This is a genomic window from Candidatus Sodalis endolongispinus (assembly GCF_018777395.1).
In the GTDB taxonomy this organism is placed as follows: domain Bacteria; phylum Pseudomonadota; class Gammaproteobacteria; order Enterobacterales; family Enterobacteriaceae; genus Sodalis_B; species Sodalis_B endolongispinus.
The window spans coordinates 1555040-1785725 of the sequence record NZ_JAFJYC010000001.1 but is presented as its reverse complement, the minus strand read 5'-3'; the positions used below and the strand labels follow the sequence as shown (position 1 = coordinate 1785725).

Sequence of the window (230686 nt, the reverse complement as noted above, 5' to 3'; positions counted from 1 at the left end):
GGAAAGAGCAGGCAAATCCGCTCTTTCATAACACTGAGGCGTAATGACGAGCCACCACGGTGGTGAAGGAATTGATGCTACGCTTCCAGGAAAAGCCTCTAAGCTCCAGGTCACATCGAATCGTACCCCAAACCGACACAGGTGGTCAGGTAGAGAATACCAGGCGCTTGAGAGAACTCGGGTGAAGGAACTAGGCAAAATGGTGCCGTAACTTCGGGAGAAGGCACGCTGTCACGTAGGTAGGGCCTTGCGCCCCGAGCTGAAGCCAGTCGCAGATACCAGCTGGCTGCAACTGTTTATTAAAAACACAGCACTGTGCAAACACGAAAGTGGACGTATACGGTGTGACGCCTGCCCGGTGCCGGAAGGTTAATTGATGGGGTTATCCGTAAGGAGAAGCTCTTGATCGAAGCCCCGGTAAACGGCGGCCGTAACTATAACGGTCCTAAGGTAGCGAAATTCCTTGTCGGGTAAGTTCCGACCTGCACGAATGGCGTAATGATGGCCAGGCTGTCTCCACCCGAGACTCAGTGAAATTGAACTCGCCGTGAAGATGCGGTGTACCCGCGGCAAGACGGAAAGACCCCGTGAACCTTTACTATAGCTTGACACTGAACATTGAGCCTTGATGTGTAGGATAGGTGGGAGGCTTTGAAGTGTGGACGCCAGTCTGCATGGAGCCAACCTTGAAATACCACCCTTTAATGTTTGATGTTCTCACTCAGGCCCGTTATCCGGGCCGAGGACAGTGTCTGGTGGGTAGTTTGACTGGGGCGGTCTCCTCCCAAAGTGTAACGGAGGAGCACGAAGGTTAGCTAATCACGGTCGGACATCGTGAGGTTAGTGCAAAGGCATAAGCTAGCTTGACTGCGAGAGTGACGGCTCGAGCAGGTGCGAAAGCAGGTCTTAGTGATCCGGTGGTTCTGCATGGAAGGGCCATCGCTCAACGGATAAAAGGTACTCCGGGGATAACAGGCTGATACCGCCCAAGAGTTCATATCGACGGCGGTGTTTGGCACCTCGATGTCGGCTCATCACATCCTGGGGCTGAAGTAGGTCCCAAGGGTATGGCTGTTCGCCATTTAAAGTGGTACGCGAGCTGGGTTTAGAACGTCGTGAGACAGTTCGGTCCCTATCTGCCGTGGGCGCTGGAAGATTGAGAGGGGCTGCTCCTAGTACGAGAGGACCGGAGTGGACGCACCACTGGTGTTCGGGTTGTCATGCCAATGGCATTGCCCGGTAGCTACGTGCGGAAAAGATAACCGCTGAAAGCATCTAAGTGGGAAACTTGCCTCGAGATGAGTCTTCCCTGAGGCCTTGAGCCTCCTGAAGGGACGTTGAAGACGATGACGTTGATAGGTCGGGTGTGTAAGCGCTGCGAGACGTTGAGCTAACCGATACTAATGACCCGTGAGACTTAACCTTACAACACCTGAGCTGTTTGAGAGCGTGTGCGAGACGAGAGCGAAAGCGAACGTTGACGTCAAAAACGCAAGAGACGAGACGATATCAGCGATGTTCCGGATAATGCCCGACGGTCACGCAAGTGATGGTCGGGCGGCAAGAGCAGTCTGTGCGGCGGGAGCGGCACGGAGAGAGAATTTGCCTGGCGGCACTAGCGCGGTGGTCCCACCTGACCCCATGCAGAACTCAGAAGTGAAACGCCGTAGCGCCGATGGTAGTGTGGGGTCTCCCCATGCGAGAGTAGGGAGCTGCCAGGCATCCAATACGTCGCACCGGGTCAGCACGGGGTGACAAGCAGGTTCAACGAGCCCTCTGCGTCAGCAGGGGGCTTTTTGTTTTTGTGGGCCACGGCGGGCCGGCGCCGCAACAGGCAGTGCGCCACAGGCATAGCCAATGGGTAGGCGTCGACTGTCGCACGGGGTCAGGTAGCGCTGCTTTAAGGTCGTTCTGGATCAGCGTGAGATCGAAGGGTCCGTATAAAGTGTTTCGGATGGTTAACGTGCCGTGGTTTAGAGTATCACTGACCTTTTTGCCTGCAAAAATAGTGGTAGGAAAAGATCATTAACGGTACAGCTATATATGTCATACGACCGGTTGCCTAAAGAACGTGTTTTGCGAGATATAATGGTCGCCATGCGATAGAGCGCTACGATCTTTTCATCGCCTATCTCTTTAACAATAACAGATATTGATGCTATCAAAGTCTACCGATGCAATATATTTAGACGGTAAAGCGATTTATTTGCATGTTAAAAAAATACTTTTTTCTCAATAGATGAAATTTTCCGCGCGTTCATAGCACCGAGAATGGGCGTTGCCGCCGCATAACGTTAATTCCAGCGAAACGGAGAATGAAAATGGCTATTTACCGCTCCTCGACTTATGCCACAACGGACAAAGCCTTTAACGATTTACTGACATTTGTTGCGCTTATGGCTTCCTAAACTCGTTATAAATAATGTGACTAATCAACAGATAGCTGCAACACCATAAGAACGTGAAGATAATATGTTGGAGATTATTTGGTTTTATGTTACAAAAAAATAGGGATGGCTTTCCTCGTGTTTGCTGCTTGCCTAGTCGAAATACCAGGAGATAAAAATGAAAAAGGCATGGTTTGTCTTAGCGGTGATTCTTTCTCTTAGCGCCTGCTCGGGTGGAATGACGGGAGGAGAAGACAAATTCAGTACCTCCTATGTCGAGTCGCATATCGTTAAAGGGAAAACAACACAAAGTCAGGTGCAGAGTTTGTATGGCGTACCTGATGACAATCAAAAATCTTCCGGTGGCGTCACTTGGGTCTATTACAAAAACGGTAATTTGAATGATGCCTCTAGCCTGACAAACTATATCCCTGGAGCGAGTGCGATTTCCAGTGCATTAGGGATGGCGAGTATGGCAGATTCAGCATCTTCTCAGGCGAATAAAGTTTCCGGGAAAATGAGTGGCAATACTGAAATCCGTGGTAAACGTTTATACGTCACCTTTGATAACAACAATACGGTGGACTACTGGAGCCTTAACTGATTGTTCTGCTCATAAAATATGATTCCGGCCGGTTTAAACCGGCCGGGTATCGCCATTAGCCCGTCTGGCTATCGCGGTGCTGTCTCGCTGGCGGCAGTAGACCTCCTCCCCCGTGATTAGCGCCATATATTTCCATACCCGGTTCTGTGTAACCTTATCATGTTAAAAATATCTCTGAAACGCTAAAGGCCAAAAAGCCCAATCGTGCATGCCGTGAAGTGTTCGATAACGGCGTGATGCTTGAGAAAATGCAGTCGGTTCAGGGCTTAATCTGCGCGGTGAAATCAGCGACGCCTAAGATCGGCCGTAACCGTAACCGTGACGTCGGCATCGACACTATTCTTGACTGAAGCATGGGCTGTGGCGACTTTTCCTTGCCGTTACGCGGAAAGTTTGTAAAGACGGGATGTCAGTAACAGCACCGAGGGCAGGCAACAGCGGCAATAGCAATTAACAGCGCAAACGGCAATCAACAGGACAGAGAGCAGAATATAGGTACCGTCGGGCTGCCAGGTCAAATTCCTCTTCGGACCTGTGCGGCGCGTCTCTTGCCGGCCAGGCCGCTTTTCGGCCTCGGTGAAGACCGCGATAGTTTTCCTCCGGGCATGGCAGTGGCCTTATGCACCTGCCGCACAAGCTGCGATGGATCTCAAGCGCGCAAGGCGGGCGGGCCACCCTGCCAGATGAGATCGCGCTAATGCATTTTCCAGGATAAGATGAAACATCTTCAACTAATGGCTGAGAACTCGACAACCGATAGCAAAACGGCTATCTTCAGGCATCTGGATGTCTAAACGTATGCTTCGAGGATTTAAGGTTATGCCGATTCGGGTATTTGACGAGTTACCTGCAGTGAATTTTCTGCGTAATGAAAATGTCTTTGTGATGACGTCCTCGCGCGCCAGCACGCAGGAAATACGCCCGTTGAAAGTGCTGATCCTCAATCTGATGCCGAAGAAAATCGAAACTGAAAATCAATTCCTGCGTTTATTATCCAATTCGCCGCTGCAGGTGGATATTCAACTGCTGCGCATCGACAGCCGAGAATCCAAAAATACGCCCGCCGAGCATTTGAATAACTTTTACTGTAACTTTGAAGACATTCAACATGATAATTTCGATGGCTTGGTGGTGACCGGTGCACCACTTGGCCTGGTGGATTTTCGTGATGTCGTATTTTGGCCGCAGATTGACCGGGTGCTGCACTGGGCACGCGATCATGTGACGTCTACGCTGTTTGTCTGTTGGGCGGTGCAAGCGGCGCTGAATATCCTTTACGGCATTCCCAAGATGACCCGCCAGCGGAAACTCGCGGGTGTGTATCAGCATCACACGCAGGATAAGCGTCTGGCGTTTGTCACCGGCCATCCCGAATATGATGCGCTGACTTTGGCCAGCGAATATCACCGCGATCGGGAAACCGGTCTAAACCCAATGCTGCCGGTTAATTATTTCCCGCAAGATAACCCCGATCTTACGCCAAAAGCCAGCTGGCGCAGCCATGGCCATTTGCTGTTTGCCAACTGGCTCAACTACTACGTCTATCAGATAACGCCGTTCGATCTACGGCGGATGAATCCGACGCTAGAATAGGCTTTCTTCGGCCTGCGCATTATTATCCTAAGCACAGACGCCGGCATGGATCGAAGCCGCTTTTACCAGGCACTTCACCTGCCGATATTACCGGCTGGCTCGTCCGCCGCTTTTACCGGGTTGCGCATTCGTTGCTTTGACCGGTTGTTGCATCCTTTTCGTCATCCCGCGCCACCGTCTGGCGGCCGGGGGGATTAATAGGCGATGCAGATGGCGCCCTGTTCGGCGCCGGACAGCTGCTGGCGCAGCGCGCCGAACAGTTCGCGGCCGCACCCCACCGCACACGCTGAGAGATCCGGTAACGCTACTTGGCGCAGCGCCAATTCCGCTTCATCCACCAGCAACGTCAGCTCGCCCGTTTTGCCATTTACCCGCACGCTATCGCCATTGCGGATTTTGCCGAGCAGACCGCCGTTAACCGCTTCCGGCGTCACATGAATGGCAGACGGCACCTTGCCCGAGGCGCCAGAAAGACGGCCATCGGTCACTAACGCCACCTTGTAGCCGCGATCCAGTAATACGCCCAGCGGCGGCATCAGCTTATGGAGTTCCGGCATGCCGTTGGCGCGTGGCCCTTGATAACGAACCACCACTACGCAGTCTTTGTTCAGTAAGCCGGCGTCGAACGCCGGACCGACGTCGTGCTGACTTGCAAATACCATCGCCGGTGCTTCGATAATAAGATTTTCCTCGGGCACGGCGGAGGTTTTCATTACCGCACGGCCAAGATTGCCGTCAAGTACTTTGGTACCGCCGTGGGGCGCAAAGGGACGCTCGACGCTGGCGATAATGGCCGCATCCAGCGAAGCCGTCGGGCCATCGCGCCAGGCCAACCGGCCTTCATCCAGCCACGGCTCAAGGGTATAGTGGCTTAGGCCGAAACCGGCAATGGTATGCACGTCTTCATGTAATAATCCGCCGGACAGCATCTCGCGCACCAGCAGCGCAACGCCGCCTGCGGCATGGAATTGGTTTATATCCGCCGGCCCGTTAGGGTATATCCTGGCAAGAAGCGGTACCGCATCCTACAACTCAGAGAAGTCGTCCCAGTTAATGATGATGCCGGCGGCGCGGGCCATGGCCACCAAATGTAGGGTATGGTTGGTTGAACCGCCGGTCGCCAGTAGCGCCACGATACCATTGACCACGACCTTTTCATCCACCAGCTTACCGATAGGTAAATAGTTGCCGCTGATTTCGGTTAATCGCGTCACCTGTATTGCCGCCGCATCGGTCAGCGCGTCGCGGAGCGGACTGTCCGGCTGAATAAAGGAAGAGCCGGGCAGATGCAGGCCCATCATTTCCATCACCATCTGGTTAGAGTTGGCGGTGCCGTAAAATGTGCAGGTGCCGGCGCTATGGTAGGAAGCGGCTTCCGCTTCCGACATCGCCTGGCGATCTACCTTACCCTCGGCATAAAGCTGGCGGATACGCACTTTTTCTTTATTCGGCAGCCCGGTGGGCATCGGACCGGCGGGAACAAATACCGAGGGCAAATGACCGAACGAGAGTGCCGCCATCACCAGACCGGGGACGATTTTGTCGCAGATGCCCAGATAGAGCGCGCCATCAAACATGTTATGCGACAGGCCAATGGCCGCCGACATGGCGATGATTTCGCGGCTCATCAACGATAATTCCATACCATCCTGGCCCTGGGTGACGCCATCGCACATTGCCGGTACGCCTGTGGCCACTTGACCTACCGCCCCGACCCCCTGCAGGGCCTGTTTTAACCGCTGCGGGTAATGCTCGTAAGGCTGATGGGCGGAAAGCATATCGTTATAGGCGTTGATGATGGCGATATCGCTATGGGTCAGACTTTTCAGTGCCGCCTTATCGCCAGGTTGGCAGGCAGCGAAGACGTGCGCCAGATTGCCGCATGACAGCTGTGCGCGGTGGACGGTCTGGCGGCGCGCGACGTCAATTCGGGTCAAATAGGCATCGCGGCTGGCGCGCGAGCGGTCGATAATGCGTTGGGTTACGCGTTGTAAAGTGGCATTCATACCTTTCTCACTGACTACCGCGTCATTCTCTTCGCGTCCTGGTGCTGGCGGCTAAGAGTCGAATGACAATAGGGTAATACCGTTGATTATTATTCACCGCGCAACCCGCGGCTATTGCGCCAGACGGGAAAGCCGGGCCTAATCCATGAAACGATTCAGCTAACGCAGACCAAACATTCCGCATAAGGGACGTTGTTGCGCGGCGATCACCTCGTTTATCTTTGACGGTAATCCGTATCCGGTTTGCCAACCGAAGGGAACAGAGCCCACCTCCATGCTGGGCCTGGCTAACATCAGCCTGCGGACTGAGGTTTTTTTCTGCCGCCGGCGCACGGGCGTCGCCGTGGACAAACCATGTGCCTTATGCCCGGCACGGCGAGGACTCAGCCGGCGGTGGCGCTCCGGATCCAGGCAACGGTATCGGCAATGACCTCATCCAGCGGCTGATCGATATTAATGGCATGTACATCCGGCTCGTCGCTGCCTGGCTCTTCCAGGGTCTCGAATTGGGACACCAGCATTTGCGGTTTAAAGAAGTGCCCTTTACGGGCTTTCATGCGTGCCTCGATAACCTCAACGTGCCCTTTTAAATAGATGAATGACAAATAGGGGTTCCCTGCACGCAACCGGTCGCGGTAATGCTTTTTCAGTGCCGAACACACGATAATGGAGATGGCGTTGGTACGCTGCATAGCGAAAGCAGCGTCATTGACGGCGCCTAGCCACGGGGCTCGGTCATCGTCGTTGAGCGCATGCCCGGCGGACATTTTATCGATGTTGGCGCGCGGATGAAGAAAATCGCCGTCAAGAAACGCCGCGGACAGCTCACGGGACAGGGCGCGGTGGCCACAACGGATTTGCCGCTGCCTGACACGCCCATCAGGACGAAAATATGGTTTTGAGTTTGGGTGGTCATAGGCAGAGCTCCGGGAGCAATAATTTAGAACACAATGATGTTACCGGTAACATTGTGCGCGCTTTTCATGAGGTTTCAACCATTATGACGTAATAAATGTTTAACTGTGATCAACATCAAACATTTCACCGTCGATAAAACATTATGTTCCCCACGCTTAACAAAACGTTAGACAACCCCGCCGCTGGCTGAAAAAGTCTCATGCCGCGATGCCTGGGTTCATTATCAACCTGTGCTAGGATATTGCCCTGTTTCCGGCGGAATGCCGCTTTTTATCGGCGATAAATGATATCATCGTGACAAATCGGATTAACGAACTGAGCGCCACGCTGGCGCAGCGGATAATGGTGCTGGACGGCGGCATGGGCACCATGATCCAGAGTTATCAGCTTGAAGAAGAGGATTACCGCGGACAACGCTTCGCGGACTGGCCATGCGATGTGAAAGGCAATAATGACTTGCTGGTGTTGAGCAAACCCGATGTCATCAGTGCCATTCATGAGGCCTATCTGGCCGCCGGGGCCGATATTCTTGAAACCAATACCTTCAACGCTACCACTATCACGATGGCCGACTACCAGATGGAATCGCTGGTGAGCGAAATCAACCTCGCCGCCGCCCGTCTGGCGCGGGAATGCGCGGACGCCTAGAGCGCACGTACGCCGGATAAGCCACGTTATGTCGCGGGCGTGTTGGGTCCGACCAACCGCACCGCCTCTATCTCACCCGATGTGAACGATCCCGCTTACCGCAATATCGATTTTGACCAGTTAGTAAACGCTTACCGTCAGAGTATCAGAGCGCTGATGGAAGGCGGCGTTGATCTGATCATGGTGGAAACCATTTTTGACACTCTTAACGCCAAAGCCGCCATTTTTGCGCTGGAAATGGAATTTGAGGCTCAGGGGGAGAGCCTGCCGGTGATGATTTCTGGCACCATTACCGATGCCTCCGGGCGTACGCTTTCCGGGCAAACCACCGAAGCATTTTACAACTCGCTGCGCCATGCGCGGCCGCTGTCGTTCGGTCTGAACTGCGCATTGGGGCCCGATGAACTGCGCCAATATGTGGCGGAACTGGCGCGTATTGCCGATTGTTTTGTCAGCGCCCATCCTAATGCCGGGCTGCCCAATGCGTTTGGCGAATATGATTTGGGGGCGCAGGCGATGGCGCGCCATATCGGCGAATGGGCTCAGGCCGGCTTTCTAAATATCGTCGGCTGCTGCTGCGGCACGACGCCTGAGCATATCGCCGCGATGGCCAACGCCGTGGCGGGGGTGGCGCCGCTGCCGACGCTGCCGGTTGCCTGCCGGCTTGCGGGGCTGGAGCCGCTGAACATTACGGCGGCGTCGCTGTTCGTTAACGTCGGCGAGCGTACCAATGTCACCGGATCGGCACGTTTCAACCGATTGATTAAAGAGGAGAAATACAACGAAGCGCTGGCGGTGGCGCGCCAACAGGTGGAGAACGGCGCGCAGATCATCGACATCAACATGGACGAGGGCATGCTGGACGCCGAGGCAGCCATGGTGCGCTTCCTGCATATGATCGCCGGTGAGCCGGATATTGCGCGCGTGCCGATTATGATTGACTCCTCCAAATGGCAGGTAATAGAGCAGGGGCTGAAGTGCATTCAGGGTAAGGGCATCGTTAACTCGATTTCCATGAAAGAGGGGGAGGCGGCGTTTCTTCACCACGCTCGCTTGGTGCGTCGCTATGGCGCCGCTCTGGTGGTAATGGCGTTTGACGAGAACGGCCAGGCCGACACCCGGGCGCGTAAAATCGAAATTTGCCGCCGCGCCTACCGACTGCTGACCGAGACGTTGGACTTTCCGCCGGAAGATATCATCTTCGATCCCAATATCTTCGCCGTCGCGACCGGTATTGGAGAACATAATAACTATGCCCAGGATTTTATTGGCGCTTGCGCTGACATCAAAGCGGAACTGCCCCATGCGCTGATTTCCGGCGGCGTTTCCAATGTTTCGTTTTCGTTTCGCGGCATACGAACCCGTGCGCGAAGCGATTCACGCGGTGTTTCTTTATCATGCCATTCGCCACGGTCTGGACATGGGCATCGTCAACGCCGGCCAGTTGGCTATCTATGACGATTTGCCGCCCGCGCTGCGTGAGCGGGTAGAAGATGTGGTGCTAAATCGGCGCGCGGATGGTACCGAGCGGCTGCTGGCGCTGGCCGAGGAGTATCGCGACAGCAAAGGCGATGGCGAAGCGACGACGCAGCAGGCGGAGTGGCGAGGATGGGCGGTGGGCAAACGCCTGGAATATGCTCTTATCAAGGACATTACCGAATTCATCGAGCAGGATACCGAACAAGCACGCCTGCAGGCGTCACGCCCAATCGAGGTGATTGAAGGGCCGTTGATGGCCGGCATGAACGTGGTGGGGGATTTATTCGGCGCCGGTAAAATGTTTTTGCCGCAGGTGGTGAAGTCGGCCCGGGTGATGAAACAGGCGGTAGCCTACCTTGAGCCTTATATCCAGGCCGGGAAAACCGAATTTAAAGCCGCCGGCAAAATTCTGTTGGCGACCGTCAAGGGCGATGTGCACGATATCGGCAAGAATATTGTCGGCGTGGTGCTGGCCTGTAACAACTATGATATTCTCGATCTCGGCGTCATGGTGCCGATGGACAAAATCCTCAAGACCGCACGCGAGCAGCGGGTGGATATTATAGGTTTGTCGGGGCTGATTACGCCGTCGCTGGATGAAATGGTCAGCGTTGCCAAAGAAATGGAGCGACAGGGATTTACCCTGCCGCTGTTGATTGGCGGTGCAACCACCTCCAAAGCCCACACGGCGGTGAAAATCTAGCCGCATTACGGCGGGCCAACGCTCTATAGTGCAGAACGCATCACGCAGCGTCGGCGTGGTCTCGGCGCTGCTGTCCGACACGCAGCGCGAAAGGCTGGTGGAGCGCACCCGTCGTGAGTATGAGACGGTACGGCTGCAGCACGGGCGTAAAAAATCGCGCACGCCTCCGGTCAGCATCGAGGCGGCACGGGGCAATGCCCTGGCGCTGGACTGGCAGAGTTACACCCCGCCGGTAGCGCATCGGCCCGGCGTGCAGGCGGTCAGCGCCACCGTCGCGACACTGCGCAATTATATTGATTGGACGCCGTTTTTTATGACCTGGTCGCTGGCCGGCAAGTATCCGCGTATTCTGCAGGATGAGGTCGTGGGCGAGGAAGCCCGACGGCTGTTTGCGGACGCCAACGCCATGCTGGACAAGCTTGACGCCGACGGGCTGTTACAGCCACGCGGCGTGGTGGGGTTATTCCCCGCCAACCGGGTGGGCGACGATATTGAGATTTATCGCGATGAAAGCCGGCGTGAACGGCTGGCCACCGCCCATCATCTGCGTCAGCAAACTGAAAAAAGCGATTTCGCCAACTATTGTTTGGCGGATTTCGTGGCACCCAAAACCAGCGGCAAAGCGGATTATTTAGGCGCGTTTGCCGTCACCGGCGGTCTGGAAGAAGATAGGCTGGCGGCGGATTATGACGCCCAGCATGACGATTACAATAAAATCATGGTCAAAGCGCTGGCTGATAGACTGGCAGAGGCGTTTGCCGAGTATCTGCACGAGCGGGTGCGTAAGGTGCACTGGGGCTATGCCGCCAATGAAAACCTCGGCAACGAGGCGTTGATCCGTGAAAGTTATCAGGGTATTCGCCCGGTGACCGGCTATCCCGCTTGTCCTGATCATACTGAAAAGCAAACCCTATGGTCATTGCTGGATGCCACGCGCCATACCGGTATGCATCTCACGGAATCCTTTGCCATGTGGCCGGCTGGTACTTCAGCCATCCTGAAAGCAAATACTTCGCCGTGGCGCAGATACAGCGCGATCAGGTGGAGGACTATGCGGCGCGCAAACGGCTGCCGCTGGAAGAGGTAGAGAGCTGGCTGGGGCCCAATCTCGGTTACGACGCCGATTAGCGCCCGTGGCGCACCCCTGGCCGTCGTCTGAGGCGTGCGCATAAGCTGCACGTCGCTCTTTTGTTGCTGGCGTAAACCACCTGTCGCGGCAGCTTCCACGGCGGCAATACTCCCGGTATGCGCACTCCCCGGCGATAGCCAGCATCGGAACGGGAAGCATGGCGATTTGTCCGGCATCGCTGCTGCCCGCTGTTGTTGGCAACATCTCTTGTCCTGTTAATAAACGATATTCACTTCGCCTTTGTCATCAATTATTCCATAATAATGTTCCTTTGTTGTTTACATTAATAACTAATATTCAGCTAAGTAATTTGTGGCAATAACATATTGCTGTTGCCTTTAATTTCCTGCCGCATAAAGTTGATCCTGGTCAAGGAGCTGAATCCATTAAGTCACGCAAAATTAGCCATGCGGTCAGCTTTTTTATGCATCAAACAGGCGAATGGATGCTTCCTGTTTTTATTTCATGATGAGGGTGACTCATGACGAGCTTTCGTGTTCCACAATCCGGAGAACTGGGGCTGAAGAATATTGCATTGTATCGACTGGATGATAAATATATGTCCTGGGGCGACACGGTGCATTATCAAGCGCGGCCGATTGTCGCCGACAGCTGCCTGGGCGATCGGGTTATTGACATTCATGGTAATATTTACATCGATAGTCAAATGTGGCACTCCAGCTGTAATTTCGGCTATCGCAATCGTGAAATAGAACAAGCGGTAGAGCGCCAACTGCATAAGCTGCCGCAGATTAGCGGAGACTATCTGCACGAAGAAAAACTGCTGCAGGCGGAAGAAATTTGCCAAGCGATTTATCAGCGCACCGGGCTGCATGGCCGGGTCGGCTTCAACGTTGGCGGTGGAGGATGCGCTAAAAATCGTGCGCAAGAATACCGGGCGTAACCGTATGGCTACGCTTATGGGCGGATATCATGGCTGTTCTCTGACGGTGTCCGGCTTGTCCAGCAGTCACCGTTACTGCCAGGCCTACGGCGAATTTGCCGATCGGGCGATTATGTTTCCTAACGCGAATTGCGGACAATGTTATTATGACAAACAGCCTGGCGAGTGCGACTGTTATTGCGGAAAAATGATCTCGCGGGCAACGGAAAATGATTTTTACGGTCTCGCCAGCGACAATAGTAATGAAATAGGCGCGTTTTTCCTGGAATTCTGTCAGTGCCGGGGATACACGGTGCCGCCTAGGGATTTCTTCCGCCAGTTTGTGCCGGAGATGCAAAAACGCGGAATACTTATCGTCGATGATGAAATACAGGTGGGGATGTTCCGTCCGGGAAAATTGTTTGCGTTTGAACATTACGATATCGTTCCAGATATTATCACCCTGGGTCAATCACTCACCAACGGCCTTAGCCCGCTCAGCGCTGTTTGGGCTCGGGAAGAATTGGTCAGCCGCGATATTTTCACCCCCGGCCACGCCCATAGCCATTTTGCTAATCACTCCCTGGGGACCGCCGCCGCGTTACAAACCTGGCGCTATATGACTGCTCAGGATTATGAACCGCGATTGTCGCAGAAGTCAGACTATTTTCTGGGCGGATTGCGGCGCTTGAAGCAGCACTATCCGTTCATTCAACAGATTGAGGGGTTGGGGATGTTATTTAGCGTGTCCTTCGCGACGCCAGACGGTCTGCCCTGGCGTAATGCGGGGAAACAGGCGGTCACGCTGGTGCAGGATAATGATTATATCTACCAGGGAGAGACGCTGCGTCTGATCCTCAATAGCGGCGGCTATTACGACGAAAAAATCAAATTATCTCCGTGGCTGGATATTGGTTTTGAGGAGATGGAACGCATGCTAACCCTTCTCGATCAGGTCTTCACCGCCCTGGCCAGCGCGGAGGATGACTAGTATGGTCGCGGTCGTCAAGCCGGGTCCGGGAAAACTGTGCTTCCCGGCGAAACTGATTTCGCACTATCACGCATGGCCGCAATGGACGACGCTAATGGACTCCCTATTGAGCTGTACGCAATCCATTTTCTGGCAGACGCAGAGTTATGTCGACCAGCAGCGGGCGTTCTTCGCCACGTTGCCGGGTAAAAAGACCGACCTGCGTCAGTTGCCTGATGCATTTTTTTATAACCCGCCGTTGCCCGGCAGGTGGAGCTGTGTCTTGATGTCACCCGGCCAGACGGGGGGCGGCGGATAATCCCGGGGTAAGGTTCTCGGGTCTTTTAAGGCAAGGGGGAGGTATGGATAAACATGAAACTAAACATTTTGTTATGACGCTGGTGGCAGCGTTTATTTCGACAAATCGCTATATGCAGCGCAACTATATGCCGGCCAAATCGGTAAAAAAAACGTCACCGCCACCGTGACGACGGCCAGCAGAACGGCAAACCGGCGGCAGCAGCATTGCCGCCGGTGCTGATAAGGAAAGCCACAACCAGGAGGGTTCATGATAGAGCACAATGTCTTTCTGCAATTCCGTCACAATGCTACACAAGAAACGATTCAGTCAGTAGCGCAGGCGCTGTTGGCCATGCGGCAGCATATCCCGGGCATCAAACGCGCGCGCTGGCACGAAAACCGCAGCTGCGTGCAGCGCGATAAAGGTTTCCACCACATGCTTGCGCTGTGGTTCGACGATAGGGCAGCGCTGGACGAGTATATGGCGCATCCACATCATCATTCGGTCAGCGATGACGTTCTGTTGCCGGCATTGGCGCAGGGGGTCGATTCGCTGTTAGTTTTCGACCGGTTGGCGGAGGACGATACCGATGGCAGCTGAGGCGTTCTCTCTTCGTCCCCCCGGTAGTCGCATGGTGGCGCTCAATCCTGCCGGCAAAATGTTTATCGGGCCGACGGGGGTATCTATCTGCCCGGCCGCCGGGACAAATTTCTGGCGCCAGACCTGGTCTGGCCATAACGCTGACAATGGGCATGCGCTATTAAGCGAAGTTAGCGGCGATGCCGAGATTTGCGCCTGCGTGCATTTCCGGCCGCGCCATTGCTATGACCAGGCCGGGCTGATGGTTCGCTTGTCCGCCGACGAGTGGATTAAATTTTGCGCCGAACGCGAACCGGACAATGCGACCTGGCTCGGCGTGGCGGCAACGCGCGCGGGGCTGTCCGACTGGTCGGGTATCGAGTGGCCGGGGGCCCAGAGCCAGCGGTTGTTTTTCAAAATCAGCCTGCGCCAGGGGGCGCTGGTGCTGTCGGCGGGCGGATCGGGCGGGGATTTACGGGTGGTCCGCATCAGCCCGTGCCCTGTCGGCCGTGCGCCGCTACTGTGGGGGGTTTACGCCGCCTGCCCCGATAAGGCGGGGCTTGTTGCCCGCTTTAGCGGCATTAAACTGCAGGCTGCCGGAAGCGAAGCCTGTATCAGCTAATCAAAGGAGCTACAACCATGCGTTTTCAGCGGAAAGTGGTGCTGGTCACCGGTGCGTCCAACGGTATCGGTGCATCAGCGGTGGAACGTTTCGCCCAGGAAGGTGCGACGGTCGTGTTAGTGAGCCGTCGGATACATAAATTACAGCATGTCGCCGCTCGCCTGGCGCCCGACCGACAAATGGTAGTGCAGGCGGATGTGTCCGACAGGCATGCGGTGGAATCGATGATAGGCCACCAGGTGATGGCGCGTTATGGCCGCATAGATGTACTGGTAAATAATGCGGGAGTGCGGATACCCGCCACCGAGCGGCAGAGCAACCCGGAGCATGGGCATAAGGCGGCCGCGGTGAATATTGACGGCGTTCTGGCTTGTTCGACGCTGGCGTTGCCGCATCTTATCGCCAGCCGCGGTTGCATCGTCAATAATGCTTCGGTGTCGGGTCAGAGCATAGACTTGAGCATCGAGCATCATTGCGCCGCCAAGGGCGCGGTTACCCATTATGACGCGCACGATGGCGCTGGACCATGCCGCCGATGGTATACGGGTAAATTCGGTTTGTCCCAGCCTGGCCATGAGCGGTATGACGTCGGGGTTTGCCACCGATAGTGGCGATGATTTTCATCCGCATATCCCCATGGCGCGCATCGGAGAAGCCAGCGAGTTTTCCTCCGCGATGGTGTTTCTGGCCAGCGATGACGCCAGTTTTATCACCGGCGTGAACCTGCCGGTGGACGGTGGCGCTACCGCGTCTGACGGGCGGCCCCGCCAGTTGTCGGAGGCGTTTTAACCTGACGGTTGCGCTGCCGCTGCATGCCGCGTGGCGGCGGCGTAAGCGATACGGGCTTTTTGCCCTCGGCGAGGCAATCTAACGAGGAGGCTGGGCTGGCCACGGCAGGTCTGACGCCACAGCCTCCTGCCGCCCGTCACACGTGTGCCATGGTGGCTGATTTTGCCGTCATCGGGAGCGTGCCGTAGTGGCTGATTTTGCCGCCATCGGGAGCGTGCCGTGGCGGCTGACTTTGCCGCCGTCGGGCTTCTGCCATGTTTGAGAGTACGCCATCCCGTGTCTGTGGCGCGAGGTCATTGAGCCTCAACGCTGACGTGCAGGGCATCGTAGCGCCAATACTCCAGATCGCAATCGATGATGCGGCCATGCTGGTCGCGGTTGATGCGAGTAATAAAGAGCGCCGGACTGTTTTCCGCGACTTTCAACGCCAATGACGCCGCCGCCGGGAAGGTAGTGGGACACATATCGAAGCGCACCCGCCCGTAGCGAATATCATAACGAGTGGCGTAGAGTTCGGTCAGCGAGGCGGTGAGATCCTGCTGCAATATCGCCGGAAAAAAGGCCGGATTCAGATAATGCTCTACGTACAGCACCGCCCGGCCATCGATCTGCCGTACCCGACGGATACGGTAAACCCTGGCGGCCGGCGGCAGCGCGAGCAGCCCGCATAGCATTGCCGGCGCTTCCACCTCCCGCGCGTCCAGTACTAACGTGGCCGGACGTCGCCCCTGATCACGCGCCATAGCGTGGAAATGGCTGCGCTGCAGCGGGTTATACACCACTCGCGGCGGCCCGCCGAACCAGCCGCGCCGCTCTTCGCGATAAATGACCCCTCTGGCCTCAAGCTGCCCCAGCGCTTCACGCAGGGTGATGCGGGTAGTGGCAAAGTGCGCGCTCATCATCCGCTCTGCCGGCAGACGGTCGTTATGGCCCAACCGACCGGCGTTTATAGTCGGCGATTGTCTGGCAGATGGCATCCACCGTCCTGTAGCGCGCGCTCTCTCCGGGGGAGAACGCCTTCTCAATGAGCATGTTGATCACCGCTATGTCTGTATTTGAGTGCTCGGTTTTTCGCCAGCAGCGGCAGCGTTAAAGAAACCATAACAAAAAAACGGCCCCAAGAGCGGCTGTCATCAAATATTCATCCCGCTGCGCTAGATTGACTAGATCAGTACGGCCAGGCAATTTCATCCTCTAAGCGGAGCTTCAGCTATGAAATTTTTGTACGCTTCTGTGTTAACGACAGCGCTGCTGGCCATCGGCCAGGCAGGCTATGCCGCAGCGGCCGACGACGTGGCGGCGCTGGCGCAGGCGGTGATCTTGCCCCGCCATCTCCGTACAGCTTTTGTATCTTAAGTTAACGAAGCACGCTGCCGCCGGTATTCTCTCGGAGAGTGATATCCCAGCGCGCTGTGCGGATGGTTTTCATTGTAATGCGTGAACGCTGCTGCAAGGTTTCGCAGGGCTGTTCTCGCATCCGGTTTTGGCATGAACTCGATATAGTCTTCCTTCATCGTCTTCACGAACCGTTCGGCCATTCTCTGCGGGCTGCTCACCGCTGTTGTGCAGGGCTCCAGATCCAGTTCTCTGGCGAACCTCTGCGTTTCATGCGCGGTATACGCTGAACCGTTGTCCGTCAACCACTGCACCGCTGTATCGGGTAACCTGTCGCCGAAGCGCTTTTCTACCGACCTCAGCATCACATCCTGCACGGTCGAACTGTCGTAGCCTACAGTGCTCGCAGCCCAGTCTATGGCCTCTCTGTCGCAGCAGTCCAGTGCGAACGTGACCCGCAGTTTTTCACCGTTGTCGCAGCCGAACTCGAAGCCATCTGAACACCAGCGAATATCGCTTTCTGCCACCGCGATCCTGCACTTATGCTCACGCCTCGGCCGCTATGGTTTTCAATGTAATAACAGCAGGTTATGCTCACACATGATCCTGTAAAGTCGTTTCGCATTTACCGGCGGCAGTCCCTCTGCGCGACGTTGTTTACACAGGATGCCCCACACCCGCCGATAGTCGTAGCTGGGCATATCGCTGATGATGTCGAGGATGTCCGACAGTATTCCAGCGTCTGCTTCGTCATTACGCCGGTTACAGCGCCTGTCCTGCCAGTCGGCAGAACGCTTAATCCGCAGTGACAGCGGCGCACGCGACACGCTCATGGCGCGGCTGACCTGTGCTATTCCCCGGCCTTTGGCAACAAGGGCGCGTGCGCTATCCATTTTCGTGACTGGCCGTACTCCACGGCTTCTTTTAGGATCTCAATCTCCATCGTCTTCTTACCCAGAAGGCGCTGGAGCTCCCGGACCTGCTTCAATGCAGCTACAAGCTCAGAGGCAGGACGTCCTCCCGGCAGCCACGGCGGTGAGGCTGCCTTCCTGATATTGCTTTTTCCACTTAGCTGGGCTGGATACCGTGCAGTCGTGCGAGATGGGAGACATTCATGCCGGGCTCCATCCTCTGCTGAATAATGGCCATTTTTTCCTGAGGAGTTTTACGTTTACGGACTTCTTGACCTAACGGGATCCCGGTCATATCAAAATTGGCGTTAGTGTTAGACATATATTCAAGCCTATCTCTTATCTGGAGATACAGCTACTGTCTGGTGTTTCAGGGGGATAAATCATGGGCCAACTGGAAACAGACCTGGCAGGATTTGGCCAGCCAATACCAGATACAGCACAGCGATACAGATATGAGTTCCGCGCAGGAAATCGCCAAATTTCTGGCGGAAAAGAATAATGCCAGCGCCGATATCGGCGATGTCGGCGTCTCCTTTGCCCCGCTGGCGGTACAAAAAGGGGTGACGCAACCCTATAAACCCAGCACCTGGGATCAAATTCCTGCCTGGGCGAAAGATAAAGACGGGCACTGGGCGGTAGCCTACACCGGCACCATTGCTTTTATCGTCAATAAGCAGACGGTGAAGGTCATTCCCCATAGCTGGGCGGATCTGCTCAAGGGCGATTATAAGGTCGCCTTGGGAGATGTCGGCACCGCGGCACAAGCGGTAAACGGCGTGCTGGCGGCCGCTTATGCCATGGGCGGCAACGAAACGAATCTGCAACCGGGTCTCGATTTCTTTGCCAAACTGGCCGAATCCGGACGGCTGGGCTTGAACGATCCCACTATCGCCGCGCTGGAGAAAGGGGAAGTTGACGTCGGGATCATCTGGGACTTTAACGGCCTGAACTACCGCGACACCATTGATAAAACCCGGTTTGAAGTGCTGATCCCTGCCGATGGCACCATCACCTCCGGCTACAGCACCATCATCAACAAATACGCCAAACATCCTAACGCCGCCAAATTCGCCCGCGAATACATTTTCTCGGACGCGGGGCAAATCAATTTGGCCCGCGGCTACGCCCGTCCGATTCGCGTCGAGCACCTGACGCTGCCGGATGACGTCCAGGCGAAACTGCTGCCCGAGGAACAGTATAAGAATGCCCACCCGATAGCCGATACCGCGGCCTGGGAAAAGAACGCCAAAGCGCTGCCGCGTCTGTGGCAGCAAAACGTGATGATGGCGATGAAGCAATAAACAGATTTCACTGGGGCGCCGCGCCATCGGTACGGCACTTCTTCTCGCCGGCGCCGCGTCGACGGCCAGGGGATCGGCGCCGGTGTCGCGCGCCTCGCGGCGGGGCCGTCCGCGCGCGGCTGACAGGCATGAGGAACGGGTGTGAAAACAATTTTGGTGATATTGGATGGACTCAGCTACGTGGTGGCCTATGACGCCATGGGTTACTTGCATGGCGAATGCGCCGCCGGACGCGGTCGGCTTTACTCGCTGACCTGCGAGTTGCCGTCGTTATCGCGTCCGTTGTACGAATGTATTCTCACCGGCGTGCCGCCGGTGCAAAGCGGGGTGGTGCATAATGAGATTATCCGCCTGTCGCACCACCGCAGTATTTTCCATTTCGCGCGAGCGGCTGGACTCACCACGGCGGCAGCGGCTTATCATTGGGTGAGTGAACTGTATAACCGCGCACCCTTCAATGCCGCGGAAGACAGACACACGCTGGCGCCAGCACTGCCGATTCAGTACGGGCATTTTTATCATGCGGATCATTACCCTGACTCCCATGTGTTCGAGGACGCAGAAAGCTTGCGTTTGCGCCATCAGCCTGACTTCCTGCTGATTCACCCGATGAATATCGATGACGCCGGCCATCGCCACGGTCTGTCGACGCCCCAGTATCGCAACGCCGAGCGTCACGCCGATGGCTTGCTGTCGCGCTGGCTGCCGGGGTGGCTAGCGGCGGGCTATCAGGTCATCGTAACCGCCGATCACGGTATGAATGACGATCGCAGCCACGGCGGCATTTTACCGGAAGAACGTCAGGTGCCGCTGTTTGTCTTCGGCGACGCCTTCACTCTCGCCCCGGCGCGGCCCCTACAAACGGAACTTTGCGGTACGATATGCCAGTTGCTCGACGTGGACCATGACAGACCAGCCTGCGGGGATCTGCTGCGATGAACGGCAAAGGGATGGCGGCGCTGGTGCTCCTGACGTTTGCGCTGTTATTTAGCGCGTTTCAATTAGCGCCACTGGTGTGGATGGCTATCGGGAGTTTCTTGAGTGACCTCGATGGATGGGGGATTGCCAACTACCGCACGATCTTCAGCTCGCCGTTCTATCGCCAGGCAATGCAGTTTTCCTTGCAACTGACATTTTCCTCCAGCTTATGCGGTCTGCTTATCGCCACCGTCGCCAGCTACTCCTTACACCGACTGGGCGCCCAGCGCCTGCGTGACGGTGCCATTGCCTTCACCAACATGACCAGCAACTTTACCGGTGTGCCGCTGGCTTTTGCCTTCATTATTTTGCTGGGCGCCAACGGCTGCGTCACCTTGCTGCTGCGCCGCTACGGCTGGATGACAGATTTTAGTCTGTACTCCAAAACCGGCTTAACGGTGTTTTATACCTATTTTCAGATCCCCTTAGGCGTGCTGCTGCTGTTTCCCGCCTTCGGCGCGTTGCTCGAAGAATGGCGCGAATCTGCGGCCCTGCTGGGTGCAAGCCGTTTGCGTTATTGGTTGCGTATCGGTTTGCCGGTATTGACCCCGGCGCTGCTCGGCACCTTTGTGATCCTGCTGGCCAACGCGCTCGGAGCCTACGCCACCCTCTTTGCGCTGACCACCGGTAATTACAACATCATTCCGATCCGCATTTCTGCGCTGGTGGCAGGCGATCTCGACCTCGACCCGCACCTGGCAAGCGCATTGGGTATGGTGTTGGTGGCGCTGATGGTGTTGATAACCTTGGTGCATCAACTGCTGGTGCGCCGCAGCTATATCCGCACGCTCTAAGCGCGCAAGGAGAGAGGGATGAGTCAGGCCGAATTGCTCTGGCACCGCGGCGTGGTGGTTATGCTGCTGGTAGTGCTGTTATTACCGCTGGCGGCAACGCTGGTTTATGCCTTCAGCAGCACCTGGGGGGCCACGATTTTACCGCAAGGCTTCGAGCTTAAATGGTTTTTGGATTTATGGCGCGCCCCGCGTTTTTTGACCGCGCTGGGGCATTCTTTGCTCATTTGTCTGGGCGCGCTGCTGTTGTCGGCGTTGCTGGTGCTGCCGGTGATTTTTGTCATCGCCTACTTTTTCCCTTGGCTGGATGGGGTGATGAATATTTTCATCCTATTGCCGTTCGCCGTCCCGCCGATCGTCTCTTCGGTAGGGCTATTGCAACTCTATTCCGACGGCCCTCTGGCGCTGACCGGTACTCCCTGGATATTAATCGGCTGCTATTTCACTTTGATGTTGCCGTTCATGTACCGCGCCGTGAACAACAATATGCAGGCTATCAACCTACGCAGCCTGATGGATGCGGCCCATCTGCTGGGCGCCAGCACCGCACAGGCGGCGTTGCTGGTCATCCTGCCTAATCTGCGCAAGGGCTGCATGATAGCGATGCTGCTGTCATTTTCCTTTCTTATCGGCGAGTTTGTCTTCGCCAACCTGTTGGTGGGTAATCGCTACGAAACCCTGCAGGTCTATCTCTACAACATGCGTAACGGCAGCGGTCACTTAACCAGCGCGCTGGTCATTTCTTATTTTGTGGTGGTGCTGTTGTTGACATTGCTGGCCAATGCGGTCGGTAAGGAAAAGGAGTGAAGATGGCGTATTTAACGGTTAAGCAGCTGAATAAGCATTATGGCCCAACCCAGGTGTTCGCCGACATCGATTTCAGCGCCGACGAAGGCGAATTTGTCACCTTGCTGGGCCCCAGCGGCTGTGGCAAATCCACCTTACTGCGCTGTCTTGCCGGTTTAACCGCGGTGGATAGCGGCGAGATTATACTCGACGGACAGAATTTGCTGCCGGTGGCGCCGCAGCAGCGCGGTATCGGCATGGTGTTCCAAAGTTACGCGCTGTTTCCCAATATGACGGTCGCGGCCAATGTCGCGTTTGGCCTGAGAAGATGCAAAAGCTGGCCCCCGACGTTATCCGCCGGCGCACCGATGAGGCGCTGGTGGAGTTGCAGACCTTCGCCCACCGCTATCCCCATCAACTTTCCGGTGGTCAAAGCCAGCGGGTGGCGCTGGCCCGATCGCTGGTGACCCGGCCGCGGATACTGCTGCTCGATGAGCCGTTATTGGCGCTGGATGCGCGTATTCGTCGCTACTTGCGCGATCAAATTCGACTCATCCAGCAGGAGCTTAAACTCACCGCCATTTTCGTTACACACGATCAAGAAGAAGCGCTGACGTTGTCCGACAGAGTGGTGCTGATGAATCAGGGCCGCATTGTGCAAAATGACAGTGCGGAGATGCTCTATACCCGGCTGGTAGACGCTTTTGCCGCCGGATTCATCGGCAGTTACAATATATTGGAGACCGGGCAGGCGAGTGTGCTGACCGGGCGACATTATACGACGCGGGTCGCGATACGGCCGGAGTCCATGACGCTGTTGCCGGCCGGGCAAGGGCTTGACGCGGTCATCCTTGGCCATAGCCTGTTGGGCAATGTGATACGCTATCGGGTGGAATGCCGGCAGGTTTTACTGTTGGTGGATGTTTTGAACCGCTCTGTGGCAGATCTCTATCCAAATGGCGGACGAATTGGTCTACAGTTAGAGCTATCAACGCTATGCGAGGTTGCCTGATGCGCGGCCCCATGAACCTCCTTATCAACATAGGGTCGCCGGTAAGGAGCGCCGGTAATCATTTGTAAAAGGGAGCTACAAACCGAGTGTTAACGCTGTTACATCTATTGTCCGCCGTGGCGTTACTGGTATGGGGTACCCATATCGTTCGCACGGGTATTATGCGTGTCTATGGTGCCCGGATGCGGCAGGTACTCAGCCGTAGCGTAGAAAGGAAAACCATGGCCTTTATGGCCGGCATCGGCGTGACCGCGCTGGTACAGAGCAGCAACGCCACCGCGATGCTGGTGACGTCCTTCGTAGCCCAGAAGTTGGTAGCGCTGACGTCGGCGCTGGTGATCATTCTCGGCGCCGATGTGGGTACCGCCCTGATGGCGCGGGTGCTGACCTTCGATCTTTCCTGGCTGTCGCCGCTGCTTATTTTTATCGGCGTCTGCCTGTTCCTCGGCCGTAAACAATCCCGCGCCGGCCAACTGGGGCGCGTCGCTATCGGCCTGGGGTTGATTCTGCTGGCTCTGGAGCTTATCGTCAGCGCCTCCACACCCATTACCCAGGCCAATGGCGTTAAGGTCCTGTTCTCGTCACTGACCGGCGATATTCTGCTGGACGCCTTGACCGGGGCGCTGTTCGCCATTATCAGTTACTCCAGCCTGGCGGCGGTACTGCTGACCGCCACCCTCTCCGCCACCGATGTTATTTCCTTCAAAGTGTCGCTATGCCTGGCGATCGGGGCGAATCTCGGCAGTGGGATCTTGGCGATGCTGAACGCCAGCGGCCAGAACGCCGAAGGGAAACGTGTCGCTCTCGGTAGTTTGCTGTTTAAACTTATCGGTTGTCTTATCGTGCTGCCGTTTGTCTCGCCGCTGGCGGGACTGCTGGAACGGCTACCGCTGGCGGATTCGGAATTGGTTATTTATTTCCATGTGTTCTATAACTTGCTGCGCTGTTTGGCCATGGTGCCCTTTGCCGGCCATATGGCGCGCCTGTGCAGCAAGTGGATAGCCGATACGCCGATAGACGATCGGAGCGTGCGGCCACGTCATTTGGATACCAGCGCGCTGGATACGCCGGCGCTGGCGCTGGTGAACGCCGCCCGGGAAACCCTGCGCATGGGCGACGTGGTAGAGAGCATGCTGCTGCTGCACACCGAAGTGCTGCACGGGCAGGTTGATAAAAACCGCGAGGTACGCCGTCTGGACGACGACGTCGATGTGCTGTACACGGCCATTAAACTTTATCTGGCGCAGATCCCGAAGGAGGATCTGGACGAGGCGGATTCGCGCCGCTGGGCGGAAATTATTGAAATGGCGCTTAATCTTGAGCAGGCGGGAGATATCATCGAACGCATGACGGGGGATATCGCCGCGAAATCGCTCAACGCGCGTCGGGCTTTCTCGGCGCAAGGGATGAAGGAGCTGGATACGCTGCATGAGCAACTGATGTCGAATTTACGGTTAAGCCTGTCGGTGTTCTTGTCTAACGACATGACCAGCGCCCACCGTCTGCGCCGTGCCAAACACCGTTTCCGTATCACCGACCGCCGTTATGCCCATGCCCATGTTGACCGGTTGCATCAGCAGAATGTGCAGAGCCTGGAAACCAGCTCGCTGCATTTGAGTCTGCTGGGGGATTTGAAACGGGTCAACTCGCTGTTCTGCTCGGTGGCCTATAACGTGCTGGAGCTGGACGAAGAGTCCGAAGTTCGCGAACGTGACGACAGCCGACCACCGGCCTCCGGCACGTCTTGACGGCGCCCGCCGTCGAAGAGGATGAGGTTTGCCAACGTGACGACAGCCGACCACACCGGCCGCCGGCACGTTATCACGGCGTTCACCGCCGATGAGACTCAGTCGAACAACGCGCTGTGCAGGGTTCGCACCACCTGCTCGGCGTCGCCGCCCGGCACCAGCAGGCAAAGGTTATGGCTGCTAGCGCCGTAACAGATAAGCCGGATGTTGAACGGATCCAGAACACCGAACACCTCTTTGCCCACCCCGCAGGCCTGCGACAGTTTATTGCCAATCAATGCCACCAACGCCAGATCCTCTTCCACCTCTACCCGGCACAACGAGGACAGCTCGGTCAGCAGCGCCTGCGTCAGCAGGCTCGCGCCGGTGGTGGTGGAGCCGGTAGTATCCATGGTCAACGCCACACTGACTTCGGAGGTGGTAATAAGATCCACCGAGATAGCATGCCGCGCCAGAATATTAAATACCTCTGCCAGAAAGCCGCGGGCGTGCAGCATGTTGAGGCTATGCAACGTCAGCAGCGTCTGGCGCCGGCGCAGGGCCAACGCGCGGAACAGCGGCGGATTGTCGGTGTGGTTGTACACCAGCGTGCCGCCGGCGCTGGGATCCTTACTGGAGCCGACGAAGACCGGGATCGCGCTGCGTACCGCCAGCAGCAGCGTCGCCTGGTGCAGTATTTTGGCGCCAAAGGTGGCCATTTCCGCCGCTTCCTCAAAGCTGATTTCGTCAATCCGTTTGGCCGTAGGCACCACGCGCGGATCGGTAGTATAGATACCGGGCACATCGGTCCAAATATCGATTCGCCCCGCCTCTAGCGCTTCCCCGAGTAGCGCTGCGGTATAGTCGCTGCCGCCGCGTCCGAGCGTGGTGGTGCGCCCCTTTGCCTCGCTACCGATAAAGCCTTGGGTGATGACCAGCTCAGTTTTCAGGCGCGGCAGCAGCAGGGTGCGCGCCTGCGCCTTAAGGGCATGACTGTCCGGCTCGGCGCGGCCGAATTGATCGTTGGTGCGCATGACTTTACGCACATCAAACCACGCCGCCGCCACGCCGCGCTGGCGCAGGACTTCCACAAACAGCAGCGTCGACATCAGTTCGCCGTGGCTGACCAGCTCATCGGTCAGTGCCAGCGATGTCGCCAGTCCCGCCGCCTCGGCCAGCATGGCGATATTATCGATCATCCGGTCTATTTCTTCGCGAATTACCGTTTGCTCCGCCAGACGGTCGATAATGCTGTATTGAATGCGGCGCATTTCATCCAGATAGTAGGCGCGGCGCTCCGCTTCGTTGCCTTCCGACAGCGCGATCAGCACATTGGTGACGCCGGCCGAGGCGGAAAGCACCACCAGTCGTACCGCGGGATTAGCTAAGACGATATCCGCGCTGCGGTTCATCGCATCGAAATCGGCCACGCTGGTGCCGCCGAATTTGGCTACCCGCAGGGGAGCAGCTGAGTTGTTTGACATGCCTAAAAATGCCTCGTGTCGGATGTCATGGCTGATGACATCGGTGAAAACAGACTAGGCACGAGTCAAGCGCGGGAAACAGGGAGCAGGCGTAGAAGTTGGCTACGGTACACCCAGAAGCGCCCCACCGTGCCGATCGCCTGGTGGCGAACAATGCCGGTGACAACCCAGGGGATTCAGCCCCTGTGGTCGACGGCGGCCGGCCCGTATGCCCGCTATCGTCTCGGCGTCGCTCCCCCTGGGGTGTGGTCTCGGGAAAACGGATCCTCACACACCCTGCCTGGGCGACGCGCCTCTTCTGGTTAACGCATCAGATGCGTCACTAGGCCATTAGAAATAACGGGTAATAACGATGATGTCAACGTAGCAGCGTGTGAATTTATTATCGCCGGCGCCTTTCCCGGCAGGCGACAATTTACAGCAGGAAAATCAGCGTGAGTCTGTTAGGCTGAAAAGGCATGCCGCAAGGGCGACGTCGGTTTTGGCACCAGGCGACATCATTAGCGCAAGAAAAGGCATCCCCTGCGCGGCGTTAAGCGATACAATCAAAAAATATGCGACGATTTAATCACCTATAAGAGTGTTGTTATGAAAAATATTAATCCTAGTCATACCGCGGCCTGGAAAGCGCTGCAACAACATTTCGCTACCATGGAAGACGTGCAGATAAGCGACCTGTTCGCCCAGGAGCCTGAGCGTTTTTCCGCTTTCTCGGCCACCTTCGACGATCAAATGCTGGTGGATTACTCCAAAAACCGCATCACCGCTGAAACCTTGACCCGGCTGCTGGCGCTGGCGGAAGAGTGTGGCGTCAAAGAGGCCATCGCCGCCATGTTCAGCGGCGAGAAAATCAACCGTACCGAAGATCGGGCGGTATTGCATGTTGCGCTGCGCAACCGCAGCAATACGCCGATTAACGTGGATGGCAAGGATGTCATGCCGGACGTTAATGCGGTGCTGGCAAAAATGAAACAGTTTTGCGATCGGGTGATCGGCGGCGAATGGAAAGGGTATACCGGCCGCACCATCACCGATATTGTCAATATCGGCATCGGCGGCTCCGATCTTGGCCCGTATATGGTGACAGAGGCGCTGCGGCCTTATAAAAACCATCTCAATATGCATTATGTGTCCAACGTGGATGCAACGCATATTGCCGAAACGGTAAAAGACCTGGATCCGGCTACCACGTTATTCCTGGTGGCGTCCAAGACCTTTACCACCCAGGAAACCATGACCAACGCCCACAGCGCCCGGGATTGGTTCTTGAAAACCACCGGGGATGAGCAACATGTCGCCCGCCATTTCGCCGCGCTGTCTACCAACGCAAAAGCGGTAGCGGAATTTGGCATCGATACCGAAAATATGTTTGAGTTCTGGGATTGGGTGGGGGGCCGCTATTCGCTCTGGTCCGCCATCGGTCTGTCCATTGCGCTGTCGCTAGGCTTCGCTAATTTTGAAAAACTGCTCAGCGGCGCGCACGCTATGGACCAGCACTTCGTCTCAACGCCGCTGGATAAGAATTTGCCGGTGCTGCTGGCGCTCATCGGTATTTGGTATAACAATTTCTTCGGCATGGAGACAGAGGCGATTTTACCTTACGATCAATACATGCACCGCTTCGCCGCTTATTTCCAGCAGGGGAATATGGAGTCCAACGGGAAATATGTCGATCGCGAGGGGCATGCCGTCAGCTATCAAACCGGGCAGATTATTTGGGGCGAACCGGGCACCAACGGTCAGCATGCGTTTTATCAGCTGATCCACCAAGGGACTAAAATTGTTCCCTGCGACTTTATCGCGCCCGCCATCAGCCACAATCCCCTTACCGATCACCACGCCAAGCTGCTTTCCAATTTCTTTGCCCAGACCGAAGCGCTCGCCTTTGGCAAGTCTCGCGAGGCGGTGGAGCAGGAATTTAGCGCAGCCGGGAAATCACCGGATCAAGTGCAGCATGTGGCGCCGTTTAAAGTGTTCGAGGGTAATCGACCCACCAACTCCATTTTGCTGCGTGAGATTACGCCTTATAGTTTGGGTGCGCTAATTGCGCTGTACGAACATAAGATCTTCACCCAGGGGGCGATATTGAATATTTATACCTTTGATCAGTGGGGCGTTGAGTTAGGCAAGCAGCTTGCCAATCGCATTTTGCCGGAATTGGCGCAAGATAATCAGATTGATGCCCACGATAGTTCCACCAACGGCCTGATCAATCGCTATAAATCCTGGCGCCACTGATAAATTTTTCTTGAGGCCGCGCGGCCAGTTTCTGGCCGCCTTCTTTCATAGCGCCCGACGACCAACACTGTAAAGCGTGACGACGGTAGCGATTTAGAAACACTTTTAGAGATATTCTTAAAAACACACCGGCCGAGGCCGGTTAATTATCGTGGGAGTTGTCGGTAAAAAATTCCCATTAATAGTTAAAAAACAGCGAGTTAATGTTTAATTTCCCCTGACATATCGGCTATTTGCCCAAGGCGTGGACGTAATGCATCGCTGCAACTTTTTACCTAATGCAGGGTCCAAGTAGTATGCCTTTCAGCAAATTATCTCGACAATAATGGAGTGATGGCGATATTTAATTTCACATGTCGATAACAAAGCAGTGGAATATATCGCATTAGTCCGTTCTCACCCGCCTTTCAGCACTTTTGTGACCTTCTCATGGGCCAAGAATGCAATCTGTATTTTATTGCATTATATTGATTTATGATTCTTATATAAGTCAGATAACCATTAACTTTCTTTATAGTCATCATCCTCATGAGTTAAAGGTATTTAATATGAAAAAATTGTTAAGTGTAGTAATAGCTGCAGCGTTGATGGCGAGTGGTTCTTATGCGATCGCAGCACCGGCCACCACCGGTACTGACCAGGGCGGCACCGCAGGTGGCGCAACGGCTTCCGGCCTGAGTGCTGGCGCGGCCACGGCGGTAGGTGTCGGCGCTATCGCCGTTATCGCTGGCGCGGCGTTGATCTCTTCCCACAATGACGATAACGGTGGCGGTAGTAACAACCCCGGCACGAGCACCACGACGTCAACGTTCTAAGTAAAAAAATAATCAGTAACCACACGCAAGTGTGGTTATTTTTTGGACATTTTTCGTTTAGGATGAAACGACGTGCGCTATTTCTTTTTGTTAGTAGTGTGCTTTCTGTTGGCCGCTTGCAGTCAGTCACAAAAGGGTATAGGTGATACGTTCGCATTGGCCATGTTTGGGACGCCTGACGTTGAGATGACGCCGGCGTAGGTCCGCGCGATCCCTTACGCCAGTATGTACGCCAAGGTGAACGACGGGTCGCAGATTTTCGTGGTGCTGGAGTATGCCGAACAAGGTAATTTGAAATGGGCTACCCGCGACCAGGCGATGCTGGTGACGCGCAACGTGCGTCTCGTCAAGACTCTGGGATTGACGGATAACCTGCTGGAAGTGACCAACCTCGACACCGATCCCCTTATCCATCCCAATCGCATTCTCAATGGCACCGAATGGACGTCCACCCGTTCTTGGACAGAAAAGGCCAGCTGCGGGCCGCGACATTTATTTCCCGCTTCAGTCTGGCGGATAATGAAACCCTGACGATACTCAATGTCCCCCGCGCGACCCGCGTGCTTGAGGAAGATGTCACCGTGACAGAACTCAACACACATTACCGTAACCGTTACTGGGTGGATGCGCGATCCGGTGCCGTGATAAAAACCGAACAATTTATCGGACCGGACTACTTCCCGATCGAAACCACCATCTTAAATCCCTATAAACCATGAAAAAACAACTCTTAGTCGCCGTGAGTTTATGTGCTGGTTTTATCGCGTCCGCCATGGCCGACAGCCGGGTGGCGATTCATTATCCTGGGCAATCCCAAGCGCTGGTGTTACAAGGCGCCGCCAATCTGGAACAGCTTACGCTACGGCCTGGGCTTAACGGACGCACGTGGTGGCCGGGCACCGTGATTGCGGAAAGGACCGCCAGCGGGATACAACAGCAGGCGCAGCAGCAGTTGCTGGCTCGATTAAGTGCTTTTAGTGCGGCGCTACTCGGCGATAATGACGGCGAACTGGCCGACTCGGTGGACAGGGTGCGCGCGCAATTGGCCGCCATGCGGGTAACCGGGCGGCAGTTTGTGCCGCTGGATCCGGACTGGATACGTTTGCATGCAGAGGCCAATCGCCGATTGAGCGGCGAATATAGCGTTTATACGCTATCCCGGCCCACCAGCATACAGGTGGTCGGCGTCACGACGCCTGCCGGCCCGCAGCCCTATCAGCCCGGTCGCGATGTTGCCGAATATCTGCAAACCCACCAGCGCTTGAGCGGCGCGGAAAAGAACGTGGTCTGGGTTATTCAGCCTGATGGCAAAACGGAGAAAGTGCCTGTGGCTTACTGGAATCACCGTCATGTGGAAGTGGCGCCGGGCAGCATCATCTACGTCGGGTTCTCTTCCTGGTCACTGCCCAGGGCCTACCGGGATGTAAATGAACAGATTGTCTCCTTACTGACTCACCGGATCCCTGACTGATGAATAAAAAATATCTTCTCAGTTTTATTGCGCTATTGGTGGCCAGCGCCTGCCAGGCCGCTTCTTACCCCGCGCCGATAGGGCCGTCGCAAATGGATCAGGGCGGTGTGGGCCTGTTGCAAACGCCAACCGGGCGTATGGCGCGGGAAGGCGAGTTCAGCATGAACTATCGCGATAACGATCAGTACCGTTTCTACTCCCTGAACTTACAGCTGTTCCCTTGGCTGGAAAGCACCATCCGCTATACCGATGTGCGTACACGGCAATACAGCGGCGTGGAAAGTTTCAGCGGCGATCAGACCTATAAAGATAAAGGCATCGATTTTAAGCTACGCATGCTGCAGGAAAGCTACTGGTTGCCCGAGTTGTCGGTGGGTGTGCGTGACTTTGGCGGTACCGGACTGTTTGACAGCGAGTTCATCGCCGCCAGCAAGGACTGGGGGCCGTTTGATTTCAGTCTCGGCTTGGGATGGGGCTATCTCGGCAGCCGCGGTAACGTCACCAACCCGTTTTGTAAGGTCAAGGACAGCTATTGCTATCGCGATAACTCCAACCGTCAGGCCGGCAATTTTAATACCGGCTCCTTTTTCCACGGACCCTCGGCGGTCTTTGGCGGCGTTGAATATCAAACGCCCTGGCAGCCGCTGCGCCTGAAAGTGGAGTATGAAGGCAACAATTACCAGGATGATTTCGCCGGGACCATGGACCAGAAATCTCCCGTCAACGTCGGGGAGATTTACCGCGTCGCCGATTGGGCGGATGTTAACGTAAGCTACGAGCGCGGCAATACCTTCATGTTCGGTTTTACGCTGCGCACCAATTTCAACGATCTCAAACAGCAGCATATCGACGAGAAAAAACCGGATTACGCCCCGCATCCGCAATCTGAGATCCTGCAACATCAGGTCGTGGCGCAGCAGTTGACCGACATGCAGAGCAACGCCGGTTATTCGTCGCCGCATATCCAGGTTAAAGGTCGTACCCTGTATATGACCGGCCAGCAGTACAAGTACCGTGATAGCGCGGAGGGCGTGGATCGCGCCAACCGCATTATGGTGAATAATCTGCCGGAAAATATCGATACGCTGAAAGTCACCGAAACGCGCGAACACATGCCGATGGTGACCACCGAAACCAATGTGCGCAGCCTGCAGGATACGCTGGAAGGCTACCCGCTGGGCCATGAGCAGCCGTTGATTCAGCGCCGCGTCGAGCCTGACGTGCCGAAAACCGCCGAGCAGGGCTATTATATTGATCGCAGCCGGCTGCAGCTGAGTTGGTCGCCAGTGCTGAATCAATCCTTTGGCGGACCGGAAAGCTTCTACATGTATCAGATAGGCGTAGAAGGCACGGCCAATTACTGGTTGACCAATCACTGGTCGCTGTCGGGTAGCCTGTTTGGCAATATCGTTTACAACTACGATAAATTCAACTACACCGAACCGCCGTCAGATTCCCATTTGCCACGGGTACGTACCCATATCCGTTCCTATGTGGAAAACGACGTGTATGTCAGTAACTTGCAGACTACTTATATCGATCGCCTGGGCGATGGCTGGTATGGCCAGCTGTACGGTGGCTACCTGGAAATGATGTATGGCGGCGTCGGCGGCGAGCTGCTTTACCGTCCGCTGGACAGCAATTGGGCGGTGGGCGTTGATGGTAACTACGTCAAACAGCGCGACTGGGACAACATGATGAAGTTCACCGATTATAAAGTCGCCACCGGTAATCTAACGGGGTATTGGCAGCCGACCTTCCTGAACGGAGTTCTGGTCAAGGCGAGCGTCGGGCAATATCTGGCTAAGGACAAATGGGTGACGTTTGACCTCTCGAAACGCTTCGACAGCGGCATTACCGCCGGTGCGTATGCGACCTTCACTAATGTCTCGAAAGAGGAATACGGTGAAGGTTCCTTTACCAAGGGTTTCTATCTCTCGATCCCGCTGGATGTCCTGACGGTCACGCCGAACCGGACCCGTGCGCAGTTCAACTGGACGCCGCTCACCCGCGACGGCGGCCAGATGGTGGGACGCAAATACTATCTGTATGGCCTGACCGACGAACGGTCGCCCGCGGTGGAATAAGCGCGTTGGCGCGATTCATAGTGCAAAGGGCCTCCTTCGGGAGGCCTTTTTTTCCGGCAGACGGTCATGAGCGTAGCGTTTTTACCGCTGAGCGCGCCTACTGTTTATCGTCGGGGTTGCCGTGGCCCGTAGTGGTGCATCGCGCGCTGAATTGTGTGTACGGTATGTCAATGAACGGAGGTTCTGGGCTACAATGAAATCTTTGAATACGGGAGCGCGGACCCTATGCAGGATCAGGCCATAGTTGCGCTACTTGACGGTATTCGCTGGCTCCAGGTGCCGCCGACGTGGCCCGATGACTCGGCGCCTTGAAAAGCACTGCGGGCAAATTCGCGTCCGGCGCTTTCGCGAAGGGTTTGTCCCCGCCTGCATCGAAGCGGGGGAGGCGGCGCTATTGCCGGATTGCGGGCGATTCTGGCTGCGGGAGGTGGTGCTGTATGGTCATGACCGGCCTTGGTTGACCGCGCGCACGTTAGTGCCCGCCGTCACTGAGGCGGGGCCGGCGCAGCAGGTGCTGAGTCTGGGGGATGTGCCGCTGGGGCAATGGCTGTTCCGCCACCGGCCGCCGGCCCGCGCCGTTATCCAATTCGGCCGGGTCGGCACTTTGTGGGCGCGCCATGCCAGCCTGCGGCTACCAGAGGGGCAACCGCTGCTGCTGACGGAAGCGTTTTTACCCGACTGCCCGCTGTATGCCAGCGGTGATGATGTGCCTGAACAGTAAAGGAGAATTCTGTTGGATCACAGTCTGACACAGGATAGATGGCAGGCATGGTGCCGTTTGATGCGAATCGATAAGCCTATCGGTTCGCTGCTGCTGCTGTGGCCAACGCTATGGGCGCTGTGGCTGGCGGGCATGGCTATACCCGCGTTGGGAACGTTGACGGTATTTATTCTGGGTGTGTTTTTCATGCGCGCCGCCGGCTGCGTCATTAACGATTACGCGGACCGTAAAATAGATGGTCATGTTCAACGTACCCGCTCCCGCCCGTTGCCCAGCGGCGCGATAGGTGAAAGAGAAGCCAAACTGTTGTTCGGCGCGCTGGTGGGCATCTCTTTTGCGCTAGTGTTGACGTTAAATAGCATGACCATCGCGCTGTCGACGCTGGCGCTGGCGTTAGCCTGGGTTTACCCCTTCATGAAGCGGTATACACATTTGCCGCAGCTGGTGCTGGGTGCGGCGTTCGGCTGGTCGATACCGATGGCGTTCACCGCAGTAAGTGAGTCCTTACCATTAAGCTGTTGGCTGCTGTTCCTGGCGAATATCACCTGGACGGTGGCTTACGACACCCAATATGCCATGGTGGATCGGGATGATGATCTGCGTATCGGCGTCAAATCCACCGCCATCCTGTTTGGGCGTTTCGATAAGCTTATCATCGGGTTGTTGCAGTTGGCGACGCTACTGCTGCTGGGCGTTATCGGCTGGCAGCTCCGACTTGTCAGGTTATACTATCTGGCGCTGGCGGGCGCGGCGGGGTTATTTTTCTGGCAGCAAAAGCTTATCGCCGACCGCAAACGGGAGGCCTGCTTCCGGGCGTTTTTGAATAATAACCTTGTCGGAATGCTAATTTTTATCGGTATTTTGCTGAGCTTATTGCCCCATTGACCCCCTCTGTTGCGCCTATTCCAGCGCCCGTTCGCGGCGCTTGCGCCTATGCGCTCTCTGGCGGGACAGAGGTGCCGGCGCGTATAAGAGAACGCCGGCGGTAATCGGCGCCGGCGAGGTGTTTGGTAGGACGGCGGCGCGATGCTATAGCTGCTGGGCGTGACGACAGAGGTCGCTGGCGCGTAAAAGAGAACGCCGGCGGTGATCAGCGCCGGCGAAGGTGTCTACAAAGGCGGCGTGATGCTATAGCCGCTGGGCGCTACGGCAGCGTAGCGGCTACTCCGCCGGCAGCGCCGCGCTAGCGGGTCCGTTCGCCAACAAACTGGCGCTTTCGATCGTGCCCAGCACGTCGGGAGTAATCAATTCACTGAGAATGTCGCACATCTCGCTGACCTTTTCGTCAATGTCATCGCCGGTATCGCTGATATATTCCTCAGCGCGCAGCGTCGCCACCAGCGTTGAGAATACCGCTTTATCGAAAAACTCCGGTGCATTGATGCCGTGCAGTACCGATAGCCGCTGAGCCATAATACGGCTTTCTTTTTCCAACGTGCCGCGGTTAAGCTGTGGATTGGCGCGCAATAACGAAAAGGTAATGGCGTAACGCTGCAACGTCTCGCTTACGCTTGCGGCCAATAGCTGAAGGACATGCAGACGTGTGTGCGCCGGATACAGCCACGTTTCCTTCACCTCCACCAGTCCCTGACGCGCCAGTTCGGCGATAAGACTGTCGATGACCGGCGGTAAGTCTTGCTTGCTGTAACGCATGAATAATTCCGCTTTGAGCAGTGGATAAAGGAGCGTGATCCGCTGCTGCAGCTGGGCGTGTTCGATCCCCGGATGGCCGCAAATAATACTGGCCACCAGCGACGGCAGGATCAGGAGATGCTGAATATTGTTGCGGTAATAGGTCATCAGCACGGCCTGATCGCGAGACAAGCATATGATATCGCCGATGGTGTCATGCTCGACGGTGAACTTGTTCATCGCCAGCGCGTGGGCTAACAGCGCCTCCGGCGTCATATCGGGCACCGTGATGTCCGGCGCATAGGGCACATTGCGCAGCAGCTCAAGATAGCAGGCCAGCTGCGCCAGCAACTGCGGGCGGGTGAGCGAGCGCTGGCGCGAGGCCAGTAGCACGCTGGAGCACAAATTGATGGCGTTGGCTGCAGCAGCGTTGTTAATCCGCACCATGAGGGTGGCGGCAATCTCATCCACCGCCGGCGCCAGCCAGCCGGGACGCTGGGCCTCTATCGGGTCGACAGAATCACGCCACTGCGGTACCTGCTGCGACAGCCAGGTGGCCAGGGGCAGGGGGTCGCCAAAGTTGACATAACCCTGGCCCAGATTGCGCAGCTTGCGCAATCCGCGCATCATTTGCCAAAGCCCCTCCTTCTCTTTGGCCGCGCCGCGTAATTCTTTGGCATAAGTCGCCACTTCCATCACATGTTCATAACCGACGTAAATTGGTACCAGCGTAATAGGGCGATTGCCGCCGCGCAGCATGGCCTGGATGGTCATGGTCAGCGTGCCGGTTTTCGGCTCCAGCAGCCGCCCGGTCCGGGAGCGGCCGCCTTCGACGAAATATTCCACCGAATAGCCACGGGTGAATAACTCGCCGAAGTATTCGCGGAAAATGGTGGAATAAAGCTTGTTGCCTTTGAACGTGCGGCGAATAAAAAACGCACCCAGACGGCGGAAAATCGGCCCTGCCGGCCAGAAATTAAGATTAATGCCGGCGGCGATATGCGGCGGCACCAACCCCTGATGGTAAAGCACATAGGAAAGCAGCAGATAATCCATATGGCTGCGGTGGCAAGGTACATAGACAATCTCGTGGCCCTCTTCGGCCAGCTGACGCACGCGCTCGGCGTTGCGTACGTGCAGCCCTTGATACAGCCGGTTCCAGGTCCAGCTCAAAACCCGGTCGGAGAGGCGGATCGCTTCATACGAGAAGTCGGCGGCGATTTCCTCCATGAGTTCGATCGCGTTTTGCTGCGCCTTTTCGACCGAGATCTTCTTGCTGCGCGCCTCATCTTCCACCGCTTTTTCGATGGCTTTAGACGCCAGCAGCTTATTGAACAGATCCTGGCGTACCGGTAGCCGCGGCCCTGCCGCCACTAACCGCTGCCTGGCAAAATGGATGCGCGCGACCCGGGCTAGTTTCTGGGCGATAGACTTATCGGTACCGTGCTCGGTGGCCATATAGTGCAACGACAACGGGCGCGAAAAACGCACGAAACTGTCGCGCCCTAACCACAGCACCGCGAAGAACTTTTCGATACCGTTCAGTAAGCGCAACTGCGGTGCCGGCTGAGAGGTTTGCGACTCCCTGCCGGGCGAGCGGCCGAACATCACCGATACTGGCACCAGTTGGACATCCAAAGCGGGATTGGAGCGGTGCAAATCGAGGTAGTTATGAAACAGCGAAACGGATTGTGGTTTTTCAGCGTACCACGACAGCACGCGCGGCCCGTCATGAATAAAAACGTAGCGCGGCAGCGTTACGCCGTCGATATCCAGCGGCGTCAGCGGGTCAGGCAGACCTTGTTTCAAGCATTGCATACGCAGGGTGAGCAGGTCTGCTTTGGAGTTATAGGGCAGCACATACATCATAGGCTGCTGGGGGTCGAGCCCGGCTTCAGCGCGCGGATCGGCCGGAATAACTTTACTTCTTACCAGCAACTTTAGTGGTAAATCCAACAACGTATAATAAATTCTACGCCAACCTGACATATCTTTGTGAAGCCTCTTGTTAGCAATGCGATGCAAGAATACCAGAAACTGCGAGGCGGATCTTTGGCGGCGCCAGCGTCTGGGGTCACACAGCGGCGGCCGCTGCCACATCGCGTGCAAAAATAATGCCCGCCGGGTTCAAGTTCCCTGACACTCTCCGGCTATCTGCACGCGGCGAAAAGGTAACCGGGGGGTGACGCGGCCAGGGCGTAAGCGCTGCCACCTGCCTGTCCTTCAGGCCCCGGTTGACGCAACGCAACGGCATGGGGCTTATATTATCGTGAATGACACCCTATTTCGCGCGTTTTCGGTTTTCAATTGGCAATGACCTGTATATACTCTCAGAAAGACTGTATAAACAAACAGGGTACGGAATGAAAGCGCTAACCACCAGACAACAAGAGGTTTTTGACCTGATCCGCGACCATATCGCGCAGACCGGCATGCCCCCCACGCGTGCCGAGATTGCGTCGCGTCTGGGGTTTCGTTCGCCCAATGCGGCGGAAGAGCATTTGAAGGCGCTGGCACGCAAGGGCGCCATTGAAATTGTTTCCGGCGCGTCGCGCGGCATTCGTCTGATGATCGAAGAAGAAAGCGGTTTGCCGCTGATTGGGCGTGTGGCCGCCGGCGAGCCCTTGCTGGCCACGCAGCACATTGAAAGCCACTATCAGGTGGATCCCGCCTTGTTCAATCCCCATGCGGATTTCCTGCTGCGGGTCAGCGGTATGTCGATGAAGGATATCGGCATTATGGACGGTGACCTGCTGGCAGTGCACAAAACGCAGGATGTCCGTAATGGTCGGGTCGTTGTGGCGCGCATTGACGATGATGTAACCGTCAAACGGCTGAAACGGCAAGGCAATATTGTTGAATTGTTGCCGGAAAACAGCGAGTTTGCCCCCATTGTTGTGGACCTGCGGCAGCAGGAACTGACCATTGAAGGTTTAGCGGTTGGGGTAATACGCAACGGCAACTGGCTTTAAACCGCGCGGTGGGGGTGAGCGCAATGTGTCCCCCCCTCTGTCGCTTGTTCGCTTGACCTCGTCGGCACCTCTTGTTCCTTTTCGCCTATGCTTCTTTGCGCTGTAACTGAATGCCGCAATAAATATCGCGCGTTATTGGCCAATGTCAGCCTTCCCCCCTTCTTTGCCCGTCTTTAACTAATATGTCATGCGCCAGCTTTTGCACCTTGGCCTCTTACTACGCCCGTCAGCTGAAGTTTGCACTTGCTCATTGATGTAGTTGCCTGTGACTTAGGAATAAGCAGGCATGCTCAAACATCGCTGTCACTCCTAGGTGCGTCACAAGTCGAGAACCTAGCCAGTGGCTGCTGTGTTTCTCATCTGCAACGCGTACTACGCCAAGCGTTTCGTAGGGCTTGACACATTTTATTACAGACTCGACGTGCCGCCTGGCGCTGACTTCCTACTGTTTTCACAGGTGTTATTCCTATATCTCTGCCCAAAGCGATATCTTGCGAAGGAATCCTCTGGTAAACACAGCATTTACCCAATTCACTGCTATAATTTATTTAAACCTTAGCTAAGCGCCTTTTGTACGGTTTGGCTGGATCTACGGATTCAGGTTTGGAAACGATTGCTATTATTAAACTACCTTTTAAAGGAGTCATAACATGAATAAAGACGAAGCCAGCGGCAATTGGAAACAGTTTAAAGGTAAAGTCAAAGAACAATGGGGTAAGTTCACCGATGATGATTTGACCATCGTGGAAGGTAAACGCGATCAATTAGTCGGCAAAATACAGGAACGATATGGTTACGGCAAAGAATCTGCCGAAACTGAAGTCAATGATTGGAAAACCCGCAACAAATACTGGTGGTAAGCGGTTTTCAATAACCAAGGTTGAGTAAGTGTAACCGCTTACCTACCGAGAAGTTCCTACCCAAAGGTACAAGGATGTACCTTCCTAGCGTAAACAGTACCTATCGCGAGCAAGGTTATTACAATATTGCTAAAATTTATGATGCCGAAACATGGCTGCGCATTGAGGCATTGCGGGAGGACATAATGGAATATTTGGATGAAGATAGATTCTATCTATTCCCCTTTGATAACGGAAAAGCCATCACGGAAGCATCATTACGTGATGCTATGAATGAACATAAAAACATTTTGATAAAAATGTATGATGGTGGCTGGGCCCCAAAAACTTTTATCCCTTCAATGACTACCGCAAATAAAACGGTAAAAATTGCCACCAACGCCGGCTATAAGACGACAGTCTCTTATAATAATAAAGAAATAACCCTTGAAAAAGGGGGCATGTTAACATTAACCTCCAAAGCGGTCTGGCATGAGGTTAACTCGCGATAACGGCCGGGCAAGGTTGTTGACAATGATAAACTGAACCGCCTCGGTTACCCTATACTTAGCGTGAGCCAGTGAAACACGCCGTCAAAGAGCATTTTGCTGGTAAACGCTTAAAAAAAATATGACGGGTAGCTTAGAGTGGGTTCTAAGGGGTGAAATCATTTGGTCGATTGCACATGAAAGGGGAATTCTGATACTTAAGATGCCACCCTCCCTTGCACAATAACTAATATTTCTGTGGGGATCTCGCCGCTACGATTAACATGTTGCTACCTTACCCCATGATTTAGCCCCCTGAAACACCAGACAGTAGCTGTATCTCCAGATAAGAGATAGGCTTGAATATATGTCTAACACTAACGCCAATTTTGATATGACCGGGATCCTGTTAGGTCAAGAAGTCCGTAAACGTAAAACTCCTCAGGAAAAAATGGCCATTATTCAGCAGAGGATGGAGCCCGGCATGAATGTCTCCCATCTCGCACGACTGCACGGTATCCAGCCCAGCCTGCTGTTTAAGTGGAAAAAGCAATATCAGGAAGGCAGCCTCACCGCCGTGGCTGCCGGAGGACGTTGTTCCTGCCTCTGAGCTTGCAGCTGCATTGAAGCAGGTCCGGGAGCTCCAGCGCCTTCTGGGTAAGAAGACGATGGAGGTTGAGATCCTAAAAGAAGCCGTGGAGTACGGCCAGTCACGAAAATGGATAGCGCACGCGCCCTTGTTGCCAAAGGCCGGGGAATAGCACAGGTCAGCCGCGCCATGAGCGTGTCGCGTGCGCCGCTGTCACTGCGGATTAAGCGTTCTGCCGACTGGCAGGACAGGCGCTGTAACCGGCGTAATGACGAAGCAGACGCTGAAATACTGTCGGACATCCTCGACATCATCAGCGATATGCCCAGCTACGGCTATCGGCGGGTGTGGGGCATCCTGCGTAAACAACGTCGCGCAGAGGGACTGCCGCCGGTAAATGCGAAACGACTTTACAGGATCATGTGTGAGCATAACCTGCTGTTATTACATTGAAAACCAGAGCGGCCGAGGCGTGAGCATAAGGGCAGGATCGCGGTGGCAGAAAGCGATATGCGCTGGTGTTCAGATGGCTTCGAGTTCGGCTGCGACAACGGTGAAAAACTGCGGGTCACGTTCGCACTGGACTGCTGCGACAGAGAGGCCATAGACTGGTCTGCGAGCACTGGAGGCTACGACAGTTCGACCGTGCAGGATGTGATGCTGAGGTCGGTAGAAAAGCGCTTCGGCGACAGGTTACCCGATACAGCGGTGCAGTGGTTGACGGACAACGGTTCAGCGTATACCGCGCATGAAACGCAGAGGTTCGCCAGAGAACTGGATCTGGAGCCCTGCACAACAGCGGTGAGCAGCCCGCAGAGCAATGGCATGGCCGAACGGTTCGTGAAGACGATGAAGGAAGACTATATCGAGTTCATGCCAAAACCGGATGCGAGAACAGCCCTGCGAAACCTTGCAGCAGCGTTCACGCATTACAATGAAAACCATCCGCACAGCGCGCTGGGATATCACTCTCCGAGAGAATACCGGCGGCAGCGGGCTTCGTTAACTTAAGATACAAAAGCTGTACGGAGATGGCGGGGCAAGATCAGTGTGGACATACTCCGTCGAGCCAATGAGTGCGCGCAACGTACGGTGTGCATTTTGCTGCCGAATGAAAACCTGATTGAGCAATGCCCGCTGTTGCGACGAAGAAAAATTGTAGAAGATATACAGCATGAATTCTTAATTAGAGGGGCACATATCATTATCTATCATCAAATTACGAATAATTTTTCCCAGGCGCTTTTGTTGCACCAAAGGAGAGTAGGTAGAGGTTAGAAGGGAATATTTTATGCCATAAACATCATCATAATGCATAATAGCGCTTACATCCTGCGGCTCAATAAGCCATTGTTCTTCGACATGAAATCCCTCCTCGCGCCGATACGTTAATGCCGCGTCAATGCTAGAAAATGTTTGGTATCGAATCGCTGTCTCCCTTTCCGCTTGATGAAAAACTGTCAGCCACTGCTGCTCCGAGCGTATGAAGGGCTGTGAAATCGTCGGGATCTCCAGGAAGGCCAATTTTTCCGCCGCCGGGTCCACAATATAACGGGTCCCCTCTTTTTCTGCCACCAGCAGATAATGGCGCATCTCCCGGTATCCCTCAGATTCAACCCAGTAAAGCAGCACCCGGCACTCAATTACCTTGAAATCAAACGCACTGTGGGTGTTTGACGGCGCCAGTATGTCAGCATGCTGAGCGATGAACGCCGCAAACTGGCGTTTGCTATTGCCAAGGCGCATCCAATAATCCTGCATCTCAAGGCTCAGCGCGCACGCCGGCACCATGTCGATATCGCTGGCGCGCCGGCGCCGCGCCAGATGCGTTGACCCCTTCTTCCCACCTGTCGATGGCTCCCCGCCAGGCGCATCCGAGCCGGATAATAGGGTATCGTCGCCGCGGTCTATTTCGAGCTGCAGGTCCCGTGCCGGTACCGCCCATGACCCGACTACCGGTAGCGTTGGCAGCGTATGGCGCGGCGCCGGCGTCATTTCGGCTGACGCCATGTTCCCTCCTTCCTTAAGAGACGGCGTATCCGCTATCGGTATCCACAACCCGCTCGCAGTGGGGACAAATACCATGAAGCGGGTCTTGGCTGCCGGCGAAACTAACCCCACCAGCGTTATGCCCCCTCAGCAGACTTTATAGTCGCGCTGAATCGACATTTTCCTGGCGGCATTAGTGTGGCCTGGGCTGTTATTCTTAATTCCATTCATTACAGGAAAGAAATAACGCCTTAACGTTAATTTATACGGATATTCCCGGACAAAAATAGGCAACATTATATCAATCCTCCCTGATTGTTTAATGTAAGTTTGAGACAGGCTGTTCCATCAGCATGAGAAATAACCCGCCAGAACAAACTATTCTTGCGTATTAATTACTCCTTAATCGTCAATGAAACATATAGGCCCAAAGTTTAAATATTGAGATTTAGCTTGATGATTAGCCACGTCCTTTTCAACGGGAAAGCGTGAGGAGATGAAGATAACAAAGGCTTAATTCTGAAGAAATCAAATATGCTAGCTCGTTGAACAACAATAGCGGTGCGTCAGGGAGAATTTAGCGCGCCGATAGTCAGACACCCTTGCACTGCCGAGTAACATGCATTGCAATGATGCCACACGCACAATTACCCGCCCTGGCTGCCGCGTCAAGGCAGCGCCCGCAGGAACCGCTGGCTAGCCCCTTAAAGCATCCGGGTTACCGAACACGCTCCCCAGCGGGCCATCTGGCTTGCGCGCCACCCCGTGTTCGGGCCGCGGGCGACCTTCCCGGTCTGCCACATCGGGTCTGCGGTGGAGTAAACTATGTGCTGTCGCGGCCTGGCGATGACTTAAGGTACGGCACGGCGTCAGGTTATAACCCTATCGCGCGGCGACAACAGCAAAAAACGGCAACCGGCGGACGGGATCATCACGCCATTGTCATCCAGCATTTCCAGCGAATTGCCCGCTGGCCGGAAAAAGTGCTTTTTGCCCGTCGCATTTTCCACCAGCGTTAATTTATCGGCGGTACGCGCCCATTGCCCCGCGCTGGATTGTACGCGGCCGACGCGGACGCCGGTGCTGTAGAGCTGTTGCATGACGAAGGTGCCATTTTCAGCGAGAAATAATTAGGTTTCAATTGCCTCGCGGTTTTCGCCCGGCAACGTCCCTTGATAATACTGCTGCATGGGCGTAAAGGCCCCATCCGCCGCCGGCGGCGCGATATGGCAGCCGGGCAATACGCTGCCGCTAAGCGTAATGACTAAAATCAAGATCACTCTTTTCACCCGGTTCTCCTTTTATCTTCTGGTTGGCGAGAGGGTGGTCGATGATCTTATTGCATTCAAACTCAATAAAAGTTTTCTACATTATCAGTTAACAGAGTAATAGGGCACTTTCCAGACTATTCTTAATCTACACGCCGGCTGTCTTGGGTAGCGCCCGCGCGGCGATCCGCCGCCCTACCAGGGCTGATGCGTACGCTACTGCCACACCTCTAAGGTCATCTCCAACTGTTGGTCGGCATAGGATAACCAGATAAGACCATCCTGCAGCGTCGCCTGCAGCACCATCGTACGCTGCACCAGACTCGCTAGTGCGTTAAGTTGTTCATCGTCGATAAAGCGTACCGACAAATTAGCCTGCGCGGACAACAACGGCTGGTTTTGCTGCCACCAAACGCGGGCGGCGCGCGCATTATAGGCGTACAGCAAGACATGACGAGCCTGATGGCAAGCCTTACGTAAGCGTTTTTCGTCCGGCAGTCCCAGTTCAATCCACCATTCCACTTCACCATGGTCATTTCGCCACAACAACGCCGGCTCCTCTTCCGCGCTCAGTCCACGGGTGAATTACAATCGCTCGTGCGCGTGACATATCCACGCCAGTAATCGCAACATCATACGCTGCGGGGTTTCCGAGGGGTGTTGCGCCAATACCAGATTGGCTTCAGAATAATAATTGCGGTCCATATCGGCAATATTGACCGTGGCTTTGTGGATGTTAGCTTTCAGCGCCATTGTGGTTTCCCTTTTTTGGTGATGACGGCAGTGTACTAGACTTCGCCAGTTGGCGGCCAGCAGCGCCGGTCTCCGGGCCTGTTGCCCGCGCCTTTTCTTAAAGGATTGGGGGCGCTCTGTGCTATAGTCGTTTAAGGAATAACTGTTGATTGATGTGTGGGATTGCCGGCAAATCGCGGTCTATCCTTCCTCAGGGAACAGGCGGCATTTACCGCCCAATAAATGTAGGTGAGCGCTTATGACTATGAATGAAGAATATCAGCCCATTAACTGTGATGATTACGATAATCTTGAGCTCGCCTGTACGCGCCATTGGGTATTGAACCTGACGCTCCGTAACGGGGAAACAGTGGCCGGCGCGGCACGCGAAATGCTGTCGAGAAAGCGCGTTGAATATCTGGTGATCGAGCAGGCGGGCGTCAGCCAGGACATCCGCCTGGATCACATTGCCAGTTTCACCCATCCCGAATTGGGCACCGTGGTGGTCAGCGCAGAATAACCCCCTCCCCCTTGTGCGGGCCGCTCCGGCAGCCCGCTAATCACTTCCGCTCTTCTCGTCTGACAACACCCCGTCCTGACCGCCGCTATTTGGCGCGGCGGCTATCGCGTCATCACTGCCCGGCTGCCAAAAAAGCTGCCATTGCGTGTGAGATTCACGCACTCGGCCTTCCCACGTCACGAAGACCCCCAGCGCAGCAATGAGCTGGTCATTATAAAACAGCAGCGGCGTGCTGCCGCGCCGCCACGGTGGGATGCTCAGCTCTTGCCAGATTTTTTTCAACGTTCGGCCGCGGTGACGTCCCACGATATACAATAGGCCATGTACGCCGCCGAATCGCACCGATACCCGTTCGCCGGACAGCGGTGCACGCACGACAGCCACCGGCGCCGCCGCGCTGCCGGTATCGGCGGCGTTGGCGTTGATGTTGGCCCTGATGTCACCATTGGCGTTGGCCTTGATATTGGCCTCTGGGGCGAGACTGGCCTTGCCATGTTGTCGCGCTCCCAGGTCGCTAGCGCCACTTGTCGCCGTGGTTGACGGTGTCTCCAGAGGCGCGCTAGCGGCGTTAACCTGGCGTCGTAGGAGGGCACCAAGCCTCGCGGGCAACCTAAGTCGTTCATTTTCCAGCGGCCAGGCGAACACTGCTTCGGGGTCGATTAGCGGCGCCAAACGCGGCACGAGATAAAGACGTTCGCGAAAGCGCCGTACCCACCAGTCGTCTAGCAGCAGTTGTGCAACGGCGTCGCGCCGACTAAGCGCCACCTCCTGCCATAGGCGAGCCAATTGCGCCCGTGCGGGCATTCTCAGGCCCCGGTTGGCCAGCCAGCGGCGTAACACCGCCGCGCGCTTGTGCTCGCTCATCGTGGTTAGCGCCGTCAAACGTAATGACCCGTCCGGTGCGATGACATCGGCCAGTGTATCCGCCAGCAGTTCGTCAAGCAGCTGTTCCTGCTCGGCGCAAAGCTGCGCGCTGCGCGCCACGGCATCGGCAAAGTGCGGCCAGCGCTGCCGCAAGGGCGGCAGGATGTGCAGGCGCAAAAAATTGCGATCGAAACGCGGGTCGCTATTGCTGTCGTCCTCAATCCAGTGCAGCCCGCGCGCCTGGGCATACGCCTCTAGCTCTCCCCGGCTGAAGTCCAGCAACGGCCGCACCAGACGGCGGCCTTGATACGGCGCATCTGCCGCCATCGCCGCCAGACCGGCAGGCCCGCTGCCGCGTTTTAGCGCCAGCAGCAGCGTCTCCGCCTGATCGTCACGGTGCTGGGCGGTAAGCAGCACCTCATCCCCCGCCAGCGCCGCCGCCAGCGCCCGATAACGCGCGTCGCGCGCCGCCGCCTCGATGCCCTCCAGCGTCCCATCGATGACGACATGCGCCACACTGAAGGCGACGTCGCGCTGACGACATTCCTGCGCACAGTGCGCGGCCCAGCCATCAGCGTGGCGGCTCAAGGCGTGATGGACATGCACCGCCCGCAGCGTCAGCGATGACACGCTATCACCGTCGCGCAGTGCGGAGAGGGCGTCCAGCAATACCGTGGAATCCAGACCGCCGCTGAACGCCAGCGACAGCGCGCGATATGGCGCGACGCGCTCGGCGACGCGGCGGCGCAGCGCCAGCACTACCCCCTCAGCATCAGGCTTCATAAAGCTCCAGCGGTAATTGATCGGGATCGGCGAAGAAAGTGAATTTCTTACCGGTCAGCGCATCGACCCGCACCGGCTCGCAGGCTACGCCGGCGTCGAATGGCTTGGTCGATATCGACGACGCTAAAGGCTAAATGCCGTAACCCCTGGGCTTCCGGCCGACTTAGCCGCGCTGGTGCGCCGGGAAAAGAGAACAGTTCAATTAAGTATTGCCCGTTCAGCGCCAGATCGCCCTTCCAGGAGTCCCGCTCGGCGCGGTAATGCTCGCCGATGAGTGTAAAACCCAGTACCTGACAGTAAAAAGTTTTACTGCGCGTGTAATCGCTGGCGATAATGGCGATATGGTGCATCCGTTGTAGGCTAATCATGTGTTAAGGTTCCAGTCCTTCATCTGCTGGCTGGCGAAAATTGCCCGCCCGACGGCGCGGTCGTGCCCGCGGCCGGCTTTCCCGCCTTTTTACCAATTTTAGCGCGCGCCGTACAGGGCGGACCTGCCATCATCCCTAAGCCGTTTGCCGGCTGGCGGTTTCTTTTAGCACCCGTACCCGGTACTGTCCATCATCGGTCAGTTCAGCACCGTGGATATCGGTCTCAAAACCCGGATAATGCTGGCCGATTGAGCACAACATTAATAGAAAATCGAGCACCGTGCGACTGCGTTCGGTGATCATCTCGCCGGGCATCACCACCGGCACTCCCGGCGGATACGGCAACAGCATATTGGCAGAGATGCGGCCGACCATTTGCGACAGCGCTATGGTTTCCACGTTGCCGCGCACCTGCTGTTGAAACGCGGCGTAGGGCGTCATTTTCATTTCGGGCAGCACCGCGAAGGCATTGAGCATCAACTGCGGCAGATGATGCTGGCGGATTAATTGGTGAATGTCCTGCGCCAAATCCTGGATACGCATATGGCGATAAAAATCAGGATCTTCCGCGTACAGGTCCGGCAGCATATTGCGCACCCGCAGATTGAGATCGTAGGCGCGCTTGAACTCGGTCAGTCCACGCAACAAACTCATCGCCTTGGTTTTATCAATACCGATACTAAACAGAAACAGTAAATTGTATGGCCCGGTTTTCTCCACCACTACGCCGCGCTCGTCGAGAAACTTGGCCACCAGCGAGGCCGGGATCCCCTCCGGCGCCATCTCGCCGGCCTCATCCATGCCCGGCGTCAGGATGGTGACCTTGATGGGGTCGAGGTACATATGCCCGGCATCGGCATCGCGAAATCCATGCCACGGCGCGCCCGGCTCCACCGGCCAGCAGACCGCGTCTTCGATAATTTCGGGTTGCCAGATATCGAAAAACCAGCCCTCCGACTCCTGACGTAACCGGTAAACCTCTTTACGAAAATGCAGCGCCCGCTCAATGGAGCGTTGGATAAGCCGGCGCCCCGGTTTGCCGCGTACCATTGCCGCCGCCATCTCGATGGAGGCAACGATGCCGTAATGGGGCGAGGTGGTGGTGTGCATCATGTACGCTTCGTTAAAGGTGCGTTCATCATAATCACCCTTAATATGGGTGGCTGAGGCCTGTGAAAAGGCAGCCAGCAATTTGTGCGTCGATTGTGTCTCGAAAATGACTTTATCATGGGTCCGCTCGCCGCTCATGCCGCTTTTGCCGCGATAGATGGGATGGAAATTGGTGTACGGCACCCAGGCGGAGTCAAAATGAATTGACTGCACGGCCAGCGTTTGTTTGATGTATTGCGTGTTATACAGCAGGCCATCATAGGTGGAATTGGTAATCACCGCATGCACAGGCCAACTGGCTTTGGCGGTGGCCGCCACTTTCTCCGCGATACTTTCGCGGCTGAACTGGCGCTGGGGAATACCGCCGAGGATGCCGTAGGCGTTGCGGCTCGGCGTCAGGTAAATCGTCACCACATCGCTCATCAGCAGCAGATGGGCCAGCGACTTGTGGCAGTTGCGATCGATAAGCACCGTACTGCCGGCGGGGCTGGCGTACATTCCTACGATTTTGTTCGAGGTGGAGGTGCCATTGGTCACCATGTAACTTTGCTCGGCGCCAAAGGTACGGGCAATATATTCCTCCGCCTCCAGATGAGGTCCGGTATGGTCCAGAAGCGATCCCAGTTCGGTCACGGAAATCGACACATCCGCCTTTAGCGTATTGCCGCCAAAGAAGTCATAAAACAGGCTGCCTACCGGACTTTTTTGATAGGCGGTACCGGCCATATGGCCCGGATTACAGAAGGTATATTTCCCCTCTTCGACATAATGGAACAGCGCCTTGCGCTCATGGCGCGGCTGACCTGTGCTATTCCCCGGCCTTTGGCAACAAGGGCGCGTGCGCTATCCATTTTCGTGACTGGCCGTACTCCACGGCTTCTTTTAGGATCTCAACCTCCATCGTCTTCTTACCCAGAAGGCGCTGGAGCTCCCGGACCTGCTTCAATGCAGCTGCAAGCTCAGAGGCAGGAACAACGTCCTCCCCGGCAGCCACGGCGGTGAGGCTGCCTTCCTGATATTGCTTTTCCACTTAAACAGCAGGCTGGGCTGGATACCGTGCAGTCGTGCGAGATGGGAGACATTCATGCCGGTCTCCATCGGTCTGCTGAATAATGGCCATTTTTTCCTGAGGAGTTTTACGTTTACGGACTTCTTGACCTAACAGGATCCCGGTCATATCAAAATTGGCGTTAGTGCTAGACATATATTCAAGCCTATCTCTTATCTGGATATACAGCTACTGTCTGGTGTTTCAGGGGCTAAATCGTTGACGGATGCGTTGGCTGATATCGACGGCGGCATTTAGACCGTATTCAAAGAAATACAGCGCCATGCGCATTTCATTAGCACTGACGTCAAGCACCGAGTGGGTGCTGATAAACGCATACAGCGGCAGGTATTCGTTAATCTCATCAATCGCCAGGCAAAGATCCATGCCATATTGTTCCCAGTCGAAAATAATCCCTGCGATGCGCGGGTTTTGCTCGAGTAAGGTCAATAAATACTGGCTGCCGGTAGGATAGACGATGTGATAACCCTGGTCGGTCAGCGCCTGTGCCAATTCCCGTACGGGTTCAGCTTTGTAAAATACCTGATCCGGCAAAAGTATCGCAATAATGTTCATTCAGCGCATCCTTACAAAGGTCGTTGGCTCGCGAGTCTCGGCCGAACGTTAAGCATAGCCGGCATTGCGGCTTGCCGAACATCTGGCACCCCGCCGACCCAAAATAGCAAAACACCCCGCAGGCGCGAGCCTGCGGGGTGTGAGACATCACCGGTCTGGTCCGGGCACCACCGGCGCCGGTAGCCGACGCCGGTCATTCAGCAATAGCCGTAATTCATCAGACGGTGATAACGACGATTGAGTAACTCTTCCGTATTCAAGCCGTCAAGCTCGGCCAAATCGTCCAGCAGCTGCGCTTTCAGCGAGGCGGCAATGGCCGGCACATCGCGATGGGCGCCGCCCAACGGCTCCGGCACGATGCTGTCGATAAGCTCCAGTTCTTTCAAGCGCGAGGCGATAATGCCCATGGCTTCGGCGGCGATAGGGGCTTTATCCGCGCTCTTCCACAAAATGGAGGCGCAGCCTTCTGGTGAAATAACCGAATAGGTGCTGTATTGCAGCATGTTAACTTTGTCGCCCACGCCAATCGCCAGCGCCCCGCCGGAGCCGCCCTCGCCTATCACGGTGCAGACCGCCGGCACGCGCAGGCCAGACATTTCACGCAGGTTTTTCGCGATAGCCTCGGACTGGCCGCGCTCTTCGGCGCCGACCCCCGGGTAAGCGCCAGGTGTGTCGATGAACGTGAGCAGCGGCAGGTTGAAACGATCTGCCATTTCCATTAGCCGCAGCGCCTTGCGGTAGCCTTCCGGCGCCGGCATGCCGAAGTTACGGCGGATTTTCTCTTTGGTTTCGCGCCCTTTCTGGTGGCCTATTATCATGACCGGCCGCGAATCCAACCGCGCAATGCCGCCGACGATGGCTTTATCGTCAGCATAGGCGCGATCGCCCGCCAGTTCGTCAAAATCGGTGAAGATATGGCGGACGTAATCCAGCGTATAGGGACGCATGGGATGTCGCGCCAGCTGGGCGACTTGCCAGGCGCCCAGATCGGAGAATATTTTTCGCGTCAGCTCTACGCTTTTTTCACGCAGGCGCTGCACCTCTTCATCCAGATTAATATCTAATTTTTCGTCTTGACGGCTGACTGCGGTCAGCGAGTCAATTTTCGCTTCCAGCTCTGCAATCGGCTGTTCAAAATCAAGAAAATTCAGACTCATAGTATTCCTATATTAGTCAAATTCCAGTTCCACCTGTTCATTTCCCACAAGCGTTCGCAAGTCATTCAATAAACGGTCAGTCGGCGTCACCCGCCAGGTTGCCCCAAAGCGCAGCCGCGCGCGCGCATCTTGCCGTTGATAATAAAGATGCACTGGAATCGTCCCCGATCGATGCGGTTCCAACGATAAACGGAGACGGTTGAGAAGCTGGTCATCAATTTGCCTGTCGGTCAGCGAGATAGCAAGCCCGCGCGCGTATTTTTCACGTGCTTCACTAATATCCATCAGTTCACGGGCGGTCATCTTCAGGCCACCGTTGAAATCATCGAAGCTAACCTGTCCCTGAGCGATAAGGATACGGTCTTTTTCCAGTAAATGCTGGTATTTTTCCAGCGCATCCGTGAACAGCATCACGTCCAGACGGCCGGAACGATCGTCGAGCGTGCAAACGCCGATCCGGTTGCCCCGCTTGGTCACCATCACCCGTGCAGACAATACCATCCCCACCGCGGTCACCATCTTGCCGCGCTCGGTGGGGTGCATATCCTTCAGGCGCACCCCGCCCGCATAGCGTTCAATCTCGCGCAGATACTGGGTGATGGGGTGGCCGGTCAAATAGAGGCCGAGCGTTTCGCGCTCGCCGTCCAGCACCACCTGCTCCGGCCAGGGCGCCACGGTACTGTAGGACGCTTCGACCGCCTCCGGCTCCTCCGCCAGCACGCCGAACATATCGCCCTGACCAATGGCCTCGGCTTTGGCGTGCTGATCGGCGGCCTTGAGCGCGTCGCCAAGACTGTTCATTAGCGCGGCGCGGTGCGGCCCGAGACGGTCGAAGGCGCCGGACACAATCAGCTTTTCCAGCACCCGGCGGTTGAGTTTTTTGATATCGGTACGCGCGCACAGATCGAACAATTCACGGAAGTGTCCGTCCTGGTTACGCGCCTCGATAATCGCCTCGATAGGCCCTTCCCCCACGCCCTTGATGGCGCCGATGCCGTAAACTATCTCGCCCTCTGGGTTAACGTGAAAATGGTACTGGCAGCTGTTGATATCCGGCGGCAGGACCTTGAGGCCCATACGCAGACATTCGTCAACCAACCCCACCACCTTTTCGGTATTGTCCATATCGGCGGTCATCACCGCCGCCATGAACTCGGCGGGATAATGGGCCTTCAGCCACAGGGTTTGATACGACACCAGCGCATAGGCGGCAGAGTGGGATTTGTTAAAGCCGTAGCCGGCGAATTTCTCCACCAGATCGAAGATCTTCATCGACAGTTCGCCGTCGACGCCGATACTTTCCGCGCCGGCTTTGAATACCGAACGCTGTTTGGCCATCTCCTCCGGTTTCTTTTTCCCCATCGCGCGGCGCAACATATCCGCGCCGCCCAGAGTGTAGCCCGCCAGCACCTGGGCTATCTGCATGACCTGTTCCTGGTAGAGGATGATGCCGTAAGTCGTCTCCAGCACGGGTTGCAGCGAGGCGTGTTGCCATTCGATATCGGGATAGGAAATCGCCTCACGGCCGTGCTTGCGGTCGATAAAGTTATCGACCATCCCCGACTGCAGCGGCCCGGGCCGGAACAGCGCCACCAGCGCGATCATATCCTCGAAACAGTCTGGCTGCAGGCGCTTTATTAGATCCTTCATACCGCGCGATTCCAGTTGGAACACGGCAGTGGTTTCGGAGCGCTGCAGCATATCGAAGCTCTTCTTGTCCTCCAGCGGGATGGCGGCGATATCAATGGGATCCAGACCCTGGCGTGCGCGGCTGGCGTTGATCATGTCCAGCGCCCAGTTGATGATGGTCAGGGTGCGCAGGCCGAGGAAGTCGAACTTCACCAGACCGGCGTATTCCACATCGTTCTTGTCGAACTGGGTCACCGGATGGTTACCTTCGCCATCGCAGTAAAGCGGCGCAAAATCGGTAATCTTGGTCGGCGCGATCACCACACCCCCGGCATGCTTGCCGGCATTGCGCGTGACCCCTTCGAGCTTGCGCGCCATATCAATCAGCGCTTTGACCTCTTCGTCGGCATCATAAATCGCCTGCAGTTGCGGCTCGGCGACGAAGGCTTTTTCCAGCGTCATGCCGGGGTCGGGGGGCACCAGCTTGGAGATGCGATCCACAAAGCCGTAAGGGTGCCCAAGCACCCGCCCCACATCGCGGATCACCGCTTTGGCCGCCATGGTACCGAAGGTGATAATCTGCGAAACCGCGTCACGGCCGTAGGTTTCGGCCACGTGGTCAATCACCAGATCGCGCTTCTCCATGCAGAAGTCGACGTCAAAGTCAGGCATCGATACGCGTTCCGGATTCAGGAAACGTTCAAACAGCAGATCGAACGCCAGCGGGTCAAGATCGGTGATATTCAGCGCATAGGCCACCAGCGAGCCCGCGCCGGAGCCGCGGCCCGGCCCGACCGGTACGCCGTTATCCTTAGACCACTGGATAAACTCCATGACGATCAGGAAGTAACCAGGGAATCCCATCTGGTTTATCACCTGCAACTCGATAGCCAGACGTTCGTCATAAGCCGGCCGTTTCTCCCGCCGCCTATCGGCATCGGGGAACAGGAATCTAAGCCGCTCTTCCAAACCTTCGCGCGCGCATTTGACCAGATAATCTTCGGTGGACATTTCGCCGGTCGGGAATTGCGGCAAGAAATATTCCCCGAGGCGGATGGTGACGTTACAGCGTCGGGCGATTTCTACGCTGTTGGCCAGCGCTTCCGGCAGATCGGCGAACAGCTCGCACATCTCCTGTTCGCTGCGCATATATTGCTGCAAACTGTAATTCCGCGGCCGTTTGGCGTCATCCAGGGTAAAGCCGTCGTGAATCGCCACCCGGATCTCGTGGGCGTCGAAATCGTCCGGGCTGGTAAAACGCACGTCATTGGTAGCCACGACCGGCAGTCCCCGACGCGCCGCCAGCTCAACCGCAGCATGCAGGTAGCTTTCTTCGTCCGCCCGGCCGGTGCGGATAAGTTCCAGGAAATAGCGGTCGGGGAAATAGCGCTCGTAGAACGCCAGGCACTGTTCCACCTGCGGCATGTTGCCGCGCATCAGGAATTTGCAGACATCCCCATTACGCGCCCCGGAGAGCAAAATCAGCCCTTCGTTATGCGCAATCAGCCAGTCGCGATCGATAACCGGCCCGGCCGCGCCGTAACCGCGCTTGTAGGCATCGGAAATCAGCAGGGTCAAATGCTGGTAACCGACATTATTGGCCGCCAGAATGGTCAATTCTGCCAGTTCATCGCCCAGCATCTCGCTTTGTACGAAAAAATCCGCGCCGATAATCGGTTTGATGCCGGCACCATGGGCACTGCCGTAAAATTTAACCAGCCCGCATAAATTGGTGAAATCGGTAATGGCCAGCGCCGGCATAGCCAGAGACGCGGCTTTTTTTACCAACGGGCCGATTTTGACCAGCCCATCGATCATGGAGTAATCGCTGTGTACACGCAGGTGGATAAAACGTGGTTCGGCCATGTGAATTACCCGCTATGAGGTTTTGGCACGACGATCGCGCCGCGCGACGGTGACAGATTCATGCCGGCTCCAGCACCCGCCGGACCGGCGCAAAGCTTCGTCGATGATGCACGGTCGCGCCGTGGAGCGCCAGCTTTTCCAGATGGAAGGCGGTCGGATACCCCTTATGCTGGGCGAAACCATATTCGGGAAACTGCAGGTGCATCGCGGCCATCTCCCGGTCGCGGGTGACTTTGGCAATGATGGAGGCGGCGCTGATTTCGGCCACCCGGCTATCGCCTTTCACTACCGCCTGCGACGGCATCGGCAGCAGAGGACAGCGGTTACCGTCCACCAGCACAAAATCCGGTACCACCGCCAGACCCGCGACCGCCCGCTGCATCGCCAACAGAGTTGCCTGGTAAATATTGATACTGTCGATCTCAGAGGCTTCGGCACGGCCCACGCTCCAAGCCAGCGCGCAACGGGTGATTTCCACATACAGCGCCTCGCGCCGCTTTTCACTCAGCTTTTTCGAGTCCGCCAGCCCCAACACCGGCCGGGCGGGATCCAGGATCACGGCGGCGGTCACCACCGCCCCCACCAGAGGCCCGCGCCCCACTTCGTCGACGCCGGCAATAAGCGTCGCCGCAGGGTAGATAAAAGGTTCCGTCATGGGTTTCACTACCTGCTAAAGAATTAACGGTTAATCAGCGCCAGCACCGCGCGCGCCGCCTGTTCGTCGGCGTTACAGCGAATCTGCTGGTGCAGTTGGCGAAACGTGGCCAGCAACGCCGCGCGCTGATCATCATCATCAAGCAGCGGCACCAGGGCCGCCGCCAACGCCTCCGGCTGGCACGCTTCTTGTAACAGTTCCTTGACCAGTTCTCGGCCGGCCAACAGATTGGGCAGCGACACCCACGGTGTTTTCACCAACCGCTGCGCCAGCGCGAACGTCAGGGGCTTCATGCGATAGCCCACCACCATCGGACACTTCGCCAGCATGCACTCAAGGGACGCGGTGCCGGAAGTCAGCAGAGCGGCATCGGCGGCGATCATGGCCTGGCGGGCCTGATTGTCCAAAAGCCGTACCGGCAACGCCGGCGCTACCGCCGCCAAGATGTGCTCAAACTGCGCCCACCGGGCCGGATTCACCAACGGTACGACAATCTCTAGCCCTGGGAAACGCGCATATAACCGTTCGGCGGCGCGCAGGAAGTCCGCGCTCAGCATCGCCACCTCGCTCTGACGGCTGCCCGGCAACAGGGCCAGGCAGCGCGCTTCAGCGGCAATACCCAGCGCCTGGCGCGCGTCGGCTTTATCCGGGTCAAGGGGCATGGCGTCCGCTAGCGTATGACCGATAAACTGGCAGGGGACATTGTAGCGGTCGTAAAACGCCTTCTCGAACGGCAGAAAGGCCAGTACGTTATCGGTGGCGCGGCCGATTTTAAACACCCGCTTCTGCCGCCAGGCCCAGACGGAGGGGCTGATATAATGAATAGTGCGGATACCGCGCCGCTTGAGGCGGCCTTCCAGCGTAATCGTAAAATCCGGTGCATCGATACCGACAAAGACGTCGGGACGCAGCGCGGTGAAGCGGCGGGTCAGGTCGCGGCGGATACGCAGCAGCCGCGGCAAGCGCTCGACCACCTCCACGATGCCCATCACCGCCAGCTCTTCCATGTCATACCAGGCTTCCATCCCTTCCGCCTGCATGCGCGGGCCGGCAACGCCGACAAAACGGGCCTCTGGCAAATGGCCACACAGCGCGCGTATCAGCCCGGCGCCAAGAATATCACCTGACGTTTCGCCGGCCACCAGACCGATAGTGATGGGGCGTGCCGGCATAATTAGCGGATAATACCGCGCTGGGAGCGTGACAGAAAGTCCAGGAAGGTATTAACCACCTGATGCTCCTGCGCCAGCGCTGCCAGCTCTGGCTTGGCTTCGTCGAGGGTTTTGCCGCTGCGGTAAATGATTTTATAAGCAGCGCGTATCGCGTGCAGCGCGGCGCGATCGAAACCGCGGCGCTTCAGCCCTTCGTTATTTATGCCGAACGGCGTGGCGTGATTGCCCTGGGCGATAACGAAAGGCGGTACATCCTGGACAACGCCGGAACAGCCGCCGATCATGACGTGGGCGCCGACAACGCAGAACTGATGCACCGCGGTCATGCCGCCGATAATGGCGTAGTCGTCCACCGCCACATGGCCGCCGATCGTAGCGTTATTGGCCATAATGCAGTGACTGCCTACCGTGCAGTCGTGGGCGACGTGGGCATTCACCATCAGCAAATTGTCGCTGCCGACCCGGGTGACTTCTCCGCCTTGTATCGTGCCACGATGAATGGTCACGCTTTCCCTGATCTGGTTACGGTGCCCGATTTCGACCCGCGTCGGCTCCCCGGCATATTTCAGATCCTGATTAACGTCACCAAGGCAGGCGAACGGATAAATCTGGTTATCTTCACCTATGCGGGTGATGCCGGTCACCACCACGTGGGACTTAAGCACCGTGCGCGCGCCGATTTCGGCCTGCGGCCCGATAACGCAAAACGGGCCGACATGCACGTCAGGGTGGATGATAGCGCCCTCTTCCACAATAGCGCTGGGATGTATAAAGGCGGATTGGTCAATCACGTGTTCAGGCCTCCCGGCGACGGGCGCACATCATCGACGCTTCGCAAGCCACTTCGCCATCAACTTTGGCAACACCTTTGAAGCGCGCGACGCCGCGACGCTCTTTAATAAATTCAACTTCGAGGATCATCTGATCGCCCGGCTGTACCGGGCGTTTAAAACGGGCTTCATCAATGGCGGCGAAATAATAGAGTTCCCCCGGGGCCAGCTTACCTGCGCTTTTGAACGCCAGAATGCCGGTCGCCTGTGCCATTGCTTCCAGGATCAGTACCCCGGGAAAAATCGGTTTGCCCGGAAAATGGCCCTGGAAAAAAGGTTCATTGAAGGAAACATTCTTTACCGCGCGCAGGAACTTCCCTTTCTCGAAACCCAACACGCGGTCCACCAGCAAAAACGGAAAGCGGTGGGGCAAAAGTTCTAATATCTCTTCAATATGCAGAGTATGAGTGTCAGTAGTCAAAATACTCTTCCTGTCTATAAAAAACGTGGCATTAACAACACGGCCTGCTTTAATCCCGGCAGGACAAAACAAGCAGGCCGCGAATATAATAATGGCTCGTCGGGCAACGGTGTCGTGACGCGCATTATCCTCTATAAGGGGCGGGAGCGATTAGTTTTTTGCTAATTTTCGCTCGATAGCTTTCATCCGCTTGCTCATATCACTGATATTCATGACTAAGGCGGCGGTTTTCCGCCACTCTTTATTCGGCTGCAGCGGGATCCCGGATGAGTAGACGCCGGGTTCGGTTATCTGGCGCATCACCATGCCCATGCCGGTTACCGTGACTTTATCGCAGATAGCCATATGGCCGTTGATGACGCTGGCGCCGCCAATCATGCAATAACGTCCAATGGTCAGGCTGCCCGCCATGATAACGCCGCCGGCCACCGCAGTATTGTCACCAATAACCACGTTATGCGCAATCTGGCACTGATTATCAATAATCACGCCGTTGCCGATAAGCGTGTCGTCCAGCGCACCGCGATCGATGGTGGTACAGGCGCCGATTTCAACCCGATCGCCAATAATGACGCGGCCCAACTGCGGTATTTTGATCCAGTTGCCGCGATCGTTGGCATAGCCGAAGCCGTCGGCGCCGATCACGGTGCCGGATTGAATCAGGCATCGCTCGCCGATAGAAATATCGTGATAGACGGTGACGTTAGCCCATAAGCGCGTGCCGGCGCCGATACGGGTGTTCTTGCCGACAAAACTGCCAGGGCCGACGATGACGTCATCCCCCAGCACGACGCCGGATTCAATCACGGCGTTAGCGCCCACCGCCACCCGCTGTCCCAGGGTCGCGTCCGGCGCAATGACCGCCCCGGCGCCGATGTCCTCGGCGGGTTTCGGTGTGCTGTCCATCAATTGCGCCATACGGGCGTAAGTCAGGTAAGGATTGCTGACCACCAGCGCGGCGCCGGTGAAGAAAGGCAGACTGTCGGCGGTGAGCACCACCGCTGACGCCTGACAGGAAGAGAGTTTTTCACGAAAGCGGCTGTCCGAGAGAAACGTAATCTGGCCCGCTTGCGCGCTGCCCATGGAGGCAATGCCGGTGATGACGATATCGCCATCACCGTGCAATTGTGCATCCAACTGCTGTGCTAAATCAGCCAGTCGAATTGAATACATGACTTATTTAACATGCTTTAGAACGTCAGCGGTGATGTCTTTGGCGTTGGTGGCGTAAGCCACGGCGTTAGCATCGATCACCACGTCATAGCCTTCTTTGCTGGCTACGCTCTTCACCGCGTCCTGAATGCGGCTCAGAATCTTGTTACGTTCTTCCGTCTGACGACGACGGTTGTCCTGCTCAAACGCCTGCGCTTTGGTGGAGAACGTTTCGCGCTGCGCCATCACCGATTTTTCCAGTGAGCTGCGCTCGCTGGCTTTCATGGTAGAGCCGTCACGCTGCAGACGCTGCATCTTGGTCTGTAGGTCACGTTCCATGGACTGAAGTTCGGTGGCGCGGCCCTTAAATTCATTTTCGAGCTGTTTAGCGAGCACGGCGCGCTGCGGCGACTGCTGGAAAATACTGGAGACGTTAACCACAGCGATTTTATCGGCAGCTTGCGCGACGGCGGAGGTGGCGAGTGCTAAACCCAGGCCCGCGGCATATAACCACTTTTTCACTATAAACTCCTTAACCACTATTTGTGTTTTGCTTCATTGTAAAGCCAGGCGAAGGTGAAAACCTGCTTTTCACGTAACATCTCTGTTCTGCGTCAATTCCCCTGTCGCCCTGCTCCTTGCCTGCACATCATCCCGTGTAATATTACCACGTTTTGCCAATATTAAACTGGAACTGCTCTGACTTGTCGCCATCGTATTTCTTGACCGGCTGCGCATAAGAGAACACCAACGGCCCCAGCGGCGACATCCACTGCAGGGCGATACCGCTGGAAATACGGATATTGCCCGGATCGCTGTAGTCCGGAATACCGGCGGCGCGGGTAGCGGTAGTATTTTGCCAGCTGGTATCCCACACGGTACCGCCATCGACAAACAGCGAGGTGCGCACCGAGTTGGCATACTTCTCACTCAAGAACGGCGTCGGCACAATCAGTTCCGCGCTGGCAATCGCCATCGCGTTACCGCCCACGGCGTCGCTGGATTTGTCTACCGGACAATCACTATAGCGGGTATTGTTGCTATTGCACTTATAATACGCCGCTTTCGGACCAATGGTATTGGAACGGAAACCGCGCACCGTATTGGAACCGCACGCGTAGAAGTTGTCGTAGAACGGCTCGTCATTACCGCCCAGACCATCGGCGTAACCGGCGCGAGCGCGGCCCATCAACACCCAGTTGCCGCTTTCGCTAAGCGGGATGTAATGGCTGGCGTCGAAGATGATTTTGTAATATTCGTTGTCGGAGCCGGGCACCGTCACCTTACCGGTCAGGCTGGCGCGCGAGCCGGCGGTGGGTAAGTAGCCGCGGTCCAGATTGTTGTAGCTCCAGCCCACCGACAAGAAGAAATCGGCGGCGCTGAAATCGGCGTCGCTGTCGGCCTTATTGGTGGTGACCACCTTGGGATTGATACCGACGCTATCCAGGTAGCGCCACATCGTCACCTGCGGCTGCATATTGGTCAGATCGTCATGCACGTAATCCAGGCCTAAATTCAGCGAGTGGTTTTCGCTTATCGGGAAGCCCAACGTGGTACCCACGCCGTAGCTGCGCAGATCGTAATCGGACAGGTCCGCGTCATCGGCGCTAAAGTCGTTGTAGAAGATCTTGCCGCCCAGGCTGACGCCATCCACCGTAAAGTACGGATCGGTCATCGACAACTCGGCATAGGTCTGGTAGTCGTTCTTGGTACCGCTAAAGCCGACCGAGTTACCGGAGCCCAGCCAGTTATCCTGTTGGATACCGAACTGGAAGCTGACGCCGCTCTCGGTGCCGAAGCCAACGCCGACGTTGATGCTGCCGGTGTTGCGCTCTTTCACCTTGTAGACCACGTCCACCTGATCCGGCGAGCCGGGCACGCGCTGGGTTTCGGTATCCACAGTTTCAAAGTAGCCCAGACGATTGAGGCGCTCTTTACCCTGATCTACCAGATTGCTGCCGAGCCAGGCGCCTTCCATCTGGCGCATTTCACGGCGCAGGACGGAGTCCTTGGTGATATCGTTGCCTTCAAAACGCACGTGACGGACGTAGAACCGGTTGCCCGCGTCGACGCTGATGTGCAGCTTGACCGTTTTATCCGCGTCGTTTATTTCCGGCTGCGTCGCCACGCGAGGATAGGCATAACCGTAACGACCCAGCAATTGCTTGATGTCGTTTTCCATCTTGGTGACCTTGGCGCCGTTGTACAGTTCGCCAGGCTGCACCTTGGCCAGCTGTTCGATTTCAGTTGAGTGGCCGGCCATGTTGCCGTTGAGAACCGTACCGGACAGCTTGTATTGCGCGCCTTCGGTGATGTTCAGGGTGATGTAGATGCCCTTTTTGTCCGGCGTCAGGCTGACCTGCGTGGAGTCGATATTGAAGCGGGCATAGCCGCGATCAAGATAAAAGCTGCGCAGGGTTTCCAGGTCCCCGGCCAACTTTTGCTTCTGGTACTTGCGATCGCCCACTACGTTCCACCACGGCACTTCATCGCGCAGCTGGAAGCGTGAGATCAGCTCATCGGTGGTGAAGGCATGGTTGCCAACAATGTTGATTTGCTGGATCTTGGCCGAAACACCTTCGGTGAAGACCAGCTTCAGGTCAACGCGGTTGCGCGGCAGCGGCGTAACCACCGCCTTGACCGTGGCGCTGTATTTACCGGCGCTGTAGTAGAAGTCCTCAAGACCTTTTTCGATATTGGAAATGGTGGTGCGGTCAAGGGCCTCGCCAACCCGCACACCCTGGGCATCCAGGTTTTTCTTGAGCATTTCTTCCTTCACCGCCTTGTTGCCGGAGAAGGTGATGCTGGCAATGGTCGGGCGCTCCTTGACCTGTACCACCAGTGAATCTCCGTCACGCAGCACCCGGACATCCTCAAAGTTTCCGGTAGCGAAGAGCGCGCGGATGGTATTGCCGATATCTTCATCGGTCGCCGTGTCGCCGACACGGATCGGCATACTGAGTAACGCCGCACCGACGGGAACCCGTTGCAGTCCTTCGAAATGAATGTCCTTCACTACGAACCCGTCTGCACCGTATACGGTGGCGCTGCTAAGAAGCAGCGACGCTATGAGCAACTTTTTCATCGCCATCGTGGTTATGCGTTCTTCCTAACATAATCTCAGGCTATCATAGCCTGGAGAAATCATTGAAAAGGGCCAGACCCATTAGCAGCACCAGCAAAATCGAGCCGATACGGTAACTAAAGTCCTGCACTCGTTCGGACACCGGCCCTCCCTTGAGCTTTTCTATCGCCAGGAAGAGCAAATGGCCACCATCTAACACCGGTAACGGGAACAGATTGATAATCCCTAAATTGACGCTTATCAGCGCCAGAAACATCAGGTAATAAATCAAACCGTATTCCGCTGACATCCCTGCGCCCTGAGCGATGGAAATCGGACCGCTCAGATTGTTCAGCTTAACATCTCCGGTTACCAATTTGCCTAACATACTGACCGTAAGCCGCATCAGCTGCCAGGTTTTTTCGCCGGCCTGGGCCAGCGCCGGTAGCGGACCGTACTGTCGCACGGTTTTATATTCCGCCGGCAGCGGGATAATCTTCGGCACGACGCCCGCGACCCCCTCAACTTTCCCCTTGCCCACCGATTTGCTGTCGGGCTGCAGGGTGATATCCCTAGCCTCACCCTGCCGGTCAATGCCCACCTGCAGCGGCCGACCGGGGTTGTCGCGTACGCGGGTGACAAACAACGGCCATGCGGTGACCGGCTGACCATCGACTTTAACGATCCTGTCGCCTGCTTGCAAACCGGCTTTCATTGCCGCCGAGCCCGGCTGGACTTCGGCAAGCACCGGCTCGATGCGCGGACTCAGTGGAATAATACCCAGTGCCACGATAGCATCTTGCTTGTTCGGCTCGAACTGCCAGCCGCGCAAATCCAGCGTTTTCCGCTCGGCGTGCGTAGAGCCGAACGGCGCGACGCAGAGGGTGGTTTCACCGTCGCCAATCTTGTCGATAAGCTGCAGACGAACCGAATCCCAATCAGGCGTTTCGATACCGTCAACCGACTTAAGTTCCATACCGGGAGAAATTTCGGCCTGGGCCGCGATGGAATGCGGGGCCACTTCGCCGATCACCGGCCGATAGCTCGGCACGCCGATAAGAAACACCAGCCAATAGGCAAAAACGGCAAACAGGAAGTTGAATACCGGACCGGCGGCGATGATCGCGGCGCGCTGCCAGACGGTCTTGTGGTTGAACGCTTCATGACGACGTTCGGTGGCGACGGTGTCTACCCGCTCATCCAGCATTTTGACATAGCCACCCAGGGGAATGGCGGCGATAACATATTCCGTCCCGCGTTTATCGCGCCGGCGCCACAGCGCGCGCCCGAAACCAATGGAAAAACGTTCCACCGTCACGCCGCAGCGGCGGGCCACCCAAAAATGGCCGAACTCGTGCACCGTGATTAAAACGCCCAGCGCCACGATAAACGCGGCAAGACTCCAGAAAAAGTGCAGCATAAGCGCTCCCAGTCCCGACTCAGATAGCGTTAAAGACCAGCAGCATCAGACAAGCGAACACCGGCACCGCGGCGGTCAGGCTGTCTATACGATCTAAAATGCCGCCATGCCCGGGGATTAAATGGCCGCTGTCCTTAATACCGGCCTCCCGTTTAAACATACTTTCGGCCAAATCACCCAGCACCGACGCTAGCGCTGCCACGATTGAGCAAACCAGCAGCGTAATCGGTGCGGCGTCAAGCGGCGCATACTTGCCGAACAACCAGGCGATGACCGCGGAGGTGACCAACCCGCCCACCAGCCCTTCCCAGGTTTTGCCGGGAGAAACTTTCGGCGCCAACTTGTGGCGACCCAGCGCACGACCGAACATGTACGCACCGGAATCCGCGCCCCACACCAGGACCATGACATACAATAGCCACCAGGCGCCGGTGAAGTGGTTAATATCATAATGGTGCTGACGCAGCGCCAGCATCCCCCAAAAGAAGGGCAAAATGGTCAGAATGCCGAACGCCAGCCGCAGCGGTCGGGATTCCCGCCACAGCGTGGCGGAGCGGGGGTAGCAAAGCACCAGCAGCAGCGCCGCCAGCCACCAGACCAGGGCGACCCACAGTGCATATTGCGCCTGCCAGACGGTCACGAACGGCCGGTAGGCCGGCACGGTGAGCATCATCAGCGCCAGCAGCGGACCGCAGAGAATCGCCAGCCAGATGCGCTGGCTGCGCGAGGCCAGTCCCGCGAGCTGGCCCCATTCCCAGGCGCTGAGCATACACACCGCGAGGGTGACCAAGGCAAAGCCGACCGGCGGCAACAAAAACAGTGCGGCGATAACGATGGGTATCAGAACAAAAGCAGTAATCAGGCGATACTTCAGCAAAAATCCCCCCTAGGATGCGTTGGCATCATTAGGTGTTGTTCCACCGAAGCGCCGCTCGCGTTGAGCAAAAGCATTCAGCGCACCTTCAAAAACAGCGTCGTCAAAATCCGGCCATAACACGTCGGTAAAAAACAGCTCTGCATAGGCAATTTGCCACAGCAAAAAATTACTGATGCGATGTTCTCCTCCGGTACGGATAACCAGATCCACCGGGGCCAGCTCGTTCATGCAGACCAACTGGCACAAGGCGTCCTCATCTATCTGGTCGGGACGCAGGATACCCTCTTGCACCCGGGCGGCAAGTTGCCGTACCCCCTGGATGATATCCCAACGCCCACCATAATTCGCGGCAATATTCAGGGTCAACCCGTCATTATTGCAGGTGAGCGCCTCGGAACGGCGGATCCGCTCCTGCAGCCGCATGCCGAAACGCGAAGTATCGCCGATAATACGCAGCCGGACGTTATGCTTGTGCAGACTTTTCACTTCGCTGTCCAGCGCCAGGACAAACAGCTCCATCAGGGCGGAAACTTCCTGTCTGGGACGATTCCAGTTTTCGCTGCTGAACGCATACAGCGTCAACGCGTCGAAATGGTGGCTGACGGCAAAGCTAACCGCGCGGCGGACCGACTTGACGCCAGCCTGGTGACCGAAGATACGTAATTTCCCCCGGTTTTTAGCCCAGCGGCCGTTGCCATCCATAATAATAGCCACATGGCGTAGTGAGGAAGCAGGCAACGCTTTTGGCTCTTGCTGATTTTCGGACGACATCACGCTTACGTATTTCCTCACTGAGAATAACACCGTCTTACCGGAACGAAGGGCCCCGAACGCGCAAAAAAGCCGTGTGCGCACACGGCCTGTGACTGATTTTACCCGGCTGGCCTTCATCGACGGAATGAGAGGCGCGAACTATATCATTTTGCCGGTCAACGAACAAATCAGCCATCGCGGCGCCCCGGCGCCTCACCGGCCAAAATGAATAACGCTATGGCGGGCCCTTTCCCGCGCCTGGCAGTCAATGTTCAGCACCGCTTCCACGCTATCCGGTTCGGGCAGGCTAAGCTGTTCCAGCACCCGCCGATTCACGGCGGCAATAGCGGTAAAACGGATATCGCCGCGCAAAAACGCCGCCACCGCGATTTCATTGGCGGCATTAAGCGTGGTCGTCGCCGCCTGCCCCTGCTGTCTGGCGTCGACTGCCAACTGCAGGCAGGGATAGCGTGCGGCGTCCGGCTGCGCGAAGCTCAGCGTGCCGAGGCGTAAAAAATCCAGCGGCGCGACACCGGACGGCACCCGTTCGGGATACGCCATGGCATGGGCGATGGGCGTACGCATGTCGGGGGATCCCAATTGCGCCAGCACGCTGCCGTCGGTGTAGCGCACCATGGAGTGAATGATCGACTGAGGGTGCAGCAGCACTTCCATCTGCTCGGCCGCGGCATTAAACAACCAGCGCGCTTCGATATATTCCAGCCCTTTGTTCATCATGGTGGCGGAATCCACCGAAATCTTGCGCCCCATCGACCAATTGGGATGCGCGCAGGCCTGTTCCGGTGTCATCGTGGCCAGCTCCGCCAGCGGCGTCTGGCGAAACGGGCCGCCGGAACCGGTCAGTACAATGCGCGACACACCATGTTCCGCCAGGGAAGCGTAACCCAACCCGCGCTGAAGTGGTTCAGGTAAACTCTGAAAAATCGCGTTATGTTCGCTATCCACCGGCAGCAACCTGGCATGATGGCGACGCGCTTCGTTCATGAACAGCCGGCCGCAGGTGACCAGCGACTCTTTGTTGGCCAGCAAAACCCGCTTGCCGGCGCGCAGCGCCGCCAGCGTCGCGGCTAGCCCGGCGGCGCCGACGATCGCGGCCATCACCGTATCCACCTCATCCAGCGCGGCCAGCTCGCAGGCCGCCTGCGCGCCCGACAGCACGGCGGTGGCGACACCCGCTGCGGCCAGATTGGCCTTGAGCATCCGCGCGGCGGCGTCATCCGCCATACTGGCGTAGGCGGGACGGAAAGCCAGGCACTGCTCGGTCATCAAGGCAACGTTATTGCCCGCCACCAGCGCGCGCACGGTGTATTGGTCGGGATTGCGCTTTACCACCGCCAGCGTACTGGTGCCAATGGAGCCGGTACTGCCTAGGATCGTCAAATGCCGCATGAAGTTACTTTTTACTACCGCGTTGGAATATGAGGGAAACATCTAGTCTGAGACGATGGTGGCGTTTTGTCCATGGCGGCTTTAACAAAAAAAACGCCGCAGCGACAGCACCCCGCCGGGGAGGCGCCGCTGTGGCGTTTTCATTCCGCCAGCGGATTAAATTTCCATTAATTCCGCTTCTTTTTCCGCCAGGGCGCTATCAAGCTTCTTGATCCAGGCGTCGGTCAGCTTTTGGATCTCGTCCTGGGAGCGGCGATCTTCATCTTCACCGATGGTTTTGTCTTTCAACAGCGCCTTCACCTTGTCGTTGGCATCGCGGCGAACATTGCGCACCGATACCCTGCCCTGCTCCGCCTCGGCGCGTACCACTTTTATCAGGTCGCGGCGGCGTTCTTCGGTAAGCGGCGGCAGCGGCACGCGAATCACCGTGCCGGCGGAAGACGGATTGAGCCCCAGATCGGAGGCCATGATGGCCTTCTCCACCGCCGGTGCCAGCGCGCGGTCGAAGACGGTGATAGCCAGGGTACGGGAATCCTCGGCGATAATATTGGCCAGCTGGCGCAGCGGCGTCAGCGTGCCGTAATATTCGATCTGAATACCGTCAAGCAGGCTCGGGGAAGCGCGGCCCGTACGGACTTTGCTGATGTGGTTTTTGAACGCGTCGACGCATTTTTCCATGCGAATCTCGGCATCTTTACGGATTTCATTAATCACGTTGCGAACCCTTGAGACTTGGTTATCCGGGCGGACCGTGGCCGTAGGTTGCCAGGCCCCGTTATGCATTACTTGGTAATCAAGGTGCCTTCTTTATCACCCATGACCACCAGCCGCAGCGCGCCAGGCTTGTTCATATTGAACACGCGTATTGGCAGATTGTGATCCCGCGCCAGAGTGAAAGCTGCCAGATCCATGACCTTCAATTCATTCTCCAGCACATCCTGATAAGTCAGTTGATCGTAAAGTGTAGCATCCGGGTGTTTTACCGGATCGGCGGAAAAGACGCCATCCACTTTCGTCGCTTTCAGCACGGCCTCGGCTTCGATTTCAATGCCGCGCAAACAGGCGGCGGAATCGGTGGTAAAGAAGGGATTGCCGGTACCGGCGGCGAAAATCACCACACGATTATTGCGCAACAGACTGATGGCTTCGGCCCATCTGTAATTGTCACAGACGCCGTTCAGCGGAATCGCCGACATCAGGCGGGCGTTAACATAGGCGCGGTGCAATGCGTCGCGCATCGCCAGACCGTTCATCACGGTCGCCAACATCCCCATATGATCGCCCACCACGCGATTCATGCCGGCCTTCGCCAGCCCCGCACCGCGGAACAAGTTGCCGCCGCCGATGACCACGCCCACCTGGATACCCAACTCCACCAGTTCTTTCACTTCCTGGGCCATACGATCCAGCACGCTGGCGTCGATACCGAAACCTTCGGCGCCCTGCAGGGCTTCACCACTCAATTTGAGCAGGATACGCTGGTAAATGGGTTTTGCGTTGGTTGCCATTTGATCTGTTCCTTGAGAGCGATTTGATGGGATGGAATTGACCTGGTGCCGCGCCCGGCTGATTAGTGCGGCACACGTCGTCTGACATTATTCCGGCTCATTAAAGCGGAACCGCCTGCAGGAGGTTCCGAACGACTTAATTAAAACTGCTTACCCATCGCGGCCACTTCGGCGGCGAAATCGACTTCGGCTTTCTCAATGCCCTCGCCCACTTCAAAACGGATGAAGTTGTTGACTTTGGCACCGTGTTCGCCCAGCAGCTGGCCGACGGTCTTGCTCGGGTCCATAACAAAGTGCTGGCCGGTCAGAGAAATTTCGCCGGTGAACTTGCGCATACGCCCTTCCACCATCTTCTCGGCGATTTCACGCGGTTTGCCGGACTGCATGGCGATGTCGAGCTGGATTTGATGCTCACGGGCGACGACGTCGGCCGGGACATCATCCGCGTTGACATATTCCGGTTTGCTGGCGGCAATGTGCATGGCGACGTGTTTCACCAGTTCCTCGTCGGCGCCGGCGGCGGAAACCATGACGCCAATGCGCGCGCCGTGCAGGTAAGAACCGAGCACGTCGCCTTCCAGGACACTGAGGCGGCGGATATTGATGTTTTCGCCAATTTTAGCAACCAGCGCGGTGCGCTGTTCTTCAAATTTGGCTTTCAGCGCTTCAACGTCGGTAATGCGTTCGTTCAGCGCGGCGGTGATGACCTCGTCGCCAAAGGCTTTGAAACCGCCGTCTTTGGCAACGAAATCGGTTTCACAGTTCAGCTCGATAATGACGCCGTATTTGCCGTCTTGAGCGATTTTGGTCAGGATGACGCCTTCAGCTGCGACGCGGCCGGCTTTCTTGGCCGCTTTCGCCTGGCCGGACTTACGCATGTTATCGATAGCCAGTTCGATGTCGCACTGGGCTTCAACCAGCGCTTTTTTGCATTCCATCATGCCCGCGCCGGTACGTTCGCGCAGTTCTTTAACCAGGGCGGCGGTAATATCAGCCATTATCTTTTCCTCGTTATTCCGTGTTGGAGATAGGTAAAAAAGAGGGCCTGATGACAGGCCCTCTAACCAACATATTTAAAACTTGGTTAATAAGGGCTCCTAAGAGCATGCCTTATTATTCAGCTTCCACAAAGCTTTCTTCAGCCTGTTGCGCCAGATCCTGAGAACGACCTTCGCGCACGGTGGTGGCAACGGCAGTCAGGTACAGGTTGATTGCGCGGATGGCGTCGTCATTACCCGGGATAATGAAGTCCACGCCGTCAGGATCGGAGTTGGTGTCAACGATGGCGAAAACCGGAATGCCCAGATTGTTGGCTTCTTTGATAGCGATGTGTTCATGTTCCGCATCAATAACAAACAGCGCATCCGGCAGACCGCCCATATCCTTGATACCGCCCAGGCTGTTTTCCAGCTTGTCCAGTTCACGAGTACGCATCAGCGCCTCTTTCTTGGTCAGCTTCTCGAAAGTACCGTCCTGAGACTGGGTTTCCAGATCTTTTAAACGCTTGATGGACTGACGAACCGTTTTCCAGTTGGTCAACATCCCACCCAACCAACGATGGTTGACGAAGAATTGATCGCAGCTGTTGGCCGCTTCTTTCACTGCTTCGCTTGCGGCGCGTTTGGTGCCGACAATCAGGATTTTACCTTTGCGCGAAGCAATTTTGTTCAGCTCGGCCAAGGCTTCGTTGAACAGGGGTACGGTTTGTTCCAGGTTGATGATGTGAACCTTGTTACGGGCGCCGAAGATGAAGGGCTTCATTTTCGGGTTCCAGTAACGGGTCTGGTGACCGAAATGCACGCCGGCCTGGAGCATGTCACGCATGGAAACAGTTGCCATGATAAACCTCTATGTCTGTTTGGGGTTATGCCTCCACGTATCCCATACGGCCGACCCCGACCTTGTGGTCAGAGCACCCCGGCGCAGGTGTCGATACGTGTGTGTAATAACACAATTGAGTTTTGTTGTAGCGATTGACGCGCGGCTTGAAAAATCCCGGCGCCTATCGTCGGCGCGCTTTATACCATAAACCACGTACGGACTCCACCAAATGTTTTCCGAAGCCGGCGGGAAAATGATAATTGGCAGTGCCTGTCCGTACTGATACCATTAATCACAATCGCTAATTTGGCTTATATTATTTTGTCGACCTTGGTGCCGACTGTGGATCCCTTTATGGCCATTCCTATCAAAACAGCAGACGATATTGCAAAGATGCGCGTTGCCGGCCGGCTGGCCGCCGAGGTGCTGGAAATCATTGAACCTTTTATCAAAACCGGCGTGAGCACCGGCGAACTGGATCGTTTGTGCCATCAGCATATCACCGAGCAGCAGCAGGCCGTATCCGCGTCGCTCGGCTACCACGGTTTTCCGAAATCGGTGTGCATTTCGGTCAATGAAGTGGTGTGCCACGGTATCCCGAGCGATGAAAAAAAGCTCAAAGAAGGCGATATTCTGAATATTGACGTTACGGTCATTAAAGACGGCTTCCACGGCGATACCTCAAAAATGTTTATCGTCGGCAAACCGACCATTCTGGGCGAGCGGCTATGCCGGGTGACGAAAGAAAGCCTGTATCTGGCAATCCGCATGGTCCGGCCGGGCATCCGCCTGCGCACGCTGGGTAAAGCGATTCAACAGTTCGTTGAAGAGGAAAGCTTCTCGGTGGTGCGGGAGTATTGTGGTCACGGTATCGGCGAAGGCTTTCATGAAGAGCCGCAGGTGCTGCACTATGACGCCGACGACGGCGGTGTGGTGCTGCAACCGGGTATGGCGTTCACCATTGAGCCTATGGTTAACGCCGGCGACTACCGCATCCGTACCATGAAAGACGGCTGGACGGTGAAAACCAAGGATCGCAGCCTGTCAGCGCAGTATGAGCATACGATCGTAGTCACCGAGGACGGCTGCGAAATCATGACGCTGCGCGCCGATGATACCTTGCCGACGGTAATTTACTACCCGGCCTAAAATCACTTGCCGCGCGACCGGTTGAAGCCGGGCGCAGGCGAGCGTTAATTTCGCGGGCAGCCCCGGTAAACCAGCTTGCGCGCCGGGCTGCCCTACTATGCAGGGCGACCCGATGCCGGACCAAATCCTTCAATTTACCCATCCGCCGCTGCCGCGCCAGCTGCCGGTAAAACCGTCCTCCCCCCTCACCTGGCCGGACGACGCCCTGAATCGCACGTTTCTCAAGGAGCGGATGGAGGAATTTTACCGCTGGCTGGCCGACGCTTTTGATGCCGGCGAGACGGCGGAAACGCTGGTGGACGCCCGTACGCTGTATATCGATCAGCTGTTGCGGCAGTTGTGGTACTACCACGGCTTCGCCCACGCGCCCCATACCGCGCTGGTGGCGGTGGGGGGCTACAGCCGCGGCGAGCTGCATCCGTTGTCCGATATCGATGTGCTGGTGCTCAGCCAAGCGCCGCTGACGCCGCCGCAGCAACAGCATATCAGCGAGCTGCTGACGCTTTTGTGGGATCTGAAGCTGGAAGTGGGTCACAGCGTGCGCAGTATTGCCGAGTGTTTGGAAGAGGGGCGCGCCGATATGACGGTCGCCACCAATCTTATCGAATCTCGCTTGATTTGCGGCGATCTGGCGCTGTTTCTTAACCTGCAAAAACAGGTGTTCAGCGATGATTTTTGGCCCTCGCGGGCGTTTTTTCCCGCCAAGCTCGCCGAGCAGCAGGAGCGCCATTCGCGCTATCATGGTACCAGCTATAATCTCGAGCCGGACATTAAAAGCAGCCCCGGTGGCCTGCGGGATATCCATACCCTGCTGTGGGTCGCGCACCGCCATTTCGGCGCCACCTCGATGGATGAAATGGTGGGTTTTGGCTTTATCACCCGCGCCGAGCGGGATGAACTCAACGAGTGCCAGAGCTTTCTCTGGCGCATCCGCTTCGCCCTGCATCTGGTGCTGAATCGCTACGATAACCGGCTGCTGTTCGACCGTCAGCAGAACGTGGCGCAGCTGCTACGCTACCAGGGGGAAGGTAACCTGCCGGCGGAGCGGATGATGAAGGATTTTTCCGCGTCTCCCGTCGCGTCAGCGAGCTGAACCAAATGCTGCTGCAGTTGTTCGATGAGGCGATCCTCGCCCTGGCGCCCGATGAAAAACCGCAGTCGCTGGACGACGAGTTTCAGCTGCGCGGCAACCTGATTGATTTACGCGACGAGACGTTGTTCAGCCGACAGCCGGAGGCGATTTTACGCCTGTTCTGGCAAATGGTGCGCAACCAACATATCGAGGGCATTTATTCGGCTACCCTCCGCCAGCTGCGCCACGCCAGTCGTCACCTGGCGGCGCCATTGTGCACCATCCCCGAGGCGCGGACGCTGTTCATGCAAATTCTGCATCAGCCGGGCGCGGTAAAACATGCCCTGCTGCCGATGCACCGGCACAGCGTGCTGTGGGCCTACATGCCGCAGTGGAGCAATATCGTCGGCCAGATGCAATTTGACCTGTTCCATGCGTATACCGTCGATGAGCACACCATTCGGGTATTGCTGAAGCTGGAAAGTTTCGCCGCCGAAAGCCAGCGGCCGTACCATCCGCTGTGCGTCGAGCTGTTTCCGCGTTTGTGCCAGCGGCATTTATTGCTGGTGGCGGCGCTGTTTCATGATATCGCTAAAGGGCGCGGCGGCGATCACTCCCAGCTTGGCGCCCGCGACGTGCTGGAATTTGCGGCGCTGCACGATTTGCCCGCCGAGGATGCCCAATTGGTGGCGTGGCTGGTGGAAAGTCATCTCGTCATGTCGGTGACCGCCCAGCGGCGGGATATTCAGGATCCGGACGTGCTGGTGCAGTTTGCCGGCGAAGTGCAGAGCGAGAGCCGCCTGCACTACCTGCTGTGCCTGACGGTGGCCGATATTTGCGCCACCAACGAGACGCTATGGAACAGCTGGAAACAAAGCCTGCTGCGCGAGCTGTTCTTCGCCACCGAGAAGCAACTGCGCCGCGGTATGCACGTATCGCCGGACGTGCGCGAGCGGGTACGCCACAACCGCCGGCAGGCGCTGGCGCTGTTGCGTATGGATGGCATCGACGAACAGCGTCTGCAGGAAATCTGGAGCCGCTGCCGCGCCGATTATTTCCTGCGCCATACCCCTAATCAGCTGGCCTGGCATGCGCGCCATATGGTCCTGCACGGCCGCGACGAGCCGCTGGTGCTGATAAGCCCGCAGGCCACCCGCGGCGGCACCGAAATTTTCATCCGCAACCAGGATCGCCCTTATCTGTTCGCCGCGGTCACTGGCGAGCTGGATCGCCGCAATCTGAGCGTGCACGACGCGCAGATTTTTACCAACCGGGACGGTATGGCGATGGACACCTTCGTGGTACTTGAGCCGGACGGCAGTCCACTGTCACCGGATCGCCACCCGGTCATCCGTCAGGCGCTGCTGCAAATTCTGCAGCCGGGGGATTACCGCCACCCGCGGGTGCGCCGCCCTTCCTCCAAGCTGCGTCATTTCAACGTGGATACCTCGGTGGTGTTTCTGCCTTCGCCGACCGAACGTCGCAGCTATCTGGAGTTGACGGCGCTCGATCAGCCCGAGTTGCTGGCCCGCGTCAGTGAGGTGTTCGTCGATCTGGGCATTTCGCTGCACGGCGCGCGCATTTCCACTATCGGCGAACGGGTGGAGGACTTGTTCATTTTGGCAGACGGCGACCGTCGCGCGCTCTGCCGCGCAATGCAGGCGGAAGTGCGGCGACGCTTGACAGAGGCGCTCAACCCAAACGATAAAGTGTGATACAAGTAACCTTATGAACTCCCATTAAGCCGACAGACAGGACAAGACAGGATGCAGTCATTACAGCAGATTATTGAAACCGCCTTTGAACAACGCGCCGCGATAACGCCGGCGAACGTCGACGCCGCCACCCGCGACGCGGTGAATGAGGTTATCACCGCCCTCGACAGCGGCGCGCTGCGGGTCGCGGAAAAAATCAACGGCGAGTGGGTCACCCATCAATGGTTGAAAAAGGCGGTACTGCTCTCATTTCGCATCGCCGACAATCAGCTTATTGAGGGCGGAGAAACGCGCTTTTTCGATAAAGTGCCCATGAAGTTTGCCGGCTGGGACAGTGATCGCTTCCAGTGCGAAGGCTTCCGCGTCGTACCGCCGGCCAGCGTGCGTCAGGGCGCCTACATTGCCCGTAACACGGTGTTGATGCCCTCCTATGTCAATATCGGCGCCTATGTCGATGAAGGCACCATGGTGGATACCTGGGCCACCGTCGGCTCCTGCGCGCAGATCGGCAAAAACGTCCATCTGTCCGGGGGTGTGGGCATCGGCGGCGTGCTGGAGCCGCTACAGGCCAACCCGACTATCATCGAGGACAACTGTTTTATCGGCGCCCGCTCCGAAGTGGTTGAAGGGGTTATCGTGGAGGAAGGCGCCGTCATCTCCATGGGCGTGTTTATTGGCCAGAGTACCAAGATTTACGATCGCGAAACCGGCGAAGTGCATTATGGCCGCGTGCCGGCCGGGTCGGTGGTCGTATCCGGCAATTTACCCTCCAATGACGGGCGTTATAGCCTTTATTGCGCGGTAATTGTGAAAAAGGTCGACGCCAAAACCCGCGGCAAGGTGGGTATCAATGAGTTATTACGCACCATCGACTAATATTATCCACGGCGGCAGCGTTCGCGCCCGGTCAGTACGGCGGCAAATCCGGCCGTAAGTCACAGCGTATGACGCCGCCAGGCGTCATAATTTCACCTATACCGCACAGCACCAGGGGACGACCATGTACGATAATCTGAAAATCCTTGGCGTTAATCATCCGGACGATATCGACCGCTACAGCCTGCGCCAGGAAGCCAATAACGACATCCTCAAAATTTATTTCCGCCGCGACAAAGGGGAGTTTTTCGCCAAAAGCGTCAAATTCAAATATCCCCGGCAGCGTAAAACCGTGGTGTCGGACAACGCGGCGGAAGGCTACCGGGAAATCAATGAAATCAGTCCCAATCTGCGCTATGTGATCGACGAGCTGGATCAAATCTGCCTGCGCGATCAAACCGAGGTGGATCTGAAGAGCAAGATTTTGGACGACTTACGCCACCTGGAAAGCGTGGTGTCCAACAAAATCGCCGAGATCGAAGCCGATCTGGAAAAATTGACCCGGCAGAAATAACCAGCCGCACGGCGGCACTGGCGCGCGTCAGGGGCCAGGGAGGGCACCGCCGGCGCCGGTCACAACCTTCGGCATCCGGCGCCACATCCCTGCTTGCGGCATTTGCTGCCACATCCCTGCCCGCGGCATTTGCTGTCACGTCCCTGCCCGGGCGGGCGGTGTCGCATCCCTGCCCGCGGCATTTGGCGCCACATCCCTCGTCCCTGCACGCCCCTCATCCTGCCCATTATTAAACCTGCGGCATCCGGCTACAGGTCTACATGGTTTTAACGCCCGATGCCCTGCCGCCGTAACACGACGCCTACTGCCACGCCACCCTCTCGCCATAGCACGCTGCATGCCGGCAAAGCACAGCCGCCGACGTGAGTTCCTATAACAATGCGCCCCACTCCGCCGCCCAGCGGCAGGCCAGCGTTTCCGGCTCGGGATGCTCCACGGCATCGATTTCCAGCAGACTGCCCACCCGCGTGGCACCCTGCTCCTGAAGTAGCGCGTCAAATGTCTGCCCTGCGCCGCAAAAGGTATCATAGCTGCTGTCGCCCAGAGCGATAACGCCATAGCGCAGCGCCGGCTGATGCCCCAGCTTATCCTTCACCTGCTGGAATAGCGGTACGATATTATCCGGCAATCCCCCAGTCCGGTGGTGGAAGTAATAATGAGGATCACCCGTTCGGCATACGCCTGCCACTGCTCAAGGCCGCCGTCCTCAAACAGCGTCACCTGGTGGCCTTGCTCTGTCAGAACCGACTCCACTTCTTCAGCGGTCAACAACGCGTTACCGTATACCGTACCGATAAAAATACCTATCTGCGCCATAGCGCTTGACTCCCCTGACCTACATCGTGTGATAAAGGGCCTTATCCTGACCCGAAGGCCCGGCAAACTCAACCCTTTCATATGCAGGGAGAAGGCCGCGCCAGCCGAATCGGTCCATCAATTGTTGCCAACTGTCGTCCCAGCCGGCGTCAATAACCAGCGGCTCGCCGGTGACCGGATGCGCCAGCGCCACTCGGCAGGCGTGCAGCATCAGCCGGCCGCAGCCAAAGGCGGCGGTGAAGCCGCGGTTGTGGCGCAGATCGCCATGAGTGGTGTCGCCGATAATCGGATGGCGTAAATGCGCCATATGGCGGCGCAACTGGTGCTTGCGGCCAGTCTGCGGGGAGAGGGACATCAGGCTGTAGCGGCTGGTGGGATAACGGCCAACGGCGACCGGCATCTCCACGTGTGCCAGCGCCTGATAATGGCTTTGCGCTGGCTGCGGCTTTTTATCGGGGTTGGCAAATTTGTCGGCGATTTTATCCAGCTCGGGTGTTAACGCATAGTCTATCGTCCCTTCGCCATCCAGATAGCCACGGGTGACAGCCAAATACTGTTTGTTCACCTGATGGTTCTCGAATTGCTGCGCCAGTCTGTGGGCAACCTAGGTGGAGAGCGCCAACAACAGGACGCCGGACGTCGGGCGATCCAACCGGTGTACGGTAAACACGTGCTGCCCCAGCATGTCGCGCACCGTCTGCATCACCACCACTTTTTCCTTGCGATCCAGCCAACTGCGGTGGACCAGCCAGCCGGCCGGTTTATTGACCGCCACCAGGTACTGGTCCTGGTAACATATCTCAATCATACACTTCACCGCTCAGCAAACGATCTAACTGGCGTAATTGCGTCAACAGCGCGATGGCCTCGGGCAGCGCTTCTTCAAAATACGGCGTCAGGGCGAAACGTTCCGGTAATGGCGCGTCGCGATCCAGGAGCGCATGCATGCGCGGCAGCAAAATCCATTGCAGCCACTGCTGTGCATCCATGGTATCGATGCAGAACGGCTCCACGCTGTCGAAGGCCGCGCGCGCCGGCGGCTGCGGCTGCCAGATTTCGGCGTCGCGCATGGCCTGCTCGATGTCGAACAGCCGCTGACGAACCTGTTGATGTAACGTCATCTGATCCTCCCACGCCGCGGGACCCGACGGCGCCGTACCATGCAAAACCGCAAAGAATATCATCAGAGCGGTGCCAGTGCTAATTATGGCCGCAAAACGGGCAAAAGGGGAAATCCCGCTCACATGACGCAAACGGTTTCATTGTCAATAGTGATGTTTTCTTTGGAAAAAAACGGCCGCGTTATTCACCGCAGTGATGTGCTGCCGCGGCGCTCTGCTTACGCGCGCCTCGGCGCCATGGCGAGCCGATTTCATCACCCTTTTTCCGCCGGAGACGACATCAAAGAAAAGGGGGTACTGTTTAAACAGTACCCCCGGTTCGTTTTATAGCAATCCCGCTATGTTTATGCTCCCTGCCCAACTCCATGACGCTTGTTATACAAGATAACATTGCAACTATCCATGTCGTCAAAACCCATCCTTGCGCTACGCCTACGTTATCAAACGTATGTCCTGCAGCAGTCCCTGCCTCGCTGGCGTTCCTTTACCAGCTCACATTCTCCACCCTGGAGGTGTCCTGAGTATCATCCTGAAACTTGCGGGCTTCTTCCTGAGGCCGTTGCTGCACTAACCCTTCCCTTCCCTACGCTGTCCGTGCGGCACAAGCACAATCCTGATTCAGCGGGCGGTCCTTGCTTACTGGCCTGGTTGATAAGATCGCTTAAACTATCGTTCTAAACAAGAGTAGTCATATGCATTTATGAAGGCCGGTAAAAGGCGAAATGTTAACGAGTCGTTATATTGCTTTGATCTTACTGGAATAATTAATTTTTTGTTAAATTTAATATTTTTAAACACAGTTATTTCCTACAGTACTTGTAGGAGATGTCTTACAAGTGTTTGCATAAAAAGGGGGTTATTTTAGGCAGACAGGCGCGGCGTCAGGCGAGTGAGGAAGCTTGCCAGATCGACCGCCAGCACCTCCCGTTGTTTGCCGCCCACCTGCTCACGCAGGATATTGCCGCTGAGGTTACATACCGAAATTATCGTCAGCTCTGACGCGGTGGTGCCAATAGACAGCGTCGGTGTCTGCCGCAGCCGTTTTTGCATCAGCAGATGGCCTATCAGGTTTTCCTGCACCCGCAGAAAATCGGCCTCGTTCCAGACCTGTACCAGTTCCAGCGGTTCACCCGCAAACGCGGCCGGCATATCGCCGGCGTACTGGCTGCAGTAATAGGCCTGCACCGACGGCTGTAGTCCTAAGGACAACGCCCGTTCAACGCCCGCCAGCGTCTGATCCGCCGCCGCCGGCCGGGGTTGCCAATAAATCGCGTCGCCTTGGCCGCCGGCGACGCAGGGGGACGGTATGCCTGACAGCGCATGGCTTACGGGTAAGCCGCCGGTTGTTTGTTGCCAGCTGTCGACATATCGCCGGGTAAAATTTTCTAACGCCAGAGCAGTGGCCGGGTCCCTAATTTCTCTCATTTTATGGCTCCGTACGGTACACTACGCCTAGTGTAACAGTAAGGCCCCAAGGTAGACACCATGACGCATTATGACCAACATCACGCTTTGCAATCGCTGACGCTGGGAAAACCGACCCCGTACCGGGAGCGCTATGATCCCTCGTTGCTCCAGGCGGTACCGCGCGCGCTCAACCGCGATCCGCTGGGGCTTCAGGCGACGGCGCTGCCCTTTCATGGCACCGATATCTGGACCTTATATGAACTTTACTGGCTCAACGAAGCGGGACTGCCCCAAGTGGCGATTGGCGAAATCGCCCTGAACGCCACCAGAGCGAATCTGATTGAGTCTAAAAGCTTCAAACTGTACTTGAACAGCTACAATCAGACCCGCTTCCCCTCGCGCGAAGCGGTACGCGCGCGCCTGGCCGAGGATCTGTCGCGCTGCGCCGGCGGCGAGGTGCAGGTTGTCCTGCGCGCGCTATCCGAACTTACCGGTCGTCCGGTGCTGGATTTTGACGGCGAATGCATTGACGATCAACCTATCCGCATCGACGATTATACCTTTACCAACCGCTGGCTGGATGGCCGCAGCCGGCGGGACGGTGGTGAGCGAAACGCTGGTGAGTCATTTGCTGAAGTCCAATTGTCTCATCACACATCAACCGGATTGGGGCTCGGTGCAAATACGCTATCGGGGCGCGCGTATCAACCGCGAGGCGCTGCTGCGCTATTTGGTCTCTTTCCGCCAGCATAATGAGTTTCACGAACAGTACGTGGAGCGAATCTTCTGCGATTTGATGCAGTTTTGCCTCCCCGAAACCCTGACGGTTTATGCGCGCTATACCCGCCGCGGCGGACTGGATATTAATCCCTGGCGCAGCAATACGCACTTTTCGCCGGCAATCGGACGGCTTGCGCGGCAATAATGCAGTGCAGCGCGCAACTCTTGCCCAGCTTCCGCTGGCAGAGGGTTAAAACCTTGCCGCCGGTCATAGAGTTAGCGGCAGCGAGTTTGCCGGGCTTTTCGGGCCGGCGGCAACAGGGCGTATCACCGTTCCCCGAGTGCTTAGCACCGTTCATTAAGCTTTGCGCTTTGCGTAATAAGCATTAAACACTGATTACTAAGCACGAGGCATTAAGCACTGAGTACTAACCGCGGGGCATTAAGCACGGGGCACGGGCACTGTGGGATAATTATTTTTTGTATGCACCGGTATGACAAGGAGCTATTTTGATTACGCATATTAGCCCACTGGGCTCCATGGATTTATTGTCACAACTCGAAGTGGATATGCTCAAACGTACCGCCAGCAGCGATCTCTACCGGTTGTTCCGCAACTGTTCGCTGGCGGTGCTCAATTCCGGGATCCAGACCGACAGCAGTAAAGAGCTGCTGGAGCGCTTTCAGGATTTCGATATCAACGTCCTGCGCCGCGAGCGCGGCGTGAAGCTAGAGCTGGTGAACCCGCCTGAGGAAGCCTTTGTCGATGGCCGCATCATCCGTTCGTTACAGGCCAACCTGTTTGCTGTGCTGCGGGACATCCTGTTAGTTAACGGCCAAATTGTCAGCGCCGGCCGACATCAGCATCTCAATCTGGCCAACGCCTCCCACATCACTAATCTGGTATTTTCCATCCTGCGCAATGCCCGCGCCGTGGGTAATCAGCTGGGCCTGCGCGAACTTAACATTTGTACCGGTTGTGGGCCGGTGGCGATGGAAGCGCCCATGAAAGGCGCGGCGGTAGGCCATGCCCAGCAGCACTACAAAGAGGGGCGCTTTATCGGCATGACCGAGCCGTCTATCATCGCCGCCGAACCGCCTAACGGCCTGGTCAACGAGCTGATTATCATGCCGGATATCGAAAAACGCCTTGAGGCGTTTGTGCGTATCGGGCACGGCATTATCATTTTTCCCGGCGGCGTCGGCACCGCGGAAGAGTTCCTGTACTTGCTGGGCATTATGATGGATCCGGAAAACGCCGATCAGGTGCTGCCGCTGGTGCTTACCGGACCGGAGGAGAGCGCCGACTATTTCCGCGTTCTGGACGAATTCATCGTCAGCCCCCTCGGCGCCCAGGCCCGCCGCTATTATTCCATTATCATCGACGATGCCGCGGAAGTGGCTCGGCGGATGAAAAAAGCGATGCCGGAAGTGCAGGAAAACCGCCGCCGCAGCGGTGACGCATACGGCTTTAACTGGTCGCTGTGCATCGCCCATGATTTGCAGCATCCCTTCGAGCCCAGACATGAAAATATGGCCAACCTTAATCTGCACCGCGAACAGCCGGCGGAACGCCTGGCGGCCGCGCGGCGGCGGGCGTTTTCCGGCATCGTCGCGGGCAACGTCAAGGAGTACGGCATTCAGGCTATCGAGCAGTACGGGCCATATCAACTGCACGGGGATGCGGAAATCATGCGGCATATGGATACGCTGCTGCAGGGCTTTGTCGCCCAGCATCGGATGAAGTTGCCCGGCAGCGCCTACCTTCCGTGCTACGAAATCTGTATTTAACGCAACCGATGCCGGCGGGAAGCCGGCATCAGCGCCTTACACCGCGTGCGGGAGCGCTTGCCACGCCCAATGGATAATCAGGATGGCACTCCATGTCGGTACATTTGTTAATCGTTGACGCGCTCAATCTCATCCGCCGCATTCATGCCGTGCAGGGCGCCTCCTGTCTGGCCGCCTGCGGACACGCCCTGAGCCAGCTTATTGTCCACTGCTCCCCCAGCCACGCCGTGGCGGTGTTTGACGACGATGAGCGCCACGAAAGCTGGCGCCATCAGCAGTTACCGCAATACAAAAGCGGCCGCGCGCCGATGCCGCAAGATCTGCAGGCGCTGATGCCGGCCATCCGCACGGAATTTAATCGCCAGTCCGTCGCCTGCTGGCACGCCAGCGGTTATGAGGCGGATGATATCGCCGCCACGCTGGCGATCAAGGTGGCGTCAGGCGGGCATCGGGTGACGTTGGTCTCTACCGATAAAGGCTATTGCCAGTTGCTTTCACCCTCGATACAAATCCGTGACTACTTTCAAAAACGCTGGCTGGATATGCCTTTCGTCACGCGGCATTTTGGCGTCCAGCCACAACAATTGACCGATTTCTGGGGATTAGCGGGCGTGAGCAGCAGCAAAATCCCAGGCGTTGCCGGCATCGGTCCAAAAGGCGCCGCGCAGCTTATCAGCGAGGCGGGCACGCTGGAAACGCTGTATCAGCGGCTGGCGCAAGTGCCGGAGAAATGGCGGCACAGACTGGAACGCGATCGTGACCTGGCGTTTCTCTGCCGCCGGGTGGTGACGCTGGATACCGCAGTGACGCTACAGGGCAATCTACAGCAATTGCGCTTACGTTAACCCACGCAGCAAAACAGTAGCAGACCCCCCGCCAGCGCGAGCCAGGGACCAAACGCCAGCTGCATCGCCAGCGTCGCGCAGCGCCATCGCCGCAGGCATAAAATGCATAACACCCCTCCCGCCTCGGCCAGCAGCAGCAATAGCGGCAATGCACGCCAGCCCAGCCAGGCGCCCAGCGCCGCCAGAAGCTTAAAATCCCCCGCCCCAAGCCCATGGCGACCGCGCGCCAGCCGGTAAACGCCGTTGACGCACCACAGCGTCAGATAACCGCTCACCGCGCCCCACACCGCATCAGACAGAGGTACAAACGTGGCGCCGAGATTGAATAACAGCCCCAGCCACAGCAGCGGCTGGGTGATGACGTCCGGTAGCCGCCATGTCGCCGCGTCCACCACCGCCAGCAGCAAAAGCGCGCTCAGCAACATGACCGCGCCCGCCAGCGCGGCACCCGGCGCAAAATGGACTGCAGCCAGCAGAAACAGTACACCAACGCACAGCGCCAACGGCCAGCGACGCGTGAAGGGATTACTGCGGCGCCCGCGACGTCGCCGGGGAAGACAGCGCAAAAAGGGAGATCCCTCCAGGAGGTGTAACAGCACTAAATGCAGCGCCAGCCCCACCGTTAGGCCGAGCAGCAGCAAGAGCATTTGCCACAGCGGTGGCGTGAAAACGTCCGACAGCGCCACCGGCACCCCGCCCGGGAGCCCGGCGGGCGCTACCCTCGCCAGGCCCTCTGATGCCACGCGCGGTCCATCCTCCCAAAACACGCCAATAATCGCCATCATGGCGGCATTCAACCGGGCCATAAGTCATCCTCTTTTGTCCATGCGGGGCGATTGGCGGCAGGCGCCTGGAAAATGGCGGCACATATGCCCCACCGCTTGTATAACAGCGACCAAACGCTAGCGGTTCTTCCGCGAAAGCAAACCGTCCCTCACGTCCCCATCCCTTCGATTGGGCAAACTCTGCCATAGCCGCCGACCGCCGGCCAGCGTGCGCCCATGAATCTGGATAACGCATCGCAGACGGTCGCTCGTGCCTGTCTGGTGGTAAACGCACGGCTAATCTCCTATTGCCCGTCCGGCCGCCACGCGGCAATTTACTGTTTTGTCCACGGCAGGCATGATGTGTCGCAGTGCAGGTGTGCGGTATGCACCGGGCCTGTAAGGATATTCATCTGATAAACACGGATCCCCCGCGTGTCCGCGACGGGAAAGATGACCGCCCCCTGTTTACACCCATCGAGAGAGCACATGATGAACACCATCCCCCCTTCACGTGTCAATGGCGTCACCGGCGCCGTCGCCGCTGCGCCGACGAATCAGCATCGCACCAGCGCGCTAAGCCAGGCGCTGACGTCCGCCGACAACAGCCAGACCGTCTTGGCCAACATGACGCTCAGAGAAAAAATTGGTCAAAAAATCATGCTCGATTTCCGCTACTGGGGCCGAGATAGCGCCAGCGGCGCGGCGCAGGACACCGTGGCGATCAACGCAAACATCGAAAACATTTTGTGTAATTACCATATCGGCGGTGTCATTTTGTTTGCCAATAACCTGAAAAGTGCCGATCAGATCCGCCACCTGACGGCGCAATTAGCCGCCGTGCCCCAGACTCACGGCATCGGCTTGATGATTGCTACCGATAATGAAGGCGGCAACGTCTTTCGCCTGCCGCGCGGCGAGTACACCGCTTTTGCGGGCAATATGCCGCTCGGGGCACTGTACGAGGGCCACAGCGAAAGCGTACTGCCCTACCTGCAGGGCAAGATCATGGCGCAGGAACTGCGCAGCCTGGGCATCAACGTCAATTTTGCGCCGGTGGTGGACGTCAACAGTAATCAGGCCAACCCGGTTATCAACGTTTGCGCGTTCAGCGATTCTCCAGCCCATGTGGATCGGTTGGCCCGGGAACTGGTAAGAGGCAATGAGCGGGTAGTCACCTGTTACAAACACTTTCCTGGCCATGGCGATACGCATACCGACTCCCACTTGGATTTACCGAGAGTGGACCGCAACCGGGAGGAGACCTACGCCATCGACCTGGCACCCTATAGCGCCGCTATCGCCGAGGATGAGGCGCCGGACATGATCATGACCGCCCATATTCAATACCCGGCCCTCGATGACAGCCGCATCACCAGGCTCGACGGCGAGAACATTGTGGTTCCCGCCACCCTGTCGCGCAGGATCCAGCACGACCTGCTGCGACAGGAGTTGGGCTACCGCGGCGTGACCATTACCGATGCATTGGATATGAAGGCCATTAGCGACAACTTCGATCCGCGCGACGTGGTGAAGCGGGTGTTCAACGCCGGTATTGATATCGCTCTGATGCCGGTCAGCGTACAGGCGCCTGAGGAAGAGAATAAACTGCGCCAGCTTATCGACTATGTCGTCACGCAGGTTGAAGACGGCGAGATTAACGGCGAGGACATTGATGCCTCGGTGGCGCGGATCCTGACGCTGAAACGGGCCAAAAACATCTTGGCGGGCCAGACGGCCGCCCACGCCATCGGCGAGACCGAGCGGCGTCTGGCGAAAGAAGTCGAAATTGCGATTGCCGATCAATCGATCACGTTATTGCAAAACCATCAATTGCTGCCGCTGCGGGACGTCAGTCGCAAGATCGTCATTCTCACGCCCTGGGGCGAACAGGGTCATGCCGTACGGCAGGTGTTGACGCAAAAGGGCTTTCACGACGTCAATAGCCATAAGCTCGCAGAAATCGCCTGGCAGGCGCAACAACGGGAAATCGACCGCTGCGATATCGTAATCGTCGGCAGCCAGGCGGTCGGCGTCAGCCCGGTGGAGAACAACGGTCAGGCCGGCGGCGCTGGCGCGACCAGCGACACGGCCTCGATTGCCGCCATTATCGATTATGCCCGCCGCCAGCAGAAGAAAATCGTGCTGCTGCTGCGTTCGCCCTACGACATTATTCACTTTGATGGCAAGACCGACGCGGTGTTGGCCACCTATGCCTATTACGGTCTGGACAACGACGTCCGCCGGGGCGAGTCGCTATTTGCCGCCGCGCGGGCGTTGGTGGGGGAGTTGCAACCGAGCGGTAAGCTGCCGGTAAATATTTATAATGTCGATCGGCAGGAGGCAGCAACCGATATCCGCTACCCGCGCGGCTTCGGCCTGAGCTGCTAAAAGCTCGCATTGCCGCGGCAGCGGTGTGGGGGCTTACCGGTCAGGTTAGCGTCTCGCCGGTGGCTTGGTGCCATTAGCCGGCGATGGCGAGACCCTGACGGTCCCTTTGTGTCGCCCCGCCGGCCGCGGCGTGATCCGACGGTAAACACCCTCCGGATCTTACGCGATCCCGGCGGTACCAGTAACCTGTCACGCCGGCCCTATCATGCGCCCTATCCCGGCGGCCACGCGACGGTGGGCAAAGATTACCCCTGTCTGCAGGTGACCAAGACGTTTCCTGACGCGCGATGAGGCGCAGGTTGCGACATGCGACACGCCATCAGCGTTCGTCGCGCCGTCCCGGCACCGCGCTCCAGAACCGGCGGGCATGCACCGTCACTTCCTCCCGGTCATGGTACAGCTGCTTGGCGTGCACTTCCGCATGTATCCCGTTCGCCTGCAATTGGTCGCCCAGCAGGCGCAGGTTCTGGCTAACTTCTTCATAGCGTTTTTTCATCGGTAGCTTAAGGTTGAAAATCGCCTCGCGGCACCACCCATTCACCAGCCAGTTCGCGGCCAATTGCGCCACGAGGGAGGGTTTTTCCACCATATCGCACACCAGCCAGTAGACATTATTGCGCGGCGGCTCGAAACGGAAACCGTCGGCGAGATGATGGATCACCTGCCCTGTCGCCATCAGCGCCTCGTCCATCGTGCCGTTATCCACCGCATGTACCATCATACTGCGTTTCACTAATTGGTAAGTCCAGCCGCCGGGACAGGCGCCCAAATCCACCGCGTACATACCGCTGCCGAGGCGTTCGTCCCACTCATCGGCGGGGATAAAAACATGGAAAGCCTCCTTCAGTTTCAGCGTGGAGCGGCTGGGCGCATCGGGCGGAAATCGCAGCCGGGGAATGCCCATATAGAACGGGGAATGATTATCACGATAAGAGTAGCCCGCATAGCAACATCCCGGCGCGATAAACAGGACGTGGATGACCTGCGGCGAGCTGTGTTCCTGCCCCTTGAGGATCCGTTGTGCGCGCAGGGCAGCCCGCAGCGGCACGGTGAATTTGCGACAGAACTTCATCAGCTCTTTGCTTTCATTAGTATCAGGTACTTCAACCCGCAATTCACCCGCGCCAGCGACAGCCCCCGTCAGCATACCGGCTATCGGCGTGATGCGATCCTCGGCGGGCAGGCCGCGCAGCAGCTCTCCCGCCAGCATCATCTGACGGGCAAAAATCAAGCTGCGCAACGGCAACGTACGCACCAGCCGGTCGGCCTCTTCATGCTGATAACAGACAAACACCACGTACCCGCTGTTGTCCTTAACGCGCGCAAAGCCGAAAATTTCCCGCGCGGCGGCTTTTTCGGTGATCTCGGCAGCGCACTCTTTCTCAAAGCCGGGGCGGCAATACAAAATAACGTTATTCACGGCGTTCGGCCTTCTTTTTCAGGCGCAGCGCGCCAATCAACAGCAATACCCAGCCCGCCAGGAAACACACGCCGCCGATGGGCGTGATATACACCCACAGGCGCAGGTGCAATAGCGCCAGGCAATATAAACTGCCGGAAAACAGTACGATGCCGATAGCCAGCAGCACGCCGCTCCAGTAGAACCACAGGTTGGGGTTACGCAGCATCACCGCGCCCAGGGCCATTATCGCCAGCGTATGAAACGCCTGATATTCCAAACCGGTTCGCAACCATGCCATTTCCAGCTCGCCCAGCGACAGACGCAGGCTATGGGTGGCAAAGGCGCCAATAGCTACAAATAAAAAACCACTCAGGGCGGCAAAAATCAGCATTCCACGACTACGCATGTTCACAATTACAATAATTATTGATGGAGGGTGCCGTGTAGCGGCGCCAGCGCCAGCGTCTGCGACGCGGCGTAACGAAAGCGGAACGTCTCCTGCTCGCTGGCCGCGCGCGCCAGGATCCATTGACGAAAGGCGGCGATTTTACCCACTTCCGACTGGCTGTCATGGCAAACCAAATAAAATGCGTTTTTGCTTTCCAGCACCTCATTAAACGGGCACGCCAGCCGGCCGGCCTCGATTTCCGTCTGCGCCATGACGTTGTTGGCCAGCGCCACTCCCTGAACGTGGATCGCCGCCTGCAGTACCATGGCTCTGTGGCTGAAAATCGGGCCCTGCTGCACATTGAGCTGGCTCAGGCCCAACTGCCGGCTGTAGGCCAGCCACTCCCGCCGCGAGGCGTCATGCAAGAGGGTATGGTGAATCAGATCCGCCGGCGTTTTCAGCGGATGGGTACCGGTCAACAAAGCCGGCGCGCACACCGGCAACAGGTATTCGGCATACAACTTCTCCACCCTTAAGCCGGGCCAATTACCGCGACCATAAAAAATGGCCACGTCCACGTCATCCCCCAGCTTATCTTCTTCGCGATCCACCGCTTGGATGAGGACATCCACACCCGGCCAGGCGGCGTTGAAACTCGACAAACGCGGCACCAGCCACTGAATGGCAAAACTCGGCAGCAGACTGACCGTAAGCGCACCTTTGGCGCTACGCGATTGCAATTTGCGTGTCGCCTCCGCCAGTGCCGAGAAAATTTCTTTTATATCAAGACAATAGCTTTGCCCTTCCTCGGTCAACAGCAACGAGCGATTGCGGCGACGAAACAGTTTCAGGCCGAGAAAGCCCTCCAGCGATTTGATCTGATGGCTGACGGCGGCCTGCGTGACGAATAATTCGTCCGCCGCTTTGGTAAAGCTCAAATGGCGCGCCGCCGCGTCGAACACCAGCAGGGCATTAAGCGGAGGGAGTCGTTTGGACATAGGCTGGCGCTTTTTTTGGATTAGGTATCATGGGTAGGGCCGGCATAGGCAGTTCATCTATTAGTTTTTTTATCCGAGGCATTATAATTTGTCCGTTGATGATGCGCCAGCAAATACCTATAGTTGTTGCCATTCACAAGCCGGAACGAAAAGCGATTAGGAAGCTAATGTTTTCAAAGTGCTTTTGGCGAGTGATGTGATGTTGTGTTTGCAGATTGGGCCGCTACTGCGAGCCCCCTTTATAAATCCGTTTTTGGATACATTTTTCTGTCTGTCCATAGAGAAAAGTAGCACCGCGCCTGCGGTGCTTTTTTTGTCCATCGCCAGAGGTCTGGGGAGAGGACGGAAAAACAGGGGCGACAAAAGACCGCGACGACAGAGAGACCGCGGTGGCAATGGGGCTGCGGCGGCGGTGGGTGTTCTCCTTACCTAAACGGCGTGCCATGCCGACCGAGGCGAGCCCGGTCTGGCCTGCGGCAAGGTGATGGAACAGGGAACTCAGGCAGACAATAGCGGCTTTTATGCCCTAGCCCGCGCCTACTACCGGTACTGGTACAGGCGGCCAGCGCAGGCTGCCGCGAGGTTTGTCCCGGCGGGCGCAAGCGAGCTGAAGCGCGAAGGTTATTGCGCTTCCATCAACTCTTTCACGTCAGAGCGGTTGATTTGCTGCTGGGTGCCCGAGACATCTTTGTAGCTAATCATGCCGGTATCATCATCCACTTTCGGCTTGCCAGAGGTTACAATAGTCCGGCCATCATTGGTATGCATGACGTAATTGCTTGAGCGCAGGCGCTGAGCGTAAAGGCTAAGGCACAGGCGGTAAGAACTGCGGCTGTTTTCTTCATTGATTATTCCTCGCAGAGTAAACTACTGTAATCGTCCATTATTCGCTTAGGGTATTGGCATTACCCGATAGTTATAAGCATAACCGGCTTTCTCGATTTTGCCAGAAAATGACATGTAATTCGACGACTTAGCCGCCGTACTGGCGTGTCCGTTGCCACTTGAGGACTTCCGTGACCCAGTTTGACTGTAATGCTTTTCGCTCCCATTTCCCGGCCCTGAGCGCGGGTGGCGCCTATCTGGACAGCGCGGACACCGCCCTGAAACCGCAGCCAGTGCTGGCGGCAACCGACGATTTTTATCGCCTGGCGCAGGGCAACGTGCATCGCAGCAGCTACCAGCGAGCGCAATCCCTGACCGCCCGCTATGAGCTGGCGCGTCACCAGGTGGCCCGCTGGCTCGGCGCCCCGCGCGTAGAGGACATTGTCTTGACCCGCGGTACCACCGAGTCACTTAATTTGATAGCCCAAAGCTATGCGCGACCGCACCTGCAACCCGGCGACGAGATATTGGTTGCACAGAGCGAACACCACGCCAATCTGGTTCCCTGGCTGATGGTGGCGCAGCAGACCGGCGCCCGCGTGATCAAATGGCCCATCGGCCACGATCTCCTGCCCGATGAGCGACAACTCTCCACGCTGCTGACCGCCCGCACACGAATTGTGGCGCTGAGCCAAATGTCCAACGTTACCGGCGGCTGCCCGAATTTACATCAGATTATCCCCCGCATACGCCAGACGTCGGCGGTGATTGTGGTGGACGGCGCTCAAGGGGTGGTACACGGCAGGCCGGATGTCGCGGCGTGGGATATCGACTTTTACGCCTTCTCCGGTCATAAACTTTTTGGTCCGACCGGTATTGGCGTCCTGTATGGCAAAACCGATCTTCTGGCGGCGATGCCACCCTGGCAGGGCGGCGGGAAAATGCTCAGTGCGGTGTCGTTCGATGAGCTTATCCCTCAGCCGCCGCCGCACCGTTTTGAGGCGGGCACGCCGAATATTGCCGGCGTTATCGGTTTGGATGCCGCACTCGGCTGGCTGGCGCTGCAGGATCTCGCGGCAGCCGAGGCCTGGAGCGTCTCGCTGGCGGATGCCGCCCAACAACGGCTGTCGCGGCTGGCGGGGTTTCGCGCTTTTCGCTGCCCGTGGTCGCCGCTGCTGTCATTCGTTATCGCCGGCATCCACCCGTAGGATATCGCCCAGGTGCTGGCAAAATCCGGCGTGGCGGTGCGCGCCGGCCAGCATTGCGCCCAGCCGCTGATGGCCGCCCTTGGCCTCCCTGGCACCGTACGCGCGTCTTTCGCCACCTATAATGCCCTTGCGGACGTAGATCGTCTGCTGGAGGCGACCAACGCCGCCCTGGACCTTTTCAGCGACTAACGGAGCTCGGCATGACAGAAGAGGCTTTTTCCCTGCACGGCCCACACCCGTTCGGTACCGAGATTACCGCCGCGGAACTGGCCCGCCGCTTTGCCGCCTGCCGGCAGTGGGAAGATCGACTGCGGCAGGTGATAACGCTGGCCCGGGCGCTGCCGCCGCTGCCGGATCACCTTAAGACGCCCGCAACCGTCCTCGCAGGCTGTGAAAGCCAGGTGTGGCTGGCGCACCAGCCACTGGCCGACGGCACCCTGCATTTCTATGCCGACAGCGACGGACGCATCGTCAAAGGGCTATTAGCTATCGTGCTGACCGCTGTGGAGGGCAAGACCGCGATACAGCTGCGCCAGACCGATCCGCTGTCGCTGTTGCGCGAGCTGGGTTTGGAGGCGGAGTTGAGCGCCAGCCGCGCCGACGGCTAACGGCCACGCCTGCCGGCGCAACCCGGCCGGCACGACACCCGACGGCAAAGGACACAGGCGTAAGCTGGCGCCATCGTCTACGCCCACCGCCGAGCGCCTACCGTTGTCCGCTGTCCGTTATCCTCTCTCCGTTGTCCGCTGTCCCCTTCGCTGCCCCCTCTCCGCTGTAAGCTGTAAGCAAGCGCAGCAAACGACCGCAGGCCAGCGTCACGCCAGACCGCAATGGGGTCAGGCTATGGGCGGTGTGGCATGCTGTCGCCGCGCCTTGGCCAGCATTTTTTTCAGCGCATGCGCCACGGCGACAAAACCAAATGTCGCGGTCACCATGGTCGTGGCGCCAAAACCCGACGCGCAGTCCATTCGTTTGGGTCCCTCCGCCGTTGAGGTCGAGGCGCAGACCGAACCGTCGGGCTGGGGATAAACCAGCTGTTAGCTGGAAAAAACGCAGTCGATGCCCAGCTTGCCCTTGCTGTTTTTCACCACGTGAAACGTCTGCTTCAGGCGATCGCGCACTTTCGCCGCCAGCGGACCTTGAATGGTTTTCGCCAGATCCGCTACCTGAATGCGGGTAGGGTCGGTCTGACCGCCGGCGCCGCCTACGCACACCACCGGCATTTTATAACGTCGGCAGTACGCCAGCAGCGCCGCTTTGGCCCGCACGCTGTCGATAGCGTCAATAACATAGTCGAAGCCGCCATCTAGCCTTTGGGCCACGTTGTCGGCGGTGATAAAATCATCGATAGCGGTGACCCGACATTCGGGGTTAATGGCCGCGAGCCGTTCGGCCATCACCGCGATTTTCGGCTGCCCGACGCGGTCGCGCAGGGCGTGGATTTGCTGGTTGGTATTGGTGACGCACACGTCGTCCATATCAATCACGGTTATCGCACCGATACCGGTACGGGCCAGCGCTTCCGCCGCCCAAGAACCTACCCCGCCTATACCGATCACGCAGACGTGGGCGGCAGCGAAGACCGCCAGCGCATCCCGGCCATACAGCCGGCCGGTACCGCCGAAGCGCTGCAACCAGGCGTCTGATAGGTGATCATTCATGTTCATGGTGCCTCAGTTAACAAAAGCGGCCCGCAGGCCGCTTGATAAAGGGTGAAATCTACGCCACCGGTCAGTTATCGTAGATAACCTGCACGGTGTTGGGGGCCGGCCGCAAGACCGGCTGGGCACCGGTGAGACCAAACCCCGTCGCGCCCGTTACACCGCCAGAGTCCCCCCCGTCAACCCCGTGGCTGTCGCGTTAATCACACCGCCGGCGGCGGTGCCCGTCAGACCCGTGGCTGTCGCGCCGGTGCCGACGCCGGCGTTCGTTCCCGCTACGCCGGCTTGACCGCTGCCGCCAGTGTAGGCGGTGAACAGCGGGCCGCTATTCCCTGCGCTCTTCAGCACCCAGACGCGACCGTAATGGTTGTAATAGCCGGCGGAATGGCCCGCTTCCGGTCCAATACCCTGATACATATCGAAATGCTGGCCTTTGATTGCGCCACCGACGTCCAGGGCCACCATCAGCCGGAGCTCATATTTTCCCGTGAATTTACCTCTGTTGTCCAGCAGCGGCACCTCTGCTAGGATAGTGCTCCCGGCGGGGATAAGCGAACGGTCGGAGGCCACGGCCGCTTTTGCCACCAGCGGTACCGCGCTTGCCCCCTTCACCGGCGCGAAGGGAACCGGTTTGAAAAACACGAACGACGGATTTTGTTCGAGCAACTCACGCACTTCGGCCTCGCTGTGGGTGTCGGCCCAATGGCGGATCGCCTGCATCGACATATCCTCCCGCGCCACCTCGCCGCGATCGATGAGGACCTTGCCGATACTGCGGTAGGCATGACAGTTTTTGCCGGCATAGGCAAAAAACATCAGCGGCCGGCCATCTCCGTAATCGACATAGCCGCTGCCCTGGACCTCCATCATGAAATTATCCATCAGCGAATTGGTCCAGGCGATAGCCAGACCGCTGATGAGCGCGCCGCTGTAGATGGCGGCGCGATCCGGCAAGCGGCGATTCTTGCTACGGGACGGCATACGGTACAGCGGATAGCGGAACTCCCCCTGCGGCGTATAGCGCGCCTGCACCACCGGCGTGTAATAACCGGTAAATTGCACATTGCCGTAGTTATCCGCCCCTTCCATTTGATAGGCCTTGATACCGTACTGGCTCAATTGGCGCGTATCGCCACCGGCCTGCGCCCAGCGCTGGATGGCGGCAAAATCGGTCTGGTTGCGCTGAAACAGGGTGGCGGCGGCGTATTGGGTTTCGAGCACCTGATCGGCATAATCCCCGGCATTAACCGGCTTACCGCGGGCATTGGGCGCGTTGACCAGCGCCAGCGGCTCCTTCAGTTGACCATCTTTATACTGCTGTCCGCGATCGGTTGGACGGGATTGGCACCCGGCAAGAATGGCGATAATCACGCCGCCGATCAGAGAGATTACCCACTGTTTACTCATAACGTTCTCGCGCCGTTAAATCCTAACGGCGAACGATAGCAGAGGCGCCATCATAATTAAATTCATTATTATTATGCCCATTCAATGAGTTGTTGATAAAAGCAGCACAACGGGGTGAAATTGAACAAATATCAGAAGAATAGAGGCTATTTAGCAAAAATGGGTTGCATCAAAACCGCTACAGAGTATAGTGCGCTTCCACGGACGCGGGGTGGAGCAGCCTGGTAGCTCGCCGGGCTCATAACCCGAAGGTCGTCGGTTCAAATCCGGCCCCCGCAACCAATCTCCCGTAGCTGTTACTGTGGTTAATAACGCTTTATCGCTTTGTACATTCTTGTAATGATACAAAGCAATAAAGCGTTTTTTTTCGTCTGTCTTCCGCCAGCATCAAAAGCGGCCGCCGCGTTTCCGCCGGCCGGCACCGCCGTCCAGGGCCTTACCACAGGCGCCCGGCGAGACGGTTACCCCTGACGATTTACTGGCGCTAATGGTAAAGCCTGCTGCCGTTGGCGGTCAGACCGCCGCCAGGGGGCTGCGGCCATGGATGGTCCTACTGCCGTAACGGATTTGCCGTCGCTGGCGGTCATAGCGCCGCAACGGTTATGTTGCCGTTAGTGGTTATACTGCTACAACGGATCTGCCTCTGCTGCCGTGAGTGGTTCCACTGTCGCAACGGTTATGTTGCCGTTAGCGGTCCTGTTGACGGATATGCCACGCCCAACATCGCCCCCAGACGCGTGCCGTCGCCCTGACGTACCGCCTCAATCATCTCATCATGCTCGCGGGCAGACTGCTCAATCCGCGCCCGGGTGGTCCACTGATGCACCGGCGCGGCGCTGGTATGCTGGCGGATGTCCGCCACCAGCGCCACCAGCTCCTGGTTACCGCACAGCGACAGCAGATGATGAAACGCCAGATTGGCCTCGTACAGTTCCAGGGTGGTGCCGTCGGCCAAAAGCCGCACGAACTCCGCCGCCAATTGCTCAAGCAGCGCGATATCCGCAGCCGTAGCGCAGCCGGCAATGCGGCCGGCGACGCCGGTTTCCAGCAGAATACGGATCTTCGCGACCTCTGCTTCCTGACGGCCATCGGGCCGGTACACATGGTAGCCGCGGTTGGGCACATGAGCTACCAGCCGCTTTTGCGCCAGTCTGTCCAAGGCTCGACGCACCTCCGGCCGGCCGCAACGGTAACGCTGCTGCAAATCGATTTGTTTCAGCCAGGCGCCGGGCGCCAGCAGGCCGGTCTGAATATCGTGCAGGATCAATTACGTGACCTTATCGGTTAGTACCGCCGACGAAGCCGGTCGTTTCTGCTTAGGCATAAAAAATTCTCAGTGTTTATCGGCGCATTCTGCCACCGCGCCGCGTCTATTACTACTCTGATACCAATGCGCGCGTCATAACGTTGTCTTATAGCCGCGGTTAACCATTGCACAATCAAAACAGGCGACGTAAATTGGTGCCAATTTTGGTAAACATTTTGGAAACTGCACCATGCCTACCTCCGTTACCGACCTGCTTGATGCCCGTATCAATGAGCTGCAGGCCGCTTTTTGCGCGTTAAGCGATCGTGTCTGGGACACCACCGAAACCAATTATTTAGAATATCAATCGGTAGCTGCCCATAAGGCCCTGTTGGAACAGCAAGGATTTCGGGTGGAAACCGGCCTGGCTGGCCTCCCTACGGCGGTAATGGGAGAAGCAGGGGACGGCGGACCGGTCATCGCCATTCTCGGCGAGTTCGATGCCCTGCCGGGCCTGAGCCAACAGGCCGGCGTCGCCATGCCCCGCCCGGAAAGCAACGGCGGCAACGGTCACGGCTGCGGCCATAACCTGCTGGGCGCCGGCTCTTTATTAGCGGCGCCGGCGGTGAAAGATACCCTGGCCGCGCTCGGCATTAAAGGTCGCATACGCTATTACGGCTGTCCGGCGGAGGAAGGCGGCTCATCGAAAGGGTTTATGGTGCGCGCCGGGGTTTTCGATGACGTGGATATCGCCATTTCCTGGCATCCGGCGGCTTTCACCGGGGTGAACAATCCTATTTCGCTGGCCTGTAACGAGCTGAATTTTCATTTCAGCGGCCGCGCCGCCCACGCCGCCGCGTCCCCTCACCTGGGCCGTTCGTCGCTGGATGCGGTTGAACTGATGAACGTCGGCGTTAACTATCTGCGCGAACATATGCCCTCGACGGCCCGTATCCACTACGCCGTCACCGATACCGGCGGCCATTCGCCGAATGTGGTGCAGGCGAAAGCGACGGTGCGCTATTTGATCCGCTCGCGCACGCTGCCGGACCTATTGGCGCTGGTGGAGCGCGTGAAAAATGTGGCGCGCGGCGCCGCGCTGATGACGGAAACGACGCTACGCCATGAAGTGCTCAGCGGAGACGCCAATCTGGTGGGCAATACGCCGCTGGAGCAGCTTATGCACCGGCACATTTAACGGCTCGGTTCGCCGCCGTTCGACGACGCGGACAACCGCACCGCCGCTGAGTTTCAAAAAACGTTTAGCGCCGACGATATCGCCGCGTTTTTCGGCCGTTTTGGGCTGCCGGTGCGCAACGATGTGCCGTTGTGTGATGTGGTTTTTGCGCCGGAAAGCGGCGACGGCACCCCCTGGTCGGCTCCACCGATGTTGGTACCGTCAGTTGGGTGGTACCGACGGTACAGCTGCGCGGCGCCACTTACGCCATCGGCACGCCGGGGCACTCCTGGCAGTTGGTCGCGCAGGGGAAATTGCCCGCCGCCCATAAGGGGATGGTCCATGCCGCCAAGGCCATGGCCGCCCCCGCGCTGGATCTGTTGCATGATCCGGCGCTTATCGCCCGCGCGCAGGAGGATTTCGCCCGGCGCCTGGCCGGTCGTCCGTTTATCAATCCGATCCCGGACGATGTGCAACCGCCGTTACCGGAGAACGCCCATGTCTGATTTCGCCGCCACGCCTGACCGCTCGCGTCTGATGGGGCATTTGGCCGAGTTCGCCAAACGCGTCAAATTATACGGGACGGCGCCTGAGCTTGAGAGCTTCCACTATTTGCGCCAGCAGATGCAATCTTACGGCTACCGCACCGAGCTGCTATCCCACGACGCCTGGATAAGCCTGCCCGGCGAGGCACGCGTAACGGTAGACGGTCAGGCTATCCCCTGCATTACCCACTCGATGTCGGTTGCCACGGACCCGGAGGGAGTCACCGCGCCGCTTCAGTATATCGGCGCAGGCCGGGAAGCTGATTTCGCCGCGGCGGATGTGGCCGGCAAGATCGTGCTGATAGACGGCATCACTACCGAGGAAGAGGCGGCGCTGGCCAAACGCTATGGCGCGGTGGGCCAATTGCACATCAGCCCGACGGAACATCTTTACGAGATGTGCGTCTCGCCGGTATGGGGCAGCCCCTCGCAGCACACCCGCCCGCTCTTGCCCTCGACGGTTATCTGTACCATCAGCCGGGATGACGGCGCGCCGCTGCGCGACCGCTGCCGCGCCGGCGAGTCACCGCAGGTCACGCTGTATACTGAGGTCGACACCGTCTGGCGCAAAACGCCTATTCTTGTGGCCGACCTGTCGCCCGCCGGCGATGAAGCCCCCTTTGTGCTGTTCGCCGGCCACCACGATACCTGGCATTACGGGGTGATGGATAACGGCAGCGCCAACGCCACCATGCTGGAGGCGGCGCGGCTATTGGCCGAGGCGCAAGCGGGCTGGCAGCGCGGTTTGCGCTTGTGTTTCTGGTCCGGGCATTCCCACGGCCGCTATTCCGGCTCCGCCTGGTACGCGGACGAATACTGGGATGAACTTGACCGACGCTGCGTCGCCCATGTCAATGTGGACTCCACCGGCGGCGAAAACGCCAACGTGCTGACCAATTCGTCGGTCATTGACGAACTGAAGGTCGTCGCTGCCGAAGCGGTGGCGGCCATCAGCGGCCAGCAACATCTCGGCCGCCGGCACGGTCGCGCCGCCGATCAATCTTTCTGGGGCGTGGGCATTCCATCGATGTTTGGCAGCCTCAGCCACCAGCCGCCGGGCCCGGTAAAAATGCTGACCGCTCTCGGCTGGTGGTGGCATACGCCGCACGATACGCTTGATCATATCGACCCCGACAATCTGCAGCGCGACACGGCCATCGTACTGCGGGTGCTGTGGCGCTTGCTCAGCGCGCCGGTGGTGCCGCTGGATTATACCGCCTTCTGCGTTTCGCTGGACGCCGAACTGGACACGTTGCAGGCGGCGCTGGGGGATCGCATGGATCTCGGTCTGCTGCGCCGGCGCGTCCGCTGTTTGCAGCAGGCGGCGGCAGTCAATCAACAGGCGTTAACCGCGTCCGGCGAGCAGGCCAAGCGCCTGAACAGCGCCATGATGCGCGCGTCACGCCTGCTGGTTCCGCTCAACTATACCGCCGGGAATCGTTTTTGCCACGATAGCGCCCTGCCGCACCCGGCCTGGCCGTCCTTAAGCGGCCTGCTGGATCTGGCCGCGTTGCCCGTTGATAGCGATCAACGGCCGTTTTACGCCGCTCCCGCGCGCCAGAGCCTCAATCTCGCCGCCGCGTTGGTAGCCGCCCTCGCCTTCACGACATTCGCCGCCGATGCCCAGGACGGGCAGCGGGTGCGCGTCGCTATCGAGGGCGCGTTTCCGCCCTGGAATGCTCTGGATTCACATGGTCAATTGCAAGGGTTCGACGTGGATCTGATTCATGATCTATGCCGCCGCGCCAAAGTGGAATGTCAATTGGAAAGAGGCGCCTGGGCCACGCTGGTGCCGGGCCTCAACGTCGGTAAGTACGATTTGGTCATGACGCTGGGAATTAATAAAAAACGTAAAAAGGTGGTGGATTTCACCGTCCCTTACGCCCGCGGCGTCGCCAGCTTTCTGGTGTTGAAAAACGGGCCTTTGGCGTCGATGCCGATGCGCGGCGAACGGTTGAATCTTAACGATAAAACCCACGCGGATCCGATCATGGCGACGCTTGCCACGAAAGACGGTCGGCGTCGTCCAGTCCACCAGCCATGAGCAATTGATGAATACCTACTTCGGCGACGACGTCACCGTCCGCACCTACCGCAGTTCGGCGGAGCGAGATCTCGATCTCAAGGCCGGGCGCATCGACGCCGGTTTTGATAGCGGCGTCTATGCCCGCTCGGTAATGGCGAAACCCGGAAACGACGATCTTATCAATGCCGGACCGGATCTCAAGGGCGCGATGCTTGCTACCGATGTGGCGATGGGCATGCGCAAGGGAGAAACCCGCCTGAAAGCTACCTTTGACGCCGCCATCACCGGCGCTGACCACGATGGCGTGATCCGCCAGCTGTCGCAGAAATGGAGCAAAATGGACCTGACGCCGGACCTCCCCTGAGAATGACCCCCTCGGCCCCGCTAACGCCAGCCTCGGAAACGCGTGGACCAACCACGGAACGGCGCACGCGCAGGCCGCCCCGGGCGCGGATGTTAGCATCGGCCACGCCAGGCGCCGAGTTCCCAGGCGCCACAAGCTAACGCCGCGCCAATACCCCACCGGCGGCAAAATAGGCTTTGATCCCGGCCAGAATGGCTTCCGCCACCTGCTGCTGGTAACGGGCGGTGCGCAACCGCCGCTCTTCCTGAACATTGCTGATGAACGCGGTTTCCACCAGAATTGACGGAATATCCGGCGCTTTCAGTACCGCGAAGCCCGCCTGATCGACGCTTTTTTATGCAACTGGGTGATCTTGCCCACGTGGCTCAGCACGTGCTTGCCGAATTTCAGGCTGTCGTTAATGGTGGCGGTCTGCATCAAATCGAAAATGGTATGATCCAGGTAGCGATCGCCGCTTTTGCTCACGCCGCCAATTTCATCGGCGGCATTTTGCGTTTGGGCCAGATAGCGGGCCGCCGCGCTGGTGGCGCCATTGGTGGACAACGCAAAGACCGAGGCGCCGTGGGCGCTGCGGCGGGTAAAGGCGTCGGCGTGTATCGAGACGAACAGATCCGCCCGCTGCTTACGGGCCTTCGCCACCCGCACCTTCAGCGGGATAAACACATCCTCATTGCGGGTCATGTACACCTGCATATTCGGCTCGCGCTTAAACGGCGGGCGATTTGCAGCACGATATCTTTCTCGAGGGTTTTGAATTTACCGATCGCGCCGGGATCCTCGCCGCCGTGGCCCGGGTCAAGCATCACCACAACCGGCCGGTCGCGTCCGGCTTTGCCGGCCTGTGGCGCCTGAGACTCCGGCGGCAAGGTGCGTGCCAAATCACCCTTGTTATAATCTTCCAGTAGCGCCAGCAGCGGATCGTCTTGCAGCGAGGAACGACTGCCATCCTGCGGGTAAAGATCCAGCACCAACCGGTGCCGGAAGCCGTGGGCCGGCGCCAGCGTCAAAAAGCGCGGCGCCACTTTCTGTTTCAGTTCCAGCACCAGCCGCACGGTGTGGCCGTCGAACTGGCCAACCCGTACCTGGCCGATATAAGGATCTTCCGGCCGTACCCGCTCCCCTAGCTAGCTGAGCATAGAATCGAGCCGCAGGCCTTCGATATCGAGCACCAGCCTGTCCGGACCACTCAGGGTAAAAGTACGGTATTGCAGGGTGACATTGGATTCCAGCGTCACGCGGGTATAGCTTGAGGCGGGCCAGATCCGCACCGCCACAATAGAGGGCGCAGCGGCGAAGCCAACCCGGCTGACGCTTAACAGCCAGGTGGCCGCCACGCCTTGCAGCCGCCGACGGCGAACGCGGTTGTGTTCTGACTCAGGCATGTCGCCCCGGTAATAGATTGTGCATTATCTGGTAAACCAATCGTTTATCGTTAACGGCGGAAACTTTAACCAAACCGCCGGCCGCTGTCATCCGGAAAAGCCGGCACAGAGGCGGCGTGCGGCAGACTTTGCTCATCTTTACAAACAGGCGCAGGGTGAATCGGGACTTGCCAAGCGAGTGATAAAAGAATAAAAATACACAAAATCAGAATAATCATTCACAGAGGACAGGCCGTGAAGGAACGCAGTACAGAGTTGGTTCAAGGTTTTCGCCATACGGTTCCTTATATCAATGCCCACCGTGGCAAAACCTTTGTCGTCATGCTGGGCGGCGAAGCCATCGAGCATGAAAATTTTGCCAGTATTGTCAATGATATCGGCCTATTGCACAGCCTCGGTATCCGCCTGGTATTGGTGTACGGCGCCCGGCCGCAAATCTGGCGGTACATCACCTTGAGCCGATGTACCACAAGCATACCCGCGTTACCGACGCGCCCACCCTAGAACGGGCAAAGCAGGCCGCCGGCCAGCTACAGCTGGACATTACCGCCCGGCTGTCGATGAGCCTGAATAATATGCCGCTACAGGGCGCGCACATCAACGTGGTGAGCGGCAACTTCATTATCGCTCAGCCTCTGGGCGTGGATGACGGCGTAGACTATTGCCACAGCGGCCGCATCCGCCGTATCGATGATGAGGCGATACACCATCAGCTTGACGGCGGCGCCATAGTGTTGCTGGGCCAGGTCGCGGTATCGGTTACTGGGGAAAGTTTCAACCTCACCTCCGAAGAGGTGGCAACGCAGGTGGCAATTAAGCTGAAAGCGGAAAAAATTATCGGTTTTTGCTCATCGCAGGGCGTGATTGGCGAGGACGACGATATTATTTCTGAACTGTTTCCCAACGACGCCCAGCGGCGCATTGATCAATTGGAAGCGTGCGGCGTTGACATCTTATCAGCTATCAGGAAGACGGCGCCCTGGTGCAAGAGCTCTTCTCCCGCGACGGCATCGGCACACAGATTGTGATGGAAAGCGCGGAGCAGGTGCGGCGGGCCACCATCAACGATATCGGCGGCATTCTGGCGCTGGAACAGCAGGGGATCTTGGTGCGCCGCTCCCGAGAGCAATTGGAAATGGAAATCGATAAATTCACCATTATCGAACGAGACAATATGACCATTGCCTGTGCGGCGCTATATCCCTTTCCCGACGAGCAGATCGGCGAAATGGCCTGCGTGGCGGTTCACCCTGATTACCGCAGTTCGTCGCGCGGCGAAATGCTGCTGACGCGCATCGCTCAACAGGCGCGCCAAATGGGGCTAAAAAAACTGTTTGTGCTTACCACTCGCAGCATCCACTGGTTTCAGGAACGCGGCTTTACCCCGGCGGAAGTCGATATCCTGCCGAACCAGAAAAAGGAACTGTATAACTATCAGCGAAGGTCTAAGGTATTAATCTACGAATTATCATACACTTAGACTCAATATTCGCTCAAAAAACAGGCGACAACATACAACAATGCACAACAATACATGACACTTTTATCAATAACTTACCGCTCATTTCTGCCTGCCGATAAAGCCATAATCGCCCACATTTGACGAAGGCTGGCCGGTCGGTTACTACGGTATTCCTACCCCCATATAGCTCACCACCCATGAGCGCAGGAACTCTAGGTGGTGATTTACCCAAGTAACCATCGGAGGTCGTGATGACTCATCCGATATCAGCTATTACTCCTTTCTCTTTTGAAGAACATGAAGTACGCGCAGTAATTATTAATGGTGAACCCTGGTTTGTTGCTGTTGACCTTTGTAACGCACTGAAACTCATTAATCCAACCGAGGCAATTCGCCGCTGAGATGGCGAGAGAAGGATACCCTAAGTTTAACTGAGACCATTCAAGATGGGGCTGGAAATCCGAATGACAACATCATCTCCGAATCCGGAATGTTCACTCTCGTACTACGCTGCCGTGACGCTGTAAAGCAAGGCAACCAGCCCCATCGCTTTCGCAAATGGATAACAAGTGAAGTACCTCCTACAATACGCAAGACTGGCAAATACGAGCATCCCATTTACCCGCCACAGTCAAACGAACTCTTCACCGCTAACGATACCGCCAACCTCGCTCGCCTGATTTGGCACATGAGCCATAACTTTCGCTACAAGCAGGCATGGAGCAATGGCATCTGGTACGGGTTACGCGAAGTCACAGGCATCCCCTCACCGCAGCCGGTGGAAGTCCGCCACACCCCACATATCGCCCGAGAATGCATACGCATATGGGCTGTGATTGAACGTCTGCAATCTGCTATGGTAGAGGCTGAGAGGCGAACCCTTCGGCAACTTGTGCGCGAGCATGAGAACGTGGATAGCGTGATGGGTGAAATCGATAGCTTGCTTGCTGAAGCCAGCCAGAGCAACGCCTTCATGCTCACCGACAAGCTGACCCGCTGGCATAAGTCCGACTCGGCCAGTTCGCGCATAGGCACTGATGGTTGCCCCGGCTCGTTGATAAGCCGATTTTTATTTGAGAATGGACCTAAAAAAATCCCTAGTTTGCATAAAAAAACTGATATGAAGAATAATAATCTTTCATAAATTTACATTCTTCGGGTAATGGAAGTTCTGGTTTTTCAAATGTTATAATACCAGAACGCTCAGTACCAGCAAGCATTAAAGGTCCAAAATTTATTGTTATGCTCCTTACCGAGCTAGGCAAAGGAGATTGATTCTTTAATTTTTGCCCGTGAGGCGTCTTAAGATCGAAACAACTTTCAATAAAGCTGCCATCATTGCCTTGATAATCTAATTCAATTAAAAAATCAAGAAAACTGATATCTGGTAAGCTTTTTAAATTTAGGTTACTTAAGTCAAGGCTTTCATTATCACTAAAGATACAATCCATTATTCGCTTTACTGCCAAGTTGCGATTTTCTTCTTTTCCACGACAAGGAGATACCTTCCATTCATGTAGTGCGTTTATTGTCTTAGAATATTTATCTTTGATCGCGTTAACCTTATGCTGCCGTACAAGATCTATTTTCGGATACACATCACTCTTTTGCATATTTTTTATGTCCTTGAAACTCAAAAAACATGCAATCCTATCCATAGCAACAACAGGCAAGTGTGATCTTGCCCCCTGAAACACCAGACAGTAGCTGTATCTCCAGATAAGAGATAGGCTTGAATATATGTCTAACACTAACGCCAATTTTGATATGACCGGGATCCTGTTAGGTCAAGAAGTCCGTAAACGTAAAACTCCTCAGGAAAAAATGGCCATTATTCAGCAGAGGATGGAGCCCGGCATGAATGTCTCCCATCTCGCACGACTGCACGGTATCCAGCCCAGCCTGCTGTTTAAGTGGAAAAAGCAATATCAGGAAGGCAGCCTCACCGCCGTGGCTGCCGGGGAGGACGTTGTTCCTGCCTCTGAGCTTGCAGCTGCATTGAAGCAGGTCCGGGAGCTCCAGCGCCTTCTGGGTAAGAAGACGATGGAGGTTGAGATCCTAAAAGAAGCCGTGGAGTACGGCCAGTCACGAAAATGGATAGCGCACGCGCCCTTGTTGCCAAAGGCCGGGGAATAGCACAGGTCAGCCGCGCCATGAGCGTGTCGCGTGCGCCGCTGTCACTGCGGATTAAGCGTTCTGCCGACTGGCAGGACAGGCGCTGTAACCGGCGTAATGACGAAGCAGACGCTGAAATACTGTCGGACATCCTCGACATCATCAGCGATATGCCCAGCTACGGCTATCGGCGGGTGTGGGGCATCCTGCGTAAACAACGTCGCGCAGAGGGACTGCCGCCGGTAAATGCGAAACGACTTTACAGGATCATGTGTGAGCATAACCTGCTGTTATTACATTGAAAACCAGAGCGGCCGAGGCGTGAGCATAAGGGCAGGATCGCGGTGGCAGAAAGCGATATGCGCTGGTGTTCAGATGGCTTCGAGTTCGGCTGCGACAACGGTGAAAAACTGCGGGTCACCTTCGCACTGGACTGCTGCGACAGAGAGGCCATAGACTGGGCTGCGAGCACTGGAGGCTACGACAGTTCGACCGTGCAGGATGTGATGCTGATGTCGGTAGAAAAGCGCTTCGGCGACAGGTTACCCGATACAGCGGTGCAGTGGTTGACGGACAACGGTTCAGCGTATACCGCGCATGAAACGCAGAGGTTCGCCAGAGAACTGGATCTGGAGCCCTGCACAACAGCGGTGAGCAGCCCGCAGAGCAATGGCATGGCCGAACGGTTCGTGAAGACGATGAAGGAAGACTATATCTCGTTCATGCCAAAACCGGATGCGAGAACAGCCCTGCGAAACCTTGCAGCAGCGTTCACGCATTACAATGAAAACCATCCGTACAGCGCGCTGGGATATCACTCTCCGAGAGAATACCGGCGGCATCGGGCTTCGTTAACTTAAGATACAAAAGCTGTACAGAGATGGCGGGGCAAGATCACTACTATTTGTACGTTTGAGCTCTGCATTAACGGGAGTATTACTTACTGCCGTAGGCACCAGCGGCAGTGATGAATGGCTTGTAATCAAAACATTTCCCCTATACCTTCCTTATAGACGCTATATTATTAATCACAAGTAAAACAACGGTCAATCAAGCTAATACATTATTGTATGAAAGCGTGCGCGTTTAATTATTAATTTTCGTTCAGATTCATCATCCCTCTAAGCACATCTATATCTGCCTGCTGCGCTTTCACTTTCGCGGACAGGTCTTTTATCGCTTCAATCAGCAACGCGGATAGGCTGCCGTAGGCCACTGACTTGCTATCCTTGAGGAAAGTATCATCACCCGCCGGATAGTGACTAATGTTGCCCACGGCTTCCGGCAGCACTTCTATCAACTCTTCGGCCATCACCCCAGCCTGGCGATTGCCAGCGAGGATATACGTGTAACCATTGAGCGTCTCAACTTTTTCAAGCCCATTTTCTATTCTCTCGATGTCACTTTTTATCTTCCGGTCGGAAAAGTTTTGCCAATGCCCGCCGGTGGCATGGGCGACACCGTCGTCTTTAAAAATGAACCACTTCTGGTAACCACCGCCCCGATTAATAATCAGGCGATGTTCATAGTGGCTGTTCTGCACATCAACACCGTAAAATTCCGTGCTCATGGATTGCCCGGATAAGGGTAATACCGGCTTTCACCTGGACGTGTCTCGTTGCCGTTTTGCCCTCGGCCATAAAAATGCAATATATCCGTGAGATTACCGCCAGTCACTAGCGAGACAGCGTTTCCAAACGTTGCTCCACCGCTCGCCTTGAGATTACCGCCGACTTCAAGGTTTTGTACCCAATGCAGTCGGTTCGCATTCCATTCACCGGTCTTGACACCCTGAGCATAGAGCGCCACGTTCCCTTCGCCATTAGCAATCAGTCCTGAGTTAACGCCTCCCACATTAACGGAGTGAGTAACATGCAGCGCCCCAGTGACGGTGCCACCGGTCTTATCAAGTTTGCCCTCCAACTCTGCTTTATCTGCTTTTTTATCCAGAGCAGATTTGGCCGCTTTGGCCACCTCGCTCACCATAATCCTGTTTACTGCAACATCCGCCGTCAGCTTTTTGAACGAGCTTAAGGTGACCTGCGTGCCGTCCGGCGCCTCCAGCTTCACCTCACCCTCGCCGGTCATGATGTGCTGCCAGCCGTCCATCTGGCGCTGGTAGTAGAGAAGCCGGGCAGACAGCTCACGTCCGAAGTCAACGTACGAGCCGCCGTTGTAGGTCACGATGGCGTAGGATGCCTCCTTGACGGCTTTGGGTAGCCCGGACACCAAGAGCAGCTCCGCGTTGCTCACCACGCTGGCAATTTCATACAATGACACTGTGACCGTGCCTGGCAACAATAACATCTGCCCAGGGCCAATGCCCTGTTTGTTATCCGCCCAGCGGGTGTCGTTGTAAGCATCCCGCCAAACCTGCAACCACGCAATGGTGGCTATTTTTGCTATCGCGACCCACTAACAGGAAAAGAGTATGGCCTGGGACGCAATCGGCGGGAGGCCATTACACAAGCCATAGCCGCTAATATGGCGATTTACGGCTTATCAAAGTTCTCACCACTCGTTGACCGTATTAACGGCACACAGGCGACCACAGTTAGCGAATGGGTTCCACGTTATCTGGAAATATTAGAGACCAGAAAGCTTAAGCCAAAAACAATGAGCGAGTACGATAAATACCTGAAAGCAGTTAACGCCCACTTGGGCGAATTTGCTCTTCAGAAAGTAGAGACTAAAGATATTGCCGCCTTCCTAAGCCAGTGGATAAAGACAGGAAAAATGACAATGGCAAACCGCATCAGGGCATTATTAATTGACTTGTTTCGGGAAGCCATTGCTGAAGGGGTGACCAAAAGCAATCCAGCCGAAGCTACTCGCAACCAGCGGGTAGAAATTCAACGTGAGCGCATTACTTTGGACGACTGGAAGACTATCCGCAAAGTGGCGGATAAATTATCCGCATGGGTTGGCCCCTGCCTTGACCTGGCTTTACTCACAGGACAACGCCTGAGCGATGTACAGAGCATGTGCTGGAGTGATTACAGGAATGGACGTCTTTACGTCAGACAGGAAAAAACCGGCATGATGCTGGCTATCGCGGAAACGACCCGCCTTGAATGCTTGAACCTTTCTTTTTCGGATCGACTTCAACGATTGAAGAAATTAAATGATGGCGAACATCACATTGTGGCCGATGGAAAACAACGTGTGATCGCCAAGAAAACACTGTCTGAAGCATTCATGAAAGCGCGTCGAGAATCTGGTTTGGAGTGGGGAGGGCAAGCCCCCTTCGTTTCATGAAATTAGAAGTCCGTCCGCTTACATACTGAGGAGAAGGGAAAAGACTATGCACAAAAACTCCTGGGTCATAAATCAGCAACCATGACCGACAAGTACCGGGATGTAAGAGGCTCAAAGTGGACGGAAGTATAAATATTTCGATCGAATTTCGAGTAATTTACATCGCTTACCTGTAACGCTCTAAATTAAAATGCTTATATTTCACCGCCGCTGTAAACTATCAGGCCGATCAAAAATTCTGCTGGCTGATCTCGTGTCACACGATGGCCGCTGAGCGATGACGCCATCGCACGCTGCGGGCCGCGCGGTCATCATGCCCGCAAGCGTCATCGGACGTCGTGGGTGTACGCCGGTGCGGCCGCACCGGCGGCCAGGCGATCGATAAGGCCGCTGCGCCGCTGGGTTCGGGTGGCAATGGCGTACTGCACCACCTCGTTGGTGGCGTAGAGAGAGAGCCGCGCCCGCGCCCGCGTCACGGCGGTATACAGCAATTCCCGCGTCAGCACCGGCACAATCTGGTTGGGCAACACCAGCGCCGTATGCTGGAACTCCGACCCCTGAGATTTATGCACCGTCATGGCAAAGGCCGTTTCATGCTCCGGCAGCCGGCTTAGCGGCACCGCCTTAACTCCGCCATCCGGCAGGGAAAAATGCACGCGTAGGGTTTGTTCCCCTTCCTGGAGCAGAATACCGATATCGCCGTTGTACAGCCCTAGCGATGGCGCATTGCGCACTATCATCACCGGCCGTCCAGCGTAGCCGCGGCCGACGTTGGCAAGGGTGAGGAGCCCCGCCCGGCTCAAGGCCTGTTCAATGCGATCGTTAAGGCCGGCGACCCCAAACGGCCCTTCACGCAGCGCACAAAGCAGGCGGAAGCGGTTAAAAGCGTCCAAAATAGCGGGCGGCGCATCTTGGTCGCGCACCCGCTGCAGGTAGTCCAGGTAACCGTTAACGCAGTCGTCCAACAGTCGCTGATAGTCTGCCGCTTCACGCAACGGCGTATAGTCTACATCCGCTGCCGTACCGGCCTGCAACAGCGCCAGCGCCCCCTTACCGTCGCCAGCGTTGATAGCGTTGGCCAACCGGCCAATACCGGAACCCTCATCAAAACGGTAGCTTTTACGCAGCAGACAAAGACTGTCGGCAACGCCGTAACCGTTACCGTCGCCCCCCGCCGGCAGCGTAAAGCCCGTCAACCGCGACAGCTGCGCGCGCCGCGCGGGGCTATAACCGGCCTCGTCGAACTGGCAGATGTCCCCCAACACCGCCCCCGCCTCCACCGACGACAGCTGGCAACGATCCCCCAGGAAAATCACCCGCGCCTGCGGCGGCAGCGCCGCAATGACATTGGCCATCATCGGCAAATCGACCATTGACGCTTCGTCGATTATCAGGATATCCACATGCAGCGGGTTGCCGCGGTGATAGCGCATCCGCTGGCTGTTGGGCTGTGCCCAGAGCAAACGATGCAGCGTTATCGCCTCGCGCGGCAAGCGCTGTTTTTGCTCTTCGTCCAATCTCAGACGCTGCAGCGCCAGACCCAGGGACTCACTTAGCCGTGCCGCCGCCTTGCCGGTGGGGGCCGCCATCAGCATGCGCAAACGCCGGCCGTCGCTAAGCTGCAGCAGTGCCGCCAGCAGCTTGGCAACCGTAGAGGTTTTACCGGTGCCCGGACCGCCGGATATCAGCGCCACCGGATGCGTTATCGCAACCGCCGCGGCAATTTTTTGCCAGTCGATTACCGCAGCGTCGCCGGGAAAGTAACGCGCCAGCACCGCGGCGATGCTGGCTTCGTCACCGTTCACCGGCGGCCGCGCCCGGTTGAAGAACTGCGCCACCGCGCATTCATCGCGCCACATGCGCTGTAAATACAGACGCTGATTGTCCAATACCAGCGGCGTCGGGCGGGAACCGTCGCTGACCGCCGGCGATGCTAGCAGACGCTGCTGCCAATCCTTCTGAGAAGGTCTGCCAGCCTGTAGCCATGCCTGCTGCGCCAGCGGCGGCATGCGGCCGTCAAACAGCCGCTCCGGGGTCAATAGCGCCAGCGGCAGGCAAGTATGGCCGGCGCCGGCATCGGCGCTCAGCCAGGCGCTGGCCAGCATCAGTGCGGGCTCAGCGGGCGTCGCCAGCATCAGGGCGAATTGAACGTCCAGCGGTCGCCACAGGCGCAACCGTTGCGCCTCGGCAAGAATAGCTTCCATCATTAAGCCTCCTGCGTTAGCCTCTTTCCGCCATTGCCGGCCGCGTTGCGACGGAGAACAATGCGTCGAGACCGTCGATTAAGGCGCTATCCGGGCGGCAGTGGAAAATGCCGTTCCCCGGCTGCGCCGCATCCACGCCGCGCAGAAACAGATAATACACGCCGCCGAAATCGCGCGAATACTGATAGTCCGCCAGACGGTGACGCAGATAGCGGTGCAGCGCCAGGGTATACAGCTGATATTGCAGATCATAGCGGTGGGCCATCATAGCCTGCTCCATCGCCGGCCGGGTGTAGGCGGCGCTCTCTTCCCCCAGCCAGTTGGATTTATAGTCCAGCAGGTAATAGCGGCCCTCCCAGCGGAAAACCAAGTCAATAAACCCCTTCAGCATTCCCTTGACCTGGGGGAAATCCAGCGGTGGGCAGCGTGCCGACAGCGGATCGTAGCGCTTGCAGATCTGATCCAGGTCGCGCGCCTGCACCAACGCGTCGATGGGCAGATAAAATTGCAGTTCAGCCTGCCGGCTGTCGGGCGTCAGTCGCGCGAGAGAAAGCGAGCCGCCGTCCAGCGGTATAGCGATAATTTTTTTCATCCAGTCCGTGATTACCGGCAACCAGTCGGTGTCGATACCCTGTTGTGCCAGCTGTTCGCTGAGCCACTGCGGGTCCAGCGGCCGATTAAAATCCAGGGTTTCAAACAGGCCATGCAAAAACGTCCCCGGCGCCGCGCCGCGCGGAAAGGTATGCGGCGTTAGCTGCAACGATTCCTGCTGCCTGCCCTCCCCCGAGGCGTCAACATCCAACCGCGGCTGTAGATCCATCACCACCGAGCTGCCGTGCCGTTGCAATCCTGAATAGCTGGTGACCCGCCAGGGGTCCCGCGGCGGTTCAGACCAGCGGCGGGCGCTTAATGCCGGCGCCGGCGCCGCCGCAGGTGTAAGCGGTTGCGCCGGCGCGGCCAAGGCCTCGCACAGGACAATATCGCCATCGACGCGGCTTGCCAACGCCGCCAACCGTTCGCGCAAATCATCGGTATCGCCGTCCTGGCCCTGCTGGATCAGGTAACCCAGCGCGCTTAGGTGCAGATCGCTGGCGCCGGTTTTTTTACGGCTACCGCGAAACAGTGGCGCAATGCCGAGACTGCAATGATAGATGGCGCGCGTTAGGGCCACATACAACAGCCGCAGATCTTCCGCCAGCCGCTCCTCTTCCGCCAGTTGCAGACTCTCCCGCGCCGCGCGGAGATCCAGCCAGGCCCCGAACGCCTCGCGATCGTGGAACAGTGGCCGCTTTTGCACGCGAAAATCGGCCGCGAACGGCAGGAACACCAGCGGGAACTCCAGCCCTTTCGATTTATGTACGGTGATGATTTGCACCAGATGACGATCGCTTTCCAGCCGCAATTGCTGATTCGCCGCCTGCGGGTTAGGAGACGCTATTTGCAACGCCAGCCAGCGGACCAGCGCGTATTCGTTCTCCAGCTGTGTTGAGGCTTCTTGCAGCAGTTCTCCCAGATGCAGCACGTCGGTCAACCGGCGTTCGCCACCCTGACTTGCCAAGAGATTTTCGGCAGTGTGATGGTTTTTCATCATCTGACGCAGCATGGGTAACACGCCGCTTTTTTGCCAGCGTTGGCGATAATCGGCAAATTCCTCAACCCGCTGTTCCCAGAGCCGTTCATCGTTATTCAGCGCGTCGATGGCGACGGCGTCAAAGCCCAGCAGACCGGTGGCCAGCGCGCTGCGCAGCGCGGTATCTTTTTCCGGCGTCAACATCGCTTGCAGGATCCATTGCAGTTCGCGCGCCTCTGGCGTGTCAAAGACGCTATCCCGGTTCGAGAGATAGACCGCCGGGATCATCAGCGCCGCCAGCGCGTCGCGCATCAACGCCGCCTCGTGGCGGTTGCGTACCAACACCGTAATATCCGACGCTTGCAGCGGCTGGCGGCCCCGACGTCCCTCCAACCAGGCTTCTCCCTCACGCGCGGCGTAAAGCCAGTCGCGGATGGTGGCGGCGCATTGCCGTGCCATGCACTGCTGGTATTCGCTTACACCCACGCCGGTACCCGGCTGTAACCAGACGCGCAGCGCCGGCTGCGGCTGCTGTTGCACCACCAGCCGCAAACCGGCGTTGCTTTCGGCGGCCGCCACCGGCAAAAAGGGGATGGCGCTGAAAATAAACGGCGCCGGCAGGCTTTGAAACAGCTGATTCACCGCATTGATCATCCCCGGTGCGGAGCGCCAGTTGGTATCAAGGGTATAGTGAGCATCCACTTCGCTTCGTGCGCGCATATAAGTAAAAATATCCGCACCGCGAAACGCGTAGATCGCTTGTTTCGGGTCGCCTATCAGCAGTAAGGCACAATCGGGTTTAGCGCCGTATACGCGACGAAAAATACGGTATTGTTGCGGGTCGGTATCCTGAAACTCATCAATCATCGCTACCGGATAGCGCGAGCGCAACGCGTCGGCCAACGCTTCACCACCATGGCCGGCCAGCGCCCGATCCAAACGACTTAGCAAATCGTCGAACCCCAGCTCCGCCCACCGCCGTTTTTCCTGCTCCAACGCCTGGCGCATCTCCGCCAACGCCATCACAAAGATCAGCTCGCGCAGCGACGGCCGGTGCTGATGAAAAGCCTGCACCGCAGCAAAGAGCGCATGATGAGGCGGATCACCGGCGGTGGTTTTTTCTGCTAATACCGCGCTTGAAAACCGGTCCAGCTCATCAGGGACCTGATAATCGACGGTGGGCTGCTCCGCCCAGTGATTGACTTTCGCCAGCCAGGACGGTATGTTTTTACTGCTATAAACCCGCCGGTCGAGTTTGTGAGCGTCAAGGATCGTCGGAATTTCCGCCGCCGCCGCGCGCCACTGCCGCTTCAGGTCGTCAATACCCGCAATAATGCGCGCATGCCGTGCCAGGATAGACTCGCTTAACGCCGGCGGATCGCGCACCTCCGGTGGCTCCCCCTGCAGATAGGGCAGCAGTTCCGCCAACAGGTTTTCCGGCCCTTCCCAGTGCTGCTGTACCATGCGCGCAACCTCCAGCGGCAACGGATAGCAGTGGCGGCGCCAGAAGTCAGCGCTCACCTGCTGGCGCAGCAATGTTTCATCCTCCAGCAGAGTTTGCTGAAACAGCATGCCCGATTCGACGGCGCTGTGGTTCAGCATACGCTGGCAAAAACCATGAATGGTGAATATCGCCGCCTCGTCCATCTGCCGCTCCGCCGCCAGCAGGTGCAGAGCGGCAAGCCTATGATCGTCGAGCTGCGCCAACAACGCCGCCAGCAGCGGATCCTCGCTCTCACCGCGCACGCAGGCCAGCCGCAGCCGGTGGATATTTTCACGAATACGGCCGCGCAGCTCCTCGGTGGCGGCCTCGGTAAAGGTAACCACCAGTATTTCTTCTACGCTTAAGGGCCGCGGATACGCCGCCTCACCGCCCAGCCCGAGCAGCAAACGCAGATAGAGCGCCGCCAGGGTGTAGGTCTTCCCGGTACCCGCCGACGCCTCAACGAGGCGGGTGCCCTGGAGCGGCAATGTCAGGGGGTTAAGGCTCTGGGCGGTCTTCAACGCGTTCGGTTTCCTTAGGTTGCACCGGCAGCGCCTGCTGCAGCGCGGAGGCATCGGGGAACATGGTCCAGCCGGCGGGGTGAGCATAATCAGCCGGATCCTTGCCCGCGCCGACGCCGGAAATTTCCGACAGCAAGGCCAGCCCCTGCTGCTTGATGACCGCCTGCTGGTAATATTCGCTTAACTGCGATTGCGTCAGCGCCCGCAAACGGGCAATAAGACGTTCGCACGTATCAAAACGCATATTATCGCGATCCAAATCGCCGGTATAGAGATCCACTTCTTCGACCAGCGTCTGGGGTTTTTGCTGCAGCTGGACTATCACGCCCTGCTTGTACTGCTCGAAATCCGCCGGTTCCAGAGCGTCCAACCGCTTGCCGGTCTGCGCGAAGAACTCCTGATAGCGCTGGTAAAGATACGCCGGCTGATAGCGGCCGCTTTGCAGTACAAATCCGACCCCGGCCCGATCGCCGACTAAAGATAGGCAGCATAAAGACGGCATAGCCCAGCTGCTCTTGCGTACGCAATTGCTTGTAAAACCAGGATTCAACCATTTGCGACAGCAGGTAACTGCACGCCATTCCTTCGATGCGATCATAACCCAGGGGAACATAGACCGCCGCCAGAGCGGAATCGGTGCTGTCGAGCCGTTTTTGGATAATCGCCTGCAGCAGCGTGGCGATGGTGGCTTTATCGGCGCGCCGCCAGTCCGTACCGGTCAGACCCAGGCGTGTTTTCAGCCCGCGCGCGAACGTTTCAGCCTGCTCCGAGGTCAGGATGCCGACCACTAACACATCGAGGGCGGTAGGTTTAATTAGCGTGGCGCGATAGTCCATCACCTCCTGCAGCGTTATGCCGTCTATCAGCGCCCGCCGCGCGTCACGTTCTATATAGGGAATATCGGACAGGACCTTGGCCGGGATGACGGCCTGAGAGTAGGCTTTGCTTTTGTCCGTGCCATCCAACTGCTGACGAAACCAGGTCTTGGCCTGCTGCAACTGCTGCGCCGTCGGCGATATCGCCAGATAGCGGTCCAGCAGCGCATTTACCAGCGGCACCAGTCGCTGGGTATAGCCGCTTGCCTTGACAGTCAGACCATCGTTGGCATAAGAGGAAAAGCTGATACCGCCTACGTAGACCTGATTGCTCAGCTCCGCCAGTTCGAGATTGGAAAGATAGTCGTTTAGTGAATAGAGCACCTGGTTGCGCGCGCTGCTCATGGCAGCAGCATTGCGAAAGTTCAGCGTGATGTCCGCGCGCGGCTCGTCGGCGAATGCGCGGCTTGGCATATAGTGCAGCCGAAGCCCCGTCTCATCGATCAGGGTTTCGGGGTGTTCTGGATGACGCGTAGGGTGGATCAGGCTGAAGTCGTTGGCGATATAAGGATTAAGCGCCGGCAGTGCCAGCACAATCGAGCGCTGTAGGCGCTGCCAAAGGGCAGTCTGCGTTGGCGTCAGTTGACTCACTTGATAAGGGGCATCGACAAAGTAAGCGGTTTTGTCGTGCGGTGCGTCCGGGCTGATGAACCAGACGCGCGCGTGCTGCGGCGTCATGGCGTCAAGGCGCGCAGCAATGGCGGCGGGATCGTAGCGATCGGCAAGATAAGAGGCGTCCAGCACGTGCTGCACCGGCACCCGCAGCATGGAATCCACCAGCCATTCGATATAGTCCATGTTGCGGGTCATAACCGGGAAACGGAAATCCTGATCCAGTACGTGGGCAATTTCGTCAAAATAATGGCGCTGGATCCCTTGATGCCGCAACAATGACAGATAAGCGAAAATAGCCGCCACCACCCGGTCGCGCTGCTCATACCCTTTGTCGGAAAGGGAAGCGGCGATGGCGAAAACACCGCCGTTGCGATTGACCATCGGATCGGCGCCGGCGTCGATGGCGTCCGCCAGCCCCTCTTTCTGCAGCCAGTCCGCCAGTGTGCCCGGGCTGCGGTTGCCGATAAGGTAGCTGATGTAAGTATCCGTTTTGCTGCGAAATGCGGCGCTATTGTTGGCGATGGGGAATTCAATGCGCAGCATCTTCCGCGGCTGAACCGGTTGATAATGAATCACGATACCGGTTTGGGCGGCGGTGACCGCCGGCACGGTGATCGGGGGCACCGACGCGTGATGATTGGCGATGCGGCCAAAGGTGGTGGCCGCCAGCGTCGCCATTTCGGCCAGCGATTGATTGCTGTAAATGACCCCAACCATCAGGTTGGCGGAATAATAGCGTTGGTAAAAATGCTTCAGCGCGTCGTGCAGCCGGCTGCCGGGCTTATCGCTCAATGTGTCAAGATTGCCACCCGAGAAACGCGAGCCCGGGTGGGCCGGATTCATGGTTTCAGACCGGATCTGCGCCATGCGCAGTCCGTCGCTGGCGTGGGCCATTCTGAGCTCGGCGTCCACCGCATGACGTTCTTTATCGGCATAAACCGGATCTCCAGCCGCGGCGCGGCGATGGCGTCCGCCAGCCGGTCGAGTGCCGGTTGCAGCGCGTCGTTTTCCACCTCCAGATAGAAGGCGGTTCGGTAGGAGGCGGTGCTGGCATTATGATCGCCGCCGTGCTTTTTCAGAAATTCAGACAAATTTTCCGGTTCCTGATATTGGCGAGACCCCATCAGGATCATGTGTTCCAGATAATGGGCCAGGCCAAGCTGATTGTGCGGATTCTCCAGCGATCCCACCGGCACGGCCACCGCCGCAAGGGATTTGACCGCCTCCTTATCACTCACCAACAGCACCGTCATACCGTTATCCAGCCGAATAGCCTGATAGTGACGGGGATCCTGACTGCTTTTGTGGATGACCTCCTTCATCGGTTGCCATCCGCTTTGCGCCCATCCCGGCGCCGTTGCGCTCATCAAAAACAGAGCGAAACACAACAACCAGTTAACCAGTCTCGACATTCCTCTCTCCAATACCTGTCTTGCGGGCCGTTCCTGACCACACTCTTTTTTTGGCGTAACACTCGCATGTTAAAAAAAACGTCACAGCGCGGACATCTGTCGCCGGGGGCGACAGGCGACAGGACTGCATCAGGCTTTCTTTTCTCGTTTCGCCGGCTCAGTCTGCGCCAGATTAAACATAAAAGGCGGCAGAAAATACCTTTCTGCGGCCAAGATAATCGCCTCCATATGTTGTTCATCCAACTGGCGTATCAACCGCTGCAAATAAGGATCCTCACCTTCGCCGGGAACATGGCCGTTGCCCTGCCAGGCCTGGATAAGTTTATCACGCGCCTGCCGCTGCCGGCTCTCGTCCCGGTCGATGCTCTGCGTCGACCGGTCGTAGCAGTGGCTCAACCATGCCCCCCCCGATCGGGGCAACAGCAGCAGCGGTGCCGCCATACCCTGACAGTAGCCGGAAACCAGCGAAAGTAAAAACCCTTTTGCCTGAGCGGCGGGCAGCGGCGCAAAATGCCATTCGCCGCGCATGCCGAACATCCGGCTCTCCCCTTCGCCGCCCATAGCGCAGTAAGCCAGATGTTCCAGCCACAGCTTCAGGCCGTCCCGGGCCGACAACGCGCCGGGACGCCAACGCAGCAGACCGTGCTTCTGCACGTGCGGCAGCCAACCGGAGAGTGTGACGTCGTTCAGCGTCAGATCCACTTCAAGACTGTGCGTTTCCGGCAATCGCCACGTCCGTACCTGCTCAGCGAGCGCCGCCAGTTCCTGACACTGTGTGGCCCAGTACAGCTCACCGAAAGCGCCATAGGGCAACAAACCGGCGGCGCGCACCTGGCGAAACAGCCGGTCGGTGCTTTCCCCGTCGATAAGGGCGTTCACCAGCCGGTCATTGAGTTGATAGCGGGATAGACCGTCAATGACAAAAGGTTCGTCCGCCGCCAGCTCAAGCGACGTCAGGTGGAAAGACACCGCCAGACGCTGTGCAAACCAGGCGCGCACCGGGTGGCGATAAAAGCGCAGCAGCTCATCCAGCGCCAGCGCCTCGCAGGGCGGCGCCGTCAGGGGAGCGACAAAATCCGGCTGCGGCTGGCCGCCGGCGCTGGCGGCCGGCAGCCACTCGGCGGCAAAGCTTTGGTTTTCGCTACCGGGCAGAAAATTCTCCGGTGCGAAAGGCATACGGCTATGCCACTGCCAGAGATGCGCACGCACACGGTCGGCGCTGCTTTCAGCATCGACGCACTCGTCGCCAGGCAGGTAAAAACTCTGGGCGATATAATCGCTCAACTCGCTCACCAGCACCGACGGATAACGCCGGGTATTGTCCTGTATGGCGCGGCCGATAAAACTGATATACAGCCGCTGCTGCGCGGACAACATCGCCTCCAGGAACAGGTAGCGGTCATCATCACGCCGGCTACGATCGCCGCGTCGGGGCTGCTGCGCCATCAGGTCGAATCCCGCCGTCGGCAGAGTGCGCGGATAAACGCCATCATTCATGCCCAGCAGACACACCACCCGGAACGGAATAGAGCGCATCGGCATCAGAGTACAGAAGTCGATGGTCCGGGCCAGAAAACGCTGGCTAACCCGTTCCTTATCCAAACGCGACGCCAGTTCATCTCGCAGCAGCGTCACCGGCACCGGTTGGTCATACTCCACCTGCAAACCGCACTCCAGCACCTGCTGCCACAGATTTTCCAGCAGCGCCAGCGCCGCTTCGGCTTCAGCGTCAGGGGTAAAGAAACCCTCAATCATTTCGCGGGCGCAGCTCATCCAGGCGTCCAGTGAACGGGGTTGGGCAAGCCGGTCGCGCCACTGGCGCAGCCGCATAAGGAGTTCCGCCAATTGTCCGACCAAACCGGCTATCAAACCGCTGGATTCGTCGTAGGGCAGAATCCCCTGCCAGTCGCCGCTCTCACTATCCATGGCGTAGCCCAGCAGCATGCGCGTCAGGCCAAACTGCCAGGTATGCTGACCGGTGGCGGGCAGCATCAGCTCACGCAGGGTGTCGTCGTCCAGCCCCCAGCGGATACCGGATTCAGCGACCCACTGGCGCAGCAGTTGCAGCCCCTGCTCGTTAACGGCGAAGCGGGCCGCCAGCGCCGGTACCTCCAGCAACGCCAGAACCTGCTCGGCGGCAAAACGACTGCGTGGCAACTCCAGCAGACCAAGAAACGCCGGCAGCACAGGGTGGAGATGACGCGCCCGGCGATCGGAAATGGCGAAAGACAGATAGCGGTCCCCGCCGGCGTTGCCGAACACCGCCTGGATCGCCGGCGTATAGCGATCGATGTCGGCCACCATGACGATCACATCCCGCGGCCGCAGCGTGGGATCCTCCGCCATCATCGCCAGTAGGTTATCGTGCAGCACTTCCACTTCCCGCTGCGGGCTATGGCAGACATGCAGGCTCAGCGAACGATCGTCTGGCTGCAGCGGCCGCTTGCCGCCGCCCTCTACCGGCGTCGCGGGATCCATGCCAAGCACGGCGTGGTCCTCGAGCATCAGGATGTCGCGCTGCAGCAGGCTCAGCAGGTTATCCCCCGCCGGCTCAACGAACGCATCTACCTCCGCAACACCGTCCATCTGCGCCAGCAGGTAGAGGTTATCGCGCCCCTGTTTGCCCCAGGAGGCCAGCAGGGGATTGCCGGTTTGCTGTTCTCCCAGCTCGTCGAACAACGCGTCAGCCTGTTCGGGCCGCCGAAATAGCGCTTGCTCGGTTTGCTGCTGATAGTGCCGGCGGCGACGGTGCAGCAACCGCGCGAGAAAAGCGCGATCGCGGATGTCCCCCCAGTAATAGCGGCACGGATTTGTGAACAGCAGATGAATATCGATATGGCGGCCTAGCGCCTGCAGCGCCTGTAAATAAGTGGGCGGCAGTGCGGAGATGCCGCAGATGAATACCCTGTCGGGCAGCCCCGGCGGCCGCGTCTGGCTTTGAGTCAGGGTCTGAATAAAGCGCTGGTAAAGATTGGCGCGGTGCCACAGCGGCTCCCCTGCCCGTTCAGTTTCTGCCACCAGCGCCCGCCAAAGCGGAGCCTGCCACCGCTGCGCCTCGCCCACGCCGTCGGTCAATTCGCCGCGCTGCCAACTTTCCAGCCAGTCTGGGCGATATACCAGATACTGGTCGAACAGATCGGCTATCCGGGCAGCAAACTGAAAACCCTTACGCTTATCCTCGTCATCGCGCAGATACTCATTAATCACTGCGAAATCAGGTTGCTGGCACAGGCGCGGCAGCAACGCCATCAGCCGCCAGGTCATCGCCGGTTTTGAAAAGGCGCTTTCATCAGGAATATCGGGCAAGACGCGGGTAAACATCTGCCAGATAAAGCTGGCCGGCAGCGGAAATTCGATATTGGCCGCAATGCCAAACTGTGCCGCCAGTTCCATCTGCATCCACTGCGCCATACCGTTGCTTTGCACCAGAATGACTTCCGGCTGGAACGGATCGCGCAGCGGCCGCCCTGCGATTAGCGAGGCGGCAAGTGTCTTGAGCAGATCCAGCTGATTGGAATGATATACGGTAAACATAAACTCCTCGCCATGCGCGCGCCTCCCGCCCAGGGATACTGTAAACTGCCTGCGCCTACTCTATCGTGATTAGCCCGGAACACAAGTGATCACGTGCGCGTTGTGTCGACTGAACCCTGACAAACCCATTCGCTTAAGCTGATGCGCTCACCGGTATTCATGATGACCGTGGCGGTCACGCGCCGGCAGCCTTCGGCACAGGGACGCTCAATCAGGATAACCCGCCAGCCTGGCGGTCTGGCTGGCGCACCCGTGGCCGCCGGCTGACGCATTAACTCCAGGCTTTGATGGCTTAGGATTAACGCCAGCGTGACGTCCTGCAGGTGCCGCTGGAAAACCGCCAGCCGCTGCCGGTACTCCAGCAATCCCAAGGCGGTAATGGCGAGCCAGCAGCGCCTCCGCCAGACCAGCGCCCCGCTGCCGACTGTATCTCGCGCCACGCACCCCAAGGGGCAACCTAACCTGCTTCAGTTGCCGTGGCGCCGTTTTTGCGGGCGATGCGGCGCCCCGTTTCGCCGTAAAGGCAATAACGTCTTTCGCGGGCGACGCGATGCCCCGTTTCGCTGCGGATATCACCTCACATCACGATCCCTGGCGCCGCCGTCTTGTTTGTGCCACTCAGCCATCTTCTTGCTCCTCCCCGCACCACCCCCGAGACAGGGCCAAATCCAGCCTGCCGCCGGTACTGGCGCAAGAGCCAGAGCGTCATTGCCCGTCGGCGCGGTGTGATCCGCTGCGGTACGCCCCCCCGTTGTTGGATGCGTCCTGGCCTGATGTAGAGTAACGCGCTGATAATGCCGCAGCGGCGGCGCCATTATCGTGCCGCCGCCCTCCCCGCACAGAAGCCAGCCATATCCCCTTTGACTTGCCTGCAAACAAACCCGCAATGGCTCGTCGGGATGCAGACGGCATTCGCCGTGGCGGGCGGGCCAGTTCTGGCTAAGCCACCAGGCGAGCGAGGATTCCGCCTGATGAAATGCCCGCAGATAATGACGTTGCGCCCGGATCAGCTCCAGCGACACCTGAAGCAGCTGCTGCCAACTCAACATCGCCAGCAGGCAAAAGGCGCTCAGCAGCAGCAGCGCCAAGACACTACCGCTACCTCTTTCCCGGTTCATCCATTCCGCCGTGCCACTATCTGTGTCAACACATAGCCGATTTCCGGCCGATGCCGGGCGGTAGCGGCCAAGTGTATGCGCAGCGCGCCTCCCGGCAGGGTGGTAAACCGCAATCGGGTCACCGTCAAAGCATCGCTGTTAAACACCTTTTCCCAGCCAGCTCCCTGACAATCATTGATATCTCGCTGAGTCTCCAGCGTCCCCCGACGCAGACGATAACCGAACGTTGACGTGGTCAACCGCCCGGGCGCATCGCTGCGCGCGTAGTAGTCATAGCCAACCACAAGGCAGGAGCCTGGAGGCTATCCCTGGCGTTTGTCGATCCACAACGTATGCGCGGAGCCACCCTGCTGCGAAAAACCGGCGCGGCGCACATCTTTTGCAATGGCCAACGCGCATAGATCAAGCTGGTACATCAATCTGAGCTGCAGCATCGCGCCCTCAACACTGCGTTGCAGCGACGGAAATAGATGCAGCGCCACCGTCAGCAGCAGGCTGCACGCGGACAGAGCAGCCAGCAATTCTGGCAGGCTGAAGCCTTCTTGACCGCCGCCCGCCGCCACCTGCCCTGCGGCCGCCGCACCGGCCCCTGCAGAAACTGACCTCAGCGTGGCGCCCCCGGCGTCCGTCCGGCAGGTCAACACGAGGGGATCCCTGACCAGCGCCCTTGCTCGCTGCACAGCCTGACCCGACCGCGACCGGAGAGCACCACCCGCAGCCGCCCCGCCGAATTGCTGAGCACGAGGTGCGCCGCACCGGCGGTATGGCGCACCCCGCCCAGACTCAGCTCACCCGTCGATACCGACAGATGGACACCGGTATAGGGCGCGATGCAGCGCGCAGTCTCCGCCGCCCCACGAACTAAACTGCATTGGTGATCGCCACGCAACTGCCAGCGATCGCCGGTTATCGCGGTTAATCGGCAACGGCGGTTACCCCAGGCGGCATGCCATTGCTGGCGTACGATAAAATCAAGCAGTTGCTGGGCGCTGCTCGTCAACTGCCGGGCGGACTGATGCTGACGCCAGCCATAACTTCCCGCTAGCATAAGTAGTGCGGTTAACGTCAGCACCAGCAGCAGCTCCAATAGGGTGTAGCCGCTATCGCGTTTGGTATGGTTCAGGAAAGAGTGCATGGTGGCAGTGTGGCGCGGCGCGAGATGGCGCACCAGGAGCGGGGAATTATTGTGCAGCGTGCAACGCAATCATTAACAACGAGGAACAAGAAGTATCAGTCGTGGTGTGATGGCTATCGCGTTTATGCGGGGGCAGAACACCCCTCATGGCAGCAGAGTCAGGCGCGAACCGGGCACACCTCAAGCAGTCAAACGCACCCTGCGCCCGCCGCGCGGAGGTATCACCGCCCGCGCGGCCCGACATTGGCCACTTAAATTGCCACCGGCGCCTTGATTGCAGGATGTGGATCGTAGCCCGTCAGCTCAAAATCCTCGAAACGGTAATCGAACAATGTCGCCGGACGGCGCTTAATCAACAGCTGCGGCAGCGGCTGCGGATCGCGGGTCAGCTGCAGGTCCGCCTGCTGTAGATGGTTACTGTAGAGATGGGTATCGCCGCCGGTCCAGACGAAATCACCGACCTGCAAATCGCACTGCTGCGCCAGCATATGCACCAGCAAGGCATAGCTGGCGATATTGAACGGCAGGCCGAGGAAAATATCGCACGAACGCTGATAGAGCTGACATGACAAGGTGCCATTGGCAACATAAAATTGAAACAACGCATGGCACGGCGCCAGGGCCATCTTGTCCAACTCGCCGACGTTCCAGGCGGAAACGATAATGCGCCGGGAATCCGGATCCTGCTTGAGCTGGCGCACCACTTCCGCCAGCTGATCTATCTGGCGGCCGTCGCCGGTGCCCCAGGCGCGCCACTGGCGGCCATACACCGGCCCCAAATCGCCGTTGTCATCCGCCCATTCATCCCAAATGGAGACGTTATTCTGCTGCAAATAAGCGATGTTGGTGTCACCATTAAGGAACCACAGCAACTCATGGATGATCGAGCGCAAATGGCAGCGTTTGGTGGTCACCAGCGGGAATCCCTGGCGCAAATCAAAGCGCATCTGATGGCCGAATATCGATAGGGTACCGGTACCGGTACGGTCCGCTTTCGGCGTGCCCTGCGCACGCACCCAACGCATCAAATCCAAATACTGTTTCATAATACCTCAGGACAGGTGTTGCTGGGGACGGCGGCGATAGGCCCAGGCCATCATAATCACGCCGGCCAGAATCATCGGCAGCGACAGGATCTGCCCCATGCTGATGACACCGCTAAACAGGCCCAACTGGGCGTCCGGCTGGCGGAAAAACTCCACCAGAATGCGAAAAGCGCCGTAGCAAATCAGGAACAAGCCGGAGACGCTGCCGATAGGCCGCGGCTTACGGATAAATACATTAAGAATAATAAACAGCACCACGCCTTCGAGCAGCATCTCGTAGAGCTGGGACGGATGACGAGGCAGCACGCCGTAGCGCTCAAACAGCGCTTGCCACTGCGGATTGACCGGCAGCAGCGCTATATCCTCCTGCCGGGAGCCGGGAAACAGCATCGCCCAGGGCGTATCGGTGGTGACCCGTCCCCACAGCTCGCCGTTGATAAAATTACCTAAACGGCCGGCGCCCAAACTGAAGGGCACCATTGGCGCGACAAAATCGGCCACCTGGAAGAAATGGCGGCGGGTACGATGGGCGAACCACAGCATCACCACTATCACCCCAATCAGGCCGCCGTGGAACGACATGCCACCGTCCCAGACCTTAAACAGGTAAAGGGGGTTGTCGAGAAACAGCGGCAGGTTATAGAACAGGACATAACCGATACGACCACCGAGAAATACCCCCAGAAAACCGGCATACAGGAGGTTTTCGACTTCTTCTTTGGTCCAGCCGCTGCCGGGGCGATTTGCACGCCGTACCGCCAGCCACATAGCAAATACGAAGCCCACCAGATACATCAAACCGTACCAGTGCAGGGAAACCGGACCCAGGGCAAAGATCACCGGGTCAAATTGTGGAAAGGCCAGATAATGGGTCGTCATTCATCACCACAACGTCGTCGTTTTTGTTATCCGGCCGCCGGATGCTGCGGCGACCGCTGTAGATTTCGCGCAGGCGCTTACTCCGCGCGGCGTGAAGTCGCGTATCATAACATAACGGCGCGGCGCCGAGAGTCAGTGGATGTAAATAACCGCCGGCAGGTGTAACGATTCCCTGCTCAGCGCCCGCCCCGGATCAGGCCGCCCAAACCGCGTCGCTCCATGAACGCCGCCACCTGGTGGCGGACCTCAATACTGTTTTGTGCGCCGATGACCCGTTCCGCCAGGCCCTGCGCCTCACCCAGCGCCACATTGCGCAACAGATATTTGATGCGCGCCACGCTGCGGCCGTTCATGCTCAGCGTACGATAGCCCATGCCCGCCAGCAGCAACGCGCCCATCGGATCGCCGGCCATTTCGCCGCACAGGCTACAGGCCAGCCCCAGCCGCTCCGACTCGCTGATGATTTTTTGCAGCACCTGCAACATGGCCGGATGCAGACTGTCGTACATCGACGCCACCCGGGTATTGTTGCGATCCACCGCCAGTAAATACTGCGTCAGATCATCGGTACCGACCGACAGAAAATCTACCCGGCTCACCAGCGCCGGCAGCATGAACACCATCGCCGGCACCTCGACCATAATGCCGATCCGCGGCTTCGGCAGCGCATAACCCAGCGCCTCCTCGACCTCGCGCCCGGCGCGATCAATTAGCCGGCGCGCTTCGTCGATCTCATCGACGCTGGTTATCATCGGCAGCAGAATACTCAAATTGCCGGTAGCAGCATTGGCGCGCAGCATCGCGCGCACCTGAATAAGAAAAATCTCTTGCTGATCGAGCGTAATGCGAATTCCACGCCAGACCAGACAGGGATTTTATTCGCTTATCGGCATATAGGGCAACTGCTTATCGGCGCCGACATCCAGGGTACGCAGCGTCACCGATTTGCCGGGGAACAGCTGTAGCATGCCTTGGTATTGCGCCACCTGCTCCTCTTCCGAGGGAAAGCCGTTTTGCAGCATGAAGGGGATTTCAGTGCGGTACAGGCCGATGCCGTCCACACGATTGTCGAGGCGCTGTTCATGTTCCGCGCTCAAGCCGGCGTTTAGCATCACTTGAATGCGTTCGCAGCTTTTCAGCGCCACCGGCTGTTCCACATCGTCTTCCGCCAGACGGGTAAGCTCACGCTCTTCGCTCACCAGTCGCTGATACTCCTGCACCAGCACCGGCTCCGGATCTACCAGCAGCTCACCGCGATAGCCATCGACAATCAGCAAGCGCTGATTGAGCAACAGCGGCTGGATATCGGCGCCCATCACCGTCGGGATCACCATCGCCCGCACCAGGATCGCGGCGTGGGAATTGGCGGCACCGTCGCGCACTACCACCCCCACCAGCTTATCCTGCGGCACCTCGGCCAGAAGCGCGGCGCTCAGCTCGTCGGCCACCAGCACGAAGCGTGACGGCCACTGAATCACATTGCGGGCGCTGTCATCAAGATGGAACAGCAGTCGCTGGCCAAGGGCACGCAAATCGCCGGCGCGCTTACGCAAGTAACTGTCGCTCAGCAGCGCAAATTGCTCGGCGAAACGTTCAATCACCAGCTTCACCGCCCACTCGGCCACCGCGCCGCCGTCAATTTCCGCGAACAAATCGCGCTTAAGGCGCGCGTCATTGAGCAAATGGCTGTACAGATCGAACACCGCCGCGCTGTCTTTTTGAGCGCTGGCGGTAAAACGTTTGCTCAGGCGGCGAAACTCGGCGACGGATTCGTTCAGCGCCAACGTCAGCCGCTCGCGCCCGTAGCCGCTATCGAGAGAAGAGGCCTGATAAACCTGGTCAAGGGAGGGCTGGCTGCTGTCCACCCAACCTTGGGCGATGGCCACTCCCGGCGCGGCCGCCAGGGCGCGGATACGGGTTTGACGGTATTGGCTGAACAGCGCATTGAGCTGCTATTGGGACAAAATGCCGGCCATCTGTGTGGCCAGCGTGACCATGAACGATTCTTCTCTCTCGTCGAACTGCCGATGCTCACGCTGCTGCACCACCAATACGCCGAGCAACTGGCGGCGATGGATAATCGGCACGCCGAGAAAGGAGCGAAAGCGCTCCTCTTTCACCGCCGGGATGTATTTGAAACTGGGATGGGTGTGGGCGTCCGCCAGGTTAATCGGCTCAGCCAGCCGGCCGACCAGGCCGACAATCCCTTGGTCAAAGGCCAATGTAATCGTACGCCCGCGCGGTTTGTTCAAACCGCGCGTCGCCATCAGATAATAGCAGCGACGATCATTATCGGCCAAATACACCGAACAGACTTCGGTATTCATCGCCTGACAGGTTTCATTAACCAGAATGTCAAGTGAGTCCGACAGACGCGGCGCGGCTGCGACCTTTTCAACGATTTCCCGCAAGCGCGTGAGCATAATCTGCGTGACTTAGCCTCTTTTCTGTCTGTGAGCCGGCGCGGAGCGCGGCGCTGCAGTTTCCTGCAGCGGCATCACCACGCCGGAAAATTCCTTCATTACCCGGCGGTAAACGTCCCGTTTAAAAGAAACGACCTGACGTACCGGGTACCAGAAGCTGACCCAGCGCCAGCCGTCAAATTCAGGGATCCCCCCGCGCTGCATATTGATATCCGCATCCGAACACATAAGCTGTAGCAGAAACCATTTTTGCTTCTGACCAATACACACCGGCTTGGTGTCCCAGCGCACCAGCCGCTTGGGAAGCTTATACCGCAGCCAATTACGCGTCGAAGCCAGAATACGCACATCTTTGCGGCTCAGGCCGACCTCCTCGAACAGCTCGCGGTACATCGCCTGCTCTGCGGTTTCGCCAGCGTTGATGCCGCCCTGGGGGAACTGCCAGGAATGCTGTCCGTATCGCCTGGCCCACAGCACCTGCCCGTCGAGATTACAGATTACAATACCAACATTCGGGCGGTAGCCATCATCATCGATCACTGGACTACCTCGATTACATAAAATGTAAGATGTTCCGATTGTTTCATACTCGCTGTGCACGGTAAACCACTGGTTTTCACTAATCGCCGGTGAATAACACTCTCAAGGCCGCTTTGCGACGCGAAGTTATAAACAGCTAACGACTGCCGGGCACCACTTTATGCACTTTTTCTGTGGATAGGTGTGTGTGCAACGCTGGATTAGATGGGTAAAACTTTTCGCCCAACGCCAGGCCAGGGGATAACGGGAAAAAAAATAAAGAACAAGATCAACAGACTAAAACGTTTATCATCTTCACAGACCGCGCATCGTCATTACGTTGAAATAACGCATCACCTGGCATGGATAAAAAACAACCATCGGCAATTTTATCCACAGAAAAACGGATCGACGTCGCAAATAAATGGACAAATGGGCTAAAAATGGCGCCGTCAAGGCTGTAAATAGAAACAGTACTCGTCGATCACCCGGGTTATCCCGCAAATCTGTGGATAACCCGGTGTAAGATCCTGTTCATTATTGCCCTCAGCGGGTGTACAACTGCACACCGGACCTACATTAAGCCTGACAAGGTGATTAAAAAAAGTTATAAAATCATGCTATTATTAATTTTTTCACGGACGGCGCGCGCGATGTTGGCGCGAAGGCGTCGCCGGTGCCTAGTTTTTATTCAGTTCAGGACCGCGAGATGAATAGCCTGATGCCACTTTCCCTTCCACACGGACTGCCCGCCGATGAAAGGGAACTGTTGCGCCGCGCCGATGCGCTGGCGGGATATACGCTAAACGAATTATCTGCCCAGGCCGGCCTGCCGATGCCCGCCGACCTCAAGCGCGATAAAGGGTGGACTGGCGTACTGCTGGAGCGCTATCTCGGCGCCAGCGCCGGCAGTAAGCCCGAGCAGGATTTTGCCGCAATCGGCGTCGAGCTGAAAACTATTCCGGTAGACGCCAGCGGACGGCCGTTGGAAACCACATTTGTCTGCGTGGCGCCGTTGACCGGCAATAGCGGCGTGACCTGGGAAACCAGCCATGTGCGCTATAAATTGGCGCGGGTGCTCTGGATCCCGGTTGAAGGCCAACGGACAATTCCGCTAGCGCACCGCCGTATTGGCGCGCCGCTGTTGTGGAGCCCTGACCCTGAAGAAGAGCAGCAGCTGCGGCGCGACTGGGAAGAATTAATGGACCTTATCGTGTTGGGAAAAGTGGAACGGATCACCGCCCGCCACGGTGAGGTACTGCAATTACGGCCTAAGGCCGCCAATAGTCGGGCCCTGACCGCCGCCGTCGGTGAATTTGGTCAGCCTATTCTGACGCTGCCGCGCGGTTTTTACCTGAAAAAAAACTTCACCGCGCAGCTACTGGCGCGACATTTCCTGTTATAACCGCGTTTTCGCTTGCCAGCCCACCGACAACACCGCGTATAATTATCGTTTATGTTTCGTTTAGGTGAATATGTGTATTATTTAATTTGATTGCCGATCCAAACGCATGGCTGGCGTTAGGAACCTTGACCCTCCTGGGAATTGTCCTGGGTATTGATAATATCGTTTTCCTGTCCGTGGTCGTCGCCAAACTCCCCCCTCACAGCAAAGCAGCGCCCGCCGCCTGGGTCTGTTCGGCGCGATGGTGATGCGCCTCGGCCTACTGGCGGCTATCGCCTGGGTCAGCCATCTGGTCAAAACGTTGTTTTACCTGCTGGGTCATCCGGTCTGGGTCATCCGGTCTCCGCCCGGGATTTGATTTTGTTTTTCGGCGGCATTTTTCTGATCTGGAAATCGTGTCGGGAAATACTGGAATCGTTTCATGTCGGCGCCGATGGCGAAGGCAGCACGGTACAATCCTATCTCGGCGCCATAACCCAAATCATGATGCTGGACATTATTTTAAGCCTGGACTCGCTCATCACCGCAGTCTGCCTCTCCTCCCATTTGTTTATCATGATGGCGGCGGTCATTATCGCGGTGGCGATAATGCTGTTCGCTGCCCGGCAGATAGGCGAATTCGTCGACAGACACCCGTCGGTCAAGATGCTGGCGCTGGCGTTTCTGATTTTGGTTGGCGGCGCGCTGATTATGGAAAGTGCGGCTATAGAGGTGCCAAAAGGCTATATTTATTTCGCCATGTTTTTCTCGCTGGCAGTGGAAACCCTGAATCTTTTGCGCAACAAAAAAGCGGCGGAGCGGGCATCCGGGCCTGATGCCTGACCTTTGCGCGCCGCGCCAGAGCGGGTGGCGCGGTAATTTTCATTTTCAGTGCTATTGAAGCCGGTGTTTTTTGCCTATATTGTTAACAATCTAGGTAATTTAATGGATGGATAATGATAATGAGAACACTTTGTCTGCTGATGCCGGCACTCTTCGGCGTCGTACTGCTTACCGGCTGCACCAGCGATTACGTCATGGCGACCAAAGACGGCCAGATGATATTGACCGATGGCAAACCCGAAATCGACAAAACCACCGGTCTCATTCGCTATACCGACGAACGCGGCAACGAAAGGCAAATCAACGGCAACGATGTTTCGCAGATCATCGAACGATGATCCCCGCGTCCCGCAACGCGTCGCTGGCTTAATTTCCCCCTTCTCCACCCGCCATGACTTGGCTATAGTCAGTCAAGGCGGTGCGATCACGCCTGTACGTTTACGTCACTGAGGAACCTGCCCCGATGCTTTATCACCGTATTCCCCATAGTTCTCTGGAAGTCAGCGTGCTCGGTCTGGGCACCATGACTTTCGGGGAGCAAAACAGCGAAGCGCAAGCGCATGCCCAGCTCGCTCTCGCCAAGGGCGTCAAGCTCATCGACACCGCGGAAATGTACCCGGTGCCGCCGCGTCCTGAAACCCAGTGGTTGACGGAGCGCTATATTGGTAGCTGGCTGAAACGCCATGGCCAGCGCGAAAAAATTGTCCTGGCCAGTAAAGTAGCTGGTCCGGCCCGCGGCAACGATAATGAAATTCGTCCCCAGCAAATATTGGATCGCAAAAATATCCGTCAGGCGCTGGAAGATAGCCTGCAGCGCTTGAATACCGATTATCTCGACCTCTATCAGGTACATTGGCCGCAACGCAGCACTAACTGCTTTGGCAAGTTGGGTTATCGCTATACCGACGAGAAACTGCCGGTGACGCTGCTGGAAACGCTGGACGCCCTGAACGAGCAGGTTCGCGCCGGGAAAATCCGCTATATCGGCATCTCCAATGAAACCCCTTGGGGGGCGATGCGCTACCTGCAATTAGCGGAGAAGCACGGGCTGCCGCGCATTGTCACGGTGCAAAACCCTTACAGTTTGCTGAACCGCAGTTTTGAGGTGGGAATGGCGGAGATAAACCAATTTGAGGTGCTGGAGCTTTTGGCCTACTCCAGCCTGGCGTTTGGTACCCTGACCGGTAAATATCTGCATGGCGCACGCCCTGCCGGCGCACGCAATACGCTGTTTAGCCGTTTTACCCGTTACAGCGCCCCGCATACCCAGGAGGCTATCGCCGAGTATGTCGCCCTGGCGCACAGCGCCACGGGCTGGATACCGCGCAGATGGTGCTGGCGTTCGTCCGCCGGCAGCCGTTCGTCGCGTCGACGCTGCTTGGCGCGACCACCCTTGAGCAGTTACAGAGCAATCTCGACAGCCTGACGTTGGATCTCGACGAGACGCTCCTGGCATCGCTGGAAGAGATCCACCACCGCCACACGTTTCCAGCGCCCTAAGGCCGGTGCGCAAGCTGGAAGTACAGGGCGGCGCTCACGCCCATCCATGTGGGCGAGTTTTAAGGCATACGCCAACGCGCGTACCATCAGCGCGCAGGCAGCAGGCGCGGCTGCCGGGACTAACGCCCGCCGTCGCGACAGTTCCCACGTCTGAACCACCAGAGCACCGCAATCGCCAGCGCGAACAACAGACCAAAACCCACTCCGATCGCCGCCGCCGTCACCTGTAACGACACCACCAGCGTATACAGACCCAACATCAGCAGCATGGCGATGTTCTCGGCAAAATTCTGCACGGTGATGGCGTTGCCGGCGCCGACACTGCTGCCCACGGTGTTGTAACAAGGCATTGAGCGGTACGATGAAGAAACCCCCCAGCATACCGATGAGGGCCAGCAGCCCGTAGGCGTGCAGCAGGTGATGCTGCACGCTGAACACTACCACGGCGGCGCCCAATAAGACGCCCGCCGGCATACAGCGGCGCACCGTTTCCAGCCGGATAAACCGGGCGTCAGCGGCGGCGCCAAAAACGATGCCCACCGCCACCATGGCATTCAACGTGGTCGGGGTCGTATTATCGCTGATGCCTAACGCCACCGGCACCCAAAGCACCAGCAAAAAACGCAGCGTGACACCCGCGCCCCAAAACAAGCTGGTGCCGATAATGGCGAAACGCGTCTGACCGTCCCGTCCCAGACTACGACAGTGGCCGTAAAATGCGCGCAGCATCGCCAGCGGCCGATGGTCAGCATCAGCCCGTGCCGCCGCCAAACGGGGAATAAACACGTTAGCGACCATCGCCAGTGCATAGGTCAGCGCGCACACCGCCAGCACGCCGCCGGCCACCGATCCCATGAGAATGGCGGCAATCTTGGAGCCTTCCATCATACCATTAGCCCGCACCAGTTGGTCACCGGTGGTCAGCTCGCCGAGAATGCCGTATTTGGCCGGGGAATAGGCGGCGGCGCCGACGCCGACCAGGCAATAGCCCAAAAACGGAGCGCCGCCAAAACAGATAAGCAGCGTACCGGCCAGCTTCACGCCGTTGGCCGCCATCATGACGCGGCCTTTGGGAAAACCATCGGCATAATGTCCGACGAAAGGCGCCAGCACGATATAGGCGCCCACAAAGAGCATTTGCAGGATCGGCTGACTCCAGTCTGGGTACTGTAACGTTTTCATCAACGCCAATGTGGCGAACAGCAGCGCATTATCCCCGAACGCCGAGAAGAACTGCGCCACCATCACCGCCATCATCGAGCGTGACCACAGCGCGCCTGCGGGCGACCCGGCGTGCGGCGGCGTCATACATCAGACTCCGGCGCAGCCGCCATTTCACCGAGGGTGACATAATCCGGTTTACCGCTGCCCAGTAGCGGTAGCGTCTCGATGTGACGGATATCGCGCGGCACGGTGATTTCTGCTGCGCCCTGTTTACGCGCCTGCTGCAAGAGTCTGTCCCGCGTTAGGTCTGGATCGGTGGTGAAGAGCACCAATCCCTCACCGCGCGCGTTATCGCTGCGGGTGGTCGCGCCGTGTTGCGCGTCCGGCGAAACGCCGAGTGCCAACTGCTCGACGCTTTCCAGTGAGACCATTTCCCCCGCCAGTTTCGCGAAACGTTTCACCCGCCCTTGAATGGTACAGAACCCCTGCTCATCCAGCGTGACGATATCGCCGGTGTCATACCAGCCAGATTCGCTCTGGCCGTCGGCGTTCTGTGCGGCGGGCGGCTCCAGCGCGCCGCCGCTGCCGACGCGCAGATAGCCTTTCATAATATTCGGCCCGCGCAGCTGAAGCCGTCCGCCGTGTTCTATTCCCTCCACCGCCATAAGCCTGGCGTCCATACCGGGCAGGATCTGGCCGACGGTGTGCGGCTTCGCCGCCATCGGGACATTTATCGCCACCACCGGCGCGCATTCGGTGACGCCGTAGCCCTCCAGAATGCGCAGGCCGAAGCGATCCTGCCACAGCTCGCGGGTGGCATCGGACAGTTTCTCCGCCCCCGCGACCACATAACGCAGGCGGGCGAAATCGTACGGGTGGGCAAAACGCGCGTAATGGCAGAGGAAAGTCGAGGTGCCGAACAGCACGGTACAGTTCTGGTCATACACCAGCTCGGGGATGACCCGGTAATGCAGCGGGCTGGGATACAACAGTACCTGGGCGCCGGTCATCAACGGCGTAAACAGCCCCACCGTCAGGCCGAAGGCATGTAACAGCGGCAGCGCCGACATAAACTTATCCTTCGGCGTGAAATCGGCCACGGTGCGGATCTGTTCGATATTCGCCATGATGCTGCGATGGGAGTGCACCACACCGCCTTCGGCGTGCCTTCAGACCCGGAGGTGAACAGGATAAGCGCGCTGTCGTCTGGGCGCTGCATAAGCGCGGCCCGCGCCGGCGCCAGCAAGTGGCACAGAGTCCACAGCTTGTCGGAAAGAGTAAGGCTGGAGCGCAAATCTTCAAGAAACACCCAGCGGGCGCCGGCCACCTGAGTGGGAAGTTCGGTCAGACGCGCTTTGTCGAGAAACTGACGCGAGCTGACAATGATTTTCAGCCCGGCGGCGTCCACCGCATGGTTCAGCGCACCGGCGCCGGCGGTGTAATTCAGCATGGCCGGCACTCGGGCGCGTAGCAGCGCGCCAATAATGGCGGCGGCGGTGATGGTGGAATTCGGCAGCAAAAAACCCACATGTTCACCCGGCGCGGTCAGACGCTGCAGAATACGGCTAACCCCCAAACTTTTTTCAGCAGATCGTGATAACTGTCGGTCTTCAGCGCCATGTCGGTGATGCACGGCTTGCTGTCGCCATAGCGACGCATGGCCTGCAGTAAGCCGTCATACAACGTCATCGCAGGGCGCGAGGCCATGCGCGCATTCATCATAATCGTCCGCAGCCGTTCGCCGGCGGCGCGGCGGCCTTCCGGCATCGGTAGCGGCGTCGGCGCCAGCAGAGTCAGAGTAATTTTGGGAAACCAACGGCGACGAAACACGCCGCCCATGCGGCTAAACGGGGTAGCTTCAGGACCATCGATCCACATCGGCACTACCAGCGCATCGGCGCGCGCCGCGACGAATACCGCGCCGTCATACACCTTCATCAGCGCGCCGGTGACGGTCAGCCTGCCCTCTGGAAATACCACCACCGGCCGACCCTGGCCGACGGCCTTGATCAGTTGCTTGATGCTGTGCGGCCGCGTAGCGTTAAGCGAGATAATATCGGCATATCGCCGGGTAATCGGCATAAACCAGGCGTCGTCCAGCGTGGTATAAATGGCGAACACCGGCTTAACCGGTAAAAAAACCGCCAACAAAATGCCATCAAGAAACGAGACATGGTTAGGGGTCAACATGACCAGGGGTTGCGTCAACAGGCGGGTATCACCTCTGATTTCGACCCGGTACATCAATCTGAACAGCAGACGCAAAACCTTAAAAAGCATGCCATCTCCTTATGTATCTCTGCGGGTGAGGCCCGGCATCATCACGCCAGCGGGCAACACGCCCGCGGGGAGCGATTCGCCCGCCGGCTGACAAACGTCCCGACCCCATCATTATGTCGATTAATCTTAGCAGGTTAAAGGTTCGTCACGCTGACGGCGCAACGCGGTCGACCTCAGCGCGGCATGAATTCGCTCAATGCGCGCCGCTGTCCGCCGTCGGCATCGATATTCTCGTCCGCCAGCCAGGCGTCGTAGGCGGCACGCAGCGCAGGCCAGTCCGGGTTGACAATGGCAAACCAGCTGGTATCGCTGTTGCGGCCCTTGGTGACGACAGCCTGACGGAACGTATCTTCATAGTGAAACCCCAGCCGGCTTGCGGCCTCGCGCGACGGTGCATTGAGGCTATCGCATTTCCATTCGCAGCGTCGGTAGCCGAGGGTATCGAACAAATAACCCAGCAATAGCGAGATAGCCTCAGTGCCCAGACGCGAGCGCCGCATTGCCCGCGACCAATTCACCCAACCAATTTCCGCTACGCCGTTCGCCGGACTGAGGCGCATTAACGCCACCGTTCCCACCGCCTGTGCTTGAGCACGGTCCACTACTGTGAAAAACAGCGGATCCTCGCTCGCGGTCAGCGTCGTCAACCAAGCCCGGCATGCCTGCCGGCTTGCGGGACGCGCCACCGCCAGATAGGTCCAGTCGCGGCCGTCTTCCGCCTGCGCCCAGGCGTCGTATAAGGCATCAAAATGCGCCGCCGCCAGCGGCTCCAGCCGGCAGCTACGTCCGGTCAGAACCTTGCGAGGCGGCGTAGGGCAGGGTTGCCAATCGGTCAGTGCGGCGCCGATCGGTTGATTATATTCATTAATGACAGGCATAGGTTTTTTCCCCGGCGAAGGTCACGCGTGATCGCGGAACGTAAACGTTATCATCGGCGGCAGGAATACTAGCAGACCAGCGCGGAGAAAGCGCGTTTCCGGCGCAAGGGAGGCAATAAAGGGAAACTGCAGGCAAAAAAAACCTACGCGGACGCGTAGGTTGGTGCAACTGAAATGGTTTCAACATACAGAGTATGTTGATTTCTCACCAATCAATACCTCTGGGAGTACACACTCTAATGCCCCCGGCAAGACATCACCACCGAACAATCGCAAGATAACCGCTCGAAGTGAAACCAACTGTAAAAATTGCCCCAAGGTTATAAACATCTCGCCGGCAAGGGCCGAGATCAGCGGCGAGGTGCCGATAACCGGCACCAGCAGGTCATTACCCTGCGACCGGCGCCGCCCGACAACGCTGGGCATTTGGCCCCGAGGTCAGGGGTGAAGGGCACGGGCTGTTATCCGGCATTAACTCTTCATTACCCTGCGACCGGCGCCGCCGTTGGCGGACAGCGGATCACTTCCACCAGACAGCTCATGGCGTTCGGGCCCTGGGTCAGCGGCGAGGTGCCGATATCCAGCGTCAAAACGTTGGGATTGCCGGCCTGCTCCGTGGCGGGCGAACCGTCTTCCTGCCAGGTTGGCGTAAACCAGGCGCCGGGCGCCATCACGATAACCCCAGGCGTTACCCCATCGCTTAATTTGGCCCCCGCCAGCAAACGGCCACGATCGTTGTACACTCTGACCTGTTCGCCGTCGGCAATGCCGCGCCGTGCGGCATCCTGCGGATGCAGATACAGCGTCTCACGGCCGACGGTCTTATTGGCCTGCGCCAGCGGCGCCGGATCCAGCTGACTGTGTAGCCGGTCGTGAGGCTGCACGGTGATAAGATGTAACGGATAGCGTGTCGCCCGGACATCGCCCAACCATTCCGCCGGCGGGCGCCATTCCGGCAGCGGCCAGAAATCCGCGTAAGCGAAGCCGGCAATGGTTTGGCTGAAAAGCTCGATGCGGCTGCTCGGAGTTTGCAACGGATGCCGCAGGGGATCCCGGCGAAAAGCCGCCATGAAGACAAAGTCCTCAGCGGGCGCGGGCACTTCCAGGTAGCCTTGGCGCCAAAACTGGTCGAAGGGCGGCCAGCGGTGGCCGGCGGCGGCATGGGATGCGGCGCTTTGCTGATAGAGTGTCTCGATCCAGCCGCGCTCGTCGCGCCCGCCGGTAAACGCTTCCCGATAACCCAGACGCTCTGATAAATCGGCGAAAATAGCAAAGTCATTGCGCGCCTGATGCTGGGGCGCGACCGCCTGCTGCATAGCCAACACATAACGATCGCGTGATGAACCGCCGATATCATTACGCTCCAGCGAGGTGGTCACCGGCAGCACGATATCGGCCAGCTTGGCGGCCGGCGTCCACCAAATATCCTGCACCACCACGGTGGCCGGCTTGCGCCAGCCCGCCAACAACCGATTTAGTTGCTGATGATGATGAAATGGGTTACCGCCGGCCCAGTAAATCATGTCGACGGTGGGATAGCGTCTCTGCTGCCCCTGAAAACTGTATTCGCCGCCGGGATCTAACAACATATCGGCAATACGCGCCACCGGAATGCTCAGATCGGCGGCGGGATTGACACCCAGCGGTAAACTGGGCGCCAGGGCGTACAGCCGCGGATTACCCACGCCATTCATCGAGCCGTGACCAAAGGCGAAACCGCCTCCCGGCAGGCCTATTTGGCCGAGCATCGCCGCCAGCGCAATCACCATCCAGTAGGGCTGCTCGCCGCGATGGGCGCGCTGAAGGGCATAGGCACAGGTCATCATGCTGCGCGGCGCCGCCATTAACTTCTGCGCCAGCAGTCGAATGCGACCGGCGGGGATGCCGGTGATCGCGCTGGCCCAGTGCGGCGTTTTGGCAATGCCGTCGCGTTCCCCGCGCAGATAGGCCGCCAATTGCGGCCAACCAACGCAGTATCGCGCTAAAAATACCTCGTCCTGGGCACCCTGTTGCAGGATTTCCCAAGCCAGCGCCAACATCAGCGCCGTATCGGTATTGGGCCGGATAGGGATCCATTCCGCCTTGAGAAAAGCCGGACAGTCATCCCGCGTCGGGCTGATATTGATAACGGGCGTGCCTTTCGCGGCCAGCTGCTCCAGCCAGGATTGAAGCGAGTGCTCGCCAGCGCCACCGGAGGACACCTGGGCGTTTTTCAGCGCCAGCCCGCCGAAAGCGATGAATAATCCGCAGTGGGCAATGATGCTTGGCCAACTGGTTACTCTACCGGTTAAAGGACTGTAACTGCCGATAATATGCGGTAAGAAGAATTGGGCCGCCCCCCAGCTATAATTACCGGCCTGATCCACCGCGCCGCCGCCGGCAAAATGAAAACGTCGCACCAGCGAGCGGGCGTGATGAACCCGGCCAGCGGAGGACCAGCCATAGGAACCGGTAAAGATCCCTTCGGCGCCGAATCGATCGCGGACCCGGCGGTTCTCCTGTGCAATGAGATCCAGCGCGCGATCCCATGCTATTTCGACGAAATCGTCCCGGCCGCGCAAGTCGCGATCGCTGTTTTCCCGCGCCGCCAGCCAGGAGCGCCGCACCGCCGGCTTGCGGATGCGCTTATCGGAATAAAGCATCGGCGCTACAGACGCCAGCATCATTGAAGGATGCGGGTCATGTTTAAACGGCTCACAGCGGACTAATTTCCCCTCCTCCACCACCGCAGTGAAAGCCCCCCAATGCGCCAGTTGGGGAAAACGTCTAATCGCCATGCCCTGCTCTCTTTGTTGCTGATTAATCTGGCGGCAAAATAGCATTTCTTGTCAGGCGGCGCCAAACAACTTCATCGGGTCGATGGCGGGAAATAGCCCTCGTCGCGGCTAATTTTTACCGCATCATGCTAACTTCTTGCGGTTAAAGTTATTTTCCATGACACTAGCAAATGTAAACGATTACTCCCCCGACGTCGGAAATGTGCTCATGGCCACCATAAAGGATGTCGCCAGACTGGCGGGCGTTTCAGTCGCCACCGTCTCGCGTGTGATTAACAATTCGCCCAAAACCAGCGATGGATCGCGCCAGGCGGTCATGCAGGCGATGGAACAGCTGCAATACCACCCCAACGCCAACGCCCGCGCGCTGGCGCAACAGTCCACGGAAACCCTGGGATTGACTGTCGACGGTGTCTCGGATCCTTTCTTCGGCGCCATGGTGAAGGCGGTGGAGCAAGTGGCGTACCATACCGGCAATTTCCTGCTGATCGGCAACGGTTACCATATTTTGGATAAAGAGCGTCAGGCGATTGAGCAACTGATCCGACACCGCTGCGCCGCGCTAGTGGTGCACGCCCAGATGATCCCGGCCGAAAAGCTGAACACGTTAATGGCGCATATTCCGGGCATGGTGCTTATCAACCGTATTCTGCCGAATTACGCCGAGCGCTGCGTGGCGCTGGACGATCGTTACGGCGCCTGGCTGGCCACGCGCCATCTGATCAAAATGGGACATCGGCGCATCGCCTTTATCTGCTCAAGCCACAGTATTCCCGACAGCGTCGACCGCCTGCAGGGCTATCGGGACGCGCTGGAAAAGTTTCATATTGCCATGGATGAAAAACTGATTGCGTTCGGTGAACCGGACGAGGTGGGCGGCGAACAGGCGATGACGGAGCTTTTGTGGCGCGGCCGCACGTTTACCGCCATCGCCTGCTATAACGACTCGACAGCCGCCGGCGCGATGGCGGTATTGAGCGATAACGGCATTGAGGTACCGCAGGATATTTCGCTGGTGGGATTCGATGATGTGCTGATTTCCCGCTACCTGCGGCCTCGGCTGACCACCATCCGTTATCCGGTGGTGGCCATGGCCACCCAGGCGGCACAGCTGGCGCTGGCTAACGGCGCGCCGCTGCCGGAGGTGACCAATATGTTTATCCCGACGCTGGTACGTCGCCATTCCGTGGCGCCGCCGGCGGCGTAGCGCCTGACGCGTCCCCGAAACAGCGGCCCAGCGCGCCGGCGACGTGACGCTTGACGCTCGCTGGAACAGAGGCCTGCCGCGCCATCGGCGTGGCGTTCAACGCACCTTCAAGCTTGAGATCCTGCGAGCCGTTGCCGGTACAGGCGCACCGCCCGATCTGGATAGTCGACCCCGTCGCCCAGATATTCCCAGCCGTGACGCTCGTAATAGCCGGCGAAGGTCGCATACAGGTAAAGCACATCAAAACCGGCGCGACGGCTGTACTCTATCACGTGGCGCTGCAGCGCCGCCCCCACGCCCTGGCCGCGCGCCGGCGCATCGATATACAATGCCGACAGCCAGGGCGTCAAATCTTGCCGGGACAGGAGATCACAGCGCCATAGCCCGTCTGTGCCGACCAGCTTTTCCCCGGCCAGCGCGATAAACGTTATCGGCAGCCCCTCACTGCGCAGACTACTCTCGACGATGGCGGCACAAAACGCCAGACTGGCGCCGTGGCCAAATGCCTGCCATAGCCAGTCGGTCACGGCCTGCTGATGGCAGGGATGGTCCGCAAGCGTCGTGAACTGAATCCGGCTCACAGCAATTTCCCCTGAAAAATCGGCACCGATGCAAATAAGAAACCCTCGAATTCGGGCGCGTTAGCGTCGGAGGTTTCCATCAGGGCGGTTTTCACAATTTCCATAAACTGCCACATCGACTGATAGCTCCCCATCACGTCGCCCCGGCGCAGCACGGCGCAGCACGGCGAGAATAAACGTGCCGGTATCGCTGATTATAGTTGATGCCCAAGATCATTTGATGACCTCCAGCCGTGCCAGGTTCTGGCTGCCGAACTGATTTTGCTACGCCGGGAAATGGCGGAGCTGGCCTGCGCGTGACGGGAAAATCCCTCCTGGGCCGCTCAAATAGGAACAAGGGGCCGGCCGGCTCTACGCTTGAGATGGCGTAGCCGGTACGGCGGCAGCGCGGCAATAAAAACGCCGCTCTGTTAACACTTTTTTACCGAGATGTGTTTGCTTGACTGTTGGCTTCACCGATGCGAGAAGCTACTATGCGTGGCACCTTATCATTCTATTAACACGCGAATCACATGTCGTTTTATTCCCCTAAAGAAGTCGCCGCGATTGCTATGCATACCGGAGTTACCAAGAGTCAAGCCTCGCTACCGGTACTGATGGTACTCGGCATTATGGCGGGCGCGTTTATCGCGCTAGGCTTCCTGCTGGATATCCACGTCGTTTCCAGCCTGCCACCGGCGTGGGGATCGTTCGGCGTGTTCCTCGGCGCGTCGGTGTTCCCGGTCGGGCTGGTTTTAACGGTGTTGGCCGGCGGCGAACTGCTGACCGGCAATATGATGACGCTGCCGATGGCGCTGTTCAGCCGGCAAATCGGCGTGCTGGCGCTTATTCGTAACTGGTTTTGGGTTACGCTCGCCAACTTTATCGGCAGCCTGATAATAGCCTGGTTCTTCGGCCATATTCTCGGTATGACCGAAGGGGCGTTTTTGGCGAAAACCGTGTCAACCTCACACGACAAAATTTCCGCCGACTTTACCCACGCGTTTATCTCGGCCATTGGCTGTAACTGGCTGGTCAGTCTGGCGGTCTGGCTGGCGTATGCCGCAAAAGATATGGCGGGTAAAATCCTGGGCATCTGGTTTCCCATTATGGCGTTTGTTGATTTGGGCTTTCAACATGTGGTGGCTAATATGTTCGTTATTCCGGCGGCGATTTTCGCCGGCCAGGCCATCTGGCACGACTATTTCATCAATTTCCCGCCGGTATTCCTCGGCAACGAGATAGGGGGCGGTATCTTCGTCGCGTTGATTTATTTTATCGCCCATCGTCCGCTGGGCGGCAAGTCCCACGCCAGACGGCTCGGGCGGAGCCGGACCGCGACTCCGCCATGCCGCCCGTCGGGCAGACGAGCATACCTTTTAGCCCTTCACCTCCCTGCCCTCGCCGATAGGCTGGCGCCGGACGTCATCCCTACCCCATACCGCTTGCCTGGCCCCAAAGACATCCCCAACCCACACCGATTGCCTGGCGCCCGAAGACATCCTCAATCCACACCGATTGCTTGGCACCCGACGACCTCCCTCTCCCACACCCCCGCCGGCTTTTCGCCACCAAACCCGCCGTCCAGCGCAGCATCGGTTTTCTGCCACCAAAGCCTGCCATCAGCGCTCGTCGTCCGTTTCGGCCGCCGGAATTCATCTTCATACTGCGCCGACCAGATTCACCCGGCCTCACGCCGGTCCCGCAGCCCTGGATGCAGCACCGGGACGAAGATGTGCGCAATTTTTAATTGATTATCCGCGCATCAGCATGACGCCTTTAAGGGCGCGGCTCGTCGGCCGGCCCACGCCACTATGTTTCCCATTCTGCCGCTTAACGTGCGTGGCGCTTTAACGGCGCCGGCTAACACCTACTTTAGGCATAATGTCCCTTGCCGTCGCGCGAGCGACGCTGGAAGCCGTCAGGCGGGCGCCAGCATTGCGGTAACCTGACTGATAAAGCTGTCACGTACCGGATCGATGATCTTTTCATTCCACACCAGGCCAATATCCCAGCGGGCGAATTCACCGTGCAGCGGCTGACAAATAATATCCTGATGGGGCACCGTAACCGCGCTTTGCGGCAAAATAGCCACACCCATGCGGGATTCCACCATCGTCATCAAGGTACGGGTGTCGCTGATACATTGCATCTTGCGCGCGTCTATACCGTGCGCGGCAATAAAATTATTGATTTGTAGCGCCGAACCAGGGCAGGTTTCCGCATTCACGGTAAACAGCGTACAGCGGCGCCACAGCTGATGCAGCGCTTCCTGCTGGTGCCGGCAGCTTTTATGAAAAACCAGCGTTAAACAGTCCGAACCGGTTTTACGAAACGCCAGCGGCGGCGAGACCGGAATACGCATAAAACCCGCCTGCAGCTGACCATTCAGGATACGTTCTTGCTGCACCGGCGACGAGATATCCTGTAACCCAAGATGAATATCGGGAAAGGCATTCTGAAAGGCCGTGATTATGACCGGCATCACCGGCGTCGCCGAGGAAATGAACCCCAGCGACAATGCGCCGCGCTTGCCGTTGGTCAGTTGCTGGCACAGCGTCTTGAAGGCATTAAACTGACTGAGTAATTTTTTCGCATCCTGATAAAGCTGCTGACCATGACGGCTGAGCTGAGTCCCGTGATTATCGCGCAAAAACAGCACCAGACTGATTTCCGTCTCCAGCATCTTGATCTGTTTGGTCAGCGTGGGCTGTGTCAGCCACAATCTTTCCGCCGCTTCCCGATATCTCAGGCACTCAGCCAGAGCCACAAACGCCAGGAGTTGCCGAATGTCCATTCCAAACTCCTATCGCCAATTAACTTTTTTCAATTATACAAATTACCCCTTTCATGTTGAACTGTCATGAATAATTAATCTGCAGGAGCCTTTCATTATGTATAAATCCTCGCGCATTATCGTCAAATAAAAAAGAGCAGCGACTTAAAATAAGCAAAAATAAACATATGCATCAAAACAATATAAAAATATCCATTATTCAGCGCCTAAAGACATGACTCTAAACAGTTGCATTATCCCCGCCGGTCAGAAGCCCGTGCCACAAGGGGTGGCGGCATCGCCAGCGGTATTGATTAACACGTTTTACGTGAGCGCACGCGCTACTGTTGCCTTTTATTTGCTTAACAATGTGAACCGATTCAGGCCATGATGTCTTCGCCGGCGCAAGCGCGAGCGGAAGTCATTGCCTGCCTATCTCCTTTTTCGACGAGCCAATAAATAAGATAATTAAGGAATGATGATGAAATTAATTAAATCCAAATCTTTAATCTTTGATATGGACGGCACTTTAGTACACTCCACACATCAGGTCGAATTTATCTGGCGACACTGGTGTCGTATCAATCATATTGCGCCCCAGCAGGCATTAAACATTTGTCATGGGGTACGTTCCCGCGATGTCATTCGTCGGATCGCGCCTCATTTGCCGCTGGAAGAGCAGGCGGCGGTGCTTGACGGCCTGGAGATAGAATTTACCGGCAAAGCGCGGGAAATTCAGGGCGCCGGACGCTTTCTCAGCTCCCTCGGCGACGCCCCCTGGGCCGTGGTCACCTCGGCCAGCCAGCGGGTCGCGCGGCACCGGATGACCTGCTGTCGATTACCGTTGCCCGCGCAAATGGTCGGTGCCAATGAGGTGAACTGCGGCAAACCGGACGCGGAGCCCTACCGCCTGGGCGCGAAATTACTCGGCGCCGCAGCCCGGCGCCCGCATTCGCGGCCATATTCGCGACTGGCGGCAAATCCGCTTCGTCGGGTTTGAGGGCGGTGAAATTTTGCTCGAACTAAACCTTTCACCCTGAAACCGCGCCGCGCGCCGGGCGGCGTCGACCTGGATTGTCGCCCCATGGATGCCCGCCGCTTGCGGGGCGATGAGGGAACCAGGCGCAATACTTAGCGCCGGTTATCGCTCAAGGTCAAACAGCTCCTCCAGCCGCTGACGGCGGCGGATCTGCCGTGCCTGACCTTGTTCAAACAACACCTCCGGCAGTAGCGGCCGGCTATTGTAGTTTGAGGACATTGAGGCGCCATAAGCGCCGGTATCGTTAAAGACCAGATAGTCCCCCACCTGGGCCGGCGGCAAAAGACGCGGCGCGACACCGCCGCCGGCCGTCTGGGTAAACACGTCGCCAGATTCGCACAGCGGTCCCCCCACGACGGTTTCGCGCAATGGTTGTGAGCCGCGATCGCGGCCGTCCGCCGGCAGCAGCGAAATAGCGTGGTAACTACCGTACATCGCCGGGCGCATTAAGTCGTTAAACCCCGCGTCCACCAGCACGAAGTGGCGGCTGACCATGTCTTTGACCGCCCTGACCTGGGTTATCAGCACGCCCGATTCTGCCACCAAGAACCGGCCAGGTTCAATTTCAAGCGTCACCGGATGCCAGAGATGGCTGCTTATCCGCCGACGGGCGGCATCCCACAGGCCAAAGTAGTGATCGGTATCAATCGCCTCCTCCCCCGAACGGTAGGGTATCGACAGACCGCCGCCCGCGGAAATGGCCGCGAGATCCAGCCCGCTGGCGATGACCTGTTGCACCATGGCGTCGCAGACCCGGGAGAGGTGGCCGTAATCCACTCCCGAACCGATATGCATATGTATGCCGATGAGCCGCAGACCGTAGCGGAGAATAAGCGCGACGGCCTGCGGCAAATCTTCATGCCAGATACCGTGCTTGCTGTTTTCGCCGCCGGTGTTGGTTTTTTGGCTATGCCCGTGGCCAAAACCGGGATTGATACGCAGCCAGACGCCGTGTCCCGGCGAGCGGGCGCCAAGCTGTGCCAGCATATCCACCGAGCCGGCGTTGACCGGGATACGGAGCTCAACGACCCGCGCCAGCGTCGATTCATCCAGTAAATCGGCGGTAAAGACGATTTCATCGTTCTCGGTGCCCGGCTGGAAACCGGCCAGTAGAGCGCGCTCAATCTCGCCGAGCGATACTGAATCTACTTTAACGCCCTGGCTGCGCATCAGGCGCAGCAGATGGATATTGGAACAGGCTTTCTGGGCGAAGCGGATGGTATCGAAGCGACGTAGTTGCGCAATCCGGGCGCTGATGGTTTCCGCTTCATACACCCAGACTGGTCCACCGTAGCGCTGATGGAGCGGTAATAAATTCGCGGCATTCAGGGCGCGTTCCGTGGTGTAGAGACTGTGCGACATGGTGGTCCTCGCTGAAAAGAGTCGGTCCCGACAGCGCCGGTGCGGGCTGGGGCTCTTCTTTGTAATGCATCGTCAGCTATTAATAAAATATCTTTTTTACCCTTAGCTATTCATTTATGATATCGCTTTCAAGATAGGGGGCGAAAGATGGCGGCGGTAAGCTCGAGGCAGATCGATATTTTTCACGCGATCATGACCACCGGTAATCTGACCGAGGCGGCGGGATTACTGCATACCTCACAGCCTACCGTAAGCCGTGAGCTGGCGCGGCTGGAACAGTTGCTGCAGTTAACCTTATTTGACAGGATTAAAGGCCGCTTGAAACCGACCCATGAGGGGTTACGGCTGTTTGAAGAGGTGCAGCGCTCCTATTACGGTATGGACCGGATCCTCGGTGCGGCGCGCGCCATTCGTGAATACCGCCAGGCGCAATTGTCGGTCGCGTGCCTGCCGGTATTTTCCCAATCGCTGCTGCCGGAGGTGTGCCGCACTTTTTTCGCCGCGCACCCGGAAGTCAGCCTGAATATTACCCCGCAGGAATCACCGCTGCTGGAAGAATGGCTTTCCGCCCAGCGCTTTGATTTGGGCCTGACGGAAAAACCGACTGCGCCGGCCGGCACGCGTTGCGCCACCCTGATGACCCTCAATGAAGTCTGCGTGTTGCCGCCCGGCCATCCGCTGGGCGCCAAATCGGTATTGACGCCGTCGGATTTCCGCGACCTGCCGTTCATCAGCCTTTCCGCGACCGACAGCTACCGACATTGGCTGGACCGGCATTTTCAGCAGGCGGACGTGGCACGGCAAGAGGTCGTGGAAACCCACAGCGCCGCCTCGGTTTGCGCCATGGTCCGCGCCGGCGTCGGGCTTTCGATCGTCAATCCGCTAACGGCGCTGGATTATGCGGCCAGCGGCGTGCTGATCCGCCCGTTCAGTATCGCGGTGCCTTTTACCGTGAGCCTGATCCGTCCGCTGCATCGTCCGGCCTCCGCGCTGGTAAATGAAATAAGCACCTTTCTACAACGCTTCGCCGCCGAGGTACCAGATCGGCTGACGCGCAGTATGCATGCGCGCTGATACCACAGGGCCCCAGGCGCGGCGGCGCGGGTGCCGGCGGTAAAAGCTTGCGGACCCGCTGCGGCATCGGTCGCTACCACTCGGCTCAAGTGTGCGGCAGCACCGTTGCCAACTGGGTACGGCGGGTGGATACGCTGCGCTCCCGCTCGACCACCGGTGCGACAGTGCCGGTGCCATCGTTGGATGGCTGGCGGACCCGCTGCGGCATCGGCCACTCTCAGGCGGTCAGCGCACGGCGCGGCGGACGGGAGAAAGTGATGAGGCAAATAAGCAATCCGCCCAGCGCCAACCAGCCGGCGGCCAACGGCACCATGGTCAGACCAAAACCCGCGTCAATCACTTTTCCGCCGACCCATGCCCCAAGGGCGTTGCCGATGTTAAACGCCGAAATATTCAGCGTCGACATCAGATTCGGCGTGTCGGCGCCATGGGCCACGACATTAAATTGCAGCGCCGGCACGGTGCAGAATGTCGCCATCGCCCAGAAAAACAGCGTGATCTCCGCCGGCCACAACGTACCGCTGGTCCAGCGGAACAGCACCGAAAATAACGCTATTAATGCAAAACTCAGCATCAACGCCACCGACACTCGCCAGTCGGCAAGCCGCCCTCCCAGCAGATTGCCCACCGTTAACCCGGCGCCGATTAAAAACAGCGTCCAGCTTACGCCGCGATCGCTGATATGCGTTACCTGCAGCAACAGCGGCGCGATATAACTAAACAAGGTAAACATCGCCGCGGCGAAAAATACCGTCATCAGCAGCGATAGCAGTAGCCGTCCGTTGCGTAAGGCGGCCATCTCCCGCGCCAGATTGGCCGGCGCGGCGTTGCGTTGCGCCGGCAAGCTGACCAGCAACGCCAGCAGCGCCGCCGCACCCAGAAAGGAGACGCACCAAAAGGTCGCGCGCCAGCCGAACAACTGCCCCAGCCAGGTGCCGGCGGTAACGCCGAGCACATTGGCAAGCGTCAGACCGGTAAACATCAGCGCAACCGCCGAGGCGCGGCGATTGGGGGGGACCAATCCGGCAGCCACCACCGCTCCGATACCGAAAAACGCGCCGTGGCACAGGGCGGTCACCACCAGTGCAACCATTAGCAGTCCATAGCTGTAGGCCAGCGCACAGAGCACATTGCCGATAATAAAGATCACCATTAAAAGCGCCAGACAGGTTTTGCGCGGCAAGCGCGCGGTCACTATCGCCATAATCGGCGCGCCAATAGCGACCCCCAGGGCATAACCGCTGATAAACCAGCCGGCGTCCGGTAAGCTGACCGCGAGACTGCCTGCCACTTCCGGCAATAACCCCATAATGACAAATTCGGTGGTGCCTATAGCAAAAGCGCTCAGCGCCAGCGCTAACAGTGCGATGGGCATAACAAACTCCAACAGTGTTTCGTCCCCCGGATGCGGGCACGGTGTATTATAAATTAAGGGCGTATCGTCAGAGTCAGAGGTGGGGCCTTGCATTAGCGTTATTATGGCTTTTTATAGCGTTATTATAATTATTCAAACCGTTATTATGCTGTTTAAGCCGATGGTGCGATTTGTGCTGCGCCATCATTTCAGTACAGCGTCACCCGTGTGAATGTGCCGCTGGCGCGCACGTTCATTCCGAAACCGCAGTCCCCCGCCAGCGTCGCCAAATCGACGCTATCAGGGTGAAATGCCATCGTTACACGGCAGCCGAGGTCGTTACCGTCCGGCTACGACGCCCAGTTTGCTTGTTGGTGATCGATAGCCGTAACGGTGGAAAACTGTCCCATATTGGGCCCGTAATAGAGTCCCATCAGCGGCATGTAATAACCGGAAAAACGAATCCGCCAGCTTTCGCCCTCCGGCATTACCGACAGCGTGCTCCAGACGCCCTTGCCAGCATAGCGCCAATAAGTCCCCATGGGGCTGGCGGCCAGGGCCGGCTGCAGGCGATCAACTATTGGCGCAATCTCCTCAAGCGCTTCGCGGCGCGCATCACCCTCCGGCATCCGCAGCAACCAGGCGCGGGCCTTGAGCGGCTCACCCGCCTGCAGGAGCGCTAGCGCGATATGGTGATAGGCGCCGGCCAGCGCCGCCGGCGGCAAATGGCAAAATTCACCCCAGGCAGCCTGAGCGGTGTAATGTTCTACGGCTTGATGCATATCGCTTTGTGAAAACGCGCTTTCCCCCAAGCGGGCGAACTCGTCTATCTTGCCGCAGTCCGCCGCTATCTGCTCATCGCTGGCCGCCGCGAGCGCGGTCGCCGTATGCAGTACCAGGGCCATGACGCCCGCTTGCCATTTCCGTTTCATTTACCGCTCAGTGTTCATTCAAACCGACCGCAGCAGCGATAATGAAACGGACTCAGGCAGAAGTAAAGATATCACTTGCGCATGGTGTTAAGGATAAGGCACAACGGACAGTATAGTCACCGCCGCCTGCGGCTGATTAGCGGAGTGTGCCGCCGCCTTTTTCAAGGCCTCTGTCACCTCGTCGCTGGCGATGGTGAGCTCGTTATCGCTTTCAACAATCACTTCCTGCAAGAGGTGGTGCCCCCCTTCTTGCCATTCATAGGCGATTTTATATTGTCTGCTCATACTCGGGTCCTCCGTTGGCGGTCTTGGCACTGGTTGGTTAAGTATAGCCAAGACGCGTGGCGCTGCCCGTTGGCTATGGGCCACGGCGTTAACCGGCGAATGCCGGCATGACCAACACGATTTTGCCGATATGGCCGCTGCTTTCCATTAGACGGTGCGCCTCGGCGGCGTCTGCCAGCGCAAAGACGTTATCAATCAGCGGCCGCACCTTGGCCTCGGCAAGCAGCGGCCAGACCTGCTGCTGCAATTCCGCGGCGATGGCCGCTTTCTCTTCTACGCTGCGCGCGCGCAACGTAGAACCGGTGTGGGTCAGCCGTTTGGCCAGCATGGCCATCAGATTCAGCGACTTAGCCGGCCCCTGTTGCACGCCTATTTGCACAATCCTACCGTTCATTGCCGCCGCCTCATAGTTGCGCGCCACATAATCACCGGCAATCAGATCGACAATCACGTCGGCGCCGCGGCCGTCGGTCAGGCGTTTTACCTCCGCCACGAAGTCCTGCTCACGGTAATTGATGGCGGCGTCGGCGCCCAGCGACATCACCGCCTGACATTTTGCCGCCGACCCGGCGGTGGCGAACACCTTCGCGCCAAACGCCTTGCCCAGCATCACCGCCACGGTACCGATGCCGGAGGTACCGCCGTGAACCAGCAACGTCTCGCCGTCGCTCAGCTGGCCGCGCTAAAAGACATTGGTCCACACGGTAAAGAACGTTTCCGGTATCGCGTCAGCTTCGTTCCAGGACAGCGATCCCGGCACCGGTAACGCATTGGTTTCGTGCACCACGCAGTATTCGGCGTAACCGCCGCCGGCTATCAGCGCGCACACTCTGGCGCCCGGGGTATAGCGTCTGACGCCCTCGCCAACGGCCACCACCTCACCCGCGATTTCCAGGCCGGGAATATCTGAAGCCCCGGCCGGCGGCGGATAATTCCCCTGGCGCTGCAACACGTCTGGACGATTGATCCCCGCGGCCGCGACCCGCACCAGCAGATATCCCGCCGCCGGGCGCGGCACCGGCCGCTGCGACAGGACCAACTGCTCCGGTCCGCCCGGTTGGTTAATCTCAATGATCTGCATACGATCGGGGAGAGAGGAGGTATTCATGATGAGATCCTTAGCGAAAAAGGGAAATGCTGCCCGTCGCGCAGCCGGTAAACGCGCTGCGGCGGCGGCCCAGAGTTATAGCATAACCCAGCGACGTTTCCCTTTCTGACCATTGTGTGGCGTGATGTGTCTGGCATGACCCGGGTTAGCGACGCCCCATCGCCGGCCGTCCCGCTATTCGTCGCCGCCGACAGGTCCGGGATAGAGCGCCAGCCCCGCGGTCAATTTGCGTACGCGCTTTTTATCACCGGCGATGGCAATGCCCAGCAGTTGAAACGACTCGCTGTACTGCCCGGCGAGGGCGGCGCGGAACTGCGCATAGTCGGTGGTGGCCTGCCCCTCTACCGGAAAAAGCACCACATCCAGCGATTGGCTCACGCCGTCGTGCTGCAGGCGTTGCAGGTGCAACGCATCGGCGGCCAGCACCGGAATACCGATAGGAATAAGCCCCGGCCACGCGCGCTGCCGGGCGTCAGTCAACGCCTCGCCAACCAGCGCGGGGTGGCGCTGACCGAGGGTTAACGCCATCACCGCCGCCGCATTCGCCGCACGCCCGGCGTCCAGACTCTGATTCAGTATCACGACGCAACGTTACGGCGCCGCAATGGCTTGTTGCTCAACCTTGTTCATCTCTACGCTCCTGAATTATCACCAGGCCGTCAGAGTAAGAGGGGATTCAGGCGCCGTCTGGAACGTTTGTGCACCAATACCGATAGCGTGCGTGCGTCATATGATAGGCGCGGCGGAACCAGCGCCCCAGGTGACTTTGGTCGGCGAACCCGACCTGCGCGGCGGCCAAGGCGGGCGAGATGCCTTGCCTCAGTAAACGGCGCGCCTCGACGAGTCTGAGTTGCACCAGCCAGGCATGGGCGGCAGACCGAACACCGCGCGGAACTCGCGATTGAGCCGAAAACGGTCCATGCCGGCGACATGGGCCAGCGCATCCAAGCCGATCTCCTCGTGGAAATGCGCCTACAAATACTCACGGGCGCGGTTCAGCGCGTAACGGCTGACGTTTGCCGGCGCCCCTTTCTTCCGCCACGGATAGCCGTGTGTCAGACGCGCAAGCAAGCACTGTAGGGCATGGTCACGCACCATGCGCGGCGCGTGATGATGCAGCGCGTTAAACGCCTCCCAGGTTGCGCCCGCCAGCAGAGGATCGTCCACCAGCGTTTGCGGAAAAACCAGCTCAAATCGGTCCGGCTCATCGGCAAACAGGGTCGGTAAGGTTTGACGCAGCAGCGGCACCGGCAAGTAAAGCATGCGATAGGTGAAGCCCGCGACATCCACCGCGTCGCCGTCATGGATTTCGCCCGGCGCCAGCATAAATACCTGACCCGGTGTGCTTTGATGCTTGATGCGCCCGGAATGAAATTGCTGCACGCCGGCTTCGGTGACGCCGATGAGATAGCTGTCGTGCCAATGTGCATCATAGGCGTGACCGGTAAAGTGGGCGCGAATGGTTTCTGTCTGGCTATCATCATCCCTGGCGATATCCACCCAATTGGCGTTCAGCATAAGCATAATTCCAGGAACAGGTGATGGGTAGTATAATTAGTCTGCATTACGTTGGGGCCAGGTGCGGAAACCTTCGCTGAGGTCGCGCCGTGAGGCGTTCGTCTCGGTGCCCTCTTAAACAAACCGTCCGCAGGGTAAAAAGACTATCGCAGCCGCGACTTAATCGCTGTCCCGGACGATTTGCACCTTGAGTTTTTTGCCATTCATCACGCCTTTCACCTGGTAAACCACGCCTTTATTGCCGCAAGAGACCAGTAAATCCCCGTCCCAATCCATACGCAACTGGCTGGGCGACGGGCAACGGTAGCCCGCACGCCGCAGGGTTTGCTGCGCAATCTGGTTCTGCTTCATTTGCCGCGGGCCGGCCGCGTCTTGCCACACGGGCAGACGCCAGCTCGTCCCATCGGCAAACAGCCGGGACAGGACGAACAGCAATAGCGTGATCGCAAATAGCGCGTTGAGAGGGCGCGTATCGTTCATCTCGTGATGCCCAACGTGAGAAAGCGCAACTTTAGCCGATAAATTAACGCGGAACAATGATCCCGCGTTAGCTTTTCGACGCCGAGTATGTCTAGCGCGAGCGCCGGCCTTACTTATCGCTCCTCGCCGGTTATCCTTGAGGGCGGGGTGCGGCACAAGCCGCTGTTCGCTCATTAGACGGTCGCTCCGCGCCCGCCGCGGCGGGATAACCCGATTAGGCGTGTGCTCGTCGCGAACGGATATTCAGCAGCGCTACCCCTGCTCGTCGCGAACGAAGAGTGAAAGATCCACCCCGCGCAGATCAGCCGGCCATAGTGCCGCCGTCCACCGGCAGACTGACGCCGGTGATAAAACTGGCCGCCGGACTGGCCAGCCAAAGCGCGGCGCGGGCCACTTCCTCGGCCTCACAAATTAGCCCCATGGGGTGTATATCGCCGTGTTCGTCGAGCTTATCGCCAAACGCCGCCTCGGACATGGCGGTCCTGCCCAATCCGGGACAAACGGCGTTGATGCGGATACCCTGTCGGGCATACTCCAGCGCGGCGGATTTGGTCAACCCCAGCAGGCCGTGTTTGCTGGCGGTGTACGCGCAGCCGCCAGTATAGCTTACGCGCAGTCCCGCAAGGGAGGCAATATTTACAATAGCGCCGCCGGTAGCCATCATCAAAGAAATTTCCCGCTTCATGCAGAGGTAGACGCTGGTCAGATTGAGCGCCATCACCTGATGCCAGGCCTCGTCGGGATAATCGGTCAAGCGGGTGAACGATGCACCATCCATGCCGGCGTTATTGATGGCGATATCCAGCCTGCCCCAGCGGTCGCCGATATCATCAAACAAGCACTTCACGTCCTCAGCGCGCGCCAGATCGGCGGCATAGAATTGACTATCGCTGCCGGCAAAAGGCGCCTTAGCCATAGCCCGCTACCCTTTTGCCGTGCTGCGGCCCACCAGCAGCACCTGCACCCCGGCACAAACCAGCGCGTCGGCGCACGCCAGGCCGATTCTCTCTGTCGCGCCGGTCACCAGCGCCCTGCGTTTGCTGCCTGTCGTCACCCTGCCCTCCATTGCTTGTCAGTCAGTCCCTATGTAGGCGTATACGCCTGCCGCAAGGCTTGCGCAGCGGTCACAGCAAGCTTTACTAATAATCCGCCAGCTGCTGCGCCTTGCCCGCGAACCGCTGCGTTAACTGCGCCACGTCCTCCTCGCTGATTTTCCGAATCAGCGTTTCCGCCGGCGGGCTTATCGCCAGCGCCGGCTGCAGCCAGTCCTGCTACAGCGCCGCTCGCGCACTCGGCCATACCGCACCGTCGACAGGCAGAATCGCGCGGATACGCGCGGCGATCCCGGGTGCGATTGGCGCCAGCACGCAACTGTATACCCGCAGCAGCCCCAGGCAATTTTTCAGCACCTGCGCCGACGCCAACGGGTCGATTTTCACCCTGCGCCAATGCTGCTGGTGGGTGATGTATTCATTGCCACGGGTCCACACGCGCCGCATCACGGCACCGGCCTTGCGGAATTCCAACAGTTGCATCTGGTGGTCGAATTCGGCTACGTCCTGCGCTAACGCTTCACTTAGCGCCGGGTCGGCGCTATAACCCGCCGGCAACACGCCGTCGAAATTGGTCACGATAAGCGTCACCAGCCGGTTGATGAAATTGCCGAGATTGTCCGCCAAATCCTTGTTAATGACCTGCGCCATGGCGCTGAAATAGAAATCGGTGTCGCTGGTTTCGGGCATCATGCAAAACAGGGTATAACGCCAATAATCAGCGGGAAAAAGCGTCAGCGCCTCGCCGGTAAACACGCCTCGCTGGCGGCTGGTGGAGAATTTGTCCCCTTCGTAGGTCAGCCAGTTCACACCTTTAATAAAGCTTGTAAAGTCCAAGTATCGGCGGTGTCGATCATCATCGCAGGCCAGAAAACCGTATGAAACGGCACATTGTCTTTAGCCATAAACTGCACCAGCTCGACCTCATCCGGCCGCTGCCACCAGTCGCGCCAGCCTTCAGGTTGTCCCTGTGCCGACGCCCATTCCTGGGTCATACTGATATATCCCAGCGGCGCATCGAACCAGACATAAAACGCTTTATCCTCAAATCCCGCTTTGGGAACGTTGACGCCCCAAACCAGATCGCGCGTAATACAGCGCGGCCGCAATCCTTCCTGCAACCATTTACGTGCAATACCCCTAACCGTTGCTGGCCAGTGGGGGTGGGATCTCCAACCAGATCCGCACCGCCGGCTCAAGTTTGGTGAGATCGAGGAAAAGATGCCGGCTTGCCATCAATTGCAACTCACTGCCAGGAGTGAGCGCGGAGCGCGGACCCAGCAACTCCGCCGGATTAAGCAGCGCCCCGCAGCCATCGCATTGATCACCGCGGGCAACGGTGAAGCCGCATAACGGGCACGTCCCCTCAATATAGCGATCGGGCAAGAAACGCTTATCCTCCACGGAATAGAAATGCTGCAGGGTATCGGAGAAGATAAAACCGTGCTGATCAATGGCGGAAAAAACCTGTTGCGTTATACGGTGGTTGGACGGCGAAGAGGTACGGCCGAAATGGTCAAAACTGATGTCGAAGGCGTGGTAAATATCTTTTTGCAGCCGATGATTTTGCTGACAATACGCTTCTATCGGCATTCCGCTGGCCGCAGCGCCAAGCTCCGCCGGCGCGCCATGTTCATCGGTACCACAAATAAACAGCACCGTCTCGCCCTGCTGACGAGAATATCGGGCGTGAATATCGGCGGGCAGAATCGACCCCACCAAATTGCCGAGGTGCTTTACACCATTAATGTAGGGCAAAGCGCTGGTGATCAATTTCTTTTTCATCATAATGGTATCAAAATTTGCAAATGAAGGGGGTCATTCCCCAATCGGCATAATTATAGATGCTGTTGCCATCGGCACCATCAAATGTACGATAAATATAATTAGAATATTAACTGAATCGTTTTATGCAATGACCTGTTAATCGCTTAAACGACCTACTCTGTGATGACTAATCATCCTTGCCACAGCCGCTGCTATGTTAATGCGTACGGTATTCTTTTTCAATCGTTAACGACGCCGCAATGTTAACGAAGTTTCTCTTCCCTAATATCAGCAGGGTATTACAACATATAACGGTGTTATCTAATTAATCTTTTCTGTAGTTAAATAATAAAACTGACGTTCAACCCAAAGACTGTGTTAGGCATGACAAAATATCCGCCCGGCGCGCACATTCCATTCACAACTTATAGCGATTAACTTATATATTTAATAAACTAACATCACCTAATTATTGATTTATTTTTGTGATGAGAATCACATTTTCATGCAATATTTAATTTTTTGATGGCGCGTAACGCTTTTTATTATTACATATTTAGTAGACCTAATCCCGATTAAGCGGCGCAGTAAAGTTTATCTCTAAAAAATATTTAATTAATAATAGACATCATAATACTTAATTATTTTCATTATACGTCCTGCACGGAGGAACAGTATCAATGGAATTGAGAAGCTGGTTGTGCGCATCCCCTTTTGAAAGAAAGACTGGTTGAAAAATGTGAACTCCATGGCGCAGACGTCATTCATTTTGATTTGGAAGACGCCGTTCCGACAGAACAGAAATCAAGTGCCCGCGTGGCCTTGAAAACGGTTTTCCCGGCCCGGCATCCGTTACCGGGCGCCGTCAGGATCAACCGCCTCGCCACGCTTGAGGGGCTGCAGGATTTGCTATTTCTCACGGAATACGCTCTCCAGCCGATGATCGTCATCCTCCCCAAAGCGCAGCTGGCGCGCGATATTTCGCTGGTTAGCACCATTTTCCCTCACAGCCTCATTTTTGCCGTTATCGAAACCCTTGAGAGCTATTACGAGCTGCGGCATTTATCTGCCGCTCCCACCGGTCTGGCGGGCGTCATATTCGGCGCCGCCGATTTTGCCGTCGCAATGGCAATCGATCCGCAGCTGGCTGCTCGGCAGTTGCAGCCCATCAAAGCGGAAATATGCCTGAACGCCAGGAGACTCGGGTTGCGCGCAATCGATTCCCCCTGTTTTTCCCCGCATCATCAGACGCTGCTGCAAAGCGAGATTGTACTGGCGCGCAAACTGGGATTCAGCGGCAAAATCGCCATTCATCCCGCGCAAATAGGCCCCATCAATCAGGGCTTTGCCACTCAAGAGACGCACCGCGTTCGGGCGCGGCATGTACTGTCACAGCTGGATAATGCCCCGGGGATCACAACCGACGCGGAAGCAATGCTTGGCCCACCACATTTGAAATATGCCAGGCACATCCTCGCGCAGAAATAGTTCCCACGCTGGGTTATCGCCTGATTAACGTAAGGAAATACAAGGCATGAAAATAAAAGCCATTAGCACGTTGCAACCCGTGGGGGCACAGCGTTATCGGGAAAGCCACGGTCTTTATTATGACGACTTCGAGGTCGGGGACATCTACGAACATAAACCCGGCCGCACGATAACCGATGCTGACAATATCTGGCAGTCGCTTATTAATTCCAATAATCATCCGTTGCATAGCGATTACCACTATGCCAGTACCACGGAATTCGGCCGCCCGCTCATCTCCAGCCTGGTGACCTTTTCCATTATTGGCGGGCTGAGCCTGGCCAGCACCAGCGGCAGTGCCATCGCTAATTTGGGCTGGAAAGAGGTGACGCTATCCAACCCGGTTTTCGTCGGCGATACCCTGTATGCGGAATCGACCGTGCTCAGCAAAAGACGTTCCCGCAGCCGCGCCGGACAGGGTGTGGTGACCGTCATGACGCGTGGATTGAATCAGCGCGGAGTGGAAGTTTTGCGCTGGCAGCGCAGTTTTCTGGTGCCGGCGGCCGGCGGGGGAGCCCCATGACCCCTACCTCCACCAGTGGGGCATTCCATTTGCCGCTGCTGCCGCTTGGCGATGCTATTTTGCCGCTGGCGGCGTTTTTCAACGACCATTATCGCCTGTCGCATCAGGCGCGGGCGCAGGTTCCGCCGCGCAGCCTGATTATCCGGCAGGCGCCGTTTACCGCCTTTGGGGTGATGCCCGCGTTCTGTCCTTATCATAGGCTGTTTATCGCCAAGGTGGCGACGTTTGCCCCTGGCAATGGCGACGGGCCGGCGGTCAGCGCGATTGTCTGCGTATTTGATGGCCTCAACGGGCAGCCGCTGGCGCTGCTTGAAGGCACACAATTGACCAACGCCAAATGTGCGGCCATAAGCGCCATGGTCACCGATATTTGCGCCGTGGATAACGCGCGGGTAATGGCGGTGATCGGCAGCGGCATCCAGGCCTGGCAGCAGGTCCGGGCGGTCATGGCGGTGCGCGCCATCGCTGAACTGCGGGTCTTTTCACCTAATGGCGACCATGTAGCGGATTTCGCCCGACGAGTCAGCCAACGCTGGCCGGGCGCTTTGCAGGTAATCACCCCGCCCAGCGCGGTTCAGGCGGTAGGCGGTGCGGACATCTTTTGTACCGCCACCAGCTGCGCCATGCCACTGTTCCCCGCAGAGGCCGTCGCGCCCCACGCGCATATCAATTGCATGGGCGCGCATACCCCCCACGCGCGGGAAATTCCCGACGCGCTACTGGCTCGGGCACGGGTGGTGGTCGAAGATCGCCAGACCGCCGTCGTCGAGGCCGGGACAATCCATGCCGACGCGCTGGAATTGGCACAACTCTTGAGCCTGAAGTCTGCCGACATCAAAGCACAGCTGAGCGTATTCAGTTCCACCGGTCATGGCTATCTGGATTTACTGACCGCGGCTTTCGTCCTGCGGCATAGACACGCCAGCGGCGGGCCCGACCCAGGCAATGGTGAGGTGGCGGCATGATTGTCTATTCTCTTCAGCAGCTCGTCGCCATAGCGCGCCAGGCTTCGCCCTTTTATCGCCACCTTTACCGGGATCTCGGTTCAACGTTTCAGTTGCAGGATTTGCCGATCGCCCGTTTTGAGGACGTAATGGCGGCGGTGCATGCGGACTTTCGTTCGCTGTTCACCCGTGAACGGCTCAGCGGCATGTTTTATACCACCTCCGGCACCACCGGACGGCCGAAAGAGACGCTGTTTGGCCGCGAGGAGTGGCGTACCATCAACCGTCTGCTGGCCATGACCCACTGGCGCAACGGCCTGTTACGTGATGGGGACGTGGTACTCAATTTGTCGGAACCCGGCAGCGCATCGTTTATGGCGGTCCATCGGGTGGTGGATGTTTTCGCCGGCCGCTGCGCCGAGATCCCGCTGGGTTGCGATCGCGATTATGACGACATCATCGCGCACTATCAGGCGTTTAACGCCAATGTGATAACCGGCATGAATCCGATTTTTCTCGGACTGGCACACCGGCTGCTGACAACACAGGGGCCGGATCCGCGCATTACCCGCCTGCTTGGCGGCGGTCAGAATCTGATGGGATTTCAGGCGGCGCTGCTGCGCGATGCCTTTCCTAACGCCACCCTTTATCCGTTTCTGTACGGCACCACTGAAGTGGGGCAAGTCGCCTGGAGCGCGGCGCCAACCGGGCAAAATGCCTATTGCCCCTTCAGCGAACTGTGCACGGTGGAAATTGTCGACCTGAGCAGCGGCGACGTTATCCGCCGCCCCAGCGTCCAAGGCGCGCTGGTAGTGACCAGCTATGCCCGCCTGCAAGCGCCCGCTATCCGTATGGACACAGGGGATAACGCCCTGTGGTGGGATCCCCCCGACGCGCCCGCCGCCCGTTTCGCGCTGCACGGGCGCCGCTTTGTCAACCGTTATCCGTTGGCCGCGACCGAACTTGACTCCCGCCAGGTCAGCGCATTAATCGAACGTTTATTTCCCGACCTGCCGTTGCTGATGCTATGGGTAGAAATCACCGGCAACAACAACAACCCCCAATTGACCATCGTGCTATCGCTTCACGGGCGGGCCGCGCCGCCGGCGAATGTGGAACGGCAAGCACTGGCGGCGTGAGACGTCGTCACACCCGCTATCGCGGCGGAGGTTCAGCGCCGGCAGCTTTCGCCGCCGCAGGTGCGCCTGGTGGATTTTAGTTATTTCGCCCAGGCCTGCAAAAGGAAGATACCACCGGTTATCGACAAACGGCAGGCGGCCCGGCAAGGCTCCAGTCCGTTACCCGGCCAACCTCATGACAGGGAGACAAGAGATGAATAAATACGCCAATATCGCCAAAATGGTCACAGCCAGCCTGCCCACATGGCACGCCGCTCATGCCGAGGGGTTAACCGGGATCCGTACGCTGCCGGGAGAAGGGAACCAGCTTACCGCCGCCGACGGGCACCGCTTCATCAATATGTGCTCCTGCTCCTATCTGGGTCTGAATCTGCATCCGGCCATTACCGTCGGCGCCATACAGGCGCTGCAGCAAGAGGGAATGATAAGCACCTCGGTTTCGCGAGCCAGGATGGCGCCGCAGCTGCTTGACGAGACGGAGGCCTTGCTTAGGGAAGTGTTTCGCTGCGAAACGATCGTGACGCCTTCTTGCTATACCGCGTCTGCGTCGGTGCTACCGTTGCTGGCCAGCGGGCATTTTACCGGCGGGATCAAACCCTTAATGATTTTCGACGGACGCTGCCATTTCTCTATGCAGACTCACAAAGCCTGCTGCGCTGATGAAACTGAGGTAGTGACCTCGCCGCATAACGACTGCGCCTTCATCGAACGCGCCTGCCAGACCCACGACCGTGTCGCCTATATTTGCGATGGCGCCTACAGCATGGGGGATAACGCACCGTTGGCGGAACTGGCCCGGCTGCAGCAGCGCTATGGCCTGTTTTTGTTTATTGACGATTCCCATTCCCTTTTCGTCTCAGGTCCGCGCGGATGCGGTCTGGTGCGCGCGCATTTTGATGAACTCAACGATCACACCGTCATCGTCGCATCGCTGGCAAAAGCGTTTGGCGCCACCGGCGGCATCATCTTGCTTTCCAGCCACCGCCAGCGGGAAATAATTACTGCTGCGGTGGGCCGCTGGGTTGGTCGCAAATGGTGAATACGGCCGGACTGGGCGCTATCAAGGCGGCAGCGAAACTGCATCTCGGCGATGAACTTCCCCGCCTGCAGCAGCGCCTGAGCAAGGTTATGCGCTGCCTTGACGACGCCTTGCCCAGCACCAATGCCGGTAACGGACTTCCGATACGGGTATTCGACCTTCCCACCATCAGCGCCGCCCTCGCAGCTTCGCGCCAGCTTTACCAAAAAGGCTTCTATTGTTCGGCGGTGTTCTTTCCCATCGTCGCCCGCGATCGCCCGGGCATTCGCGCCATGGGGCGGGCCAATATGAATCAGCAGGACATCGACAGGTTCTGCACCGCCGTCCGCGTTATCGTCGGAGGGACATAAGTTATGGAAAGTTCGCAGGAAAGCGCTCTACTACTTTGGCTACGTATGGCGGCCAGCGGTAAAAGCCTGTTTGAACGCTGGCACAGCCAGGAACATATTCCACAGCGCCTGACGCTGCCGGGGGTTCTTAGCGCTATGTCAGCGCCTGCAACGCCCGTTACTTTTGTTGCTACCGGCTCAGCACGCCGCGGGCGCTGGAAAGCCAGGCCTATCTGGCACAAAACCAGACGCCCCCCACCGCGCTTGCCCGACAGGTTGAGGAAAAACTACGGCTGGAGGCGCGCAAAATTGTACGTCGCCTCGCCAGCGGCGGCCGCATCGAGCGCAACCACGGCCTGGTCGTCGCCCGCTTGGTACTGCCGGCAGGGCAAGGAGATGCGACAGATCTGGCAACGATGTTACACCACCGATTCTCACCGGCGGCGGCGCGGTCGGCGGATATGGCTCCCGTCGTCTGGCGGCTGTTCGGCGAGCATGACGACAGTGAGGACAGGCAGCGCATCGTCATACTTGGCTGCGCCGACTCCCGCCACGGTTCGCGCGTCCTGGCGGCGCCACAGAGGAGAGCATTATGGGTATTGAAAGGATCCTGCTTCCCACCGCGCAATGCTTTTATCAGCAGTACATGTGCCGGCAGCGGCCAGTTGTCATCACCAACCTGTTCAGCGGGCAACCGCTCGGAGCCGTGCGCAGCAAGGCGGATGCCATCAGCGCTTTTGGCGCACTTTCCCTGCCGGTGGAAGACGTCTACGATGACGCCATTCGGATACGCGACGTCAGCGAACATCTCGACAGCCGTTTGCCGCTGCATTACAAATGCCGGGGCGACACTTTCTCTCCCGGCCTGGCGTGAGAAAACGGTTTCTTTGGCGCAGTATTTCACCCTGATTGAATCGCCGCATAATCGCCATATGCTCAGGGTGGCCTTCGCCACCTGCCCACAGCTGCAGCAGGCTTTTGCCCTGCCCGAGGTGTGCCGACCGGTCAAGGGCGAGGTGGTGCTGAACCAGAACTTCATCGGCGTGAAAGGCAGTTTTTCCGCCATCCATTTCGATAAGGACGGCCTGCAAGCTTTCTTATACGCCATCTTTGGCCGCAAGCGGTTCATTATATCTCCCCACGACGCACACGAAAAATTGCTGCCCTTCACCCAATTTAGCGGCTGTGCGCTGCAAAATTTCACCGACTACGACCGCCAGGTATTTTTGACCTGGACCGGTGGCGAGGAGGTAATCCTCCAGCCGGGCGAGGCGATTTACTTTCCACCGTTCGCCTGGCACTTCGCCGATTATCTCGACGATTGCTGGGCGCTGAATCTGCGTTTTCGCCGTAAAAACAGCATTACCGCCTTACTCAACTGCGCCTTCCCCGACGGCAATTGTCAGGCGTTGGGTCGACTTTTATTGTCCCCCGCGCTGACCCCGGAGAGGGAGCGGGACATCCTCACCGAGCTGGCCCGGCTTACACGTCGCCCTTTCCGCGACGGCAGGCTAAAAACCCGCTATATCCGCCGCCGCATCGCCGGGTTACTGCAAGACCGCGACGGCGGGCCGGGCCGCGAGGGCCTGGCCTGGAATTTCGAGGACCACATACCCTCGCCGATTGGGGAATATCTGGATTGGTCCGATGCACGCCGCCCACGCTTCCGTTAACGGCACCTTGACAAGTTAAAGAGAGACAAATGGAAAACTAGCCATCGACACTGCGCAGGATCCCCCTGCCCGATGCCCGCGAGTTTGAACACGACTATATGCACAGCGTCACCCCGGTCGTGATAACGGATCTGTTCCGGGACAATCGGATACGCAACATCAATACGCCGCAGCGGGTAAGCGCGCAATGGGGCGACGTCAGAATACCGGTGCAAAACGAGTACCTTAAGACTTATGAGGCTTTCACGCAGGGCAAAAGCAAGCTGGAATATAAGGACGCCTCGTTAGACGACATGACGACGATGACCCTCGACGAGTATTTTCGCTACATCCACGAGCAACCCGGCGAGAAGAAAATGTGTATCGAATTCGCCAATCCCCAGCCGATACGCGAAAGCTACATCATTCCAGAGCTGTGCTACCCGCGCCCCGGCGAAAGCAACACCCTGGTACAGCAATGTTTTGTGGGCAACCGGGGGAACGTGGCGAATATTCATTTCGACAAGGCGGGACACCATGGCCTGCTGTATCAGGTCTTCGGCCGCAAACGGTTTATCCTGTTCCCCCACGCCGCCGGGAAGAAATTGCTACCTTTGACCCAGACGTCCGGTTGGAAGCTGCAAAATTTTTCCGAGCAGGAACGCCGTGAGTTCTTACAGTTTACCGGTGGGTACGAAGTGATGTTGGCGGCGGTGGAAGCGTTCTATGTCCCGGCGTTGTACTGGCACTATGCGGACTATATCGAAGATAGCATGGCGGTGCGCCTGCGTTTCCGACGTCCAGATTATATTACTACCCTGCTCAACCACCTGTTTCCCGACCTTTACACCCAGGGCATCTTGTATAAACTGGCGGATCCGGCGCGGGCGCGGGGGGAATACGCGCCGGTTATGGACCGTATCATTCAGTGCGCCACGGCGCGCTATACCGACGGGCGCGAGAAGGTCGCGGCCGTGCGCGCACTGTGCAAGCAGATATATTTTGAACTCTATCCCGATGAGCCGCAGCAGCCGTACTCGCTGGATTTAGAGCGTTACTGCCAGCCGCCGCTGTCGCACTTTCTCGACGCCGATCATCCTGACCGGCCGGTATATCAATAATAACGCGAACGATTGGCGCTTCCGGCGGCGGTGCCGGGCGGGAGCGCGACCCTCATGATGCAAGGAGCGATGACGATGATGAAACCGGTTCAGGGCACACCGCTGCCCCCCGGCGACGCGGCGGGCTGTGAACGGATCGCCGGGCAATATGAGGCTTTCCCGTTTCCGCCCGTGTACAAGATCGAGCAAGAGGATCCGCAGCGCGATCTGCGTGAGAGCTTCAATCTCGATCTCGGGTTGGGATCTCATGCCGCGCTCACGCCCGGCAGCCGGATTTGGGTTCCCGGCTGCGGCACCCGCTGGGCGATAATGGTCGCCCTACAATTTCGCGATTGCGAGATTGTGGCAAGCGATCTCAGCGCCGCCAGCCTGGCTTTCCAACAGCGCCTGGCGGCCAGTTTGGCAATTGACAATATCATGTTTCGCCAGGAAGATTTAATGCAGGCGCCGTACCGCCACTGTTTCGATTTCATTAGCTGCGTAGGCGTGCTGCACCATCTTCCCCACCCCGACGACGGTTTGCGCGTGCTGGAACGCGCGCTGACGGCGAACGGGCTATTGGAACTAATGGTGTATGACCGCTTTAACCGCCATTACTCCATCAAAATGCGTGCAATACTGTCAATTCTGGATCCCACACAAAGCCTGGACAGCGAGCGCCGTTTCGCGCTGGCATTGAGGCTTCTGCGCGCGCTCAACGCCCGCGCCAAAACCCCAGCCGAACTGGCGCGAGTACTGAAATATGTCGAGCAGCGACCAGGGTTTGATCGCGAGCTGGCGGATTTTATCAGCAATCCCCGTGAGCACTATTATGACGTTCCTTCGCTGCTGACGGCACTTGACCGTACCGGTCTGCGTTTATGGCGCTGGAAACAGCCGGACGCATTCGATCCCGCCACTCTATTGGACAATCCCGCGCTACACCGGCAGATCCACCGTCTGGACAGCGGCAGCCGTGCGCATCTCGGCAGCTTACTGAGCGAGCCGTTATTGGAGCTTTACGCCTGTAAGGCTGGCAGCGAGCCGGGCGAGGATGCCGGCGTTGCCGCCGAGAAGTATCGGCAGCATCGGTTGCGCAGCCTGACGGGCACCATTCGTTACGAAATCGGCGAGGACGGCGGCATCAGCCAGCGCAGCGTTCGGCCAAAAGTGACGCTGCGCCACGATGACCTGTGGTTTGATGCCGGCGAACGGCGCCCGGCGGTGATGCATTACGGGCTGGCGGAGGATTGTATCACTGAGGAACCCCGGAAACGGCTGCGCCTGGCGGATAATGCACTCTCGAACGTCTTCAGCCATCATCAGCTCAGCCGGCTGATGGCCTGGAGCGAGACCGGCATCCTTCCCCAGGCGCTGGCGGAAAAATTCTTCACCGCCTATCCTGACGCCCGACTGTCGCCGCCGCAGTTTTATCAGGGTTTGCTCACCTTGTGCCGCACCCCGTTTCGTCTTTTTGCGTTGCAGTCACCGGCGTTACCGCAGAGTGTATCCCGTGACGCCGTGGAAAGAGGAAACCGACCGCCCGTCGCTTGATGTCGCCGCCGCCGCCCTGTGATCTCGTAATACGCATGCACTGAGTAGCGATATCAACCGGCACGGGCTATCGGGCTCCCGTTTTGCATGGCGTAAGCAATTTTAATCTATTTCTCGATTGTAACCGGGTGGCGTAGCTCGGTGACGCTATAGCGGCTGATTTCATCCGTGAGGGTAGGCAGCTACTGGCCCATCTCTGCAAAGGAGGAGATGAGCCTTTCGTCTACCGATTTATTTCCTTGTTTCCTCGGGGGCAAGACTTTCATTTACGACGACCGCTAACGCGCCTGTCTACACCTGTTGGAGTAACGTGTTTTCTTAGTAAGCACGTCTAGCTGTGCTTATAGCCAGAAGGCACACCAACCTACCGCTCTATTAAATAGCTTGATAATCAACATTCCAATTATGATATAATTTTCTGCCACTGTTGCTTCAGGCTTGCAAACTCCTTGAGATCGTGTCTTTCTTTTCTGGCAAAACACCATGCATCGTAAATACTTTTTATCATTTGAAACACCCCTACCCCATGAGCGACGTAACCGACAGATTTGACTGCGGTGGAACTAAAGACCCTACTAATCAGTTGCATAGCCGCGCCAACCACGTGTGAGACGCCCACTTTTACCATCAGATTTTTTAGATTTTTACTATAAAACAATTTCATATAATGCCACCTGGAGTTTGGTTTTGGCACAGATTGATAGGCTTTGTCGATCAGCTCACTCTGATCTTGCCCCGCCATCTCCGTACAGCTTTTGTATCTTAAGTTAACGAAGCCCGCTGCCGCCGGTATTCTCTCGGAGAGTGATATCCCAGCGCGCTGTGCGGATGGTTTTCATTGTAATGCGTGAAAGCTGCTGCAAGGTTTCGCAGGGCTGTTCTCGCATCCGGTTTTGGCATGAACTCGATATAGTCTTCCTTCATCGTCTTCACGAACCGTTCGGCCATGCCATTGCTCTGCGGGCTGCTCACCGCTGTTGTGCAGGGCTCCAGATCCAGTTCTCTGGCGAACCTCTGCGTTTCATGCGCGGTATACGCTGAACCGTTGTCCGTCAACCACTGCACCGCTGTATCGGGTAACCTGTCGCCGAAGCGCTTTTCTACCGACCTCAGCATCACATCCTGCACGGTCGAACTGTCGTAGCCTACAGTGCTCGCAGCCCAGTCTATGGCCTCTCTGTCGCAGCAGTCCAGTGCGAAGGTGACCCGCAGTTTTTCACCGTTGTCGCAGCCGAACTCGAAGCCATCTGAACACCAGCGCATATCGCTTTCTGCCACCGCGATCCTGCCCTTATGCTCACGCCTCGGCCGCTCTGGTTTTCAATGTAATAACAGCAGGTTATGCTCACACATGATCCTGTAAAGTCGTTTCGCATTTACCGGCGGCAGTCCCTCTGCGCGACGTTGTTTACGCAGGATGCCCCACACCCGCCGATAGCCGTAGCTGGGCATATCGCTGATGATGTCGAGGATGTCCGACAGTATTTCAGCGTCTGCTTCGTCATTACGCCGGTTACAGCGCCTGTCCTGCCAGTCGGCAGAACGCTTAATCCGCAGTGACAGCGGCGCACGCGACCCGCTCATGGCGCGGCTGACCTGTGCTATTCCCCGGCCTTTGGCAACAAGGGCGCGTGCGCTATCCATTTTCGTGACTGGCCGTACTCCACGGCTTCTTTTAGGATCTCAACCTCCATCGTCTTCTTACCCAGAAGGCGCTGGAGCTCCCGGACCTGCTTCAATGCAGCTGCAAGCTCAGAGGCAGGAACAACGTCCTCCCCGGCGGTGAGGCTGCCTTCCTGATATTGCTTTTTCCACTTAAACAGCAGGCTGGGCTGGATACCGTGCAGTCGTGCGAGATGGGAGACATTCATGCCGGGCTCCATCCTCTGCTGAATAATGGCCATTTTTTCCTGAGGAGTTTTACGTTTACGGACTTCTTGACCTAACGGGATCCCGGTCATATCAAAATTGGCGTTAGTGTTAGACATATATTCAAGCCTATCTCTTATCTGGAGATACAGCTACTGTCTGGTGTTTCAGGGGGCTAAATCAGGAGTATGTCCACACCTACAGCGAAATGCTGCGCACTGAGCCAGGTAGGCTGATGATTTTCAAGCGCGCGGATAATGATGCGGTTCGCCACTGGATGATCAGTTTGGGTAATGGCCGGTTCGCCTGCATGAATAATATGAAGATCGCAGCCCATCTTGGCGAGGGAAAACGGGTGTTGCTGGCGGAGCAATTAGGAGAGTTCAAAAATAATTTACTCTATCCGCGCGGGGCGAATTATGGCTTCGTGGTGGCAAAAAATACCCTCATGGCAACGGCACCGGCGCGTTCTCTGCTGCAGGTAGCAAAGGATTTGCTAAAACAATCAACGCCACCCCAGAGCGCTTGTGAGTATGTATTAAATATCTTGGTGCATGCCAACCGGCTGTCGCCGCAACAATCCGTCGCGTTGCAAGACGCCATGACTCAAATGGTCAAACCCTCGAACGGGGGATTTCTGTTGCAGAGTAAACTGGGCGATATTCTATCGGATGTTAAACCCATCATGCACACCATGGCGTTAAGGGATTTACCACCGGAAAAATTGGTGGTCCTGTACACGCCGAGTAAGCAATACCATATGTTATTGAGTTTAGGCGACAACCACTTTGCTGGCCTAAACAATCATTTGTTTAATCCTACGTTAAGTCCGGAGGATAATTTTATTAGCGCCAGACAATTGGGGATGTTTGATAATGGCGTGTTACGTCAAAAAGGGATTGCATATTGCGTGTTAAGTGGCGACGTAAATGTCGAAAAAACTCGCGTATCCGCTTTGCTCGGCCCTGATAGCCGCGTTGCCTTTTATGACAATGCCAACCTGCCGGGTGGTCGCGTACAGATGCTTTTGAAGGCCCACGGCGCGCCCGCCAGTATAAATCATTATGACGCTCTGGAATGCGCCTAGGTGGTATTGGGCATTAATGAATTATACAATCAAGGCAGGCCATTAAAGGAATTGGAACTTATTTCCTGCTACGGAGGTTATGGCGGCGCACATTCCTGCGCGCAAGTGCTGGCGAATCGCCTGCAAATACCGGTGAAAAGTTATCGCCGGGTGGTAGTTGATCACAAACTACAGCGGCAGGGAACCGCTTTGGAATTTTCGCCTCAGAGTACGCCGGGCATTAGACGTCTGCACGAAACCGAAGTTTGGCATTTGCGTTTGCATAATTTTCTCGAACGACTTTGTTTACAGTGGCACCAGCTTGTCAGCTCCCGCCGGCCGCGATCGGAGCCAACCGAACTGTCCTTTATTTTAATTGCATTGAGTTTGCTGCGGGTATTAAAAGGCCTGCTCGACGGTGACGCTTTTCTTGAGCGTTCCCCCGGCTTCACAACGCCTCAACTGATAAAAGAAGCCCTGGCGCCGCTCGGTGCGGGCGACACGCCGATCGGTGCGATGCTTTTGTTATTGCACGGCAAGCGCAAAATGCAATGCGCGCTGCAACAGTTTCTGGTGGAAAACGCCCGCGCCCGATTGCGCCATGTTGATGAGACGCAACATGTGCAGCCTGAGGCAGTTAACGCCCAGGAACATGAAACGGGTGCTGATAAAGATTATATAGCGCTTGGCCCAATAGTGGCGTGGAGCGATCTGCCGCCGATGAGCCAGATTTATGTCAATTTCAGCACCGGCGGTGGTAGACAGTGCCAGGAGCGCATTATCACTATCGACACACCGGATATCGACAAACGGCGGTGGCCACATAAACTAGCGCAAGCTTTTAATGAATTTTCCGCTTTGCCCCTCCAGGCCGGTCAACGGAATGGAGCCGGTGTAGTCACTGACGCCGAAAAAGAGGTTTTTATCTTTATCGATGCCAATGCGACTTATGATTTTACTCTGCAGTGGACGCTGATTAATGAAAAAGCGCCACCGCAAACCCACCCCTTCGACGCGTGGTTGCCGTTCCCGAGAACAGTTGATAAGAGCGGGAAGACGTTCCTCACCTATCTTGATTTTTCATCGTTGCGGCTGCAGGCGGATGCGCCGGCCATGTCGTTGCCGTTACGGCGAAACTTTCCATTGAAGGTGCCGCGGGTAGTTATCCAAATGATAGAAAACGGCAGCCGGATGATCATTATGCAGCGGCGATTACCGCGGGAATGCTATGACAGCAATGCTAAGCTGGCCCACTATATCGCCGGGGAAATCAACGACTATACCGCGTGCCTTAAATTCGGTGAAAAACAGGGCGGGGTCATATCGCCGGTCGCTTCTGTCGATGGAAATAGGGTGCATGTGGACCCGAATTACCTGCAACAGAGCCAATTAATGGCCAATGTGGTGCTGGCATAAGATTAATGGCGAATGTGGCGCTGGCGTAAAAGGTATATGCGGTTCGAGTTGGCTTGTCAAAATATCCTGCGCCGTTCCACGGTTGTGGACGGCGCATAAGGGGTGTACGGCCGCGGGTTTTATTGCGCCGCGGCGATTTCGCTTACCAGAAAGTCAACGATAGCGCTGAGTTCAATCATCCGCTTCTCACCGCTGCGCCGGTTTTTGTACTCGATTTCTTCCGTGTCCAGATCGCGATCGCCAATCACCAGCTGATGCGGTATGCCGATAAGCTCCATATCGGCAAACATGACGCCCGGACGCTCTTTGCGGTCATCTAGCAGGACGTCAATACCGCGCGCCTGCAACTGTTGATAAAGGCCTTCCGCCACCTCTTTGACCCGAACGGATTTACGCATATTCATCGGCATAATCGCGACATTAAATGGCGCCAGGGCTTCCGGCCACAGAATGCCCCGGTCGTCATGGTTTTGCTCAATAGCGGCCGCCACCACGCGGGTGATGCCGATACCATAACAGCCCATGGTCAGCGTTTGGTTACGACCGTCCTCGCCCTGCACCGTGGCTTTCATCGCCTCTGAGTATTTGGTGCCCAACTGGAAAATATGGCCCACTTCAATGCCGCGCTTGATTTGCAGTGTACCATTACCGTCCGGGCTGATATCGCCATCGACAACCTTGCGCAGGTCGGCTACCTGCGGCAGCGGCAAATCCCGTTCCCAGTTTATGCCGAAGAAGTGTTTACCCTCGGCATTGGCGCCGGCGGCGAAGTCGCTCATCACCGCCAAGCTGCGGTCAATGACCAGCGGCAGCGGCAGATTGACCGGTCCAAGCGAACCGGGGCCGGCGCCCACCGCGAGGCGGATTTCTTCTTCGCTGGCGAACGTTAGCGGGGCGGCAACCTGCGGCAGCTTCTCGGCCTTGACGTCGTTAAGCTGATGATCGCCGCGAACCATCAGCGCCACCAGCGGATGTCCGGCGTCTTCGCGCGCACGAACCAGCAGCGTCTTGACGGTTTTTTCCACCGGCAACGAAAATTGCGCCACCAGCTCGGCGATGGTGCGGGTGTCAGGGGTATCCACCAGCAGCATGTCTTCGCCCGGCGCGGCGCGCGCGGTGGCCGGAGCGACCGCTTCCGCCAGTTCAATATTGGCAGCGTAATCTGATGCCGTTGAGAACACAATATCGTCCTCACCGCTGCCGGCTAATACTTGAAACTCATGTGATGCGCTGCCGCCGATGGAGCCGGTATCAGCCTGCACCGCGCGGAATTCCAGGCCCATACGGGTAAAAATAGCGCTATACGCCTGGTACATGGCGTCATAGGTCGCCTGTAGCGAAGCCTGGCTGGTGTGGAAAGAATAAGCGTCTTTCATCACAAACTCCCGCGAGCGCATAACGCCGAAACGCGGGCGCACTTCGTCACGGAATTTGGTTTGGATCTGATAAAAGTTCAGCGGCAGTTGCTTATAGGAACTGACATCGTTACGGATAAGGTCGGTTATCACCTCTTCATGCGTCGGACCCAGCACGAACGGGCGCGCGCCGCGGTCGGTAAACCGCAGCAGCTCCGGCCCGTATTGTACCCAGCGTCCGCTTTCCTGCCACAAATCCGCCGGCTGCACCACCGGCATGGACACTTCTATCGCGCCGGCGTTGTCCATCTCCTCGCGCACGATATTTTCTACTTTACGCAACACGCGCAAACCGGTGGGCAGCCAGCTGTAAAGGCCGGACGCCAGCTTACGAATCATCCCGGCGCGCAGCATCAGCTGATAGCTGACCACTTCCGCGTCGGCGGGGATTTCCTTGAGGGTGGAGAGCAGATATTGGCTAGTACGCATGTTAGTTAAGTTCCACAAAAGCGGCTCAATGCCGTAGGCTGCCGGCAGGCAGCAAAAATACCGAAAGTGCTATAGTCTACCAGCGCCCGCCGACGGCCAAAAGGACCGACGGGAAATTTAACGCATTACCCGGGGGCGCTGCCGGCGTCGTCGGCCTCGGGACCGGGGTTTGGGCCGACGGCGCCCGTTCTGGCGTCGGAGGCAGCATCGATGGCGATCACTTCGGCCGTGGTCCCGCTCACGCGCCAGCGGACATTAAAATCCAGCAGCGCTGCGGCGTAATCCCGCGCCGGCATTGCGCGACGGTGATAAGCGGGGCGGGGATCTTGCGCCAGCACATCGCCAATGAACGCCCGCAGCCGCGTCCAGGCGTGGCGCTGCGCGCGCAATTGCAGTTCCGCCTGTGACGAGAAAATGACCTGCAAGGTGTCGGCAGGGGCCTCCTGGGCAAAGCCCGCGCGGGCTTCGGGCAGGCTTTCTGCATAGGGCAGATAGGGTTTAATATCCACCACCGGCGTGCCATCCACCAGCTCCAGACTGCCGAGACGTAAAATGACGTCGGCGCCCCGCAGCGTAACGCCTTCCAGCGCCACCAGCGACATCCAGATAGGATTGGGGCGAAAAGGCGAGCGGGTAGCAAAAACCCCCAGCCGGCTATTGCCGCCAAGCCGCGGGGGCCTGACCGTCGGTCGCCAGCCGCCCGCTGAGGTTTGATGAAAAACAAACAGTAGCCAAATATGGCTGAAATCCGTCAGGCCGCGCACCGCTTCCGCTTGATTATAGGGCGGCAATAGCTGCAACTCGCCGGTGCCGTCTGCTACCAGCCCCGGCTGGCGCGGCACGGCGAATTTTTCTTTATACGGCGAGCGAATGACGCCTATCTGCTGAAAGCCAAAAGCCGGGGTCATTGCGACACGCTGAGCGCGGTCCCCTGGCAGATAACCTGCTGATAGCAGCCGGCGACGGCGCTCACGATCTGGCACTGATGCAGCAAGACGCCATTTCCTTTCATCGCGGCGGCGGATCTTGCAGGTTGACTTTGCAAGTAGAGCCATAGACTTCGCCCAGATCGCGGAACGGTTTGCCCACCAGCTCTTCGGGATTTTTATAGAGCTTAGCCGGCAGCGGCGCGCTGCGCGGGGTGGTTTTATGCACGGCGCTGGTGGTGTCTTTAAACGGGTTTTTGGGGCCGCTTTGGGGAGCGGAAGGTGCGTGGTGTAGCCCGGAGCATCCCGTCAGCGAGAGAAGGAACAGCGAAACAGGTAATGCGCGCATCATTTTTCCTCTGATTATTGTTATAACGGCTGCTATTGAAGCAATCTACAGCAGAAATAACAAGACGGGCCGTAGCCCGTCTGATTAAAACACCGCGAAAAACTGTTATTAACAATTACCAGCCTTTGACTGCGCCGCCGTTAAAAATTTTGTTGGCAGCTTCGTTTACTTCATCGTACTGATAGGCCTGTACGAATTTCTTCACGTTTTCGGCATTTTTGTTATCTTCGCGCGCCACGATCAGATTGACATAAGGTGAGTCTTTATCCTCGACGAACAGACCGTCTTTGGTCGGCGTCAGGCCAATCTGGCTGGCGTAGGTGGTATTGATAATCGCCAGGGCGATCTGCTGATCGTCCAGCGAGCGCGGCAACTGCGGGGCTTCAAGCTCCACTAGCTTCATGTTTTTCGGATTGTCGGTGACATCCAACACGGTCGGCAGCAGCCCCACCCCCGGCTTGAGGCCAATCAGCCCGATTTTCTGCAACAGCAGCAGCGAACGGCCCAAATTGGTCGGATCGTTGGGCAGCGCGATTTGGGCGCCGGGCTTGAGTTCGTCCAGCGATTTGATTTGTTTAGAGTAGACGGCGATGGGATAAACAAAGGTATTGCCTACGGCCGCGAGTTTATAGCAGCGGTCCTTGATTTGCTGGTCCAGGTACGGTTTATGCTGGAAAGCGTTTACATCGATATCGCCCTTGCTCAGCGCTTCATTCGGCAAGACGTAATCATTGAAGGTCACCAACTCCACATCCAGGTTGTATTTCTCTTTGGCTACTTTCTGCGCCGCTTCGGCGACCTGTTGTTCCGCGCCGTTGATCACACCGACTTTAATATGGTTCGGATCTTTTTCATCCTGTCCGCAGCCGGCCAGCGCCATCGCGCTTATCAGTGCCGCCACCTTTGCCAGAGTTTTAATATTGAAAGACATATCCCTTTCCTCACGTGAGATGTAATGTCATTGCGCCGTTACGTTGACGCAGGGACGGGTCGCATTATTTATGGGTAACGGCGGTGACGAGACGATCACCGCCGAGTTGTATTAAATAGACCAGAACCACCAACAATACTAATACGGTATTCATCACGGTGGCATTATAACCAATATAACCGTACTGAATGCCGATTTGCCCCAACCCACCGGCTCCCACGGCTCCCCCCATGGCGGAATACCCCACCAACGTAATAAGCGTGATGGTCGCGGCATTAATCAGTCCCGGCAGCACTTCCGGCAGCAGCACCTTGCGAATAATCTGGAGTGGCGTAGCGCCCATGGCGCGGGATGCTTCTACCAGACAGAAGGGGATTTCCAGCAGCGCGTTTTCGACCATACGGGCAATAAAAGGGGCGGCGCCTATCGTCAATGGTACAATGGCGGCCTTCAAACCGATTGAGGTCCCCACGATGATACGGGTGAAAGGAACCATCCAAACCAGCAGAATAATGAATGGAACTGAGCGGAATACGTTCACCAGCGCCGATGCCAGCCGGTACAGTTTGGCGTTATCGACAATCTGGCCGGGGCGGCTGACGTAAAGCAGCACGCCGATGGGCAAGCCGATGACGAAACCAAAAAAGCCCGAGACAAAGGTCATCATCAGGGTTTCCCAAACTCCCCGGCCCAATAGGGCAATCATTCCGTCAGACATAACCCAATACCTCTACTTTCACCTGATGCTGCTGCAGATAAGCGATGGCGGCGGCGGCGTCAGCTTCATCCCCGTCCATTTCCGTTAACATGATGCCGAATTTCACACCCCCAGCGTAATCCATCTGGGCGCTGATGATGTTGTTATTGACGTTAAAACGGCGCGCGGTTTCCGACAACAGCGGCGAATCCACCGACAAACCGGTAAACTCCAACTGCAAAATGGGAATGCGGCCGGGCGCGCGTTGGTGATGCATGCGCTGCTGATAGTCCTGCGGAATGTCCAAATGCAGCGTGGAACGGATAAAGGCCTGGGCCAGCGGTGTTTTCGGATGGGAAAACATTTCGCTTACCGTATCCTGCTCGATAAGCTCTCCCTGGCTAATCACCGCGACCTGATCGCAAATGCGTTTCACGACATCCATTTCATGAGTAATTAACAGTATGGTCAGGCCCAGACGCTGGTTGATGTCTTTCAATAACGCCAGAATCGAGTGGGTGGTAGCAGGATCCAGTGCGCTGGTGGCTTCATCGCACAGCAGCACTTTGGGATTACTGGCCAACGCACGCGCGATGGCGACCCGCTGCTTCTGGCCGCCCGAAAGATTTGCCGGGTAGCTATTTGCTTTATCCTCCATCCACACCAGCGCCAGCAGTTCGGTGACCCGGCGGGCGATAGCGCTTTTAGGCAGATTATCCAATTCCAGCGGCCGCGCGACATTACCGGCCACCGTACGCGAGGAGAGTAAGTTAAAATGCTGGAAGATCATGCCAATCTGACGGCGGGCGTCGATCAATTTCCGCTCGGGCAGATTTGTCAAATCGGTATCATTTACCACCACCGTCCCAGAGGTGGGGCGTTCCAGCAAATTAACACAGCGTATCAACGTGCTTTTCCCTGCGCCGGACGCCCCGATGACGCCGTAAATCTGCCCGGTTGGCACGTGAAGGCTGACATCTGACAGCGCGGTAATCGTCTGCACGCCCAGCGTGAATTGCTTAGTGATGTGAGAAAGTGTGATCATATTTATTTTTATATAGGGACCGTGTCGCGAACGTAAAAGGTGCAAACCCATGCCAACCGGCATCGAAGTGCGTGGATGTTAAGGCGTCTAGACGGCTAAGTCAACTGTGTTACGTTCCATTTTATGGGTTTCTCTTCCCATGTCAAAACATGCGATACTTGAGGCTTACCCGTAATCAGGAGCCTTGCAGTGGCACAGTCTGTTTCCACTATTTTTTTAGACCGTGACGGCACAATCAATGCCGATAACGGCTATGTCCATGAGATTGACGATTTTCAGTTCATCGATGGTGTGATCGAAGCCATGCAGGAATTGAAAAAGATGGGGTTTGCCCTGGTGGTGGTCACCAATCAATCCGGACTGGCCCGCGGCCTCTTCAACGAAGATCAATTTATGCGTCTGACGGAATGGATGGACTGGTCACTGGCGGATCGCGACGTTGATTTGGACGGTATCTACTTTTGCCACCATCATCCGCAGGCGGTGGTTGAGGCACTACGCCAGGAATGCGATTGTCGCAAACCAAAACCCGGAATGCTGCTGGACGCGCAGCGCCATCTGCATATCGACATGGCTTCTTCCTATATGGTAGGCGACAAGTTGGACGATATGCTGGCGGCTCAGGCGTCGGGAGTCGGCATGCGGGTACTGGTGCGCAGCGGCAAAGCGGTAACGGAGCAGGCCAGCGCGGCGGCGGATTGTGTCCTTGATAGCCTGGCTGCATTACCGGCCGCGATCAAACAGCGTCAGGCGGGCGCGTAACGGATATTTAGTGAACGTTTGAAGAAAAAGTAAGGATATTTCCTTGCCATTTCAGAACGGCTCCCTATAATGCGCCTCCATCGACCGGTCATGTGAACATCATCACGGTGGCCGGGAGGGTTCAGAAACAGGCGAAACGGCTTGACTCTGAATGAGGAAGGCGTAATATACGCCGCCCGCGCCGGTCGAGAAAACAGCCTCCCGGCACTGCTCTTTAACAATTTATCAGACAATCTGTGTGGGCACTCACAAGACGATATCGATACACGAAATATCGAGTCTTGAAGAGTGAACAACGAATATTCTTATGAATACCGGTTTTAATTCTTTGAGCATCAAGCTTTTAATTGAAGAGTTTGATCATGGCTCAGATTGAACGCTGGCGGCAGGCCTAACACATGCAAGTCGAGCGGCAGCGGGAAGAAGCTTGCTTCTTTGCCGGCGAGCGGCGGACGGGTGAGTAATGTCTGGGGATCTGCCCGATGGCGGGGGATAACTACTGGAAACGGTAGCTAATACCGCATAACGTCGCAAGACCAAAGTGGGGGACCTTCGGGCCTCACACCATCGGATGAACCCAGATGGGATTAGCTAGTAGGTGGGGTAATGGCTCACCTAGGCGACGATCCCTAGCTGGTCTGAGAGGATGACCAGCCACACTGGAACTGAGACACGGTCCAGACTCCTACGGGAGGCAGCAGTGGGGAATATTGCACAATGGGGGAAACCCTGATGCAGCCATGCCGCGTGTGTGAAGAAGGCCTTCGGGTTGTAAAGCACTTTCAGCGGGGAGGAAGGCGGTGGCGTTAATAGCGCTATCGATTGACGTTACCCGCAGAAGAAGCACCGGCTAACTCCGTGCCAGCAGCCGCGGTAATACGGAGGGTGCAAGCGTTAATCGGAATTACTGGGCGTAAAGCGTACGCAGGCGGTCTGTTAAGTCAGATGTGAAATCCCCGGGCTTAACCTGTGAACTGCATTTGAAACTGGCAGGCTAGAGTCTCGTAGAGGGGGGTAGAATTCCAGGTGTAGCGGTGAAATGCGTAGAGATCTGGAGGAATACCGGTGGCGAAGGCGGCCCCCTGGACGAAGACTGACGCTCAGGTACGAAAGCGTGGGGAGCAAACAGGATTAGATACCCTGGTAGTCTACGCTGTAAACGATGTCGATTTGAAGGTTGTGGCCTTGAGCCGTGGCTTTCGGAGCTAACGCGTTAAATCGACCGCCTGGGGAGTACGGCCGCAAGGTTAAAACTCAAATGAATTGACGGGGGCCCGCACAAGCGGTGGAGCATGTGGTTTAATTCGATGCAACGCGAAGAACCTTACCTACTCTTGACATCCAGAGAACTAAGCAGAGATGCTTTGGTGCCTTCGGGAACTCTGAGACAGGTGCTGCATGGCTGTCGTCAGCTCGTGTTGTGAAATGTTGGGTTAAGTCCCGCAACGAGCGCAACCCTTATCCTTTGTTGCCAGCGATTCGGTCGGGAACTCAAAGGAGACTGCCGGTGATAAACCGGAGGAAGGTGGGGATGACGTCAAGTCATCATGGCCCTTACGAGTAGGGCTACACACGTGCTACAATGGCGCATACAAAGAGAAGCGATCTCGCGAGAGTCAGCGGACCTCATAAAGTGCGTCGTAGTCCGGATTGGAGTCTGCAACTCGACTCCATGAAGTCGGAATCGCTAGTAATCGTGGATCAGAATGCCACGGTGAATACGTTCCCGGGCCTTGTACACACCGCCCGTCACACCATGGGAGTGGGTTGCAAAAGAAGTAGGTAGCTTAACCTTCGGGAGGGCGCTTACCACTTTGTGATTCATGACTGGGGTGAAGTCGTAACAAGGTAACAGTAGGGGAACCTGCGGTTGGATCACCTCCTTATCAAAACGATACGTTAAGTGACGTGTCCACACAGATTGTCTGATAACTGTCACGAGCAAAGCAGCCCGTCGGCGGCTTTTTCCTGTTCGCCTGGCGAACGGGGGTAAAGCTATCGGCGGCTGGGCGACGACGTTAACGGCGCTTTTGCGGTCAGGGTTACCTGACTTAAAGCGGTCTCTGCCGCGTAAAAGTCATGCGATACGTTGCCCGCGTTTTCGTGTCCCCTTCGTCTAGTGGCCTAGGACACTGCCCTTTCACGGCGGTAACAGGGGTTCGAACCCCCTAGGGGACGCCACTTTGCTTTTTATTTCAGAGCGCGTTTATCAAGCGAGCTGCGAAATACCGCTCTTTAACAATCCGGAACAAGCTGAAAATTTGAAACACATGCTGAAGTGCAAACTCAGTATGCGAGTCTCTCAAACGAAGTAAGCAAACCTGAGATAACGCGTAAGCGTTATCACTGTAGCGCGACAGGCACTGTTGTCTCCGCGCGGTCTTCGCAGACTACGCCGGGTCTCGCCTGTATGGCGATACTCGAGCGAGACGGCGCGAACGGCTGAAAGCCCAGGCGCACGGCACGCAGGCACCGCGGTGGACTGTATGTCCATGAGGATGCCGAGTACCGCGCAACGCCGGATTTCGGTCGTGCAGCCTGTCGGACAAGGTGCAGACAGCTCAGGGTTGTGAGGTTAAGTGACTAAGCGTACACGGTGGATGCCTAGGCAGTCAGAGGCGATGAAGGACGTGCTAATCTGCGAAAAGCGCCGGTGAGCTGATATGAAGCGTTATCAGCCGGCGATGTCCGAATGGGGAAACCCGGTGCAATTCGTTGCATCATCGTTAAGTGAATCCATAGCTTAACGAGGCGAACCAGGGGAACTGAAACATCTCAGTACCCTGAGGAAAAGAAATCAACCGAGATTCCCCCAGTAGCGGCGAGCGAACGGGGAACAGCCCAGAGCCATCATCAGCTTGCGCATCAGGAGAACGGTCTGGAAAGTCCGGCGACAGAGGGTGATAGCCCCGTATCCGAAGGTGCGCTTGTTGTGAGCTCGATGAGTAGGGCGGGACACGTGATATCCTGTCTGAAGATGGGGGGACCATCCTCCAAGGCTAAATACTCCTGACTGACCGATAGTGAACCAGTACCGTGAGGGAAAGGCGAAAAGAACCCCGGCGAGGGGAGTGAAATAGAACCTGAAACCGTGTACGTACAAGCAGTGGGAGCATCCTTTGGGGTGTGACTGCGTACCTTTTGTATAATGGGTCAGCGACTTATATTCTGTAGCAAGGTTAACCGTATAGGGGAGCCGCAGGGAAACCGAGTCTTAACTGGGCGTCTAGTTGCAGGGTATAGACCCGAAACCCGGTGATCTAGCCATGGGCAGGTTGAAGGTTGGGTAACACTAACTGGAGGACCGAACCGACTAATGTTGAAAAATTAGCGGATGACTTGTGGCTGGGGGTGAAAGGCCAATCAAACCGGGAGATAGCTGGTTCTCCCCGAAAGCTATTTAGGTAGCGCCTCGTGAAGTCATCTACGGGGGTAGAGCACTGTTTCGGCTAGGGGTCCATCCCGGATTACCAACCCGATGCAAACTGCAAATACCGTAGAATGTTATCACGGGAGACACACGGCGGGTGCTAACGTCCGTCGTGAAGAGGGAAACAACCCAGACCGCCAGCTAAGGTCCCAAATTCATGGTTAAGTGGGAAACGATGTGGGAAGGCCCAGACAGCCAGGATGTTGGCTTAGAAGCAGCCATCATTTAAAGAAAGCGTAATAGCTCACTGGTCGAGTCGGCCTGCGCGGAAGATGTAACGGGGCTAAACCATGCACCGAAGCTGCGGCAGCGGACGTATCACTTAAAACGCTTCACGCGACGGCGAGCCGGCGCGTGCAAGCCACATTCCCGTTGAGTCGGCGACAGCCGGACACGGGCCAGGCGTTTTAAGGATACGTCCGTTGGGTAGGGGAGCGTTCTGTAAGCCTGCGAAGGTGGCCTGTGATGGCTGCTGGAGGTATCAGAAGTGCGAATGCTGACATAAGTAACGATAAAGCGGGTGAAAAGCCCGCTCGCCGGAAGACCAAGGGTTCCTGTTCAACGTTAATCGGAGCAGGGTGAGTCGACCCCTAAGGCAAGGCCGAAAGGCGTAGTCGATGGGAAACAGGTTAATATTCCTGTACTGGGTGTGACTGCGAAGGGGGGACGGAGAAAGCTAGGTTCGCCGGGCGACGGTTGTCCCGGTTCAAGCGTGCAGGTGGAAAGAGCAGGCAAATCCGCTCTTTCATAACACTGAGGCGTAATGACGAGCCACCACGGTGGTGAAGGAATTGATGCTACGCTTCCAGGAAAAGCCTCTAAGCTCCAGGTCACATCGAATCGTACCCCAAACCGACACAGGTGGTCAGGTAGAGAATACCCAGGCGCTTGAGAGAACTCGGGTGAAGGAACTAGGCAAAATGGTGCCGTAACTTCGGGAGAAGGCACGCTGTCACGTAGGTGGAGGCCTTGCGCCCCGAGCTGAAGCCAGTCGCAGATACCAGCTGGCTGCAACTGTTTATTAAAAACACAGCACTGTGCAAACACGAAAGTGGACGTATACGGTGTGACGCCTGCCCGGTGCCGGAAGGTTAATTGATGGGGTTATCCGTAAGGAGAAGCTCTTGATCGAAGCCCCGGTAAACGGCGGCCGTAACTATAACGGTCCTAAGGTAGCGAAATTCCTTGTCGGGTAAGTTCCGACCTGCACGAATGGCGTAATGATGGCCAGGCTGTCTCCACCCGAGACTCAGTGAAATTGAACTCGCCGTGAAGATGCGGTGTACCCGCGGCAAGACGGAAAGACCCCGTGAACCTTTACTATAGCTTGACACTGAACATTGAGCCTTGATGTGTAGGATAGGTGGGAGGCTTTGAAGTGTGGACGCCAGTCTGCATGGAGCCAACCTTGAAATACCACCCTTTAATGTTTGATGTTCTCACTCAGGCCCGTTATCCGGGCCGAGGACAGTGTCTGGTGGGTAGTTTGACTGGGGCGGTCTCCTCCCAAAGTGTAACGGAGGAGCACGAAGGTTAGCTAATCACGGTCGGACATCGTGAGGTTAGTGCAAAGGCATAAGCTAGCTTGACTGCGAGAGTGACGGCTCGAGCAGGTGCGAAAGCAGGTCTTAGTGATCCGGTGGTTCTGCATGGAAGGGCCATCGCTCAACGGATAAAAGGTACTCCGGGGATAACAGGCTGATACCGCCCAAGAGTTCATATCGACGGCGGTGTTTGGCACCTCGATGTCGGCTCATCACATCCTGGGGCTGAAGTAGGTCCCAAGGGTATGGCTGTTCGCCATTTAAAGTGGTACGCGAGCTGGGTTTAGAACGTCGTGAGACAGTTCGGTCCCTATCTGCCGTGGGCGCTGGAAGATTGAGAGGGGCTGCTCCTAGTACGAGAGGACCGGAGTGGACGCACCACTGGTGTTCGGGTTGTCATGCCAATGGCATTGCCCGGTAGCTACGTGCGGAAAAGATAACCGCTGAAAGCATCTAAGTGGGAAACTTGCCTCGAGATGAGTCTTCCCTGAGGCCTTGAGCCTCCTGAAGGGACGTTGAAGACGATGACGTTGATAGGTCGGGTGTGTAAGCGCTGCGAGACGTTGAGCTAACCGATACTAATGACCCGTGAGACTTAACCTTACAACACCTGAGCTGTTTGAGAGCGTGTGCGAGACGAGAGCGAAAGCGAACGTTGACGTCAAAAACGCAAGAGACGAGACGATATCAGCGATGTTCCGGATAATGCCCGACGGTCACGCAAGTGATGGTCGGGCGGCAAGAGCAGTCTGTGCGGCGGGAGCGGCACGGAGAGAGAATTTGCCTGGCGGCACTAGCGCGGTGGTCCCACCTGACCCCATGCAGAACTCAGAAGTGAAACGCCGTAGCGCCGATGGTAGTGTGGGGTCTCCCCATGCGAGAGTAGGGAGCTGCCAGGCATCCAATACGTCGCACCGGGTCAGCACGGGGTGACAAGCAGGTTCAACGAGCCCTCTGCGTCAGCAGGGGGCTTTTTGTTTTTGTGGGCCACGGCGGGCCGCTTCCGGCGACGCAATAGACAACTTTCCCCCGATAAAGGCGCGTTTACGTCCGTGTCAGGCACACCCGTCCTGCTATTGTTTTTGCCTGTAACGGGTGCTGCCGCGCGCATTAAGTCACTCGCTTATGCCGGCGGCGTGACAAATCTTCCCCTACCCAGATGGCGTAATTGATAGGCTATAGCGGAATTTGATGGTTGTCGGATAATGCGTGCGGTCTAATACGTTTTACTTAACGGAGCGACGTTGCGCGACCACGGTGTAATGTCATTTATCGCCAGGAGGTATCAGGGCAGTGTTTAGCCGCGCTTAACATAATCCGAAATTCGACAATCATATAAAGGAGAGTTGCATGTTTATTGGCTCTAAGACGGGTAGTTACATTATAAAACCGGAACAGACGGATAATAGCAGCGCGAAAACGTTCGCTAAAAGTGGCTTGAGCCGTCAGGTTTTGCATTGCATCATGACAATTGAGAATAGTGCGAAAACCTTTAGCGCGGCGGTTACCAATCGCTGCATTGGCGGGATGATAAGCGCATATAACTTTTTGTCCGCTGTTGAAAACAAGTTAGCCGGCGCTGTTAAAACCGCCGATAATGCTAATTCAACGCCTATGACCATACATAATGCCGCCATCAGGCAGAAAAACCCTTTGACGGCTGAGGATATCGTCGCGGTAAAAGAGAAAATTCAAGCCACCGTTAATGATTTTCGCACGGATAAAAGGGGCTTTGAGCAATTAGTTGAAGCAACCATGGCGTCTGCATACAGCGAAGCTTCCGATGCCATGACGGCGTATTGCCAGCGAATCGGTCAGCCCGTGCCAAAGGGGTATGTGCATGAAATAGGTATGGCCTCAATGGAGAATGGATTAAAGTGCGCTGATAAACATGCGGGAAAAAATGAAGAAGCCAAGAAGAGCGGAAAAGAGGTGTATGAGCAAGATAAGCTCTATATTCCTAATGGCGCAGGCATTCATCCGTTAGTCAGCGTATTCAAAACTGAACTCTTCTCCCGAAATGTTAAATTATCTACGGATTTTGATTTGATAAAAGAAGCCAATGACGAGATATTTGCGACATTTGATAAGCTGGCCGAGCAGGGCCACAGCCAAAGCCCGCAGCCGTTTAGGGAGCAGTTGGCCCAGATAAATAAATCTTGGGAAAAATTGCTCGTTTCTACAGAGTCAGACAGTTAAGCGACGTCGTAACGTTGCCCAACGTTTAGCGATAATTTTTAACGTACGCAGGCACGCGCGCGTCATAAAATGTGATCTTGCCCCGCCATCTCCGTACAGCTTTTGTATCTTAAGTTAACGAAGCCCGCTGCCGCCGGTATTCTCTCGGAGAGTGATATCCCAGCGCGCTGTGCGGATGGTTTTCATTGTAATGCGTGAACGCTGCTGCAAGGTTTCGCAGGGCTGTTCTCGCATCCGATTTTGGCATGAACTCGATATAGTCTTCCTTCATCGTCTTCACGAACCGTTCGGCCATGCCATTGCTCTGCGGGCTGCTCACCGCTGTTGTGCAGGGCTCCAGATCCAGTTCTCTGGCGAACCTCTGCGTTTCATGCGCGGTATACGCTGAACCGTTGTCCGTCAACCACTGCACCGCTGTATCGGGTAACCTGTCGCCGAAGCGCTTTTCTACCGACCTCAGCATCACATCCTGCACGGTCGAACTGTCGTAGCCTACAGTGCTCGCAGCCCAGTCTATGGCCTCTCTGTCGCAGCAGTCCAGTGCGAAGGTGACCCGCAGTTTTTCACCGTTGTCGCAGCCGAACTCGAAGCCATCTGAACACCAGCGCATATCGCTTTCTGCCACCGCGATCCTGCCCTTATGCTCACGCCTCGGCCGCTCTGGTTTTCAATGTAATAACAGCAGGTTATGCTCACACATGATCCTGTAAAGTCGTTTCGCATTTACCGGCGGCAGTCCCTCTGCGCGACGTTGTTTACGCAGGATTCCCCACACCCGCCGATAGCCGTAGCTGGGCATATCGCTGATGATGTCGAGGATGTCCGACAGTATTTCAGCGTCTGCTTCGTCATTACGCCGGTTACAGCGCCTGTCCTGCCAGTCGGCAGAACGCTTAATCCGCAGTGACAGCGGCGCACGCGACACGCTCATGGCGCGGCTGACCTGTGCTATTCCCCGGCCTTTGGCAACAAGGGCGCGTGCGCTATCCATTTTCGTGACTGGCCGTACTCCACGGCTTCTTTTAGGATCTCAATCTCCATCGTCTTCTTACCCAGAAGGCGCTGGAGCTCCCGGACCTGCTTCAATGCAGCTGCAAGCTCAGAGGCAGGAACAACGTCCTCCCCGGCGGTGAGGCTGCCTTCCTGATATTGCTTTTTCCACTTAAACAGCAGGCTGGGCTGGATACCGTGCAGTCGTGCGAGATGGGAGACATTCATGCCGGGCTCCATCCTCTGCTGAATAATGGCCATTTTTTCCTGAGGAGTTTTACGTTTACGGACTTCTTGACCTAACAGGATCCCGGTCATATCAAAATTGGCGTTAGTGTTAGACATATATTCAAGCCTATCTCTTATCTGGAGATACAGCTACTGTCTGGTGTTTCAGGGGGATAAATCACGCGCGTCATAAAATGTCACTCGCTGCCTTCCTGTACGATCGAGTAGACTAACGGCAACAAAAGTAAAGACAGGTTAGGTAATGATGACGGACAGTCGGGCGCTAAAGTCCCTGAACAGTTTTGCCATTGACGTACAGGCACGGCGAGTGATTGCGGCGTATACGGAGGCCGAGCTGTTCACGTTTTGGCGGCAGGCCATAGAGCACGCTATGCCGGCGCTGGTGTTGGGCGGCGGCAGTAATGTGCTGTTTTTGGAAAACTATGCTGGCACCGTGTTGCTGAACCGGATTGCGGGCGTAACAATCGAAAAGCGCCCCGACGCTTGGCATTTGCACGTCGGCGCCGGAGAGGTGTGGCATGATTTGGTACGTACCTGTCTCGAACAGCACATGCCGGGTCTGGAGAATCTGGCGCTGATCCCCGGCTGCGTGGGTTCTGCGCCGATCCAGAATATTGGCGCCTACGGCGTCGAGTTGCGTCAGTTCTGTGACTATGTCGACGTGTTGCAGTTGGCAACCGGTACCTTACGGCGCCTGAGCGCGGCTGAATGTCAATTTGGTTACCGCGACAGTATCTTTAAGCACGCGCTACGCGAACGCCACGTCATTGTTGCGGTGGGCCTCCGGCTGGCCAAAGCCTGGCAACCGGTATTGACCTATGGCGAGCTGGCCCGTCTGGACCCGCAGCAGGCCACCCCGCGGCAGATTTATGATACGGTTTGCGCGATGCGCCGCACGAAATTGCCCGACCCCGCGCTACAGGGCAATGCCGGTAGTTTTTTCAAAAATCCGGTTATTGATGCTTTAAGCGCGGAACGACTGCTAAGCCGCTATCCTGATGCGCCCCATTACCCCCAACCGGAGGGCGGGGTGAAGCTGGCGGCGGGTTGGCTTATCGATCGTTGCGGACTCAAAGGTTATCGTCTCGGTGGCGCGGCGGTCCATGACAAACAGGCGCTGGTTTTAGTCAATGCTGATAACGCGACGGGTGAGGATATTGCTGCGCTGGCGCGCTATGTGCGCCAACAGGTTGCGGACCGGTTTGCCGTCTGGCTTGAGCCAGAAGTGCGTTTTATCGCTGCCCTTGGCGAAGTGGATGCGGCAGGAGTAATAACATGAAAGACGTAACCATTCCGCTTAAGCTGATTAATTTACTAGCCGATGGCGAGTTCCATTCTGGCGAACAATTTGGCGCGACGTTGGGAATGAGCCGCGCTGCCATCAACAAACACATTCAAACGGTGCGTGACTGGGGCGTGGATGTGTTTACGGTGCCCGGCAAGGGCTATCGTTTGTATGCACCGCTGCAATTATTGGATGAAAGCGCGATCCGCGCGCGCTTACCCGCGGGGCGGCTGGCGGTGCTGCCGGTGATTGACTCCACCAATCAATATTTGATCGAGCGTATCGGTACCGTGCAGCCGGGGGACGCCTGCGTGGCGGAGTATCAGGCGCAAGGGCGTGGCCGGCGCGGTCGGCAGTGGATATCGCCGTTTGGTAACAACCTGTATTTATCCCTCTATTGGCGTCTTGAGCAAGGCCACGAAGCGGCAGGCGGCCTCAGTCTGATGGTCGGTATTGTCATGGCGGAGGTGTTGCAACGCCTCGGCGCAGACGGGGTCCGCGTTAAGTGGCCGAACGATCTGTATCTAAACGATCGCAAGCTGGCCGGGATCCTGGTGGAAATTTCCGGTAAGGCCGGCGATGCCGCCCATATCGTGATTGGCGCCGGCATTAATTTGGCGATGCGCGAAGGCGCGGCGGGTAAAATCGACCAGGGATGGATCAACTTGCAAGAAGCGGGTATCGCCATCGACCGTAACGCACTGGCCGCCGAACTGACCGACACGCTGCGTCAGGCGCTGCGGCAATTCGAGCGTGACGGGTTCGCGCCGTTTGTCGCCCGCTGGCAGGCGTTGGATAACTTCTATGACCGCCCGGTGAAATTGCTTATTGGCGATCGGGAGATCAAAGGGATTGCGCGTGGCATCGATGCGCAGGGAGCCTTATTGCTAGAGCAGGAAGGGGAAATCCACGCCTATCTGGGCGGAGAGATATCGCTGCGCGGCCAATAGCCGCAACGCTTTTATCGGCGAGGTTGGCGGCCAAGAGCGATGCATGAGCCCATAGCCGGCAATGCCGCCCTCGGTCCGGCACCGGGATAAGCGCGGGTGTTTAACCCCAGGGGACGGTGCTTACCGGCGTCAGCACCCCCGGTTCGGGCAGGTCGGCGCGATAAAGCGCCGCATCGTAGGAGCCGGCAAGGGTCACCGTGCCATCAGCCACCGCTAACCAATCGCCTTCCGGCAGTCCCACCACCGTCATTTCCGGCTGTGCCCGCAAGAGTTCATCCAGCCGCTGTTGGCGGGTTTCGCCCTGATGGCCCGCCGGCAACTGATTAGTATAATGCGGATTGATTTGGAAATTAATCAGCCTAAGTGCGTCGAAACCGCCCGGATCGACAATCGGCATGTCATTAGTCGTGCATAGCGTAGGACATGCCAGATTAGCCCCAGCGCTCCAGCCTATATAGGCGGCACCTTCATCTACTCGGCGGTGGACCACGCGCAGCAGGCCACGATCGCGACAGTGTTTCAGCAAATGGAAGGTGTTGCCGCAGCCGATGATAATAGCCTCGGCATTCGCCACGGCCGCACCGGCGTCTGACACCCTATGAATACCCGTGACATCGACTGCCCTGCAGCAGGTCGCCGATCGGCCCGATGGCGTGCTCCAGATAGCGTTTACCGGGACATGTCGAGTTACTGAGTAATAATAATTGCATCCACTCTCCCTCAAAAACGCATTCCGCCCGATATCGGACAGATAAGGTATAAGCCTGCACAGGTGGCCATTATCGCCGGTATTCGGCCGGTAGCGCTAAAGGGCGTACCGGCGCAGCCGATCGGCTGCAAAGGCCGGCTAACCGGTGTCGCGGATGCTTAATGGCGCGCCATTCTTTGCTCTGCGGACCGGGTCGACGATGCGACATAAAAGCACCGGAGGCTTTACGGTAAGAGCATCATAATACCCGGGGGGACATCTTGCGCCAATAAACAGGGCGGCGCAGGTGCAAAAACGCGTCGGGCGCGGAAAGGGTTCCGCGGCGACGTGCAGACCCACGCAGGCGACCGTGCTTTTGCCGCCAAAGGAGGATGGCGGTGAAGCGGCCTCGGCGGCGGCACAACACTATTTGCGCAGTCGGACCCTCTCGACCGCATGATTGGCGCTTTTGCCGAGGATAAGGCTTGCGCGCTCGCGGGTAGGCAGAATGTTTTGCTGCAGGTTGAGGCCGTTAATTTCGCTCCACAGCTGACTGGCAATAGCGACCGCCTCTTGCTCGGAAAGCTGGGAATAATGGTGAAAATAGGAGTCAGGATCGGAAAACGCGCCCTGCCGGAATTTCAGAAAACGATTGATATACCAGCTTTGCAGTAGCGTCTCAGGCGCATCGACATAGATGGAAAAATCGACAAAGTCGGAGACGAACACGTGGTGGGGATCTTGGTTATAATCGCTGCCGCTTTGCAGCACGTTCAATCCTTCCAGTATCAAAATGTCCGGTTGGGAAATAACTTTTTGTTCGTCGGGCACGACATCGTAAATCAAATGGGAATAGACCGGCGCCGTCACGCGCGGCGTGCCTGATTTTACCTTTGAGACGAAATTAACCAAGCTGCGGATATCATAGGACTCCGGGAAGCCTTTTTTCTTCATGAGATCCCGCTGCTTGAGTACGCAGTTGGGATGCAAAAAACCGTCGGTCGTCACCAGCTCTACCGTGCGGTGTTCGGGCCAGCGGCTCAGCAACGCCTGCAGCACGCGCGCCGTGGTGCTCTTGCCTACCGCCACACTGCCGGCGATGCCGATGATATAGGGAATACGCTGGCCATCTGTGCCGAGAAATTGTTCCAACACGGCCTGGCGGCGCAGATTGGAGCTAATATAAAAGTTGAGCAGGCGCGATAGCGGCAGATGAATCTCCGCCACTTCTTCCAGGGAAAGATCTTCATTAATCCCCTTGAGCTTGACGATTTCCGCCTCGGTGAGCGTCAGCGGTACCGAATTACGCAACGCGGCCCACTGTTTGCGGCTGAATTGCAGGTATGGCGTATGGGGAGATTGCACAGCTTTAATCATAACGTGAGCCAGCCCGTTGCACAGTCTATTCAGGGCGCAGGACGCTAACCCGGAAAGAGAACAAGCCGCATAGTATAGACAGCTTCGTACCCAGCGTAGAGTGTTTTTTCAGCCGCGGATGAGGAATTGTGAGCCTGACGTGCGATCCTCGGCCGCCGCCGCCCCTACTGCCGCCGGTGTGCGATAATTGAGGGGCAAACACGGCTTGGCCGGGGCTGTACCCGTCATGCCGACAGTGCTACTATGCCGGCCAAAGCGTGATATTCCACTGCTTCGAGCATGAATAATAACCAATTTTGCGTGCGCCGTTGTGAAATTGGGTAATTTCTGAGCGAAAGTGAGAATTACGCGATTTTTTGTTGCATAGGTCGTCCGCTCTACCTAGAATGCGCAGCACTTGATGCCGGCATGGCTCAGTTGGTAGAGCAACTGACTTGTAATCAGTAGGTCGAGGGTTCGATTCCTTCTGCCGGCACCAAAAAAATCTGGTGGGGTTCCCGAGCGGCCAAAGGGAGCAGACTGTAAATCTGCCGTCACAGACTTCGAAGGTTCGAATCCTTCCCCCACCACCAAATTCGTATCGAGCACGATACACACCCTGTTGCAGAGCATCATGGCGCAGCAGGGGGAAGGTGAGAACCTTCGACCAAGGTTCGGGTCGAGCATAGCGAGACAACGATGCGCAGCATCGGCCCGAGATCCTGGCATCATTCTACAATCTACAGAATTATCAGGTAGCCGAGTTCCAAGATGCGGGCATCGTATAATGGCTATTACCTCAGCCTTCCAAGCTGATGATGTGGGTTCGATTCCCACTGCCCGCTCCAATGTGCTGATATAGCTCAGTTGGTAGAGCGCACCATTGCTAAGGGTGCGGCCAGCAGTTAGAATCTGCCTATCAGCACCACTTCTAGTCTCCCTCCTGATTTACTTTCTGTGAAAAAAAATTCAGCAGGCATTTCGCCTGGTTGATGTGGTGATACCACCGATATATTCGTGTCTTAGAGGGACAATCGATGTCTAAAGAAAAGTTTCAACGCACAAAACCACACGTTAACGTCGGTACTATCGGCCACGTTGACCATGGTAAAACGACCCTGACCGCCGCCATCACCACCGTTCTGGCCAAGGCCTACGGCGGTAGCGCGCGCGCGTTCGATCAAATCGACAACGCGCCGGAAGAAAAGGCCCGTGGTATCACCATCAACACCTCGCACGTTGAATACGATACCCCGAGCCGCCACTACGCGCACGTAGACTGCCCGGGACACGCCGACTATGTGAAAAACATGATCACCGGCGCGGCGCAGATGGACGGCGCTATTCTGGTCGTAGCTGCAACAGACGGCCCGATGCCGCAGACCCGCGAGCACATCCTGCTGGGTCGCCAGGTCGGCGTACCTTACATCATCGTTTTCATGAACAAATGCGACATGGTCGATGACGAAGAGCTGCTGGAACTGGTTGAAATGGAAGTGCGCGAACTGCTGTCGCAGTACGACTTCCCGGGCGACGACACGCCGGTAATCCGCGGCTCGGCGCTGAAAACGCTGGAAGGCGACGAAGCCTGGACCGCCAAGATCATCGAACTGGCCGAAGCGCTGGACAGCTACATCCCGGAACCGGAACGCGCCATTGACAAGCCGTTCCTGCTGCCGATCGAAGACGTGTTCTCCATCTCCGGCCGCGGTACCGTGGTCACCGGTCGTGTAGAGCGCGGCATCGTCAAAGTGGGTGAAGAAGTGGAAATCGTCGGTATCAAAGACACCACCAAAACCACCTGCACCGGCGTTGAAATGTTCCGTAAACTTCTGGACGAAGGCCGTGCCGGTGAGAACGTGGGCGTCCTGCTGCGCGGTACCAAGCGTGACGACGTCGAGCGTGGTCAGGTTCTGGCTAAGCCGGGCTCGATCAAGCCGCACACCCAGTTTGAATCGGAAGTGTATATCCTGAGCAAAGACGAAGGCGGCCGCCATACGCCGTTCTTCAAAGGCTACCGTCCGCAGTTCTACTTCCGTACCACTGACGTGACCGGTACCATCGAACTGCCGGAAGGCGTTGAAATGGTGATGCCTGGCGACAACATCAAGATGGTTGTTAACCTGATTGCTCCGATCGCCATGGACGACGGCCTGCGTTTCGCCATTCGCGAAGGCGGCCGTACCGTTGGCGCCGGCGTTGTTGCCAAAGTTATCGCTTAAGCCGGTAAATGCCGACATTTGTCGAATAACCATTTGACGCGACATGCGGTTAAAGGGCATCATTTGATGCCCTTTTTCTACGCTCTTTTTCTACGCTGTGACAGAGAACCTATCTCATCAGCGATTTTAAGTCATAATCATTGGTGAGATGGGCTCTTGTTCTGTGGCGTAAAACTTCGAGGTAGTGTTGCTCATTCAGGGCGTACTTCGATTGGTAGCCTCACGCTTTGCGGGGCTGATAAGTTGTTTGTCTGAATCCTATGTGACAGGTTTTTTTTATGAGTGCGAATACCGAAGCTCAAGGAAGCGGGCGCGGCCTGGAAGTGGTTAAGTGGTTATTCGTCGCGATTCTGTTGGTGGTGGCTATTGTCGGTAACTATTATTACCGCGATCACCACTTACTGCTGCGAGCGCTGGCTGTCGTGCTTGTTATCGCTATCGCGGGCGGTGTGGCCATGATGACAGCTAAAGGCAAGTCCACCGTTGCGTTTGCGCGTGAAGCGCGCACCGAAGTACGTAAAGTGATTTGGCCGACCCGCCAGGAAACGTTACATACCACGTTAATCGTCGCCGCGGTGACCGCCGTGATGTCACTGATTCTGTGGGGGCTGGATGGCATTCTGGTCCGTGTGGTATCGTTTATTACTGGCCTGAGGTTCTAAGATGTCCGAAGCTCCAAAAAAACGCTGGTACGTCGTTCAGGCGTTTTCCGGTTTTGAGGGACGCGTAGCGCAGTCCCTCCGCGAACATATCAAACTTCATGATATGGAAGAGCTTTTTGGCGAAGTCATGGTGCCAACGGAAGAAGTGGTCGAAATTCGCGGCGGGCAGCGTCGCAAAAGCGAGCGCAAGTTCTTCCCGGGCTATGTCCTGGTGCAGATGGTGATGAACGACGCCAGCTGGCATCTGGTGCGCAGCGTGCCGCGTGTCATGGGCTTCATTGGCGGCACCTCGGATCGCCCTGCGCCAATCAGCGACAAAGAAGTCGACGCTATTATGAACCGCCTGCAGCAGGTCGGCGACAAGCCACGGCCGAAAACCCTTTTCGAGCCGGGCGAGCTGGTCCGCGTCAGCGATGGTCCCTTCGCCGACTTCAACGGCGTGGTGGAAGAGGTGGACTACGAGAAAAGCCGTCTGAAGGTGTCGGTTTCGATCTTTGGTCGCGCCACACCGGTAGAGCTGGATTTCGGTCAGGTCGAGAAAGGCTGAGTCACACCTACTACAATTTTGCTTGCTCGAGGCGCGAAATTAATCTAAAACCTCGCGCCTTTCGTTTTTATGCGTCCTCGAGCGCGTAAACACTTATTCACGGGGAGCCTTCACCGGCGCTAGCACCCATTAGAGGAAATCAACATGGCCAAGAAAGTACAAGCCTATGTCAAGCTGCAGGTTGCTGCAGGCATGGCAAACCCGAGTCCGCCGGTAGGTCCGGCCCTGGGTCAGCAGGGCGTTAACATCATGGAATTCTGCAAAGCTTTCAATGCCAAAACTAAAAGCATTGAAAAAGGGCTGCCGATTCCGGTTGTTATCACCGTGTATTCCGACCGTTCTTTCACTTTCGTTACCAAGACCCCGCCGGCCGCCGTGCTGCTGAAGAAAGCCGCAGGCATCAAATCCGGTTCCGGTAAGCCGAATAAAGACAAAGTCGGTAAAGTGACCAGCGCGCAGGTCCGTGAAATCACGGAAACCAAAGCGGCTGATATGACCGGTGCCGACGTGGAAGCGATGTCCCGCTCCATTGCGGGTACCGCGCGTTCCATGGGCCTGGTAGTGGAGGATTAAGAAATGGCTAAACTGACCAAGCGCATGCGCGTCATCCGCGACAAAGTTGATTCCACCAAGCAGTACGACATCAACGAAGCCGTCGCGCTGCTAAAAGAACTGGCCACCGCCAAATTTGTAGAAAGCATCGACGTTGCCGTCAATCTGGGCATCGATGCCCGTAAATCCGATCAGAACGTCCGTGGCGCCACCGTGCTGCCGCACGGTACCGGCCGCAGCGTACGCGTCGCCGTGTTTACCCAGGGCGCTAACGCGGAAGCGGCGAAAGCCGCCGGCGCAGACCTGGTCGGCATGGATGATCTGGCAGACCAGATCAAAAAAGGCGAGTTCAACTTCGACGTGGTTATCGCTTCTCCGGACGCGATGCGTGTTGTCGGCCAGCTGGGCCAGATCCTCGGTCCGCGCGGCCTGATGCCGAACCCGAAAGTCGGCACCGTGACGCCGAACGTCGCTGAAGCGGTTAAAAACGCTAAAGCCGGTCAGGTGCGCTATCGCAACGACAAAAACGGCATCATCCACACCACCATCGGTAAAGTCGACTTTGACTCTGACAAATTGAAAGAAAACCTGGAAGCTCTGCTGGTCGCGCTGAAAAAAGCAAAACCAACGCAGGCCAAGGGCGTTTACATCAAGAAAGTCAGCCTGTCGACTACCATGGGCGCAGGTGTCGCCGTGGATCAAATCGGCATGGCCACCACGACCGCATAATTATTGCTTTACGCGGGTGTTGGTTTTGTCTAGAATACAGCGCCCGAAGTTTCGCCGTGGCGGTTTCCTTTTGACCGCGGGCGTAACAAACAGATTTTTTCGGTTGGAGCTTGGCCTATCCAAGCCTCCGTCCAAGACCGCAGGTGTGTGTCACAGCACTTAATTTTCCTGCGTAGACGGTGACAGAGCCTGAATAACATATTCGTTTGCTGGATTCTGCTCACCGTATGTCGACGCTTACCGTCGCTGTGACGGTATGTGAAGTGAGTTCCGGGGGTATCCCCGGCTAAATCCAGGAGCACAAGCTAATGGCATTAAATCTTCAAGACAAACAAGCGATTGTTGCTGAAGTCAGCGAAGTAGCCAAAGGCGCGCTGTCTGCCGTTGTTGCGGATTCCCGCGGCGTCACGGTAGATAAAATGACTGAACTGCGTAAAGCAGGTCGTGAAGCCGGTGTTTACATGCGCGTTGTTCGCAACACGCTGGTGCGCCTCGTCGTTGAAGGCACCCCTTTTGAGTGCCTGAAAGACACGTTTGTCGGTCCGACCCTGATTGCATTTTCTCACGAACATCCGGGCGCAGCCGCTCGTTTGTTCAAGGCATTTGCCAAAGACAATGCAAAATTTGAGGTTAAAGCCGCAGCCTTTGAAGGTGAAGTTATCCCGGCGTCGCAGATCGATCGCCTGGCCACTCTGCCAACTTACGAAGAAGCAATCGCCCGCCTGATGTCGGCCATGAAAGAAGCCTCTGCAGGCAAACTGGTTCGCACGCTGGCCGCACCGCGCGATCAGAAAGAAGCGGCGTAAGCGCCGGTTTTATTCTGAAGCAATTGCAAACGTATAAACACTTTCTGAATTTTAGGAACACTTGTTATGTCTATCACTAAAGAACAAATTCTGGACGCAGTTGCCGAAATGTCCGTTATGGACGTGGTTGAACTGGTCTCCATGATGGAAGAAAAATTCGGCGTTTCCGCTGCTGCCGTAGTAGCCGTTGCCGCAGGCCCGGCTGAAGCCGTAGAAGAAAAAACCGAGTTTGACGTTGTGCTGAGCGCAATTGGCGCGAACAAAGTTGCCGTCATCAAAGCCGTGCGCGGCGCTACCGGTCTGGGCCTGAAAGAAGCCAAAGGTCTGGTTGAATCCGCACCTGCCACCCTGAAAGAAGGCGTGAGCAAAGATGACGCGGAAACACTGAAGAAAGCCCTGGAAGAAGCGGGTGCTTCTGTTGAGGTTAAATAAGTTAACCTTCCAGGTTGCAGCCTGAATTAGGCTGATGGCTGGTGGCTTTTTGGTCACCAGCCTTTTTGCGCTGTAGGGTATCAGTGGCGTTTAACACCGTTTAGCTACTGATTAACCTTAATATTTATTTCTATCGACGCCTTAATATACTGCATCGCCTGCCGAGCATCCCTGGTTCAGCAAAGTGCAGCGAAATGATTTAAGAGTGATAGAAACAAGTATTGCGGAGAGGATATCGATTCTCCGATCGTAATAAATGGCGTTGCATGTACTGTCCTAGTAGGGCGGACAGAGTGGGTCGACTTGTCAGCTAGCTGAGGAACCCTATGGTTTACTCCTATACCGAAGAAAAACGCATTCGTAAGGACTTCGGAAAACGTCCGCAGGTTTTGGACATTCCCTATCTCCTATCCATCCAGCTTGACTCGTTTCAGAAGTTTATCGAGCAAGATCCGGAAGGCCAGTACGGTCTGGAAGCGGCTTTCCGTTCCGTATTCCCCATACAGAGCTACAGCGGCAACTCGGAACTGCAATATGTCAGTTACCGCCTGGGCGAGCCTGTCTTTGATGTCAAAGAGTGCCAGATCCGCGGCGTGACGTTTTCCGCACCGCTGCGCGTCAAGCTGCGCCTTATCATTTACGAGCGCGAAGCGCCGGAAGGTACGATAAAAGACATCAAGGAGCAGGAAGTCTACATGGGCGAAATCCCGCTCATGACCGACAACGGCACCTTTGTCATCAACGGTACCGAACGTGTAATCGTTTCCCAGCTGCACCGCAGCCCTGGCGTATTTTTTGACAGCGACAAGGGGAAGACGCACTCCTCCGGTAAAGTGTTGTATAACGCGCGTATCATTCCTTACCGCGGTTCCTGGCTGGATTTCGAGTTTGACCCGAAAGACAACTTGTTCGTCCGTATCGACCGCCGCCGCAAATTGCCGGCGACCATCATTCTGCGCGCGCTGAACTATAGCACCGGCCAGATCCTGGATACGTTCTTCGACAAAGTGGTTTATGAAATTCACGACAAAAAGCTGCAGATGGAGCTGCTTCCTGAGCGCTTGCGTGGTGAAACCGCCTCGTTTGATATCGAGGCCAACGGCACCGTGTATGTCGAAAAAGGCCGCCGTATCACCGCGCGCCATATTCGCCAGCTGGAAAAAGACGGCGTCGCGCAGATCGAAGTCCCTGTCGAATACATTATCGGCAAGGTGGTGGTAAAAGATTACATCGATGAAAATACCGGTGAAATCATCGTCCCCGCCAACATGGAACTGACGCTGGACCTGCTGGCCAAGCTGAGCCAGGCGGGCCACAAACGTATCGAAACATTGTTCACCAACGATCTGGATCACGGCGCCTATATTTCCGAGACGCTGCGTGTCGATCCGACCAGCGATCGCCTGAGCGCGCTGGTGGAAATCTATCGCATGATGCGCCCTGGTGAGCCGCCGACCCGCGAAGCGGCCGAGAATCTGTTTGAAAATCTGTTCTTCTCGGAAGGACGTTACGATCTGTCCGCGGTTGGCCGGATGAAGTTCAACCGTTCACTGTTGCGTGAAGAGATCGAGGGTTCCGGTATCCTGAGCAAAGACGACATCATTGACGTGATGAAGAAGCTCATTGATATCCGTAACGGCAAAGGCGAAGTCGATGATATCGACCACCTGGGCAACCGCCGTATCCGTTCGGTGGGTGAAATGGCGGAAAACCAGTTCCGCGTCGGTCTGGTGCGCGTGGAGCGCGCGGTGAAAGAGCGTCTGTCTTTAGGCGATCTGGATACCCTGATGCCGCAGGATATGATCAACGCCAAACCGATTTCGGCGGCGGTGAAAGAATTCTTCGGCTCCAGCCAGCTGTCGCAGTTCATGGACCAGAACAACCCGCTGTCCGAGATTACCCACAAGCGCCGTATCTCCGCGTTGGGCCCGGGCGGTCTGACCCGCGAGCGCGCAGGCTTTGAAGTGCGCGACGTGCATCCGACCCATTACGGGCGCGTGTGTCCCATCGAAACCCCGGAAGGGCCGAACATCGGTCTTATCAACTCGCTGTCCGTGTATGCGCAGACCAACGAGTACGGTTTCCTGGAAACACCTTATCGTCGCGTGCAAGACGGTGTGGTTACCGACGAAATCCATTACCTGTCGGCGATTGAGGAAGGCAACTTCGTTATCGCACAGGCCAACACCAACCTCGGCGACGACGGTCGTTTCTTTGACGATTTGGTGACCTGTCGCAGCAAAGGCGAATCGAGCCTGTTCAGCCGCGATCAGGTTGATTATATGGACGTTTCCACCCAGCAGGTGGTCTCGGTCGGCGCCTCGCTGATCCCGTTCCTGGAGCACGACGACGCCAACCGCGCCTTGATGGGTGCGAACATGCAACGTCAGGCGGTGCCGACGCTGCGTACCGACAAGCCGCTGGTCGGCACCGGTATGGAGCGTGCGGTCGCCGTTGACTCCGGCGTGACCGCCGTGGCGAAACGCGGCGGTACGGTGCAGTACGTGGACGCCTCCCGTATCGTTATCAACGTCAACCCGGATGAAATGTACCCGGGCGAAGCGGGCATCGATATTTACAACCTGACCAAATATATCCGTTCCAACCAGAACACCTGTATCAGCCAGACGCCTTGCGTTTCGCTGGGTGAGCCGGTTGAGCGCGGCGACGTGCTGGCCGACGGTCCGTCCACCGATCTGGGTGAGCTGGCGCTGGGTCAGAATATGCGTATCGCCTTCATGCCGTGGAACGGCTACAACTTTGAAGACTCAATGCTGGTCTCCGAACGCGTGGTGCAGGAAGATCGTTTCACCACCATCCATATTCAGGAACTGGCGTGCGTGTCCCGCGACACCAAGCTGGGGCCTGAGGAAATTACCGCCGACATCCCGAACGTGGGTGAAGCCGCGCTCTCCAAGCTGGATGAGTACGGCATCGTCTATATCGGCGCGGAAGTGACCGGCGGCGATATTTTGGTGGGCAAGGTGACGCCGAAAGGGGAAACCCAGCTGACGCCGGAAGAGAAACTGCTGCGCGCCATCTTTGGTGAAAAAGCCTCCGACGTGAAAGATTCGTCGCTGCGCGTGCCGAACGGCGTTTCCGGTACCGTTATCGATGTGCGGGTATTTACCCGCGACGGCGTCGAAAAAGACAAGCGCGCGCTGGAAATCCAGGAAATGCAGCTTAAGCAGGCCAAAAAGGACCTGACCGAAGAACTGCAGATCTTTGAAGCCGGTCTGTTTGCCCGTATTCGCGACGTACTGATCTCGGGCGGCATCGAAGCGGAGAAGCTGGATAAGCTGACCAGCGAGCGCTGGCTGGAACTGGGCCTGGCCGACGAAGAGAAGCAGAATCAGCTGGAACAGCTCGCTGAGCAGTATGACGAGCTTAAGCACGAGTTCGAGAAGAAGCTGGAAGCCAAGCGCCGTAAAATTACCCAGGGCGATGATCTGGCTCCGGGCGTGCTAAAAATCGTCAAGGTCTATCTGGCGGTGAAACGTCAGATTCAGCCGGGCGACAAGATGGCGGGCCGTCACGGTAACAAAGGTGTTATCTCCAAAATCAACCCGATCGAAGATATGCCTTACGACGAAAACGGCGTGCCGGTGGATATCGTTCTGAACCCGCTGGGCGTACCGTCGCGTATGAACATCGGCCAGATTCTGGAAACCCATCTGGGTATGGCGGCAAAAGGCATCGGCGACAAGATCAACGCCATGCTGAAGCAGCACGAGGAAGTGGCCAAGCTGCGCGAGTTCATCCAGAAAGCATACAACCTGGGTGACGACGTGCGCCAGAAAGTGGATCTCAACACCTTCTCGGATGAGGAAGTGCTGCGTTTGGCGGAGAACCTGAAGAAAGGGATGCCGATCGCCACGCCGGTATTTGATGGCGCCAAAGAGAAAGAAATCAAGGAGCTGCTGCAGCTCGGTGGCCTGCCGACCTCCGGTCAGATCACCTTGTTTGATGGCTGCACCGGCGAGCAGTTCGAGCGCCAGGTTACGGTGGGCTACATGTACATGCTGAAACTCAACCATTTGGTTGATGACAAGATGCATGCGCGTTCCACCGGCTCTTACAGCCTGGTTACCCAGCAGCCGTTGGGCGGCAAGGCGCAGTTCGGCGGCCAGCGCTTCGGGGAGATGGAAGTGTGGGCGCTGGAAGCTTACGGCGCGGCCTACACCCTGCAGGAAATGCTTACCGTCAAGTCGGATGATGTTAACGGTCGCACCAAGATGTACAAAAACATCGTGGATGGCAATCACACGATGGAACCCGGTATGCCGGAATCCTTCAACGTGTTGTTGAAGGAAATCCGCTCGCTGGGCATCAATATCGAGCTGGAAGAAGATTGATTTTTCCGCCCGGGTGCGATTCGCACTGGTAATAATGGCGCCTGAGCGTTTCAGGCGCCTAACAGATCCAACTCCGACAGGAGCCAAGCCGTGAAAGATTTACTTAAGTTTCTGAAAGCACAAACTAAGACCGAAGAGTTTGATGCGATCAAAATTGCGCTGGCCTCGCCAGACATGATCCGTTCCTGGTCGTTCGGTGAAGTGAAAAAGCCGGAAACCATTAACTACCGCACCTTTAAACCGGAGCGCGACGGTCTGTTCTGCGCCCGTATTTTCGGGCCGGTAAAAGACTACGAATGCCTGTGCGGTAAGTACAAGCGTCTGAAACACCGCGGCGTTATCTGTGAGAAATGCGGCGTCGAAGTGACCCAGACCAAGGTGCGCCGTGAGCGTATGGGCCACATCGAGCTGGCTTCGCCCACCGCCCACATCTGGTTTTTGAAATCGCTGCCGTCCCGTATCGGTCTGCTGTTGGATATGCCGCTGCGTGATATCGAACGCGTGCTGTATTTTGAATCCTACGTCGTGGTTGAAGGCGGCATGACCAACCTTGAGCGCCGTCAGATCCTGACCGAAGAGCAGTATCTGGACGCTCTGGAAGAGTTCGGTGACGAATTTGACGCCAAGATGGGCGCCGAAGCGATCCAGGCCCTGTTGAAAAACATGGATTTGGAGCAGGAATGCGAGCAGCTGCGCGAAGAGCTGGAAGAAACCAACTCGGAAACCAAGCGTAAAAAGCTGACCAAGCGCATCAAGCTGCTGGAAGCCTTTGTGCAGTCCGGCAACAAGCCGGAATGGATGATCCTGACCGTGTTGCCGGTACTGCCGCCGGATCTGCGTCCGCTGGTTCCGTTGGACGGCGGCCGCTTTGCGACCTCGGATCTGAACGATCTGTATCGCCGGGTGATCAACCGTAACAACCGCTTGAAGCGCCTGCTGGATCTGGCCGCGCCGGACATCATCGTGCGCAACGAAAAGCGTATGCTGCAAGAAGCGGTCGATGCGCTGCTGGATAACGGCCGTCGCGGCCGTGCCATTACCGGCTCCAACAAGCGTCCGCTGAAATCCCTGGCCGACATGATCAAAGGTAAGCAAGGTCGCTTCCGTCAGAACCTGCTCGGTAAACGTGTCGACTATTCCGGTCGTTCGGTTATCACCGTGGGTCCGTACCTGCGTCTGCATCAGTGCGGTCTGCCGAAGAAAATGGCGCTGGAGCTGTTCAAGCCTTTCATTTACGGCAAGCTGGAGCTGCGTGGTTTGGCGACCACCATCAAGTCGGCCAAGAAAATGGTCGAGCGCGAAGAAGCCGTGGTGTGGGATATCCTCGACGAGGTGATCCGCGAGCACCCGGTCATGCTGAACCGTGCGCCGACGCTGCACCGTCTGGGGATCCAGGCGTTTGAGCCGGTACTGATTGAAGGTAAAGCCATTCAGCTGCACCCGCTGGTGTGTGCGGCGTACAACGCCGACTTCGACGGCGACCAGATGGCGGTCCACGTGCCGCTGACGCTGGAAGCCCAGTTGGAAGCGCGCGCGCTGATGATGTCGACCAACAACATCCTGTCGCCCGCCAACGGCGAGCCCATTATCGTGCCGTCCCAGGACGTGGTGCTGGGTCTGTATTATATGACCCGTGATCGCGTCAACGGCAAAGGCGAAGGCATGGTGCTGACCGGGCCGAGAGAAGCCGAACGCATCTACCGCGCCGGCGTGGCCGAGCTGCATGCGCGCGTCAAAGTGCGTATCACCGAGCATGAGAAACGCGACAACGGCGAGTGGGTGGAAACCACCCACCTGGTGGATACTACCGTCGGCCGCGCTATCCTGTGGATGATCGTGCCGAAGGGGCTGCCGTTCTCGCTGGTGAACCAGGCGTTAGGTAAAAAAGCTATCTCCAAGATTCTCAATACCTGCTATCGCGTGCTGGGTCTGAAGCCGACCGTTATCTTCGCCGACCAGATCATGTACACCGGTTTCGCCTACGCCGCCCGCTCCGGCTCGTCCGTTGGTGTCGACGATATGGTCATCCCGGCGATGAAAGCCGAAATTATCGATGAAGCCGAAGCCGAAGTTGCCGAGATCCAGGAGCAGTTCCAGTCAGGTCTGGTGACCGCCGGTGAGCGTTATAACAAGGTTATCGATATTTGGTCCGCGGCCAACGAGCGCGTCGCCAAAGCAATGATGGACAACCTGTCCACCGAGGCCGTGATTAACCGTGACGGCGTAGAAGAGCGCCAAGTCTCGTTTAACAGCATCTTTATGATGGCCGACTCCGGCGCGCGTGGTTCGGCGTCGCAGATTCGTCAGCTGGCCGGTATGCGTGGCCTGATGGCCAAGCCCGATGGCTCGATCATCGAGACGCCGATTACCGCCAACTTCCGTGAAGGTCTGAACGTACTCCAGTACTTCATCTCCACCCACGGTGCACGTAAAGGTCTGGCGGATACCGCGCTGAAAACCGCCAACTCCGGTTACCTGACCCGTCGTCTGGTTGACGTGGCTCAGGATCTGGTGGTGACCGAGGACGACTGCGGCACCTTCGCCGGTATCGTGATGACGCCGGTTATCGAAGGCGGCGATGTCAAAGAGCCGCTGCGCGAGCGCGTTTTGGGCCGCGTCACGGCGGAAGATGTCCTGAAGCCTGGCACCGCGGATATTCTGGTCGAGCGTAATACCCTGCTGAACGAGCAATGGTGTGACGTGTTGGAAGAAAATTCCGTCGACAGCGTCAAGGTGCGTTCGGTCGTGACCTGCGACACCGATTTCGGCGTGTGCGCCAACTGCTACGGCCGTGATCTGGCGCGTGGGCATCTGGTGAACAAGGGCGAAGCCATCGGCGTTATTGCCGCGCAGTCTATCGGTGAACCCGGCACCCAGCTGACCATGCGTACATTCCACATCGGCGGGGCAGCGTCCCGTGCCGCGGCGGAATCCAGCATTCAGGTGAAAAACAAAGGGACTATCCGTCTTAGCAACAACGCTAAGTTCGTAGTGAACGGCAGCGGCAAGCTGGTGATCACCTCGCGTAACAGCGAGCTGAAGCTGATTGACGAATTCGGCCGTACCAAAGAAAGCTATAAGGTGCCTTACGGCGCCGTGATGGCCAAAGGCGACGGCGCGGAAATCATGGGCGGCGAAACCGTTGCCAATTGGGATCCGCATACTATGCCGGTTATCACCGAAGTCGACGGTTTCGTCCGCTTCACCGATATGATCGACGGCCAGACCATTACCCGCCAGACCGACGAACTGACCGGTTTGTCCTCTATCGTGGTACTGGACACTGCAGAGCGTACCGGTGGTGGTAAAGATCTGCGTCCGGCGCTGCGTATTGTTGATGCTAACGGTAATGATGTGCTGCTGCCGGGGACCGACATGCCGGCGCAGTATTTCCTGCCGGGTAAAACGATCGTGCAGCTGGAAGACGGCGCTAAAATCACCGGCGGTGATACGCTGGCGCGTCTGCCGCAGGAAACCAGCGGGACCAAGGATATTACCGGTGGTCTGCCGCGCGTCGCCGATCTGTTTGAAGCCCGTCGCCCGAAAGAGCCGGCGATTCTGGCCGAGATCAGCGGCATCGTTTCCTTCGGGAAAGAAACCAAAGGCAAACGTCGCCTGGTTATCTCGCCGATAGACGGCAGCGAAGCTTACGAAGAGATGATCCCGAAATGGCGTCAGCTCAACGTATTTGAAGGTGAACGCGTCGAGCGCGGTGATGTGATTTCCGATGGCCCGGAATCGCCGCACGATATCCTGCGTCTGCGTGGCGTCCATGCGGTGACCCGCTACATCGTCAACGAAGTCCAGGACGTCTACCGTCTGCAGGGCGTGAAGATTAACGATAAACACATCGAAGTTATCGTTCGTCAGATGTTGCGTAAAGCAACGATCGCCAGCAGTGGCAGCTCGGAGTTCCTGGAAGGCGAACAGGCGGAATACTCGTGCATCAAGATAGCCAACCGTCAGCTGGAAATCGACGGCAAGGTAGAAATGACTTACATGCGCGATCTGCTGGGTATCACCAAAGCCTCGCTGGCCACGGAGTCGTTTATCTCCGCGGCGTCGTTCCAGGAAACCACGCGCGTGCTGACCGAAGCCGCCGTGGCCGGGAAGCGCGATGAACTGCGCGGACTGAAGGAAAACGTCATCGTTGGACGGTTAATCCCGGCCGGTACCGGTTACGCTTATCATCAGGAACGCGCCCGCCATCGTCAGCAGGGCGAAGCGCCGGCCGCGCCGCAGATTACCGCCGATGAAGCTTCCGCCAACCTGGCTGAACTGCTTAACGCGGGTCTGGGCGGCAACGACGACTGATTGTCGACACCGTCACTCGCCGCTGTCGAAACCAACACCACTCCTTCGGGAGCGGTTTTTTGCCCGGAGTACAGACGGCGCCGTGCTCAGACGCCGTCTGCGGCGATGGCCGCGCGTCCCCGATAGGGCTCCGATCTTTCCACACCGGCTGTCGCCGCGCCCGGATTAGCCGCTCAGCAATGCCGGCGAGCGCGGTTTTCTCTTCCTGCTCAGAGGCTGTCTGCGGCGACAGCCGAGCGTCCCAGATAGGGCTCCCAATCTTTCCACACCGGCTGCTGAATAAGGACGTGCGCCACTTCCTGCGGTGAACGGTTATCGTGGGGCAGAAATTGCTCCAGCTCCGGCCGATCGCTGGCGTAGCCGCCCGGCTGCGTCTTGGCTCCGGCGCTGACGCTATTCACCACGATAGGGACCGCATGATTGCGAAAATGGGCGGATTCACGGGTCGACAGGGAAATCTCCACTTCCGGCGCCAGCAGGCGGAAAGCGCACATCACCTGTAGCAATTGGGCTTCGTCCATTAAAGAGGCCGGCGTTACGCCGCCGGCACAGGGACGCAGCCGGGGGAACGACAGCGAATAGCGGCTCTGCCAGTAGGTGTGACGCATATACAGCAGGTGACGGGCCACCATATAGCAGTCGGCACGCCAGTTATCAGAAAGGCCAATTAGCGCGCCGAGGCCGATCTTGTCGATCCCGGGCCGCGCCAGACGATCCGGCGTTTCAAGCCGCCAGACAAAATCCTGTTTCTGTCCGCGCAAATGATGGCGCCGGTAGGTGGGCGGATGATAGGTTTCCTGATACACCAGCACGCCGTCCAGCCCCAGGCCTTTCAGCTCGGCGTATTCCGCCTGTGAAAGCGGTTGCACCTCCATCATCAGAGAGCTGAATTCCTGGCGCACCAGCGGCACGTAACGGCGAAAGTAGTCGATGCCGACTTTGCTCTTATGCTCGCCGGTCACCAGTAGTACGTTGTCAATGCCCTTGGCGCGGATAGCCCGGCACTCGCTGTGGATTTCCTGTTCATCCAGCGTTTTGCGGCGGATACGGTTGCTCATGGAAAAGCCGCAGTAAGTACAGTCGTTGGCGCAGAGTTTGACAGGTAAAGGGGCAAATAAAAATTGATGGTGTTGCCAAAGCGTTGGCGGGTCAACCGCTGCGCTCGCTGGGCCAGCGGCTCCAGATAGGGCAGCGCCGCCGGCGACAGTAGTGCCATCATATCCGCCGGTCCGGGGTTTTCCGCCGCCAGCGCCCGCTCGACGTCGCGGGCCGTCTGGCTGTGAATACGCATGCCGACGTCGTCCCATTGGATCTGTTGCCAGTGCGGGGTAAAGGTGGTCATGCTTGCGCCTCCGCCGAGGGGGTCAGAAAGCCGGTCAGCGGGCTGGTGGCGCTGGCCTGACGACGGCGCGGCGCCAGACCGGCCTGGCGGGCCAATTCGCCGGCTTCCAGCGCGACCCGGAAAGCGCGCGCCATTGCAACGGGATCCTGCGCCACGGCAATGGCGGTGTTGACCAGTACCGCATCCGCGCCCATTTCCAGCGCTTCCAGCGCCTGACTTGGCGCACCGATACCCGCATCCACCACCACCGGGACCTGCGCCTGTTCGATGATAATACGCAGGAAATCACGGGTTTTTAGCCCCTGATTCGAGCCGATGGGCGATCCCAGCGGCATTACCGCCGCGCAACCCGCCTCTGCCAGCCGGCGGCAGAGGACCGGGTCGGCGCCACAGTAGGGCAACACCACAAACCCCTCTTTGACCAATTGCTCCGCCGCTTTTAAGGTTTCTATCGGATCGGGCAACAGGTATTGCATATCCGGATGGATTTCAAGTTTGATCCAGTGGGTGCCCAGCGCTTCGCGCGCCAAACGGGCGGCGAACAAAGCTTCTTCGGCGGTTTTGGCGCCGGACGTGTTGGGCAGTAACCGGACGCCGGCCTGCCGTAATGCCGGCAGCAGCGCATCGTCGCCGCCGCGTAAATCGACCCGACGCATCGCCAGGGTAACCAGTTCGCTGCCGGAGGCGAGGATGGCGTCCAGCATCAGCTGCGCCGAGGCGAATTTGCCGGTACCGGTGAATAAACGCGACTGGAAAGACGTTTATGCTAGGGTAAACATGGATCAGCCTCCGGCGATTGCCTGGAATAAGAGAATATCGTCACCATCCTGTACCCGGTAATCCGTCCACTGCCGGCGCGGGATGATGGTTTGGTTGACCGCCAGGGCGGTGCCCGGCGCGGGGTGATGGTGTTCCGTAAGTAATACCGCCAGCGTCACCGGCTGCGCCAGCTCCAGCGGAAGGTCGTTAAGCGTGATTTTCATCAGGTAAGTCTCCGGGCGCTCCCGACCACCCGCGCGGGGGACGCTGACGCGGCCGCGCAGACTGGACAGTGGGGATCGCGGTTCAGGCGCAGGGTGCGCCATTGTAAGGTTTTGCCATCAAACAGCCGCAATTGGCCGGCGCTATCGCTCGGAACGCCGCAAAGAAGTTTGATTGCCTCCAGCGCCTGTAGCGTGCCCATCATGCCAACCACCGGGCCTGCAACCCCGGCGGTGCGGCAGTTGCGTTGCCGCTCTTCTTTATCTGGAAACAGGCAGGCATAGCAGCCTTCGCGCCACGGCGGGCGTAAGGTTAGCAATTGGCCGTCGAAACCGACCGCGCTGGCGCTGATAAGCGCGGTGCTCCGCCGCACGCAGGCGGCATTGATGGCGTGGCGGGTGGCCATATTATCGCTACAATCCAGCACCAGATCGGCGCGTACCACCTGCTGGTCAAGCCAATCTCCCTCCAGCCGCCGCGTAAGCGGCAGGTAGCGGCCGCCGGGATTGAGCGCCGCCAGCGTCCGCTGCGCGGCTTGCGCCTTCGACTGGCCGATGTCGTTGCTGCGGTAGAGGATCTGCCGTTGTAAATTGGTAATGTGCCGCGCATCGTCATCGGCCAATAGCAGCGTGCCGACGCCGGCCGCCGCCAGATACAGCGCAGCTGGCGAGCCTAGACCGCCCAACCCGGCCAGCAGCACCGTCGCCGCCTGCAGCCGTAGTTGACCTTCAATGCCGATATCCTCTAGCAAGAGCTGGCGGCTGTAGCGTAAAAAGGCCTGATCGTCCAACGCCGCGGCCGTTGGCGGGCAAACGGCGGTGGCCGTGGTGCGCTGTCGATCATCGTTCATGGTCACGCTCCCATGCCGCTATTTGTTGTTGCAGGTCCCTGGTCGCCTGACGCCAGTCTGGCGCCCGGGTGATAGCGCTGACCACCGCGACGCTGCCCACGCCACAGGCCAGCACCGCTTCCACCTGTTCGCGACCGATGCCGCCGATGGCAACCGTTGGGATCGGCGGCAGATCGGCAACCAGACGTCGCAGCGTCTCTAACCCCTGCTGCCGGGACGGCATGACTTTGGTGGCGGTGGGGAAAATATGGCCGAGGGCAATATAAGAGCCAGCCCAGCGCGCGCGCCAGCTCTGCCCCGTCATGGGTGGACAGGCCCAGCCGCAGACCGGCGGCGCGGATGGCGTCGGCGCTATCCATATCCTCCTGGCCCAGATGCACGCCATAGGCGCCATGATGAATCGCCAACCGCCAGTAATCGTTAATAAACACCCGGGCGTCGTAACGGCGACCCAGCAGGACCGCCGCCTCGATATCCGCCGTCACCTGCGCCTCGCTGCTGTCTTTAATACGCAATTGCACCGTTGTGACGCCGGCATCCAGCATGCGCACCAGCCAGGCCAGCGAATCCACCACCGGGTAAAGGCCAAGTCGATGCGGTACCGGTGCGAAAGCAGCATTAGTATTCATCGTTCACCTCGCTACCGGACGACGGCAGATAGATATCCCCGCCGCTGGCCCGGAACACCGACGCCATGTCGGCCATCCCTGCGGCTTTGGCCTGTGCCGCCTGGGCATCGGCGTAATCGCGCACTTCGCGGAATATTTTCATTGAACAGAATTTCGGACCGCACATGGAGCAGAAATGCGCCACTTTGCCCGACGCCTGCGGTAGCGTTTCGTCGTGATAGGCGCGGGCGGTGTCCGGGTCCAGCGCCAGATTGAATTGATCTTCCCAGCGAAATTCAAAACGCGCTTTCGACATGGCGTTATCACGGATTTGCGCGCCGGGATGGCCCTTGGCGAGATCGGCGGCGTGGGCGGCGATTTTATAGGTTATCATCCCCTGTTTGACGTCTTCTTTATTCGGTAACCCCAGATGCTCTTTCGGCGTGACATAGCACAGCATCGCGCAGCCGTACCAGCCAATCAGCGCAGCGCCGATACCGAACGTGATATGGTCATAGCCGGGGGCGATATCGGTGGTAAGCGGCCCCAGCGTATAGAAAGGCGCTTCATGGCAATGCGTCAGCTGTTCGGTCATATTGCGCCGGATCATCTGCATCGGCACATGTCCCGGACCTTCAATCATGACCTGCACCTCGTATTCCCAGGCGGTTTTGGTCAACTCGCCCAGGGTATAAAGCTCGGAGAATTGCGCTTCATCGTTGGCGTCCTGAATCGAACCGGGGCGCAGGCCGTCCCCCAGCGACAACGCCACATCATAGGTGGCGCGGATCTGGCAAATTTCGCGGAAATGCGTATACAGAAAGTTTTCCCGGTGATGAGACAGGCACCATTTGGCCATGATGGAGCTGCCGCGCGAGACGATACCGGTTAGACGTCGTGCGGTCATCGGCACATAACGCAACAGCACGCCCGCGTGCAGGGTAAAATAATCCACGCCCTGTTCCGCCTGCTCCAACAGCGTGTCGCGGAAAATCTCCCAAGTGAGGTTTTCCGCCACTCCCTGAACTTTTTCCAGCGCCTGATACAGGGGGACGGTACCGATGGATACTGGACTATTGCGCAAAATCCACTCGCGCGTTTCATGAATATAGCGCCCAGTAGAGAGGTCCATCACGGTATCCGCGCCCCAGCGGGTGGCCCACACCAGCTTTTCCACCTCTTCTTCGATGGAGTAGGTCACCGCCGAGTTAACGATGTTGGCGTTGACCTTGACCAAAAAGTGTCGGCCAATGATCATCGGCTCCGCTTCAGGGTGATTGATGTTGGCGGGAATAATGGCGCGGCCCGCGGCCACTTCATGACGCACGAACTCCGCGCTGATATTTTCCGCCATCGCGGCGCCGAACGCCTGGCCCGGGTGCTGCTGGCGCAAGGTCTCGCTGCGGATGCGTTCCCGCCCCATATTTTCCCGCAGCGCAATAAATTACATTTCCGGCGTGATGATACCGGCACGGGTGTAGTGCAATTGGGTGACGCAGCGGCCTGCGCGTGCGCGCTGTGGCGTGGGCGGCGTGGCAAAGCGCAGGTGGTCCAGTCCGGCATCGCTGCGGCGCGCGCTGCTGTAACCCGAGCTGAGCGCCGGCACCGGTTCACTGTCCTGGCGCGCCGAGATCCACGCCGCACGCAGCGGCGAAAGTCCGGCGCGGACATCAATGGGTACCGTCGGGTCGCCATAGGGACCGGCGGTATCGTACACCGGCACCGGCTCGTTATCCTTGTATTGCGCATCGTCGCCCTGGCCGCCGAGATGGGTGGGGATAAGCTGGATTTCGCGCATCGGTACGCGGACTGACGGGTGCTGCCCTTGTATATAGATGCGGAGGGAGCGGGGAAAATCGGTGCCGGTGAGCGTATCGATAAACGCCTGCGCTTGCGCGCGGCGGGTACGGCGTGAGCCGGGAGGAGAAGAGTGTGACATAGCAAGTTCCTCAAGTAAGATTACCGGGAGTTGCTTGTCAGGAGCGCTACGGGGAGTAATGGAGGGCGCCACGGCCCTAAATGAGGGGCATTGGCGCCAACATGACTGAATTACTCTTGTTCCCTTCGCAGGTTTTAACCTGATCAGGTTCCGCAGATCCCGAATTAACGGTCTCAGCCCGGCGTAACATACGCGCTGGGCACTCCGACAAGATAATGGTCCGCCAGGCGGACCGCAAACCAACTACATATTCTTTACACTTAACCGTAACGGCGGCACCTGCTCCGACCGTTGCCGGAATAACTCAGGCCGGCCGGGCAATATCGGCGCTGTTGGCGGCGGGGAGTGTCGATGCGGCTTGCACACTGTACTTCCATCGCCTGCTGAATCAGTTTATCCTCTAGGACGAAACGCGTCGCCAGCGCTTCTCCCACGCCCGACAACGCTTCCTGGAATGATAGATAGTTGTCGTGGTCAATGGCGTTTTCAAAATGGCTGTCGTAGAGCGCCATGATTTGCTGCGTGTTTTCCTGCAGACCGCTGTAGGTCAGCGCGGACGAGCTCTCGCCCTCCGGCACGATACGATCGTAAACGTTAAAATGCCCGGCGGAGAGATAATCCACCAACTGATGGCAAAAAGCGTCCAGCGCTTCTTCGTCCAGCGGAGTATGCTTTTCTTTATTGGGCTTGAGGCCGATCAGATGGTAGTAGGCCACTAAAAGTCCTTTGCGGGCCTGTAACCATTGATCAATAAGTTCATTATTGCCACCAACGCATTTCGCCAGGTTTTCCAACTGGTTTAGCATGATTGACTCCGAAGTGATAAAAACAACGCTGCGTGACTGATAAATTAAGGCGAGCAAAACGTTAAGGTTTTCTAGCCTGCCAGTGAATAAGAGGTAGTGCAACTAAAATGGAACACGAACTTAGCGGCAATGAACAAGGCTGGTGGGTGGTCAGCCAGGAGGCCAAACTCTGGCTGCCTAAGGGGGAACTGCCATTTGGTAGCGCGGCGGCCGCCGGACTTACCGGCATGCCCGCGCTGCCTATCGGCGAATGGGCGGTGGCCACCGTTTGGCTGGTGCGCCGAACGATGCCGCGGGATATGGGATCGGTACGGCAAATACTTGATGCCGAACCGGGCCTGTTTCAACTTGCCGGACGGGGCGTGCAGCTCGCGGAGTTCTACCGTTCCCATCGCCACTGCGGCTACTGCGGCCACGCTATGCGCCGCAGCAAGACGGAATGGGCCTGTTTGTGCGACCACTGTCACGAACGGTATTACCCACAAATCGCGCCGTGCATCATTGTGGCGATCCGTCGCGATGATCGCATTCTGTTGGCACGCCACAGCCGCCATCGCGGGGAAATCTATACCGTACTGGCCGGCTTTGTCGAAGTGGGGGAGACGCTGGAGCAATGCGTGGCGCGTGAGGTAATGGAGGAGACGCAGGTGCGGGTCAAAAATGTACGTTACGTGACCTCGCAGCCCTGGCCGTTTCCCCATTCGCTGATGATGGCGTTTATGGCCGATTATGACGGTGGCGATATCCGGCACGATCCCCATGAGCTTCTCGACGCCTGATGGTATCGTTACGACGCGCTGCCGCCGCCGCCGCCGGGGACCGTAGCGCGCCGGCTGATTGAAGATACCGTCGCGCTTTGCCGCGCGCATCGGTAAAACCCGGCGCACACGCTACAATTCACCTCTAACAGCAAGGAAACCTGAATGAGTGAATTGAAAAACGACCGTTATTTGCGCGCGCTGCTGCGTCAGTCGGTCGACGTAACGCCCGTTTGGATGATGCGCCAGGCCGGCCGTTATTTGCCGGAATACAAAGCGACGCGCGCCGAGGCCGGTGATTTCATGGCGCTGTGCCGCAATGCCGATCTGGCTTGTGAGGTGACGCTGCAGCCGCTGCGTCGTTTTCCGCTGGATGCCGCCATTTTGTTTTCCGATATTCTCACCGTCCCGGACGCAATGGGGCTGGGTCTGTGGTTTGAACAGGGTGAAGGACCGCGCTTCGCCCGGCCGATTCAGCATCGGCGCGACGTGGAGAAGTTGCCGATACCCGATCCCGAGCAGGAGCTCGGCTATGTGATGAATGCGGTGCGCGCCATCCGACTGCGTTTGCAGGGAGCGGTGCCGTTGATCGGCTTCTCGGGCAGTCCCTGGACGCTGGCCACCTATATGGTGGAAGGTGGCAGCAGCAAGGCCTTTACCAAAATTAAACAGATGCTGTACGCCGAGCCGGAAACGTTACATCTGCTGTTGGATAAACTGGCGGACAGCGTCGTGCTGTACCTCAACGGGCAAATCCGCGCCGGCGCTCAGGCGGTCATGCTGTTCGACACTTGGGGTGGCGCGCTGACCGGCGCCGATTATCGCGAATTTTCGCTGCATTATATGCATAAAATCGTCGACGGCTTACTGCGTGAACACGAAGGCCGCCGGGTGCCGGTGACATTATTTACCAAAGGCGGCGGTCAGTGGCTGGAGGCGATGGCTGCCACCGGCTGCGATGCGCTTGGCCTTGACTGGAGCACCGATATTGCGGACGCCAGCCGCCGGGTCGGCGACAAGGTGGCGCTACAGGGCAACATGGATCCGTCGGTGCTCTATGGCTCGCCGGCGCGCATCGAGCGCGAAGTCGCGACTATTCTGGACGCTTTCGGCCCGGGCGAAGGGCATGTTTTCAATCTCGGGCACGGTATTCATCAGGATGTGCCGCCGGCGCATGCGGGCCATTTCGTGGCAGCGGTACACCGGCTGTCGCCGTCCTATCACCGTTAGGACGTTCAGTTATGGATATCGCTGCACTGCGCGCCGAACAGATAGCCACGGCGGGTAGCGTCATCCGGCACGACGATTTTGCCTTTAGCCATCCCGGGCTTATCGCCGGCGCGGATGTCGGCTTTGAACAGGTGGGCGAGGTGACTCGCGCCGCCATTGCCCTGCTGCGCTTTCCGTCGCTGGAGCTCTTCGAGTTTCAGGTGGCGCGGATCACTACCACGATGCCGTATATTCCCGGCTTTCTGTCGTTTCGCGAATACCCGGTGCTGTTGGCGGCATGGGATAAACTTGGCCGCCGTCCGGATCTGCTGCTGGTGGACGGCCATGGCATCTCGCATCCGCGGCGTCTTGGCGTGGCGAGCCATTTCGGCCTGTTGGTCGATATACCCACCATCGGCGTCGCCAAGCGCCGCTTATGCGGAAAATTCGCGCCGCTGGCGGAAGCACAGGGCGCGCTGGCGCCGCTGATGGACAAGGGGGAGCAAGTGGCGTTGGTGTGGCGCAGTAAATTACGCTGCAATCCGCTGTTTATATCCCCCGGTCATCGGGCGGGGCTGGCATCGGCCTTGCACTGGGTGCAACTTTGCATGCGCGGTTACCGCCTCCCTGAGCCAACGCGCTGGGCGGATGCGGTGGCGTCGAACCGCACGGCTTTCCAGCGCTGGCAGCAGGCGCGGGAGGAAGCGGACTTTTTTCCGCCGCAATAGGGTCCAGGGAAAATTTCAGGTAAACTGCGCGCAAGTTAAAGAGTAATGGGACACCCAATGTTACGTAATCCGATACATTTACGCTTGGAAAAGCTGGCAACATATCACGTTTATGGCGTCCCTGTGCGAGCGTATGTATGCTAATTACCAGCTGTTTTGTCAGCAAACCGGCTTCGGCGACGCGGCCATTTTTCGACGCATTCTGGCTCTCGTCTGGGAGACGTTGATAGTAAAAGATGCTAAGGTCAATTTCGATTTACAGCTGGAAAAGCTGGAGGAAGCGATTCCTGCCGCCGATGATTATGACTTTTATGGCGTTTATCCGGCGATAGACGCCTGCGTTGCCCTGAGTGAACTTTTGCATTCCCGTTTGAGCGGAGAAACGTTGTCGCATGCCATCGTCGTAAGCGAGACGTCTATTCGCAGCGTGGCGATGGTTGAAATGACACAGGCGGAACGGGAAATGACCGAAGAAGCGCTTAATGCGCTGCCGGCAATTGAGCAGGAATGGGATGTGCAATGGGAAATTTATCGTTTATTGGCGGATTGCGAAGATCGTGATATTGAATTGATTAAAGGACTGCGCGCCGCTCTGCGCGAGGCCGTAATTAGCAATATTGGGATAAATTTGCAGCAATAAGGCAGAAAAACGTGATTTAACACCTGTTTTGCGGGTCCATAAGGCTTCACATTAGCACCCTGTCTGGTCTACATTTGGGGGGCGTGAAAAAAGTGGCTATCGGTGCGTGTATGCAGGAGAGTGCTGTCAATCGGCATATCCGTCGCACTCGATGCTTAGCAAGCGATAAACACACTGTAAGGATAACATATGAACAAGACTCAACTGATTGATGTAATTGGTGATAAAGCTGATCTTTCTAAGGCACAAGCGAAGTCGGCGCTGGAATCCACTTTGGCAGCAATTACCGAGTCTCTTAAAGAGGGTGATGCAGTACAATTGGTTGGTTTCGGCACTTTCAAAATTAATCATCGTAGCGAACGCACTGGCCGCAATCCGCAGACTGGCAAAGAAATCAAAATCGCAGCTGCCAACGTGCCTGCCTTTGTTTCTGGTAAAGCATTGAAAGACGCAGTCAAATGAAAGCAGTGTGCAGGTGAAAACAATAAGCAGAGGGGCAATTACGCCCCTTTTGTCTTTGCGGCCGTGTGGTCGCATAGGGCTTATGGCTCTGATGCTGACGGCATGTAGCTACCATCAATCGCCCCCCGCGTTTACCGCCACCGGCTATATCGCCGATCGCGGCGCCATGCGTCTGTGGCGTAAAGACGACACCGCCAGCGGACGCGTGACGCTTGAAAGCGTCTACAGTACCTACCGCGGCGGCGATACCACCGTGACCCGCTATGAATATCAGCAGGGCGAGGTGCGTCAGATTCGCCGTCAGCAGAGCGGAGAGCAGCCTGAAACGATACAGCTTCGCTTCGATGCGCAAGGTCACCTCAGTTTCATGCAGCGTGAGCGCGAACAGCGGCGGGAGTCGCTCAGCGATGACGAGACGGCGCTGTATCAGTTCGAGGCCCGGCGCCTGCTGGATGTCAGCCAGGCGCTGCGCGCCGGCCGCGTCCGGTTAAAGCAGGGGGTTTGGCAGAACGGCGTTATTACGCTTTGCCAGGGCGGGACGGTGGCGCCGAATTTCGATGCGCGCGCGGCAGGCTGGCTGGCTGCCCGTACCCGTCATACGTCGGGTGCATTGGGCATCGCCTGGCTGGAAGCGCCGGAGGGCACCCAACTGCTGCTGGTTGCCAACGAGGATTTCTGTCGCTGGCAGCCGAGTGAGGACGATCTTTATCTCGCCGTGGCAGCTGAATGAGGGCGACCTTTGGCTCGCTTGGCAGCCGAATGAGGACGGTCTTTTGCTCGCCGTGGCAGAGCGGACCAGCGTAGGCCCGCCCCTGGCAGCAGCGTCAGGCGTCGCGGGCGATAGCGCGGTAGCCGATATCGCGGCGGCAGAAACTTTCCCGCCATTTGACGGGCTCGGCCGCGCGGTAGGCCTGCGCATCGGCAACGGTAGCTGCCAGCGCGGTGACGCATAGCACGCGGCCTCCCTGGGTCAGTACCTTGCCCTGATGCAGGCGGGTGCCGGCGTGAAAGATTTTCTCTCCTTCCGCCTCGGTTGCCGGTAGACCGCTGATCTCATCCCCGGTGCGGTAGTCGCCGGGATAGCCTCCCGCCGCCAATACCACACCCAGCGCCGGCCGTTCATCCCACTCGGACCTCTCCTGGTCCAAACGGCCTTCGGTGGCCGCCAGGCAGTGGGCGACCAGATCAGAGCGCATGCGCAGCATGATAGGTTGGGTTTCCGGATCGCCAAAGCGGCAGTTGAACTCAATCACCTTCGGCTGACCATCAGGTCTTATCATCAAACCGGCATACAAGAAGCCGGTATAGACATTGCCTTCCGCCGCCATCCCCTTGACCGTTGGCCAAATGACCTGCTCCATTACCCGGCGGTGCACCTCATCGGTCACTACCGGCGCCGGAGAATAGGCGCCCATGCCGCCGGTATTTGGCCCGGTATCTCCATCGCCGACGCGCTTGTGATCCTGGCTGGTGGCCATTGGCAACACATGCTCACCGTCCACCATGACAATAAAGCTGGCCTCTTCGCCCTCGAGAAATTCTTCGATGACAATACGATGCCCGGCATCGCCAAAGGCATTACCGGCCAGCATATCGTTGACGGCAGATTCCGCTTCCACCGGCGTCATGGCGAAGATTACGCCTTTTCCGGCGGCCAGGCCGTCCGCTTTGATGACGATCGGCGCCCCTTGCTGACGCACATAGTCCAGCGCCGGCGCAACCTCGGTAAAGTTTTCATAGCGCGCGGTCGGTATACCGTGACGGGCGAGAAAGTCTTTGCTGAAAGCTTTGGAGTCTTCCAACTGCGCGGCGGCCTGCGTCGGGCCGAAAATCTTCAGATCGGCGGCGCGGAAGGCATCCACCACGCCCTGCACCAGCGGCGCTTCAGGGCCGACAATGGTCAGCCCGATGTGATGCTACCGGGCGAAGGCGACCAGCGCCGGAATATCAGTGGCGTCGCTATCCACATTTTGCAGCGTCGGCTCCAGCGCGGTGCCGGCATTGCCGGGCGCGACATAGACATTGTCGGCAAGCGTCGACTGCGCGGCTTTCCAGGCCAAGGCGTGTTCACGTCCACCGTTGCCGATAATTAAAATATTCATGGCGAGCTAACTCCTGAGCTTAATGGCGGAAATGACGCATATGGGTGAAGATCATGGCAATGCCATGCTCATTGGCGGCGGTGATGACTTCATTATCGCGAATCGATCCACCTGGCTGAATGACGCAACGCACACCTACCGCCGCCGCGGCATCAATACCGTCGCGGAAGGGGAAGAAGGCATCTGAGGCCATCGCCGAACCCTTGACGTCCAGACCTTCGTCCGCCGCCTTGATGCCGGCGATTTTTGCCGAATAAACGCGGCTCATTTGCCCGGCGCCGATACCGATGGTGCGCTGGTCGCGGGCATAAACGATGGCGTTGGATTTCACGTACTTGGCCACTTTCCAGCAGAACAGCGCATCGCGCATTTCCTCGTCGGTCGGCTGGCGCTAGGTAACCACACTCAAATCCTGCAGGTCCACCATGCCGACATCGCGCTCCTGCACCAGCAGGCCGCCGTTAACCCGTTTGAAATCCAATCCCGGCGACGGCTGTTGCAAAGTGCCGCAGGCCAGTACCCGCACGTTCTGCTTGCCGGCCAGCACGGCCAGAGCGTCGTCGTCGACCGTAGGCGCGATGATGACCTCGACAAACTGGCGACTCACAATCGCTTTGGCGGTATCGGCGTCCAGCGGCCGGTTGAAAGCGATAATCCCGCCAAACGCGGACGTCGGGTCGGTCTGGTAGGCGCGATCATAGGCCGACAACATGGTATCGCCGGTAGCCACGCCGCACGGGTTGGCATGCTTGACAATAACGCAAGCCGCCTCGCTAAAGGTTTTTACGCATTCGAGCGCCGCATCGGTATCGTCGATATTATTGTAAGAAAGCGCCTTCCCCTGCAGCTGCTGCGCGGTGGCCACCGACGCTTCCGGCGTTTCGGGATCGGTATAAAACGCCGCCATCTGGTGGCTGTTCTCGCCGTAGCGCATATCCTGTTTCTTGATAAAATTAAGATTGAGGGTGCGCGGGAAGCGGCCGGAATGCTGCTTAGCATCGCCGTGATAGGCCGGCACCTGGCTGCCGAAATAGTTGGCAATCATACTGTCATAGGCGGCGGTGTGTTCAAAGGCCTTGATAGCGAGGTCGAAACGGGTCTCCAGGGTGAGCGAGCCGCTGTGCTGATCCATTTCCGCCACCACCGCGGGATAGTCGGCGCTATTGACCACAATGGCGACATCTTTATGGTTCTTGGCGGCGGAGCGCACCATGGTCGGGCCACCGATATCAATATTTTCCACCGCCTCTTCACGGGTACACTCCGCGCGCGCCACCGTGGCGGCAAAGGGATACAGGTTAACGACCACCATGTCGATTGGGGCAATGTTGTGCTCGCGCATTATGGCGTCATCGATATCGCGCCGGCCCAGGATCCCGCCATGCACTTTGGGATGCAGCGTTTTGACCCGCCCGTCCATCATTTCGGGAAAGCCCGTATAGTCGGACACTTCGGTGACCGGTAGACCCGCTTCGGCCAGCAGGCGGGCGGTGCCGCCGGTGGAAAGCAGCTCAACGCCGCGCTTGGACAGCGACCGGGCGAACGCCAGAATACCGGTTTTATCGGAAACGCTGAGCAGCGCGCGACGGACAGGACGTGGTGGTTTCATGGCAAATGACCCTTGATATGAATAGCAATGATGTTACTTGTATTGATTGGCAATGCCGGAGTGGCATTTCGCCCGCGGTCACCTGACCCGGACGGGAAAAGGTTGCCTGAACTGTAGCGAAAACGATTGCGCTATGCTCGCCAAATTTTGTCTCTGTGCCCTGGGTTGTGGATAAGTTTGTGTAAAAGCAGGTATAAGCCGGTATTTGCTGTGGAAAGCAGCAAACAGGCGGAATTGGTGAAAATAGCGGTTGCCACGGGGCCGGAACCCCCTATAGTGCGCCTTCATTGTCCGGTCTCTTACCGCTTAGGCGTAGCAGGCTGAACGATGCAGAAGTTGGCCTGGCAGGCTGACTCTGTAAGAGGAAGGCGTAATATACGCCGCCCGCGCCGGTCGAGAAAACAGCCTCCCGGCACTGCTCTTTAACAATTTATCAGACAATCTGTGTGGGCACTCACAAGACGATATCGATACACGAAATATCGAGTCTTGAAGAGTGAACAACGAATATTCTTATGAATACCGGTTTTAATTCTTTGAGCATCAAGCTTTTAATTGAAGAGTTTGATCATGGCTCAGATTGAACGCTGGCGGCAGGCCTAACACATGCAAGTCGAGCGGCAGCGGGAAGAAGCTTGCTTCTTTGCCGGCGAGCGGCGGACGGGTGAGTAATGTCTGGGGATCTGCCCGATGGCGGGGGATAACTACTGGAAACGGTAGCTAATACCGCATAACGTCGCAAGACCAAAGTGGGGGACCTTCGGGCCTCACACCATCGGATGAACCCAGATGGGATTAGCTAGTAGGTGGGGTAATGGCTCACCTAGGCGACGATCCCTAGCTGGTCTGAGAGGATGACCAGCCACACTGGAACTGAGACACGGTCCAGACTCCTACGGGAGGCAGCAGTGGGGAATATTGCACAATGGGGGAAACCCTGATGCAGCCATGCCGCGTGTGTGAAGAAGGCCTTCGGGTTGTAAAGCACTTTCAGCGGGGAGGAAGGCGGTGGCGTTAATAGCGCTATCGATTGACGTTACCCGCAGAAGAAGCACCGGCTAACTCCGTGCCAGCAGCCGCGGTAATACGGAGGGTGCAAGCGTTAATCGGAATTACTGGGCGTAAAGCGTACGCAGGCGGTCTGTTAAGTCAGATGTGAAATCCCCGGGCTTAACCTGTGAACTGCATTTGAAACTGGCAGGCTAGAGTCTCGTAGAGGGGGGTAGAATTCCAGGTGTAGCGGTGAAATGCGTAGAGATCTGGAGGAATACCGGTGGCGAAGGCGGCCCCCTGGACGAAGACTGACGCTCAGGTACGAAAGCGTGGGGAGCAAACAGGATTAGATACCCTGGTAGTCTACGCTGTAAACGATGTCGATTTGAAGGTTGTGGCCTTGAGCCGTGGCTTTCGGAGCTAACGCGTTAAATCGACCGCCTGGGGAGTACGGCCGCAAGGTTAAAACTCAAATGAATTGACGGGGGCCCGCACAAGCGGTGGAGCATGTGGTTTAATTCGATGCAACGCGAAGAACCTTACCTACTCTTGACATCCAGAGAACTAAGCAGAGATGCTTTGGTGCCTTCGGGAACTCTGAGACAGGTGCTGCATGGCTGTCGTCAGCTCGTGTTGTGAAATGTTGGGTTAAGTCCCGCAACGAGCGCAACCCTTATCCTTTGTTGCCAGCGATTCGGTCGGGAACTCAAAGGAGACTGCCGGTGATAAACCGGAGGAAGGTGGGGATGACGTCAAGTCATCATGGCCCTTACGAGTAGGGCTACACACGTGCTACAATGGCGCATACAAAGAGAAGCGATCTCGCGAGAGTCAGCGGACCTCATAAAGTGCGTCGTAGTCCGGATTGGAGTCTGCAACTCGACTCCATGAAGTCGGAATCGCTAGTAATCGTGGATCAGAATGCCACGGTGAATACGTTCCCGGGCCTTGTACACACCGCCCGTCACACCATGGGAGTGGGTTGCAAAAGAAGTAGGTAGCTTAACCTTCGGGAGGGCGCTTACCACTTTGTGATTCATGACTGGGGTGAAGTCGTAACAAGGTAACAGTAGGGGAACCTGCGGTTGGATCACCTCCTTATCAAAACGATACGTTAAGTGACGTGTCCACACAGATTGTCTGATAACTGTCACGAGCAAAGCAGCCCGTCGGCGGCTTTTTCCTGTTCGCCTGGCGAACGGGGGTAAAGCTATCGGCGGCTGGGCGACGACGTTAACGGCGCTTTTGCGGTCAGGGTTACCTGACTTAAAGCGGTCTCTGCCGCGTAAAAGTCATGCGATACGTTGCCCGCGTTTTCGTGTCCCCTTCGTCTAGTGGCCTAGGACACTGCCCTTTCACGGCGGTAACAGGGGTTCGAACCCCCTAGGGGACGCCACTTTGCTTTTTATTTCAGAGCGCGTTTATCAAGCGAGCTGCGAAATACCGCTCTTTAACAATCCGGAACAAGCTGAAAATTTGAAACACATGCTGAAGTGCAAACTCAGTATGCGAGTCTCTCAAACGAAGTAAGCAAACCTGAGATAACGCGTAAGCGTTATCACTGTAGCGCGACAGGCACTGTTGTCTCCGCGCGGTCTTCGCAGACTACGCCGGGTCTCGCCTGTATGGCGATACTCGAGCGAGACGGCGCGAACGGCTGAAAGCCCAGGCGCACGGCACGCAGGCACCGCGGTGGACTGTATGTCCATGAGGATGCCGAGTACCGCGCAACGCCGGATTTCGGTCGTGCAGCCTGTCGGACAAGGTGCAGACAGCTCAGGGTTGTGAGGTTAAGTGACTAAGCGTACACGGTGGATGCCTAGGCAGTCAGAGGCGATGAAGGACGTGCTAATCTGCGAAAAGCGCCGGTGAGCTGATATGAAGCGTTATCAGCCGGCGATGTCCGAATGGGGAAACCCGGTGCAATTCGTTGCATCATCGTTAAGTGAATCCATAGCTTAACGAGGCGAACCAGGGGAACTGAAACATCTCAGTACCCTGAGGAAAAGAAATCAACCGAGATTCCCCCAGTAGCGGCGAGCGAACGGGGAACAGCCCAGAGCCATCATCAGCTTGCGCATCAGGAGAACGGTCTGGAAAGTCCGGCGACAGAGGGTGATAGCCCCGTATCCGAAGGTGCGCTTGTTGTGAGCTCGATGAGTAGGGCGGGACACGTGATATCCTGTCTGAAGATGGGGGGACCATCCTCCAAGGCTAAATACTCCTGACTGACCGATAGTGAACCAGTACCGTGAGGGAAAGGCGAAAAGAACCCCGGCGAGGGGAGTGAAATAGAACCTGAAACCGTGTACGTACAAGCAGTGGGAGCATCCTTTGGGGTGTGACTGCGTACCTTTTGTATAATGGGTCAGCGACTTATATTCTGTAGCAAGGTTAACCGTATAGGGGAGCCGCAGGGAAACCGAGTCTTAACTGGGCGTCTAGTTGCAGGGTATAGACCCGAAACCCGGTGATCTAGCCATGGGCAGGTTGAAGGTTGGGTAACACTAACTGGAGGACCGAACCGACTAATGTTGAAAAATTAGCGGATGACTTGTGGCTGGGGGTGAAAGGCCAATCAAACCGGGAGATAGCTGGTTCTCCCCGAAAGCTATTTAGGTAGCGCCTCGTGAAGTCATCTACGGGGGTAGAGCACTGTTTCGGCTAGGGGTCCATCCCGGATTACCAACCCGATGCAAACTGCAAATACCGTAGAATGTTATCACGGGAGACACACGGCGGGTGCTAACGTCCGTCGTGAAGAGGGAAACAACCCAGACCGCCAGCTAAGGTCCCAAATTCATGGTTAAGTGGGAAACGATGTGGGAAGGCCCAGACAGCCAGGATGTTGGCTTAGAAGCAGCCATCATTTAAAGAAAGCGTAATAGCTCACTGGTCGAGTCGGCCTGCGCGGAAGATGTAACGGGGCTAAACCATGCACCGAAGCTGCGGCAGCGGACGTATCACTTAAAACGCTTCACGCGACGGCGAGCCGGCGCGTGCAAGCCACATTCCCGTTGAGTCGGCGACAGCCGGACACGGGCCAGGCGTTTTAAGGATACGTCCGTTGGGTAGGGGAGCGTTCTGTAAGCCTGCGAAGGTGGCCTGTGATGGCTGCTGGAGGTATCAGAAGTGCGAATGCTGACATAAGTAACGATAAAGCGGGTGAAAAGCCCGCTCGCCGGAAGACCAAGGGTTCCTGTTCAACGTTAATCGGAGCAGGGTGAGTCGACCCCTAAGGCAAGGCCGAAAGGCGTAGTCGATGGGAAACAGGTTAATATTCCTGTACTGGGTGTGACTGCGAAGGGGGGACGGAGAAAGCTAGGTTCGCCGGGCGACGGTTGTCCCGGTTCAAGCGTGCAGGTGGAAAGAGCAGGCAAATCCGCTCTTTCATAACACTGAGGCGTAATGACGAGCCACCACGGTGGTGAAGGAATTGATGCTACGCTTCCAGGAAAAGCCTCTAAGCTCCAGGTCACATCGAATCGTACCCCAAACCGACACAGGTGGTCAGGTAGAGAATACCCAGGCGCTTGAGAGAACTCGGGTGAAGGAACTAGGCAAAATGGTGCCGTAACTTCGGGAGAAGGCACGCTGTCACGTAGGTGGAGGGCCTTGCGCCCCGAGCTGAAGCCAGTCGCAGATACCAGCTGGCTGCAACTGTTTATTAAAAACACAGCACTGTGCAAACACGAAAGTGGACGTATACGGTGTGACGCCTGCCCGGTGCCGGAAGGTTAATTGATGGGGTTATCCGTAAGGAGAAGCTCTTGATCGAAGCCCCGGTAAACGGCGGCCGTAACTATAACGGTCCTAAGGTAGCGAAATTCCTTGTCGGGTAAGTTCCGACCTGCACGAATGGCGTAATGATGGCCAGGCTGTCTCCACCCGAGACTCAGTGAAATTGAACTCGCCGTGAAGATGCGGTGTACCCGCGGCAAGACGGAAAGACCCCGTGAACCTTTACTATAGCTTGACACTGAACATTGAGCCTTGATGTGTAGGATAGGTGGGAGGCTTTGAAGTGTGGACGCCAGTCTGCATGGAGCCAACCTTGAAATACCACCCTTTAATGTTTGATGTTCTCACTCAGGCCCGTTATCCGGGCCGAGGACAGTGTCTGGTGGGTAGTTTGACTGGGGCGGTCTCCTCCCAAAGTGTAACGGAGGAGCACGAAGGTTAGCTAATCACGGTCGGACATCGTGAGGTTAGTGCAAAGGCATAAGCTAGCTTGACTGCGAGAGTGACGGCTCGAGCAGGTGCGAAAGCAGGTCTTAGTGATCCGGTGGTTCTGCATGGAAGGGCCATCGCTCAACGGATAAAAGGTACTCCGGGGATAACAGGCTGATACCGCCCAAGAGTTCATATCGACGGCGGTGTTTGGCACCTCGATGTCGGCTCATCACATCCTGGGGCTGAAGTAGGTCCCAAGGGTATGGCTGTTCGCCATTTAAAGTGGTACGCGAGCTGGGTTTAGAACGTCGTGAGACAGTTCGGTCCCTATCTGCCGTGGGCGCTGGAAGATTGAGAGGGGCTGCTCCTAGTACGAGAGGACCGGAGTGGACGCACCACTGGTGTTCGGGTTGTCATGCCAATGGCATTGCCCGGTAGCTACGTGCGGAAAAGATAACCGCTGAAAGCATCTAAGTGGGAAACTTGCCTCGAGATGAGTCTTCCCTGAGGCCTTGAGCCTCCTGAAGGGACGTTGAAGACGATGACGTTGATAGGTCGGGTGTGTAAGCGCTGCGAGACGTTGAGCTAACCGATACTAATGACCCGTGAGACTTAACCTTACAACACCTGAGCTGTTTGAGAGCGTGTGCGAGACGAGAGCGAAAGCGAACGTTGACGTCAAAAACGCAAGAGACGAGACGATATCAGCGATGTTCCGGATAATGCCCGACGGTCACGCAAGTGATGGTCGGGCGGCAAGAGCAGTCTGTGCGGCGGGAGCGGCACGGAGAGAGAATTTGCCTGGCGGCACTAGCGCGGTGGTCCCACCTGACCCCATGCAGAACTCAGAAGTGAAACGCCGTAGCGCCGATGGTAGTGTGGGGTCTCCCCATGCGAGAGTAGGGAGCTGCCAGGCATCCAATACGTCGCACCGGGTCAGCACGGGGTGACAAGCAGGTTCAACAGGCAGCGCGAGCTGCGGTAACACCCGGGATGGTCAAACAGGCGTCTGACCACGCTCATGTTAATCCGGCGGGTGTAGTGATTCGGTGGTGCGGTAGTTCAGTCGGTTAGAATACCGGCCTGTCACGCCGGGGGGCGCGGGTTCGAGTCCCGTCCGCACCGCCACCCTATTTAGGGGCGTAGTTCAATTGGTAGAGCACCGGTCTCCAAAACCGGGTGTTGGGAGTTCGAGTCTCTCCGCCCCTGCCAGCCATGGAAAACCCTTCGCAAACGCGAAGGGTTTTTTTGCCCGATGGTTTTTGCCCCATACTGTCGTTTCCCCCTACATCGACGCCCGGTCCGAATCAGCTAAACATATGCACAAAAACACTGTTCGTTCAGGGTGTGATGCCGCTCATCATAATTATTTTCATTTCTATTAAAACTAATTAACACCTACAGGCAATAAGGGAGATGTGTTCATTACTCATCCAGCAATACCGTCCCAAAAAGCGCCCGGCCATTAGCCGCTGGCCGAAGGCCGGGTGCGCCTCACCCTGCAAAAAGAGAAAAATAAGGAAGGTCACATGATGGTCAAGCGCATGATAATTGCTTTGGCGGTAAGCGTTGCCTTGGGTCAGGCGGCGCAGGTGGCAGCACCGGTGGTGGGTTTCTCGCAAATTGGTTCGGAATCCGGCTGGCGTTCGGCGGAAACCAAAGTCGCGAAAAACGAAGCGGAAAAACGCGGCATTACACTGAAAATCGCCGATGCGCAGCAAAAACAGGAAAACCAAATTAAAGCGGTACGCTCCTTTATCGCACAGGGGGTGGACGCCATCTTTATTGCGCCGGTGGTGGCCACCGGCTGGACGCCCGTCTTGCAAGAGGCCAAGGAAGCCAAAATCCCCGTATTTTTGCTGGACCGCATGATAGAGGTCAATGACCCATCGCTTTATACCTCCGCCGTTGCCTCTGATAGCGTGCATGAGGGTAAAGTCGCCGGCGAGTGGCTGGCGAAGGACGTAGGCGATAAAGCCTGTAACGTGGTGGAACTGCAGGGCACGGTCGGCGCCAGCGTCGCTATCAACCGTAAAAAAGGGTTTGCAGACGGCATCAGCGGGCACTACAATATCAGGATCATAAGTTCGCAGTCCGGCGATTTTACCCGCAGTAAGGGAAAAGAGGTGATGGAAAGCTTTATCAAAGCCGAACAAAACGGCAAGAACATCTGCGCCGTTTACGCCCATAACGATGATATGGCCATCGGTGCTATCCAGGCTATTAAAGATGCGGGTTTGAAACCCGGTTCGCAGATCAAAGTGATCTCAATTGACGGCGTTCCAGACATTTTCAAAGCCATGATGAACGGCGAAGCCAATGCCACGGTCGAGTTGACGCCAAACATGGCAGGCCCGGCATTCGATGCGCTGCTGGCGATGAAGAAGGACGGTAAGGCGCCACCGAAGTTCATCCAGACCGACTCACGGTTGTTGCTGCCGGATACCGCCAAGCAAGAATATGACGCCAAGCAGAGCATGGGTTACTAACAACGGTGACGACTTCGCCGCCTGTTAGGGTAACGGCTGGTGTATCAGTGACGGGGGAAACAGGCATGGCATCCGCACCGCTATTGGAGCTTAAAGGCGTCAGCGTGGAATTTCCCGGCGTAAAATCCCTCCAGCAAGTGGACTTTACCCTGCATAGCGGCGAGGTGGTTGCGCTGTTGGGAGAGAATGGCGCGGGTAAATCAACGCTGATAAAAGCGCTTACCGGTGTATATCGGCGGTCGGCCGGCGAAATCCTTCTTGCTGGCCGGGTGGTGGATCCCAAAGATACCGCCGACGCGCAAGTCATGGGGATCGGGACCGTCTATCAGGAGGTCAACCTGCTGCCGAATCTGTCGGTGGCAGCCAATCTTTTTATCGGCCGTGAGCCTGTTTCCTTCGGTCTGGTCTCGCACCGGAAAATGAATGCCCGCGCCCGGCAGATTTTGGCCCAATACGGCTTGGCGGTCGATGTTAGCCAGCCCTTGGCCAATTACTCCATCGCGATACAGCAAATCGTGGCTATCGCCCGGGCGGTGGATCTTTCCGCGCTGGTATTGATCCTTGACGAGCCTACCGCCAGCCTGGACGCGAATGAAGTCGCGATGTTGCTTGCTATATTACGTCAGTTGCGCGACGAAGGCGTCGGGATGATCTTCGTTACGCATTTCCTCTATCAGGTCTATCAAATCAGCGATCGCATCACCGTGCTGCGCAACGGTCAACTGGTCGGCACCCGCGACGCCGCCACGTTACCACGGCTGGAATTGGTGCAAATGATGCTGGGTAAGATGTTTAATGAGGCGGACTTGAAACGCTCCGACCGGCCGGTGAGTCGTGCGGATCCCTTGGTGGCTTTTCACTAATACGGCCGGCGCGGCATGGTGGAGCCTTTTGATTTGCAGGTGCGGCCAGGCGAAATCGTCGGCCTGGCTGGGTTGCTGGGGTCCGGCCGTACCGAAACCGCGCAACTGCTGTTTGGTATTAAACCTGCGGACAGCGGCGACGCCCGCCTGGCCGGAAAACGTATTCATCTCACGAACCCGCGCCGGGCCGCCCATCTCGGTTTCGGCTATTGCCCGGAAGACCGAAAAAATGAGGGCATTATCGGTTCCGCCACGGTGCGTGAAAACATCATCCTGGCGCTACAGGCGCAGCGCGGCTGGTTCCGGCCGTTGCCGTTACGGGAGCAATTGCGCATCAGCGAGTCCTTTATTCGCCTGTTGAGTATCCGCACCCCCGGCCCGGAACAGGAGATTCAGTATCTCTCCGGGGGCAATCAGCAGAAAGTATTGTTGTCACGCTGGTTGGCTACACAGCCGCGCTTTTTGATTTTGGATGAGCCCACCCGCGGTATCGATCTCGGCGCCCATGCGGATATCATCCGTGCGATCGAGGCGCTGTGCGCCGACGGCATGGCGCTGCTGGTTATCTCGTCGGAGCTGGAAGAAATGGCCGGCTATGCTGACCGCATCATTGTATTACGCGACCGGCGGCACGTGGCCGAGCTGGAGTGCCAACAGATTTCGGTTGCCGGCATTATGCAGGCTATCGCCGCGCAACCCGAGGAGGCCGCCCTTGAGCAGTAAACCCTTATCCACCACACCGGCCGGCGCGCGGCGGATACGCTGGAGCATGCCCGCAGGCAGCACGCAATGTCTGGCGCTGCTGGCCATTTTGCTTATCGATGGTCTGGTCTCGCCGCATTTTTTCTCGCTGCATATTCAGGACGGCAGGCTGTTCGGCAGCCTGATTGACATCATCAACCGCGGCGCGCCGGTGGCGCTATTGGCACTGGGCATGACGCTGGTTATCGCTACGGGCGACATCGACCTTTCCGTCGGCGCGGTGATGGCGATCGCCGGTGCGGTAGCGGCGACGCTCATCGATCATAACGTCGCGCTACCGTTGGCGCTGGGCGCGGCATTGGCCGCCGGCGTTATATGTGGATTGTGGAACGGTTTTCTTATCGCCGTGCTGTGGATGCAACCGATTGTCGCCACGCTGATCCTCATGGTAGCCGGCCGCGGTGTGGCGCAGCTGATTACCGAAGGCCAGATTGTGACTTTCGATGATGCGACGTTTGGCAAAATCGGCCACGGGGCGTTGCTATGGTTACCGGTTCCGGTGATTATCGCCGTCGCGATGCTGATGCTGTTGTGGGGGCTGACCCGCAAAACCGCGCTCGGGCTCTTTATCGAGGCTGCCGGCATCAACATTCGTTCTGCGCATAACGCCGGGGTCAACACGCGTCTGGTGCTGATGGTGGTGTATATGCTGTGCGGGCTGTGCGCCGCCGTTGCCGGTATTATTATTACCGCCGATATTCAGGGGGCAGATGCCAACAATGCCGGTCTGTGGCTGGAGCTGGACGCCATTTTGGCGGTGGTCATCGGGGGTGGCTCGCTTTTGGGCGGCCGTTTCCATTTGCTGTTATCGGTAGTGGGAGCGCTCATTCTTCAGGGCATGAACACCGGTATCTTGCTTTCCGGCTTTCAGCCCGAATTCAACCTGGTGGTGAAAGCGATTGTGGTGCTACTGGTCCTGATGGTGCAGTCGCCGCGAATAACGCTGTCAAAGCTCTGGAGGCGCCGCTGATGATGAAACGAAACTTGCCATTGGTGATGACGATCGTGGGGTTTATTGGCGGTTACCTGTACTGCCTGAGCCAATATCCGGGTTTTGCCTCAACGCGGGTCCTTGGCGATCTGCTGACCGATAACGCTTTTCTGGGTATTGTGGCGGTGGGAATGACCTTTGTGATTCTTTCTCTCCGGCGGTATTGATTTGTCGGTGGGGTCGACAATTGCGTTCACCGGCGTGTTGCTGGCGAAAATGATTGGGGAGTATGGCGTCCCGCCCGGGCTGGCTTTCGTTATCGTGCTGGTGCTGGGCGCACTGTATGGCGCGCTGACCGGCTGGATTATCGATGCTTTGCGCCTGCCGGCATTTATTATTACCCTGGCCAGTATGTTTTTCCTGCGCGGCATGAGTTTTATCTTGTCGCGCGAGTCGGTTCCTATTATACACCCGTGGTACGATCTGCTGGCTAATTATGCTTGGCGACTGCCCGGCGGCGGCAGGCTGACCTTGCTGGCGCTTATCATGTTGTTGGTGGCGGCGGCGGGGATGGTGTTGGCGCACCGCACACGCTTTGGCCATTACGTTTACGCGATGGGCGGCAACGGTTACTCGGCCGCCATGATGGGCGTGCCGGTGAAAAGCATGACGGTGCGGATCTATATGCTATTGAGTTCCCTGGCGGTGTTATCAGGTATCGTGTTTTCTCATTATACCTCAGCAGGCTATGCGCTGGCGGCCAGCGGCGTGGAGCTGGATGCAATCGCGGCGGTGGTCATCGGCTGAACGTTATTGACCGTCGGCGTCGGCACCCTGTTTGGCGTGCTGATCCAGGGGCTGATCCAGACTTATATCACCTTTGACGGAACGCTCAGTTCCTGGTGGACCAAGATTGTCATCGGTATTCTGTTGTTCGGTTTTATCGGCCTGCAGAAAGGGTTAAACGCTTTCTGCAGGCGCGCCGTGGAAACGGTACCGCAGTGGCGGTCCGGCCCGCGCAGATGAGTGCAACCGCGCCACTCTGTGCGTCGCACCGCGAGCCGCTATAGCACGGCGGTTTTCAACAGCTGCCGAATCATCGGGCGCTGATCGCTGTTTTGCAACCATACTGCATACAGCGGACGGACTATCGATGGCACATCGTTAACCGGCCGCAAATCCGCAAAGCGTTTGGCCCAATGGCTGGGCAAAAAGGCGCAGGCGGCGGTGACCTGCAACAGCTGGCGTGTCAACTGCGCCGAGGTCGTGGTGACCAGCGGCGCCTGCTGGTTTAACTGCAGCCGGTTTTCGTGCGTGTGAAAATCCGCACCCCATTCAAGCTGAATATAGGGTCGTTTTTCGCTTACCGACGCGCCGTTGGCATCGGTAAACAGCGTCAGGGAGAAGCTGCCGAGCTGCTGACTGGCCAATTCTTCCATTTTCGGCGCTTCGGTAGTAATCAGCAAATCCAATTGGCGTTCGTGCAGCTCTTTAATCAGCCCTTGACGCAGGGCAATACGCGCTTCCAGTTGCAAATCCGGCCACTGCTGATAAAGATTTTGCAGCCATTCCCCCAGCCACGCCTCCCACAGCGAGGCGCTGGCGCCGATGGATAGCGGATTGTGCTGCAACGAACGGGTTACTTCTTGCTTGGCGACCTGCCAGGTCACCATCAGATTTTCGGCATAGGGCAGCAGCCGTTCTCCCGCTGCGGTCAGGCGGATATTATTGCGATGGCGGGTAAACAGGCTGACGCTAAGCTGCGTTTCCAATTGACGGATGCGAAAACTCACCGCAGATTGTGTCAAATAGAGCGCTTCCGCCGCACGCCCGAAATGTCGGGTACGGCTTACCTCCAAGAATGTTTTCAGTAATTCCGTGTCCACTGCGCTCCCCAAAAAAATTTTGTCGTACTGATTAAAATGTTTCGTTTTACAGAAAGTCAAGCCTAACTAATACTCCGCGCCATAAACAGCATGGCTCATGTAGAGATGGGAGCGCGTAAGATGGCGGAAAGCTTTTTTACTACTAATCGTTATTTTGATAACAAAAATTACCCTCGCGGCTTCTCCCGGCATGGTCATTTTACCATTCGGGAAGCGCAATTATTGGAGCGTTGCGGCCATGCCTACAATGACCTGGACAGCGGCAAACGGGAGCCTGTGACCGATGATGAGCGGCAGTTTGTTGCGGTGTGCCACGGTGAACTTGCCCCCACCAATGAACATGAAAAGGTTTGGTTCAAGTACATAGAGCATACTCGCCGCCCCAAGCGTTTTCATACCCTTTCCGGCGGTAAACCGCAGATGGATGTGGTGGAAGACTACACTGACACTGAAGATTGATAAAGAAGGGGCTGCGGCCCCTTTGTTCACTCTGCTAGTCCCGCTGCTGCCATAGTTCGTGCAACAGCCGGTCAATACAGCGATAGCTGAGGGCTTCAGCCAGGTGAATCCGGCTGATTTCAGTTTCACCCGCCAGATCCGCTAATGTTCGGGCTACCTTTAATAAGCGATGCCAGGCACGTACCGATAATCCCAGCGCCGTTAGCGCGTTTTCCAGAAACTGACCATCGGCTTCCGATAAATGACAGCATTGCGCTAGCTGTGTATTGCTCAGTATGGCGTTAAGAGTCTGCGCGCGCTGTAGCTGGATGCTCCTTGCCGCCATGACCCGCGCACGCACGGTCGCGCTGTCTTCGCCGGGCGGCGGGCGGCGGCGCAGTGACCCCGGCGGCAGTAGCGGAACTTCAACCGACAGATCAAAGCGATCGAGAAAGGGACCCGACAGGCGATTCAGATAGCGTACTATTTCGGCTCCTCCGCAGCGGGCGTGTACGCCGCGGCAATCGCCGGAAGGACTGGGATTCATGTCCGCCACCAGCTGAAAGCGCGCTGGCAGGCAGATGCTGGCCTGTACCCGCGCGATATGGATTTCACCCGTCTCAAGCGGTTCGCGCAGCGCATCAAGCACTCGCCGCTGAAATTCCGGCAGTTCGTCGAGAAACAACACGCCGTTATGGGCCAGCGAAATTTCGCCGGGGCGCGGAACGGCGCCGCCGCCGACCAACGCGGGCATTGTTGTGCTGTGATGCGGTGCGCGAAAAGGGCGCTGGCGCCAATGGCGTTTCGCGGTGCTGACGCTGACCAGACTGGTGATGGCGGCGGTCTCCATGGCCTCGTTATCCGACAGCGGTGGCAGTAGCCCCGGTAATCGGCTCGCCAGCATGGTTTTGCCGGTACCCGGCGGCCCTATCAGCAATAAATTGTGGCCGCCGGCAGCGGCGATTTCCAGCGCGCGCCGGGCATGCTGCTGGCCGATAACTTCCGCCAGATCGCCGCCGTCAGGCGTTGCGGGCCGGGGCATTGCCGTTGGATCGGCGGCGGTCAGTGCGTCGTTGCCCTGCAGAAAACGGCACACCTGGTGCAAACCGCCGGCGAGACGGGCCTGGCTGTCCGGCAACAGCGCGATTTCATCAACATTGGCCTGCGGCAGGATAAGCTGCCGACCGTCTGCCGCCGCGCCGAGGGCGGCCGGAATCGCGCCATACACCCCCGCAACTCCCCGGCCAGCGACAGCTCGCCAAGAAACTCGTACTGGTCAAGCCGCGTACCGGGAATCTGTTGCGTTGCGGCAAGGATTGCCAGCGCGACCGGCAAGTCGTAGCGCGCGCCTTCTTTTGGCAGGTCCGCCGGCGCCAGACTCACTGTGATGCGCCGGGCGGGGAATTGATACCCGCTGTTCAGGATGGCGCTGCGCACCCGATCTCGTGACGCACGCACGGTACTCTCCGGCAGTCCCACCAGCGTGAAGGCGGGCAGCCATTTACTCACGTGCGCCTCAACCGTCACAAAGGGTGCCTGGATGCCGATTAACCCACGGGTGTAAATTGTTGCCACTGCCATGAGGCACTCCTGTGTCACTGCCGCTGAGTATGCCAGTCATTGCAGCTGTGAGGCGGCTGCACTAAAGGGAAGTGCGGCAATGATGTGGAAATAAGCATCGCTATTGCAGTATTGCGGTGAAAGACGCAATGGCGATCGCCTTGGATCGACGCGATGGTGTCTTCGTGGAACCGCGCGGCGGCCAACACTATTCCTACCGCGGCCAAAGCCGGCGGCAATTACCTGTCTTCCATGCTGGTGGGCAGCGAAGCCCGCCGCCATGGTTATCAAGAGGGTATCGCGTTGGACGTACATGGTTATGTTTCCGAAGGCGCCGGCGAAAATCTGTTTGAAGTGCAGGACGTCATTTTGTTTACGCCGCCGTTCACCTCGTCCGCACTGCCCGGTATTACGCGCGACGCCATTATCAAGCTGGCCAGCGCGGCTGGGATGGAAGTGCGGGAACAGGTCTTGTCCCGTGAGTCCCTCTATCTGGCCGACGAAGTCTTTATGTCCGGTACCGCCGCCGAGATTACCCCGGTGCGCAGCGTTGACGGTATCAAAGTCGGCATCGGTAAATGCGGCCCGGTGACCAAGCAACTGCAGCAGGCGTTTTTTGGCTTGTTTACCGGCGAGACGGAAGATAAATGGGGCTGGCTGGATCCGGTCAATCAATAACGATAACGCTTTCGTGCCGGGGAGCTGCGGCTGCCCTGGCCATCTGAATAACTGGAGTTATGAGCATGCCTAAGTACCGTTCCGCTACCACCACGCACGGCCGCAATATGGCCGGTGCACGCGCCCTGTGGCGCGCCACGGGAATGACCGACGACGATTTCGGTAAACCGATTATCGCCGTGGTCAACTCCTTTACCCAGTTTGTGCCGGGCCACGTCCATCTGCGCGATTTGGGTAAACTGGTCGCCGAACAGATCGAAGCGTCCGGCGGCGTCGCGAAGGAGTTCAACACCATTGCGGTGGACGACGGTATTGCGATGGGGCACGGCGGCATGCTGTACTCTCTGCCCTCGCGCGAGCTTATCGCCGATTCGGTGGAATACATGGTGAATGCCCACTGCGCCGACGCCATGGTGTGTATTTCCAACTGCGATAAAATCACTCCTGGCATGCTGATGGCGTCGCTGCGCCTGAACATACCGGTCATCTTTGTCTCCGGCGGCCCGATGGAAGCCGGGAAAACCAAGCTGTCGGACAAAATCATCAAACTGGACCTGATAGACGCCATGATCCAAGGCGCCAATCCTCATGTCTCGGATGAAGACAGTGACCAGATCGAGCGTTCCGCCTGCCCAACCTGCGGGTCGTGCTCGGGGATGTTTACCACCAACTCGATGAACTGCCTCACCGAGGCGCTCGGCCTGTCGCAGCCGGGCAACGGTTCGCTGCTAGCGACCCATGCCGATCGCAAGCAGCTGTTCTTGACCGCCGGCGAGCGTATCGTTGGCTTAGCGAAACGCTATTATGAACAAGATGATACCAGCGCGCTGCCGCGCAATATCGCCTGCAAGGCGGCATTTGAAAACGCCATGACCTTGGATATTGCCATGGGCGGCTCCACCAACACCGTGCTCCATCTGCTGGCCGCGGCGCAGGAAGGCGAAGTGGACTTTACCATGGCGGATATCGACCGCCTGTCGCGTAAAGTGCCGCACTTATGCAAGGTTGCCCCCAGTACCCAAAAATATCATATGGAAGATGTGCACCGCTCCGGCGGCGTCATCGGCATTCTAGGCGAGCTGGATCGCAGCGGGCTGCTTAATCGAGAGGTGCGAAATGTGCTCGGTTTGTCGCTGCCGGAAACCCTGGCGCGCTTTGATGTCATGGTGAGCGATGATGCGGCGGTAAAAAGCACGTATGCCGCGGGGCCTGCGGGCATTCGTACCACTCAGGCGTTTTCCCAGGATTGTCGCTGGCCATCGCTGGACACCGACCGTCAGGACGGCTGTATCCGCGCCCGTGAATTCGCCTACAGCCAGGACGGCGGGCTGGCGGTGCTGTACGGCAACATTTCCGAAGACGGCTGTATAGTGAAAACCGCCGGTGTCGACAAAGGTAGCCTGGTATTCCTTGGTCCGGCCAAAGTCTATGAAAGTCAGGAAGCCGCGTCAGAGGCGATCCTCGGCGGTAAGGTGGTTGCCGGCGATGTGGTCGTTATCCGCTACGAGGGCCCGAAAGGCGGTCCGGGGATGCAGGAAATGCTCTATCCGACCACCTTCCTAAAATCCATGGGACTGGGCAAAAGCTGCGCTCTGATTACCGATGGCCGCTTTTCTGGCGGTACTTCGGGATTGTCTATCGGCCATGTGTCGCCGGAAGCCGCCAGCGGCGGCCTGATCGGACTGGTGCGCGATGGCGATATTATCGATATCAATATCGCCGGCCGCGGTATGGTGCTGGATGTGGCCGACAGC

At 57.3% G+C, this 230686-nt stretch carries 148 protein-coding genes, 9 tRNA genes, 8 rRNA genes, 1 other RNA gene, 52 pseudogenes and 2 riboswitches (2 of these 220 cut by a window edge); of the genes and pseudogenes, 114 read left to right on the top strand and 104 right to left on the bottom strand.

Annotated elements, in window-relative coordinates:
- The 4 genes from JZM24_RS08605 to JZM24_RS08590 all read left to right on the top strand — a co-directional run.
- Positions 1–1425 (top strand): 23S ribosomal RNA (locus JZM24_RS08605) (it extends 1576 nt beyond the left edge of the window).
- A gap of 180 nt (positions 1426–1605) precedes the next feature.
- Positions 1606–1721 (top strand): 5S ribosomal RNA (gene rrf, locus JZM24_RS08600).
- An 844-nt stretch (positions 1722–2565) separates the two neighbouring features.
- A complete protein-coding gene (locus JZM24_RS08595) occupies positions 2566–2991 on the top strand; it encodes a hypothetical protein (protein WP_246579918.1) in 426 nt (141 codons plus the stop codon).
- Positions 2992–3810: 819 nt separating this feature from the next.
- On the top strand, positions 3811–4584 hold the full coding sequence (locus tag JZM24_RS08590; protein WP_215669342.1) for a homoserine O-succinyltransferase: 774 nt from the start codon (positions 3811–3813) through the stop codon (positions 4582–4584).
- A 194-nt stretch (positions 4585–4778) separates the two neighbouring features.
- Here JZM24_RS08590 and edd read toward each other — a convergent pair.
- Positions 4779–6590 (bottom strand): annotated as a pseudogene (gene edd / locus JZM24_RS08585) (phosphogluconate dehydratase).
- Between the two features lie 383 nt (positions 6591–6973).
- Positions 6974–7506 (bottom strand): annotated as a pseudogene (gene gntK / locus JZM24_RS08580) (gluconokinase).
- Between the two features lie 344 nt (positions 7507–7850).
- On the opposite strand from gntK, the pseudogene metH reads away from it, so the two are divergent.
- The 9 genes and pseudogenes from metH (at position 7851) to JZM24_RS18545 (ending at position 15611) form a co-directional block, all read left to right on the top strand.
- A pseudogene (gene metH / locus JZM24_RS08575) lies at positions 7851–11466 on the top strand (methionine synthase).
- Between the two features lie 482 nt (positions 11467–11948).
- Entirely contained in the window at positions 11949–12371 is a 423-nt protein-coding gene (locus JZM24_RS08570) for a PLP-dependent aminotransferase family protein (protein WP_215669341.1), read from the top strand.
- Entirely contained in the window at positions 12301–13341 is a 1041-nt protein-coding gene (locus JZM24_RS08565; RefSeq protein WP_215669340.1) for an aminotransferase class III-fold pyridoxal phosphate-dependent enzyme, read from the top strand. Before JZM24_RS08570 ends, JZM24_RS08565 begins: the two co-directional genes overlap by 71 nt.
- Before the next feature lies 1 nt (position 13342).
- Complete coding sequence (locus tag JZM24_RS08560) at positions 13343–13639, top strand: hypothetical protein (protein WP_215669339.1); 297 nt, start codon at positions 13343–13345, stop codon at positions 13637–13639.
- A gap of 43 nt (positions 13640–13682) precedes the next feature.
- Complete coding sequence (locus JZM24_RS19150; RefSeq protein WP_281418189.1) at positions 13683–13808, top strand: hypothetical protein; 126 nt, start codon at positions 13683–13685, stop codon at positions 13806–13808.
- A gap of 80 nt (positions 13809–13888) precedes the next feature.
- Positions 13889–14221, top strand: a complete 333-nt coding sequence (locus JZM24_RS08555; RefSeq protein WP_215669338.1) for a Dabb family protein — start codon at positions 13889–13891, stop codon at positions 14219–14221.
- Positions 14211–14822 carry a DUF1349 domain-containing protein gene (locus JZM24_RS08550; protein WP_215669337.1) on the top strand — a complete coding sequence of 204 codons (612 nt, stop codon included), beginning with the start codon at positions 14211–14213 and terminating at the stop codon, positions 14820–14822. The genes JZM24_RS08555 and JZM24_RS08550 overlap by 11 nt, the downstream gene beginning before the upstream one ends.
- 17 nt (positions 14823–14839) lie before the next feature.
- Entirely contained in the window at positions 14840–15430 is a 591-nt protein-coding gene (locus tag JZM24_RS08545; RefSeq protein ID WP_246579917.1) for an SDR family oxidoreductase, read from the top strand.
- Complete coding sequence (locus JZM24_RS18545) at positions 15324–15611, top strand: SDR family NAD(P)-dependent oxidoreductase (protein WP_312884958.1); 288 nt, start codon at positions 15324–15326, stop codon at positions 15609–15611. Before JZM24_RS08545 ends, JZM24_RS18545 begins: the two co-directional genes overlap by 107 nt.
- Before the next feature lie 293 nt (positions 15612–15904).
- Here JZM24_RS18545 and JZM24_RS08540 read toward each other — a convergent pair.
- A pseudogene (locus JZM24_RS08540) lies at positions 15905–16643 on the bottom strand (UTRA domain-containing protein).
- A 180-nt stretch (positions 16644–16823) separates the two neighbouring features.
- Here JZM24_RS08540 and JZM24_RS08535 point away from each other — a divergent pair.
- Positions 16824–16967 carry a hypothetical protein gene (locus tag JZM24_RS08535; protein WP_215669335.1) on the top strand — a complete coding sequence of 48 codons (144 nt, stop codon included), beginning with the start codon at positions 16824–16826 and terminating at the stop codon, positions 16965–16967.
- On the opposite strand, the pseudogene JZM24_RS08530 reads toward JZM24_RS08535, so the two are convergent.
- A pseudogene (locus tag JZM24_RS08530) lies at positions 16964–18152 on the bottom strand (IS3 family transposase). The gene JZM24_RS08535 and the pseudogene JZM24_RS08530 sit on opposite strands and share 4 nt — an antisense overlap.
- Positions 18153–18240: 88 nt before the next feature.
- On the opposite strand from JZM24_RS08530, the pseudogene JZM24_RS08525 reads away from it, so the two are divergent.
- The 7 genes and pseudogenes from JZM24_RS08525 to JZM24_RS08500 all read left to right on the top strand — a co-directional run.
- Positions 18241–19161, top strand: a pseudogene (locus JZM24_RS08525) (ABC transporter substrate-binding protein); the annotation flags it as partial.
- 141 nt (positions 19162–19302) lie between these two features.
- Positions 19303–20100 (top strand): alkaline phosphatase family protein, encoded by a 798-nt coding sequence (locus JZM24_RS08520; RefSeq protein WP_215669334.1) that lies wholly within the window; start codon positions 19303–19305, stop codon positions 20098–20100.
- Positions 20097–20933: an ABC transporter permease gene (locus tag JZM24_RS08515; RefSeq protein ID WP_215669333.1), complete on the top strand. Its 837-nt coding sequence runs from the start codon at positions 20097–20099 to the stop codon at positions 20931–20933. The genes JZM24_RS08520 and JZM24_RS08515 overlap by 4 nt, the downstream gene beginning before the upstream one ends.
- 18 nt (positions 20934–20951) lie before the next feature.
- Entirely contained in the window at positions 20952–21737 is a 786-nt protein-coding gene (locus JZM24_RS08510; RefSeq protein WP_215669332.1) for an ABC transporter permease, read from the top strand.
- A gap of 2 nt (positions 21738–21739) precedes the next feature.
- A complete protein-coding gene (locus JZM24_RS20060; protein WP_512699069.1) occupies positions 21740–22183 on the top strand; it encodes an ABC transporter ATP-binding protein in 444 nt (147 codons plus the stop codon).
- Positions 22096–22728: an ABC transporter ATP-binding protein gene (locus JZM24_RS20055; protein ID WP_512699070.1), complete on the top strand. Its 633-nt coding sequence runs from the start codon at positions 22096–22098 to the stop codon at positions 22726–22728. Before JZM24_RS20060 ends, JZM24_RS20055 begins: the two co-directional genes overlap by 88 nt.
- 86 nt (positions 22729–22814) lie before the next feature.
- Complete coding sequence (locus JZM24_RS08500; RefSeq protein WP_215669331.1) at positions 22815–24476, top strand: Na/Pi cotransporter family protein; 1662 nt, start codon at positions 22815–22817, stop codon at positions 24474–24476.
- Positions 24477–24574: 98 nt separating this feature from the next.
- Here JZM24_RS08500 and lysC read toward each other — a convergent pair whose 3' ends face one another.
- Positions 24575–25939, bottom strand: coding sequence for a lysine-sensitive aspartokinase 3 (gene lysC, locus JZM24_RS08495; RefSeq protein WP_215669330.1), 1365 nt, complete (start codon positions 25937–25939; stop codon positions 24575–24577).
- 109 nt (positions 25940–26048) lie between these two features.
- Positions 26049–26245: riboswitch (Lysine riboswitch) on the bottom strand.
- 282 nt (positions 26246–26527) lie between these two features.
- Between lysC and pgi the strand changes: the two genes are divergently transcribed.
- The 8 genes from pgi to ubiA all read left to right on the top strand — a co-directional run bounded on the left by pgi (position 26528) and on the right by ubiA (position 34156).
- Positions 26528–28177, top strand: coding sequence for a glucose-6-phosphate isomerase (gene pgi, locus JZM24_RS08490; RefSeq protein WP_215669329.1), 1650 nt, complete (start codon positions 26528–26530; stop codon positions 28175–28177).
- 440 nt (positions 28178–28617) lie between these two features.
- The gene (yjbE, locus tag JZM24_RS08485) at positions 28618–28992 is read left to right on the top strand and encodes an exopolysaccharide production protein YjbE (RefSeq protein ID WP_246579915.1); all 375 of its coding nucleotides are present in this window, start codon (positions 28618–28620) and stop codon (positions 28990–28992) included.
- A 225-nt stretch (positions 28993–29217) separates the two neighbouring features.
- Positions 29218–29523 (top strand): YjbF family lipoprotein, encoded by a 306-nt coding sequence (locus JZM24_RS20050; RefSeq protein WP_220098834.1) that lies wholly within the window; start codon positions 29218–29220, stop codon positions 29521–29523.
- Complete coding sequence (locus JZM24_RS20045) at positions 29433–29711, top strand: YjbF family lipoprotein (RefSeq protein WP_246579914.1); 279 nt, start codon at positions 29433–29435, stop codon at positions 29709–29711. The genes JZM24_RS20050 and JZM24_RS20045 overlap by 91 nt, the downstream gene beginning before the upstream one ends.
- Entirely contained in the window at positions 29708–30463 is a 756-nt protein-coding gene (locus JZM24_RS08475; protein ID WP_215669328.1) for a capsule biosynthesis GfcC family protein, read from the top strand. Before JZM24_RS20045 ends, JZM24_RS08475 begins: the two co-directional genes overlap by 4 nt.
- Positions 30463–32550 (top strand): YjbH domain-containing protein, encoded by a 2088-nt coding sequence (locus JZM24_RS08470; RefSeq protein WP_215669327.1) that lies wholly within the window; start codon positions 30463–30465, stop codon positions 32548–32550. The genes JZM24_RS08475 and JZM24_RS08470 overlap by 1 nt, the downstream gene beginning before the upstream one ends.
- 295 nt (positions 32551–32845) lie before the next feature.
- Entirely contained in the window at positions 32846–33271 is a 426-nt protein-coding gene (locus JZM24_RS08465; RefSeq protein WP_215669326.1) for a chorismate lyase, read from the top strand.
- Between the two features lie 12 nt (positions 33272–33283).
- Positions 33284–34156, top strand: coding sequence for a 4-hydroxybenzoate octaprenyltransferase (ubiA, locus tag JZM24_RS08460; protein ID WP_215669325.1), 873 nt, complete (start codon positions 33284–33286; stop codon positions 34154–34156).
- 276 nt (positions 34157–34432) lie between these two features.
- On the opposite strand, the gene plsB is transcribed toward ubiA, so the two are convergent.
- On the bottom strand, positions 34433–36892 hold the full coding sequence (gene plsB, locus JZM24_RS08455) for a glycerol-3-phosphate 1-O-acyltransferase PlsB (RefSeq protein WP_215669324.1): 2460 nt from the start codon (positions 36890–36892) through the stop codon (positions 34433–34435).
- Positions 36893–37266: 374 nt separating this feature from the next.
- Here plsB and lexA point away from each other — a divergent pair, with 374 nt between their 5' ends.
- The 4 genes and pseudogenes from lexA to JZM24_RS08435 all read left to right on the top strand — a co-directional run bounded on the left by lexA (position 37267) and on the right by JZM24_RS08435 (position 40802).
- Positions 37267–37875 (top strand): transcriptional repressor LexA, encoded by a 609-nt coding sequence (lexA, locus tag JZM24_RS08450; protein ID WP_215669323.1) that lies wholly within the window; start codon positions 37267–37269, stop codon positions 37873–37875.
- A gap of 650 nt (positions 37876–38525) precedes the next feature.
- The gene (locus tag JZM24_RS08445) at positions 38526–38735 is read left to right on the top strand and encodes a CsbD family protein (protein WP_215669322.1); all 210 of its coding nucleotides are present in this window, start codon (positions 38526–38528) and stop codon (positions 38733–38735) included.
- A 74-nt stretch (positions 38736–38809) separates the two neighbouring features.
- Entirely contained in the window at positions 38810–39226 is a 417-nt protein-coding gene (locus JZM24_RS08440) for a hypothetical protein (protein WP_215669321.1), read from the top strand.
- 370 nt (positions 39227–39596) lie between these two features.
- Positions 39597–40802, top strand: a pseudogene (locus JZM24_RS08435) (IS3 family transposase).
- Positions 40803–40973: 171 nt separating this feature from the next.
- Here JZM24_RS08435 and JZM24_RS08430 read toward each other — a convergent pair.
- The 4 genes and pseudogenes from JZM24_RS08430 to JZM24_RS08415 form a co-directional block, all read right to left on the bottom strand.
- Complete coding sequence (locus tag JZM24_RS08430) at positions 40974–41552, bottom strand: hypothetical protein (RefSeq protein ID WP_215669320.1); 579 nt, start codon at positions 41550–41552, stop codon at positions 40974–40976.
- Positions 41553–42649: 1097 nt separating this feature from the next.
- Positions 42650–42898 (bottom strand): annotated as a pseudogene (locus JZM24_RS08425) (copper resistance protein NlpE N-terminal domain-containing protein); the annotation flags it as partial.
- Between the two features lie 12 nt (positions 42899–42910).
- The gene (locus JZM24_RS08420; protein ID WP_215669318.1) at positions 42911–43069 is read right to left on the bottom strand and encodes a hypothetical protein; all 159 of its coding nucleotides are present in this window, start codon (positions 43067–43069) and stop codon (positions 42911–42913) included.
- 195 nt (positions 43070–43264) lie between these two features.
- Positions 43265–43801 (bottom strand): annotated as a pseudogene (locus tag JZM24_RS08415) (YaeQ family protein).
- Between the two features lie 238 nt (positions 43802–44039).
- Here JZM24_RS08415 and rof point away from each other — a divergent pair.
- Positions 44040–44300 (top strand): Rho-binding antiterminator, encoded by a 261-nt coding sequence (gene rof / locus JZM24_RS08410; RefSeq protein ID WP_215669317.1) that lies wholly within the window; start codon positions 44040–44042, stop codon positions 44298–44300.
- 36 nt (positions 44301–44336) lie between these two features.
- Here the strand turns inward: rof and tilS are convergent, their stop codons facing one another.
- The 22 genes and pseudogenes from tilS to rpsB all read right to left on the bottom strand — a co-directional run bounded on the left by tilS (position 44337) and on the right by rpsB (position 68802).
- A complete protein-coding gene (tilS, locus tag JZM24_RS08405; RefSeq protein ID WP_215669316.1) occupies positions 44337–45947 on the bottom strand; it encodes a tRNA lysidine(34) synthetase TilS in 1611 nt (536 codons plus the stop codon).
- Positions 45937–46315, bottom strand: a pseudogene (locus JZM24_RS08400) (VOC family protein). The gene tilS and the pseudogene JZM24_RS08400 overlap by 11 nt, the downstream one beginning before the upstream one ends.
- Before the next feature lie 135 nt (positions 46316–46450).
- A pseudogene (locus JZM24_RS08395) lies at positions 46451–48208 on the bottom strand (lysine decarboxylase LdcC); the annotation flags it as partial.
- A pseudogene (locus tag JZM24_RS08390) lies at positions 48193–48602 on the bottom strand (transposase); the annotation flags it as partial. The pseudogenes JZM24_RS08390 and JZM24_RS08395, both read right to left, overlap by 16 nt.
- Positions 48603–48677: 75 nt before the next feature.
- Positions 48678–49049, bottom strand: coding sequence for an Orn/Lys/Arg decarboxylase N-terminal domain-containing protein (locus JZM24_RS08385; protein WP_215669315.1), 372 nt, complete (start codon positions 49047–49049; stop codon positions 48678–48680).
- A gap of 197 nt (positions 49050–49246) precedes the next feature.
- On the bottom strand, positions 49247–50206 hold the full coding sequence (gene accA / locus JZM24_RS08380; RefSeq protein ID WP_215669314.1) for an acetyl-CoA carboxylase carboxyl transferase subunit alpha: 960 nt from the start codon (positions 50204–50206) through the stop codon (positions 49247–49249).
- 12 nt (positions 50207–50218) lie between these two features.
- Positions 50219–53701, bottom strand: coding sequence for a DNA polymerase III subunit alpha (gene dnaE, locus JZM24_RS08375; protein WP_215669313.1), 3483 nt, complete (start codon positions 53699–53701; stop codon positions 50219–50221).
- Positions 53702–53759: 58 nt separating this feature from the next.
- The gene (rnhB, locus tag JZM24_RS08370) at positions 53760–54356 is read right to left on the bottom strand and encodes a ribonuclease HII (protein ID WP_215669312.1); all 597 of its coding nucleotides are present in this window, start codon (positions 54354–54356) and stop codon (positions 53760–53762) included.
- 23 nt (positions 54357–54379) lie between these two features.
- Entirely contained in the window at positions 54380–55528 is a 1149-nt protein-coding gene (gene lpxB, locus JZM24_RS08365) for a lipid-A-disaccharide synthase (RefSeq protein ID WP_215669311.1), read from the bottom strand.
- Between the two features lie 2 nt (positions 55529–55530).
- A complete protein-coding gene (gene lpxA / locus JZM24_RS08360) occupies positions 55531–56319 on the bottom strand; it encodes an acyl-ACP--UDP-N-acetylglucosamine O-acyltransferase (RefSeq protein WP_215669310.1) in 789 nt (262 codons plus the stop codon).
- Positions 56320–56323: 4 nt separating this feature from the next.
- Positions 56324–56779 (bottom strand): 3-hydroxyacyl-ACP dehydratase FabZ, encoded by a 456-nt coding sequence (gene fabZ / locus JZM24_RS08355; RefSeq protein WP_215669309.1) that lies wholly within the window; start codon positions 56777–56779, stop codon positions 56324–56326.
- A 150-nt stretch (positions 56780–56929) separates the two neighbouring features.
- Positions 56930–57952, bottom strand: a complete 1023-nt coding sequence (gene lpxD / locus JZM24_RS08350; protein ID WP_215669308.1) for a UDP-3-O-(3-hydroxymyristoyl)glucosamine N-acyltransferase — start codon at positions 57950–57952, stop codon at positions 56930–56932.
- Between the two features lie 3 nt (positions 57953–57955).
- On the bottom strand, positions 57956–58453 hold the full coding sequence (gene skp, locus JZM24_RS08345; protein ID WP_215669307.1) for a molecular chaperone Skp: 498 nt from the start codon (positions 58451–58453) through the stop codon (positions 57956–57958).
- A 142-nt stretch (positions 58454–58595) separates the two neighbouring features.
- Positions 58596–61022 (bottom strand): outer membrane protein assembly factor BamA, encoded by a 2427-nt coding sequence (bamA, locus tag JZM24_RS08340; protein WP_215669306.1) that lies wholly within the window; start codon positions 61020–61022, stop codon positions 58596–58598.
- A gap of 37 nt (positions 61023–61059) precedes the next feature.
- Positions 61060–62415, bottom strand: a complete 1356-nt coding sequence (gene rseP, locus JZM24_RS08335) for a sigma E protease regulator RseP (RefSeq protein WP_215669305.1) — start codon at positions 62413–62415, stop codon at positions 61060–61062.
- 19 nt (positions 62416–62434) lie between these two features.
- Positions 62435–63292: a phosphatidate cytidylyltransferase gene (gene cdsA / locus JZM24_RS08330; RefSeq protein ID WP_215669304.1), complete on the bottom strand. Its 858-nt coding sequence runs from the start codon at positions 63290–63292 to the stop codon at positions 62435–62437.
- A 9-nt stretch (positions 63293–63301) separates the two neighbouring features.
- Entirely contained in the window at positions 63302–64063 is a 762-nt protein-coding gene (ispU, locus tag JZM24_RS08325) for a (2E,6E)-farnesyl-diphosphate-specific ditrans,polycis-undecaprenyl-diphosphate synthase (RefSeq protein ID WP_215670065.1), read from the bottom strand.
- A gap of 195 nt (positions 64064–64258) precedes the next feature.
- A complete protein-coding gene (ispC, locus tag JZM24_RS08320) occupies positions 64259–65455 on the bottom strand; it encodes a 1-deoxy-D-xylulose-5-phosphate reductoisomerase (protein WP_215669303.1) in 1197 nt (398 codons plus the stop codon).
- Positions 65456–65611: 156 nt separating this feature from the next.
- Positions 65612–66169, bottom strand: coding sequence for a ribosome recycling factor (gene frr / locus JZM24_RS08315; RefSeq protein WP_074012187.1), 558 nt, complete (start codon positions 66167–66169; stop codon positions 65612–65614).
- Between the two features lie 68 nt (positions 66170–66237).
- A complete protein-coding gene (gene pyrH / locus JZM24_RS08310) occupies positions 66238–66963 on the bottom strand; it encodes a UMP kinase (RefSeq protein WP_215669302.1) in 726 nt (241 codons plus the stop codon).
- A gap of 140 nt (positions 66964–67103) precedes the next feature.
- The gene (gene tsf / locus JZM24_RS08305; RefSeq protein ID WP_215669301.1) at positions 67104–67961 is read right to left on the bottom strand and encodes a translation elongation factor Ts; all 858 of its coding nucleotides are present in this window, start codon (positions 67959–67961) and stop codon (positions 67104–67106) included.
- Between the two features lie 115 nt (positions 67962–68076).
- Positions 68077–68802: a 30S ribosomal protein S2 gene (gene rpsB, locus JZM24_RS08300; protein WP_074012181.1), complete on the bottom strand. Its 726-nt coding sequence runs from the start codon at positions 68800–68802 to the stop codon at positions 68077–68079.
- A gap of 336 nt (positions 68803–69138) precedes the next feature.
- On the opposite strand from rpsB, the gene map reads away from it, so the two are divergent.
- The 4 genes and pseudogenes from map to JZM24_RS08280 all read left to right on the top strand — a co-directional run bounded on the left by map (position 69139) and on the right by JZM24_RS08280 (position 74110).
- Entirely contained in the window at positions 69139–69933 is a 795-nt protein-coding gene (gene map / locus JZM24_RS08295) for a type I methionyl aminopeptidase (RefSeq protein WP_215669300.1), read from the top strand.
- 112 nt (positions 69934–70045) lie between these two features.
- A pseudogene (glnD, locus tag JZM24_RS08290) lies at positions 70046–72720 on the top strand (bifunctional uridylyltransferase/uridylyl-removing protein GlnD).
- 51 nt (positions 72721–72771) lie between these two features.
- Entirely contained in the window at positions 72772–73596 is an 825-nt protein-coding gene (gene dapD / locus JZM24_RS08285) for a 2,3,4,5-tetrahydropyridine-2,6-dicarboxylate N-succinyltransferase (RefSeq protein WP_215669299.1), read from the top strand.
- A gap of 124 nt (positions 73597–73720) precedes the next feature.
- A complete protein-coding gene (locus tag JZM24_RS08280) occupies positions 73721–74110 on the top strand; it encodes a DUF3461 family protein (protein ID WP_215669298.1) in 390 nt (129 codons plus the stop codon).
- 370 nt (positions 74111–74480) lie between these two features.
- On the opposite strand, the pseudogene JZM24_RS08275 reads toward JZM24_RS08280, so the two are convergent.
- The 4 genes and pseudogenes from JZM24_RS08275 to syd form a co-directional block, all read right to left on the bottom strand.
- A pseudogene (locus JZM24_RS08275) lies at positions 74481–74926 on the bottom strand (flavodoxin).
- Between the two features lie 19 nt (positions 74927–74945).
- Positions 74946–75734: pseudogene (gene truC, locus JZM24_RS08270) on the bottom strand (tRNA pseudouridine(65) synthase TruC).
- Entirely contained in the window at positions 75727–76047 is a 321-nt protein-coding gene (locus JZM24_RS08265) for a YqcC family protein (RefSeq protein ID WP_215669297.1), read from the bottom strand. Before JZM24_RS08265 ends, truC begins: the two are co-directional and overlap by 8 nt.
- An 861-nt stretch (positions 76048–76908) precedes the next feature.
- Positions 76909–77472 carry a SecY-interacting protein gene (syd, locus tag JZM24_RS08260; RefSeq protein ID WP_215669296.1) on the bottom strand — a complete coding sequence of 188 codons (564 nt, stop codon included), beginning with the start codon at positions 77470–77472 and terminating at the stop codon, positions 76909–76911.
- A 60-nt stretch (positions 77473–77532) separates the two neighbouring features.
- Between syd and queF the strand changes: the two are divergent.
- From queF to xni, 3 genes and pseudogenes are all read left to right on the top strand, one after another.
- A pseudogene (gene queF, locus JZM24_RS08255) lies at positions 77533–78379 on the top strand (NADPH-dependent 7-cyano-7-deazaguanine reductase QueF).
- 305 nt (positions 78380–78684) lie between these two features.
- Positions 78685–79965: a nucleotide 5'-monophosphate nucleosidase PpnN gene (gene ppnN, locus JZM24_RS08250; RefSeq protein ID WP_215669295.1), complete on the top strand. Its 1281-nt coding sequence runs from the start codon at positions 78685–78687 to the stop codon at positions 79963–79965.
- Positions 79966–80057: 92 nt separating this feature from the next.
- Positions 80058–80810 carry a flap endonuclease Xni gene (xni, locus tag JZM24_RS08245; protein ID WP_215669294.1) on the top strand — a complete coding sequence of 251 codons (753 nt, stop codon included), beginning with the start codon at positions 80058–80060 and terminating at the stop codon, positions 80808–80810.
- Here the strand turns inward: xni and JZM24_RS08240 are convergent.
- A complete protein-coding gene (locus JZM24_RS08240; RefSeq protein ID WP_246579913.1) occupies positions 80807–81616 on the bottom strand; it encodes a prepilin peptidase in 810 nt (269 codons plus the stop codon). The two genes, xni and JZM24_RS08240, sit on opposite strands and share 4 nt — an antisense overlap.
- A gap of 447 nt (positions 81617–82063) precedes the next feature.
- On the opposite strand from JZM24_RS08240, the gene JZM24_RS08235 reads away from it, so the two are divergent.
- A complete protein-coding gene (locus JZM24_RS08235; RefSeq protein ID WP_246579912.1) occupies positions 82064–83965 on the top strand; it encodes a glycoside hydrolase family 3 protein in 1902 nt (633 codons plus the stop codon).
- 319 nt (positions 83966–84284) lie between these two features.
- Here the strand turns inward: JZM24_RS08235 and rlmM are convergent, their stop codons facing one another.
- From rlmM to JZM24_RS08215, 4 genes and pseudogenes are all read right to left on the bottom strand, one after another.
- Complete coding sequence (gene rlmM, locus JZM24_RS08230) at positions 84285–85385, bottom strand: 23S rRNA (cytidine(2498)-2'-O)-methyltransferase RlmM (RefSeq protein WP_215669293.1); 1101 nt, start codon at positions 85383–85385, stop codon at positions 84285–84287.
- Positions 85378–85773, bottom strand: a complete 396-nt coding sequence (locus JZM24_RS08225; RefSeq protein WP_215669292.1) for a DUF423 domain-containing protein — start codon at positions 85771–85773, stop codon at positions 85378–85380. The genes rlmM and JZM24_RS08225 overlap by 8 nt, the downstream gene beginning before the upstream one ends.
- Before the next feature lie 17 nt (positions 85774–85790).
- Entirely contained in the window at positions 85791–86753 is a 963-nt protein-coding gene (locus tag JZM24_RS08220; RefSeq protein ID WP_215669291.1) for a transcriptional regulator GcvA, read from the bottom strand.
- 621 nt (positions 86754–87374) lie between these two features.
- Positions 87375–87598: pseudogene (locus tag JZM24_RS08215) on the bottom strand (YgdI/YgdR family lipoprotein).
- Positions 87599–87769: 171 nt separating this feature from the next.
- Here JZM24_RS08215 and csdA point away from each other — a divergent pair.
- Positions 87770–88975, top strand: a pseudogene (csdA, locus tag JZM24_RS08210) (cysteine desulfurase CsdA).
- Positions 88976–88986: 11 nt separating this feature from the next.
- Positions 88987–89394, top strand: a complete 408-nt coding sequence (csdE, locus tag JZM24_RS08205; RefSeq protein ID WP_215669290.1) for a cysteine desulfurase sulfur acceptor subunit CsdE — start codon at positions 88987–88989, stop codon at positions 89392–89394.
- Positions 89395–89622: 228 nt separating this feature from the next.
- On the opposite strand, the pseudogene tcdA reads toward csdE, so the two are convergent.
- Positions 89623–90447: pseudogene (gene tcdA / locus JZM24_RS08200) on the bottom strand (tRNA cyclic N6-threonylcarbamoyladenosine(37) synthase TcdA).
- A 291-nt stretch (positions 90448–90738) separates the two neighbouring features.
- A pseudogene (gene mltA / locus JZM24_RS08195) lies at positions 90739–91854 on the bottom strand (murein transglycosylase A); the annotation flags it as partial.
- A gap of 205 nt (positions 91855–92059) precedes the next feature.
- Between mltA and JZM24_RS08190 the strand changes: the two are divergent.
- A tRNA-Met gene (locus tag JZM24_RS08190) sits at positions 92060–92136 on the top strand.
- Positions 92137–92530: 394 nt separating this feature from the next.
- On the opposite strand, the gene JZM24_RS08185 is transcribed toward JZM24_RS08190, so the two are convergent.
- The gene (locus tag JZM24_RS08185; RefSeq protein ID WP_215669288.1) at positions 92531–93121 is read right to left on the bottom strand and encodes a GntR family transcriptional regulator; all 591 of its coding nucleotides are present in this window, start codon (positions 93119–93121) and stop codon (positions 92531–92533) included.
- Positions 93122–93350: 229 nt separating this feature from the next.
- Here JZM24_RS08185 and JZM24_RS08180 point away from each other — a divergent pair.
- From JZM24_RS08180 to JZM24_RS19145, 3 genes and pseudogenes are all read left to right on the top strand, one after another.
- Positions 93351–94783: pseudogene (locus JZM24_RS08180) on the top strand (M20 family metallopeptidase).
- The gene (locus JZM24_RS08175) at positions 94776–96866 is read left to right on the top strand and encodes a transporter substrate-binding domain-containing protein (RefSeq protein WP_215669287.1); all 2091 of its coding nucleotides are present in this window, start codon (positions 94776–94778) and stop codon (positions 96864–96866) included. The pseudogene JZM24_RS08180 and the gene JZM24_RS08175 overlap by 8 nt, the downstream one beginning before the upstream one ends.
- Positions 96823–97212 (top strand): type 2 periplasmic-binding domain-containing protein, encoded by a 390-nt coding sequence (locus JZM24_RS19145; protein ID WP_215669286.1) that lies wholly within the window; start codon positions 96823–96825, stop codon positions 97210–97212. The genes JZM24_RS08175 and JZM24_RS19145 overlap by 44 nt, the downstream gene beginning before the upstream one ends.
- 136 nt (positions 97213–97348) lie before the next feature.
- Here JZM24_RS19145 and amiC read toward each other — a convergent pair.
- A pseudogene (gene amiC / locus JZM24_RS08165) lies at positions 97349–98594 on the bottom strand (N-acetylmuramoyl-L-alanine amidase AmiC).
- A gap of 321 nt (positions 98595–98915) precedes the next feature.
- On the opposite strand from amiC, the pseudogene argA reads away from it, so the two are divergent.
- The 3 genes and pseudogenes from argA (at position 98916) to JZM24_RS08150 (ending at position 101200) form a co-directional block, all read left to right on the top strand.
- Positions 98916–100074: pseudogene (gene argA / locus JZM24_RS08160) on the top strand (amino-acid N-acetyltransferase).
- A 233-nt stretch (positions 100075–100307) separates the two neighbouring features.
- A complete protein-coding gene (locus JZM24_RS08155; protein ID WP_220098832.1) occupies positions 100308–100457 on the top strand; it encodes a BRO-N domain-containing protein in 150 nt (49 codons plus the stop codon).
- Between the two features lie 89 nt (positions 100458–100546).
- Complete coding sequence (locus JZM24_RS08150) at positions 100547–101200, top strand: BRO-N domain-containing protein (protein WP_215669285.1); 654 nt, start codon at positions 100547–100549, stop codon at positions 101198–101200.
- Here the strand turns inward: JZM24_RS08150 and JZM24_RS08145 are convergent.
- Positions 101154–101669, bottom strand: coding sequence for a hypothetical protein (locus tag JZM24_RS08145; protein WP_215669284.1), 516 nt, complete (start codon positions 101667–101669; stop codon positions 101154–101156). The two genes, JZM24_RS08150 and JZM24_RS08145, sit on opposite strands and share 47 nt — an antisense overlap.
- 154 nt (positions 101670–101823) lie before the next feature.
- Here JZM24_RS08145 and JZM24_RS08140 point away from each other — a divergent pair.
- Positions 101824–103031 (top strand): annotated as a pseudogene (locus tag JZM24_RS08140) (IS3 family transposase).
- Between the two features lie 233 nt (positions 103032–103264).
- Here the strand turns inward: JZM24_RS08140 and JZM24_RS08135 are convergent.
- Positions 103265–103741: a tail fiber domain-containing protein gene (locus JZM24_RS08135; protein ID WP_215669283.1), complete on the bottom strand. Its 477-nt coding sequence runs from the start codon at positions 103739–103741 to the stop codon at positions 103265–103267.
- Positions 103738–104445: a hypothetical protein gene (locus JZM24_RS08130; protein ID WP_215669282.1), complete on the bottom strand. Its 708-nt coding sequence runs from the start codon at positions 104443–104445 to the stop codon at positions 103738–103740. The genes JZM24_RS08135 and JZM24_RS08130 overlap by 4 nt, the downstream gene beginning before the upstream one ends.
- Before the next feature lie 33 nt (positions 104446–104478).
- On the opposite strand from JZM24_RS08130, the gene JZM24_RS08125 reads away from it, so the two are divergent.
- Positions 104479–105429: a phage integrase Arm DNA-binding domain-containing protein gene (locus tag JZM24_RS08125; RefSeq protein ID WP_312885001.1), complete on the top strand. Its 951-nt coding sequence runs from the start codon at positions 104479–104481 to the stop codon at positions 105427–105429.
- Between the two features lie 326 nt (positions 105430–105755).
- Here JZM24_RS08125 and recD read toward each other — a convergent pair whose 3' ends face one another.
- The 13 genes and pseudogenes from recD to rppH all read right to left on the bottom strand — a co-directional run bounded on the left by recD (position 105756) and on the right by rppH (position 124784).
- Positions 105756–107633 carry an exodeoxyribonuclease V subunit alpha gene (gene recD, locus JZM24_RS08120; RefSeq protein WP_215670059.1) on the bottom strand — a complete coding sequence of 626 codons (1878 nt, stop codon included), beginning with the start codon at positions 107631–107633 and terminating at the stop codon, positions 105756–105758.
- 16 nt (positions 107634–107649) lie between these two features.
- A complete protein-coding gene (recB, locus tag JZM24_RS08115; RefSeq protein WP_246580015.1) occupies positions 107650–111261 on the bottom strand; it encodes an exodeoxyribonuclease V subunit beta in 3612 nt (1203 codons plus the stop codon).
- A pseudogene (gene ptrA / locus JZM24_RS08110) lies at positions 111185–114109 on the bottom strand (pitrilysin). Before ptrA ends, recB begins: the two are co-directional and overlap by 77 nt.
- 129 nt (positions 114110–114238) lie before the next feature.
- Positions 114239–117643 (bottom strand): exodeoxyribonuclease V subunit gamma, encoded by a 3405-nt coding sequence (recC, locus tag JZM24_RS08105; protein WP_215669279.1) that lies wholly within the window; start codon positions 117641–117643, stop codon positions 114239–114241.
- An 89-nt stretch (positions 117644–117732) separates the two neighbouring features.
- Positions 117733–118083, bottom strand: coding sequence for a prepilin-type N-terminal cleavage/methylation domain-containing protein (locus JZM24_RS08100; protein WP_215669278.1), 351 nt, complete (start codon positions 118081–118083; stop codon positions 117733–117735).
- Between the two features lie 132 nt (positions 118084–118215).
- Positions 118216–118761, bottom strand: coding sequence for a DUF2509 family protein (locus JZM24_RS08095; protein ID WP_215669277.1), 546 nt, complete (start codon positions 118759–118761; stop codon positions 118216–118218).
- Positions 118758–119045 carry a hypothetical protein gene (locus JZM24_RS08090; RefSeq protein WP_215669276.1) on the bottom strand — a complete coding sequence of 96 codons (288 nt, stop codon included), beginning with the start codon at positions 119043–119045 and terminating at the stop codon, positions 118758–118760. The genes JZM24_RS08095 and JZM24_RS08090 overlap by 4 nt, the downstream gene beginning before the upstream one ends.
- An 18-nt stretch (positions 119046–119063) precedes the next feature.
- Positions 119064–119324: a prepilin-type N-terminal cleavage/methylation domain-containing protein gene (locus tag JZM24_RS08085; protein WP_215669275.1), complete on the bottom strand. Its 261-nt coding sequence runs from the start codon at positions 119322–119324 to the stop codon at positions 119064–119066.
- Between the two features lie 74 nt (positions 119325–119398).
- Positions 119399–119965 carry a prepilin-type N-terminal cleavage/methylation domain-containing protein gene (locus JZM24_RS08080; RefSeq protein ID WP_215669274.1) on the bottom strand — a complete coding sequence of 189 codons (567 nt, stop codon included), beginning with the start codon at positions 119963–119965 and terminating at the stop codon, positions 119399–119401.
- A gap of 182 nt (positions 119966–120147) precedes the next feature.
- On the bottom strand, positions 120148–120942 hold the full coding sequence (gene thyA / locus JZM24_RS08075; protein WP_215669273.1) for a thymidylate synthase: 795 nt from the start codon (positions 120940–120942) through the stop codon (positions 120148–120150).
- Between the two features lie 6 nt (positions 120943–120948).
- On the bottom strand, positions 120949–121821 hold the full coding sequence (lgt, locus tag JZM24_RS08070) for a prolipoprotein diacylglyceryl transferase (protein ID WP_215669272.1): 873 nt from the start codon (positions 121819–121821) through the stop codon (positions 120949–120951).
- 176 nt (positions 121822–121997) lie between these two features.
- Positions 121998–124244 (bottom strand): annotated as a pseudogene (ptsP, locus tag JZM24_RS08065) (phosphoenolpyruvate--protein phosphotransferase).
- Positions 124245–124256: 12 nt separating this feature from the next.
- Positions 124257–124784: an RNA pyrophosphohydrolase gene (rppH, locus tag JZM24_RS08060; RefSeq protein WP_215670057.1), complete on the bottom strand. Its 528-nt coding sequence runs from the start codon at positions 124782–124784 to the stop codon at positions 124257–124259.
- Between the two features lie 688 nt (positions 124785–125472).
- Here rppH and mutH point away from each other — a divergent pair.
- The 4 genes and pseudogenes from mutH to JZM24_RS08040 all read left to right on the top strand — a co-directional run bounded on the left by mutH (position 125473) and on the right by JZM24_RS08040 (position 128490).
- Positions 125473–126168: a DNA mismatch repair endonuclease MutH gene (gene mutH / locus JZM24_RS08055; RefSeq protein WP_215669271.1), complete on the top strand. Its 696-nt coding sequence runs from the start codon at positions 125473–125475 to the stop codon at positions 126166–126168.
- 68 nt (positions 126169–126236) lie between these two features.
- Positions 126237–126990, top strand: a pseudogene (locus tag JZM24_RS08050) (TerC family protein).
- Positions 126991–127109: 119 nt separating this feature from the next.
- The gene (locus JZM24_RS08045; protein WP_215669270.1) at positions 127110–127328 is read left to right on the top strand and encodes a YgdI/YgdR family lipoprotein; all 219 of its coding nucleotides are present in this window, start codon (positions 127110–127112) and stop codon (positions 127326–127328) included.
- A gap of 125 nt (positions 127329–127453) precedes the next feature.
- A pseudogene (locus tag JZM24_RS08040) lies at positions 127454–128490 on the top strand (NADP(H)-dependent aldo-keto reductase).
- Positions 128491–128609: 119 nt separating this feature from the next.
- On the opposite strand, the pseudogene lplT reads toward JZM24_RS08040, so the two are convergent.
- The 4 genes and pseudogenes from lplT to JZM24_RS08020 all read right to left on the bottom strand — a co-directional run bounded on the left by lplT (position 128610) and on the right by JZM24_RS08020 (position 135589).
- Positions 128610–129798: pseudogene (gene lplT, locus JZM24_RS08035) on the bottom strand (lysophospholipid transporter LplT).
- A pseudogene (gene aas / locus JZM24_RS08030) lies at positions 129795–131934 on the bottom strand (bifunctional acyl-ACP--phospholipid O-acyltransferase/long-chain-fatty-acid--ACP ligase). The pseudogenes lplT and aas overlap by 4 nt, the downstream one beginning before the upstream one ends.
- A 173-nt stretch (positions 131935–132107) precedes the next feature.
- Positions 132108–132812: a GNAT family N-acetyltransferase gene (locus JZM24_RS08025; RefSeq protein WP_215669269.1), complete on the bottom strand. Its 705-nt coding sequence runs from the start codon at positions 132810–132812 to the stop codon at positions 132108–132110.
- A 482-nt stretch (positions 132813–133294) separates the two neighbouring features.
- Positions 133295–135589: a molybdopterin guanine dinucleotide-containing S/N-oxide reductase gene (locus JZM24_RS08020; RefSeq protein ID WP_215669268.1), complete on the bottom strand. Its 2295-nt coding sequence runs from the start codon at positions 135587–135589 to the stop codon at positions 133295–133297.
- A 208-nt stretch (positions 135590–135797) separates the two neighbouring features.
- Between JZM24_RS08020 and galR the strand changes: the two genes are divergently transcribed.
- Positions 135798–136796: an HTH-type transcriptional regulator GalR gene (gene galR, locus JZM24_RS08015; RefSeq protein ID WP_215669267.1), complete on the top strand. Its 999-nt coding sequence runs from the start codon at positions 135798–135800 to the stop codon at positions 136794–136796.
- A gap of 107 nt (positions 136797–136903) precedes the next feature.
- Here galR and JZM24_RS08010 read toward each other — a convergent pair whose 3' ends face one another.
- Together JZM24_RS08010 and JZM24_RS08005 are read right to left on the bottom strand one after the other, a co-directional pair.
- Complete coding sequence (locus JZM24_RS08010; protein ID WP_312884954.1) at positions 136904–137377, bottom strand: GNAT family N-acetyltransferase; 474 nt, start codon at positions 137375–137377, stop codon at positions 136904–136906.
- Positions 137374–137535, bottom strand: a pseudogene (locus JZM24_RS08005) (transcriptional regulator); the annotation flags it as partial. The pseudogene JZM24_RS08005 and the gene JZM24_RS08010, both read right to left, overlap by 4 nt.
- 354 nt (positions 137536–137889) lie before the next feature.
- Here JZM24_RS08005 and JZM24_RS08000 point away from each other — a divergent pair.
- Positions 137890–138648, top strand: a pseudogene (locus tag JZM24_RS08000) (formate/nitrite transporter family protein); the annotation flags it as partial.
- 629 nt (positions 138649–139277) lie between these two features.
- On the opposite strand, the gene JZM24_RS07995 reads toward JZM24_RS08000, so the two are convergent.
- Positions 139278–140153: a LysR family transcriptional regulator gene (locus JZM24_RS07995; protein ID WP_215669266.1), complete on the bottom strand. Its 876-nt coding sequence runs from the start codon at positions 140151–140153 to the stop codon at positions 139278–139280.
- 460 nt (positions 140154–140613) lie between these two features.
- Between JZM24_RS07995 and JZM24_RS07990 the strand changes: the two genes are divergently transcribed.
- Positions 140614–141132, top strand: coding sequence for an HAD hydrolase-like protein (locus JZM24_RS07990; protein ID WP_215669265.1), 519 nt, complete (start codon positions 140614–140616; stop codon positions 141130–141132).
- Between the two features lie 141 nt (positions 141133–141273).
- Here the strand turns inward: JZM24_RS07990 and lysA are convergent, their stop codons facing one another.
- Positions 141274–142533 (bottom strand): diaminopimelate decarboxylase, encoded by a 1260-nt coding sequence (gene lysA, locus JZM24_RS07985; protein WP_215669264.1) that lies wholly within the window; start codon positions 142531–142533, stop codon positions 141274–141276.
- Positions 142534–142680: 147 nt separating this feature from the next.
- Between lysA and JZM24_RS07980 the strand changes: the two genes are divergently transcribed.
- Positions 142681–143607 carry a LysR family transcriptional regulator gene (locus JZM24_RS07980; protein WP_215669263.1) on the top strand — a complete coding sequence of 309 codons (927 nt, stop codon included), beginning with the start codon at positions 142681–142683 and terminating at the stop codon, positions 143605–143607.
- An 85-nt stretch (positions 143608–143692) separates the two neighbouring features.
- Here JZM24_RS07980 and JZM24_RS19140 read toward each other — a convergent pair whose 3' ends face one another.
- The 13 genes and pseudogenes from JZM24_RS19140 to JZM24_RS19120 form a co-directional block, all read right to left on the bottom strand.
- Positions 143693–143815, bottom strand: coding sequence for a hypothetical protein (locus JZM24_RS19140; RefSeq protein WP_281418188.1), 123 nt, complete (start codon positions 143813–143815; stop codon positions 143693–143695).
- 9 nt (positions 143816–143824) lie between these two features.
- The gene (locus tag JZM24_RS07975; RefSeq protein WP_215669262.1) at positions 143825–144982 is read right to left on the bottom strand and encodes an MFS transporter; all 1158 of its coding nucleotides are present in this window, start codon (positions 144980–144982) and stop codon (positions 143825–143827) included.
- A gap of 329 nt (positions 144983–145311) precedes the next feature.
- On the bottom strand, positions 145312–145893 hold the full coding sequence (locus JZM24_RS07970; protein ID WP_215669261.1) for a tetratricopeptide repeat protein: 582 nt from the start codon (positions 145891–145893) through the stop codon (positions 145312–145314).
- Between the two features lie 87 nt (positions 145894–145980).
- The gene (locus tag JZM24_RS07965) at positions 145981–146178 is read right to left on the bottom strand and encodes a hypothetical protein (protein ID WP_215669260.1); all 198 of its coding nucleotides are present in this window, start codon (positions 146176–146178) and stop codon (positions 145981–145983) included.
- Between the two features lie 88 nt (positions 146179–146266).
- Positions 146267–147286, bottom strand: a pseudogene (locus JZM24_RS07960) (NAD(P)H-quinone oxidoreductase).
- A gap of 174 nt (positions 147287–147460) precedes the next feature.
- Entirely contained in the window at positions 147461–147868 is a 408-nt protein-coding gene (locus tag JZM24_RS07955) for a DUF2000 domain-containing protein (RefSeq protein ID WP_312884952.1), read from the bottom strand.
- A gap of 94 nt (positions 147869–147962) precedes the next feature.
- Positions 147963–148804, bottom strand: a pseudogene (locus JZM24_RS07950) (AraC family ligand binding domain-containing protein).
- A 159-nt stretch (positions 148805–148963) separates the two neighbouring features.
- Positions 148964–149284: a hypothetical protein gene (locus tag JZM24_RS07945; protein ID WP_215669259.1), complete on the bottom strand. Its 321-nt coding sequence runs from the start codon at positions 149282–149284 to the stop codon at positions 148964–148966.
- Positions 149285–149585: 301 nt separating this feature from the next.
- A complete protein-coding gene (locus JZM24_RS07940; protein ID WP_215669258.1) occupies positions 149586–150200 on the bottom strand; it encodes an SDR family oxidoreductase in 615 nt (204 codons plus the stop codon).
- Positions 150201–150206: 6 nt separating this feature from the next.
- On the bottom strand, positions 150207–150338 hold the full coding sequence (locus JZM24_RS19135) for a hypothetical protein (protein ID WP_281418187.1): 132 nt from the start codon (positions 150336–150338) through the stop codon (positions 150207–150209).
- Between the two features lie 217 nt (positions 150339–150555).
- Positions 150556–151146: a class I tRNA ligase family protein gene (locus tag JZM24_RS19130; protein ID WP_215669257.1), complete on the bottom strand. Its 591-nt coding sequence runs from the start codon at positions 151144–151146 to the stop codon at positions 150556–150558.
- Positions 151143–151457, bottom strand: coding sequence for a class I tRNA ligase family protein (locus JZM24_RS19125; RefSeq protein WP_281418186.1), 315 nt, complete (start codon positions 151455–151457; stop codon positions 151143–151145). Before JZM24_RS19125 ends, JZM24_RS19130 begins: the two co-directional genes overlap by 4 nt.
- Before the next feature lie 19 nt (positions 151458–151476).
- Positions 151477–152124, bottom strand: coding sequence for a class I tRNA ligase family protein (locus JZM24_RS19120; RefSeq protein ID WP_215669255.1), 648 nt, complete (start codon positions 152122–152124; stop codon positions 151477–151479).
- 693 nt (positions 152125–152817) lie between these two features.
- Between JZM24_RS19120 and JZM24_RS07920 the strand changes: the two genes are divergently transcribed.
- From JZM24_RS07920 to JZM24_RS07875, 10 genes are all read left to right on the top strand, one after another.
- Positions 152818–153591 (top strand): HpcH/HpaI aldolase/citrate lyase family protein, encoded by a 774-nt coding sequence (locus JZM24_RS07920; protein ID WP_215669254.1) that lies wholly within the window; start codon positions 152818–152820, stop codon positions 153589–153591.
- Positions 153592–153637: 46 nt separating this feature from the next.
- Positions 153638–154153, top strand: coding sequence for a MaoC family dehydratase (locus tag JZM24_RS07915; protein ID WP_215669253.1), 516 nt, complete (start codon positions 153638–153640; stop codon positions 154151–154153).
- Positions 154150–155118 (top strand): ornithine cyclodeaminase family protein, encoded by a 969-nt coding sequence (locus JZM24_RS07910; protein ID WP_215669252.1) that lies wholly within the window; start codon positions 154150–154152, stop codon positions 155116–155118. Before JZM24_RS07915 ends, JZM24_RS07910 begins: the two co-directional genes overlap by 4 nt.
- Complete coding sequence (locus tag JZM24_RS07905; protein ID WP_215669251.1) at positions 155115–156236, top strand: phenylacetate--CoA ligase family protein; 1122 nt, start codon at positions 155115–155117, stop codon at positions 156234–156236. The genes JZM24_RS07910 and JZM24_RS07905 overlap by 4 nt, the downstream gene beginning before the upstream one ends.
- A gap of 193 nt (positions 156237–156429) precedes the next feature.
- On the top strand, positions 156430–157275 hold the full coding sequence (locus tag JZM24_RS07900) for an aminotransferase class I/II-fold pyridoxal phosphate-dependent enzyme (RefSeq protein WP_215669250.1): 846 nt from the start codon (positions 156430–156432) through the stop codon (positions 157273–157275).
- Positions 157269–157625, top strand: a complete 357-nt coding sequence (locus JZM24_RS07895; protein ID WP_215669249.1) for a PLP-dependent aminotransferase family protein — start codon at positions 157269–157271, stop codon at positions 157623–157625. The genes JZM24_RS07900 and JZM24_RS07895 overlap by 7 nt, the downstream gene beginning before the upstream one ends.
- Positions 157626–158196: 571 nt before the next feature.
- Positions 158197–158478, top strand: coding sequence for a hypothetical protein (locus tag JZM24_RS07890; RefSeq protein WP_215669248.1), 282 nt, complete (start codon positions 158197–158199; stop codon positions 158476–158478).
- Positions 158479–158491: 13 nt separating this feature from the next.
- Positions 158492–159277 carry a cupin-like domain-containing protein gene (locus tag JZM24_RS07885; protein ID WP_215669247.1) on the top strand — a complete coding sequence of 262 codons (786 nt, stop codon included), beginning with the start codon at positions 158492–158494 and terminating at the stop codon, positions 159275–159277.
- A gap of 50 nt (positions 159278–159327) precedes the next feature.
- Positions 159328–160377 (top strand): cupin-like domain-containing protein, encoded by a 1050-nt coding sequence (locus JZM24_RS07880; protein ID WP_376775542.1) that lies wholly within the window; start codon positions 159328–159330, stop codon positions 160375–160377.
- A gap of 75 nt (positions 160378–160452) precedes the next feature.
- On the top strand, positions 160453–161910 hold the full coding sequence (locus JZM24_RS07875; protein ID WP_215669245.1) for a class I SAM-dependent methyltransferase: 1458 nt from the start codon (positions 160453–160455) through the stop codon (positions 161908–161910).
- A 403-nt stretch (positions 161911–162313) separates the two neighbouring features.
- Here the strand turns inward: JZM24_RS07875 and JZM24_RS07870 are convergent, their stop codons facing one another.
- Both JZM24_RS07870 and JZM24_RS07865 read right to left on the bottom strand, forming a co-directional pair.
- Positions 162314–162652, bottom strand: coding sequence for a hypothetical protein (locus tag JZM24_RS07870; RefSeq protein WP_215669244.1), 339 nt, complete (start codon positions 162650–162652; stop codon positions 162314–162316).
- Between the two features lie 20 nt (positions 162653–162672).
- Positions 162673–163871 (bottom strand): annotated as a pseudogene (locus JZM24_RS07865) (IS3 family transposase).
- A 143-nt stretch (positions 163872–164014) separates the two neighbouring features.
- On the opposite strand from JZM24_RS07865, the gene JZM24_RS07860 reads away from it, so the two are divergent.
- Positions 164015–164866 carry a hypothetical protein gene (locus tag JZM24_RS07860; protein ID WP_215669243.1) on the top strand — a complete coding sequence of 284 codons (852 nt, stop codon included), beginning with the start codon at positions 164015–164017 and terminating at the stop codon, positions 164864–164866.
- Complete coding sequence (locus JZM24_RS07855) at positions 164867–166261, top strand: hypothetical protein (protein WP_512699062.1); 1395 nt, start codon at positions 164867–164869, stop codon at positions 166259–166261. It begins immediately after the preceding gene.
- A 119-nt stretch (positions 166262–166380) separates the two neighbouring features.
- Here the strand turns inward: JZM24_RS07855 and proS are convergent, their stop codons facing one another.
- The 6 genes and pseudogenes from proS to metN all read right to left on the bottom strand — a co-directional run bounded on the left by proS (position 166381) and on the right by metN (position 172053).
- Complete coding sequence (proS, locus tag JZM24_RS07850; protein WP_215669241.1) at positions 166381–168105, bottom strand: proline--tRNA ligase; 1725 nt, start codon at positions 168103–168105, stop codon at positions 166381–166383.
- A 206-nt stretch (positions 168106–168311) separates the two neighbouring features.
- Positions 168312–169013: pseudogene (gene tsaA / locus JZM24_RS07845) on the bottom strand (tRNA (N6-threonylcarbamoyladenosine(37)-N6)-methyltransferase TrmO); the annotation flags it as partial.
- Positions 169010–169380, bottom strand: a pseudogene (gene rcsF, locus JZM24_RS07840) (envelope stress sensor lipoprotein RcsF). The pseudogenes rcsF and tsaA, both read right to left, overlap by 4 nt.
- Before the next feature lie 115 nt (positions 169381–169495).
- Positions 169496–170311: a MetQ/NlpA family lipoprotein gene (locus JZM24_RS07835; protein WP_215669239.1), complete on the bottom strand. Its 816-nt coding sequence runs from the start codon at positions 170309–170311 to the stop codon at positions 169496–169498.
- A gap of 64 nt (positions 170312–170375) precedes the next feature.
- Positions 170376–171029, bottom strand: coding sequence for a methionine ABC transporter permease MetI (locus tag JZM24_RS07830; RefSeq protein ID WP_215669238.1), 654 nt, complete (start codon positions 171027–171029; stop codon positions 170376–170378).
- The gene (gene metN / locus JZM24_RS07825; protein WP_215669237.1) at positions 171022–172053 is read right to left on the bottom strand and encodes a methionine ABC transporter ATP-binding protein MetN; all 1032 of its coding nucleotides are present in this window, start codon (positions 172051–172053) and stop codon (positions 171022–171024) included. Before metN ends, JZM24_RS07830 begins: the two co-directional genes overlap by 8 nt.
- 189 nt (positions 172054–172242) lie before the next feature.
- On the opposite strand from metN, the gene gmhB reads away from it, so the two are divergent.
- The 6 genes from gmhB (at position 172243) to JZM24_RS07795 (ending at position 179988) form a co-directional block, all read left to right on the top strand.
- Positions 172243–172815, top strand: a complete 573-nt coding sequence (gene gmhB, locus JZM24_RS07820; RefSeq protein ID WP_215669236.1) for a D-glycero-beta-D-manno-heptose 1,7-bisphosphate 7-phosphatase — start codon at positions 172243–172245, stop codon at positions 172813–172815.
- 344 nt (positions 172816–173159) lie between these two features.
- Positions 173160–174701, top strand: a 16S ribosomal RNA gene (locus tag JZM24_RS07815).
- Between the two features lie 219 nt (positions 174702–174920).
- Positions 174921–174996, top strand: a tRNA-Glu gene (locus JZM24_RS07810).
- Between the two features lie 392 nt (positions 174997–175388).
- A 23S ribosomal RNA gene (locus JZM24_RS07805) occupies positions 175389–178392 on the top strand.
- 180 nt (positions 178393–178572) lie between these two features.
- Positions 178573–178688, top strand: a 5S ribosomal RNA gene (rrf, locus tag JZM24_RS07800).
- Together the 16S, 23S and 5S rRNA genes with 1 tRNA gene alongside form the textbook arrangement of a ribosomal RNA operon.
- A 451-nt stretch (positions 178689–179139) precedes the next feature.
- Positions 179140–179988, top strand: a complete 849-nt coding sequence (locus tag JZM24_RS07795) for a hypothetical protein (RefSeq protein ID WP_215669235.1) — start codon at positions 179140–179142, stop codon at positions 179986–179988.
- Between the two features lie 109 nt (positions 179989–180097).
- Here JZM24_RS07795 and JZM24_RS07790 read toward each other — a convergent pair.
- A pseudogene (locus tag JZM24_RS07790) lies at positions 180098–181296 on the bottom strand (IS3 family transposase).
- Between the two features lie 172 nt (positions 181297–181468).
- On the opposite strand from JZM24_RS07790, the gene murB reads away from it, so the two are divergent.
- Together murB and birA are read left to right on the top strand one after the other, a co-directional pair.
- Positions 181469–182506, top strand: a complete 1038-nt coding sequence (gene murB, locus JZM24_RS07785) for a UDP-N-acetylmuramate dehydrogenase (RefSeq protein WP_376775519.1) — start codon at positions 181469–181471, stop codon at positions 182504–182506.
- Positions 182503–183462, top strand: coding sequence for a bifunctional biotin--[acetyl-CoA-carboxylase] ligase/biotin operon repressor BirA (birA, locus tag JZM24_RS07780; RefSeq protein WP_215669234.1), 960 nt, complete (start codon positions 182503–182505; stop codon positions 183460–183462). The genes murB and birA overlap by 4 nt, the downstream gene beginning before the upstream one ends.
- 100 nt (positions 183463–183562) lie before the next feature.
- On the opposite strand, the pseudogene pepE reads toward birA, so the two are convergent.
- Both pepE and coaA read right to left on the bottom strand, forming a co-directional pair.
- A pseudogene (gene pepE, locus JZM24_RS07775) lies at positions 183563–184172 on the bottom strand (dipeptidase PepE).
- Positions 184173–184576: 404 nt separating this feature from the next.
- Positions 184577–185527: a type I pantothenate kinase gene (coaA, locus tag JZM24_RS07770; RefSeq protein ID WP_215669233.1), complete on the bottom strand. Its 951-nt coding sequence runs from the start codon at positions 185525–185527 to the stop codon at positions 184577–184579.
- A gap of 402 nt (positions 185528–185929) precedes the next feature.
- On the opposite strand from coaA, the gene JZM24_RS07765 reads away from it, so the two are divergent.
- From JZM24_RS07765 to rpoC, 14 genes are all read left to right on the top strand, one after another.
- Positions 185930–186005 (top strand) — tRNA-Thr (locus tag JZM24_RS07765).
- A gap of 9 nt (positions 186006–186014) precedes the next feature.
- A tRNA-Tyr gene (locus JZM24_RS07760) sits at positions 186015–186099 on the top strand.
- A gap of 39 nt (positions 186100–186138) precedes the next feature.
- Positions 186139–186251, top strand: a non-coding RNA gene (locus JZM24_RS07755) — RtT sRNA.
- Positions 186252–186279: 28 nt separating this feature from the next.
- Positions 186280–186354: transfer RNA gene (locus JZM24_RS07750), tRNA-Gly, on the top strand.
- Between the two features lie 4 nt (positions 186355–186358).
- Positions 186359–186434, top strand: a tRNA-Ser gene (locus tag JZM24_RS07745).
- A gap of 109 nt (positions 186435–186543) precedes the next feature.
- Entirely contained in the window at positions 186544–187728 is a 1185-nt protein-coding gene (gene tuf, locus JZM24_RS07740; protein ID WP_215668931.1) for an elongation factor Tu, read from the top strand.
- Positions 187729–188006: 278 nt separating this feature from the next.
- Positions 188007–188390 (top strand): preprotein translocase subunit SecE, encoded by a 384-nt coding sequence (gene secE, locus JZM24_RS07735; protein ID WP_215669232.1) that lies wholly within the window; start codon positions 188007–188009, stop codon positions 188388–188390.
- Between the two features lies 1 nt (position 188391).
- Positions 188392–188937, top strand: a complete 546-nt coding sequence (nusG, locus tag JZM24_RS07730) for a transcription termination/antitermination protein NusG (protein WP_056777953.1) — start codon at positions 188392–188394, stop codon at positions 188935–188937.
- 144 nt (positions 188938–189081) lie between these two features.
- Complete coding sequence (gene rplK / locus JZM24_RS07725; protein ID WP_215669231.1) at positions 189082–189510, top strand: 50S ribosomal protein L11; 429 nt, start codon at positions 189082–189084, stop codon at positions 189508–189510.
- Between the two features lie 3 nt (positions 189511–189513).
- Entirely contained in the window at positions 189514–190218 is a 705-nt protein-coding gene (gene rplA, locus JZM24_RS07720; protein WP_215669230.1) for a 50S ribosomal protein L1, read from the top strand.
- A 308-nt stretch (positions 190219–190526) separates the two neighbouring features.
- Positions 190527–191024, top strand: a complete 498-nt coding sequence (gene rplJ / locus JZM24_RS07715; RefSeq protein WP_215669229.1) for a 50S ribosomal protein L10 — start codon at positions 190527–190529, stop codon at positions 191022–191024.
- 66 nt (positions 191025–191090) lie between these two features.
- A complete protein-coding gene (gene rplL, locus JZM24_RS07710) occupies positions 191091–191456 on the top strand; it encodes a 50S ribosomal protein L7/L12 (RefSeq protein WP_215669228.1) in 366 nt (121 codons plus the stop codon).
- 326 nt (positions 191457–191782) lie between these two features.
- Positions 191783–195811 carry a DNA-directed RNA polymerase subunit beta gene (rpoB, locus tag JZM24_RS07705; protein ID WP_215669227.1) on the top strand — a complete coding sequence of 1343 codons (4029 nt, stop codon included), beginning with the start codon at positions 191783–191785 and terminating at the stop codon, positions 195809–195811.
- A gap of 90 nt (positions 195812–195901) precedes the next feature.
- Complete coding sequence (rpoC, locus tag JZM24_RS07700) at positions 195902–200125, top strand: DNA-directed RNA polymerase subunit beta' (protein ID WP_215669226.1); 4224 nt, start codon at positions 195902–195904, stop codon at positions 200123–200125.
- Positions 200126–200334: 209 nt separating this feature from the next.
- On the opposite strand, the pseudogene thiH reads toward rpoC, so the two are convergent.
- The 7 genes and pseudogenes from thiH to rsd form a co-directional block, all read right to left on the bottom strand.
- Positions 200335–201467: pseudogene (gene thiH, locus JZM24_RS07695) on the bottom strand (2-iminoacetate synthase ThiH).
- Positions 201464–202225: pseudogene (locus tag JZM24_RS07690) on the bottom strand (thiazole synthase); the annotation flags it as partial. The pseudogenes JZM24_RS07690 and thiH, both read right to left, overlap by 4 nt.
- 24 nt (positions 202226–202249) lie before the next feature.
- Positions 202250–202450 carry a sulfur carrier protein ThiS gene (thiS, locus tag JZM24_RS07685; RefSeq protein ID WP_215669225.1) on the bottom strand — a complete coding sequence of 67 codons (201 nt, stop codon included), beginning with the start codon at positions 202448–202450 and terminating at the stop codon, positions 202250–202252.
- Complete coding sequence (locus JZM24_RS07680; RefSeq protein WP_215669224.1) at positions 202450–203298, bottom strand: HesA/MoeB/ThiF family protein; 849 nt, start codon at positions 203296–203298, stop codon at positions 202450–202452. Before JZM24_RS07680 ends, thiS begins: the two co-directional genes overlap by 1 nt.
- Positions 203288–203927: pseudogene (thiE, locus tag JZM24_RS07675) on the bottom strand (thiamine phosphate synthase). Before thiE ends, JZM24_RS07680 begins: the two are co-directional and overlap by 11 nt.
- Positions 203917–205845, bottom strand: a pseudogene (gene thiC / locus JZM24_RS07670) (phosphomethylpyrimidine synthase ThiC). Before thiC ends, thiE begins: the two co-directional pseudogenes overlap by 11 nt.
- A gap of 103 nt (positions 205846–205948) precedes the next feature.
- Positions 205949–206062, bottom strand: a riboswitch (TPP riboswitch).
- 157 nt (positions 206063–206219) lie between these two features.
- A pseudogene (rsd, locus tag JZM24_RS07665) lies at positions 206220–206651 on the bottom strand (sigma D regulator); the annotation flags it as partial.
- A 107-nt stretch (positions 206652–206758) separates the two neighbouring features.
- On the opposite strand from rsd, the pseudogene nudC reads away from it, so the two are divergent.
- From nudC to JZM24_RS07635, 6 genes and pseudogenes are all read left to right on the top strand, one after another.
- Positions 206759–207526, top strand: a pseudogene (gene nudC / locus JZM24_RS07660) (NAD(+) diphosphatase).
- Between the two features lie 48 nt (positions 207527–207574).
- The gene (gene hemE / locus JZM24_RS07655) at positions 207575–208639 is read left to right on the top strand and encodes a uroporphyrinogen decarboxylase (RefSeq protein WP_215669223.1); all 1065 of its coding nucleotides are present in this window, start codon (positions 207575–207577) and stop codon (positions 208637–208639) included.
- Between the two features lie 11 nt (positions 208640–208650).
- Positions 208651–209346, top strand: a complete 696-nt coding sequence (gene nfi, locus JZM24_RS07650) for a deoxyribonuclease V (protein ID WP_215669222.1) — start codon at positions 208651–208653, stop codon at positions 209344–209346.
- A gap of 57 nt (positions 209347–209403) precedes the next feature.
- Positions 209404–209986 (top strand): annotated as a pseudogene (locus tag JZM24_RS07645) (YjaG family protein).
- Positions 209987–210175: 189 nt separating this feature from the next.
- A complete protein-coding gene (gene hupA / locus JZM24_RS07640; RefSeq protein ID WP_215669221.1) occupies positions 210176–210448 on the top strand; it encodes a nucleoid-associated protein HU-alpha in 273 nt (90 codons plus the stop codon).
- An 82-nt stretch (positions 210449–210530) separates the two neighbouring features.
- A complete protein-coding gene (locus JZM24_RS07635; RefSeq protein ID WP_215669220.1) occupies positions 210531–211178 on the top strand; it encodes a DUF1481 domain-containing protein in 648 nt (215 codons plus the stop codon).
- Positions 211179–211272: 94 nt separating this feature from the next.
- Here JZM24_RS07635 and purD read toward each other — a convergent pair.
- Together purD and purH are read right to left on the bottom strand one after the other, a co-directional pair.
- Positions 211273–212550: pseudogene (gene purD, locus JZM24_RS07630) on the bottom strand (phosphoribosylamine--glycine ligase).
- A 19-nt stretch (positions 212551–212569) separates the two neighbouring features.
- A pseudogene (gene purH, locus JZM24_RS07625) lies at positions 212570–214159 on the bottom strand (bifunctional phosphoribosylaminoimidazolecarboxamide formyltransferase/IMP cyclohydrolase).
- Positions 214160–214711: 552 nt separating this feature from the next.
- On the opposite strand from purH, the gene JZM24_RS07620 reads away from it, so the two are divergent.
- The 10 genes and pseudogenes from JZM24_RS07620 to yjfF all read left to right on the top strand — a co-directional run.
- Positions 214712–216253: ribosomal RNA gene (locus JZM24_RS07620) — 16S ribosomal RNA — on the top strand.
- A 219-nt stretch (positions 216254–216472) separates the two neighbouring features.
- Positions 216473–216548, top strand: a tRNA-Glu gene (locus tag JZM24_RS07615).
- 392 nt (positions 216549–216940) lie between these two features.
- Positions 216941–219945 (top strand): 23S ribosomal RNA (locus JZM24_RS07610).
- Between the two features lie 180 nt (positions 219946–220125).
- Positions 220126–220241, top strand: a 5S ribosomal RNA gene (gene rrf, locus JZM24_RS07605).
- Between the two features lie 135 nt (positions 220242–220376).
- Positions 220377–220453, top strand: a tRNA-Asp gene (locus JZM24_RS07600).
- Positions 220454–220461: 8 nt separating this feature from the next.
- Positions 220462–220537, top strand: a tRNA-Trp gene (locus tag JZM24_RS07595).
- Positions 220538–220857: 320 nt separating this feature from the next.
- Entirely contained in the window at positions 220858–221814 is a 957-nt protein-coding gene (gene ytfQ, locus JZM24_RS07590) for a galactofuranose ABC transporter, galactofuranose-binding protein YtfQ (protein WP_215670051.1), read from the top strand.
- 65 nt (positions 221815–221879) lie between these two features.
- Positions 221880–223400 (top strand): annotated as a pseudogene (locus JZM24_RS07585) (sugar ABC transporter ATP-binding protein).
- A complete protein-coding gene (ytfT, locus tag JZM24_RS07580; RefSeq protein WP_312884947.1) occupies positions 223390–224409 on the top strand; it encodes a galactofuranose ABC transporter, ATP-binding protein YtfT in 1020 nt (339 codons plus the stop codon). The pseudogene JZM24_RS07585 and the gene ytfT overlap by 11 nt, the downstream one beginning before the upstream one ends.
- Positions 224409–225333: pseudogene (gene yjfF / locus JZM24_RS07575) on the top strand (galactofuranose ABC transporter, permease protein YjfF); the annotation flags it as partial. The gene ytfT and the pseudogene yjfF, both read left to right, overlap by 1 nt.
- Before the next feature lie 101 nt (positions 225334–225434).
- Here yjfF and hdfR read toward each other — a convergent pair.
- A complete protein-coding gene (hdfR, locus tag JZM24_RS07570; RefSeq protein ID WP_215669219.1) occupies positions 225435–226256 on the bottom strand; it encodes an HTH-type transcriptional regulator HdfR in 822 nt (273 codons plus the stop codon).
- Positions 226257–226376: 120 nt separating this feature from the next.
- Between hdfR and JZM24_RS07565 the strand changes: the two genes are divergently transcribed.
- Positions 226377–226715 (top strand): MaoP family protein, encoded by a 339-nt coding sequence (locus JZM24_RS07565; RefSeq protein WP_215669218.1) that lies wholly within the window; start codon positions 226377–226379, stop codon positions 226713–226715.
- Positions 226716–226749: 34 nt separating this feature from the next.
- On the opposite strand, the pseudogene JZM24_RS07560 reads toward JZM24_RS07565, so the two are convergent.
- A pseudogene (locus tag JZM24_RS07560) lies at positions 226750–228275 on the bottom strand (YifB family Mg chelatase-like AAA ATPase).
- Between the two features lie 144 nt (positions 228276–228419).
- On the opposite strand from JZM24_RS07560, the pseudogene ilvE reads away from it, so the two are divergent.
- Positions 228420–228932 (top strand): annotated as a pseudogene (ilvE, locus tag JZM24_RS07555) (branched-chain-amino-acid transaminase); the annotation flags it as partial.
- Between the two features lie 65 nt (positions 228933–228997).
- Positions 228998–230686: the 5' portion of a dihydroxy-acid dehydratase gene (ilvD, locus tag JZM24_RS07550; protein WP_215669217.1), read on the top strand. The gene runs 162 nt beyond the window's last position; the window shows 1689 of its 1851 coding nt (coding positions 1–1689); its start codon is at positions 228998–229000; its stop codon lies off the right edge, out of view.

Excerpts from the sequence above, each read along its gene's own strand:
- rpoB (WP_215669227.1), top strand. The coding sequence starts at position 191,783 with ATGGTTTACTCCTATACCGAAGAAAAACGCATTCGTAAGGACTTCGGA.
- rplA (WP_215669230.1), top strand. The coding sequence starts at position 189,514 with ATGGCTAAACTGACCAAGCGCATGCGCGTCATCCGCGACAAAGTTGAT.
- recD (WP_215670059.1), bottom strand. The coding sequence starts at position 107,633 with ATGGAAGCTATTCTTGCCGAGGCGCAACGGTTGCGCCTGTGGCGACCG.
- hupA (WP_215669221.1), top strand. The coding sequence starts at position 210,176 with ATGAACAAGACTCAACTGATTGATGTAATTGGTGATAAAGCTGATCTT.
- JZM24_RS08235 (WP_246579912.1), top strand. The coding sequence starts at position 82,064 with ATGATGAACACCATCCCCCCTTCACGTGTCAATGGCGTCACCGGCGCC.
- JZM24_RS20045 (WP_246579914.1), top strand. The coding sequence starts at position 29,433 with ATGGACGTCCACCCGTTCTTGGACAGAAAAGGCCAGCTGCGGGCCGCG.
- JZM24_RS07910 (WP_215669252.1), top strand. The coding sequence starts at position 154,150 with ATGACCCCTACCTCCACCAGTGGGGCATTCCATTTGCCGCTGCTGCCG.
- JZM24_RS08555 (WP_215669338.1), top strand. The coding sequence starts at position 13,889 with ATGATAGAGCACAATGTCTTTCTGCAATTCCGTCACAATGCTACACAA.
- JZM24_RS07890 (WP_215669248.1), top strand. The coding sequence starts at position 158,197 with ATGGGTATTGAAAGGATCCTGCTTCCCACCGCGCAATGCTTTTATCAG.
- JZM24_RS07900 (WP_215669250.1), top strand. The coding sequence starts at position 156,430 with ATGAATAAATACGCCAATATCGCCAAAATGGTCACAGCCAGCCTGCCC.
- ytfQ (WP_215670051.1), top strand. The coding sequence starts at position 220,858 with ATGGTCAAGCGCATGATAATTGCTTTGGCGGTAAGCGTTGCCTTGGGT.
- JZM24_RS07635 (WP_215669220.1), top strand. The coding sequence starts at position 210,531 with ATGGCTCTGATGCTGACGGCATGTAGCTACCATCAATCGCCCCCCGCG.
- JZM24_RS07995 (WP_215669266.1), bottom strand. The coding sequence starts at position 140,153 with ATGGACATTCGGCAACTCCTGGCGTTTGTGGCTCTGGCTGAGTGCCTG.
- ispC (WP_215669303.1), bottom strand. The coding sequence starts at position 65,455 with ATGCGGCATTTGACGATCCTAGGCAGTACCGGCTCCATTGGCACCAGT.
- JZM24_RS19150 (WP_281418189.1), top strand. The coding sequence starts at position 13,683 with ATGGATAAACATGAAACTAAACATTTTGTTATGACGCTGGTGGCAGCG.
- dapD (WP_215669299.1), top strand. The coding sequence starts at position 72,772 with ATGCAGTCATTACAGCAGATTATTGAAACCGCCTTTGAACAACGCGCC.
- yjbE (WP_246579915.1), top strand. The coding sequence starts at position 28,618 with ATGCAATCTGTATTTTATTGCATTATATTGATTTATGATTCTTATATA.
- JZM24_RS07875 (WP_215669245.1), top strand. The coding sequence starts at position 160,453 with ATGATGAAACCGGTTCAGGGCACACCGCTGCCCCCCGGCGACGCGGCG.
- JZM24_RS08025 (WP_215669269.1), bottom strand. The coding sequence starts at position 132,812 with ATGCCTGTCATTAATGAATATAATCAACCGATCGGCGCCGCACTGACC.
- lpxB (WP_215669311.1), bottom strand. The coding sequence starts at position 55,528 with ATGCCGGCACGCCCCATCACTATCGGTCTGGTGGCCGGCGAAACGTCA.
- metN (WP_215669237.1), bottom strand. The coding sequence starts at position 172,053 with ATGATCACACTTTCTCACATCACTAAGCAATTCACGCTGGGCGTGCAG.
- mutH (WP_215669271.1), top strand. The coding sequence starts at position 125,473 with ATGAATAGCCTGATGCCACTTTCCCTTCCACACGGACTGCCCGCCGAT.
- JZM24_RS07870 (WP_215669244.1), bottom strand. The coding sequence starts at position 162,652 with ATGGCGGGGCAAGATCAGAGTGAGCTGATCGACAAAGCCTATCAATCT.
- JZM24_RS07895 (WP_215669249.1), top strand. The coding sequence starts at position 157,269 with ATGGTGAATACGGCCGGACTGGGCGCTATCAAGGCGGCAGCGAAACTG.
- JZM24_RS07990 (WP_215669265.1), top strand. The coding sequence starts at position 140,614 with ATGAAATTAATTAAATCCAAATCTTTAATCTTTGATATGGACGGCACT.
- tuf (WP_215668931.1), top strand. The coding sequence starts at position 186,544 with ATGTCTAAAGAAAAGTTTCAACGCACAAAACCACACGTTAACGTCGGT.
- secE (WP_215669232.1), top strand. The coding sequence starts at position 188,007 with ATGAGTGCGAATACCGAAGCTCAAGGAAGCGGGCGCGGCCTGGAAGTG.
- JZM24_RS08570 (WP_215669341.1), top strand. The coding sequence starts at position 11,949 with ATGACGAGCTTTCGTGTTCCACAATCCGGAGAACTGGGGCTGAAGAAT.
- JZM24_RS08545 (WP_246579917.1), top strand. The coding sequence starts at position 14,840 with ATGCGTTTTCAGCGGAAAGTGGTGCTGGTCACCGGTGCGTCCAACGGT.
- accA (WP_215669314.1), bottom strand. The coding sequence starts at position 50,206 with ATGAGTCTGAATTTTCTTGATTTTGAACAGCCGATTGCAGAGCTGGAA.
- JZM24_RS08470 (WP_215669327.1), top strand. The coding sequence starts at position 30,463 with ATGAATAAAAAATATCTTCTCAGTTTTATTGCGCTATTGGTGGCCAGC.
- JZM24_RS07565 (WP_215669218.1), top strand. The coding sequence starts at position 226,377 with ATGGCGGAAAGCTTTTTTACTACTAATCGTTATTTTGATAACAAAAAT.
- thiS (WP_215669225.1), bottom strand. The coding sequence starts at position 202,450 with ATGAAAATCACGCTTAACGACCTTCCGCTGGAGCTGGCGCAGCCGGTG.
- lgt (WP_215669272.1), bottom strand. The coding sequence starts at position 121,821 with ATGACGACCCATTATCTGGCCTTTCCACAATTTGACCCGGTGATCTTT.
- rplK (WP_215669231.1), top strand. The coding sequence starts at position 189,082 with ATGGCCAAGAAAGTACAAGCCTATGTCAAGCTGCAGGTTGCTGCAGGC.
- JZM24_RS07980 (WP_215669263.1), top strand. The coding sequence starts at position 142,681 with ATGGCGGCGGTAAGCTCGAGGCAGATCGATATTTTTCACGCGATCATG.
- JZM24_RS08475 (WP_215669328.1), top strand. The coding sequence starts at position 29,708 with ATGAAAAAACAACTCTTAGTCGCCGTGAGTTTATGTGCTGGTTTTATC.
- JZM24_RS07905 (WP_215669251.1), top strand. The coding sequence starts at position 155,115 with ATGATTGTCTATTCTCTTCAGCAGCTCGTCGCCATAGCGCGCCAGGCT.
- galR (WP_215669267.1), top strand. The coding sequence starts at position 135,798 with ATGGCCACCATAAAGGATGTCGCCAGACTGGCGGGCGTTTCAGTCGCC.
- pgi (WP_215669329.1), top strand. The coding sequence starts at position 26,528 with ATGAAAAATATTAATCCTAGTCATACCGCGGCCTGGAAAGCGCTGCAA.
- lysC (WP_215669330.1), bottom strand. The coding sequence starts at position 25,939 with ATGTCAAACAACTCAGCTGCTCCCCTGCGGGTAGCCAAATTCGGCGGC.
- rplL (WP_215669228.1), top strand. The coding sequence starts at position 191,091 with ATGTCTATCACTAAAGAACAAATTCTGGACGCAGTTGCCGAAATGTCC.
- JZM24_RS19120 (WP_215669255.1), bottom strand. The coding sequence starts at position 152,124 with ATGATGAAAAAGAAATTGATCACCAGCGCTTTGCCCTACATTAATGGT.
- JZM24_RS08440 (WP_215669321.1), top strand. The coding sequence starts at position 38,810 with ATGTACCTTCCTAGCGTAAACAGTACCTATCGCGAGCAAGGTTATTAC.
- thyA (WP_215669273.1), bottom strand. The coding sequence starts at position 120,942 with ATGAAACAGTATTTGGATTTGATGCGTTGGGTGCGTGCGCAGGGCACG.
- lexA (WP_215669323.1), top strand. The coding sequence starts at position 37,267 with ATGAAAGCGCTAACCACCAGACAACAAGAGGTTTTTGACCTGATCCGC.
- rpsB (WP_074012181.1), bottom strand. The coding sequence starts at position 68,802 with ATGGCAACTGTTTCCATGCGTGACATGCTCCAGGCCGGCGTGCATTTC.
- JZM24_RS07795 (WP_215669235.1), top strand. The coding sequence starts at position 179,140 with ATGTTTATTGGCTCTAAGACGGGTAGTTACATTATAAAACCGGAACAG.
- dnaE (WP_215669313.1), bottom strand. The coding sequence starts at position 53,701 with ATGGCCGAACCACGTTTTATCCACCTGCGTGTACACAGCGATTACTCC.
- JZM24_RS07945 (WP_215669259.1), bottom strand. The coding sequence starts at position 149,284 with ATGAACGATACGCGCCCTCTCAACGCGCTATTTGCGATCACGCTATTG.
- murB (WP_376775519.1), top strand. The coding sequence starts at position 181,469 with ATGATGACGGACAGTCGGGCGCTAAAGTCCCTGAACAGTTTTGCCATT.
- coaA (WP_215669233.1), bottom strand. The coding sequence starts at position 185,527 with ATGATTAAAGCTGTGCAATCTCCCCATACGCCATACCTGCAATTCAGC.
- ispU (WP_215670065.1), bottom strand. The coding sequence starts at position 64,063 with ATGTCGTCCGAAAATCAGCAAGAGCCAAAAGCGTTGCCTGCTTCCTCA.
- tilS (WP_215669316.1), bottom strand. The coding sequence starts at position 45,947 with ATGAAGCCTGATGCTGAGGGGGTAGTGCTGGCGCTGCGCCGCCGCGTC.
- hemE (WP_215669223.1), top strand. The coding sequence starts at position 207,575 with ATGAGTGAATTGAAAAACGACCGTTATTTGCGCGCGCTGCTGCGTCAG.
- map (WP_215669300.1), top strand. The coding sequence starts at position 69,139 with ATGGCCATTCCTATCAAAACAGCAGACGATATTGCAAAGATGCGCGTT.
- JZM24_RS08220 (WP_215669291.1), bottom strand. The coding sequence starts at position 86,753 with ATGTCCAAACGACTCCCTCCGCTTAATGCCCTGCTGGTGTTCGACGCG.
- JZM24_RS08515 (WP_215669333.1), top strand. The coding sequence starts at position 20,097 with ATGAACGGCAAAGGGATGGCGGCGCTGGTGCTCCTGACGTTTGCGCTG.
- JZM24_RS08175 (WP_215669287.1), top strand. The coding sequence starts at position 94,776 with ATGTCTGATTTCGCCGCCACGCCTGACCGCTCGCGTCTGATGGGGCAT.
- JZM24_RS18545 (WP_312884958.1), top strand. The coding sequence starts at position 15,324 with ATGACGCGCACGATGGCGCTGGACCATGCCGCCGATGGTATACGGGTA.
- bamA (WP_215669306.1), bottom strand. The coding sequence starts at position 61,022 with ATGGCGATGAAAAAGTTGCTCATAGCGTCGCTGCTTCTTAGCAGCGCC.
- xni (WP_215669294.1), top strand. The coding sequence starts at position 80,058 with ATGTCGGTACATTTGTTAATCGTTGACGCGCTCAATCTCATCCGCCGC.
- JZM24_RS08590 (WP_215669342.1), top strand. The coding sequence starts at position 3,811 with ATGCCGATTCGGGTATTTGACGAGTTACCTGCAGTGAATTTTCTGCGT.
- JZM24_RS08225 (WP_215669292.1), bottom strand. The coding sequence starts at position 85,773 with ATGCGTAGTCGTGGAATGCTGATTTTTGCCGCCCTGAGTGGTTTTTTA.
- lpxD (WP_215669308.1), bottom strand. The coding sequence starts at position 57,952 with ATGTATTCAATTCGACTGGCTGATTTAGCACAGCAGTTGGATGCACAA.
- recC (WP_215669279.1), bottom strand. The coding sequence starts at position 117,643 with ATGTTTACCGTATATCATTCCAATCAGCTGGATCTGCTCAAGACACTT.
- JZM24_RS08430 (WP_215669320.1), bottom strand. The coding sequence starts at position 41,552 with ATGCAGGATTATTGGATGCGCCTTGGCAATAGCAAACGCCAGTTTGCG.
- birA (WP_215669234.1), top strand. The coding sequence starts at position 182,503 with ATGAAAGACGTAACCATTCCGCTTAAGCTGATTAATTTACTAGCCGAT.
- nusG (WP_056777953.1), top strand. The coding sequence starts at position 188,392 with ATGTCCGAAGCTCCAAAAAAACGCTGGTACGTCGTTCAGGCGTTTTCC.
- JZM24_RS08095 (WP_215669277.1), bottom strand. The coding sequence starts at position 118,761 with ATGAACCGGGAAAGAGGTAGCGGTAGTGTCTTGGCGCTGCTGCTGCTG.
- JZM24_RS07860 (WP_215669243.1), top strand. The coding sequence starts at position 164,015 with ATGATTTTCAAGCGCGCGGATAATGATGCGGTTCGCCACTGGATGATC.
- JZM24_RS07680 (WP_215669224.1), bottom strand. The coding sequence starts at position 203,298 with ATGAACGATGATCGACAGCGCACCACGGCCACCGCCGTTTGCCCGCCA.
- JZM24_RS07975 (WP_215669262.1), bottom strand. The coding sequence starts at position 144,982 with ATGCCCATCGCACTGTTAGCGCTGGCGCTGAGCGCTTTTGCTATAGGC.
- recB (WP_246580015.1), bottom strand. The coding sequence starts at position 111,261 with ATGCCTCCGCGCTGCAGCAGGCGCTGCCGGTGCAACCTAAGGAAACCG.
- plsB (WP_215669324.1), bottom strand. The coding sequence starts at position 36,892 with ATGTCAGGTTGGCGTAGAATTTATTATACGTTGTTGGATTTACCACTA.
- JZM24_RS08280 (WP_215669298.1), top strand. The coding sequence starts at position 73,721 with ATGTACGATAATCTGAAAATCCTTGGCGTTAATCATCCGGACGATATC.
- JZM24_RS07970 (WP_215669261.1), bottom strand. The coding sequence starts at position 145,893 with ATGAAACGGAAATGGCAAGCGGGCGTCATGGCCCTGGTACTGCATACG.
- JZM24_RS19140 (WP_281418188.1), bottom strand. The coding sequence starts at position 143,815 with ATGCCGCAGCGGGTCCGCCAGCCATCCAACGATGGCACCGGCACTGTC.
- JZM24_RS08150 (WP_215669285.1), top strand. The coding sequence starts at position 100,547 with ATGTTCACTCTCGTACTACGCTGCCGTGACGCTGTAAAGCAAGGCAAC.
- JZM24_RS08560 (WP_215669339.1), top strand. The coding sequence starts at position 13,343 with ATGGTCGCGGTCGTCAAGCCGGGTCCGGGAAAACTGTGCTTCCCGGCG.
- JZM24_RS08145 (WP_215669284.1), bottom strand. The coding sequence starts at position 101,669 with ATGCAAAAGAGTGATGTGTATCCGAAAATAGATCTTGTACGGCAGCAT.
- JZM24_RS08510 (WP_215669332.1), top strand. The coding sequence starts at position 20,952 with ATGAGTCAGGCCGAATTGCTCTGGCACCGCGGCGTGGTGGTTATGCTG.
- nfi (WP_215669222.1), top strand. The coding sequence starts at position 208,651 with ATGGATATCGCTGCACTGCGCGCCGAACAGATAGCCACGGCGGGTAGC.
- JZM24_RS08155 (WP_220098832.1), top strand. The coding sequence starts at position 100,308 with ATGACTCATCCGATATCAGCTATTACTCCTTTCTCTTTTGAAGAACAT.
- JZM24_RS08465 (WP_215669326.1), top strand. The coding sequence starts at position 32,846 with ATGACTCGGCGCCTTGAAAAGCACTGCGGGCAAATTCGCGTCCGGCGC.
- csdE (WP_215669290.1), top strand. The coding sequence starts at position 88,987 with ATGACAGAAGAGGCTTTTTCCCTGCACGGCCCACACCCGTTCGGTACC.
- JZM24_RS08445 (WP_215669322.1), top strand. The coding sequence starts at position 38,526 with ATGAATAAAGACGAAGCCAGCGGCAATTGGAAACAGTTTAAAGGTAAA.
- JZM24_RS20060 (WP_512699069.1), top strand. The coding sequence starts at position 21,740 with ATGGCGTATTTAACGGTTAAGCAGCTGAATAAGCATTATGGCCCAACC.
- pyrH (WP_215669302.1), bottom strand. The coding sequence starts at position 66,963 with ATGGCAACCAACGCAAAACCCATTTACCAGCGTATCCTGCTCAAATTG.
- JZM24_RS07965 (WP_215669260.1), bottom strand. The coding sequence starts at position 146,178 with ATGAGCAGACAATATAAAATCGCCTATGAATGGCAAGAAGGGGGGCAC.
- JZM24_RS07830 (WP_215669238.1), bottom strand. The coding sequence starts at position 171,029 with ATGTCTGACGGAATGATTGCCCTATTGGGCCGGGGAGTTTGGGAAACC.
- JZM24_RS07915 (WP_215669253.1), top strand. The coding sequence starts at position 153,638 with ATGAAAATAAAAGCCATTAGCACGTTGCAACCCGTGGGGGCACAGCGT.
- JZM24_RS08265 (WP_215669297.1), bottom strand. The coding sequence starts at position 76,047 with ATGACGTTACATCAACAGGTTCGTCAGCGGCTGTTCGACATCGAGCAG.
- JZM24_RS08595 (WP_246579918.1), top strand. The coding sequence starts at position 2,566 with ATGAAAAAGGCATGGTTTGTCTTAGCGGTGATTCTTTCTCTTAGCGCC.
- JZM24_RS08550 (WP_215669337.1), top strand. The coding sequence starts at position 14,211 with ATGGCAGCTGAGGCGTTCTCTCTTCGTCCCCCCGGTAGTCGCATGGTG.
- JZM24_RS08565 (WP_215669340.1), top strand. The coding sequence starts at position 12,301 with ATGGCCGGGTCGGCTTCAACGTTGGCGGTGGAGGATGCGCTAAAAATC.
- proS (WP_215669241.1), bottom strand. The coding sequence starts at position 168,105 with ATGCGTACTAGCCAATATCTGCTCTCCACCCTCAAGGAAATCCCCGCC.
- JZM24_RS08135 (WP_215669283.1), bottom strand. The coding sequence starts at position 103,741 with ATGAGCACGGAATTTTACGGTGTTGATGTGCAGAACAGCCACTATGAA.
- JZM24_RS20050 (WP_220098834.1), top strand. The coding sequence starts at position 29,218 with ATGTACGCCAAGGTGAACGACGGGTCGCAGATTTTCGTGGTGCTGGAG.
- rplJ (WP_215669229.1), top strand. The coding sequence starts at position 190,527 with ATGGCATTAAATCTTCAAGACAAACAAGCGATTGTTGCTGAAGTCAGC.
- rseP (WP_215669305.1), bottom strand. The coding sequence starts at position 62,415 with ATGCTGCACTTTTTCTGGAGTCTTGCCGCGTTTATCGTGGCGCTGGGC.
- JZM24_RS08045 (WP_215669270.1), top strand. The coding sequence starts at position 127,110 with ATGAGAACACTTTGTCTGCTGATGCCGGCACTCTTCGGCGTCGTACTG.
- JZM24_RS07835 (WP_215669239.1), bottom strand. The coding sequence starts at position 170,311 with ATGTCTTTCAATATTAAAACTCTGGCAAAGGTGGCGGCACTGATAAGC.
- JZM24_RS08535 (WP_215669335.1), top strand. The coding sequence starts at position 16,824 with ATGAAATTTTTGTACGCTTCTGTGTTAACGACAGCGCTGCTGGCCATC.
- syd (WP_215669296.1), bottom strand. The coding sequence starts at position 77,472 with ATGAGAGAAATTAGGGACCCGGCCACTGCTCTGGCGTTAGAAAATTTT.
- tsf (WP_215669301.1), bottom strand. The coding sequence starts at position 67,961 with ATGGCTGATATTACCGCCGCCCTGGTTAAAGAACTGCGCGAACGTACC.
- JZM24_RS08240 (WP_246579913.1), bottom strand. The coding sequence starts at position 81,616 with ATGGCCCGGTTGAATGCCGCCATGATGGCGATTATTGGCGTGTTTTGG.
- JZM24_RS07940 (WP_215669258.1), bottom strand. The coding sequence starts at position 150,200 with ATGGCTAAGGCGCCTTTTGCCGGCAGCGATAGTCAATTCTATGCCGCC.
- lysA (WP_215669264.1), bottom strand. The coding sequence starts at position 142,533 with ATGTCGCACAGTCTCTACACCACGGAACGCGCCCTGAATGCCGCGAAT.
- rnhB (WP_215669312.1), bottom strand. The coding sequence starts at position 54,356 with ATGACGGAACCTTTTATCTACCCTGCGGCGACGCTTATTGCCGGCGTC.
- JZM24_RS08385 (WP_215669315.1), bottom strand. The coding sequence starts at position 49,049 with ATGAACATTATTGCGATACTTTTGCCGGATCAGGTATTTTACAAAGCT.
- JZM24_RS08020 (WP_215669268.1), bottom strand. The coding sequence starts at position 135,589 with ATGGCGATTAGACGTTTTCCCCAACTGGCGCATTGGGGGGCTTTCACT.
- rof (WP_215669317.1), top strand. The coding sequence starts at position 44,040 with ATGACTATGAATGAAGAATATCAGCCCATTAACTGTGATGATTACGAT.